Source organism: Streptomyces griseus (assembly GCF_001715295.1).
Lineage (GTDB): Bacteria > Actinomycetota > Actinomycetes > Streptomycetales > Streptomycetaceae > Streptomyces > Streptomyces griseus_G.
In genome coordinates, this window is sequence record NZ_MDKB01000002.1 from 889,522 (window position 1) to 1,119,105 (window position 229,584).

General features: G+C 71.5%; 214 protein-coding genes, 3 tRNA genes and 1 pseudogene (1 of these 218 only partly in view). 67 read left to right on the forward strand and 151 right to left on the reverse strand.

Features of this window, described 5'->3' with window-relative positions; all coding sequences use genetic code 11:
• Positions 1-76: 76 nt before the first annotated feature.
• From BA175_RS10475 to BA175_RS10515, 9 genes are all read right to left on the reverse strand, one after another.
• Positions 77-415, reverse strand: coding sequence for an STAS domain-containing protein (locus BA175_RS10475; RefSeq protein ID WP_069171034.1), 339 nt, complete (start codon positions 413-415; stop codon positions 77-79).
• Positions 416-433: 18 nt separating this feature from the next.
• Positions 434-1,024: a Uma2 family endonuclease gene (locus tag BA175_RS10480; RefSeq protein ID WP_069171035.1), complete on the reverse strand. Its 591-nt coding sequence runs from the start codon at positions 1,022-1,024 to the stop codon at positions 434-436.
• A gap of 98 nt (positions 1,025-1,122) precedes the next feature.
• On the reverse strand, positions 1,123-2,400 hold the full coding sequence (locus BA175_RS10485; RefSeq protein WP_069171036.1) for a thymidine phosphorylase: 1,278 nt from the start codon (positions 2,398-2,400) through the stop codon (positions 1,123-1,125).
• 119 nt (positions 2,401-2,519) lie between these two features.
• Complete coding sequence (locus BA175_RS10490; RefSeq protein ID WP_069171037.1) at positions 2,520-2,933, reverse strand: cytidine deaminase; 414 nt, start codon at positions 2,931-2,933, stop codon at positions 2,520-2,522.
• Positions 2,930-4,195, reverse strand: a complete 1,266-nt coding sequence (locus BA175_RS10495) for an ABC transporter permease (RefSeq protein ID WP_069171038.1) — start codon at positions 4,193-4,195, stop codon at positions 2,930-2,932. Before BA175_RS10495 ends, BA175_RS10490 begins: the two co-directional genes overlap by 4 nt.
• On the reverse strand, positions 4,192-5,310 hold the full coding sequence (locus tag BA175_RS10500; RefSeq protein WP_069171039.1) for an ABC transporter permease: 1,119 nt from the start codon (positions 5,308-5,310) through the stop codon (positions 4,192-4,194). Before BA175_RS10500 ends, BA175_RS10495 begins: the two co-directional genes overlap by 4 nt.
• A complete protein-coding gene (locus BA175_RS10505; protein WP_069172042.1) occupies positions 5,310-6,893 on the reverse strand; it encodes an ABC transporter ATP-binding protein in 1,584 nt (527 codons plus the stop codon). Before BA175_RS10505 ends, BA175_RS10500 begins: the two co-directional genes overlap by 1 nt.
• 315 nt (positions 6,894-7,208) lie before the next feature.
• On the reverse strand, positions 7,209-8,261 hold the full coding sequence (locus BA175_RS10510; protein WP_069171040.1) for a BMP family lipoprotein: 1,053 nt from the start codon (positions 8,259-8,261) through the stop codon (positions 7,209-7,211).
• 138 nt (positions 8,262-8,399) lie between these two features.
• Complete coding sequence (locus BA175_RS10515) at positions 8,400-9,614, reverse strand: M20 family metallopeptidase (RefSeq protein WP_069172043.1); 1,215 nt, start codon at positions 9,612-9,614, stop codon at positions 8,400-8,402.
• Positions 9,615-9,921: 307 nt separating this feature from the next.
• On the opposite strand from BA175_RS10515, the gene BA175_RS10520 reads away from it, so the two are divergent.
• The gene (locus BA175_RS10520; protein WP_069171041.1) at positions 9,922-10,632 is read left to right on the forward strand and encodes a DUF5701 family protein; all 711 of its coding nucleotides are present in this window, start codon (positions 9,922-9,924) and stop codon (positions 10,630-10,632) included.
• Between the two features lie 133 nt (positions 10,633-10,765).
• On the opposite strand, the gene BA175_RS10525 is transcribed toward BA175_RS10520, so the two are convergent.
• The 4 genes from BA175_RS10525 to BA175_RS10540 are packed head-to-tail and all read right to left on the reverse strand — an operon-like array spanning position 10,766 to position 15,431.
• Positions 10,766-11,806 (reverse strand): hypothetical protein, encoded by a 1,041-nt coding sequence (locus BA175_RS10525; RefSeq protein WP_069171042.1) that lies wholly within the window; start codon positions 11,804-11,806, stop codon positions 10,766-10,768.
• Between the two features lie 11 nt (positions 11,807-11,817).
• Positions 11,818-12,750: an N-acetylneuraminate synthase family protein gene (locus BA175_RS10530; protein ID WP_069171043.1), complete on the reverse strand. Its 933-nt coding sequence runs from the start codon at positions 12,748-12,750 to the stop codon at positions 11,818-11,820.
• 12 nt (positions 12,751-12,762) lie between these two features.
• A complete protein-coding gene (locus BA175_RS10535; RefSeq protein ID WP_069171044.1) occupies positions 12,763-14,004 on the reverse strand; it encodes an acylneuraminate cytidylyltransferase in 1,242 nt (413 codons plus the stop codon).
• Between the two features lie 41 nt (positions 14,005-14,045).
• Complete coding sequence (locus BA175_RS10540; RefSeq protein ID WP_069171045.1) at positions 14,046-15,431, reverse strand: DUF6716 putative glycosyltransferase; 1,386 nt, start codon at positions 15,429-15,431, stop codon at positions 14,046-14,048.
• A gap of 208 nt (positions 15,432-15,639) precedes the next feature.
• Between BA175_RS10540 and BA175_RS10545 the strand changes: the two genes are divergently transcribed.
• Both BA175_RS10545 and BA175_RS10550 read left to right on the forward strand, forming a co-directional pair.
• Entirely contained in the window at positions 15,640-16,623 is a 984-nt protein-coding gene (locus BA175_RS10545; RefSeq protein ID WP_069172044.1) for a glycosyltransferase family 2 protein, read from the forward strand.
• A complete protein-coding gene (locus BA175_RS10550) occupies positions 16,620-17,969 on the forward strand; it encodes a polysialyltransferase family glycosyltransferase (protein WP_069171046.1) in 1,350 nt (449 codons plus the stop codon). Before BA175_RS10545 ends, BA175_RS10550 begins: the two co-directional genes overlap by 4 nt.
• A gap of 6 nt (positions 17,970-17,975) precedes the next feature.
• Here the strand turns inward: BA175_RS10550 and BA175_RS10555 are convergent, their stop codons facing one another.
• The 5 genes from BA175_RS10555 to BA175_RS10575 form a co-directional block, all read right to left on the reverse strand.
• A complete protein-coding gene (locus BA175_RS10555) occupies positions 17,976-19,124 on the reverse strand; it encodes an acyltransferase (protein WP_079159493.1) in 1,149 nt (382 codons plus the stop codon).
• Between the two features lie 455 nt (positions 19,125-19,579).
• Positions 19,580-20,926, reverse strand: coding sequence for a polysialyltransferase family glycosyltransferase (locus tag BA175_RS10560; RefSeq protein WP_069171047.1), 1,347 nt, complete (start codon positions 20,924-20,926; stop codon positions 19,580-19,582).
• Between the two features lie 3 nt (positions 20,927-20,929).
• A complete protein-coding gene (locus tag BA175_RS10565; protein WP_069171048.1) occupies positions 20,930-21,895 on the reverse strand; it encodes a glycosyltransferase family 2 protein in 966 nt (321 codons plus the stop codon).
• 195 nt (positions 21,896-22,090) lie between these two features.
• Positions 22,091-22,756 (reverse strand): leucine efflux protein LeuE, encoded by a 666-nt coding sequence (gene leuE, locus BA175_RS10570; protein ID WP_069171049.1) that lies wholly within the window; start codon positions 22,754-22,756, stop codon positions 22,091-22,093.
• Between the two features lie 171 nt (positions 22,757-22,927).
• Positions 22,928-24,508: an acyl-CoA mutase large subunit family protein gene (locus BA175_RS10575; protein ID WP_069171050.1), complete on the reverse strand. Its 1,581-nt coding sequence runs from the start codon at positions 24,506-24,508 to the stop codon at positions 22,928-22,930.
• A gap of 248 nt (positions 24,509-24,756) precedes the next feature.
• Here BA175_RS10575 and BA175_RS10580 point away from each other — a divergent pair, with 248 nt between their 5' ends.
• On the forward strand, positions 24,757-25,674 hold the full coding sequence (locus BA175_RS10580; protein WP_069171051.1) for a L,D-transpeptidase family protein: 918 nt from the start codon (positions 24,757-24,759) through the stop codon (positions 25,672-25,674).
• 234 nt (positions 25,675-25,908) lie between these two features.
• On the opposite strand, the gene BA175_RS10585 is transcribed toward BA175_RS10580, so the two are convergent.
• The 6 genes from BA175_RS10585 to BA175_RS10615 form a co-directional block, all read right to left on the reverse strand.
• Positions 25,909-27,018: a hypothetical protein gene (locus BA175_RS10585; RefSeq protein ID WP_069171052.1), complete on the reverse strand. Its 1,110-nt coding sequence runs from the start codon at positions 27,016-27,018 to the stop codon at positions 25,909-25,911.
• Positions 27,018-27,701, reverse strand: a complete 684-nt coding sequence (locus BA175_RS10590) for an RNA polymerase sigma factor (RefSeq protein ID WP_069171053.1) — start codon at positions 27,699-27,701, stop codon at positions 27,018-27,020. The genes BA175_RS10585 and BA175_RS10590 overlap by 1 nt, the downstream gene beginning before the upstream one ends.
• 832 nt (positions 27,702-28,533) lie before the next feature.
• On the reverse strand, positions 28,534-29,430 hold the full coding sequence (locus tag BA175_RS10600; protein WP_069171055.1) for a hypothetical protein: 897 nt from the start codon (positions 29,428-29,430) through the stop codon (positions 28,534-28,536).
• Positions 29,427-30,056, reverse strand: coding sequence for an RNA polymerase sigma factor (locus BA175_RS10605; RefSeq protein WP_069171056.1), 630 nt, complete (start codon positions 30,054-30,056; stop codon positions 29,427-29,429). Before BA175_RS10605 ends, BA175_RS10600 begins: the two co-directional genes overlap by 4 nt.
• 336 nt (positions 30,057-30,392) lie before the next feature.
• The gene (locus BA175_RS10610) at positions 30,393-30,974 is read right to left on the reverse strand and encodes a hypothetical protein (protein WP_069171057.1); all 582 of its coding nucleotides are present in this window, start codon (positions 30,972-30,974) and stop codon (positions 30,393-30,395) included.
• A 463-nt stretch (positions 30,975-31,437) separates the two neighbouring features.
• Entirely contained in the window at positions 31,438-33,033 is a 1,596-nt protein-coding gene (locus BA175_RS10615; RefSeq protein ID WP_069171058.1) for a family 20 glycosylhydrolase, read from the reverse strand.
• A gap of 367 nt (positions 33,034-33,400) precedes the next feature.
• Here BA175_RS10615 and BA175_RS10620 point away from each other — a divergent pair, with 367 nt between their 5' ends.
• From BA175_RS10620 to BA175_RS10650, 7 genes are all read left to right on the forward strand, one after another.
• Positions 33,401-33,967 (forward strand): 2-oxo-4-hydroxy-4-carboxy-5-ureidoimidazoline decarboxylase, encoded by a 567-nt coding sequence (locus BA175_RS10620; protein WP_069171059.1) that lies wholly within the window; start codon positions 33,401-33,403, stop codon positions 33,965-33,967.
• Positions 33,968-34,133: 166 nt separating this feature from the next.
• Positions 34,134-34,514, forward strand: coding sequence for a succinate dehydrogenase, cytochrome b556 subunit (gene sdhC / locus BA175_RS10625; protein ID WP_079159494.1), 381 nt, complete (start codon positions 34,134-34,136; stop codon positions 34,512-34,514).
• 5 nt (positions 34,515-34,519) lie between these two features.
• The gene (locus tag BA175_RS10630; protein WP_069171061.1) at positions 34,520-34,999 is read left to right on the forward strand and encodes a succinate dehydrogenase hydrophobic membrane anchor subunit; all 480 of its coding nucleotides are present in this window, start codon (positions 34,520-34,522) and stop codon (positions 34,997-34,999) included.
• Between the two features lie 29 nt (positions 35,000-35,028).
• Positions 35,029-36,783, forward strand: coding sequence for a succinate dehydrogenase flavoprotein subunit (gene sdhA / locus BA175_RS10635; RefSeq protein WP_069171062.1), 1,755 nt, complete (start codon positions 35,029-35,031; stop codon positions 36,781-36,783).
• Positions 36,783-37,550 carry a succinate dehydrogenase iron-sulfur subunit gene (locus tag BA175_RS10640; protein WP_069171063.1) on the forward strand — a complete coding sequence of 256 codons (768 nt, stop codon included), beginning with the start codon at positions 36,783-36,785 and terminating at the stop codon, positions 37,548-37,550. The genes sdhA and BA175_RS10640 overlap by 1 nt, the downstream gene beginning before the upstream one ends.
• 173 nt (positions 37,551-37,723) lie before the next feature.
• A complete protein-coding gene (locus BA175_RS10645) occupies positions 37,724-38,293 on the forward strand; it encodes a hypothetical protein (RefSeq protein ID WP_069171064.1) in 570 nt (189 codons plus the stop codon).
• A 69-nt stretch (positions 38,294-38,362) separates the two neighbouring features.
• Entirely contained in the window at positions 38,363-39,127 is a 765-nt protein-coding gene (locus tag BA175_RS10650) for a TetR family transcriptional regulator (RefSeq protein ID WP_069171065.1), read from the forward strand.
• 59 nt (positions 39,128-39,186) lie between these two features.
• On the opposite strand, the gene BA175_RS10655 is transcribed toward BA175_RS10650, so the two are convergent.
• From BA175_RS10655 to BA175_RS31720, 3 genes are all read right to left on the reverse strand, one after another.
• Positions 39,187-40,740 carry an ABC transporter substrate-binding protein gene (locus BA175_RS10655; protein ID WP_069171066.1) on the reverse strand — a complete coding sequence of 518 codons (1,554 nt, stop codon included), beginning with the start codon at positions 40,738-40,740 and terminating at the stop codon, positions 39,187-39,189.
• Positions 40,741-40,999: 259 nt separating this feature from the next.
• Positions 41,000-42,361: a metallophosphoesterase gene (locus BA175_RS10660; protein ID WP_069171067.1), complete on the reverse strand. Its 1,362-nt coding sequence runs from the start codon at positions 42,359-42,361 to the stop codon at positions 41,000-41,002.
• Between the two features lie 119 nt (positions 42,362-42,480).
• Complete coding sequence (locus tag BA175_RS31720) at positions 42,481-42,738, reverse strand: SCO4848 family membrane protein (RefSeq protein WP_069171068.1); 258 nt, start codon at positions 42,736-42,738, stop codon at positions 42,481-42,483.
• 121 nt (positions 42,739-42,859) lie between these two features.
• On the opposite strand from BA175_RS31720, the gene BA175_RS10670 reads away from it, so the two are divergent.
• Positions 42,860-44,113: a D-alanyl-D-alanine carboxypeptidase family protein gene (locus BA175_RS10670; protein WP_069171069.1), complete on the forward strand. Its 1,254-nt coding sequence runs from the start codon at positions 42,860-42,862 to the stop codon at positions 44,111-44,113.
• On the opposite strand, the gene BA175_RS10675 is transcribed toward BA175_RS10670, so the two are convergent.
• Positions 44,061-44,981, reverse strand: a complete 921-nt coding sequence (locus BA175_RS10675) for a YihY/virulence factor BrkB family protein (protein ID WP_069171070.1) — start codon at positions 44,979-44,981, stop codon at positions 44,061-44,063. The genes BA175_RS10670 and BA175_RS10675 overlap by 53 nt on opposite strands.
• Before the next feature lie 128 nt (positions 44,982-45,109).
• Between BA175_RS10675 and BA175_RS10680 the strand changes: the two genes are divergently transcribed.
• The gene (locus tag BA175_RS10680) at positions 45,110-46,456 is read left to right on the forward strand and encodes an FAD-binding oxidoreductase (protein WP_069171071.1); all 1,347 of its coding nucleotides are present in this window, start codon (positions 45,110-45,112) and stop codon (positions 46,454-46,456) included.
• Positions 46,457-46,543: 87 nt separating this feature from the next.
• Positions 46,544-47,299 (forward strand): decaprenylphospho-beta-D-erythro-pentofuranosid-2-ulose 2-reductase, encoded by a 756-nt coding sequence (locus BA175_RS10685; RefSeq protein ID WP_069171072.1) that lies wholly within the window; start codon positions 46,544-46,546, stop codon positions 47,297-47,299.
• 9 nt (positions 47,300-47,308) lie between these two features.
• Here the strand turns inward: BA175_RS10685 and BA175_RS10690 are convergent, their stop codons facing one another.
• Together BA175_RS10690 and trpS are read right to left on the reverse strand one after the other, a co-directional pair.
• Entirely contained in the window at positions 47,309-47,899 is a 591-nt protein-coding gene (locus BA175_RS10690; RefSeq protein WP_069171073.1) for a 2'-5' RNA ligase family protein, read from the reverse strand.
• A 103-nt stretch (positions 47,900-48,002) separates the two neighbouring features.
• Positions 48,003-49,016 (reverse strand): tryptophan--tRNA ligase, encoded by a 1,014-nt coding sequence (gene trpS, locus BA175_RS10695; protein ID WP_069171074.1) that lies wholly within the window; start codon positions 49,014-49,016, stop codon positions 48,003-48,005.
• Positions 49,017-49,184: 168 nt separating this feature from the next.
• Here trpS and rocD point away from each other — a divergent pair, with 168 nt between their 5' ends.
• On the forward strand, positions 49,185-50,390 hold the full coding sequence (rocD, locus tag BA175_RS10700; RefSeq protein WP_069171075.1) for an ornithine--oxo-acid transaminase: 1,206 nt from the start codon (positions 49,185-49,187) through the stop codon (positions 50,388-50,390).
• A gap of 457 nt (positions 50,391-50,847) precedes the next feature.
• Here the strand turns inward: rocD and BA175_RS10705 are convergent, their stop codons facing one another.
• The 3 genes from BA175_RS10705 to BA175_RS10715 all read right to left on the reverse strand — a co-directional run bounded on the left by BA175_RS10705 (position 50,848) and on the right by BA175_RS10715 (position 53,846).
• Positions 50,848-52,032, reverse strand: a complete 1,185-nt coding sequence (locus BA175_RS10705) for a glutathionylspermidine synthase family protein (protein ID WP_069171076.1) — start codon at positions 52,030-52,032, stop codon at positions 50,848-50,850.
• A 5-nt stretch (positions 52,033-52,037) separates the two neighbouring features.
• Positions 52,038-52,313, reverse strand: coding sequence for a hypothetical protein (locus tag BA175_RS10710; RefSeq protein ID WP_069171077.1), 276 nt, complete (start codon positions 52,311-52,313; stop codon positions 52,038-52,040).
• Between the two features lie 135 nt (positions 52,314-52,448).
• Positions 52,449-53,846, reverse strand: a complete 1,398-nt coding sequence (locus BA175_RS10715; RefSeq protein ID WP_069171078.1) for a PLP-dependent aminotransferase family protein — start codon at positions 53,844-53,846, stop codon at positions 52,449-52,451.
• A gap of 47 nt (positions 53,847-53,893) precedes the next feature.
• Here BA175_RS10715 and BA175_RS10720 point away from each other — a divergent pair, with 47 nt between their 5' ends.
• On the forward strand, positions 53,894-54,406 hold the full coding sequence (locus BA175_RS10720) for a carboxymuconolactone decarboxylase family protein (RefSeq protein ID WP_069171079.1): 513 nt from the start codon (positions 53,894-53,896) through the stop codon (positions 54,404-54,406).
• Positions 54,407-54,543: 137 nt separating this feature from the next.
• A complete protein-coding gene (locus BA175_RS10725) occupies positions 54,544-55,281 on the forward strand; it encodes an isocitrate lyase/PEP mutase family protein (RefSeq protein WP_069171080.1) in 738 nt (245 codons plus the stop codon).
• 95 nt (positions 55,282-55,376) lie between these two features.
• On the opposite strand, the gene BA175_RS10730 is transcribed toward BA175_RS10725, so the two are convergent.
• Complete coding sequence (locus tag BA175_RS10730; protein WP_069171081.1) at positions 55,377-56,366, reverse strand: malate dehydrogenase; 990 nt, start codon at positions 56,364-56,366, stop codon at positions 55,377-55,379.
• Positions 56,367-57,064: 698 nt separating this feature from the next.
• On the opposite strand from BA175_RS10730, the gene BA175_RS10735 reads away from it, so the two are divergent.
• Positions 57,065-57,709: a dihydrofolate reductase family protein gene (locus BA175_RS10735; RefSeq protein ID WP_069171082.1), complete on the forward strand. Its 645-nt coding sequence runs from the start codon at positions 57,065-57,067 to the stop codon at positions 57,707-57,709.
• Positions 57,710-57,967: 258 nt separating this feature from the next.
• Here BA175_RS10735 and BA175_RS10740 read toward each other — a convergent pair whose 3' ends face one another.
• Both BA175_RS10740 and BA175_RS10745 read right to left on the reverse strand, forming a co-directional pair.
• A complete protein-coding gene (locus tag BA175_RS10740) occupies positions 57,968-58,786 on the reverse strand; it encodes a DUF3017 domain-containing protein (protein ID WP_069171083.1) in 819 nt (272 codons plus the stop codon).
• Between the two features lie 19 nt (positions 58,787-58,805).
• Positions 58,806-59,684, reverse strand: a complete 879-nt coding sequence (locus BA175_RS10745) for a bifunctional methylenetetrahydrofolate dehydrogenase/methenyltetrahydrofolate cyclohydrolase (RefSeq protein WP_069171084.1) — start codon at positions 59,682-59,684, stop codon at positions 58,806-58,808.
• A 235-nt stretch (positions 59,685-59,919) separates the two neighbouring features.
• On the opposite strand from BA175_RS10745, the gene BA175_RS10750 reads away from it, so the two are divergent.
• Entirely contained in the window at positions 59,920-60,510 is a 591-nt protein-coding gene (locus tag BA175_RS10750; RefSeq protein ID WP_069171085.1) for a hypothetical protein, read from the forward strand.
• Between the two features lie 55 nt (positions 60,511-60,565).
• Here BA175_RS10750 and BA175_RS10755 read toward each other — a convergent pair whose 3' ends face one another.
• The 3 genes from BA175_RS10755 to purN form a co-directional block, all read right to left on the reverse strand.
• The gene (locus BA175_RS10755; protein WP_438947324.1) at positions 60,566-62,119 is read right to left on the reverse strand and encodes a DUF2079 domain-containing protein; all 1,554 of its coding nucleotides are present in this window, start codon (positions 62,117-62,119) and stop codon (positions 60,566-60,568) included.
• Positions 62,120-62,290: 171 nt separating this feature from the next.
• Complete coding sequence (gene purH, locus BA175_RS10760; RefSeq protein WP_069171087.1) at positions 62,291-63,844, reverse strand: bifunctional phosphoribosylaminoimidazolecarboxamide formyltransferase/IMP cyclohydrolase; 1,554 nt, start codon at positions 63,842-63,844, stop codon at positions 62,291-62,293.
• Positions 63,831-64,487, reverse strand: a complete 657-nt coding sequence (gene purN, locus BA175_RS10765) for a phosphoribosylglycinamide formyltransferase (RefSeq protein WP_069171088.1) — start codon at positions 64,485-64,487, stop codon at positions 63,831-63,833. The genes purH and purN overlap by 14 nt, the downstream gene beginning before the upstream one ends.
• Positions 64,488-64,725: 238 nt before the next feature.
• Between purN and BA175_RS10770 the strand changes: the two genes are divergently transcribed.
• Positions 64,726-65,664 carry a hypothetical protein gene (locus BA175_RS10770; protein ID WP_069171089.1) on the forward strand — a complete coding sequence of 313 codons (939 nt, stop codon included), beginning with the start codon at positions 64,726-64,728 and terminating at the stop codon, positions 65,662-65,664.
• A gap of 16 nt (positions 65,665-65,680) precedes the next feature.
• Here BA175_RS10770 and BA175_RS10775 read toward each other — a convergent pair whose 3' ends face one another.
• Positions 65,681-67,555, reverse strand: coding sequence for a cell division protein PerM (locus BA175_RS10775; RefSeq protein WP_438947325.1), 1,875 nt, complete (start codon positions 67,553-67,555; stop codon positions 65,681-65,683).
• A gap of 116 nt (positions 67,556-67,671) precedes the next feature.
• Here BA175_RS10775 and BA175_RS10780 point away from each other — a divergent pair, with 116 nt between their 5' ends.
• The gene (locus tag BA175_RS10780) at positions 67,672-68,967 is read left to right on the forward strand and encodes a helix-turn-helix domain-containing protein (RefSeq protein WP_069171090.1); all 1,296 of its coding nucleotides are present in this window, start codon (positions 67,672-67,674) and stop codon (positions 68,965-68,967) included.
• Positions 68,968-69,232: 265 nt separating this feature from the next.
• Here the strand turns inward: BA175_RS10780 and sucD are convergent, their stop codons facing one another.
• The 5 genes from sucD to BA175_RS10810 all read right to left on the reverse strand — a co-directional run bounded on the left by sucD (position 69,233) and on the right by BA175_RS10810 (position 76,822).
• Entirely contained in the window at positions 69,233-70,117 is an 885-nt protein-coding gene (gene sucD, locus BA175_RS10785) for a succinate--CoA ligase subunit alpha (RefSeq protein ID WP_069171091.1), read from the reverse strand.
• A 46-nt stretch (positions 70,118-70,163) separates the two neighbouring features.
• Entirely contained in the window at positions 70,164-71,345 is a 1,182-nt protein-coding gene (sucC, locus tag BA175_RS10790; protein ID WP_069171092.1) for an ADP-forming succinate--CoA ligase subunit beta, read from the reverse strand.
• A 674-nt stretch (positions 71,346-72,019) separates the two neighbouring features.
• Positions 72,020-73,201, reverse strand: coding sequence for a VWA domain-containing protein (locus tag BA175_RS10800; protein ID WP_175420801.1), 1,182 nt, complete (start codon positions 73,199-73,201; stop codon positions 72,020-72,022).
• A gap of 148 nt (positions 73,202-73,349) precedes the next feature.
• Complete coding sequence (locus tag BA175_RS10805; protein ID WP_069171095.1) at positions 73,350-75,710, reverse strand: DUF5682 family protein; 2,361 nt, start codon at positions 75,708-75,710, stop codon at positions 73,350-73,352.
• Complete coding sequence (locus tag BA175_RS10810; RefSeq protein ID WP_069171096.1) at positions 75,707-76,822, reverse strand: ATP-binding protein; 1,116 nt, start codon at positions 76,820-76,822, stop codon at positions 75,707-75,709. The genes BA175_RS10805 and BA175_RS10810 overlap by 4 nt, the downstream gene beginning before the upstream one ends.
• 358 nt (positions 76,823-77,180) lie before the next feature.
• On the opposite strand from BA175_RS10810, the gene BA175_RS10815 reads away from it, so the two are divergent.
• Positions 77,181-78,584 carry an SWIM zinc finger family protein gene (locus BA175_RS10815; protein ID WP_175420802.1) on the forward strand — a complete coding sequence of 468 codons (1,404 nt, stop codon included), beginning with the start codon at positions 77,181-77,183 and terminating at the stop codon, positions 78,582-78,584.
• 63 nt (positions 78,585-78,647) lie between these two features.
• The gene (locus BA175_RS10820; protein WP_254667849.1) at positions 78,648-80,465 is read left to right on the forward strand and encodes a DUF5691 domain-containing protein; all 1,818 of its coding nucleotides are present in this window, start codon (positions 78,648-78,650) and stop codon (positions 80,463-80,465) included.
• Positions 80,466-81,172: 707 nt separating this feature from the next.
• Here the strand turns inward: BA175_RS10820 and BA175_RS10825 are convergent.
• Positions 81,173-81,586, reverse strand: coding sequence for a cobalamin B12-binding domain-containing protein (locus tag BA175_RS10825; RefSeq protein ID WP_069171097.1), 414 nt, complete (start codon positions 81,584-81,586; stop codon positions 81,173-81,175).
• 346 nt (positions 81,587-81,932) lie between these two features.
• Between BA175_RS10825 and BA175_RS10830 the strand changes: the two genes are divergently transcribed.
• Together BA175_RS10830 and BA175_RS10835 are read left to right on the forward strand one after the other, a co-directional pair.
• A complete protein-coding gene (locus BA175_RS10830) occupies positions 81,933-82,940 on the forward strand; it encodes an esterase/lipase family protein (protein WP_254667850.1) in 1,008 nt (335 codons plus the stop codon).
• A 380-nt stretch (positions 82,941-83,320) separates the two neighbouring features.
• On the forward strand, positions 83,321-85,063 hold the full coding sequence (locus tag BA175_RS10835) for a M23 family metallopeptidase (RefSeq protein ID WP_069171098.1): 1,743 nt from the start codon (positions 83,321-83,323) through the stop codon (positions 85,061-85,063).
• A 70-nt stretch (positions 85,064-85,133) separates the two neighbouring features.
• On the opposite strand, the gene pcrA is transcribed toward BA175_RS10835, so the two are convergent.
• Complete coding sequence (pcrA, locus tag BA175_RS10840; protein ID WP_069171099.1) at positions 85,134-87,575, reverse strand: DNA helicase PcrA; 2,442 nt, start codon at positions 87,573-87,575, stop codon at positions 85,134-85,136.
• A gap of 704 nt (positions 87,576-88,279) precedes the next feature.
• Here pcrA and BA175_RS10845 point away from each other — a divergent pair.
• A complete protein-coding gene (locus BA175_RS10845; protein WP_069171100.1) occupies positions 88,280-89,446 on the forward strand; it encodes a C40 family peptidase in 1,167 nt (388 codons plus the stop codon).
• A 124-nt stretch (positions 89,447-89,570) separates the two neighbouring features.
• Here the strand turns inward: BA175_RS10845 and BA175_RS10850 are convergent, their stop codons facing one another.
• Positions 89,571-89,924 carry a hypothetical protein gene (locus BA175_RS10850; protein ID WP_069171101.1) on the reverse strand — a complete coding sequence of 118 codons (354 nt, stop codon included), beginning with the start codon at positions 89,922-89,924 and terminating at the stop codon, positions 89,571-89,573.
• Positions 89,925-90,286: 362 nt separating this feature from the next.
• Here BA175_RS10850 and BA175_RS10855 point away from each other — a divergent pair, with 362 nt between their 5' ends.
• Positions 90,287-91,354 (forward strand): C40 family peptidase, encoded by a 1,068-nt coding sequence (locus BA175_RS10855; protein ID WP_069171102.1) that lies wholly within the window; start codon positions 90,287-90,289, stop codon positions 91,352-91,354.
• A gap of 141 nt (positions 91,355-91,495) precedes the next feature.
• Here the strand turns inward: BA175_RS10855 and BA175_RS10860 are convergent, their stop codons facing one another.
• Both BA175_RS10860 and BA175_RS10865 read right to left on the reverse strand, forming a co-directional pair.
• A complete protein-coding gene (locus BA175_RS10860) occupies positions 91,496-92,191 on the reverse strand; it encodes a LuxR C-terminal-related transcriptional regulator (RefSeq protein WP_069171103.1) in 696 nt (231 codons plus the stop codon).
• Positions 92,188-93,474 carry an ATP-binding protein gene (locus tag BA175_RS10865; protein WP_069171104.1) on the reverse strand — a complete coding sequence of 429 codons (1,287 nt, stop codon included), beginning with the start codon at positions 93,472-93,474 and terminating at the stop codon, positions 92,188-92,190. Before BA175_RS10865 ends, BA175_RS10860 begins: the two co-directional genes overlap by 4 nt.
• A gap of 202 nt (positions 93,475-93,676) precedes the next feature.
• On the opposite strand from BA175_RS10865, the gene BA175_RS10870 reads away from it, so the two are divergent.
• The gene (locus BA175_RS10870) at positions 93,677-95,008 is read left to right on the forward strand and encodes a PspC domain-containing protein (RefSeq protein WP_069171105.1); all 1,332 of its coding nucleotides are present in this window, start codon (positions 93,677-93,679) and stop codon (positions 95,006-95,008) included.
• 156 nt (positions 95,009-95,164) lie between these two features.
• On the opposite strand, the gene BA175_RS10875 is transcribed toward BA175_RS10870, so the two are convergent.
• From BA175_RS10875 to guaA, 4 genes are all read right to left on the reverse strand, one after another.
• Positions 95,165-95,671 (reverse strand): DoxX family protein, encoded by a 507-nt coding sequence (locus BA175_RS10875; protein ID WP_069171106.1) that lies wholly within the window; start codon positions 95,669-95,671, stop codon positions 95,165-95,167.
• A gap of 85 nt (positions 95,672-95,756) precedes the next feature.
• The gene (locus BA175_RS10880) at positions 95,757-97,025 is read right to left on the reverse strand and encodes a hypothetical protein (RefSeq protein ID WP_079159498.1); all 1,269 of its coding nucleotides are present in this window, start codon (positions 97,023-97,025) and stop codon (positions 95,757-95,759) included.
• A 390-nt stretch (positions 97,026-97,415) separates the two neighbouring features.
• A complete protein-coding gene (locus BA175_RS10885) occupies positions 97,416-98,021 on the reverse strand; it encodes a Uma2 family endonuclease (protein WP_069172049.1) in 606 nt (201 codons plus the stop codon).
• A gap of 116 nt (positions 98,022-98,137) precedes the next feature.
• A complete protein-coding gene (gene guaA, locus BA175_RS10890; protein ID WP_069171108.1) occupies positions 98,138-99,730 on the reverse strand; it encodes a glutamine-hydrolyzing GMP synthase in 1,593 nt (530 codons plus the stop codon).
• A 316-nt stretch (positions 99,731-100,046) separates the two neighbouring features.
• Here guaA and BA175_RS10895 point away from each other — a divergent pair, with 316 nt between their 5' ends.
• The gene (locus BA175_RS10895; protein WP_069171109.1) at positions 100,047-100,349 is read left to right on the forward strand and encodes a chorismate mutase; all 303 of its coding nucleotides are present in this window, start codon (positions 100,047-100,049) and stop codon (positions 100,347-100,349) included.
• Positions 100,350-101,139: 790 nt separating this feature from the next.
• On the opposite strand, the gene BA175_RS10900 is transcribed toward BA175_RS10895, so the two are convergent.
• The 7 genes from BA175_RS10900 to BA175_RS10930 all read right to left on the reverse strand — a co-directional run bounded on the left by BA175_RS10900 (position 101,140) and on the right by BA175_RS10930 (position 116,156).
• Entirely contained in the window at positions 101,140-102,978 is a 1,839-nt protein-coding gene (locus tag BA175_RS10900) for a GMC family oxidoreductase (protein ID WP_069171110.1), read from the reverse strand.
• Positions 102,979-103,098: 120 nt separating this feature from the next.
• Positions 103,099-104,736: a succinic semialdehyde dehydrogenase gene (locus BA175_RS10905; protein ID WP_069171111.1), complete on the reverse strand. Its 1,638-nt coding sequence runs from the start codon at positions 104,734-104,736 to the stop codon at positions 103,099-103,101.
• Positions 104,737-104,888: 152 nt separating this feature from the next.
• A complete protein-coding gene (locus tag BA175_RS10910; RefSeq protein ID WP_069171112.1) occupies positions 104,889-106,562 on the reverse strand; it encodes a serine/threonine-protein kinase in 1,674 nt (557 codons plus the stop codon).
• A gap of 98 nt (positions 106,563-106,660) precedes the next feature.
• A complete protein-coding gene (locus BA175_RS10915; RefSeq protein ID WP_069171113.1) occupies positions 106,661-108,352 on the reverse strand; it encodes a serine/threonine-protein kinase in 1,692 nt (563 codons plus the stop codon).
• A gap of 115 nt (positions 108,353-108,467) precedes the next feature.
• Positions 108,468-111,410, reverse strand: a complete 2,943-nt coding sequence (locus tag BA175_RS10920; protein WP_069171114.1) for a protein kinase — start codon at positions 111,408-111,410, stop codon at positions 108,468-108,470.
• A gap of 380 nt (positions 111,411-111,790) precedes the next feature.
• Positions 111,791-113,896, reverse strand: coding sequence for a serine/threonine-protein kinase (locus tag BA175_RS10925; RefSeq protein WP_069171115.1), 2,106 nt, complete (start codon positions 113,894-113,896; stop codon positions 111,791-111,793).
• Between the two features lie 553 nt (positions 113,897-114,449).
• Positions 114,450-116,156, reverse strand: coding sequence for a glycerol-3-phosphate dehydrogenase/oxidase (locus tag BA175_RS10930; protein WP_069172050.1), 1,707 nt, complete (start codon positions 116,154-116,156; stop codon positions 114,450-114,452).
• Between the two features lie 257 nt (positions 116,157-116,413).
• Here BA175_RS10930 and BA175_RS10935 point away from each other — a divergent pair, with 257 nt between their 5' ends.
• Together BA175_RS10935 and BA175_RS10940 are read left to right on the forward strand one after the other, a co-directional pair.
• On the forward strand, positions 116,414-117,676 hold the full coding sequence (locus BA175_RS10935) for a nucleotide sugar dehydrogenase (protein WP_069171116.1): 1,263 nt from the start codon (positions 116,414-116,416) through the stop codon (positions 117,674-117,676).
• A gap of 119 nt (positions 117,677-117,795) precedes the next feature.
• Positions 117,796-118,386: a hypothetical protein gene (locus BA175_RS10940; RefSeq protein WP_069171117.1), complete on the forward strand. Its 591-nt coding sequence runs from the start codon at positions 117,796-117,798 to the stop codon at positions 118,384-118,386.
• A 71-nt stretch (positions 118,387-118,457) separates the two neighbouring features.
• Here BA175_RS10940 and BA175_RS10945 read toward each other — a convergent pair whose 3' ends face one another.
• The 4 genes from BA175_RS10945 to BA175_RS10960 form a co-directional block, all read right to left on the reverse strand.
• Positions 118,458-119,582 (reverse strand): GuaB3 family IMP dehydrogenase-related protein, encoded by a 1,125-nt coding sequence (locus tag BA175_RS10945; RefSeq protein WP_069171118.1) that lies wholly within the window; start codon positions 119,580-119,582, stop codon positions 118,458-118,460.
• Positions 119,583-119,686: 104 nt separating this feature from the next.
• Positions 119,687-121,189, reverse strand: coding sequence for an IMP dehydrogenase (gene guaB, locus BA175_RS10950; RefSeq protein ID WP_069171119.1), 1,503 nt, complete (start codon positions 121,187-121,189; stop codon positions 119,687-119,689).
• A gap of 135 nt (positions 121,190-121,324) precedes the next feature.
• Positions 121,325-121,900: a sigma-70 family RNA polymerase sigma factor gene (locus BA175_RS10955; RefSeq protein WP_056796454.1), complete on the reverse strand. Its 576-nt coding sequence runs from the start codon at positions 121,898-121,900 to the stop codon at positions 121,325-121,327.
• Between the two features lie 297 nt (positions 121,901-122,197).
• Positions 122,198-122,809, reverse strand: coding sequence for a response regulator transcription factor (locus BA175_RS10960; RefSeq protein WP_003948568.1), 612 nt, complete (start codon positions 122,807-122,809; stop codon positions 122,198-122,200).
• A 420-nt stretch (positions 122,810-123,229) separates the two neighbouring features.
• Here BA175_RS10960 and BA175_RS10965 point away from each other — a divergent pair, with 420 nt between their 5' ends.
• Complete coding sequence (locus BA175_RS10965) at positions 123,230-123,565, forward strand: WhiB family transcriptional regulator (RefSeq protein ID WP_069171120.1); 336 nt, start codon at positions 123,230-123,232, stop codon at positions 123,563-123,565.
• A 169-nt stretch (positions 123,566-123,734) separates the two neighbouring features.
• Here BA175_RS10965 and BA175_RS10970 read toward each other — a convergent pair whose 3' ends face one another.
• Positions 123,735-124,625, reverse strand: coding sequence for a LysR family transcriptional regulator (locus BA175_RS10970; RefSeq protein ID WP_069171121.1), 891 nt, complete (start codon positions 124,623-124,625; stop codon positions 123,735-123,737).
• Between the two features lie 81 nt (positions 124,626-124,706).
• Here BA175_RS10970 and BA175_RS10975 point away from each other — a divergent pair, with 81 nt between their 5' ends.
• Positions 124,707-125,375, forward strand: coding sequence for an MOSC domain-containing protein (locus BA175_RS10975; protein WP_069171122.1), 669 nt, complete (start codon positions 124,707-124,709; stop codon positions 125,373-125,375).
• Between the two features lie 116 nt (positions 125,376-125,491).
• Positions 125,492-126,265: an SDR family NAD(P)-dependent oxidoreductase gene (locus BA175_RS10980; protein ID WP_069171123.1), complete on the forward strand. Its 774-nt coding sequence runs from the start codon at positions 125,492-125,494 to the stop codon at positions 126,263-126,265.
• A 94-nt stretch (positions 126,266-126,359) separates the two neighbouring features.
• Here the strand turns inward: BA175_RS10980 and groL are convergent, their stop codons facing one another.
• The 3 genes from groL to BA175_RS10995 form a co-directional block, all read right to left on the reverse strand.
• Entirely contained in the window at positions 126,360-127,985 is a 1,626-nt protein-coding gene (groL, locus tag BA175_RS10985; RefSeq protein WP_069171124.1) for a chaperonin GroEL, read from the reverse strand.
• 98 nt (positions 127,986-128,083) lie between these two features.
• Positions 128,084-128,392 carry a co-chaperone GroES gene (gene groES / locus BA175_RS10990; RefSeq protein WP_003966899.1) on the reverse strand — a complete coding sequence of 103 codons (309 nt, stop codon included), beginning with the start codon at positions 128,390-128,392 and terminating at the stop codon, positions 128,084-128,086.
• Positions 128,393-128,680: 288 nt separating this feature from the next.
• Entirely contained in the window at positions 128,681-129,631 is a 951-nt protein-coding gene (locus BA175_RS10995; protein ID WP_438947326.1) for a polysaccharide deacetylase family protein, read from the reverse strand.
• Positions 129,632-129,754: 123 nt separating this feature from the next.
• On the opposite strand from BA175_RS10995, the gene BA175_RS11000 reads away from it, so the two are divergent.
• Entirely contained in the window at positions 129,755-130,969 is a 1,215-nt protein-coding gene (locus tag BA175_RS11000; protein ID WP_069171126.1) for a THUMP-like domain-containing protein, read from the forward strand.
• A gap of 30 nt (positions 130,970-130,999) precedes the next feature.
• Here the strand turns inward: BA175_RS11000 and BA175_RS11005 are convergent, their stop codons facing one another.
• From BA175_RS11005 to tsaB, 8 genes are all read right to left on the reverse strand, one after another.
• Positions 131,000-131,272, reverse strand: coding sequence for a DUF1876 domain-containing protein (locus tag BA175_RS11005; protein ID WP_069172051.1), 273 nt, complete (start codon positions 131,270-131,272; stop codon positions 131,000-131,002).
• Between the two features lie 232 nt (positions 131,273-131,504).
• Complete coding sequence (locus tag BA175_RS11010; RefSeq protein WP_069171127.1) at positions 131,505-131,969, reverse strand: VOC family protein; 465 nt, start codon at positions 131,967-131,969, stop codon at positions 131,505-131,507.
• A 124-nt stretch (positions 131,970-132,093) separates the two neighbouring features.
• Positions 132,094-133,335, reverse strand: a complete 1,242-nt coding sequence (locus BA175_RS11015; protein WP_107407581.1) for an RNA polymerase sigma factor — start codon at positions 133,333-133,335, stop codon at positions 132,094-132,096.
• Between the two features lie 77 nt (positions 133,336-133,412).
• Complete coding sequence (locus tag BA175_RS11020; protein ID WP_069171129.1) at positions 133,413-133,769, reverse strand: YciI family protein; 357 nt, start codon at positions 133,767-133,769, stop codon at positions 133,413-133,415.
• A 127-nt stretch (positions 133,770-133,896) separates the two neighbouring features.
• Positions 133,897-134,175: a hypothetical protein gene (locus BA175_RS11025; protein ID WP_069171130.1), complete on the reverse strand. Its 279-nt coding sequence runs from the start codon at positions 134,173-134,175 to the stop codon at positions 133,897-133,899.
• Positions 134,172-135,284: a tRNA (adenosine(37)-N6)-threonylcarbamoyltransferase complex transferase subunit TsaD gene (tsaD, locus tag BA175_RS11030; RefSeq protein ID WP_069171131.1), complete on the reverse strand. Its 1,113-nt coding sequence runs from the start codon at positions 135,282-135,284 to the stop codon at positions 134,172-134,174. The genes BA175_RS11025 and tsaD overlap by 4 nt, the downstream gene beginning before the upstream one ends.
• A complete protein-coding gene (rimI, locus tag BA175_RS11035) occupies positions 135,284-135,775 on the reverse strand; it encodes a ribosomal protein S18-alanine N-acetyltransferase (protein WP_069171132.1) in 492 nt (163 codons plus the stop codon). The genes tsaD and rimI overlap by 1 nt, the downstream gene beginning before the upstream one ends.
• The gene (tsaB, locus tag BA175_RS11040) at positions 135,772-136,434 is read right to left on the reverse strand and encodes a tRNA (adenosine(37)-N6)-threonylcarbamoyltransferase complex dimerization subunit type 1 TsaB (RefSeq protein WP_254667851.1); all 663 of its coding nucleotides are present in this window, start codon (positions 136,432-136,434) and stop codon (positions 135,772-135,774) included. Before tsaB ends, rimI begins: the two co-directional genes overlap by 4 nt.
• Before the next feature lie 156 nt (positions 136,435-136,590).
• Here tsaB and BA175_RS11045 point away from each other — a divergent pair, with 156 nt between their 5' ends.
• On the forward strand, positions 136,591-137,151 hold the full coding sequence (locus BA175_RS11045) for a hypothetical protein (protein ID WP_069171133.1): 561 nt from the start codon (positions 136,591-136,593) through the stop codon (positions 137,149-137,151).
• A gap of 157 nt (positions 137,152-137,308) precedes the next feature.
• Here the strand turns inward: BA175_RS11045 and BA175_RS11050 are convergent, their stop codons facing one another.
• The 8 genes from BA175_RS11050 to glmS form a co-directional block, all read right to left on the reverse strand.
• On the reverse strand, positions 137,309-137,521 hold the full coding sequence (locus BA175_RS11050) for a hypothetical protein (protein ID WP_069171134.1): 213 nt from the start codon (positions 137,519-137,521) through the stop codon (positions 137,309-137,311).
• Between the two features lie 169 nt (positions 137,522-137,690).
• On the reverse strand, positions 137,691-138,212 hold the full coding sequence (tsaE, locus tag BA175_RS11055) for a tRNA (adenosine(37)-N6)-threonylcarbamoyltransferase complex ATPase subunit type 1 TsaE (protein ID WP_069171135.1): 522 nt from the start codon (positions 138,210-138,212) through the stop codon (positions 137,691-137,693).
• 151 nt (positions 138,213-138,363) lie between these two features.
• Positions 138,364-139,572, reverse strand: coding sequence for an alpha/beta fold hydrolase (locus BA175_RS11060; RefSeq protein ID WP_069171136.1), 1,209 nt, complete (start codon positions 139,570-139,572; stop codon positions 138,364-138,366).
• 176 nt (positions 139,573-139,748) lie between these two features.
• Complete coding sequence (alr, locus tag BA175_RS11065) at positions 139,749-140,921, reverse strand: alanine racemase (RefSeq protein WP_069171137.1); 1,173 nt, start codon at positions 140,919-140,921, stop codon at positions 139,749-139,751.
• A gap of 59 nt (positions 140,922-140,980) precedes the next feature.
• The gene (locus BA175_RS11070; RefSeq protein ID WP_069172053.1) at positions 140,981-141,367 is read right to left on the reverse strand and encodes a DUF488 domain-containing protein; all 387 of its coding nucleotides are present in this window, start codon (positions 141,365-141,367) and stop codon (positions 140,981-140,983) included.
• Between the two features lie 37 nt (positions 141,368-141,404).
• Entirely contained in the window at positions 141,405-142,850 is a 1,446-nt protein-coding gene (locus BA175_RS11075) for a bifunctional ADP-dependent NAD(P)H-hydrate dehydratase/NAD(P)H-hydrate epimerase (protein WP_069171138.1), read from the reverse strand.
• Between the two features lie 4 nt (positions 142,851-142,854).
• Positions 142,855-143,223 carry a holo-ACP synthase gene (locus BA175_RS11080; RefSeq protein WP_069171139.1) on the reverse strand — a complete coding sequence of 123 codons (369 nt, stop codon included), beginning with the start codon at positions 143,221-143,223 and terminating at the stop codon, positions 142,855-142,857.
• A 13-nt stretch (positions 143,224-143,236) separates the two neighbouring features.
• On the reverse strand, positions 143,237-145,084 hold the full coding sequence (gene glmS / locus BA175_RS11085; protein WP_069171140.1) for a glutamine--fructose-6-phosphate transaminase (isomerizing): 1,848 nt from the start codon (positions 145,082-145,084) through the stop codon (positions 143,237-143,239).
• 449 nt (positions 145,085-145,533) lie between these two features.
• On the opposite strand from glmS, the gene coaA reads away from it, so the two are divergent.
• The gene (gene coaA / locus BA175_RS11090) at positions 145,534-146,526 is read left to right on the forward strand and encodes a type I pantothenate kinase (RefSeq protein ID WP_069171141.1); all 993 of its coding nucleotides are present in this window, start codon (positions 145,534-145,536) and stop codon (positions 146,524-146,526) included.
• An 18-nt stretch (positions 146,527-146,544) separates the two neighbouring features.
• Complete coding sequence (locus tag BA175_RS11095) at positions 146,545-147,504, forward strand: DUF389 domain-containing protein (protein WP_069171142.1); 960 nt, start codon at positions 146,545-146,547, stop codon at positions 147,502-147,504.
• A gap of 7 nt (positions 147,505-147,511) precedes the next feature.
• On the opposite strand, the gene glmM is transcribed toward BA175_RS11095, so the two are convergent.
• The 4 genes from glmM to BA175_RS11115 form a co-directional block, all read right to left on the reverse strand.
• Positions 147,512-148,870, reverse strand: a complete 1,359-nt coding sequence (glmM, locus tag BA175_RS11100) for a phosphoglucosamine mutase (protein ID WP_069171143.1) — start codon at positions 148,868-148,870, stop codon at positions 147,512-147,514.
• Between the two features lie 212 nt (positions 148,871-149,082).
• Positions 149,083-149,610, reverse strand: a complete 528-nt coding sequence (rpsI, locus tag BA175_RS11105; RefSeq protein WP_069171144.1) for a 30S ribosomal protein S9 — start codon at positions 149,608-149,610, stop codon at positions 149,083-149,085.
• 45 nt (positions 149,611-149,655) lie between these two features.
• On the reverse strand, positions 149,656-150,099 hold the full coding sequence (gene rplM / locus BA175_RS11110; protein ID WP_030914195.1) for a 50S ribosomal protein L13: 444 nt from the start codon (positions 150,097-150,099) through the stop codon (positions 149,656-149,658).
• A 225-nt stretch (positions 150,100-150,324) separates the two neighbouring features.
• Positions 150,325-151,977 carry an ATP-binding cassette domain-containing protein gene (locus tag BA175_RS11115; RefSeq protein WP_069172054.1) on the reverse strand — a complete coding sequence of 551 codons (1,653 nt, stop codon included), beginning with the start codon at positions 151,975-151,977 and terminating at the stop codon, positions 150,325-150,327.
• Between the two features lie 67 nt (positions 151,978-152,044).
• Here BA175_RS11115 and BA175_RS11120 point away from each other — a divergent pair, with 67 nt between their 5' ends.
• The gene (locus BA175_RS11120) at positions 152,045-152,893 is read left to right on the forward strand and encodes a hypothetical protein (RefSeq protein WP_069171145.1); all 849 of its coding nucleotides are present in this window, start codon (positions 152,045-152,047) and stop codon (positions 152,891-152,893) included.
• Between the two features lie 90 nt (positions 152,894-152,983).
• A complete protein-coding gene (locus BA175_RS11125; RefSeq protein ID WP_139131383.1) occupies positions 152,984-156,088 on the forward strand; it encodes a glycosyltransferase in 3,105 nt (1,034 codons plus the stop codon).
• 27 nt (positions 156,089-156,115) lie between these two features.
• On the opposite strand, the gene truA is transcribed toward BA175_RS11125, so the two are convergent.
• The 31 genes from truA to rpsJ form a co-directional block, all read right to left on the reverse strand.
• The gene (gene truA, locus BA175_RS11130; RefSeq protein WP_069171147.1) at positions 156,116-156,970 is read right to left on the reverse strand and encodes a tRNA pseudouridine(38-40) synthase TruA; all 855 of its coding nucleotides are present in this window, start codon (positions 156,968-156,970) and stop codon (positions 156,116-156,118) included.
• A 78-nt stretch (positions 156,971-157,048) separates the two neighbouring features.
• Positions 157,049-157,552, reverse strand: coding sequence for a 50S ribosomal protein L17 (gene rplQ / locus BA175_RS11135; RefSeq protein WP_069171148.1), 504 nt, complete (start codon positions 157,550-157,552; stop codon positions 157,049-157,051).
• A 219-nt stretch (positions 157,553-157,771) separates the two neighbouring features.
• On the reverse strand, positions 157,772-158,794 hold the full coding sequence (locus tag BA175_RS11140; protein WP_069171149.1) for a DNA-directed RNA polymerase subunit alpha: 1,023 nt from the start codon (positions 158,792-158,794) through the stop codon (positions 157,772-157,774).
• A gap of 137 nt (positions 158,795-158,931) precedes the next feature.
• Complete coding sequence (rpsK, locus tag BA175_RS11145; RefSeq protein WP_003956432.1) at positions 158,932-159,336, reverse strand: 30S ribosomal protein S11; 405 nt, start codon at positions 159,334-159,336, stop codon at positions 158,932-158,934.
• Positions 159,337-159,440: 104 nt separating this feature from the next.
• Entirely contained in the window at positions 159,441-159,821 is a 381-nt protein-coding gene (rpsM, locus tag BA175_RS11150) for a 30S ribosomal protein S13 (RefSeq protein WP_014047799.1), read from the reverse strand.
• Positions 159,822-160,015: 194 nt separating this feature from the next.
• Entirely contained in the window at positions 160,016-160,129 is a 114-nt protein-coding gene (rpmJ, locus tag BA175_RS11155; RefSeq protein WP_003956441.1) for a 50S ribosomal protein L36, read from the reverse strand.
• A 61-nt stretch (positions 160,130-160,190) separates the two neighbouring features.
• A complete protein-coding gene (infA, locus tag BA175_RS11160; protein WP_003956442.1) occupies positions 160,191-160,412 on the reverse strand; it encodes a translation initiation factor IF-1 in 222 nt (73 codons plus the stop codon).
• A 285-nt stretch (positions 160,413-160,697) separates the two neighbouring features.
• On the reverse strand, positions 160,698-161,534 hold the full coding sequence (map, locus tag BA175_RS11165; RefSeq protein WP_069171150.1) for a type I methionyl aminopeptidase: 837 nt from the start codon (positions 161,532-161,534) through the stop codon (positions 160,698-160,700).
• A 122-nt stretch (positions 161,535-161,656) separates the two neighbouring features.
• Positions 161,657-162,316, reverse strand: coding sequence for an adenylate kinase (locus tag BA175_RS11170; protein WP_069171151.1), 660 nt, complete (start codon positions 162,314-162,316; stop codon positions 161,657-161,659).
• A complete protein-coding gene (gene secY, locus BA175_RS11175; RefSeq protein ID WP_069171152.1) occupies positions 162,316-163,635 on the reverse strand; it encodes a preprotein translocase subunit SecY in 1,320 nt (439 codons plus the stop codon). The genes BA175_RS11170 and secY overlap by 1 nt, the downstream gene beginning before the upstream one ends.
• Positions 163,636-163,858: 223 nt before the next feature.
• Positions 163,859-164,314, reverse strand: coding sequence for a 50S ribosomal protein L15 (gene rplO, locus BA175_RS11180; protein WP_014047794.1), 456 nt, complete (start codon positions 164,312-164,314; stop codon positions 163,859-163,861).
• Position 164,315: 1 nt separating this feature from the next.
• Positions 164,316-164,498 (reverse strand): 50S ribosomal protein L30, encoded by a 183-nt coding sequence (gene rpmD, locus BA175_RS11185; RefSeq protein ID WP_030914154.1) that lies wholly within the window; start codon positions 164,496-164,498, stop codon positions 164,316-164,318.
• Positions 164,498-165,103, reverse strand: a complete 606-nt coding sequence (gene rpsE / locus BA175_RS11190) for a 30S ribosomal protein S5 (RefSeq protein WP_056796577.1) — start codon at positions 165,101-165,103, stop codon at positions 164,498-164,500. Before rpsE ends, rpmD begins: the two co-directional genes overlap by 1 nt.
• Positions 165,104-165,150: 47 nt before the next feature.
• The gene (gene rplR / locus BA175_RS11195) at positions 165,151-165,534 is read right to left on the reverse strand and encodes a 50S ribosomal protein L18 (RefSeq protein ID WP_069171153.1); all 384 of its coding nucleotides are present in this window, start codon (positions 165,532-165,534) and stop codon (positions 165,151-165,153) included.
• 3 nt (positions 165,535-165,537) lie between these two features.
• A complete protein-coding gene (gene rplF / locus BA175_RS11200; protein WP_069171154.1) occupies positions 165,538-166,077 on the reverse strand; it encodes a 50S ribosomal protein L6 in 540 nt (179 codons plus the stop codon).
• 21 nt (positions 166,078-166,098) lie between these two features.
• Entirely contained in the window at positions 166,099-166,497 is a 399-nt protein-coding gene (rpsH, locus tag BA175_RS11205) for a 30S ribosomal protein S8 (RefSeq protein WP_014154584.1), read from the reverse strand.
• Positions 166,498-166,718: 221 nt separating this feature from the next.
• Positions 166,719-166,904, reverse strand: coding sequence for a type Z 30S ribosomal protein S14 (locus BA175_RS11210; RefSeq protein ID WP_003948630.1), 186 nt, complete (start codon positions 166,902-166,904; stop codon positions 166,719-166,721).
• Between the two features lie 2 nt (positions 166,905-166,906).
• Complete coding sequence (rplE, locus tag BA175_RS11215) at positions 166,907-167,464, reverse strand: 50S ribosomal protein L5 (RefSeq protein WP_018550615.1); 558 nt, start codon at positions 167,462-167,464, stop codon at positions 166,907-166,909.
• Positions 167,464-167,787 (reverse strand): 50S ribosomal protein L24, encoded by a 324-nt coding sequence (gene rplX, locus BA175_RS11220; protein ID WP_014047788.1) that lies wholly within the window; start codon positions 167,785-167,787, stop codon positions 167,464-167,466. The genes rplE and rplX overlap by 1 nt, the downstream gene beginning before the upstream one ends.
• Before the next feature lie 2 nt (positions 167,788-167,789).
• A complete protein-coding gene (rplN, locus tag BA175_RS11225; RefSeq protein WP_003966950.1) occupies positions 167,790-168,158 on the reverse strand; it encodes a 50S ribosomal protein L14 in 369 nt (122 codons plus the stop codon).
• 100 nt (positions 168,159-168,258) lie between these two features.
• Positions 168,259-168,543, reverse strand: a complete 285-nt coding sequence (gene rpsQ, locus BA175_RS11230) for a 30S ribosomal protein S17 (RefSeq protein WP_069171155.1) — start codon at positions 168,541-168,543, stop codon at positions 168,259-168,261.
• Positions 168,543-168,767 (reverse strand): 50S ribosomal protein L29, encoded by a 225-nt coding sequence (gene rpmC / locus BA175_RS11235; RefSeq protein WP_014047786.1) that lies wholly within the window; start codon positions 168,765-168,767, stop codon positions 168,543-168,545. Before rpmC ends, rpsQ begins: the two co-directional genes overlap by 1 nt.
• Positions 168,767-169,186, reverse strand: a complete 420-nt coding sequence (gene rplP, locus BA175_RS11240; RefSeq protein ID WP_014047785.1) for a 50S ribosomal protein L16 — start codon at positions 169,184-169,186, stop codon at positions 168,767-168,769. The genes rpmC and rplP overlap by 1 nt, the downstream gene beginning before the upstream one ends.
• Positions 169,187-169,191: 5 nt before the next feature.
• Complete coding sequence (gene rpsC / locus BA175_RS11245; protein ID WP_069171156.1) at positions 169,192-170,028, reverse strand: 30S ribosomal protein S3; 837 nt, start codon at positions 170,026-170,028, stop codon at positions 169,192-169,194.
• The gene (gene rplV, locus BA175_RS11250; RefSeq protein WP_004571827.1) at positions 170,028-170,375 is read right to left on the reverse strand and encodes a 50S ribosomal protein L22; all 348 of its coding nucleotides are present in this window, start codon (positions 170,373-170,375) and stop codon (positions 170,028-170,030) included. Before rplV ends, rpsC begins: the two co-directional genes overlap by 1 nt.
• Before the next feature lie 43 nt (positions 170,376-170,418).
• Positions 170,419-170,700, reverse strand: coding sequence for a 30S ribosomal protein S19 (gene rpsS / locus BA175_RS11255; protein WP_003966956.1), 282 nt, complete (start codon positions 170,698-170,700; stop codon positions 170,419-170,421).
• Between the two features lie 12 nt (positions 170,701-170,712).
• Positions 170,713-171,549, reverse strand: a complete 837-nt coding sequence (rplB, locus tag BA175_RS11260; protein WP_056796589.1) for a 50S ribosomal protein L2 — start codon at positions 171,547-171,549, stop codon at positions 170,713-170,715.
• A gap of 49 nt (positions 171,550-171,598) precedes the next feature.
• On the reverse strand, positions 171,599-171,922 hold the full coding sequence (rplW, locus tag BA175_RS11265; RefSeq protein WP_014154589.1) for a 50S ribosomal protein L23: 324 nt from the start codon (positions 171,920-171,922) through the stop codon (positions 171,599-171,601).
• Positions 171,922-172,572, reverse strand: coding sequence for a 50S ribosomal protein L4 (gene rplD, locus BA175_RS11270; RefSeq protein ID WP_069171157.1), 651 nt, complete (start codon positions 172,570-172,572; stop codon positions 171,922-171,924). Before rplD ends, rplW begins: the two co-directional genes overlap by 1 nt.
• A 4-nt stretch (positions 172,573-172,576) precedes the next feature.
• The gene (gene rplC / locus BA175_RS11275; RefSeq protein WP_069172055.1) at positions 172,577-173,221 is read right to left on the reverse strand and encodes a 50S ribosomal protein L3; all 645 of its coding nucleotides are present in this window, start codon (positions 173,219-173,221) and stop codon (positions 172,577-172,579) included.
• A 13-nt stretch (positions 173,222-173,234) separates the two neighbouring features.
• Entirely contained in the window at positions 173,235-173,543 is a 309-nt protein-coding gene (gene rpsJ / locus BA175_RS11280; RefSeq protein WP_003948644.1) for a 30S ribosomal protein S10, read from the reverse strand.
• A gap of 520 nt (positions 173,544-174,063) precedes the next feature.
• Here rpsJ and BA175_RS11285 point away from each other — a divergent pair.
• Positions 174,064-174,963, forward strand: a complete 900-nt coding sequence (locus tag BA175_RS11285; protein WP_069171158.1) for a hypothetical protein — start codon at positions 174,064-174,066, stop codon at positions 174,961-174,963.
• A 222-nt stretch (positions 174,964-175,185) separates the two neighbouring features.
• On the opposite strand, the gene BA175_RS11290 is transcribed toward BA175_RS11285, so the two are convergent.
• Positions 175,186-176,205 carry an aldo/keto reductase gene (locus BA175_RS11290; RefSeq protein ID WP_069171159.1) on the reverse strand — a complete coding sequence of 340 codons (1,020 nt, stop codon included), beginning with the start codon at positions 176,203-176,205 and terminating at the stop codon, positions 175,186-175,188.
• Between the two features lie 167 nt (positions 176,206-176,372).
• On the opposite strand from BA175_RS11290, the gene BA175_RS11295 reads away from it, so the two are divergent.
• Positions 176,373-176,972, forward strand: a complete 600-nt coding sequence (locus tag BA175_RS11295; RefSeq protein WP_069171160.1) for a TetR/AcrR family transcriptional regulator — start codon at positions 176,373-176,375, stop codon at positions 176,970-176,972.
• 87 nt (positions 176,973-177,059) lie between these two features.
• On the opposite strand, the gene BA175_RS11300 is transcribed toward BA175_RS11295, so the two are convergent.
• Together BA175_RS11300 and BA175_RS11305 are read right to left on the reverse strand one after the other, a co-directional pair.
• Complete coding sequence (locus tag BA175_RS11300; RefSeq protein WP_069171161.1) at positions 177,060-177,266, reverse strand: DUF397 domain-containing protein; 207 nt, start codon at positions 177,264-177,266, stop codon at positions 177,060-177,062.
• The gene (locus BA175_RS11305; RefSeq protein ID WP_069171162.1) at positions 177,263-178,147 is read right to left on the reverse strand and encodes a helix-turn-helix domain-containing protein; all 885 of its coding nucleotides are present in this window, start codon (positions 178,145-178,147) and stop codon (positions 177,263-177,265) included. Before BA175_RS11305 ends, BA175_RS11300 begins: the two co-directional genes overlap by 4 nt.
• Positions 178,148-178,304: 157 nt before the next feature.
• On the opposite strand from BA175_RS11305, the gene BA175_RS11310 reads away from it, so the two are divergent.
• The 3 genes from BA175_RS11310 to BA175_RS11320 all read left to right on the forward strand — a co-directional run bounded on the left by BA175_RS11310 (position 178,305) and on the right by BA175_RS11320 (position 180,734).
• A complete protein-coding gene (locus BA175_RS11310; protein ID WP_069172056.1) occupies positions 178,305-178,733 on the forward strand; it encodes an ATP-binding protein in 429 nt (142 codons plus the stop codon).
• A gap of 279 nt (positions 178,734-179,012) precedes the next feature.
• On the forward strand, positions 179,013-180,008 hold the full coding sequence (locus BA175_RS11315; protein ID WP_069171163.1) for a DNA-binding protein: 996 nt from the start codon (positions 179,013-179,015) through the stop codon (positions 180,006-180,008).
• A gap of 132 nt (positions 180,009-180,140) precedes the next feature.
• Positions 180,141-180,734: a hypothetical protein gene (locus BA175_RS11320; RefSeq protein ID WP_069171164.1), complete on the forward strand. Its 594-nt coding sequence runs from the start codon at positions 180,141-180,143 to the stop codon at positions 180,732-180,734.
• A gap of 123 nt (positions 180,735-180,857) precedes the next feature.
• Here the strand turns inward: BA175_RS11320 and BA175_RS11325 are convergent, their stop codons facing one another.
• The 8 genes from BA175_RS11325 to BA175_RS11360 all read right to left on the reverse strand — a co-directional run bounded on the left by BA175_RS11325 (position 180,858) and on the right by BA175_RS11360 (position 190,036).
• Entirely contained in the window at positions 180,858-182,006 is a 1,149-nt protein-coding gene (locus tag BA175_RS11325) for a P1 family peptidase (protein ID WP_254667852.1), read from the reverse strand.
• A gap of 499 nt (positions 182,007-182,505) precedes the next feature.
• Positions 182,506-183,702 (reverse strand): hypothetical protein, encoded by a 1,197-nt coding sequence (locus BA175_RS11330; RefSeq protein ID WP_069171165.1) that lies wholly within the window; start codon positions 183,700-183,702, stop codon positions 182,506-182,508.
• Positions 183,703-183,927: 225 nt separating this feature from the next.
• Entirely contained in the window at positions 183,928-185,121 is a 1,194-nt protein-coding gene (gene tuf, locus BA175_RS11335) for an elongation factor Tu (protein ID WP_069171166.1), read from the reverse strand.
• A gap of 158 nt (positions 185,122-185,279) precedes the next feature.
• Positions 185,280-187,409: an elongation factor G gene (fusA, locus tag BA175_RS11340; protein WP_069171167.1), complete on the reverse strand. Its 2,130-nt coding sequence runs from the start codon at positions 187,407-187,409 to the stop codon at positions 185,280-185,282.
• Positions 187,410-187,447: 38 nt separating this feature from the next.
• Positions 187,448-187,918, reverse strand: coding sequence for a 30S ribosomal protein S7 (gene rpsG, locus BA175_RS11345; RefSeq protein WP_018101248.1), 471 nt, complete (start codon positions 187,916-187,918; stop codon positions 187,448-187,450).
• A gap of 2 nt (positions 187,919-187,920) precedes the next feature.
• Positions 187,921-188,292 (reverse strand): 30S ribosomal protein S12, encoded by a 372-nt coding sequence (gene rpsL / locus BA175_RS11350; RefSeq protein ID WP_003948652.1) that lies wholly within the window; start codon positions 188,290-188,292, stop codon positions 187,921-187,923.
• A 323-nt stretch (positions 188,293-188,615) separates the two neighbouring features.
• Complete coding sequence (locus BA175_RS11355) at positions 188,616-189,302, reverse strand: hypothetical protein (protein ID WP_139131384.1); 687 nt, start codon at positions 189,300-189,302, stop codon at positions 188,616-188,618.
• Positions 189,303-189,592: 290 nt separating this feature from the next.
• Positions 189,593-190,036: a helix-turn-helix domain-containing protein gene (locus tag BA175_RS11360; protein WP_069171169.1), complete on the reverse strand. Its 444-nt coding sequence runs from the start codon at positions 190,034-190,036 to the stop codon at positions 189,593-189,595.
• 196 nt (positions 190,037-190,232) lie between these two features.
• On the opposite strand from BA175_RS11360, the gene BA175_RS11365 reads away from it, so the two are divergent.
• Both BA175_RS11365 and BA175_RS11370 read left to right on the forward strand, forming a co-directional pair.
• Positions 190,233-190,982 (forward strand): hypothetical protein, encoded by a 750-nt coding sequence (locus BA175_RS11365; protein ID WP_069171170.1) that lies wholly within the window; start codon positions 190,233-190,235, stop codon positions 190,980-190,982.
• A complete protein-coding gene (locus BA175_RS11370; RefSeq protein WP_069171171.1) occupies positions 190,979-191,173 on the forward strand; it encodes a hypothetical protein in 195 nt (64 codons plus the stop codon). Before BA175_RS11365 ends, BA175_RS11370 begins: the two co-directional genes overlap by 4 nt.
• A 60-nt stretch (positions 191,174-191,233) precedes the next feature.
• On the opposite strand, the gene BA175_RS11375 is transcribed toward BA175_RS11370, so the two are convergent.
• Positions 191,234-191,512, reverse strand: a complete 279-nt coding sequence (locus BA175_RS11375; RefSeq protein WP_254667853.1) for a hypothetical protein — start codon at positions 191,510-191,512, stop codon at positions 191,234-191,236.
• Between the two features lie 296 nt (positions 191,513-191,808).
• Here BA175_RS11375 and BA175_RS11380 point away from each other — a divergent pair, with 296 nt between their 5' ends.
• From BA175_RS11380 to BA175_RS11395, 4 genes are all read left to right on the forward strand, one after another.
• The gene (locus tag BA175_RS11380; protein WP_069171172.1) at positions 191,809-192,219 is read left to right on the forward strand and encodes a hypothetical protein; all 411 of its coding nucleotides are present in this window, start codon (positions 191,809-191,811) and stop codon (positions 192,217-192,219) included.
• Between the two features lie 148 nt (positions 192,220-192,367).
• On the forward strand, positions 192,368-192,970 hold the full coding sequence (locus tag BA175_RS11385) for a phage tail protein (RefSeq protein WP_069171173.1): 603 nt from the start codon (positions 192,368-192,370) through the stop codon (positions 192,968-192,970).
• An 80-nt stretch (positions 192,971-193,050) separates the two neighbouring features.
• A complete protein-coding gene (locus BA175_RS11390) occupies positions 193,051-193,341 on the forward strand; it encodes a hypothetical protein (protein ID WP_069171174.1) in 291 nt (96 codons plus the stop codon).
• Between the two features lie 65 nt (positions 193,342-193,406).
• On the forward strand, positions 193,407-193,763 hold the full coding sequence (locus tag BA175_RS11395) for a hypothetical protein (RefSeq protein WP_069171175.1): 357 nt from the start codon (positions 193,407-193,409) through the stop codon (positions 193,761-193,763).
• A gap of 25 nt (positions 193,764-193,788) precedes the next feature.
• On the opposite strand, the gene BA175_RS11400 is transcribed toward BA175_RS11395, so the two are convergent.
• Complete coding sequence (locus tag BA175_RS11400; protein ID WP_069171176.1) at positions 193,789-194,202, reverse strand: DUF3592 domain-containing protein; 414 nt, start codon at positions 194,200-194,202, stop codon at positions 193,789-193,791.
• 256 nt (positions 194,203-194,458) lie between these two features.
• On the opposite strand from BA175_RS11400, the gene BA175_RS11405 reads away from it, so the two are divergent.
• The 11 genes from BA175_RS11405 (at position 194,459) to BA175_RS11455 (ending at position 204,903) form a co-directional block, all read left to right on the forward strand.
• The gene (locus BA175_RS11405) at positions 194,459-195,289 is read left to right on the forward strand and encodes a hypothetical protein (RefSeq protein WP_069171177.1); all 831 of its coding nucleotides are present in this window, start codon (positions 194,459-194,461) and stop codon (positions 195,287-195,289) included.
• 49 nt (positions 195,290-195,338) lie between these two features.
• On the forward strand, positions 195,339-196,538 hold the full coding sequence (locus BA175_RS11410; protein ID WP_069171178.1) for a phage tail protein: 1,200 nt from the start codon (positions 195,339-195,341) through the stop codon (positions 196,536-196,538).
• On the forward strand, positions 196,535-197,818 hold the full coding sequence (locus tag BA175_RS11415; RefSeq protein ID WP_069171179.1) for a tape-measure protein: 1,284 nt from the start codon (positions 196,535-196,537) through the stop codon (positions 197,816-197,818). Before BA175_RS11410 ends, BA175_RS11415 begins: the two co-directional genes overlap by 4 nt.
• Before the next feature lie 42 nt (positions 197,819-197,860).
• Positions 197,861-198,805 (forward strand): phage tail family protein, encoded by a 945-nt coding sequence (locus BA175_RS11420; RefSeq protein ID WP_069171180.1) that lies wholly within the window; start codon positions 197,861-197,863, stop codon positions 198,803-198,805.
• Between the two features lie 45 nt (positions 198,806-198,850).
• Positions 198,851-200,050, forward strand: coding sequence for a hypothetical protein (locus BA175_RS11425; RefSeq protein WP_069171181.1), 1,200 nt, complete (start codon positions 198,851-198,853; stop codon positions 200,048-200,050).
• Between the two features lie 8 nt (positions 200,051-200,058).
• A complete protein-coding gene (locus BA175_RS11430; protein ID WP_069171182.1) occupies positions 200,059-201,165 on the forward strand; it encodes a hypothetical protein in 1,107 nt (368 codons plus the stop codon).
• 3 nt (positions 201,166-201,168) lie between these two features.
• Complete coding sequence (locus BA175_RS11435) at positions 201,169-201,885, forward strand: hypothetical protein (protein ID WP_069171183.1); 717 nt, start codon at positions 201,169-201,171, stop codon at positions 201,883-201,885.
• A 51-nt stretch (positions 201,886-201,936) separates the two neighbouring features.
• Positions 201,937-203,397, forward strand: coding sequence for a phage tail protein (locus tag BA175_RS11440; protein WP_069171184.1), 1,461 nt, complete (start codon positions 201,937-201,939; stop codon positions 203,395-203,397).
• A 76-nt stretch (positions 203,398-203,473) separates the two neighbouring features.
• Positions 203,474-204,391 (forward strand): peptidoglycan-binding protein, encoded by a 918-nt coding sequence (locus BA175_RS11445; RefSeq protein WP_069171185.1) that lies wholly within the window; start codon positions 203,474-203,476, stop codon positions 204,389-204,391.
• Positions 204,392-204,404: 13 nt separating this feature from the next.
• Positions 204,405-204,656: a hypothetical protein gene (locus BA175_RS11450; RefSeq protein ID WP_069171186.1), complete on the forward strand. Its 252-nt coding sequence runs from the start codon at positions 204,405-204,407 to the stop codon at positions 204,654-204,656.
• Positions 204,643-204,903, forward strand: a complete 261-nt coding sequence (locus BA175_RS11455) for a hypothetical protein (RefSeq protein ID WP_069171187.1) — start codon at positions 204,643-204,645, stop codon at positions 204,901-204,903. Before BA175_RS11450 ends, BA175_RS11455 begins: the two co-directional genes overlap by 14 nt.
• Positions 204,904-204,999: 96 nt before the next feature.
• On the opposite strand, the gene BA175_RS11460 is transcribed toward BA175_RS11455, so the two are convergent.
• The 10 genes from BA175_RS11460 to BA175_RS11505 all read right to left on the reverse strand — a co-directional run bounded on the left by BA175_RS11460 (position 205,000) and on the right by BA175_RS11505 (position 218,533).
• A complete protein-coding gene (locus tag BA175_RS11460; RefSeq protein ID WP_069171188.1) occupies positions 205,000-208,899 on the reverse strand; it encodes a DNA-directed RNA polymerase subunit beta' in 3,900 nt (1,299 codons plus the stop codon).
• 129 nt (positions 208,900-209,028) lie between these two features.
• On the reverse strand, positions 209,029-212,514 hold the full coding sequence (gene rpoB, locus BA175_RS11465) for a DNA-directed RNA polymerase subunit beta (RefSeq protein WP_069171189.1): 3,486 nt from the start codon (positions 212,512-212,514) through the stop codon (positions 209,029-209,031).
• A 601-nt stretch (positions 212,515-213,115) separates the two neighbouring features.
• Positions 213,116-213,499, reverse strand: a complete 384-nt coding sequence (gene rplL, locus BA175_RS11470) for a 50S ribosomal protein L7/L12 (protein ID WP_069171190.1) — start codon at positions 213,497-213,499, stop codon at positions 213,116-213,118.
• An 84-nt stretch (positions 213,500-213,583) separates the two neighbouring features.
• The gene (rplJ, locus tag BA175_RS11475) at positions 213,584-214,141 is read right to left on the reverse strand and encodes a 50S ribosomal protein L10 (protein WP_069171191.1); all 558 of its coding nucleotides are present in this window, start codon (positions 214,139-214,141) and stop codon (positions 213,584-213,586) included.
• 293 nt (positions 214,142-214,434) lie between these two features.
• Entirely contained in the window at positions 214,435-215,346 is a 912-nt protein-coding gene (locus BA175_RS11480; protein ID WP_069171192.1) for a hypothetical protein, read from the reverse strand.
• A 122-nt stretch (positions 215,347-215,468) separates the two neighbouring features.
• Positions 215,469-216,191 carry a 50S ribosomal protein L1 gene (gene rplA / locus BA175_RS11485; RefSeq protein WP_069171193.1) on the reverse strand — a complete coding sequence of 241 codons (723 nt, stop codon included), beginning with the start codon at positions 216,189-216,191 and terminating at the stop codon, positions 215,469-215,471.
• Between the two features lie 82 nt (positions 216,192-216,273).
• On the reverse strand, positions 216,274-216,708 hold the full coding sequence (rplK, locus tag BA175_RS11490) for a 50S ribosomal protein L11 (protein ID WP_003967000.1): 435 nt from the start codon (positions 216,706-216,708) through the stop codon (positions 216,274-216,276).
• 373 nt (positions 216,709-217,081) lie between these two features.
• A complete protein-coding gene (gene nusG, locus BA175_RS11495) occupies positions 217,082-217,993 on the reverse strand; it encodes a transcription termination/antitermination protein NusG (RefSeq protein WP_069171194.1) in 912 nt (303 codons plus the stop codon).
• 73 nt (positions 217,994-218,066) lie between these two features.
• The gene (gene secE, locus BA175_RS11500; protein WP_069171195.1) at positions 218,067-218,354 is read right to left on the reverse strand and encodes a preprotein translocase subunit SecE; all 288 of its coding nucleotides are present in this window, start codon (positions 218,352-218,354) and stop codon (positions 218,067-218,069) included.
• A gap of 106 nt (positions 218,355-218,460) precedes the next feature.
• Positions 218,461-218,533: transfer RNA gene (locus BA175_RS11505), tRNA-Trp, on the reverse strand.
• Between the two features lie 213 nt (positions 218,534-218,746).
• Here BA175_RS11505 and BA175_RS11510 point away from each other — a divergent pair.
• Both BA175_RS11510 and BA175_RS11515 read left to right on the forward strand, forming a co-directional pair.
• Entirely contained in the window at positions 218,747-219,973 is a 1,227-nt protein-coding gene (locus BA175_RS11510; RefSeq protein ID WP_069171196.1) for a pyridoxal phosphate-dependent aminotransferase, read from the forward strand.
• A gap of 125 nt (positions 219,974-220,098) precedes the next feature.
• Entirely contained in the window at positions 220,099-221,112 is a 1,014-nt protein-coding gene (locus tag BA175_RS11515) for an adenosine deaminase (protein ID WP_069171197.1), read from the forward strand.
• Positions 221,113-221,182: 70 nt separating this feature from the next.
• On the opposite strand, the pseudogene BA175_RS11520 reads toward BA175_RS11515, so the two are convergent.
• From BA175_RS11520 to BA175_RS11545, 6 genes and pseudogenes are all read right to left on the reverse strand, one after another.
• Positions 221,183-222,256: pseudogene (locus BA175_RS11520) on the reverse strand (UDP-N-acetylmuramate dehydrogenase); the annotation flags it as partial.
• A 125-nt stretch (positions 222,257-222,381) separates the two neighbouring features.
• Complete coding sequence (locus BA175_RS11525) at positions 222,382-222,810, reverse strand: MaoC family dehydratase (protein ID WP_069171199.1); 429 nt, start codon at positions 222,808-222,810, stop codon at positions 222,382-222,384.
• On the reverse strand, positions 222,810-223,262 hold the full coding sequence (locus BA175_RS11530; RefSeq protein ID WP_069171200.1) for a MaoC family dehydratase N-terminal domain-containing protein: 453 nt from the start codon (positions 223,260-223,262) through the stop codon (positions 222,810-222,812). The genes BA175_RS11525 and BA175_RS11530 overlap by 1 nt, the downstream gene beginning before the upstream one ends.
• A gap of 114 nt (positions 223,263-223,376) precedes the next feature.
• Positions 223,377-223,541: a 50S ribosomal protein L33 gene (rpmG, locus tag BA175_RS11535; protein WP_003956487.1), complete on the reverse strand. Its 165-nt coding sequence runs from the start codon at positions 223,539-223,541 to the stop codon at positions 223,377-223,379.
• Positions 223,542-223,630: 89 nt separating this feature from the next.
• Positions 223,631-223,703, reverse strand: a tRNA-Met gene (locus BA175_RS11540).
• Positions 223,704-223,748: 45 nt separating this feature from the next.
• Positions 223,749-223,821: transfer RNA gene (locus tag BA175_RS11545), tRNA-Thr, on the reverse strand.
• A 468-nt stretch (positions 223,822-224,289) separates the two neighbouring features.
• Between BA175_RS11545 and BA175_RS11550 the strand changes: the two genes are divergently transcribed.
• Together BA175_RS11550 and BA175_RS11555 are read left to right on the forward strand one after the other, a co-directional pair.
• A complete protein-coding gene (locus BA175_RS11550; protein ID WP_069171201.1) occupies positions 224,290-225,558 on the forward strand; it encodes a hydrolase in 1,269 nt (422 codons plus the stop codon).
• A 34-nt stretch (positions 225,559-225,592) separates the two neighbouring features.
• Positions 225,593-226,249: an SDR family oxidoreductase gene (locus BA175_RS11555; RefSeq protein WP_069172059.1), complete on the forward strand. Its 657-nt coding sequence runs from the start codon at positions 225,593-225,595 to the stop codon at positions 226,247-226,249.
• Positions 226,250-226,431: 182 nt separating this feature from the next.
• Here the strand turns inward: BA175_RS11555 and BA175_RS11560 are convergent, their stop codons facing one another.
• Both BA175_RS11560 and BA175_RS11565 read right to left on the reverse strand, forming a co-directional pair.
• Entirely contained in the window at positions 226,432-226,788 is a 357-nt protein-coding gene (locus tag BA175_RS11560; protein ID WP_069171202.1) for a DUF1330 domain-containing protein, read from the reverse strand.
• Between the two features lie 315 nt (positions 226,789-227,103).
• Positions 227,104-228,273 carry a spore photoproduct lyase family protein gene (locus BA175_RS11565; protein ID WP_069171203.1) on the reverse strand — a complete coding sequence of 390 codons (1,170 nt, stop codon included), beginning with the start codon at positions 228,271-228,273 and terminating at the stop codon, positions 227,104-227,106.
• A 484-nt stretch (positions 228,274-228,757) separates the two neighbouring features.
• Between BA175_RS11565 and BA175_RS11570 the strand changes: the two genes are divergently transcribed.
• A protein-coding gene (locus tag BA175_RS11570) for a cryptochrome/photolyase family protein (RefSeq protein WP_069171204.1) crosses the window boundary here: on the forward strand, positions 228,758-229,584 show its 5' portion. 748 nt of this gene lie beyond the right edge of the window; 827 of the gene's 1,575 nt are visible here — the first part of the coding sequence; the start codon lies at positions 228,758-228,760; its stop codon lies off the right edge, out of view.

Below are 229,584 nucleotides of genomic sequence, written 5' to 3' on the forward strand. Positions count from 1 at the left end.
ACCGACCACGCGGCGAGTGCGCGTGCCAGGCGCCGCCGGGCAGACGGGACTTTCGCAACACGGCCTGGACGCCCGGTCACTCGGGAGGCCGTACGTCGGCCACCCCGTGGGCCAGGCCCACCAGGTCGAGCAGCGCCCGGCATCCGGCCGGTACGTTGCACAGCCGCAGCTCCACGCCCCCGGCGCGGCGCGCGACGAGTCCCAGCCTGGCCACCGCCTCGACCAGGGCCAGGTCAGGACGCACCACCCCACCCAGGTCGCACTCCACCAGGACGGTCTCCGGCGCACCGTCCAGGAGGGCCTCCAGCTCGGCGCAGAGCCCCGGTACGTCGGCCCGGGTGACACGGCCGGTGAGGACGAGGGCGCTCGGAGTGGCGTTCACACCACATGGACCGGCGGGGTGCCCGGAACTCATCGGCCCGGCGGGGCTGTCTCAGCCCGCCGGGAGGTTCCCCGTGTCCAGCTCCAGCCCGAACGGCTTCGGGAGCGTCAGCGTCTCGCCGTACTCCACCGCTTCCAGGACCCGGTAGGTGCCGTCGCTCGGCTCCCCGTACAGGGTGGCGGTCGGGCGGCCGGTGTGCCACGGGTCGAGGAGCAGGAACAGCGCGACACCGGCCTTGGCATATCCGTGCGCCTTGCCGATGCGGTCGTGGTTGGCGTTGGCCGGTGAGGTGATCTCGACGACGAGCCGGGCCTCTTCCGCCGGTACGCGGTTGCCGGGGCCGCCGACCACGGCGCGCGGCACGACGACGAGATCGGGGATGTACAGCCCGGCCCGCCCCGGCACGGACACCCCGAGCGTCTGATAGATCCCCCAGTCCTCCGGAATCACGGAGTAGAGCCTGCGCTGGAGCAGCTCCGCGGTGGTGTTGTGGTCCTTGGACGGCGGTGGCGACACGGTGACGATCCCCTCGATGATCTCCACCTTGCAGCCCTCGGGTGCGTCCGTCTCCTCCCAGATCCGGACGAGGTCGTCCCAGTCCTGGCCGTAGCCCGGCACGGGATCGACGGTGAGTGCGCTCATGGCGGTCTCCTCTTATCGGTGCGTCACCGATCCCAGCATGCCGAACGGGACCGGCGGTGGTCCACCGGTCCCGTTCACCCGAAAGAGAAAAGCGCAGGTCAGGCGATACGTTCCCGCACGACCGGCGTGGCGGTGAACGGCGTGCCGGCCGGGGCGATGTCGTACGAGCCGGGCAGCGCCTCCAGCGCGTACCCGAACTTCTCGGGGGTGTCCGTGTGCAGGGTGAGGAGCGGCTGCCCCTCCGTCACGACGTCGCCCGGCTTGGCGTGCAGTTCCACTCCGGCACCGGCCTGCACCGGGTCCTCCTTGCGCGCGCGGCCGGCGCCGAGACGCCAGGCGGCGACACCGACGTCGTAGGCGTCCAGGCGCGTCAGGACGCCGGACGACGGGGCCGTGACCACGTGCTGTTCGCGGGCGACGGGCAGCTCGGCGTCCGGGTCGCCGCCCTGGGCGGAGATCATGCGGCGCCACACGTCCATGGCGGAGCCGTCGGCGAGGGCCTTCTCCGGGTCGGCGTCCTTGAGCCCGGCGGCGTCGAGCATCTCGCGGGCGAGCGCCAGGGTCAGGTCGACGACGTCCTTCGGGCCGCCGCCGGCGAGGACCTCGACGGACTCGCGTACCTCCAGGGCGTTGCCCGCGGTCAGACCGAGCGGCGTCGCCATGTCGGTGAGCAGCGCCACGGTGCGCACGCCGCTGTCGGTACCCAGGGCGACCATGGTGGAGGCCAGTTCGCGGGCGTCCTCGATGGTCTTCATGAAGGCGCCGGAGCCGACCTTGACGTCCAGGACGAGCGCACCGGTGCCCTCGGCGATCTTCTTGGACATGATCGAGCTGGCGATGAGCGGGATCGCCTCGACGGTGCCGGTGACGTCGCGCAGCGCGTACAGCTTCTTGTCCGCGGGGGCCAGTCCGTCGCCCGCCGCGCAGATCACGGCGCCGGTGGTGTCCAGCACGTCCAGCATCTCGGCGTTGGAGAGGTGGGCGCGCCAGCCGGGGACGGACTCCAGCTTGTCGAGGGTGCCGCCGGTGTGACCGAGGCCCCGGCCGCTGAGCTGCGGCACGGCCGCGCCGCAGGCGGCGACGAGCGGGGCGAGCGGAAGGGTGATCTTGTCGCCGACGCCACCGGTGGAGTGCTTGTCGGTGGTGGGACGCGAGAGGGTGTGGAAGTCCATCCGCTCACCGGAGGCGATCATGGCGGCGGTCCAGCGGGCGATCTCGGTGCGGTTCATGCCGTTGAGCAGGATCGCCATGGCCAGCGCGGACATCTGCTCGTCGGCGACCTCGCCGCGGGTGTACGCGTCGATGACCCAGTCGATCTGCTCGGGGCTGAGCTCGCCGCGGTCCCGCTTGGTGCGGATGACGGAAATGGCGTCCATGGTCCTGGGTGTCCTTCCGGCAGGGGTGCGCTACGCAGAGTCCTCACTGACTCTACGCGCATAGAGGGGAGATACGGGCGTGGCCCTCCCGGTCGTCGGGAGGGCCACGGCGGTCGTTCCTATCCGAGGTGCTGCGGCCCGAACGCCTGCGGCAGCATCTCGTCGAGCGTACGCAGACCGTCCGGGGTCTCCAGGACGAGCCCCGGCCCCCCGAACTCGTACAGCAGCTGCCGGCACCGGCCGCACGGCACGAGCACCGCGCCGGCGCCGTCCACGCAGGTGAAGTGCGTCAGCCGGCCTCCGCCCGTGGCGGCCAGCTGGGAGACCAGGCCGCACTCGGCGCACAGGCCGATGCCGTACGAGGCGTTCTCGACGTTGCAGCCCGCGACGGTGCGCCCGTCGTCGACCAGGGCGGCCGCCCCGACGGGGTAGCCCGAGTAGGGGGCGTACGCCCGGGACATGGCCTCCCGGGCGGTCTCCCGCAGGGCGTCCCAGTCCACGGGCGCGGGCGGACCCGCGGGCGGGGGCGTCACTTGCCCTCGCCCTTGCGGTACGGCATGCCGTCCGCCTTGGGCATCCGCAGCCGCTGCGCCGACAGTGCGAGCACCAGCAGCGTCGTGACGTACGGGGCGGCGTCCACGAACTGGCTCGGAACCTGGTCGGTCAGCGCGTACCAGGTGAACAGCAGCGCCGAGACGGCCGCCGAGACCACCGCCGCCACGTACTTCTTCCGGTACAGCTGCCAGAACACCACGATCACCAGCAGGATCGCCAGGAGCAGCAGCATCGCGTGGACGTTGTCGGCGCCGCCGCGCAGCTTGAGGCTGTCGGTGAAGCCGAAGAGCCCGGCGCCCAGCGCCATGCCGCCCGGCATCCAGTTACCGAAGATCATCGCGGCGAGGCCGATGTAACCGCGGCCGCCGGTCTGGCCCTCCTGGTAGATGCTGGTGGCGACGAGGGCGAGGAAGGCACCGCCGAGCCCGGCCAGGCCGCCGGAGATCGTGACGGCGATGTACTTGTACTTGTAGACGTTGACGCCGAGCGTCTCCGCGGCCACCGGGCTCTCACCGCAGGAGCGCAGGCGCAGACCGAACGCCGTCCGCCACAGCACCCACCAGGTGACCGGGATCAGCAGCAGGGCGACCACGGTCAGCAGGGACAGTCCGGTGACCAGGCCGCCGATGATGCCGGCGAGGTCGGAGACGAAGAACCAGTGGTGCTGCTGGAGGTCCTGCATCCAGTCCGACAGCCCGGGAACGGTGATCTTGTCGATCTCCTCCAGGCGCGGTGACTGCTTGGAGGAACCGCCGGGCTCCTCGGCGAACGTGAAGTTGGACAGGTAACGGGTGACGCCGACGGCGAGGATGTTGATCGCCACACCGGAGACGATGTGGTTCACCCCGAACGTGACGGTGATGACCGCGTGCAGCAGTCCGCCGAGCGCACCACCGATGATCCCGAACAGGACACCCATCCAGGGGCCCCACTGGAAGCCCGCCCAGGCGCCGAACCAGGTGCCGAGGATCATCATGCCCTCGAGCCCGATGTTGACGACCCCGGCCCGCTCGGCCCAGAGGCCGCCGAGGCCGGCCAGGCCGATCGGCACGGCGAGTTCCAGGGCGCCGCGCACCTGACCCACGGACGTCACATCGTTCGCCCCGCTGATCAGGCGGACCAGCGAGACGAGGGCCAGCGCCCCGGCGATGACCAGGAGGACGACGGGCAGGGAGAGCTTGCGTCGGCCGCCGCCCTTCCGGGGGGCGACACGTGCGGCGGAGACATCGCTGGTGCTCACAGGGCCGCCTCCTTCTCGGTCGTGAGGGCGTGGCCGGCAGCGAGCTCCTCGCCGACCTTCTGCTGCTGACGGCGGGTCCCGTAACGCCGGACCAGTTCGTAGCTGATGACGACGGAGATCACGATCAGGCCCTGCATGATCGTGGCGATCTCCTTCTCGAACCCGAACTGGTCGAGCGACGAGGAGGCCTTGTCCAGGAAGGCGATCAGCAGGGCGCTGAGGGCGATGCCCACGGGGTGGTTGCGGCCGAGCAGCGCGATGGTGATGCCGGTGAAGCCGATGCCGACCGGGAAGTCGAGGCTGTAGGTGTGGGTGTCGCCCAGCAGCGTGGGCATCCCGGCCAGACCCGCGACGGCGCCGGAGATCAGCATCGAGGTGAGGATCATCTTCTTGGCGTCCACGCCGGAGGCCTGGGCGGCGCTCTCGCTGGCGCCCGTGGCCCGCAGGTCGAAGCCGAAGCGGGTGCGGTTCAGGACGAACCAGTAGACGAGGCCGCAGCCCGCGGCGACGAAGGTGAACCCGTAGATCTCACCGGCTTCGGCGCCCAGGGAGAGTCCCGGGAACCAGCCGGACTCCGGGATGTCGCCCGTCGTCAGGTTGTTGGAGCCGGCCGCCTGCTCGCCGAAGTTCTTCGGCAGGATCAGCCAGGCGATCAGCGAGGTGGCGATGGAGTTGAGCATGATCGTCGCGACGACCTCGCTCACTCCGCGGGTCGTCTTCAGGAACCCGGCGATACCCGCCCAGAAGGCGCCCACCAGCATCGCGACGATCACGATGAGGAAGATCTGCAGCGGGCCGGGAAGGTCCACGCTCGCCCCGACCAGGGCGGCCATCATCGCGGCGAGACGGTACTGCCCGTCGACGCCGATGTTGAAGAGGTTCATCCGGAAGCCGATGGCGACCGCGAGCGCCGCGAGGTAGTACGTACCGGCCTGGTTGACGATCAGCACCTGCACGTCGGAGTACGAGGCCTGCTCGAACAGCAGCCGGTACAGCTCGAACGGATCGCGGTTCGAGATGAGCAGGACGACGGTGGTGAGCGCGAAGGCCACCACCAGGGCCAGTACCGGACCGGCGAATCCCAGGACGATCCGGTCCTTGTCGAATTTCTTCATCAGGCCTCGTCCTCCGGTGCTGCTTCGAGGTGACCGGCGGCGGCGCCGGTCATGGCCGAGCCCAGTTCCTCGGGGGTGATGGTGGCGGGGTCGGCGTCCGCGACGAGCCGGCCCCGGTACATGACGCGCAGGGTGTCGGAGAGCCCGATGAGCTCGTCCAGGTCCGCGGAGATGAGCAGGACGGCGAGCCCTTCGCGGCGCGCCTCACGGATCTGGTCCCAGATCTGAGCCTGGGCGCCGACGTCCACGCCGCGCGTGGGGTGGGCGGCGATCAGGAGCTTGGGAGCGTGGCTCATCTCGCGGCCGACGATCAGCTTCTGCTGGTTGCCGCCGGACAGGGAGCCGGCGGTGACCTCGATGCCGGGGGTGCGGACGTCGTACTCGCGGACGATGCGCTCGGTGTCGGTGCGCGCCGCCTTCGGGTCCAGCAGGAAACCGCGGCTGTTGGGCTTCTCGGTGACGTGGCCGAGGATGCGGTTCTCCCAGAGCGGGGCGTCCAGCAGCACACCGTGGCGGTGGCGGTCCTCGGGGATGTACCCGATGCCGCTCTCGCGCCGCTTGCGGGTGGGGACGCGGGAGATGTCGTCGGCGTCCAGGGTGATGACCCCGCTGTCCGGGGTCCGCATCCCGACGAGCGCCTCGATCAGCTCGGTCTGGCCGTTGCCCTCGACGCCCGCGATCCCGAGGACCTCGCCCTTGTGGATCGTGAAGCCGACGTCGGACAGGACGTCACGGACGACCCCGTCCGGGTCCGTCGCACCGAGGGAGAGGCCCTCGACGCGGAGCATCGGCACATCCGTCACCGTGGACTCACGCGTCTCGGGCGAGGGCAGTTCGCTGCCGACCATCAGCTCGGCGAGCTGCTTGGTCGTGGTGTTCGCGGGGTCGGCGGTGCCCACCGTCGTACCCCGGCGGATCACCGTGATCTCGTCGGCGACGGAGAGGACCTCGCCGAGCTTGTGCGAGATGAAGATGACGGTGAGCCCCTCGGCCTTGAGCTCGCGGAGGTTCGCGAAGAGCGCGTCGACCTCCTGCGGGACGAGCACGGCGGTCGGCTCGTCCAGGATGAGGATACGGGCGCCGCGGTAGAGGACCTTGAGGATCTCCACGCGCTGGCGGTCGGCGACCCCGAGGTCCTCGACGAGGGCGTCGGGCCTGACGCCCAGCCCGTACGCGTCGGAGATCTCCATGATCTTCCTACGGGCGGCGGAGCCGATGCCGTGCAGCTTCTCACCGCCGAGGACGACGTTCTCCAGCACGGTGAAGTTGTCGGCGAGCATGAAGTGCTGGTGCACCATGCCGATGCCGCGCGCGATGGCGTCGCCCGGGTTGGCGAACGACACCTCCTCGCCGTCCACGGCGATGGTCCCCTCGTCCGGCTTCTGCATGCCGTAGAGGATCTTCATCAGGGTGGACTTGCCGGCGCCGTTCTCACCGACGAGGGCGTGGACGGTGCCCTTGCGGACGGTGATGCTGATGTCGTGGTTGGCGACGACACCGGGGAAGCGCTTGGTGATGCCGTGCAGTTCTACGGCAGGGGGACTGCTGGACGCGTTGATGACGCACTCTCCTTGGCCGGACAGGAGCGGGGGCACAGGGGCAGAGGGGCGGGGGTGAAGTTATCGCGCCTCGGGCTGTCTACACGCGTAGCGCTGCCGAATCGTAAAACGTGGGCACCGAGCACGGACCGGACACGTGGTCCGGGTCCCGTACGAGCAGGACACTGCGACGGGCGGATCTTCTCCGGGGTTCTTCTTGCGCGTTGTACTTCGGGTTTTCCGCGACGGGTACGCGGGCCCCGCGACGCCGCGGGCTTTCCGGCGGCGGGGACCCGTGGGCCCGGAGCGGCGTGGTGCGCGCTCCGGGCCCACGGGTGACCGGTGTGACGACCTGGGTCGTTACGGGGTGGTCTTGACCGTGATCGTGCCGTCGACGATTTCCTTCTTCGCCTTGTCCACGGCGGCGATGACGTCCGTCATCTTGGTGAAGGCCGGGTTCGACATGGCCAGGCCGACGCCGTCCTTGGCGAGGCCGTAGCGGACCTCACCGGACTGCGGCTTGCCGTCCTGGACGGACTTGATCAGGTTGAGGACGGAGTCCTCGACGTCCTTGGTGACCGAGGTCAGGATGGACTCCTTGTAGGCGGCGAGCCCTTCCTGCTGGTACTGGTCGGAGTCGACGCCGATGTTCCACTTGCCGGCCTTGGAGACGGCCTCGATGGCACCGGAACCGGCCAGACCGGCCGCCGAGTAGACCACGTCGGCACCCTTGTCGAGCTGGCCCTGGGCGGCGGCCTTGCCGAGGTCCGGCTTGGAGAAGCCGTCGAAGTTCGGCGGCTGGGTCAGGTACTGCGGGAGCACCTTCACCGAGGGGTCGGTGTCCTTGACGCCCTGCTGGAAGCCGGCCTGGAACTTCTTGATCAGCGGGGTCTCGACACCACCGATGAAGCCGACCGTCTTGGTCTTGGTGACCTTGGCGGCGGCGACGCCCGCGAGGTAGGAGCCCTGCTCCTCGTTGAAGACGATGTTGGCGATGTTGGCGCCGGTCACCGAGGCGTCGTCGATGATGCCGAAGGTGGTCTTCGGGAACTTCGGGGCGACCTTCTTTATGGCGGGGGCGTAGGCGAAGCCGACACCGATCACCGGGTTGTTGCCGGCGCGGGCCAGCGAGGTGAGGCGCTGGACCTTGTCCGCGTCCGACTCACCCTCGGAGGGCTCGGCCTCGGTGCCCTTGACGCCGAGGTCCTTCTGGGCCCGTGCCAGGCCCGCGTAGGCGGCGTCGTTGAACGACTGGTCGCCACGGCCGCCGATGTCGTAGGCGATGGCCGTCTTGTCGGCCTTCGAGTCGGTGGTGCTGGTGGACGAGGAGGACGACTCGCCACACGCCGATACGCTCAGCGCGAGTGCCGCGGACATGACGCCCACGGTGGCAATCCTGGTGATCCGGCGCAAGGGAAGGCTCCTTCAAACCTGACCGAAGCGCCTCTTCCGGCGCTGGTTTCGCCGCGATCGTAACGCGCGTAGATGTCAGATAAGGACCTGTACGGAAGCCGTTATCGGATCGTCGCGAACAGCAGGTGTCCTGTCCGGTTACGAACGGTTGCCGTCGAGCAACGCAGAGGCGGTGAAGAGCTCGACCCCCACGGTGATCGCCTCCTCGTCCACGTCGAAGTTCCCGCGGTGCAGGTCCAGACCGCGGGTGTCCCCCGGCGTACGCACGCCGAGCCTGGCCATGGCTCCCGGCACGTGCTCCAGGTACCAGGAGAAGTCCTCTCCGCCGAGGCTCTGCTCGGTGTCCTCGATCGCATACGATCCGCGGCGCAGCGTCATCGCGGCGTCGAGCAGGCCGATGGACTCCGCGTCGTTCACGACGGGCGGCACGCCCCGGACGTAGTCGATCACCGTCTTGGCCCGGTGCATTCCGGCCACTTCGTCGACCGCCGCGTGGACCATGTCGGGTGCCTGCCGCCAGGTCTCCAGATCGAGGCAGCGGACCGTTCCGGACAGCTCGGCGTGCTGCGGGACGACGTTGGGCGCGTGCCCGGTCACCAGCCGGCCCCAGGTGACGGCGAGCCCGGACCGGGCGTCCACGCGCCGCGCCAGCAGGGCGGGCACGTCCAGCGCCACCCGGGCCGCGGCGGTGACCAGGTCGGTGGTCAGGTGCGGGCGGGCCGTGTGCCCGCCGGGGCCGTCGAGGGAGATCTCCAGACGGTCGCAGGCGGAGGTGATCGCGCCGATCCGCAGCCCGATCTTCCCCACGTCCACCTTCGGGTCGCAGTGCACCCCGATGATCCGCCCGACGCCCTTGAGCACCCCGGCGTCGATCGCGTCGGCCGCTCCGCCGGGCAGCACCTCCTCGGCCGGCTGGAAGAGCAGCCGCACCGCGTGCGGCAACCGCCCCTGCCGTTCGAGCTCGCCGAGCACCAGCCCGGCGCCCAGCACGCAGACGGTGTGGACGTCGTGCCCGCAGGCGTGCGCGCGGTCGGGCACGGTGGACCGGTAGGAGACCCCGGCCTTGGTGTCCGGGATCGGCAGCGCGTCGATGTCCGCGCGCAGCGCCAGCATGGGCGTGACGCCGTCCCATTCCCCCACGTCACAGATGAGGCCGGTGCCTCCGGGAAGCACCTCCGGCGCCAGGCCCGCCTTCTCCAGTCTCGCCTTGATGGCGGCGGTGGTGCGGAACTCCTGGTTGCCGAGCTCGGGATGCATGTGCAGGTCACGCCGGAAGGCGATCAGCTCGGCACGGAGCTCGTCGGAGAGGATGCCGGGCATGGCGGCCTCGGCGTGGGGGGTGCGGGACTTCACGTGGTTCACCCAGTGAAGGGTAGGCCCCTTCGCCCCCCAACTGACCACAGATCAACAAAACTTCAGCCGCTCAGCGGAACAGAAAGCGGCGTCGCGGCGTGTGACGGCCGAGGGGACTGGGTATGCTCCGGCCTTTTCCTCCACTCTTTGCCCCTGGACCGTCGTGGGGCTGCGGGGCGCCCGCGGGCGTGGTGGCCGTCGCGGCCCCTGCCTCACCATGGCCTGAATTCATCCGGGGCGCGGGCACTCGGCGGGCGGCGGGGGCGTTGGTCCTTGAGCCGTTCGCCTCGCTACCCCTGGGAGCATCGTGCCCGACCTCAAGCGCGCCACCCCCACCGCTCTCCCCGCCCTGCCGCCCCTGACCGTCCAGGCCGAGCGGCTGATCGAGCGGGGAGTCCATGAGATCGCGGGGCTGTCCGCGACCGGGCTCCGCGCCTTCGCCGGGACGGCCGAGGCTGCCGAGGCCTTACGGGGCACCGGGGGCACCGGCAGCCCCCTGCTCGCCGTGCACCCCGACCGGGCACCCGCCTCCGCCCTCGCGCCGCTGCTCCGCCACGACGGGAAGCCGGGCTTCGTGGTGACCGACATGACCGACGTCGACCTTTTCACCCCCCTCGGCACGGTCGCGCTGCCCGACGCCCCGCTCTACCTCGTCACCGGCCTCGACCGCGGCGACCGGATGGCCGGCTGGACACCGAACGAGGCACTGCCCCACCTCGCGGCGGAGGCACGTACCCCCGTGGTGCTCACCGAGGGCATCCACTGGGTACTGCAGCAGCCCTCCGTGCTGGAGCGCAACCACTGCTTCATGACGATCGGCTCCCGGCTGCACAAGGCCGGAGGCGCACTGGACGCCCGCACTCCGGCCCTCTGGATCAGCAACGGTTCCGGGCGGGACGGCGCCGAGCGCCGCAATGCCCCCAAGGTGGGCTGGTGCTGGGCGGGGAACCGGCACACCTGGCTGGGCTTCGCCTCCGCCGCGGGCCGTCGGGGGGCGGAGCCGCCGCAGCCGACGTGAGCGGTGCGGCAGCGCGCGGGCGAGGACCCCGTGCACCGCAGGACCCCTTCCCGGGCGGCCGCCTGGCTGCCCGGGTGTCCGGCCCGACCCGCCTGTCCCGGCCTCCCCCGCGCGGGAGGCCGGCCGCGGCGGATCAGCCCTCCGCGACCGCCGTCGCCCGCCACGGGGCCAGCCGCTGTGCGTCCCTGGCCGTTTCCGTGACCCCGCTCAGGAAGCCGTGCGCGCGCGGCGAGGCCGTGTCGCGCAGCCACTCAGGCGCTATGTCGCACACCGCGACCTTCACCCCCGTACCCGCCAGGGCGAGCGGCAGGGTGTGGACCACCGTGGACGGGAAGCTCAGGACCGTGTGGCCGATGGGGCCGCGCCGGGCGATGAGCTCCAGGGGCAGGTCCGGGCGGACGATCTCCAGGCCGGTGGCGGCTTCCAGGGCGTGGAGCTTCTCGGCGGATTCGCGGCGGTGGGCGAAGTACCGGGTGGCGCCGTGGGCACGGGCCAGGGAGGCGACCGCTTCCTCGTACGGGGCCGGGTCGACGACCCCCGTCTCCACCAGCGACGTACCGACCATGTCGGCCCCCTTGGTGACGGACGGCGGGCCGAAGCGCTCCCGGGTCCAGGCGAAGGTGTTGGGGGTGACCTCGACGCCCTCCGGGGCCTCCACCGGCATCGCGGTGAACACCTCGACCGTGCGGGTCGCCGAGGGCGTGAAGCTGCGGCGGGCCGCCGAGGTGACCGGGGCCAGCAGCAGTTCACGCGGGCCCCGGCTCCCCCGGCGATGCCAGCGCACCAGCCGTTCGCCGCCGGCCAGCTGGGCGACGAACTCCATGGTGGCCGTGCCGTCGTCGACCACCGTGATCCGACGGGCGCGGACCAGGCTGAGCAGCAGTTGCACGTACCTCGAGAAGGGGTCCCCGATCAGGATGTGATCGGCCTTGCGGATCAGCGCGGTCAAGGCGCGCAGGGCCTTCAGGGGCGCGCCGGCCTCCCCGCGCGCCTCCTGCCAGCGCACGGTGACGCCCTCGTCGCGGGCCAGCTCCGCCATCCTGCGCAGCTGGCCGCGCGACATCGGGTCGACCGGGGGGAGGACGACGACCGTGGTGCCGGGTCCTCCCCTGGTGTGGGTCCACTCCAGGACGTTCAGGAGCTGGACCGGGCTCTCGACGAAGGCGAGGTTCACCGGTCGGCCCGTCAGACCGCGACCGGCTCGGGCGCGGCGCTGTCGCTCCCGGCGACGACACCCGCGACCCGGCGGAGCTTCTTCATCGGGCCGAGCTCCGACTCGTACACCTTCTTCACGCCGTCGCCGAGCGACGCCTCGATGGTGCGGATGTCGCGGACCAGGCGGGTGAGGCCCTGGGGCTCCACGGAGGCGGCCTGGTCGGAGCCCCACATGGCGCGGTCCAGGGTGATGTGGCGCTCGACGAACGTGGCGCCGAGCGCGACGGCGGCCAGCGTGGTCTGCAGGCCGGTCTCGTGGCCGCTGTAGCCGATCGGGACGTTCGGGTACTCCTGCTGGAGGGTGTTGATGACCCGCAGGTTGAGCTCCTCGGCCTTCGCCGGGTACGTGGACGTGGCGTGGCAGAGCAGGATGTTGTCGCTGCCGAGGACCTCCACCGCGTGCCGGATCTGGCGCGGGGTGGACATGCCGGTGGAGAGGATGACGGTGCGGCCCGTGGCGCGCAGGGCGCGCAGCAGCTCGTCGTCGGTGAGGGAGGCGGAGGCCACCTTGTGCGCGGGGACGTCGAACTTCTCGAGGAAGGCGACGGCCTCGGTGTCCCACGGGGAGGCGAACCAGTCGATGCCGCGCTCGGCGCAGTGCTCGGAGATGGCCTGGTACTCGGCCTCGCCGAACTCGACGCGGTGGCGGTAGTCGATGTACGTCATCCGGCCCCAGGGCGTGTCGCGCTCGATGTCCCACTGGTCGCGCGGGGTGCAGATCTCCGGGGTGCGCTTCTGGAACTTCACGGCGTCGCAGCCGGCTTCGGCGGCCACGTCGATCAGCGCGAGGGCGTTGTCGAGGTCACCGTTGTGGTTGATGCCGATCTCGCCCGTCACGTAGACGGGGTGGCCGGGGCCCGCGGTGCGGGAGCCGAAGGTACGCAGACGGGAGGTGCCGCTCATGGTGGTGCTTCCTTACTTGGTGGGGGTGGTGACAGGGGTTTCGGTGGTGAGGGTGGGCCCCAGGAGCCAGGCCGCGATCTCGCGGATGGCACCGAAGCCGCCGGGGGTGGTCGTGACGGCGCGCGCCGCGGCGCGTACCGAGTCGTGGGCGCTCGCCACGGCGACGGGCCAGCCCGCCAGGCCGAAGCAGGCCAGGTCGTTGACGTCGTTGCCGACGTAGAGCACGCGGTCCGGGTCGATCGACTGCTCCTCGCACCACTGCTTGAGCGCCAGGTCCTTGCGGTCGATGCCGTGCAGGACGGGGACCCGGAGCTTGCGGGCGCGGGCGGCGACGACCGGGTTCTGCTCGGTGGACAGGATGAGCAGCGGAAGGCCTGCCCTGCGCAGGGCTGCGATACCGAGGCCGTCGCCGCGGTGCACGGCGACGGTCTCGCGGCCGTCGGAGTCGATGAGGACGCGGTCGTCGGTCTGGGTGCCGTCGAAGTCGAGCACGACGGCGTCGATGTCCGCGCGGACCGGCAGCGGGGACGGGTCGAGGAGGGGCGCGAGGGCGCGGGCGCGGGCGAGGTCGTGCGGGTCGTCGATCTCCAGCACCCGGGCCGGGTCGGTCTCCACGAGCGCGGTGTGGCCGAAGAAGCGGTGGCGGTGGGTGCGGAAGCCGGGGACGTCCATGGCGTACGCGGCCCCGGTCTCCAGGAAGTCCTGGGGACGGTCCTGCCGGCGGGGGCGCACGGCCTTGTCGTGGTTGACGCCGTACGTCCCGTCCTCGACCGCGCTGCCGTCGCGCCACACGAAGCCGTGGAAGGGGGCGACGGTGACGGCCGTGTCGGCGCCGTCCCGGGCGACGGCGGCGGCGACGCCGTCTATGTCCTGACGGCTGACGAAGGGGCTGGTGCACTGGACGAGCAGCACCACGTCGGCCGTCCGCCCGCCGGGCAGGGCCTCGTACGCGTCCAGGGCGTGCAGGACGGCCGCCTCGCTGGTCGCGGTGTCTCCCGCGATGGCCGTGGGGCGCTGCACGCAGTGCAGCCGGGCCGCGTCGCCGAGCGACTCCGCCGCTGCCCTGGCCGCGTCCGCGATGGCGCCGTCGTCGGTCGTGACGACGACGTCGGTGACCTCGGGGGACGCCAGGCAGGCACGGACCGCGCGGGCGACCAGGGGGACGCCGCCGACCTGGGCGAGGTTCTTGGCGGGGACGCCCTTGGACCCGCCGCGGGCGGGGATCACCGCGAGCACGGTGGGGGTCGGTGGCATGGCTGCTCCTGAAGTGGTGGGTGCGGCGGCGGGACGGGCGGTCACAGCTCGCCCATCCGGCGGATCACCGGGGCGACGCGCTGGACGCCGTGGCGGTAGGCGCCGCGGGCCGCGTTGCGGACGGTCTCGCGCACCGCTCCCCTGACCCGGCCGGTCTCCTTGGGCGCGGTGGCACCCGGCAACGGGTGGCCGTCGGGGCCCAGGTGGTGGCGGGCGAGGATGCCGGGGAGGTATCCGGGGGCGGTGGCGGGGGTGTAGTAGGGGGCGAGGGCGGGGAGAGGTCCGCCGGCCAGCAGGTCACCGACCCGGGCCCGGGCGGTGTCGTACGCGGCGGGGTACGAGCCGTCCGCGGCCACGCCCTGGCCCGCCAGCCACTCCTCGTCGGGCTCCGGGCGGAACCCGCCGTCGAGGTGGTCCCAGGACGTGATGAGTCCGGAACCGATGAAGTGGTGGTTGCCGAGGGCCTCGCGGACGCCGAGGTCGGAGAGGATCGCGGTCGGGATCCGCCGGTGCAGGGATTCGAGCGCGGCGGTCGAGGAGACGGTGACCAGCAGGTCGGTGCGGTCCAGGACCTCGCCCATGTGGCCGTACACCAGGCGGAAGTTGGGCGGCAGACCGCCCGGGATCCGCTCCGCGAGGCGCTGGTAGGGGAGCTCCTCGATGTGGGTGGTGTGCTCGCCCGGCTTGGAGCGCAGCTTCAGCAGTACCTCGCGGCCGGGGTGCAGCCGGGCGTGCTCGACGAGCCGGCGCAGCAGGTACGTGCGCTCCGCGCGGGACGCCGGTACGGAGGGCTGGGCGGCGAACACGACGGTGTCACGGCCCTCCTGCGCCCGGTGCGGCTCTCCCCCGAGGAACGGCAGGGCGGCCTCGGTGACGGCGGACGCGTCGGCGCCGACCCCCTCGTACACCGCGCGGAAACGCTCCGCGTCGTGCCGGGAGTTGGCGAGCACGACGTCGGCGCCGTGCCGCAGCAGCAGCCCGTCGGCGAGCTTCTCGTAGACCACCCCGACGTAGCCCGTGACGACGACGGGCCTGCGCGGCAGGGCGAGGGCGGCCAGGCCGTGCAGCATCGCCTGGACGGCGCCGCCGACGAGGGCCAGGACGACGAGGTCGTACCCCTCGTCCCGCACGGTGTGCAGGAACTCGACGGCGGTCACCTCCCGCACCCGGCCGGCGTCCACGCCGACCTCCCCCACCTCGGCGAGCTGCCGGGGGGTGGGGGTGGCCCGGCCGCGCAGCAGCAGCCCGCTGATCTCGACGGGCCGCTCCCGCGGTCCCGCGCCGGCGGTCCCGGCGAGGCGGCGCGCGGTGAGCGCACCCCATTTCCACCGGGTGTCGGAGTCGGCGAGCACGGCTATGCGAAGAGCCGTGCTGTCGGCTGCTGGGGTGACGGCCGGATCAGCCGCGTTACTGGTACGAGGGGGCACGCCGTAAAACGTAGGAAGGCTTTCCGAGCCGCGGCCCAACGTGGTGGCAACAGATGGTTAACAGCCCGCCGACGGTTGGCGAATCGACCCCTCGATCGGGTGAACCACCCCTGAATTCGGGCCGGTTCACCTTTCCGCCGCACCTCGTTCACTTTCCGTACGGGCGGAGGACAAGGCACATGCCGTGACCGCGTCTAGCGTGACGCGGGTGGTTAAGCTCTCCGTCATCGTGCCGTTCTACAACGTGCAGACATACGCCCCCGACACCCTCAGAAGCCTGCGTGACAACGCCCGCGAGGACTTCGAGTTCATTCTCGTCGACGACTGTTCGACCGACGGGACGCCGGAGCTCCTGCGCCGCGCCGAGGACGAGATCGCGGGAGTGCGCGTCCACCGGCACGAGCGCAACGCCGGACTGGCCACGGCCCGCAACACCGGACTGGACGCGGCCCGTGGGGAGTACATCGCCTTCCTGGACGGTGACGACTGGCTGGCACCCGGCCACTACGCCCGGCTGCTCGCCCGGACGCAGGCGCTGGGCTGCGAGTTCGTCCGCACGGACCACGTCCAGGTCACCGGCAGGTCCCGTACGGTGCGCCGCGTCCCGCACGGCAGGCGCGGGGAGGTGAGTTCCCCCCGGGAGGCGATCCTGCCGGCCCATCGCACCACCTCGGTGGACTACGCGTTCGCCTGGGCGGGGCTCTACCACCGCACCCTGCTGGAGCGGGGGCTGCTCCACTTCCCCGACGGGCTGCGCACCGCCGAGGACCGGCCCTGGATCTGGCGGTTGCACCGGGAGGCGGAATCCTTCGCGGTCCTGGGAACCCTCGGCCATTTCTACCGGCGTGGAGTCGCCACGTCACTCACCCGGATCGGCGACGAGCGCCGGCTGGATTTCGTCCGCGCCTACAACCAGCTTCTCGGCGAGACGGCGGCGGACCGGGACGCGGATTCCCTTCTGCCGAAAGCAGTGCGTACGTACTGTGCGGTCATCGCCCACCATGTCGGCGCCGTCAAGGAATTCGAACCGTCCCTGGCGCGGACGCTGAAGTCCCTCTGTGCGACGGCCCTTCAGGAAATGCCCCAGAACCTGCTGGACGACACCCTCGATTCCATGGACGTACGACGGGCGACCCTGCTGCGCAGACTGCGCCGCCGGACGTCCGCCGTGAAGGAGGCGGCTTCCGCGTGACCACCCAGATCTACGTCGCCACCTCCCTGTACGGCACGGCCGTACTCGCCGCCGCGCTCGACGCGGGCCGCTTCCCGGCCGCCGGGCGCCGGGTCCTGCTGCTGTGCGACACGGCGGCCGTCCCGGAGGCCGCGCCCTCCGTCGGCGCCCTGCCCGGATTCGAGGCGCTGCGCACCCGCTTCGACGAGGTGCGCTCCTGGAACGACACCGTCTCCCCCCACCACCCGGCCGCCTGGACGCCCCGCGCCGACGACGTCCCCCTGTGGGAACGCCATCTGCGGCGTGCCTGGCACCTCGGGGACGACGAGGTCGAGCTGGTGCTCCCCTCGCCGCACACCGCCCCGGCGCTGACTCTCGCCCAGATCCTCACCGGCGGCCCGGTCACCGTCTACGCCGACGGGATCGATGCCTACGGCCCCACCGGCGGCAGACTCCCCCCGCTGGTCGGCACCCGGGTACGGCGGCTGCTCCTCCCCGACCTGGTGCCCGGCCTGCGTCCGCTGCTGCTGCGCGAGTTCGGGGTGGAGCCCGAGCCGCTCCCGGCCGAGGCGCTGCGCACGGTTCTCGGTGAACTGGCGGACGGATCCGGGCCGTGGGCCCTTCCGTCCGGCCCGGCGCTCCTTCTGGGCGAGGGCCTCTCCGCCGCCGGGCTGATCTCCCCGGCCGAGGAGGAGGAGCTCCATCTGCGCATGGTGCGCGAGACCGTCGCCCTGGGCCACACCCGTCTGCTGTTCCTCCCGCCCGCGCAGGAACCGGTCCCCTGGTCCTCGGCCCTGGCCGCCGAGGCCGCCGGGCTCGGTGCCGAACTCACCGTGCCGGACGCCGGTCCGTCCGGCGGCCCCGCCCTCCCGGAGGCCCTCTACGAGCGGATACGCCCGGCCCTGGTCGTCGGCTGCTCCGCGACCGCGCTGTTCACCGCGGCCACCCTGTACGGGCTGCCCGTCGCCACGTCGGGCACCGGCATGCTGCTGGAGCGCCTGACCCCGTACGAGAACCCGGCGCGGACCGCGGCCACGATCGCCGACGCCCTGCTGCCCGGCCTCGCGGACCCGGCCGCCGTCGCCGGCCGGTCGACGCCCACGGCGGCGGACGTGTCCCGGGCCCTGGGCGGCCTGCTGCCGGCGGTCGGATTCGCCATGCAGCCCAGGGTCCTCCCCGGCCTCCGCCCGGCCGCCGAGAGCTATCTGTCGGAGCATCTGGACGCCCGTACCTGGCGCTACTTCAAGCGCCGCCGCCTGGTGTCGCTCGCGCTGCCCGGCGTGGTTCCCCACCGCCTCGCCTTTGTCCGCCGGAGCACCACACTCCGGCGCCTGGCGCGGCGGGCCCGGGCGGTGGCCCGCCGCTGACGGCTCTCAGCCCAGCAGGCGGGTCAGCCCGAGGCGGGTCCACAGCAGGGCTGCGGTGAAGGAGAGCGCGGTCGTGGCGGCCGTCACGCCCACCACGAGGGCGGCGGCCGCCGGCCAGGCCAGGTCCGTCGTGACCAGCGCGTCGGTGAGGAGGCCCAGGATCAGCACGTGCACCATGTACGCGCCGAACGAGGCCCCCGCCAGCCGGTTCAGCGCCGGGACCAGGCGGTCCGGAACGCGCAGACGGTGCAGGGCGAGCAGCACCCCCGCGCTGAACGCGGCGACCAGGACACTCGCGTACGGGATCGTGTAGTGCACCCCGTGCTGGTACGCGACGATCGCGGCCAGGGCGGCCCCGGCGGGCAGGAGCCACAGCAGGCGGCGCCGGGCGGACCTGCCGGCGGGCAGCGCGAGCAGCAGGGCGCCGAGTACGGCGTAGACGAGCTGGTACGGGCCGAAGCCCCAGCCGAAGCGCGGCAGATCGAGATCCGTGAGGGTGGACAGGTCGCCGAAGAGGGACGGAGCCGCGCCGAGGACGAGCAGGCCCGCGCCGAGCCCCCAGGGGCGTCTGCCGGACTTCACCAGGGCGGCGAAGGCCAGCAGCATGATGACGGGGATGTAGGCGTACAGGTACCAGAGGTGGTAGGCGGGGCGCACCGAGGCGAACAGCGAGTCGAGGGCCAGATCGCCGACGGGGACGTCGCCGGTACCGCGCAGCCGGCCCCACGCCAGGTAGATCACGGTCCACACGGCGAGGGGGACGACGATCCGCACGATCCGCCGCCACAGTTGCCGGCCGTCCCTGACCGGGGCGCCGACGAGCACCACCCATCCGGCGATCGCGAAGAACAGGGGGACGGCGAAGCGGCCGGCGGAGTCCGCGACGAGGCCGGCCCAGTACGTGCCGGGGCCGTTCGAGGCCTCGCGGCCGGCCGTGTTCACGAAGGCGGAGCCGGTGTGGCAGAGGATCACACCGACCGAGCAGAGCAGCCGGATCAGATCGATGTCGTACCGGTGTTCGCGGCGCTCGCGTGGAGCCGGGGCCGCCTCCGCGGCGACGGCCGGCTGTGCGGGGGCGGGGATCGCTGATCCGTCCGGTGCGGCGGGGGGCGGCGGGGAGGCGGCGGAGGAAGGCGAGGAGGCTGAGGATGGCATGGTCCTCGAAGGCTATGAACGCCGGGCGACGGGGTGAACTCCGCCCGGATGAACAGTGGCTTCGTCCGGGTGAACAGTCGCGTCGCCCGGGTGTCGCGCAGGTGGAGTTCCGGTGCCTACCCGGCCTCCGATGCCTACCCGGCCTCCGATGCCTACCCGGCCTCCGATGCCTACCCGGCCTCCGATGCCTACCCGGCCTCCGATGCCTGCCCGCCTCCCGTGCCTACCCGGCGCTCTCGCGCCTGCCCGGCGCTCCCCCCGCCTCCCTCACGCTCCCGCGCCTCCCCACGTTCCCGTGCCTACCGGCACTCCCGTGCCACCCCCACCGCTCCCGCGCCTCCCTCATGCTCGCGTGTCTGCCGGCGCTCCCGCGCCTCCCCGGCGCTCCGGTGGCGGCATCCGGCCGATACTCGGCGTACCGCCGCCCCGGCCGGGGCGGCGGCCCCGGGGCCCGGTCAGAGGCCGAGGCTGCTGCGAGTGCGCCGGACGGTGCGGCGGAGCCGCACCGCGGCTCCGCGCGGGCCGCCGCCGGGGAGGGTGAGCCTCTGCAGCCGGCGCCGCTTGAAGTAGTGCTGGGTCCCGGCGTCGAGGTGGGCCCGGAGCCAGGCCTCGGCCTCCGGGCGGAGCGCCGGGTGGAGACCGGACTGCATGCAGTAACCGATCGTCCGGACCAGCGGCCCCAGGGTGTCCGGCGCGGTGGCGGGCAACGCCCCGACCGGCTCGCCGCCCTGCTCGTCCAGATCGGGAACGAGGTGGTCGACGATGGTCAGCGGGATGCGGTTGCTGTTCTCGTACGGGGTGATGCGGTCCAGGACGAGGCGGGTGCCGACCCGGGCGACGGGGATGCCGTAGTACACCGCGGCCGTGAACATCGCGGTGGAGAAGCAGCCGACGACGAGGCTGGGGGCACACCGCTCGTAGAGGGTCTCGGCGAGCAGCGGGCTGTCCAGCGTGGTCAGCCGCACCCCCTCCGCGGCGGCGGCGTCGTCCAGGGCCCGGGAGTAGCGGGCCGGTGCGGTGGGGTGGGGCTTGAAGAGGATCGAGGTGTGGCCCGCGCGCGCCGCGCCCCTCAGCATGCGCAGGTGCAGGTCCTCCTCCTCCTCGGGCGTCAGGATGCCCAGGGCGGCGAGGTACTGGCCCAGGAGTACGGCGGTGGGCGCTTCCGCCTCGACGGCCGCGAGCCGGCGGTCGCCGTCGGCGGCGCGCGCGATTTCGCCGAGCACCTTACGGAAGGCGTCGTCGGGCACGAGTTCGGGTTCGACACCGGATTCGGCGAGCAGCAGCGGCTTCAGCCCGTTCACCAGGTCCAGGTGGAGGACCCGCTGGATACGGCAGGCGATGGACCTCGGAACCTTGTTGCGGGTCGGGCCGTAGCTCATCAGGCCGTCGGCGTAGACGTGCACGGCGCTCTCGGAGAAGATCGCGGCCAGTGCGCGGGCCGGGTTGACCTGGATCGACTCGACGGCGAGGTCGACGGGTTCTCCGGGGGCGATCCCCCAGGCGAGGCGGAAGGCCCGCTGCCACAGCTCGGTCTCCTCCGAGCGGGGGCCCCAGCCGCTCGGGTGGTGCGGGCTGATCGCCTCGTTCCAGTCGACGACGGAGTCGAAGCGGGCGGCGATGTCTCCGTAGCCGCGCATCTCCTCGAGCCGGAGGGCGGTTTCGGGTATCTCCGCGTTGTTGGAGACGAGCAGGACGCGGCGACTGTCGTGGCCCGGGCCGAACTGGCCGGCGTCCAGGGCCGCCGCGAGTGTGGCCGCCCCGTACAGGGTGGATACCTGGAAGATCTGGGTGCGCGTGGACATGGGTCAGGCGGCCTTCTGCTTGTCACGCAGGCGGTTGAGCAGGGTGCTGCGCCTGGTGTCCATCATCGTGAGGGTGCGGTCGAGCACGGGCTGCGGCATGCGGTGCAGCGCGGCCGTCGATTCCTGGCGCAGGCGCCGGAGCGTGGCGGGTTCGTACGCGTCGGCCTTCTCGTTGTGGAAGGCGATCATCGCGCAGTAGGTGCGGACGGCCTTCGGCAGGAGGATGTCCGCGTCGCGGTCCTCACGGAGCTGACCGAGCAGCGTGTCGTACGCGGGGAAGAAGTCCAGTTGGCGTGAGTCCTTGATCTGGGTGAGGGACGTGGTGACGCCCCGCCGGTAGAAGATGCCGTACAGGCTCAGCGCCGCGTACGTACGGGCGTTCAGGTGCAGCTGCCAGACCCACAGCCGGTCCTCGGCGGTCCGCAGCCGGGTCGTGAACCGCTGGCCGCCGTCCTCGAAGAGCCGGCGGTGGTAGATGCCCGCCCAGACGAAGGGGTAGTCCACCATCGTCTCCCACTCCGGTGACGCGATGCCCTCGCGCGGGTCCATGACGGTGTCGCGGAGCCGGGCGGGGGCCCGCCGTACGACACGGCTGGTGCCGGTGGCCTGGACGTGGTCGGTGCGGGCGAAGTCGCAGTCGAGCTCCTGCGCGGCGTGCAGCAGCCGGGTCAGATGGCCCGGGGCGTACCAGTCGTCGCCGTCCAGGAAGGTGACGAAGTCACCGCGGGCGGCGTCGATGCCGCTGTTGCGGGCCGCCGCGATGCCCACGTTCGTCTCGTGCCGGATGACCCGGGCCTGCGGGAGCCGGTCGGCCCAGCGGTCGACGAGTGCCGGTGTGTCGTCCGTGGAGCAGTCGTCGACCAGCAGGAACTCGATGTCCGGATCCGCGTTCCGGGCGAGACTGCCCAGCGTCGCGTCCGCGAAGGGGGCGACATTGTGGAGCGGTACGACAACGGACAGTTTCGGCACGCGGGCCCTCGCCTTCGGGTCATGGTCCGCACACGCTAATGAGCCCGGTGGAGGAGCGGGTGTCGCCCGGCCCGACGAACGGTGAACTCTGGGCAGCCGGGAAGTGACCGGGGCCGGGGCCGCACCCGGGCCCCCTCGCCGGCGGCCCGGCCTGCGCCACTGGGCGGTTCCGGCCCGGCCGTACCGTCCCGAGTCTCAGACGCCGCTGAACGAGAGCTTCGCCGCGAAACCGAGGAACAGCACACCGGCCGCCGACGTGGCGCCGGCCGACAGCCGCCTGCGGCGGCGGAACGCGGCGGACAGGCGGGTGCCGCCGAATATGAGCGTGGAGAGGTAGAGGAAGCTGCCGATCTGCAGCAGGGTGCCCAGCAGCAGGAACGACAGGGCCGGATAGGCGTATCCCGGGTCGACGAACTGCACGAAGAAGGAGATCAGGAACAGGATGGCCTTCGGGTTGAACAGGCTCACCACCAGCGCCCGCCGGTAGGGGTGCTCCTGGGACGCCGGCACCGGAGCGGCAGCGCCTTCCTCCGTCAGCTCGGTCACCCGCCGGTGCCGCTCCCGCCACATCGACACGGCGGCGCGCAGCATCCCGATCGCCATCCAGGTCAGATAGCCGGCGCCCGCGTACTTGACGACGGCGAAGAGCAGCGGCGTCGTCTGCAGCAGCGAGGCGGCGCCCAGCGCCGACAGCGTCATCAGGACCGCGTCCCCGGTCCACACCCCGGCGGCCGCCACATAGCCGGTGCGCACCCCGCGCCGGGCCGCGACGGACAGCACGTACAGCGAGTTGGGCCCCGGGAGCAGAATGATCATCACGAGGCCGGCGAGATAGGTCGGAAGGTCGGTGACACCCAGCATGGACGGAGTGTCGCACGCGCGTGCGACACTCCGTCCAGGTGGTCCAGGATGCGGCGGATCAGTCCTCTTCGCCGTCCGGCAGCCGGTCCACGGAGAGTTCCCTCTCCAGGCCGACGGCCTCCGGCACGGCCGAGGACATCCCCCGAACCCGCGTGCGCGTGGTCCGGCCGCTCAGAACGCGTCCGTCGGGACGTACACGCCCCAGACCTCCCGCAGCGCGTTGCAGACCTCGCCCACCGTCGCCCGTGCCCGGAGCGCGTCCTTCATCGGGTAGAGCACGTTGTCCGTGCCCTCCGCCGCCTTCTTCAGCTCCGTCAGTGCCGCGTCCACCGCGCCCTGGTCCCGCTCGGCGCGCAGCTTCGCCAGGCGCGCGGCCTGCTGGGCCTCGATCGCCGGGTCGACGCGCAGCGGCTCGTACGGCTCCTCCTCGTCGAGGCGGAAGCGGTTGACGCCGACGACGACGCGCTCGCCGCTGTCGGTCTCCTGCGCGATGCGGTAGGCGCTGCGCTCGATCTCGTTCTTCTGGAAGCCGCGTTCGATGGCCTCGACCGCGCCACCCATGTCCTCGACCTTGAGCATCAGTTCCAGCGCGGCCGCTTCCACGTCGTCGGTCATCTTCTCCACGACGTACGACCCGGCGAACGGGTCCACCGTCGCCGTCACGTCCGTCTCGTAGGCCAGGACCTGCTGGGTGCGCAGGGCGAGGCGGGCGGACTTGTCGGTGGGCAGGGCGATGGCCTCGTCGAAGGAGTTGGTGTGCAGCGACTGGGTGCCGCCGAGCACCGCTCCCAGCCCCTGCACGGCGACGCGCACGAGGTTGACCTCGGGCTGCTGGGCGGTGAGCTGCACGCCCGCGGTCTGGGTGTGGAAGCGGAGCATCAGCGACTTGGGGTTCTTCGCGCCGAACTCCTCCTTCATGACCTTCGCCCAGATCCTGCGCGCGGCACGGAACTTGGCGACCTCCTCCAGGATCGTCGTCCGGGCGACGAAGAAGAAGGAGAGCCGCGGCGCGAAGTCGTCCACGTCCATGCCCGCGGCGACGGCGGTCCGGACGTACTCGATGCCGTCCGCCAGCGTGAAGGCGATCTCCTGCGCGGGCGAGGCACCCGCCTCGGCCATGTGGTAGCCGGAGATGGAGATGGTGTTCCACTTCGGGATCTCGGCACGGCAGTACTTGAAGATGTCGGCGATCAGCCGCAGCGAGGGCTTCGGCGGGAAGATGTACGTGCCCCGGGCGATGTACTCCTTGAGCACGTCGTTCTGGATGGTGCCCGTCAGCCGGTCCGCCGGCACGCCCTGCTCCTCGGCGACCAGCTGGTAGAGCAGCAGGAGGAGCGAGGCGGGGGCGTTGATGGTCATGGACGTGGAGACCTTGTCCAGCGGGATGCCGCCGAACAGGACGCGCATGTCGTCGATCGAGTCGATCGCCACGCCGACCTTGCCGACCTCGCCGGAGGCGATCGGGGCGTCGGAGTCGTGCCCCATCTGGGTCGGCAGGTCGAAGGCGACCGACAGGCCGGCCGTGCCGTTGGCGATCAGCTGCTGGTAGCGGGCGTTGGACTCGGCGGCGGTGCCGAACCCGGCGTACTGGCGCATCGTCCACGGCCGGCCCGTGTACATCGTGGGGTAGACACCGCGCGTGAAGGGGTACGCACCCGGCTCACCCAGCTTCTCCTCGGGCCGCCAGCCCTCGAGGGCATCCGGCCCGTACACCGGCTCGATGGGCAGTCCCGATTCGGACTCACGCGTCATGTCCTGTGCCTCCCGCTCACGCTACGTATCGGTAACACGTCCTCGCGACGGACTCTAGCGGCGGCGGCCGGGCCGGGGTGATCCGCTCGCTGGGACCTTGCTCACAGCATGGCGCACGGCGCGCACGCGGCGGGCCCGCCGCGTGCCTCCCCTCGTGCGCGGGATTGGGCAACCGGGCGGGGCGGGAATCCGTCTCCTGGGAGACCGCGTCACCACCGGGACGGTCGCGGGCGAGCCAGGGGGCGAGCATGAGACGCGTACGGAACGCACGGGCGACGAGCCGGACGGGCGGAGCGCGCACGGCGACGGCAGCGGCGGCCGGCGTGCTGGCGGTCGCCGTACTCACCGCCGGGTGCCGCGCGGAGGGCGTCGGGGCGTCCGGGCCCCCCGCGTCGCCGAGGGCTCCGGTCACGGCCGCGAGCCCCACGGACGACGCGAAGCCGGCGGGCGGCACGGCGAGTCCCTCCCCACCGGCGCCCACGTCACCCTCCGCCCGCCCCACGGGGGCGGCCGGCCCGCGGCCCGCGCCGCGGCCGCGGACCCTGATGTCCTCGGGGGACCGGAGCGAGCGGGTACGGGAACTCCAGGCCAGGCTGCGCCAGATCGGCCACTTCGACCGCGACCCCACCGGGTACTACGGCACCGTCACGGTGGCGTCGGTGCGGTCGTTCCAGGGCAGGCGGGGCCTGGCCCGGACGGGCGGGACCGACACCGTGACCTGGGAGCGGCTGCTCGCGATGACGCGGAAGCCGACGCCCCGGGAGCTGACCCCGCCGGCCGCGGAGCCGGCGGCGGCGCCCGACCCGCGCTGCCTGACGGGCCGGGTCCTGTGCATCAGCAAGAACAGCCGCACCCTGTCCTGGATGATCGACGGCCGGGTCGTGTCGTCGATGGACGTGCGCTTCGGCTCGCAGTACACGCCCACCCGCGAGGGCACCTTCTCGGTGTACTGGAAGTCCCGCCACCACGTGTCGACGCTCTACGACTCGCCCATGCCGTACGCCATGTTCTTCAGCGGCGGACAGGCGGTGCACTACTCGTCGGACTTCGCTGCCCGCGGCTACGACGGCGCCTCGCACGGCTGTGTGAACGTCCGGGACGAGGGGAAGATCGCCTCGCTCTTCGCCGAGGTGAGGACCGGCGACAAGGTCGTCGTCCACGGGTAGCGGGCCGGACGGCACCGGCGGCGGGTCCGGTCGGCGGACGCCGGTGGGAGGTGGCGCGGACGGGACCGGGGGAACGTGTCCCGTCCGCGCCGGTGCGCTGAGCCGAAGGTACGGGGGGAACCCCGGCTCGTTGCGCGGCCGATGACCAGTCGGCTCACTCTGTACTGCGCCTGGGCGCCGGGAAACGTCACACCAGGAGGCCACCGAGCACCCCGCAGGGCACATATGCGCAGGTCAGCGCGCGGGAATCACCGGAACGGGTGGTGGTGTCGGCTCCGCGCCGGACGTGGCCCCCGCGTCCGCATCGGGGTCCGCCCCGCGTTCGGCGCCGCTCGGTGGAGGAGATGTGCGGAAGGAGACCGAGGGGAGCGGCCCCCCGGCGTCCCGGCCGCTGTCCGCGCCGCTGTCGCCTTCCGCGCCGCCGGAGCCGTTCCCGTCGCCGCCGTTGTCCGCACCGTCGCTCCCGCTCCCGCTGCCGCGGCCCAGGACCCGGTCGCAGAAGCGCTCCAGGTTCCTTTCACCCTGAGCCAGTTCGGCCAGGCGGCGCTTCTCCGCACGGCTCAGGTCGTCGTCGCGGTAGGCCCGGCAGGCCCGGACCGACTTCGCGTACGCCTCGGCGGCGCGCTCTCCCGCGGAGGCGTCGGGCAGCCCGCGCTCCTCGCCGGTGCCCCTGGAGCCGTCGGGATCCGGGCCGGCTTCCGGGGTGCCGGTGTCCTGTCCCGGCCCGGCCGGGTCGTGGCCGGGCCCGGGCTCCTCGGCGTCCGGACCGGCCGGACCGTCCGTCGACCGGGCGCCGGGCGGGTCGGAGACACCGGGCGGGCCGGACGGGCGGGCCGAGGCCCCGGCGGGGGCGGAGGCGTCGGCGCCCTGTTCCTCCGGGGAGGCCGCCGCGGAGACGGAGGCGGCCGGGGCCGGGCCGTCGTGGCCGCCGAAGGGCACGGGCAGCATTCCCGTACCGCCGGCGACCGCCACACCGCCGAGAGCGCACCCTGCGAGCGACACCGCGAGGCCGTAGCGCACCGGGCGGGTCCAGCGGGGGCGCCGTGAGGGCGCCGTACGCGTCGCGCCGATCCGTACGGCCTGCGGGGCGTCGCGCCTGCCCGCCGGGGCTTCGGGGCTCACGGCGTCCCGCCCGCCGGCCCGGTACACCCGGAAGGCGGCCAGGGCCGCCGCCTCGCCGGGGAGTTCCGCACCGGAGGGGCGCGGGGTCCGCACCCCGCGCAGCGCTGCCTCCAGCCGCCGGCTTCCGCTCCTGGCGTGATCGTCGACGGGTTCGACGGACTCACCGCGGAGCAGGCACTCCGCCGCGTCCGCGTCGAGCCACTCGTCCCGCTCGTCGGCCATCACATGTCCTTCTGCGTCCACGGACGCGAATGCGTCACACCGGCGGGCGCCGCCCCACCGTCTCGGCCGGGGCGCTGGGCGGGCACGGCGCCCAGCTCGGCCGCTCCTGCCGGAATCCCGTCCTCCGTAGGATGCTCGGCGCCGAGCAGTTCCGCCAGCCGCTTCAGCCCGCGGTGTGCGGCCGTGCGCACCGCGCCGGGACGCTTGCCCAGCGTCCGGGCGGCGCTCTTCGCGTCCAGCCCGACGACCACGCGCAGGACGACGGCCTCGGCCTGGTCCTGCGGCAGCTGGGCGATGAGGGAGAGGGTGCGGCTGGTGGCGAGGGACTCCATCGCCTCGCCGGCCGTGTCGGACGCGGCGGGTTCCTCGACGAGTTCGCTCTCGTCGCCGCCGGGCACCGGGCGCCTGCCGCGCATCCGTATGTGGTCGAGCGAGCGGTTGCGCGCGATGCGGGCCGCCCAGCCGCGGAACCGGTCGGCGTCCCCGCTGAACTTCTCGAGGTCACGGGCTATCTGCAGCCAGGACTCGGACGCCACGTCCTCCGCGTCGGGCTCCCCGACCAGCGTCCGTATGTAGCCCAGCAGCCGCGGGTGCACGGCGCGGTACACAGTCCGGAAGGCGTCCTCGTCCCCGTCCTGTGCCGCGAGCACCGCGGCGGTCAGCTCCGCGTCGTCCCCCAGCACTCTCTCAACCCGCCCCGCTGATCCGTATCGCAGCTGGTCATCGCTGCCGCGCCACCCTGCGCGACTCAGCACGCTACGTGGTCGGACGGTACCGCGTCCATGACTTGTACAACCCGCAACCGTCTCCTGACGCAGCGCGGTGTGACAGAAAACGCACCGGTGGCGCTGACATGAGTACGGGGTCGCACCGCGGCTCCGTGGAAGACGGCCGGGGCCTCTCCTGTGGGGGGTGGCGGCCCCGGTCGTCGTCCCTCTCCCCTCCTCCGCCTGGCACGGACCGGCAAGGCCTGCGTGTGCGGGGGCACCGATCTTTTGAGGGACCAGCGCGTGGCCGAGGCGGCGCGCACCCCGGACCGACGACGCGAAGAGGACCGGCCTCGCCCCGTGGGGAGAAGCCGCCGCGGACGACCCGACCGGCGACACGCTCTTGCGTGGGCGGCTCGTTCCTCCGCGCGACATCGCCCTCGGCGTCCTGACCGATCTGACCGAACCGGAGACCGACCCTCTCGGGCTTCCCAACGCATCCCTCGTCCCCCGGCCCGACCGCCGCCGCCTGCGGATGGGCGCCCACCGCCTGATCCACCCGACCGACAGCGGCGAGCCGGTGGCACGGGTGGTGCACGTCGGACGTCGCTCCCCGCCCACGGCGCCTGAACGCCGCTGACGTCGGTCCGGGCTGTCCGGCACGGGTCGGGGCTCCGGGAGTCCGGTCCCGCCCCCCTTGCCCGTATCGAGGCTCCACGGCTCGAACAGGCCGGTGCGGCAGCCCCGGTCGTCGCTCCCCCGCCCACGCGCGGACCGGGCGCCGGAGTCCTCCGCCGGTGCCGGCGGATCAGCCGGGGGCGGAGTTGTCCCCCTTCGGCGCGCCCTTCGCGTTGCCGCTCCTGTTCCCGCCGGCGTTGCCGTTCGCGTTACCGTTCGAGCCGCTGCTCGCGTTACTTCCGGCGTTCCCGTTCGACCCGGCGTTCGCGTCGGTGCTCCCGCTCGACCCGCCGTTCGAGCCGCTGCTCGCGTTGCTGTCCGCCTTGCCGTTCCCCGGTGTCGGCCGCGCGGAGTTGCGGGCCTTGCCCTCCCCGGGCTGCGCGTCCCCCCTCTTCTCCTGGGACGCCGGTCCGAGCAGCGCGTCACAGTACGCGCGGACCTCCGCGGGTCCGCCCGCGGCCGATTCCAGCCGGTCGAACGCGGTGGAGTGGGTGGCCTTCCCGCCGTTCCCGGCCTTGCGGTACGCCTCGCAGAGCGCGCCGTCGCCCGGCCCCCGGGACGGACCTCCGGTGGGCTGCCCCGCTCCCGGAGCCGCCGTGGGAGGGCGCGGCGTCACGGAGCCGTCAGCGCCCCGGGCCGGTGCGGCGGGTGTCGCCGTAGCGCTGTGGACGGGACGTACGGGCTCCCGCGGATCGGGCCGGTCGAACGGGCTCGGCAGGACGCCCGAGTTGGCGGCCACCGCCACCCCGCCGAGCGTCGCCGCGATCACGAACCCGCCCAGCAGCATCCGGGCCGGGCGTGCGCGCCGCGCGGAGGCGGGCCGCCAGTCGTCGCGCCTGCGCCTCCTGAGCAGGGGGGTACGGGCGGCGTGCACTCCGCCGTCCCGCGCCGACCGGAACGCTTCGAGCGCCCGCTCCTCGTCCTCGGGGCGGACCGTTCCGGCGCGCTGCGCGGCTGCCAGGAACGCGGCCAACGCGGGTGTGTCCGGCAGCTTCTCCGGATCCGACGGCTGAGACGCGTATGTCATGGCTCCTCACCCAGCGTACGGCGCACGTCGTCCGTCACATCGCCCGGTCCGCTGCCCGGGGTCAACTGCTCGGCCAGCCTCTTGAGTCCGCGGTAGGCCGAGGTGCGTACCGCCCCCGAACGCTTGCCGAGCACGCGTGCCGCCGCCGGTCCGTCGAGGCCGACGACCACCCTCAGCAGTACGGCCTCGGCCTGTTCCCGGGGCAGCGTACGGATCATCGCCAGCGCCGCCTCGGTCGAGAGGGTCTCCAGCGCCGCGGCGGCCGTGTCGTGCCCGCCCGGCAGTTGCAGCACGTCCTGTTCCAGCAGTCCGGTACGCGGCCGGCGCGTCTGCTTCCTCAGGTGGTCGAGCGCGCGGTGACGGGCGATCATCGCGGTCCAGCCGCGGAACCCGGCACCGTCACCACGGAAACGTCCCAGGTCCCGGGCGATCTCCAGCCAGGCGTCGGAGGCCACGTCCTCGGCGTCCTCACCGACGAGGCCGCGTACGTAGACGAGGAGGCCGGGGTGCACCATGCGGTAGGCGGCGGCGAAGGCGTCCTCGTCCCCCTGCTGGGCGCGCTCGACGACAGCGGTGAGCTCGGCGTCGTACGTACGCCCGCGGCACTGCTCCCCGGCCTTGCCCACACATCTCCACTCAGAACCTGGTCCGGCACCGTCACCGTGCCGTCGTACGACCCTGCGGCGTCCGCCCCAACTCCGTTCACAGCACGGCCTATTACCCTCTGCGCCGGGACGCGCGGAAACGTCACAGGCCGCTGCCGCGCCCGCGCCCGGCACCCTGCGGACACCGCCGGACGGCCCGGCACGTGTGACACCGGAGGCCGGGACGTCGCTGGGTACATCGGGCCGTCCTCCACCGGCCCCGGCCGGTACACCCCCGCGTCCTGCCGAACACCCCGAGGCGCCGGAGCCCCTCGCCCTGACACGGGGGGCTCCGGTCCCGCACCGCGCGGCCCGGGCTCAGGACCTGCCGCGGGTCCGGCGTGCCATCACCGCGCGCAGCACGCGCCGTCCCTCGGTCGACAGTTCGAGCACCCGGAGCAGGCCCGCCCCGCTGCCGGGCGTGCCCGAGGTCTCCGCGAGCATGTCCAGGATCTGGATCTGGCGGCGCAGTTCACCCGTGACGAGCGGGCCGGCACCCTCGTCGTCGCCCGCCCGGCAGCGGCTGAGCAGAGCGGCGCCGTCCCCGGCCGCGCCCACGCCCGGGAGGTCGAACTGCCGGTGGATGTCCAGCGCGACGGACGAGCAGGCGTCGGCCCATCCCCGCAGCGGTCCCGCGGCGAAGTCGGAGGGCGCGGCTCCGAGCATCGCGCGGACCTGGACGGCCGGCCCGTCCGTGATGTCCACGCCCTCCAACGCCTCCCGGACGGCCACCAGCCGGTCTGCCCACTGCCGGCCGTCCTCGCAGCTCGCCCAGAGCGGGCGCAGCGGCTCCGGAGCCTCGCCCTCGGTGAGCAGCGGCAGGCAGCGGTCCAGACAGGCGAGCCCGCTCGCGGCCAGCCCTCGCTCGTCGGCAAGAGCGATCAGCTCCAGCAGGCTCATGGGCGTCTCCCCTCGGTCCGGAAGCCGGCTCCGTCGGGGACCGACACGGCCGGAACACAGCGGGACGCTGCGCTTCCTGTTACCGCGTACTGCGCCAGATGGCCGAAAATCGTCACTCATGCGGCCATGGAAGACGTCACGGAAGACGCCTGGACGAGCTCACCATGCCCCGGGCACCCCTGTGACGCCAGGAAATGCACGCCCGGCGGACGCTCCGGACGCCCATCGGGCAGGAGGGCGGGCAGGGGCCGCCCACGGACACTGTGACCGGTTTCCGCCCTACCGCAAAGCCTGGAGCGGACGTCCCGGAAGGGGACGTGGCGGTGACGGACGCTCCGCGGAGGGGCCGCAACCCCCGCCGCGCGGAACCACGCAGCCACACCCGCGCCGGCGCTTCGCTGAGCTCGGCGCTCTGCCGCGCGCCCCTCTCCGGGGCGCGCGGCACGCCGTACCCGGCGTCCGCTCAGCCGGAGGACGCGGTGCTGTCGGCGAGCTGGGTGAACTGCGCCCAGCTGAGCTTCGGCTTCCGCGGATCCCACAGCTTCTGGGAGATCGCGTTGAGCGGCATGCGGATGCCGTCGGCCACCTGCTGCGGAGTCTGCGCGTTCGGGAAGTCCCCCCAGACCGCGAACCGGCCGCCGAGGATCTGCTTCGAGTACCGCGCGGCCACCGGCTGGGTACCGCGCAGGACGAGCGGGGTCCACTGCTCGTAGATCCGCTGCCCCGTCGGGTAGACGAAGTCGTTGGGCTGGCCGAGCACGTAGTAGAGGTACTCGTCGTTGAGGTTGATCACCTTGCGGCCCTCGGCCAGGTACTCCTGCGGCGGCCGGGCGCCGATCTCCTTGCCCGTCCAGTACTCGACCTCGATGCCCTGGTCTGCGGTGACCGTGCCGCCGGTGAAGAAGCCGTCGTTCCACGCCTTCGGGATCTTCCGTGCGTCGCGGACGACCGCCGCCCGGTCGTTCAGCCAGCCCTCCGCCAGGTCCTGGACCGTGGCACCGCTCCCGTACTTCTCGCGGGCGGCGGCGGCCAGCTGCGGGTAGGAGGCCTGCGGACTGCTGACGGTGAGCGCCTGGTACTCGTCCGCGCCGACGTGGAACCACCGCCCCGGGAAGAGCTCGGTGTACTCGCGCAGCAGGTCGTCGACGATCCGGGCCGCTTCGGGCTTCGAGATGTCGATGGCGCCCTGCCGGGGCGTGCCCTGGGTGTTGCGCAGCTGGAGATCGGGGTGGGCCCGCAGGACGGCGCCCAGGTGCCCGGGCGAGTCGATCTCGCCCACCACCGTGATGTGGAGGCTCGCGGCGAGCTTCAGGATCCGGCGGACCTCGGCCTTGGTGAGGTGCTCCGCGGAGACGACCTCCGGATGGGAGTCTGACTCGATGCGGAAGGCCTGGTCGTCGGAGAAGTGCAGGCCGAGCTGGTTGAGCTTGAGGTCGGCCATCTCCCGCAGCCGGTCCTCGATCCAGGCGGCGGAGTAGTGCTTGCGCGCGATGTCGAGGTTGAGCCCGCGCTGGGGACGGTCGGGGGCGTCCCGCACCACGCCCTCGGGCATGGTGCCGTCGGCGTTGAGCGACTGCCTGAGGGTGCGGGTCCCGTAGAAGACGCCCGCCTCGTCGGGGCCGCTGATCGTGACCCGGCCGCCCTCGGCCTTCAGGGTGTACGACTCCGGAGCACCCCGCCCGGGGGTCCCGAGCGCGAGTTCGACGTCGCCCGCCCGCGCCGCGGTCTCGCCCCGGTAGCGGATCTTCAGCTCCTTGGCCAGCAGCTGCGCCTCGTCGGTGAGCTGGGGGTCGGCGGCGACGACGCCGCTGTCACCGGACGGCTTCCAGCCGGGGCCGCGCGCGGGAGTGTGCTCGCGGACGGCCGGTATCGTCCGCGGCGCCGTGGAGAGCGGGTAGCTCCGGGTGGGTGACGGCGAGGCGGAGGCGGACGACGAGGAGGCCGCGCCGTTCCGGGGCCCCGAACCGGATCCGTCGGGCCAGACGACAACGGTGAGGGTGACGGCGGCTACCGCCGTGACGGCCGCGCCGGCCACCAGGGCTCCACGTGAGGGCGACATCGGTCAGAATCCTCCGGATCGAGGGAGAAAGAGATCAAAGATAGGGAGAAAGTCGGGCAATCTTCCCATTGGTTCGTCCATCAGGCGTTCCGAAACTCTCCCGTACGGGTGAATTTCGCGCACGATTCGGGCGCTTGTCGCCCGGTCTCGTTAGCGTTACGGCACATTCGTCTCGGCCTTCACTCCTGTCCCGAGCAACCTCGCCGCTCCACGGCCCGTCTCCCCGGGCACAGCCGTCATCGATTTCGAGGAGTTTCCGCTGTCCAGGTCCAGCGAGCCCCACGCCGGCCTGCCGGAGCGACCGCGGCCGGCCGGGCGCCCGGCCCTTCCCGTCCAGAGCCGCGGACCCGCACAGGTCCCGGAGGAGATCCCGGCGGAGCACCGGGTTCCGCAATCAGTGTCGGGGAGCGGACGCGTAAACGCCTACTCGAGCGGACTCGACCGCTTCAACGCCTGGCCGGAAGAGTTCGCCGAGGCGGCCCTGCTGGAGTGCTGCGGCAGCCGGCGCTGGGCGCTGCGGATGGCGGCCCACCGCCCGTACCCGGACCTCGGCTCCCTGCTCGCCGCCTCCGACGAGGCGGGGTACGACCTCGCACCCGCCGACATCGCCGAGGCGCTCGCCGCGGAGAGCGCCACCTGCCTGCACCACGCCGCGCCCCGCGCCGCCCATCTGGCGCTCCGGGCCGCGCACGCCGCCTACGAGAGCCGCTTCGGCCACGTCTTCGTGATCTGCCTGGACGGCCTGCCGCCCTCCCAGCACGTGGACCAGGTGCTGGCGGCCATCCGCACCCGGCTCGCGCACGACCCGGACGAGGAGCGGGCGCTCACGGCGGAGGAGACCCGGCGACTCGCCCGGGCCCGCCTCACGGAACTGGTGGCGGCGGCGGGCCGGGACCACAGCCCGTTCCGACCCGTGGCATATGGTCCGCGATAGCCCGTCCGTGCCTCTTTGATTGCCACATTGATCACACCAGAGGCCCCGCCGCCATGGAACCGACAAAGCGTCGCTACGATGGCCGGGGCCGGTGGACCGTACCCGGCCGGGTCAGACCGACAGTCAAGCCGGCCGGCCCCAATCCCCGCTCCCGGAGGGTTCTTCCGTGCCGGCTGGAACGCTGTACCGCGGCCGGGAAGGCATGTGGTCCTGGGTGGCTCATCGAGTCACCGGTGTCCTCATTTTCTTCTTCCTGTTCGTACACGTCCTGGACACCGCTCTCGTGCGTGTCTCCCCCGAGGCGTACGACGACGTCGTGGCCACCTACAAGACCCCGCTCGTGGCGCTGCTCGAGTACGGCCTGGTGGCCGCGATCCTCTTCCACGCGCTGAACGGTCTCCGCATCGTCGCCGTGGACTTCTGGTCCAAGGGCGCCCGTTACCAGAAGCAGATGCTGTGGACCGTCATGGGCATCTGGATCGTGCTGATGGCCGGGGCCCTGTACCCCGTCCTCGGTCACGCCGTACGCGAAGTCTTCGGGAGCTGAGGCCGATGTCCACCGAGACACCCACGTCCGCGATCGGGGACGTCGAAGGCGTGAGCCTGTACGACGTCGACCACCCCGCCCCGGTGATCGAGCCCCCGCGCAAGCGCACGGGCAAGACCCCCAAGGGCTCGCGCACGAACTTCGAGATGTACGCCTGGCTCTTCATGCGCCTGTCGGGCATCGTGCTGGTCGTTCTCGTCATCGGCCACCTGCTGATCCAGCTCGTACTGGACGGCGGCGTCTCCAAGATCGGCTTCGCCTTCGTGGCGGGCCGCTGGGCCTCGCCGTTCTGGCAGGTCTGGGACCTGGCGATGCTGTGGCTCGCCATGCTCCACGGCGCGAACGGCCTCCGTACGGTCATCAACGACTACGCCGAACGGGACAACACCCGCTTCTGGCTGAAGATGCTCCTGTACACCGCCACGGTGTTCACCGTCCTGCTGGGCACGCTGGTGATCTTCACCTTCGACCCGAACATCCGCTAGGCGCCGGGACAGAGGGACCAGAGGAAACCATGCAGATCCACAAGTACGACACCGTCATCGTCGGGGCCGGCGGGGCCGGCATGCGCGCGGCCATCGAGTCGACCAAGCGCAGCCGCACCGCCGTGCTGACGAAGCTCTACCCCACCCGCTCCCACACGGGCGCCGCGCAGGGCGGCATGGCCGCCGCGCTGGCCAACGTGGAGGAGGACAACTGGGAGTGGCACACCTTCGACACGATCAAGGGCGGCGACTACCTGGTCGACCAGGACGCCGCCGAGATCCTGGCGAAGGAGGCCATCGACGCCGTCCTCGACCTGGAGAAGATGGGCCTGCCGTTCGGCCGTACGCCCGAGGGCAAGATCGACCAGCGACGGTTCGGCGGTCACTCCCGCAACCACGGCGAGGCCCCGGTCCGCCGCGCCTGCTACTCGGGCGACCGCACCGGCCACATGATCCTCCAGACGCTGTACCAGAACTGCGTCAAGGAGGGCGTGGAATTCTTCAACGAGTTCTACGTCCTGGACCAGCTGGTCGTCGAGGAGAACGGCGTCAAGAAGTCCGCCGGCGTCGTCGCCTACGAGCTGGCCACCGGCGAGATCCACGTCTTCCAGGCGAAGGCGGTCATCTACGCCTCGGGCGGCACCGGCAAGTTCTTCAAGGTGACGTCGAACGCGCACACCCTGACCGGTGACGGTCAGGCCGCCTGCTACCGCCGGGGTCTGCCGCTGGAGGACATGGAGTTCTTCCAGTTCCACCCGACGGGCATCTGGCGCATGGGCATCCTGCTGACGGAGGGCGCCCGCGGTGAGGGCGGCATCCTCCGCAACAAGGACGGCGAGCGCTTCATGGAGAAGTACGCGCCGGTCATGAAGGACCTCGCGTCCCGTGACGTCGTCTCCCGCTCCATCTACACGGAGATCCGTGAGGGCCGCGGCTGCGGACCCGAGGGCGACCACGTCTACCTCGACCTCACGCACCTCCCGCCGGAGCAGCTGGACGCGAAGCTCCCGGACATCACGGAGTTCGCGCGCACGTACCTCGGCATCGAGCCCTACACGGACCCGATCCCGATCCAGCCGACCGCGCACTACGCCATGGGCGGCATCCCGACCAACGTCGAGGGCGAGGTGCTGGCCGACAACACCACCGTCGTCCCGGGCCTGTACGCCGCCGGCGAGGTCGCCTGTGTCTCCGTGCACGGCGCCAACCGCCTGGGCACCAACTCGCTGCTCGACATCAACGTCTTCGGACGCCGGTCGGGCATCGCCGCCGCCGAGTACTCCGCGAAGAACGACTACGTCGAGCTTCCCGAGAACCCGGCGCAGATGGTCCAGGAGCAGGTCGAGCGGCTGCGCAACTCGACGGGCACCGAGCGGGTGCACACACTCCGCACGGAGCTGCAGGAGTGCATGGACGCCAACGTGATGGTGTTCCGCACCGAGCAGACCATCAAGACGGCGGTCGAGAAGATCGCCGAGCTGCGCAAGCGCTATCTCGACGTGTCCATCCAGGACAAGGGCAAGCGGTTCAACACCGACCTGCTGGAGGCCATCGAGCTGGGCAACCTGCTCGACCTGGCCGAGGTCATGGCGACCTCCGCGCTGGCCCGCAAGGAGTCCCGCGGCGGTCACTACCGCGAGGACTACCCGAACCGCGACGACGTCAACTTCATGCGCCACACCATGGCGTACCGCGAGGTCGCGGACGACGGCACCGAGTCGATCCGGCTCGACTACAAGCCGGTCGTCACGACCCGCTACCAGCCGATGGAGCGTAAGTACTGATGGCTACCCCGACCCTGGACAAGACCGACAAGGCCGAGGCGGGCTTCGCCGACTCCCCCTACATCACGGCCACGTTCCGGATCCGCCGGTTCAACCCCGAGGTCTCCGACGAGGCCCAGTGGCAGGACTTCGAGATCCTGATCGACCCGAAGGAGCGTGTCCTCGACGCCCTTCACAAGATCAAGTGGGAGCTCGACGGCACCCTGACGTTCCGCCGCTCCTGCGCGCACGGCATCTGCGGCTCCGACGCGATGCGGATCAACGGCAAGAACAGGCTCGCCTGCAAGACGCTGATCAAGGACATCAACCCGGAGAAGCCGATCACGATCGAGGCCATCAAGGGCCTCACGGTCCTCAAGGACCTCGTGGTCGACATGGACCCGTTCTTCCAGGCGTACCGCGACGTCATGCCCTTCCTGATCACCAAGGGCAACGAGCCGACGCGTGAGCGCCTGCAGTCCCCCGAGGACCGTGAGCGCTTCGACGACACCACCAAGTGCATCCTGTGCGCCGCGTGCACGTCCTCGTGCCCGGTGTTCTGGAACGACGGCCAGTACTTCGGCCCGGCGGCCATCGTCAACGCGCACCGGTTCATCTTCGACTCGCGTGACGAGGGCGGCGAGCAGCGCCTGGAGATTCTCAACGACCGTGACGGTGTGTGGCGTTGCCGCACGACGTTCAACTGCACGGACGCCTGCCCCCGTGGCATCGAGGTCACCAAGGCGATCCAGGAAGTGAAGCGCGCGCTCATCACCCGCCGCTTCTGACCCGCGGGTTACCCGACAGGCCCCGTCCTGCGCACCGACCGTGCGGAAGGCGGGGCCTCTTGGTGCGTCGGGCGGGCCGGGACGGTACGGTCATGCGGAGCCGGTCGCCGGCTCGCCTCTCCCGGCGCAGCACGGCACGGGGGCACAAGGCTCGAGGGAGAACGGGGAACGTCGTGAGCGATCCGAGTCCGTACGCGGACGACTCGTACAAGTGGGGCCCGCCCCAGCCGCCGGGCAACCCGCCCACGATGCCGGACGGCCAGGCCTACGGCTACCCGGCGCAGGGTGCCGCTCCCGCGTACGGCTACCCGCAGCCGATCCCGGAGTCCGCCACCCAGCCCGGTCCCGGGTACGGCTACCCGGGCGGCGGGCCGATCCAGCCCGCGGGCCGGCCCGGTGGCGTACCGATGCTCTCGTTCGGTGACATCACCGTCATGAACGACGGCATCGTGACGCCCTCGGGGACGATGCCTCTCAAGGGTGCGGTGTGGACGGCGACCGACATGTCGCGCACCGAGGAGAAGATCCCGACCGTGGGCATCGTGCTGGCCGTCGTCTTCGCGCTGTTCTGCCTGATCGGGCTGCTCTTCCTGCTGATGAAGGAGAAGAGGACGACGGGGTTCGTCCAGGTCACGGTCACCAGCGGCGGCCGGCACCACTCGACGATGATCCCGGCGACGGGTCCGGAGACCTTCCAGATGGTCATGGCGCAGGTGAACACCGCCCGTTCGATGAGCGCCTGAGCCCTGTCCGGCCCTTCCGCCGCCGGGCGCCGGGTCCGGCGGGCGGATCCCCCGGATAGCCTGGGGCCTGTGGTGAAGGACGAGAACAGCCCCGCGGGTCCGGACGAGGCGCGGCCCGCCGGCGACGGCCGGTCGGCCAAGGCGCCGAAGAGCGAGCAGACCCGGACCCTGATCCTGCGGACCGCGCTGCGGCTCTTCGCGGAGCGGGGCTACGACCGGACGACGATGCGGGCCATCGCCCAGGAGGCCGGGGTCTCCGTCGGGAACGCGTACTACTACTTCGCCTCGAAGGAACACCTGGTCCAGGGCTTCTACGACCGGATCGCCGCCGAGCACGAGGCGGCCGTCCTGCCGGTCCTCGCCGGCGACCCGGACCTCACCGTACGGATCCGCGGGGTGCTGCTCGGCTGGCTGGACGTGGCCGCTCCCTACCACCGGTTCGGGGCCCAGTTCTTCAAGAACGCCGCCGACCCGGACAGCCCGCTCTCCCCGTTCTCGCAGGAGTCGGTCGCCGCGCGGGAGGCCGCGATCTCGATCCACCGGCGGTGCCTGGCCGGCGCCTCCACCCGCCCCGACCCTGAACTCGAGCACATACTGCCGCAGTTGATGTGGCTGATGCAGATGGGCCTGGTGCTCTTCTGGGTCCACGACCGGTCCGAGGGCGCCGAGCGCAGCAGACGGCTCGTCGAGCGCACGGCGCCGCTGGCCGCGCGGGCGATCGCGCTGTCCCGGTTCCGGGTGCTGCGCCCTCTGGTCCGGCAGATCCACGCCGTCCTGCTGGAGTTCATGCCCGGGGCCGCCGCACGCCCGTCAGCCGGTGCAGGACCCGGCTGACGGGGATCCGTACCCCGACGGGCCGGCCCACGGGGCCTGCCGCCGGGGTACGGCTGCCGTCAGATCCAGCTGAGTTCCCACAGCCGCCAGAGGCCGGTGCCGTCGGAGAGGTACTGGGACCCTGACACGGCCGCCTTGCTGACGACGTAGTCCTTCTTCTGCCACAGCGGGACGAGCGGTACGTCCTCACCCACCAGCTCCTGCAGCTCCTTGAAGTCGGCCGAGGTCCGGCTGCGGTCGCCGTACTGCTGCGTCGCCGAGATCAGGGCGTCCATCCTCCTGCTGGCGTAGCCGTTGTGGAGGCTGCTGTCGCGGCCGACCAGCGGCTGGCTGAAGGTGTCGGAGTCGGGGTAGTCGGGCAGCCAGCCGACCGTGTACGCGTCGTACTTCCCGGCCGCGTAGCCCTTCTGGAAGGCCTGCCACTCCACGGCCTTGTCGGTGACCTGGAACAGCCCGTCCTTCTCCAGCTGACGGATCAGCTCGGCCGTCTCGTCCTTGTTGGCGTCGTCGTCGCGGTGGCCGAAGGTGATGTGCAGCGGGATGTCCACACCGGCCTCCTCCATCAGCTTCCTGGCCTTCTTCGGGTCGGGCTGCGGGTAGGCGTCGAAGAAGGGGGTGCTGTGGCCGATGTAGCCCTGCGGGATCAGCGAGTAGAGCGGGGCGACGGTGCTCCGGTAGACATCGGAGACCAGCGGCCCCCGGTCGATGATCCAGGCGATGGCCTGGCGGACCCTGTTGTCGGAGAGGGCGGAGTCCGCGCGGACGTTGAAGACGAGGTTGCGGATCTCGGCACTCTCCGCCTCGGTGACGCGCTGCTCGGTGTCTGCCGGGTCGAGTCCGGCCAGCTTGTCCGCGGGCAGCTGACGGTGCGTGACGTCGACGTCTCCGGCCTCCCAGGCCCTCTGCAGTTCGTCGGAACCGTCGAAGTAGCGGATGTCCACCGCCCCGCCCGTCTTCGTGATCGCGCCCTTGTACGCCGTGTTGGGCACGAGTTCCGCCCGGACGCCGGGCTCGTACGCCTTCAGGAGGTACGGGCCCGAACCGTCGACCTGGTCGCCGGTGCGCAGCTTGTCCTTCGGGTACCGGGCGGGATCGACGATGGATCCGGCCCCCGTGGCGAGCTTCTGCGGGAAGGTCGCGTCCCGGGACGCGAGGTTGAACGTGATGGTGCGGCCCTCGGTCACGATGGTGTCGAGGCTCGGGAAGAGCACCGAGGGCCCGGCGTCCGCCTTGATCCTGAGCATGCGCTCGAAGGAGTACTTGACGTCCCCGGCCGTGATCTTGGTCCCGTTGGAGAAGGTCAGGTCGTCCCGCAGCGTGCACCGGTAGGTCTGGAGCTTCTGACCCACGAAGTCGCAGCGCTCGGCCGCGTCCGGTTCCGGCACGATCGCCCCGGACCTGAACGTCAGGAGGGACTGGTAGAGGTTGCTGTAGATCGCCCAGGAACCGGCGTCGTACGCGCCGGCCGGGTCGAGGGACGTGACCTCGTCCGACGTCCCGACGGTGACCGGGGTGGTGTTCTCCTCTTCCGAGGGGAGAAGTTGCCAGGCACCGACGCCTGCGATGACCAGAACCGCGAAAATCGCGAGAATCCGTACCCGGACCGACCGCATGTGCCGTGCTCTCCCTTACCAGCCCCACCTCGGCCCGTGTGCTCAGAACGCACACCGCCGCATGTTCACCTCACTTAATCACACGATATTCACACCTGGAAGAGCAAATGGGGCACTCGCAGCAACTTGTTCGATAAACGGCACCGGCAGAACGCGAATCGGCGGCGGAACGGCCCCCCGGCGGGCGATTCTTCCGCCGGGGGGCCGTGACGCGTGACTCCCGTGGCCATGCGGGCAGTTGAGCGGGCGCGCGGTCCGTTCAGGCCTGACGGGAGGCGAGTTCCACGATGGTGATGTCCGAGGGCGCCCCCACCCGCACGGGCGGGCCCCAGGCGCCCGCGCCGCGCGACACGTAGAGCTGGGTGTCGCCGTAGCGCTCGAGCCCCGCGACCGTGGGATTGGCCAGTCCGGCCAGCAGATTGCCGGGCCAGAGCTGTCCGCCGTGCGTGTGGCCGGAGAGCTGCAGGTCCACCCCGTACGCGACCGCGTCGTCGATGACGACGGGCTGGTGCGCGAGGAGGACGGAGGCGCGGTCCCGGTCCCGGTCGCCGAGCGCACGCCCGAAGTCGGGGCCCTGGCCCTCGCTCTCACCCGCGACGTCGTTGACCCCCGCGAGGTCGAACCCGGCGATCTCGACCCGGGCGTTCTCCAGGGGGCGCAGCCCCAGCTCACGTACGTGGTCGACCCATTGGGCCGCACCGGAGAAGTACTCGTGGTTGCCGGTGACGAAGTAGCTGCCGTGCCGTGCCTCCAGCCCGGCGAGCGGTTCGGCGGCGGAACCGAGGTCGGCCACGGATCCGTCGACGAGGTCGCCGACGACGGCGACCAGGTCGGGCTGTGCCGCGTTGATCGAGTCGACGATCCGCCGGGTGTGCGCCCGGCCCAGGACGGGGCCGAGGTGGATGTCACTGACGACGGCGATCCGGAAACCGTGCGCGGAGCGCGGGAGTTTCGCGAGCGGCACGGTGATCCGCTCGGTCCGGGGTCCGCGCAGCACTCCGTACGTGCCGTACCCGACGGTGCCGAGCCCGGCGAGGGCGGCGGCGCCACCGACCGCGCGCGCGACGAACAGCCGCCGCGAGGGATCGGCGACCGAAGGGGCTTCGGGCGCCGCCGGGGCTTCGGGCGCCGCCGTGCGGGGCGAGGTCTCCGTGGACGTACCGGTGGCGCCGGCCATGCCGTCGGCGGCGCCCGCGGTCCTCTCCGCACGCGTGGGCGCCCCGGTGTCCGCGGGGCTCCCCGTGACCGCCTCCGCCTCCGCCTCCGCGCCGTCCGTCACGGGTCCGGCCGCAGCGCCCGCCCGGCGGGCCGTCAGACGGCGCAGCACGGGGCGTACGGCCTCGCCGACGAGCAGGGCCAGAGTCAGGTAGAGGAGCGCGGCCAGCCACAGGAACCCGGGCCAGGCCAGCACCTGCTGCACCACGAACGGGAAGCCCGCACGGCCCGACACCAGGGCGCCGAGGCTCAGGAGCGGCAGGACGAACGCGGCGGCCGTACCCGCTCGGCGCGCCGGGCCTCCCGGCGCCGTCGTGTCCCCGATCAGCCTGCGCCACACGTAACGGTGCACACCGACGAGCAGCGCGAGAACCGCGACCGCCACCCCCACGAACACCACGACCACGTACGTTCCCCCGCCTTCCGGTACCTGTGCCGCCCGCTCACGCGCCGGCCTGATGTGTCACGCGCCCAAGCCTTCCGCACGGTTCACGCGGGGCTCGCGGGCCCCCGTCCCCCGAGCCGTCATGACCCGGACGGAAGATCCTGGCGCCGCAAAGCCCTGACGCCACGGAACCCGATGACTCCGACGGCCGTCCCCAGAAGAAACGACGTGACGGCGAGCAGCAGATGGACCCAGAAGTACGCGGTCGGGTCGCCGGCGTCGTCGAAGGCGAGCCCGCTGCCGTCCTTCCAGAGGTTCTTGACGAAAGTGACCCAGATGAACCAGCTCCACACCCCGAAGGCGAGCAGGAACCAGGAAACGGGGCGGCTGAGCTTCATGGAATCAGTATCGCCGCCGCCCCCGGGGCGGACCGCGCGGGGTGGGCCGTACCGGCGGTACGCACGGCGGGTCAGGTCGTCCGTACTCCTCTCCCCGACAACGCCCTGTACGTTTCCGACCGTGCCTGCTCTGAAAAAGACCGTGATGACGGTCCTCTCTGCCGCATTGTTGTCCGTAAGTGTCATCAGTCCCGGGGTGGCGGCCGACAAGGACACGACCGACGACACCCAGCCGAAGCCGACCGGCCCGATGTCGACCGTGGGCGGCAAGCGCCTGGGCGAGATGGGTACCCAGGTGACTCTGGGCCCCGGCGCTCCGGTCCTGCCGAAGGACCTCACCGCCCGGTCGTGGATCGTCGCGGACGCGGAGAACGGCCAGGTCCTGGCCGCGCACAACGCCCACTGGCGGCTGCCCCCGGCCTCCACGCTGAAGATGCTCTTCGCCGACACGGTCCTGCCCGCCCTGCAGCCGAAGAGCATGACCCACACGGTGACCGAGCAGGAGCTCGCCGGGATCGGCGAGGGGAGCAGCCTGGTGGGCCTCAAGGAGGACCACGCCTACACCGTCCACGACCTGTGGCTCGGGGTGTTCCTCCGCTCCGGCAACGACGCGGTGCACGTCCTGTCGTCGATGTACGGCGGGGTCGACGCGACGGTCGCGGCCATGCAGCGCCACGCCGACGAACTGCAGGCGCTCGACACCCACGTCGTCTCCCCCGACGGCTACGACGCCCCCGGGCAGGTCTCCAGCGCCTACGACCTGACCCTCTTCGCCCGCAGCGGGCTGCAGAAGGCGGACTTCCGTGAGTACTGCGCCACGGCCAGCGCGGAGTTCCCCGGCGAGCAGAAGAAGGGGAAGAAGCGCGAGAGCTTCGAGATCCAGAACACCAACCGCCTGATCACCGGGGACATCGGGGTGGATCCCTACCGGGGCATCGCCGGGGTCAAGAACGGCTACACCACCCATGCGGGCAACACCTTCACCGGGGTCGCCGAGCGCAACGGCAAGGTGCTGCTCGTCACCGTCATGAACCCGTCGTCCGAGGTGAGCCACGCCGTCTACAAGGAAGCGGCCGGCCTGCTGGACTGGGGCTTCGCGGCGAGCGGCAAGGTGGCGCCGGTCGGCGAGCTGGTGCCGCCGAAGTCGGCCGAGATCGGTCCCGGCACCGGCAAGGGTGCCCAGCCCACCGGGGAGGAGTCGGCCGGGGCGGGGGCCACCAAGGTCGCCGCGGCCCCCGTCGCCACCGGATCCGGCGGGATCGGCATCGCGCTGTCGGTGGTCGGGGGGCTGCTCGTGGTCCTGGCCGGCGGGGTGTTCCTGGTCAACCGGCGCTGGCCGCTGCCGGACCTGGTGCGCCGTCTGCCGCGCCGGTGACGGTCCCCTCCCCGCTCGTCCTGCTGGGCGTCGCCGTCCAGGCCGCGCAGAACAGCAGCAGCTTCGCGCTGAAGTTGATCCACAGGAGCAGCGCGACCGGGACGCCGAAGGCGCCGTACATGCTCTTGGAGGCGACGCCGCTCATGTAGCTGCCCAGCAGGAGCTTCAGGAGCTCGAAGCCGACGGCGCCCAGGAGTGCCGCGACCATCAGGCGCCGCCGCGGCGGCTCCACCCCGGGCAGCAGGGTGAGCAGGTAGAGGAGCAGGAGGAAGTCGGCGAACACGGCCACGGCGAGGGCGGCCACCTGGAGCAGCACACCGCCCACGCCGTGCTCGGGGACGCCGAGCAGATCGGCGGTCCAGCCGACGGCGGTGGAACCGGCGGTGGACGCGCCGAGCGTCACGAGTGCCGCGCCGCCGAGCCCGACCAGCAGCCCGGCGTCCTTGAGCTTGCGGACCACCGGATTGCCGTCGTCGGCGTCGTCCTTCCCCCAGACGGCCCGCAGGCACTCCCGCATCGAGCCGATCCAGCCGATACCGGTGAAGAGCAGCAGAGCACCGGCGACCAGACCGACCGTGCCCGCGTGGGCCACCAGGTTGTCCATGCCGAGCTGGTCGGAGATCCCCGGGACCTGCTGGGCGAGCTTGTCCTCGATCGCCCGCAACTGGCCGTCGGAGAGCAGGGCGGCACCGATCGCCGCCCCGACCGCGATGAGCGGGAACAGCGCCAGGAAGCTGAGGAACGTGATCGCCGCGGCGAGCCTGGCCCAGTGGGCCCGTTCCAGGGTCTCGTAGGAGCGCCAGGCGTGCGTCTCCATCAGCCGTGCGAGGGGCGGCCCGATGACGGGGAGTTTTGTGAGCCAGTCCATGCCGTACGCGTACCCCTCCGGGCCCGGAAAACCGAGGCGCCGTGCCTCCGTGGTGGCCGATCACCCATTTCGGTGAGTGCTGTAACAAATCCCTCAAAAGGGTTTTCCCGGGCTATACGGTCACCCTCATGTCCGTCGACACGGTGTCCATGACCGGCTGGGGCCGCACCGCCCCGACGACCGCGCTGCGGTTCCGCCCCCGTACGTACGAAGAGGCCGTCGTCGCCGTGCGGGGCCGCGGGCCGCGGGGGGTCGTCGCCCGCGGGCTGGGCCGCGCCCACGGCGACGCCGCCCAGAACGCGGGCGGTTCCGTCCTGGACATGACCGCGTTGAACCGGATCCGCGCGGTCGACGCGGTCGGGGGCACGGTGGTCTGCGAGGCGGGAGTGAGCCTGCACCACCTGATGCGGGTGCTCCTGCCGCTCGGCTGGTTCGTGCCGGTCACCCCCGCGACCCGCCAGGTCACCGTCGGGGGCGCGATCGGCTCCGACGTCCACGGCAGGAACCACCGCTCCGCCGGCTCCTTCGCCCGTCACGTGCGCTCCCTGGACCTGCTCACGGCCGACGGCGAGGTGCGCACGGTGCTGCCGGGGACTCCGCTGTTCGACGCGACCGCGGGTGGCCTCGGACTGACCGGCGTCATCCTCTCCGCCACGCTGGCCTTCCGACGCGTCGCCACCTCGCTGATGTCGGTCGACACCGAGCGCGCCGCCTGCCTGGACGACGCGATGGCCCGGCTCGCCACCTGGGGCGAGCGCGCCCCGTACGCGGCGGCACGGATCGATCTCCTGGCGCACGGGAGGGCGGCCGGACGCGCCGTCCTCACCCGGGGGGAGCACGCACCCCTTGACGCACTCCCGGCGCGCGCCCGGCACAGCCCGCTCACCTTCCGCACCGGGCAGCTGCCCGCCGCCCCGCTCCTGCCCGCCGCTCTGCTCGGGGGGACCTCGGCCGCGCTGCTCAACGAGCTGCGCCACCGCAGTGCCCCCGTGGCACGGGCCGGGGAGCTCCGGAGGATCTCCTCCTTCTTCCACCCGCTGGACGCCCTGCCCCGCTGGAACCGCCTCTACGGCCGGGCCGGCTTCGTGCGCTACCAGTTCGCCGTCGGCCACGGCCAGGAGGAGACGGTGGCCCGCATCGTCCGCCGGCTCTCCGCCCGCCGCTGTCCCGCCTTCCAGGCCGTCCTCAAGCGGTTCGGCGCCCCGGGCCCCGGCTGGCTGTCCTTCCCGGTCCCCGGGTGGACGCTCTCCTTCGGGCTGCCCGCGGGCCTGCCCGGTCTGCCGCGGCTGCTCGACGGCCTCGACGAGGAGGTGGCGGGGGCCGGCGGCCGGGTCTGCCTGGCCAAGGACGCCCGGCTGCGCCCGGGCGTCGCCGCAGCGATGTACCCGCGGCTGGCAGCGTTCCGCGCCCTGCGCGAGGAGCTGGACCCGGACGGGGCCTTCCGGTCGGACCTGTCCCGCCGCCTCGCGCTCTGACCTCCGCCGGTGGTCCTCGACCGCCGCCCGCCGCCCGTCCGGCCGGCCATCCGTCCGGCCGTCCCGTTCCCGTCGCCAGGAGTTTCCATGAAGGACGCCTTCGGTGCCCCGCAGTCCCTGCTCGTCCTCGGCGGCACCTCCGAGATCGGACTGGCCACCGCGCGTCGGCTGATCGCCCGCCGCACCCGCACCGTCCGGCTGGCCGGCCGCCCCTCGCCCGCTCTGGAGCGGGCCGCCGCCGAGCTGCGCGAACTGGGTGCGGACGTCCGTACCGTCGCCTTCGACGCCCTCGACAACGCCTCGCACGAGGAGGTGCTCGGCAAGCTCTTCGCCGACGGCGACATCGACATGGTGCTGCTGGCCTTCGGCATCCTCGGCGACCAGGCGCACGACGAGGAGGAACCGCTCTCCGCGGTCCGGGTGGCGCAGACCAACTACACGGGAGCGGTCTCGGCCGGCCTGGTGTGCGGCGGAGCGCTCCAGGCGCAGGGCCACGGATCGCTGGTGGTGCTGTCGTCGGTGGCGGGTGAGCGAGCCCGGCGCGCCGACTTCATCTACGGCTCCAGCAAGGCGGGGCTGGACGTCTTCGCCCAGGGGCTCGGGGACGCGCTGCACGGGACCGGGGTGCACGTGATGGTCGTACGCCCCGGCTTCGTACGGTCACGGATGACGGCGGGGCGCGAGGAGGGACCGCTGTCCACCACGCCCGGCGCCGTCGCGGACGCCATCGTGACGGGCCTGCGGCGCCGCTCGGAGACGGTGTGGGTGCCCGGTGCGCTGCGGGTGGTCATGTCGGCCCTGCGGCACGTGCCGCGCCCGCTGTTCCGGCGGCTGCCGGTGTGACGCGGCCGGTCAGGGCCGCAGGGAGGGGTGTTCCACGGTCCATCCGCCCTGGGCCGGCACGGCGGACGCGCCGCCGCCGGCGCCGAACGGGAACTCGTTGATCTGGCGCCAGACGGCGTCCGGGCCCTGTTCGTAGAGCCCGAAGGAGCCGCAGGTCCAGGCCGCCTCGTACGAGGAGAGCTCCTCGTACGCGCGGTCCATCGCCTCCTCCGCGATGCCGTGCGCCACGGTGACGTGCGGGTGGTACGGGAACTGCAGCTCGCGGACCAGCGGTCCCGAGGGCTCCCGGACCCGCTTCTGGAGCCAGGAGCACGCCGAGGCGCCCTCGACGACCTGGACGTAGACGACCGGGGACAGCGGGCGGAAGGTTCCCGTGCCGGACAGCCGCATCGGGAAGGGGCGGCCGGCCGCGGCGATCCGGTCGAGGTGCGCCTCGACCGCAGGCAGGACGGCCGCCTCCGCCTCGGTGGGCGGGAGGAGGGTGACGTGGGTGGGAATGCCGTACGCGGCAGGGTCCCCGAAGCTCGCGCGCCGCTCCTGGAGCAGGCTGCCGTAGGGCTCCGGGACCGCGATCGAAACGCCAAGCGTTACGGTCCCCACATCGTTCTCCTCAATCGTCGATGGTCGATTTTCGGCCGCGACCGGCAGTCGTACCGACGCAAGTGTGCCGCCTCGGGCCGTGCTCCCGCCAGGGTCCTTGGACTCAGTGCTTGGCGGGCAGAAGGCCCATCCGGTCGTAGGCCAGCGCCAGCGTCTCGGCGGCGACGGCCCTGGCCTTCTCGGCGCCCTCGGCCAGGAGCGAGTCCAGCGTCTCCGGGTCGTCCAGATATTCCTGGGTGCGGTCGCGGAACGGAGTGACGAACTCCACCATCACCTCGGCGAGGTCGGTCTTCAGCGCGCCGTACCCCTTGCCCTCGTACTTCTGCTCCAGATCCGTGACGGCGGTGCCGGTGAGGGTGGAGTAGATAGTGAGGAGGTTGCTGACACCGGGCTTCTTCTCGGCGTCGTAGCGGATCACGGTGTCCGTGTCGGTGACCGCGCTCCTGACCTTCTTCGCGGTGGCCTTCGGCTCGTCCAGGAGGTTGATGAGGCCCTTCGGCGTGGACGCCGACTTGCTCATCTTGACCGCCGGGTCCTGGAGGTCGAAGATCTTCGCCGTCTCCTTGAGGATGTACGGCGACGGCATCGTGAACGTCTGCCCGTAGCGGCCGTTGAAACGCTCGGCGAGGTCCCGGGTGAGCTCGATGTGCTGGCGCTGGTCCTCGCCGACCGGGACCTGGTCGGCCTGGTACAGCAGGATGTCCGCGACCTGGAGGATCGGATAGGTGAACAGGCCCACGGTGGCGCGGTCCGCGCCCTGCTTGGCGGACTTGTCCTTGAACTGGGTCATGCGGGAGGCCTCGCCGAAGCCGGTGAGGCAGTTCATGATCCAGCCGAGCTGTGCGTGTTCGGGGACGTGGCTCTGGACGAAGAGCGTGCAGCGCGCCGGGTCGAGCCCGGCCGCCAGCAACTGGGCGGCGGCGAGACGGGTGTTGGCGCGGAGCTCCGCGGGGTCCTGCGGCACGGTGATCGCGTGCAGGTCCACCACCATGTAGAACGCGTCGTGGGACTCCTGGAGCGCCACCCACTGGCGGACCGCACCGAGATAGTTGCCGAGGTGGAACGAGCCTGCTGTGGGCTGGATTCCGGAGAGCACGCGGGGTCGATCAGAGGCCATGCACTCATTGTCTCAGGTGCGGGAGCGATCTCCGCCGAGCGGTGCGCGAAGAGGCGGGAGGCGGCGCCGCGGGGGCGCGCCGCGCTCCGCAGGTTTCCCCGTGCGGCATCCGACCGACGATACAAAGTGGGCACACCCCGCCCACGCCGCACGACGAACGGAGACCCCGTGCCGACCACGGAAACCGCCCTCGCCTCCGCCGAGGCGCACAGTGCGCACAACTACCACCCGTTGCCGGTCGTCGTCGCCTCGGCGGACGGTGCCTGGATGACCGACGTCGAGGGCCGCCGCTACCTCGACATGCTCGCCGGCTACTCAGCACTCAATTTCGGCCACGGCAACCGGCGTCTGATCGACGCGGCCAAGGCGCAGCTCGACCGGGTGACGCTCACCTCGCGGGCCTTCCACCACGACCGGTTCGCCGACTTCTGCGCGCGCCTCGCCGAGCTGTGCGGCATGGAGATGGTGCTGCCCATGAACACCGGCGCGGAGGCCGTGGAGACGGCGGTGAAGACCGCCCGCAAGTGGGGCTACCGCGTCAAGGGCGTGCCGGACGGGATGGCCAAGATCATCGTCGCGGCCGACAACTTCCACGGGCGGACGACGACGATCGTCAGCTTCTCCACGGACCACGAGGCGCGGGCCGACTTCGGCCCGTACACCCCCGGGTTCGAGATCGTGCCGTACGGGGACCTGACCGCGCTCGGGGCGGCCATGACCGAGAACACCGTGGCGGTGCTCATGGAGCCGATCCAGGGCGAGGCCGGGGTCCTGGTGCCGCCGCCCGGTTATCTGGCGGGGGTGCGCGAGATGACCCGGGAGCGGAACGTCCTGTTCGTCGCCGACGAGATCCAGTCGGGTCTCGGCCGTACGGGCAGGACGTTCGCGTGCGAGCACGAGGGTGTGGTGCCCGACATGTACGTACTGGGCAAGGCGCTGGGCGGTGGTGTGGTGCCGGTCTCCGCCGTGGTGTCGTCGGCCGCGGTGCTGGGCGTCTTCCACGCCGGGGAGCACGGGTCGACCTTCGGCGGGAACCCGCTGGCGTGCGCGGTCGCGCTGGAGGTGATGGCGATGCTGCGCACGGGCGAGTTCCAGCAGCGGGCGGCGGAGCTGGGCGACCACCTCCACCGCGAGCTGGCGCTGATGGCCGAGGGGGGCGCGGTCGAGGCCGTACGGGGACGGGGCCTGTGGGCGGGCGTCGACATCGCCCCGGCCCTCGGCACGGGCAGGGAGATCTCGGAGAAGCTGATGGCCCGCGGGGTCCTGGTCAAGGACACCCATGGCTCCACGATCCGGATCGCCCCGCCCCTGATGATCAGCAAGGAGGACCTGGACTGGGGGCTGGAGCAGCTCCGGGACGTCCTGCGCGGCTGAGCACCGGCCCGCCGTCCGGGCCGGCCCGGGCCCCGGGCCGGGGGAACGGGCCCCGGACCCGGGAACGGGCGCGGCACCCGTGCCCCGGGCTCGGCGCTCGCCCTTCGGGCTCGGGCGCGGGCGACGCCCAGGCCCGGGTTCGGCGCTCAAGACACTGGGCTCGGGCGCCGCGCTCGGGGACGCGGCACCCGAGCCCAGGCGTCGGGCTTCGGGCTCGGATCCGACGCCCGAGCCCCGGGCTCGGGCGCGAGCACCGCACTCATGCCCCGGGCTCGGGCGGGTGCGGCACCCGTGCCCCGGGCTCGACGTTCAGGACCCGGACCCAGGCATCAGGCTCGGGACCGGGTGCGGCACTCAGGCCCCGGGCTCGGGTGCTGCACCCGGCCCGGGATCCGGCGCTCGGCCCCGGCGCGTGCCCGGCCCCGGGCCCCGGGCGCCGCACGCGGCCCGCCCGGGGTCAGAGGATGACGTGGGGCAGGAAGCGGGCGTACTCGTCGGTGACCGGCCCCGCCGACTCCCGGATGCCGAGCCCGGCCGCCCGGTCCTCGACCACCCAGGCGCCGAGGACCACGCGGTTGCCCGCGAAGTCGGGCAGCGGCGCGCACTCCTGGTAGCAGCAGGCCTCGTCGCGGATCACCGGGGGGCTGCCCGGTGCGTGCACGGTGACCCCGGCGCCCTCGCGGCCGAGCAGCGGCTTGGAGACGTAGCCCGCCGCCCCGGCCGCCAGTTCGCGCGGGCCGTCGAGGTAGGCGGGCAGCAGGTTGGGGTGTCCGGGGTACAGCTCCCACAGGACGGCCAGCAGCGCCTTGTTGGAGAGGAGCATCTTCCAGGCGGGCTCGATCCAGCAGGTCGTGCCGGTACCGCCGCCGTTGTCGAGGGTGTCCAGGACGTGCGGCCCGAACCGGTCGGTCGCCAGCCACTCCCACGGGTAGAGCTTGAAGCAGCTGCGGATGAAGCGGAGGCGCTCGTCGACGAAGCGGCCGGCCAGCCGGTCCCAGCCGATCCGTTCCACGGAGAGGGCCTCCGTGCTGATGCCGGCCTGCTCGGCGGTCTCCCGCAGATAGGCGACCGTCATCAGGTCCTCGCCGAGCTCGTCACCGTCGGAGTGGGCGAAGTGCACCGGCCCCGGCGGCAGGAGGGGTGCCTGCCGCTTCCACGCGTCGACGAGGCGTTCGTGCAGCGAGTTCCACTGGTCGGCGCCGGGGAAGCGCTCCTCCATCCAGAACCACTGGGGGCCGGCCGCCTCCAGGAGGGAGGTGGGGGTGTCGGCGTTGTACTCCAGCAGCCGGGCCGGACCCGACCCGTCGTACCGCAGGTCGAAGCGGCCGTACAGCGAAGGGAGTTCGTCGCGGCGGTGCCACGACTCGGCGATCAGCCCCGCGAGCCGGCCGTCGGTGATGCCGAGGTCGGCGAAGCGGTCGTGCGCGACGATATGCGCAGCCGCGGCCAGGCACATCGTGTGGAGCTCCTCCACGACCTCCTCCAGCGCCTCGACCTCGGGCAGTGAGAAGACGTAGTAGGCGCTCTCGTCCCAGTAGGGGCGCAGCGATCCGTCCGGGTAGCGGGTCAGGGGGTAGATCAGGCCCTGCTCCTCGACGGTCCGTTGCCACCCGGGACGTGGCTCGATGGTGCGGCGCTCCACCGGGTTCAGCCGCCGCCGGTCCGGGAGCTGCCGAAACCGCCCCGGTCGACCGCGGACTTGTCGAAGCTACCGCCGGAGACCTTGCCCCGGCTGCTGCTGCCCCCGTAGTAGTACGAGCCGCTGCCGCTGCTGTCCCGGCATTCGTAGGAGGGCAGTTCCTCCCGGGTCACCGGGTCGACACACCGCCTGTCGGGGTCCGAGCCGCACGCGGTGAGCGTCGCCGCGAGCATTCCCACGCCGCCGAGCACCACCGTGCTCGACCGCAGCCTGCGCCTGATCATGTCGTTCCGTCCCCCGTCCGTCGGTAAGCCTTCCACTGTCCGTCGACCGCCCGGACGTTCAGTCAGATTAGATGGCCGGTCGGTGGGGCCGGAACCCGGTGGTACGCCGGAGCCGCCCCGACCGGCCGCCGCGGTTCACGGCAGTACCCGGCACAGGGCGTCCAGCGCTCCGGCCCAGCCGCTCTCCGAGGGCGAGCCGTATCCGATCACGAGGCCGTCGCGGACCGGCTCCGCCTCCCGGTGCCGGAACCGCGAGAGCCGTTCCAGCGCGAGGCCCTGCCAGGCCGCCGCCCGCACCACCGACTGCTCGGTTCCCTCCGGGAGTCGGAGCACCGCGTGCAGCCCGGCCGCGATACCGCTCACCCGGCACTCCGGCGCCCGTTCCGCCAGCGCCGCGACGAGCTGGTCGCGGCGGCGCCGGTAACGCAGCCGTACGGAACGCACATGACGGTCGTACGCCCCCGACCTCATGAACTCCGCGAGCGTCAGCTGGTCCAGCGTCCCGGACATCCCACCGGCACCGTTCCCCGCCTCGCGCACCTCCCCCACCAGCCGCTGCGGCAGCACCATCCAGGCCAGCCGCAGACCCGGCGCGAGCGACTTGCTGGACGTCCCCAGGTAGACGACGCGCTCCGGGTCGAGGCCCTGGAGGGCGCCCACCGGCTGCCGGTCGTAGCGGAACTCGCCGTCGTAGTCGTCCTCCAGGATCAGCCCCGTCCCCGACCTCGCCCAGTCGATCGCGGCGGCCCGCCGGTCCGGATGCAGCGGCACGCCCGTGGGGAACTGGTGGGCGGGGGTCATCAGCACCGCGCCCACGCCCCGCATACCGCCGAGCGCACCGGTCCGCGCCCCCGATCCGTCCACCGGCAGGCACGGGGTGCGCAGTCCCGCCTCCGCCAGGAGGTTCCGGTGGATGTCGAGTCCGTACGACTCGACGGCCACCTCCCGGACCCGGTGGCGCCGCAGTACGCTCCCCAGCAGCGTCAGCCCGTGGACGAAGCCGGAGCAGATCACGATGCGCCCGGGGTCCGCGTGGACGCCGCGCGCCCGCGCCAGGTAGTCCGCCAGCACGGTCCGCAGCTCGATACGCCCCTGCGGGTCTGCGTACCCGAAGGCCTCGTCCGGAGCGGCGGTCAGCGCGCGCCGGGACGCCTTGAGCCACTCGGCGCGCGGGAAGGCCGAGAGGTCGGGCGACCCGGGCATCAGGTTGTGGACCGGGCGCCGCTCCTGACGGGACCGTACCGGCCGCGTGGCCGGCCGTGGCGGGACGGCCCGCCGCGCGACCGAGGTCCCCGAGCCCTGGCGGGCGGTCAGCCATCCCTCCGCGACCAGTTCGGCGTAGGCGTCGGCGACCGTGTTGCGGGCGACCCCGAGGTCGGTGGCGAGGGCCCGGGAGGAGGGCAGCCGGGTGCCGGGCGCCAGCCGGCCGCCGCGCACGGCGTCCCGCAGGGCGTTCACCAGGCCGCTGCGCACGCCGGCGCCGACCGGCTCGATGTGCAGATCGGCCCCGAAAGCGGCCCACGAATCCGTCATGGAAATGGACCATAGCGGTGCGCCACCGGCGCCGTAGCGTCTTACCCATGACGACGATCTCGCACGCGCACGCATCCGCCGAGCACGCCCCCGAGCACCCCGCCCGCCTGCCGTGGGCGAAGCTGGCCCCCGACGTCTACAAGGCCATGGTCCGGCTGGACGTCGCGGCGACCACGGGCCTCGACCCGGTGCTGGCCGAACTCGTGAAGATCCGCGCCTCCCAGCTCAACCGCTGCGCGCTCTGCCTGGACATGCACACGAAGGACGCCCTGGCGGCGGGCGAATCCGTCGAGCGGATCATCCAGCTCGACGCCTGGCAGGAGTCGCGGCACTTCTACACCGAGAGGGAACTGGCGGCCATCGAGCTGACGGATGCCGTGACCGTACTGACCGACGGTTTCGTGCCGGACGAGGTCTACGCGAAGGCCGCCGGGCACTTCGAGGAGGCGGAGCTCGCCCAGCTGATCGCCGCCATCACGGTGATCAACGCGTGGAACCGCTTCGGGGTGGCCACCCGGCAGGTCCCGGGCCACTACACCCCCGGTGACATCAAGCACTGACCACCCGTCACCCCGGGGTCCGGTGCCGTCGGGCCCGTGCCCCGGACACCCGGTGGCACCGGACCCGGGGCCGGCGGACCCACGTCCGCCGGCTCCCGCACACGCGCGCCTGCCCGCCCCCGACCCCCGGAGCCCCGGTGAACGAGCCCGTTTCCGTCTTCCGCGCCCTGCACCACGACCGCTCCCCCGGCGACCCGCTGGTCCTGCCCGGCCCCTGGGACGCGGCGAGCGCGCGCGTCCTCGAGGAGGCCGGGTTCCCGGCCCTGGCGACCCCGAGCGCCGGTGTCGCGGCGTCCCTCGGCCACCCGGACGGGCGGACACCCGCGGCCGAGATGTTCGCGGCGGTGGCCCGGATCACCCGGGCCGTGTCCGTGCCCGTGTCGGCGGACATCGAGGACGGGTACGGGCTGCCCGCCGGCGAACTCGTCGAACGCCTCCTGGAAGCCGGCGCGGTGGGCTGCAATCTGGAGGACTCCGTCGACGGCGTCCTCCAGGACCCGCGGCGTCAGGCGGAACGCCTCGCCGCGGTCCGCGCCGCGGCGGGCGGGCGCCTCTTCGTGAACGCCCGCATCGACACGTACGTCAAGGGCGTCCCGGCCGGTACGGACGTGGTCGAGGAGACCGTCGTCCGCGCCCGGCTGTACGCGGCCGCCGGTGCCGACTGCGTGTTCCCGATCACCGCGCCGGCGGCCGACCTGCCCCGGCTGGCCGCTGCCGTGCCGGTCCCGGTCAACGCCCTCGGCGTGATCGACGACCCGTCCGGCGCCCGGCGGCTGGGCGAGCTGGGCGTGGCCCGGATCACGTACGGTCCGCAGCTCCAGCGGCGGGCGGCGGACGCCGTGCGCGGCATCGCCGGCCGACTGCGCGGCCACTGACCCCCGGCACAGGCGGGGCCCTCCCGGCGGCTATCGCCGCCGGGAGGGCCCCGCGTTGCTGCGTGTCCGGATCCGGCCCGGGGCCGGACATCCGGTCAGATCAGGCCGAGCTCGCGGACCGCGTCGCGCTCCTCGGTGAGCTCCTTGACGGACGCGTCGATCCGCGCACGCGAGAACTCGTTGATGTCGAGGCCCTGGACGATCTCGTACGCGCCGTCCTTCGTGGTGACGGGGAAGGAGGAGATGAGGCCCTCGGGGACGCCGTAGGAGCCGTCCGACGGGATGCCCATCGAGGTCCAGTCGCCCTCGGCGGTGCCGTTGACCCAGGTGTACACGTGGTCGATGGCGGCGTTGGCGGCGGAGGCCGCCGAGGACGCGCCCCGCGCCTCGATGATCGCGGCGCCGCGCTTGGCGACCGTCGGGATGAAGGTGTCGGCCAGCCACGCCTGGTCGTCGACGACCTCGGCGGCGTTCTTGCCGGCGACCTCGGCGTGGAAGATGTCCGGGTACTGGGTCGCCGAGTGGTTGCCCCAGATCGTCAGCCGCTTGATGTCGGAGACGGCGGCACCGGTCCGGGCGGCCAGCTGCGAGATCGCGCGGTTGTGGTCCAGCCGGGTCATCGCGGTGAAGCGCTCGGCCGGTACGTCCGGGGCGGCGGCCTGGGCGATGAGCGCGTTGGTGTTGGCCGGGTTGCCGACGACGAGGACCTTGATGTCGTCCGCGGCATTGTCGTTGATGGCCTTGCCCTGCGGCTTGAAGATGCCGCCGTTGGCGGAGAGCAGGTCGCCGCGCTCCATGCCCTTGGTACGCGGGCGGGCGCCGACCAGGAGGGCGACGTTCGCGCCGTCGAAGCCGACGTTGGCGTCGTCCGTGATCTCGATACCGCGCAGCAGCGGGAAGGCGCAGTCGTCGAGCTCCATGGCGGTGCCCTCGGCGGCCTTGAGGCCCTGCGGGATCTCCAGGAGACGCAGGCTGACCGGCACGTCCGGGCCGAGCAGGTGGCCGGAGGCGATGCGGAAGAGCAGCGCGTAGCCGATCTGGCCGGCTGCGCCGGTCACGGTGACATTCACGGGAGTGCGGGTCATGGCGGTCTCCGTTAGACAGCTGGCGGTAGGGGCCCTGCCCCTGGTGCGGGACACCTCTGAATCTTGATGTGAAGAGATATCCGGCGGTCAGGCTATCGGACCCGCACCCTCCTGACCGCGCGCCCCCCTGTGGGGTCCCGCACACAGCCGGTCACGTACCGCTTCCGCGGCGTGCGCCGCCCCGGTGCGGCGGCCGCCGTCGTCACCGTTGTCATCGGCGTCGTTGCCTGACGATCACACGATGGCGGAATGGTCACTTCCGTGCCACAGGCGCCGGGCTTCCCTTGATCCGGATACCTCATGCCCATGACGCTTGGGGCAGGACGGGGCAAGGCCGCTCGAGCCATCGCGTTCCGGGTGTTCTCGCGCCGGTACGCCCCGTCCGGTGTCCGTCCCTCCTCGGGGGAGGGGACGGACACCATCCACTCCGGGGCGGGGCGTCCAAGGCTCCGGGCCGGCGGCCGTGGCGGTCGGACGAGCGGTGAGACCGTCGCAACGTTCGTGCACGGCCGCGCGGCGGCCCCCAGCCACCTCGATGCTGTCGGCCTCCGCCACGGCCACACCGCCACCGGGGCCCTTCCTCGCACGCCCCGAAAAAGTTGCGGGCCGCCGTCGATCCGGCCGCACCCCGTTCGACGTCATGGTGTGCGGCGGCACCTCGCCCCACGATGACGCGACAGGACCTGACGAGGAAACACGTGGATCAACTGCTGAGAGTGATGAACTTCAACGTCTCGAGTGACGGTATCGGTGCCGGTGAGCATCAGAGCCTCGAGCGGCCGTTCGGCCACGACCGTCCCGAGAGGCTGTTCGCCTGGGCCGGAGCCACGGCGAGCTGGCCCATGCGCACGGATCCCGGGGGAAGCCGGGGCCTGGACGACTACTTCACACGAGATTTCGCACGCAACATCGGTGCTGAGATCATGGGCCGCAACAAGTTCGGGCCCCAGCGCGGACCCTGGCAGGACCATCAGTGGCGCGGCTGGTGGGGGGAGGAGCCCCCGTTCCACACGCCGGTGTTCGTCATGACCCACCACGCGCGTCCGTCGTTTACGCTCTCCGACACCACGTTCCACTTCGTCGACGGCGACCCGGCCACGGTCCTCGAACAGGCGCGGGAAGCGGCGCAGGGCGAGGACATCCGACTCGGCGGCGGGGTCACCACCATCCGGCAGTTCCTTGATGCCGACCTCGTCGACACCCTGCACGTGGCGGTCTCGCCGGTGAGGCTCGGGGCCGGACTACGGCTGTGGGAGTCTCCCGACGAGCTGCTGGACCGGTTCCACCTGGAGGTCGTGCCCAGTCCGAGCGGCGTGGCGCACCACCTGTTCTGGCGAAGGTGACGCGAGCGCCCACTCGAGTTCAGGCCGCAGTGGCAAGGGGGCGTCCGCCCCGCCGGATGCCCTTCTCGCTGCGGATGCGGGCGCGTTCCTCGCACGGGGCGGCGAGAACCTCCGCGTGACGGGAGGTGGCTCCTGCCCCTCCCGGTCGGTCGACCCGCGTACACGGAAGGCTCGGCCACCAGGCGTCCGGCTGTCGAGGGGAGTCACCCCCGTCCGGCCGCCATGACCGCCGGCCCGGCGGTCATGGCGGCCGAAGCACTAACGGATCGTGAAGTGGACCACGTCCTGCAGGAACGGGACGTCGAGCCACGGCTTGGGCTGGGCCATGAGGGCGAGCAGCACGATCAGGGAGCCCATCAGGCCGTACGTCACGAGGTCGGTGAACCGGGACCGTACGGCGAGCATGCCGACCGAGGGGACCACCCAGCGCAGCACCGCCCCGCCGAGCAGGGCGATACCGATCAGCATCGTGCCGATCCTGAAGCCCTCGGCGAAAGGGTCGGTCCCCACGAGGAGCAGCCCGATTCCCGCGGTGCAGAGCACCGCGAGCAGCGGCCACTGGCGGGCGGGTGCGGGCGCGTCCCCGGAGGCGGCCCGGCCGCCGCCCTCGGGGCGGGCGGTGTCCCGGGTCAGCGAGAAGCGTCGCGAGCGGGCGGGGGCCGGGCCGTCGCCCTCGCCCTCGCCGGAGTCGGCCGTTCCGGCCGGCTCCGCGGAGCCGGCGGTCGCGGCGGGCGCTCCGGAGCCTGCCGCCTTCCCTGACCCTGCCGTGGCTCCCGGCTCAGCCTCCCCGGCGCGGCCGGCCGCGCCGGCGGCGGGGCCGGGCGTCCCTCCGGGAACGGTCGTCTCACCCTCGTGGCCGAGCGCATCACGGCGGACAGCCGTCCTACCGCCGAGGCCCGCGGTGCCGTGGTCCGCGCCCTCTTCCCGGGCTGTCCCGTCGTCGCCGACCGCGGCAGCGGTCCCGGTGCCCACGGACGTGCCGGTGCCTACGCCCGTCCCGGCGTCCCCGGTCCCCCCCGCGGCCTCGGCCGCCCCGGCCGCGTGCGTACCGTCCGCCGGACTCGTACCAGCACCCATGACTTCCTTCCGGTCCGGATCAGCCGGCGGATGCGGCGGAGGCGTCGGCGGCGGCGCGCTCGGCCGCCTCGACCACGTTGACGAGCAGTTGAGCCCGCGTCATCGGGCCCACACCGCCCGGGTTCGGGGCGACCCAGGCGGCGACCTCGGCGACACCGGGGTGGACGTCGCCGACGATCTTGCCGTTCTCGTCGCGGCTGACGCCGACGTCGAGCACGGCCGCGCCCGGCTTCACGTCCTCGGGCTTGACGAGGTGCGGGACACCGGCGGCGGCGACGATGATGTCGGCCTGCCGGAGGTGCGACGACAGGTCGCGGGTGCCGGTGTGGCACTGGGTGACGGTGGCATTCTCCGACTTGCGCGTCAGGAGCAGCGGGATCGAACGGCCGATGGTGACCCCGCGGCCGACGACCACCACATGGGCGCCGTCGATCTCCACGCCGTGGCGGCGGAGCAGCGTGACGACGCCCTGCGGGGTGCAGGGCAGCGGGCCGGCCTCGTTCAGGACGAGCCTGCCCAGGTTCATCGGGTGCAGCCCGTCGGCGTCCTTCGCCGGGTCCATCAGCTCCAGGACGCGGTTGGTGTCGATGCCCTTGGGGAGGGGGAGCTGGACGATGTACCCCGTGCAGTCGGGGTTGGCGTTGAGCTCCCGGACGACGTCCTCGATCTCTTCCTGGGTCGCCGTTCCGGGGAGTTCGCGCTGGATCGACCCGATGCCGACCTGGGCGCAGTCACGGTGCTTGCCGTTCACGTACCACCGGCTGCCCGGGTCGTCCCCGACGAGCAGTGTCCCCAGGCCGGGGGTGACGCCCTGTGCCTTGAGGGCCGCCACGCGGACGGTCAGATCGGACTTGATCGCAGCTGCGGTGGCCTTGCCATCGAGAATCTGGGCAGTCATGACGCCCATCCTCGCGGATGACCCCGCCCGCATACCAATTCAGGTGTGCCATGTGGACAGAAGGTTGCACTTGCACAACGCATTCGGCAATCGACTGGACAAAAAGTCAAGGTCACGACGACGATGAGGCGCGCAGCACGCGGGCAGTGTCGGGGGACCAACCGTTTCGGATCGCGCAGCCCTCCTCCGCCAGGACCGCGTCGTCCCCGCAGATCCGCAACGGAGGAACCTCGCCATGAGCTTCGGCGACCCCAACAACCCCTACGGCCAGCAGCAGCAGGGCGGGCAGCCGGGCTACGGCTACCCCCAGCAGGCCCCGCAAGGAGTGCCCCAGCAAGGGTACGGCTACCCGCAGGCCCCGCCCGTCCAGGGCGGCTACGGCTTCCCGGGCGCCCCGACGGAGATGCCCGGAGGCGTGAAGGCCGCGCGGGTCATGCTGTACGTGATCGTCGGGCTGCAGGTCATCGGTGCGATCATCTTCGCCCTCGCCGCCGCGGCCGTGAACGCCGCCAGGAACGACGAGACGCTCAAGGAAGACGTCCAGTTCCAGCAGCTCGCCGACTACTCGGGCGCCGCCCTGTGGGGCATCGTCGCGTTCGCGGTCCTCTGGGGCGTCTTCGCCGTCGTCCTCGCCGCCAAGTTCGGCAAGGGCGGGAACGGTCTGCGGATCACGACCATCGTGTTCGGCGTGATCACCGCGATTCTCGGTATCTACCCGTTCATCATCTTCGGTCTCGTCCACACGGTCCTCGCCATCCTGATCATCGTCTTCGTGGCGAAGGCCGACGGCGGTGCCTGGTTCAACCGTCAGCGGGCGCAGTACTGACAGGCCCACACGCCCGAAGGCCGTAACACCCGCTCGTCCGGCGGGTGTACGGCCTTCAGCCGTTTCCGGGCACCGGTGTGGTCCGTTCCATCACGACGAACGAACCCGCCTGGCGCGTGATCCGGTACCGGGCCTCCGGGTGGAGTTGCCGGGCGTACCGCACCGGGTCGTCGATCGGCCGCGACCAGCCGAAGTCCAGGTTGATCGCGACGACGTCGGGCGCGGTGCCCGGGGCGCCGCCGATCCAGTAGACGGTGCGGTCCCCGGTCAGGTGCGCCATCAGCGTGATGTCCGTCTCCACGCGCGCGCCGGCGGGGATCGCCTCCAGCGCCTGCCGGGCCGACTCGGCGCGGGCATCGGCCGCGTATGTCTCGGGGCGCAGCAGGTCACGCAGCGGCAGGTGCTGGGTGAGGGCCACGGCGATCGCGGTGGCGACGGGGACGGCGACGTTCGCGTAGGAGACGAGCCAGGGCCGTTTCGAGGTGCGGCTGCGGCGGACGCCGTCGGCCAGGGCGAGGAAGACCATCGGCATCAGGATCGCGCTGTAGTGCCAGACCATGCCCCAGTGGTTGGAGTCCTGGGAGAGCAGACGCCAGCCGAGGGTGGGCAGTACGAGCAGGATCAGGGGCGAGCGCAGGGCCATGAAGGCGGTGATGCCGACCAGGAAGACCAGCATCTCGATCTTGACCGAGGAGTCGAGGACGCCCAGGACCGAGTCGAGCGGGGAGACCTGCCGCTCACCGTTCTGCTCGATCTTCTTCCAGTAGTCGTACGTCCCCGCGCTGCTGGCCGCCGGGATGAGGACGAGGACGGTCAGTGCGAACGCGCACACCCCGAAGGCCGCCAGCAGGAGGCCCTGGAGCCGCCGCCCGTACACGGCGAGGAGTGCGCCGACGACCGCGACGGTGATCCCGAGGTCCTCCTTGACCAGGACGAGGGGCAGGGACCACAGGACGGCGGCCCGCCAGCGCTCCAACAGCAGGGCGCGGCACACGAGCGCGATCAGCGGGACCGCGAAGGCTATCTCGTGGAAGTCGGCTTTCACCGCTTCCTGCAGGCCCCAGGAGAGCCCGTAGGCCACGGTGACGCAGAGGCCGCTGCGGCCGCCGAGGATCTGCTGGGCGGTGCGCCCGACGACGACTGCGGAGGCGGCGAAGAGGGCGGCCTGCGCGAGGAGCAGGGCGAGGGCGGACGGCCAGATCCAGTAGAGCGGCACCAGGAGCGCCACCACGGGGCTGAAGTGGTCGCCGAGTATCAGATAACCGGGGCCCTTGATGTCGACGACCGGGGCTTTCAACGCGGCGTACGCGCGCACCTCCTGCTCGAAGATGCCGAGGTCCCAGGAGGGCGAGTGGAAGTGGCTGTACCGGAGCCAGGAGTACAGGAAGTAGAGCGCGCACAGGAGGACGGCCGTGATCACGTACGGGCCCCTCGGGGCCGGGTGCGGTGCCGCGTCGGCCAGGTGGGCCCCGGCCGCCCGGCCCGGTGCCCCGTCCTCGTGCCGCCCGTCCGCGTCCCCCGGACCGTCCCCTCCGGGGCCGTTCCCTCCCGGGCCGGGGCCGTTCCCGTTCCCGGGTACGTCCGTGTCGCTCTGGTTCAGGTCAAGCACGATGCCCCCGCAACGGAGTCCCTCACTGGTCACTGCCGGCCGCACCGGTTCCGGCTGCTGTCCGGCAAGGCCATTCATTAGAACAGAGGGACGAGTGATGTCCGAAGGCCGTGACACACCGCGGGCCGCACCCCGGACGGGTACGGCCTGCGGCTGTCACTGCGGGCGGTGTCAGTGGAAGAAGTGGCGCGTGCCCGTGAAGTACATGGTCACGCCGGCCTTCTTCGCCGCCTCGACGACCTGATCGTCGCGGACCGAACCGCCCGGCTGGGCCACGGCCCGGATACCGGCGGCGGTCAGGATCTCCAGACCGTCGGGGAAGGGGAAGAAGGCGTCCGACGCGGCGTACGCGCCGCGCGCCCGCTCCTCACCGGCACGCTCGACGGCGAGCTTCGCGGAGTCGACCCGGTTGACCTGGCCCATGCCGACGCCGACCGAGGCCCCGCCCTTGGCGAGCAGGATCGCGTTGGACTTGACGGCCCGGCAGGCCTTCCACGCGAAGGCCAGCTCCCGCAGCTCGTCGGCGGAGAGCGCCTCGCCGGTGGCGAGCGTCCAGTGGGCCGGGTCGTCGCCCTCGGCCTGGAGGCGGTCGGTGACCTGGAGGAGCGCGCCGCCGTCGATCGGCTTCACCTCGACCGCGCCCGACGGGGCGTCGGGGCAGCGGAGCACCCGGATGTTCTTCTTGCGGGCGAGGACCTCGACGGCCCCGTCCTCGTACGCCGGGGCGACGATGACCTCGGTGAAGATCTCCGCGACCTGCTCGGCCATCTCGACGGTCACCGGCCGGTTGACGGCGATGACGCCGCCGAAGGCGGAGAGCGGGTCGCAGGCGTGGGCGTTGCGGTGCGCCTCGGCGATGTCGTCCGCGATCGCGATGCCGCACGGGTTGGCGTGCTTGATGATCGCGACGCACGGTTCCGCGTGGTCGTACGCGGCACGGCGGGCGGCGTCCGTGTCCGTGTAGTTGTTGTACGACATCTCCTTGCCGTGCAGCTGCTCGGCCTCGGCGAGGCCACCCTCACCGGAGGTGTAGAGGGCGGCGGGCTGGTGCGGGTTCTCGCCGTAGCGCAGGACGTTCTTGCGCGCGTACGTCGCACCGGAGAAGTCGGGGAAGCCCGAGTCGTCGGCGGCCGCGTAGCCGTCGGCGAACCACGAGGCGACCGCCACGTCGTAGGCGGCGGTGTGCTGGAAGGCCTCGGCGGCGAGCCGCTTGCGCGCGGTCAGGTCGAAGCCGCCCGCCCTGACCGCCGCGAGAACGTCGGCGTACCGCTCCGGGCTGGTCACCACGGCCACGGACGGGTGGTTCTTGGCGGCGGCGCGGACCATCGACGGGCCACCGATGTCGATCTGCTCCACGCACTCGTCGTCGGACGCGCCGGAGGCGACGGTCGCCTTGAACGGATAGAGGTTGACGACCACGAGGTCGAACGGTTCCACGCCGAGCTCGGCGAGCTGCTCGCGGTGGGCGTCCAGGCGCAGGTCGGCGAGGATGCCGGCGTGGACCCGGGGGTGCAGCGTCTTCACCCGGCCGTCGAGGCACTCGGGGAAACCGGTGAGCTCCTCGACCTTGGTGACGGGCACTCCGGCGGCGGCGATCCTCCCGGCGGTGGAGCCGGTGGAGACCAGCTCGACACCCGCCTCGTGGAGACCGCGGGCGAGGTCTTCGAGCCCCGTCTTGTCGTAGACGCTGACCAGGGCGCGGCGGATGGGCTTATTCACCGACATGACCGAGATGAACCTTTCGTCCCTCAATGCGATAGCCGTCGCGGGCGAGCCGCCGTACGGCTTCGACGAGCAGCTTGCGCTCGACTTCTTTGATGCGTTCGTGGAGAGCGGCTTCGCCCTCCGCCGTGTCCTCCTCGGTCACCTCGACCACGCCCTGCGCGATGATCGGACCGGTGTCGACGCCGTCGTCGACGAAGTGGACGGTGCAGCCGGTGACCTTCACGCCGTACGCGAGCGCGTCGCGGACGCCGTGGGCACCGGGAAAGCTGGGGAGCAGGGCGGGGTGGGTGTTGACGATCCGGCCGCCGAACGCGGCGAGGAACTCCTTGCCCACGATCTTCATGAAGCCCGCGGACACGACGAGGTCCGGACGGTGCTCGGCCACGGCTCCGGTCAGTGCGGCGTCCCAGTCCTCGCGAGTCGCGTGGTCGCCGACCCTGCACACGAAGGTGGGAAGTCCGGCGCGCTCGGCACGCTCGATCCCGGCCGTCCCGTGACGGTCGGCGCCGACCGCGACGACCTGGGCACCGTATCCCTCGGGGTCGTCGCCGATCGCGTCGAGCAGTGCTTGGAGGTTGGTGCCCGAGCCGGAGACGAGGACGACGAGGCGGGCCGGAGCGGCGGAGGGGGGCGGGGAGGCCACGGCTGGGCCCTTTCTCGCGTGGTAAGGCAGGTGCGCTGTGCGGGGAATGCGTTTGTACGGTCGTACGAAAGAAGCTCATCCCTGGATACGGGGAACTCTACGAACGGGCCGGCCGTCAGCAACGATACCGGCACACCCGGCGGCCCCCACGGGACGGGGGCGTGGCCGGGAGGTAGCGTCAGGGGACAGCGAACCGTCCTCCGGACGGAAACGACGAGATGGGGAAGACGTTCACCACATGCCGGACCGCCTCCGCACCGCCTTCGGCCACCCGCTGCCCGAGCGGGCATCCACGCTGATGCGGGAACACCGGCCCTCGTCGCCGGACCCCTCGTCGCCGGACTCCTCGTCCCACGGCTCCTCGTCCCCGAGCTCCGCAGGCTCCTCCTCGGACGGCCCCTCCCCGGACGACTCCTCCCCCCGGAGCGGCCCCTCCGCGCCCTCGAACGACAATCCGTTCGCGGCACCGCCCGAGGACCGGCCCGACCAGCCCTGGCAGCCCCGCCACCCCTCCCACGGGCCGGGGAACAACGGCGGCAACGGTGACGGCTCGTCCGACGACCGTCCGGCCTGGGGCAGCCGGTGGAGCGACCAGCAGCCGGGCCGGCAGAGCGGCGGCTTCGGCAGCCGTCCCGGCGGCACGGGCGGGCAGGGCGGCCAGGGCGGTCCCGAGGGCAAGTCCGGCGGGCCGCGCTGGGATCCGACCGACCCCGTCCAGCGGCGTGCGCGCTACGCGCTGCTGGGTGGCATGTGGGCCTTCTTCTTCGCCCTCTTCGACTTCCCCGAGATCGCCCTGCTCCTCGGCGCCCTCGCCGTGTACTGGTCCATCAGCGCCCTGCGGGCGGGCCCCCGCACCCCTCCGGCACCCGGCTCCGGGGTGTCCGGCGCGTCGGAGAGCGCAGCCGGTGTCACGCCGGATCGCGCGCCCGCCCAGGTCCCGCCGGGTGGTGCGCCGGGCACCGGGCAGACCGGCGGCCGGCAGCAGACCACGGCGGCCGTGAGCGGACTGGTGACCGCCCTGCTCGCACTGGCGATCGTCGCCACGGGGTACACGGTCCAGCTGGTCTACCGGGACTACTACACCTGCGTGAACGACGCCCTCACCAAGACGGGCGCCCTGGCCTGCAACGAGAAGCTGCCCGACCCGCTTCGGCCCTTCTTCGGCGTGAAGAAGTAGCGCGGGCGGCGTCCGGTCATTCCTCCCGGCCCGGTTCCTGATCCCCCTGGGCATCGGGAACCGGGCCGCTTCCCGTTCCGGCGTCCTGAGCGGCCTCGACCGCCGGGTCCGGGGCGGAGGCAGCGGCGGGACCGGACGCCGAGGCCGCGGAGAGCGGGGGCGCCGAGGCCGGGGCCGGAGGTGCCGGGGCCGGAGATGCCGGGGCGGCGGAGGACAGGGGCGGCGCAGGGGTGGGGGCCGTGCCGCGGTCGGGGTCCGGCGGGAAGTCCGCCATCAGACCTCCGGAGCTCCTCCTGAGCGAAGCCCACCGCGCGGCCCTCGCACCGTCCTCGTGCCACGGGTCGGCCGACAGGAAGTCGTACGGTGCCGTGTCCCCGCCCTGCTCCTCGGGCACCGGCTCCGCCCTGCGCGCGCGCCTGCGGGCAGCCCTCCGCCACCGCTTCCCCGCTCCGGTCCGGATCTCTTCCCCGCCCGCCTCCCTCGCGTCCGTCTCCGCGCCCGGTACCACCTCCGTCCCCGATGCCCCCTCCGGCCGGGGCGTCCGTTCCTGCCGCTCCTCCTCCGCCTGCGGTCGCACTCCCGTTCCCGCCCCCGCCGGGTCGCTCCGCCATTGCCATCGGTGGACCCGGAGCCTCCACGCCCGGAACAGCAGCGCCGCCGGTACGCCGATCACGGCCGTCCACACCAGGGCCGCCGGACCCACGAGCCACCACACCGGGCCGAACTCCGCCAACGCCCCGGTGCCCAGCGGGCCGCCCGAGGCCGCCGCCAGTACCGCCGCGCCCGCCCCGCACCCGACGGCGGCGAGTCCCGCCACCACGGCCGTACCCCCGGGCTCCCAGGCCCCCTCCCGCACCCCGGGGGCGGGTACCGCGGCCCGGGCCGTGAACCGGGCGACGACCAGCGCGGCGACGGCGGGGACGGCGACGGCCGCCCAGTTCGGCGCCGTCCCCGGCCCCTGTGACGGCACCGCCACGAGCAGCGGGAAGTCCGGGAGCGCGGGGTGCCCGGTGAGGGCGAGGGGGGTGGCCGTGGACGCCGTACCGAGGGCGAAGCCGGGCCCGAGGCCGTAGGCGGCGCCCCACATGGCCGCGTTCGGTACGAGGGCGAGCGCGAGCAGCAGGACGGAGAGCCTGCCCGCCCAGTTGCCCGAGAGGGCCGCGAACGACTCCTGCGCCGCCCCCGCGTGCCAGGCCAGTGACGCGGCGACCAGCAGCGCACCGGCGCCGAGCAGGGTCATGACGCCGGCGGCCGACGACCGCAGTGCGGCCTCCGCCCCGTCCCGGAAGCGCTGACGGGCGGCCGCCTCCTGCAGACTCAGCGGCGCCCAGGCCAGCAGCGGGCCGAGGGGACGTCCGCGCGCCGTCCACAGTCCCGACGCGGCCGCCCCGGTCACCACGGCGGCGAGCGGGAAGGCGAGCGAAGCCCGCTCGGCGGGCAACCCGCCGCCCCGCGCGTACGCCGCCGACGCCAGCACCACCAGGAGGTAGCCGGCCCCGACCGCGCAGAACACGGCGACCGCCGAGTGCCGTGCCGCCGGCTCCTCGTCCGCCTCGGCGGAGTCCCGGGCCGCCCGGTGGAGCAGCCATACCGGCAAGGCCGTCAGCAGCAGCGGAACCGTCCCGACGGGCGCGGGATGGCCACTGAGGGTGCCGGTCCTGACGAGTTCGGCGCCGTGCGCGAGGAGCCAGAGCCCGGTCGCCACCCGCAGTGCCCCGTCGGGACCGTCGGCGGGGTACGGGGAGACGATCCACAGCACCACGACGAGGACGGCCAGCGAGCCGAGGCCGAGCCCCGCGGCGACCACCCCGCGTACGAAGGCGTGGGTCAGCGCGGCCGACCTGGTCCGCCCGGCCGGCAACGTGGGGCTGCGCTCGGTCACTTGGGTCACCCCGCCATGGTCCCAACGACACGCGCTTATTTCGCGTAACGGGCGAATTGACGCCGTGTCGCTCAATATACGTTTATGTACTTTTTCACCCAGTGCAGTGTTCTGAGGGGCCGGGCATGACACGGAGCACCACCGGCCCCGCCTCCACGGATCGGCTTCCTTCCCCCAAGGAGCGCCGCCGACTGCGTGAGGCCCGCGCGTTGAGCGAGGAACAGGTCGCGGCGGCCCTGGGCGTCACCCCCGCCACCGTGCGCGCCTGGGAGAAGGGGCGCACCAGCCCACGGGGGCGCCGACGCGTCGCGTACGCCCGGCTGATCGGGTCCGCCGCGCCGCGAACGGTGGCGCCGGACGGATCACCGCTCCCCGCCGAAGCCACCGGGAGTGCCGGGGGCCTCCCGGTCGCGCCCGGCACCGGCGCCCTCGCGGACGGCGCGGGAACCTCCTCCGAGCCGCCCCCGACCCCACCGGCGGCCGAAGCCTCGGAGCCGCGCACACCCCCGGAACCCGCCGCATCCCCGGAACCCGCCGCGCCCTCCGGGCCGGCAGTGCCCTGCGGACCGGACGCGCCCGCAGGCGCGCGGCCCCGGGTGGGGCCCACGGCCGAGGAGGCGTTCGACGCCCTGTACGTGCGGACCGCCCCGGGCCTCGTCCGCCAGACCTATGTGCTGACCGGGCGACGGGCGCTCTCCCGGGAGGCCGTCGAACACGCCTTCCAACTCGCCTGGCAGCGCTGGCCCGAGGTCGCCCGGGACCGCGATCCCGCGGGATGGGTACGGGCGGCGGCGTACGAGTACGCGCTGTCGCCCTGGCACCGGATGCGCCGTGGGCACCGCCGCCCCGACGCCCTCCCCGAGGATCCGGGGCGGCGGGACCTGCTCGAGGCTCTGCTCGCCCTGCCGCCCGCACACCGCCGCACCCTGCTGCTCTACGACGGGGTGGGGCTGGACCTGCCGGAGACCGCCGCGGAGACGGAGGCGAGTACCCCTGCCGCGGCCAACCGGCTCCTGAACGCGCGGGCCACCGTCACCGAGCGGCTGCCCGACATGGCGGGCCGCTCCACGCCGGGCGAACAGTCCGCGCTGCTCCACGAGCGGCTCGGCGCGCTGGCCCTGGCCGAACACGTGCCGGCACCGCCGCCCGCCCCCACCGTGCGGGCGGGCGGCGAGCGCAGGGCCGCACTCTGGACCCGGGCGGCCCTGTGCTTCGGTGTCCTGCTCGTCGGCGCCACCAGCTTCACCCTGCGCACGGCCCCGACGCAGTACGAGCAGCCGATCGCCCCGGCCGCACGCGTCGCGGGCGTGCCCCCGCTGGGTGGTCCGCAGAAGCTGACGCCCCAGGACCTGAAACTGCAGAAGTCGCTCCGCGAGGCCCTCGTGCACGGGCCGGAGAGGCTCGTACCGGGGCTCCCCTGACGGCGGGTCTCCGGCCGCCGGGGTCCGACGCCGGACGACGGGCGGCCGTGGGCCGGAGGCAGGCGACGGGCAGCCGGAGGGAGGTTCCGCACAGGCCGGTTCCTGACCGCCGGTCACCGGGGTCGTCGGCAGTCCCGGCCGACACCGTCCGTCCCGCATCCTCGACGACGAAACGGCGCGGGTCCGCACCCCTTCGATGGGGTGCGGACCCGCGCCGTTGCTGCGGTGACGCGGTGCCGGACGGACGAGCCGTCGCGGCGCGCGGTCAGCCGCCGAGGATCTCGCGCGCCAGCTTGGCGGTCTCGGTCGGCGTCTTGCCGACCTTCACACCGGCGGCCTCGAGGGCCTCCTTCTTGGCGGCGGCGGTGCCGGAGGAACCGGAGACGATGGCGCCCGCGTGGCCCATCGTCTTGCCCTCGGGGGCGGTGAAGCCCGCGACGTAACCGACGACCGGCTTCGTGACGTTCTTCGCGATGTAGTCGGCCGCGCGCTCCTCGGCGTCGCCGCCGATCTCGCCGATCATCACGATGAGGTCGGTCTCGGGGTCCGCCTCGAACGCCGCGAGGGCGTCGATGTGCGTGGTGCCGATGACCGGGTCGCCACCGATGCCGACGGCGGAGGAGAAGCCGATGTCACGGAGCTCGTACATCATCTGGTAGGTCAGCGTGCCGGACTTCGACACGAGACCGATGCGGCCGGGCTTGGTGATGTCGCCCGGGATGATGCCGGCGTTGGACTGGCCCGGCGTGATCAGGCCGGGGCAGTTCGGGCCGATGATCCGGGTCTTGTTGCCCTTCGCACCGGCGTACGCCCAGAAGGCGGCCGAGTCGTGGACGGCGATGCCCTCGGTGATCACGACGGCCAGCGGGATCTCGGCGTCGATCGCCTCGACGACGGCGACCTTCGCGAAGGCCGGCGGCACGAAGAGGACCGACACGTCGGCGCCCGTCTTCTCCATCGCTTCCTTGACGGAGCCGAATACGGGTACCTCGGTGCCGTCGAAGTCGACGGACGTGCCCGCCTTGCGCGGGTTCACGCCACCGACGATGTTCGTACCGTCGGCCAGCATGAGCTTGGTGTGCTTCATGCCCGTGGCGCCGGTCATCCCCTGGACGATGACCTTACTGTCCTTGGTGAGGAAGATAGCCATGGTGTTGGAGTCCCTTAGTCCTTTGTCGTGTCGGAGACGCGCAACGTCACAGCGCGGCCGCGGCGAGCTCGGCGGCCTTGTCGGCAGCGCCGTCCATGGTGTCCACGCGCTGCACGAGCGGGTGGTTGGCGTCGGAGAGGATCTTGCGGCCCAGCTCCGCGTTGTTGCCGTCGAGGCGCACGACCAGCGGCTTGGTGACGTCCTCACCCTTGGACTTGAGCAGCTCCAGGGCCTGCACGATGCCGTTGGCGACCTCGTCGCACGCGGTGATGCCACCGAAGACGTTGACGAAGACGGACTTGACGTCCGCGTCGCCGAGGATGATCTCCAGGCCGTTCGCCATGACCTCGGCGGAGGCGCCGCCACCGATGTCCAGGAAGTTGGCGGGCTTCACGTTGCCGTGCTTCTCACCGGCGTACGCGACGACGTCGAGGGTCGACATGACCAGACCGGCACCGTTACCGATGATGCCGACCTCGCCCTCGAGCTTGACGTAGTTGAGGTTCTTGGCCTTGGCGGCAGCCTCGAGCGGGTTGGCCGCGGCCTTGTCCTCGAGGGCCTCGTGACCGGGCTGACGGAAGTCGGCGTTCTCGTCGAGAGACACCTTGCCGTCCAGCGCCAGGATGCGGCCGTCCTTGGTCTTCACCAGCGGGTTGACCTCGACGAGGAGCGCGTCCTCGGCGACGAAGGTGTCCCACAGGGTCACCATGGCCTCGGCGACGCCCTCGGCCACCTCGGCCGGGAACTTCGCCTGGGCCACGATCTCGCGGGCCTTCTCGATGTCGACGCCGTCGACGGCGTTGACCGGGACCTTCGCGAGGGCCTCGGGGGTCTTCTCCGCGACCTCCTCGATGTCCATGCCGCCCTGCACCGACGCCATGGCGAGGAAGGTCCGGTTGGTGCGGTCGAGGAGGTACGAGACGTAGTACTCCGCCTCGATCTCCGGGGACAGCTCGGCGATCATCACCTTGTGGACCGTGTGGCCCTTGATGTCCATGCCGAGGATGTCGGTCGCACGGGCGACCGCCTCATCGGGGTTCGCGGCCAGCTTGACGCCGCCGGCCTTACCGCGGCCGCCGACCTTCACCTGCGCCTTGACGACGGACTTGCCGCCCAGCCGCTCGGTCGCCTCGCGGGCTGCCTCAGGCGTGTCGATGACTTCACCGGCCAGCACCGGTACACCGTGCTTGGCGAAGAGGTCCCTCGCCTGGTACTCGAACAGGTCCACGCGCGTCCGTCCCTTTTAGTGGTCTCGCGGTTCGTTTTCTGCGTGGGCGTGCCGCGAGGGCAACGTGACTGCGCAGTCACTAGGGAGGCGCACACGGTGACCCGGTACGCGGCATGTCCATCCGGCAGGTTATCCCCGCGCTCCGCCGGACCCTAAATTGCAGATCACACCTGAGCGGTGATAACGGTCACAAAGCACGCTGGTGGGCCGGGGGGCGGGTCCGGAACGGCTCGTCGCCGTCCGGTTCGGGGCGGGCCGGACCGGCCGGACCACCCTCGGCACGGTCGGCCGGAGCGGCCCCGCCGCACCGGCCGGCGCGACCGTTCGGGCCGGAGCCTCCGATCCGGTCGGCACCGTGGATCCGGTCGGCATCGTCGATCCGGTCGGCCGGTCGGCCCGGTCGGCCCGGTCGGCCCGGTCCGCGGCCTTCGGCCCGGGCGTCGGCCCCGGGCGGCGTCGGTCCGGTCGTTCCCCCGGGGGTGGCTGACACATGGGCGCGGGAGAAGGAGCGGCTTCCGGTGCATGCGTGCGTGCGCAGGGCGCCGGAGCGCCCTCGCTGCGGAGCCACGTGCCACGTGCCACGTGGACGTCCCGGCAACACGACGAGCGCGCGGGCCGGACGGCGCCCCAGCCGGGGGCACGTGTCGGACACCCCCGGGCCGGCCCGACGGCCGTCACCGGCCGGTGTCCGGTACGGGCAGCGGCCGCTTCTCCAGCGCCGCTGCCATGACCTCCGGGAAGAGGTCCGGTGTGCAGGCGAAGGCCGGCGATCCGAGCGCTCCCAGCGCTGCGGCGTGCTCCCCGTCGTAGGAAGGCGTGCCCTCGTCCGAGAGGGAGAGCAGGGTCACGAACTGCACGCCGGAACCCGTCATCGCGGCGGCGCGTCCGAGCATCTCGTCACGGATACCGCCTTCGTGGAGATCGCTGATCAGTACGACGACGGTGTCCGCAGGGCGGGTGATCCGCGACTGGCAGTAGGCGAGGGCGCGGTTGATGTCCGTACCGCCGCCGAGCTGGGTGCCGAACAGCACGTCGACCGGGTCGTCGAGGCGGTCGGTGAGGTCGACGACGGCCGTGTCGAACACGACGAGCCTGGTCGCCAGGGTGCGCAGGGAAGCGAGTACGGCTCCGAAGACGGCGGCGTGGACGACGGAGGCGGCCATGGACCCGGACTGATCGACGCAGAGGATGACGTCCTTCTTCACGGAGCGGCCGGCCCGGCTGTACCCGACGAGGCGCTCGGGGACGATGGTGCGGCCCGCGCCGTCTCCGGGCAAGGGCAGGGCGTTGCCGAGGTTGGCGCGGATCGTGCGGTCCCAGTCGATGTCCCGGTGGCGCGGGCGGCTCGTACGGGCGGAACGGTCCAGGGCGCCGGTGAGAGCCGCCCTCGTCCGGGCGGCCAGGCGGCGCTCCAGGTCCTCGACGACCTTGCGCACGACGACGCGGGCGGTCTCCCGCGTCGTCTCGGGCATGGCCTTGTCGAGCGAGAGCAGGGTGCCCACGAGGTGCACGTCGGGTTCGAGTGCCTCCAGCATCTCGGGCTCCGTCAGCAGGGCGGACAGCCCGAGGCGGTCGATGGCGTCACGCTGCATGACCTGGACGACGGAACGGGGGAAGTACGTACGGATGTCACCGAGCCAGCGTGCGACGGACGGAGCGGAGGCGCCGAGCCCCGCCGACCGCTCGGTCCGCCCCCGGCCGGCCCGCTTCCTCCCGGCGTCGTAGAGGTCGGTCAGGGCGCCGTCCATCGCGGCGTCGCGGCCGGTGAGCGCCACCCCCGTGCTCTCGGCGCTGTCCGCGCCGAGCACCATGCGCCAGCGCCGCAACCGCTCCTCGTCCGGCGGAACCGTCTCCATACCCCTCTCCTTCCTCCCCCGTTCCTCCCCGGTGTCCCGCCTGCCTGCGGTCATCCCGTCCCTCCCGGTCACCGGATACCCCCTCGTCCGTGCCCCGGTCGGCCGCCCGGCACCGGCCCGTCCGCTCCGCTCACCCGCCGGCCGCGGGTCACCGGGAAGCCGCCCGCTCCGGACCCGTTCCGGCCCCGGCCACCCTCCCGATTCCGGTTCCGGTTCCGGTTCCGAGCAGGAGCTGAAGCACCGGTATCACCGCGGCCGCCCTCTCCTCGTCGAGACCCGCGCCGAAGCCGGGTGCCGACACCTCCACCCTGTCAGCCGCCCGGTCAGGGCCCCGGCCACGCCGGACGAGTTCGCCCAGGGTGCGCCGTGTGCCCGGTTCGTAGGCCGAGAACGTACGGCGCAGGAGCGGGAGGACGTCGGTGAACATCACGGCGGGCACACCGGTCAGCCATGCGTCGAGGAGAGCGAGGAGCCGCTCGTCGTGGACGAGGAGCATGCCTCCGGCGGCCGCACCGCCCAGGAAGCCCTCGATCCATGCCGCCGCGTCGGCCGGTGGTGTGCCCGGGGAGAGGGCCAGGCCCATCAGCCGCGCCGCCCCCTCGCCGGCGAGCCGCCCCTCGTCCAGGAGCAGCCGGGTCGCACGGCCCCGGATCACGCCCGCGACCGTGTCCCTGGCGGACAGCGTTCCCAGGACTCCGGCCCAGCGCTCGCGCAGCCCGTCCGCCGGTACGGCACCGGCCAGCAGCCCCACCGCCGTGTGCACGCCCTCCACCCGCGGCAGCATCCGCCCCGCGCTGTCCGCGTCGAGACCGGCACAGGCCCGCGGAAGACCCACGCAGATGCGCTCGGCGAGCCCGACGGCCACCTTCGCCAGGTCGGACGTGTCCGTGGCGCGGACGTCCCCGTACCGCAGGGAACGGGCCAGTGGGGGCAGCGCGTCGGCGAGATGGCCCACGTCCGCGTCGAGGGCCGCCCGGTCGGCGAGGGCCCTCATCACGACGGGCAGGGCCTCGGGCAGTCCGGCCAGGAGACACCGCTCGGCGAGCACCGTGATCCCGGACAGGGAGGCCGCCGAAACGGCGTCCGACACCGTACGGGCGGTCGCGGCGGAGAGCACCGTGCTGCCCCATACGCCGGCTTCCGCGACCCGGACGGACAACTCCGGCTCCCAGCGGAGCCGCCAGCTCTCCCGGAAGGTCCCCGTACTGCCCCGGCCCGCCGCGGGTTCGCCCCAGCCGATGTCCAGGAGCCGCAACCGGTGCAGCATGGTGCTGCGGGCCGCGTCGGTGTCCTTGCGCAGGTCGAGCTCCAGCTCGCGCTCCTGTGCCTCCGGTCTGAGGCGCAGGGTGCGCTGCTGCCTGGCCAGATCACGCTGGAGGGGGACGGCGGGGGCGCGGTCGGGCACCTCGCCGAGCATCCCGCCGACGACGAGACGGTCCCGCACCAGGCCCAACGGCACGTCGGAGCCGTCACACATGACGGCCCGGACCGCGTCGGTGGCCTCGGCGAGGCCCGGGGCCGGGCGGTCCCGCAGGGCGGCCAGCGTGGCGGCGAGCCGCACGGCCTCGATGACGTGCGCGGAGGAGACGGGGCGGTCCTCTCCGCGCAGCAGTCCGGCGACCTTGGTCATCCAGCGTTCGACGGTCCGGTCGGGTGCGGCGAAGAGGTGGCCGTACCACCCGGGCGATTCGATCCCGGCGCCGTACCCGCTGCGCCGGGCGAGCCTGCGGGGCGTCCAGGGCACCCAGGTCAGCTCGGCCTTGACCTTGGGCAGGCCTTTGAGGAGGGCCTTGTCCGCGGCCACCGTCGTCCGGGCGGCCAGCGCGGGGACGTGCCAGGCGCCGCAGACCACGGCGATGTGCTCGCCGAACTCCTTGCGGGCCGCTCGCAGCCGCAGGCGCATGCAGGCCTCCCGGACGGCGTCCCGGGGGTGCCCTCCGTCGCCGTACGCCTCGCGCAGGGCCGCCATGGCCTCGGCGAGCGCGGCGAAGGGGGCCAGCGGGTCCGCCAGGGTCCCGTCCGCCGCCCGGTGTTCGACGACGTCCTCCCACCAGCGTTCGGGGTCGTCGTAGCCGGCGGTGCCGGCGAGGATCCCGACGGGGTCGATGCCGCCACGGTCCTGCTCCTGCGGAGCGCCCTCGGTCCGCTCGGTCAGGGCCAGGGAGTGCGCGGCGGGCAGGTCGACGAAACGCACCGGCGTGCCGTGCGCCAGGGCCCAGCGGATCGCCACCCACTCGGGGGAGAACTCCGCCATCGGCCAGAACGCGGCGTGCCCCGGGTCGTCCACCGCGTGGGCGAGGAGCGCGACCGGCGGACGCATCCGCTCGTCGGCGGCCAGCGCCAGCAGTGCGTCCCCGTCGGGCGGACCCTCCACGAGCACGGCGCTCGGGCGCACGGCTTCCAGGGCGGCGAGGACCGCCCGGGCGGACCCCGGTCCGTGGTGGCGCACCCCGAGCAGCAACGGCCCTCCGGGCGGCTCCGGACCCGGTCCCCGCGCGGGGGGCGTCACGCGGACACCTCACGACAGGCGCGGTAGAAGTCCTTCCAGCCGTCCCGCTCCCGGACCACCGTCTCCACGTACTCCTGCCAGACCACGCGGTCGGCCGAGGGGTCGCGGACGACCGCGCCGAGGACACCGGCCGCCACGTCGCCGGGCCGCAGCACACCGTCACCGAAGTGGGCCGCGAGAGCGAGTCCGCCGGTGACGACGGAGATGGCCTCGGCCGTGGACAGCGTTCCGGAGGGGGACTTGAGACGGGTACGGCCGTCCGTGGTGACTCCGTCGCGCAGTTCCCGGAACACGGTGACGACGCGTCGGATCTCGGCGACGCCGTCGGGCACGGGAGGCAGATCGAGCGAGCGGCCCATCTGCTCGACCCGCCGGGACACGATGTCCACCTCGGCCTCGGGGGTCGCGGGCAGGGGCAGTACGACGGTGCTGAACCGGCGGCGCAGGGCGCTGGAGAGCTCGTTGACCCCCCGGTCGCGGTCGTTGGCCGTGGCGATGAGGTTGAAGCCGCGGACGGCCTGGACCTCCTGCCCCAGCTCGGGCACGGGCAGCGTCTTCTCCGACAGGATCGTGATGAGCGCGTCCTGCACGTCGGCGGGGATGCGGGTGAGCTCCTCGACCCGGGCTGTCATGCCCTCGGCCATGGCTCTCATGACGGGGCTCGGCACCAGCGCCTCGCTGCTGGGACCGTGGGCCAGCAGCGAGGCGTAGTTCCACCCGTAGCGAACGGCCTCCTCGGGGGTGCCGGCCGTCCCCTGGACGAGCAGGGTGGAGTCCCCGCTGACGGCGGCGGCGAGGTGCTCGGACACCCATGTCTTCGCGGTGCCCGGAACGCCCAGGAGCAGCAGTGCCCGGTCGGTCGCGAGCGTGCTCACGGCTACTTCCACGAGGCGGCGGGGACCCACGTACTTGGGGGTGATGAGGGTGCCGTCCGGAAGCGTTCCGCCGAGCAGGTAGGTGGCGACGGCCCACGGCGAGAGCTTCCAGCGCGCGGGCCTCGGCCGGTCGTCCGCAGCCGCGAGGGCCGCGAGCTCGTCGGCGAAGGCACGCTCGGCGTGCGGCCTCAGGGCCTCGCCCCCGGCGGCGGCTGCGGTGTCTGCGAACGCGGTCATGGATCCCCCTCCAGATCGTTCGACCCGATGTGGTTCCCACCGTGCACCACGGCACTGACAATCGGCCCCGGCGGCCGGCCAAGCCGGTCGTGGGCCGCCGCGGGGCGGTCGGCGGTCGGCGGTCGGCGGTCGAGGGCCGAGGGCCGGGAACACCACGACACAGTCGCCGGCCACGGTGGCACGGGTGTGCCGAGGTGAGTGGTGCGGGCGGTGTGCCTTCATGGCACAGGGCCCTGTCGGTTCGCGCGCCCGGTCCGTCGCGGACAGCCGCATGGAACGCCGGCGCGCAAGGCGCCTGCCCGCGGGTGGAATCGCAGGTCAGGGGTGCTTGTCAGTGGGGCGTCCTAACGTCGTTGCCATGTTGCTGTCGCACGGGGGAGAGACGTCGCGTGCCGCCGGGCCGGTGGTGCGCTGGACGGTGGAGCAGGTGCTGGCCCTGTCTCCTGACGCGGCGTCGCGCGCGACGGGAGGGGAACTCTCCGCGCGGGGGCGGTGGTCGGAGGCGGGCTGTGACGGCGCGGGCGTGCTGTGGGGGGTGTGCGATGGCGGTGACGGTGGCGCGTCGTACCGCACGGTGATCGACACCAAGGGGCCTGTGTACCGGTGTGATTGCCCGAGCCGCGGGTCTCCCTGCGGGCATGCGCTGGGCCTGCTGCTCCGCTGGGCCGCCGAGGACCCGGTGTTGGACTCGGGCGATGCGCCGGGCTGGGTCACGGAGAAACTGGTGGAGCGTCAGGATCACCCCGTCGAGGGCCCGAGCACCGGTCCGGGTGCGGGGCTGGCCGTGGGCCCCGCGGATCCGGAGGCGGCCAGGCGGAGGGCGGAGCGCCGGGCCGAGCGGATCACCGGGGGCGCGCAGGAGTTGGAGGAGCGCCTCACCGACCTGCTGCGGGGCGGCCTCGCGGCGGTCGACGGGACGGGCCCCACGCTGTGGGAGGAGATCGCGGCCCGGATGGTCGACGCCCAGGCGCCGGGACTCGCCGGCCGGGTCCGCGAGCTGGGATCGATCCCGGCGTCCGGCCCGGGCTGGCCGGTACGGCTGCTGGAGGAGTGTGGGCTGCTGCATCTGCTGGCCACCGCCTGGCTCCGGATGAACCGGCTGCCGGAACCCCTGGCGGCGACGGTCCGCACACGGGTCGGGCTGACCGCACCCGCCCAGGGGGCCGCGCTCCGCGACCGGTGGCAGATCCTCGCGCAGTACGACACGGCGGACGGCAGGATCGTCACCCGCCGCAGCTGGCTGCACGGCGGGGACTCGGGCCGCATGGCGCTGCTGCTGTCCTTCGGGGCGGCGGGACGCTCACCCGGCCACGACCTGCCGGTGGGGGCGCGGATCGACGCCGAGGTGACGCCGTATGCGGGCGGCGGCGGGCTCAGGGTCGATCTCGGCCGCCGGTTCGGTGCGCCCGCCGTCGCGCCTTCGCCGCCTCCGGGTGGCACGGCGGCCGACGCCGCCGCCGCGTACGGGCGTGCCCTGCGGGACGACCCGTGGCTGGACTCCTGGCCGGCCGTCCTGCGCGAGGTGATACCCGTGCCGGGCGGGGAGGGCTGGCAGTTGGTCGGCGCGGCGGACGGGGCCGCCCTGCCGGTCGCTTCCCGGGCGCGGTCCCGGCCGGGCCTGTGGAAGCTCGTCGCCCTCTCCGGAGGCCGTCCCGTGACGGTGTTCGGCACCTGCGGACACCAGGGGTTCGACCCGCTCGCCGCCTGGGCCGAGGAGCCCTCCGGGGACGTCGTGGCAGGCGCGAGCGTGGCGCTCCGCTGAGGCGGCCGCACGCCCCGAGCTCCGACCGCACCCGCGCGCTTTCCTGACGACCGGAGGGAACCGATGTCCGCCACCACACCCGTCACCCGATCCGCCTCCGTCTCGGTCTCCGCATCCGTGTCCGACGCATCCGCCGGGGCCGGTGGCCCGGTGCTCGCCTCGTGGGAGGACCTGGTCACCTCGGCACTGCTCGGCACCGACCGGCGTCCGCCACGGACGCCCGGCCTTCGGGCCGACGGGCGCCAGGCCTTGCCGGACGCCGAGGACGGGCCGTCGGCCCTGCTGGACGCGGCGGCTGTCCACACCGTGCGGCGCCGGGCCGCGCTGCGCCCGGCCGCCGGGGCGGACGTGCCTCCGGCGGCTCCCGCCGACACCCGGCCGCCGCTTCCCGCGGCAGCCCGCCGTCGGCTCGCCCAGTTGCTGGCCGACCGCTCCGCCCCTCCCGGCGGGGGGCGCCGGGGCACGGCTCCGGATCTCACCGAACTCATCCCCCAGTGGCTCGCCACCGCCGGCGCTCGCGGATTCCGCGCACCGGCCGAGTTGCTTCCCGCGCTGCTGGACACGGCCAGGGCGCGAACCGACCTGCGCCCGCAGGCACTGGCGTTCGCGGGCCCGCGCGGGCTGTGGCTGGCCGGCCTGCACCCGGAGTGGGGGTTCGCGCTGCGGCCCTCGCCGGGCGGGGCACGACGGCCGGGCACGGACGACCCGGAGGCGGTACGCCGGCTCTGGGAGGAGGGACTCTTCGCGGAGCGGGTCGCCCTGCTCGGAGCCGTACGGGAGCAGGACCCCGCTGCGGCGCGGGCCCTGCTCGCCTCCACGTGGCCGGCGGAGCGTGCCGAGGATCGGCTGATGTTCCTCGACTCCCTGCGTACCGGTCTGTCCGGCGCCGACGAGGCCTTCCTGGAGGAGGCGCTCCAGGATCGCAGCCGTAATGTCCGGGCCACGGCCGCCGAGCTGCTGTCCGCACTGCCGGGGTCGGCGCTCGCCCGGCGGATGGCGGACCGGGCCGTCTCCTGTGTGAGCCCCGACCGGACGCGGCCTGCCGTGACCATCGCGGTGGAGGCACCGCACGAGTGCGACGCCGCCATGCAGCGGGACGGCGTGACCGCGACACCGCCGTCCGGGCGAGGCGAACGATCCTGGTGGCTCGGTCAGTTGGTGGTGGCGTCCCCACTGGGCGTCTGGCGGGAGCGGTTCGGCGGCCGCACGGCTCGGGAGATCGTCGCCCTGCCTGTCGCCGACGACTGGGGCGGCGAACTCCATGCCGCCTGGTGCCGCGCGGCGGTGCGACAGCGGGACGCCGACTGGGCCCGGGCGCTTCTCGGCACGCCCGCGACGCCTCCGGCGAACGGCCCCGGGACGGCTTCCCTGGCGGAGCGGGCGCAGCTTCTCGGCGTCCTGCCCGCTGCCGAACGTGCCGTCTGGGTGGCCGACTTCATAGCGGCGCACGGACTGTCCGAGGCGTTCCAGCTGCTGGGCGTCTGCCCCGTGCCGTGGGCGGAGCCGCTCGGCCGGTCGGTGGTGGACGCGCTGGACATAGCCCGCGACGCAGGGAGCTACCCGTGGAGCTTCAGCGGCGTGATGGGCCTCGCCGAGCGGTGCCTGAATCCTGCCGAAGCGGACCGGCTGGAGGTACTCACCACCACGCCGGACGAACCGGAGGGCGCGTCGCCCGGCGCAGGCGGTTACTGGTCGGAGGCGTTCCAGCGGCTGGTCTCGACGCTGCGCCTGCGCGCGGCCATGGACGCGGAGCTGACTCCCGAGCCTGACGCGGGCCTGCGGCCCGAAGCGGAGCCGTCCCCAGGTCCGGAGGCGGACCGGTGCCCGGACCTGTGCCGGGGCACGGACACAGCCAAAGGCACAGGCCCGGAACGCGACTGACCCAGGAAACCGGGCTCCCCGCCGAGATCCGACCCGCCTGACCTGGGCCGGCACCCTGGCCCGGGACCCGGAGGCGGGACTCCCGCACAGGGCGGGGCCCTGATGTGGGGCCCGGGGCACAACCCCGCTTCCGTGCGCGGCCCTGACTCGCGGCCCGGGACACGACCCTGACGCGGAGGGGTGGACAGGCGTCCGGATCCGGCGCCGAGAGGTCGCAGGTCCGGTGCGCGCCTCAGTCAGGTGGCCGACGACACAACGACGTACGGCGCCTTCCGGGCCGGGACTCCGGAGGCGCCGGGACCCGGGACCAGGACCACTCCGACGCCCACAGGACCCTGACCCCGGCGCCTGCGAGCGGGACCCGTACCCGGGGGTGGAACCAGGACCGAGAATCCGACGCGGGCCGGGACTCCGGAGGCGCCGGGACCCGGGGCCAGGACCACTCCGACGCCAACAGGACCCTGTCCCGGGGCCTGCGGGGTGGGACCCGCACCTGGGGAAACCGGTGCCGGAGTTCCGACGCGGACCGGGACTGCGGAGAGAGCCGGACCCGGGACCAGGACCACTCCGACGCCGGCAGGACCCTGACCCCGGCGTCTGCGGGCGGGGCCAGGACTTCGGCGCGGGTCCCGGTGCCCCGGACCCGGGCCTCCCGGACCCGGGCCTCGCGCTCCCGCGGCCTGCCCCTTCCGGGCTCCGGCCCCCGGTCAGGCCTGGGCCGGCTGGCGGACGTGGGCGTTCACCCAGTCGACGATGGAGGCCGTTGTCGCCCCGGGCGTGAAGATCTCCGCGACGCCCTTCTCCTTCAGCGGAGGGATGTCCGCCTCGGGGATGATGCCGCCGCCGAACACCTTGATGTCCTCGGCCTCACGCTCGTGCAGGAGCTCGATGACCTTGGCGAAGAGCGTGTTGTGCGCCCCGGAGAGGATCGAGAGGCCGATGGCGTCCGCATCCTCCTGGATCGCCGTGTCCACGATCTGTTCGGGCGTCTGGTGCAGCCCGGTATAGATGACCTCCATGCCCGCGTCCCGCAGCGCCCTCGCGATCACCTTGGCCCCGCGGTCGTGGCCGTCGAGGCCCGGCTTGGCCACCACCACACGGATCGGACCGGTCACACCCATCACTGCCTCCACATGCGTTTCCCGTACCGGATGAGCCCGGGGATGTGAACGAACGTTATCCACAGCATCTCGCACGGTGTCGTTTCGCGGTGGGCGGGGAGGGGGAAATCACACATGGGACATGTTCACCGAGCGTCGCCCCCCGCACCGTGCGGCCCGTCCGCCACCCGGGGAGTGCCGCCAGGGGAGCCGCGACGAGGCCGTCGTGCCACCGCATCGTCACTCGCACGGGCGGATGGTTCGGCCGCCGGACGACGAGGGTCGTCCTCTCCTCGGCAGCGACGCCCCCCGTGGGCGTACGGGGCAGGGAGCCGCCTTCCCCGCGCGCCGGTGCAGGAGGTCGGCCATGAAGGTCACAATGGCCCTGTTCCCCCGGGCCCTGTCCCCCTTGCCGCTCTTGTCGCTCCTGCTGCGCCGGCCGTCGCCGCAGCCCGACCGGTTGTCGTATGCGCTGGTCAGGGCCACCGTCCTGGAACTGGCCGTGCTCGCCGGGCACGTGCTGGTCTATCCGTCCGGCATGACACCCGAGCGCCGAGCTCCCGCAGTCCGGCCCGGCCCGGGATCCCGTACGGCCCCGGCGGCCGGCTCCCCCACCCGCGCCGGCACGGACGCCCGACCCGTCATCGCTCCGGGCACCGCCGCCGAGACCGCCCGGCTCACCCGTTCGGCCGATACGGCCGCGCCGTCGGCGGACCCCTTCGGCGGCTCACCCGCCGATGACCGCCCGCCCGTCGTGCTCCTGCACGGCTTCATCGACAACCGCTCCGTGTTCGTCCTGCTCCGCCGCTTCCTCGCACGGCACGGCTGGCACCACCTGGAGTCCCTCAACTACTCGCCGCTCACCTGCGACGTCCGTACGGCAGCCGAACTGCTGGCCCGTCACGTCGAGGAGATCTGCGACCGGACCCGGCACCCCGAGATCGATATCGTCGGGCACAGCCTCGGAGGCCTGATCGCGCGCTATTACGTGCAGTGTCTCGGTGGCGACCGACGGGTACGCACCCTCGTCACCCTCGGTACGCCGCACGAGGGCACGGCCGTCGCCCCGCTGGCAGCCGCGCTCCCGATCGTCCGCCAGATGCGCACGGGTTCCGACCTGATCAAGGAGCTCCGCCGCCCCGCCCCCGGCTGCCGGACCCGGTTCGTCAGCTTCTGGAGCGACCTGGACAGGGTGATGGTCCCGGTCGGCACGGCGCGCGTCGACCACCCCGACCTCGACGCGGTCAACGTGCGCGTCACCGGTATCGGGCATCTCGCACTGCCGGTCCACCCCGCCGTGGCGGCCGCGATCCGTCAGGCGCTCGAGTCCGACGGCGGCGTCATCGACACCCCCGGGGCGACGTCCGTCGCCTGACGAAGCCGTTCCCGCCGACGAGGCCGCATCGCCGGCCAAGCCACGCCGGCCTGGTCCCCGTGCCGTCCCGGCCCCGGCACGACGACTCCGTCATCCACCGCCGGTGACGGTGAGTGACGGAAAGCCCGCACCGGCGACGGACGGGACCCGTTCCCGCTTCCCGGAACCCGCCCGGAGAACCGAACGACAATCGAAAATAGAGCCAAGCCTCGTCACACTGTCCACCGAAAGGCCGCCGATTGCCCGTTTCCTGAGGGAACGGAACCTGCCGAAGATTGTCGTCGTCACGTACCGCCGGGTACAGTCGCGGCCACTGCTCCCCCTGGGAATCCCCCACCGGACCCCAGACAGGTCCTGCTGCCGAGGCGAGAGAGAAGTTGGTGAACGACCAGCACCCCCACGCCGGGTACGTCGGATACGACAGCCATGCAACCGGCAGCTTCGATACCGACCCGCTCTTCGGGACCCTGCCGGGTCACCACGACGACGGCCACGTGACGTACGACGGCGGTTACGCCACCTCCTACGACGTGGCCGACAGCGGCTACCCGACCGACTACCCCGTCGAGCAGCACCCACACCCCGGTCCCTGGGAGACCGGCGCACACCAGCAGGCCTCGTACGACGCCTACGGCGCACCGGCCCACCCACAGGCGCAGCAGGGTTACGAACCCACCGCCACCACCACCGCCACCTGGATGCCCGAAGCAGCGATCCCGGCCCAGGCGGTCGGCCAGGCCTTCGACGCGACGGGTCAGTGGGACACCAGCGGCTGGGACCACACCGGTGTCGCCGACCAGTGGGCGGCCGGCGACACGGGGGCCTTCCCCACCACGACGTTCAGCACCACCGCCTACGCCACCGGCACCTACGCGGCCCCCGTCTTCGATGCTCTCGGTCACGGCACACCCGACACCGGCGCCTACGACGCCACCGCCTGGAACACCGGCGCCACGCCCGGGAGCACGGCGTACCCAGCCGAACAGACGTCGCAGACCGCATACGAACACCCGTCGCCGTACGAGGCGTACGGCCCGGAGTCCGGCGAGCCGGAACCGTACACGGCCGAGACGTACGGCACGGAGACGTACCCCTCGGACCCGTACACCTCGGACCCGTACGCGACGGAGCAGTACGCCTCCGAGCCGTACGAGGCGGACCCCTACGGGGCGGAGTACGGAGCGGACGCCGACGGTGCGGCCGCGGAGGCCCACGACACGACGGCGGGGCAGAGCGGGGAGACCGATTCCGGCCACTCCGGCGCCGCGGAGGACTCCGGTGACGCCGACGGCTCCGACGCCGTCGACATCACCGAGGTGACGACGGCCCACGCCGCCGTCGCCGCGCGCCCCGTCGGCCGTGCCGCGCAGCGCGGCGGCGGCAGCCGCGGCCGGCGGCGCACTCCGGCGAAGCGGTCCGCCCTCCTCACCGTCGCCGTCCCCTCCGCCTGCGTCATGAGCGTGGCGGGCATCGCCGCGGCATCCGTGAGCGGTGTCGGCGGGGCCGAGGAGAAGAAGGACGACACCGCGTCCATGGCGGCGGCCGACACCGTCGCACCCGTCGTGGCCAACAGCAAGCTGGACACCCAGCTCGCCAACCTCAGGGCCGATGCCGAGAACTTCGCCGACCGGGCCAGCCGCACGCAGGAGCGCATCGACCTGAAGGAGCGTCAGGCGGCGGAGAAGCAGAGGCGCGAGGAGGAGGCCGCCCGCCGCGAGGCGGCTCGTCCGAAGTTCGTCCTGCCGGTCGCCCAGCACGGCCTCAGCGCGTACTACGGCCAGGCCGGCGTGAACTGGATGTCCGTGCACAGCGGCATCGACTTCCCCGTCTCGTACGGCACCCCCGTGATGGCGGCGACCGACGGCACCGTGCGCACCCAGTGGAACAGCGCCTACGGCAACATGGCGATCGTCACCGCGGCCGACGGCACGGAGACGTGGTACTGCCACCTCAGCAGTACCAAGATCCGCTCGGGCCCGGTGAAGGCCGGGGACGTCATCGCGTACTCGGGGAACTCCGGGAACTCCACCGGCCCGCACCTGCACTTCGAGGTACGTCCCGGCGGCGGCTCGGCGATCGACCCGATGCCATGGCTCCGCAGCCACGGACTCAACCCCAACTGAGGCGCGCCCTCGACGCCCCCTCGGGGGAGAGACCCGGGGACAGGCCGGGAAGGCCGCCCCCGGGGAGGGCCTACAGCTTCTCCACCGGCGCGTACCGCAGCAGGAGCTTCTTCGGGCGCTCGTCCCCGAAGTCGACGGTCGCCTTGGCCTGGTCGCCGAAGCCCTCGACCGCGGTGACCGTCCCCAGCCCGAACTGGTCGTGCGTGACCCGGTCGCCCACCGTCAGCGTGACCACCGGCTTGTCGGAGGCGCGCCGGGTCGCGAAGCCGGAGGGCCCGGACTTGGCGCGGGCCGAGGACAGCGACGACGTGATGCCGGACGTGGGGCCCGCCGGGGCCGACATGGGTCCCTTGCGCTTCCACTCCAGATGCGCGTCCGGGATCTCCTCCAGGAACCGTGAGGGCGGGTTGTACGAGGGCTGCCCCCACGCGCTGCGCATCGCCGCACGCGTCAGGTAGAGCCGCTCGCGGGCGCGCGTGATGCCCACATAGGCGAGCCGGCGCTCCTCCTCCAGCTCCTTCACCTGGCCGAGGGCGCGCATGTGCGGGAAGACGCCGTCCTCCATGCCGGTCAGGAACACCACCGGGAACTCGAGGCCCTTGGCCGTGTGCAGGGTCATCAGCGTGATGACACCGGAGCCGTCCTCGTCCTCGTCGGGGATCTGGTCGGAGTCGGCGACGAGCGCGACCTTCTCCAGGAACTCGGCGAGGGTGCCCGCACCCTCCTCCTCCGCGCGCTCCTGCTCGAACTCGAGGGCGACGGCGGCGAGCTCCTGGAGGTTCTCGATGCGGGTCTCGTCCTGCGGGTCGGTGGAGGACTGCAGCTCGGCGAGGTAGCCGGTCCGCTCCATGACCGCCTCCAGTACGACCGCCGGCCCGGCCCCCGACTCCACGATCGTGCGGAGCTCCTCCATCAGTGTGTTGAAGCGCTTCACGGCGTTGGCCGAACGGGCTGCCATGCCGTACGCCTCGTCGACGCGGCGCAGGGCCTGCGGGAACGAGATCTTCTCGCGCATCGACAGGGCGTCGATCATCGCCTCGGCGCGGTCGCCGATGCCTCGCTTGGGCACGTTCAGGATGCGGCGCAGCGGGACGGTGTCCTCGGGGTTGGCGAGGACCCGGAGGTACGCCAGGACGTCCCGGACCTCCTTGCGCTCGTAGAAGCGCACACCGCCGACGACCTTGTAGGGCAGCCCGACGCGGATGAAGATCTCCTCGAAGACACGGGACTGGGCGTTCGTCCGGTAGAAGACGGCGACGTCTCCCGCCTTCGCCTCCCCGGCGTCCGTGAGCCGGTCGATCTCGTCGGCGACGAACTGGGCCTCGTCGTGCTCGGTGTCGGCGACGTAGCCGGTGATCCGGGTGCCGGCGCCCGCGTTCGTCCAGAGGTTCTTGGGCCGGCGGCTCTCGTTGCGCTCGATGACGGCGTTGGCCGCGGACAGGATCGTCTGGGTGGAGCGGTAGTTCTGCTCCAGCATGATCGTCGTCGCGTCCGGGTAATCCTCCTCGAACTGGAGGATGTTGCGGATGGTCGCTCCGCGGAAGGCGTAGATCGACTGGTCCGCGTCACCGACGACGCAGAGCTCGCCCGGAGCGTCGGCGGCCTCGCCCGACGGGCCGACCAGCTCGCGTACGAGGGTGTACTGGGCATGGTTGGTGTCCTGGTACTCGTCGACCAGGACGTGCCGGAAGCGTCGCCGGTAGTGCTCGGCGACGTCGGGGAACGCCTGGAGCAGGTGCACCGTCGTCATGATGATGTCGTCGAAGTCCAGGGCGTTGGCCTCGCGCAGCCGTGCCTGGTACAGCGTGTAGGCCTGTGCCAGGGTCTTCTCGAAGCCGTCGGAGGCCTGGCCGGCGAAGGTCTCCTCGTCGATCAGCTCGTTCTTGAGGTTCGAGACCTTCGCCGTGAAGGACTTCGGCGGATAGCGCTTCGGGTCGAGGTCGAGATCGCGGCAGACCAGGGCCATCAGACGCTTGGAGTCGGCGGCGTCGTAGATCGAGAACGACGAGGTGAAGCCGAGGAGCTTCGACTCGCGGCGCAGGATCCGCACGCAGGCGCTGTGGAAGGTCATGACCCACATCGCGTGGGCGCGCGGACCGACCAGCTGCTCGACCCGCTCCTTCATCTCGCCGGCGGCCTTGTTGGTGAAGGTGATCGCGAGGATCTGCCCCGGGTGCACGCCCCGCTCGGCCAGCAGGTGGGCGATCCGGTGGGTCAGCACCCGGGTCTTCCCGGAACCGGCCCCGGCGACGATGAGCAGCGGGGAACCGGCGTGGACGACGGCGGCGCGCTGCTCGGTGTTCAGCCCGTCGAGCAGTGCGGCGGAGTCGATGACGGGGCGGGCGGCACCGTCGCGGTAATAGGCGTCGCGCGGCGGCGGGGGGGTGTCGAAGACGTCCCCGAAGAGGCCCTCCGGCACCGGCTCGGGCGCGTGGTCCTCGGGAGGCGGCGGGGGGCCTTCCTCCGCTTGCTGGAGGCCGGTCAGGAAACTGTCGTCAAAGAGGCTGCTCATCGCCTCACGAGTCTAAGGGCTGTCCTGCGGTTCCCGGCGGGCGCGGGACGACAGCCACGGAACCTCGCCGCCCGCAGGAACCTCCCCCTACGTCCGGTAATGCCGAGGTACCTCCCCCGTAAGACCCACCACCCACGTGCCGGGCGCCGATCCACCCAGCGGGGCCCGATGGCCTGATCCGGACCCCCGGGCACCCGGGCCCGGTCCTCGCGGGAGAGCGCGTATCCCGAGAGGCGGGAGGCGCGCAAGGGGGAGAGCGGGGAGGCACACAGGGACTCCGGGGACGGGGCGCCCGCGGGGGTCCGGAGGCGCACCACGCGCACACACCGGGGCCGCTCGCCCACGGTGCGTACGGATCTGTGGCCGGATCTCGCCCACCGGTCCGCCGATCCGGAAAGGTCACGAAAACGTATCGGGCATATCGAACATCAACCTTCCCAGGGGCACCACCGGTTGGCTAGCGTGCTCCGACGGGCGGCCCGTACCCCCGAGAGGCGAACCACGCCGCGCGGGCGCCCCCGCCGAATCCGTTCCGCCCTCACGGGGGGTCCGGAACCGGGGACCCACACGCAGCACCGGGGTGAATCGGTCCTTCTCCACCGGACCGTAGGGCAGCCTTCCGTTCCGCCCGAACCCTCCCCCAGTGCCCTGAACGGCCTGGGGGGACCCCCATCGCTAACCCGGTAGGCGGTCCACGGAAGGAGATGCCGGCCTTGGCATCGCATCGCAAGCCGCGCACCCGTGTGCGCACGACCACCCCTGCCCTCGGGCTCACGACGGCCGCGCTGGCCTCCGTCACCCTGCTCTCCACGCAGAGCGCGACAGCCGCCCCGGCGGAGCCCAAGCCGACCGTCGAGGAAGTACAGAAGAGGGTCGACGACCTCTACCGGCAGGCGGGCACCGCCACCCAGCGGTACAACGAGGCGAAGAGCGCGTCCGCCGCGCAGCGCTCCAAGGTCGACGCCCTGCTGGACGCCGCGGCCGAGCGGGCCGAGAAGCTCAACGAGACGCGGCGCGAACTGGGCCGCTACGCGGCCGCGCAGTACCGCAGCGGCGGGATCTCGCCGACGGCGACGTTCTTCCTGGCGGACGATCCGCAGTCGTACTTCGACCAGGACCAGCTGATGGGGCGGATGACCAGCCGCCAGCAGAAGACGGTCGCCGACTTCCGCACGCAGCAGAAGGAGGCGGCGGCCAAGCGGGTCGAGGCCACGAAGAGCCTGGAGACGCTCACCGAGTCGCAGGCCACCCTGCGCACCAGCAAGCAGCAGGTGCAGCAGAGGCTGGCCGAAGCGCGCTCGCTGCTGTCGAAACTGACCGCCGAGGAGAAGGCCCGGCTGGCGGAGCTGGAGCGCCGGAAGGAGGCCGAGGCCACCCGCAAGGCGGAGGAACTGGCACGCCGGCAGGCCGCCGCCACGAAGGCCGACAGCGCCGCCGAGGAGGAGACCACCCAGGGCGGGACCGGCTCCGGGACGGCGACGGGCGGCGCAGGCACCGGCACCGGCACGGACAGCGGGTACGCGTCCAAGGCCGACCAGGTGCTGGCCTTCGCGCGGGCCCAGATCGGCAAGCCGTACGTCTGGGGGGCGACGGGCCCGTCCTCGTACGACTGCTCCGGGCTGACGCAGGCCGCGTGGAGGGCGGCCGGTGTCGATCTGCCCCGCACCACCTGGGACCAGGTCAAGGTCGGCACCCGGGTGGCCACCGCCGATCTGCTCCCGGGCGACCTGGTCTTCTTCTACGACGACATCAGCCACGTCGGGATCTACAAGGGCGACGGCATGATGATCCACGCGCCGAAACCGGGTGCGAACGTCCGCGAGGAGTCGATCTACTACATGCCGATCTACGGCAGCGTGCGCCCGGCGTAGGGCCGAGAGTGCCCGCCCCGCTCCGTACGACCGCCGGCCGGGCGGGAGCGTTCCCGCCCGGCCGGCGGGAGTGCCCCTGCCCGGCCCGTGCAGCCCGGGGGCTCGGGGAGACCGGCCCGGCCGCTCAGGTCCAGAGCGTGGCGATGAAGATGTTGGCGACCGTCAGCCCGCCCACGGCCGCGAACGCGCCCTTGTCCACCTTCTCCTCGTCCCGCTTCACGTAGACGAGGGCGAGGATCACGATCAGGATCAGCAGCTTGACGCCGATCTTGATGTTGTTGACGTTCTGGTCGTCCGCCTGGTTGAGCCCGACCAGGGCGACGCCGGTGACCAGCATGGTGAGCGCCCCGTGCAGCATGGCGGGCACGAAGCGGGCCGTGCCCGCCCCCATGGCCTTCATCTGGGTCAGGAAGCCGCCCAGCAGGGAGGCGATGCCGATGACGTGCAGGGCCACGAAGACATTGATGAGTACGTCCATGGCCGCAGCCTAGCCGTGGTCATATCAGCACTCTTCGGCCAGGTACGACTTCCCTACGAGAGCCGCGCTTGCGCGCGGTCGTGCCCGAAACGCCGGACACGGAACGACTTTTCGGTCACGTACGGTCAACGAAACGTCACATGCGGGCAATAGGCGTCATTACACCTCTTCGCGGTGCGCCAGGTCTAGCGTCCCTCCCAGGTGACCGGATCTCCACCGCCGCCCCGTACCGGGGCGGCACCCGGTCGCCCCGCCAGGAACACACGGCGGTCGGCCACTCCCCCGTCGGGGCCCGCCGCCGGATCCGGGCGGGCCCGTCGGCACCCACCGACGGGCAGTCGAACGGAAGGATCCACGCCCCCGTGGCCGCCCCCCGCAAAGCCGCTCACCGCAAGCCCAAGCAGCGCCTGTTCACCGGTCCTGCTGCCCGCACCGCAGCCACCCTGGCCTTGGCCGGAGCGGCGACCGCGACCGCATTCGAAGGCGGCGCCCAGGCCGAGCCCCAGCTCACCCCCGCCCAGGTCAAGGCCAAGGTCGACCGGCTGTACCACGACGCCGAGGTCGCCACCGAGCAGTACAACGGCGCGAAGGAGAAAGCCGCGGCCTCGGCGAAGGCCCTCGACGCCCTGCGCGACGAGGCCGCCCGCAGGACCGAGCGCCTCAACGCCTCGCGTGACGCCCTCGGCTCGTTCGCCGCCGCCCAGTACCGCAGCGGCGGCATCGACCCCGCCGTCCGGCTGGTGCTCTCCTCCGACCCCGACCAGTACCTCGAACGGGCCGCGTACCTGGACCGGGCCGGCGACCGGCAGGCCGGCGCGCTCAACGGAGTGCGCCGCCAGGTCGGCGAGCTCGCTCAACTGCGCGCCCGCGCCGAGGAGGAGCTCGCCGTCCTCAAGGCCCGCCGGGCCGAACTGCGCGAGCGCAAGGACACGGTCCGCACCAAGCTGGCCGACGCCCAGAAGCTGCTGGCCACGCTGAACGCCGCGGAGCGGGCCGACTACGAGCGCTCCGCGGACGCCGCCCACGGCGGCGCCGTCCGCGCCGGCCGCGGCACCCCCCGCGGCTCCGTCGCCGCCCCCAACGCCCGCGCGGCGCAGGCCGTCGCCTTCGCGTACGGGGCGCTCGGCAAACCGTACGTGTGGGGCGCCAGCGGCCCCTCCTCCTTCGACTGCTCAGGGCTCACCCAGGCCGCGTGGCGGACCGCCGGTGTCTCCCTGCCCCGCACGACGTACTCCCAGATCAACGCGGGCCGACGGGTCTCCCGTTCCGAACTGGCCCCGGGCGACCTGGTGTTCTTCTACTCCGGGATCAGCCACGTCGGGCTCTACGTGGGCGGCGGGCAGATGATCCACGCCCCGCGCCCGGGCGCCCCGGTCCGCATCGCCTCCGTCAGCGACATGCCTTTCGCGGGGGCGACCCGGGTGGCGTGAACTCCGCGCCGGCCCGGGACCGGCGGGAGGAAGGCCCGGGGAAGGCCCGCCGGGACCGCGGAGACCGCTGCCCGGCCGCCCGTACGCTCGCCCTGCGCTCCCCCGGCCACCGCGTGGCCCGCGCACGGGCGGGCGTCGGGCTCAGACCAGCCGCCGGGCCGTCGCCCACCGGGTCAGCTCGTGCCGGTTGGACAGCTGGAGCTTGCGCAGCACCGCCGAGACGTGCGACTCGACCGTCTTCACCGAGATGAACAGCTGCTTGGCGATCTCCTTGTACGCGTACCCCCGGGCGATCAGCCGCAGCACCTCCCGCTCGCGCTGGGTCAGCCGGTCCAGGTCCTCGTCGACCGGGGGCGCGTCCGTCGAGGCGAAGGCGTCGAGGACGAAGCCGGCCAGCCGCGGCGAGAACACCGCGTCGCCGTCCTGGACCCGGAAGACCGAGTCGACCAGGTCGGTGCCGGTGATGGTCTTGGTGACATAACCGCGGGCCCCGCCCCGGATGACGCCGATGACGTCCTCGGCGGCGTCCGACACGGACAGCGCCAGGAAGCGGACCGGGTTCTCCACCGCACCCATCATGGGGGCGCAGCGCCGCAGGACCTCGACGCCGCCACCACCGGGGAGGTGGACGTCGAGGAGGACGACCTCGGGACGGGTCGCCGTGATCACGGTGACCGCCTGGTCGACGTCGGCCGCCTCGCCGACGACCTCGACGCCGGTCTCCTCGGTACGGCCGATCTCGGCCTGGACCCCGGTGCGGAACATCCGGTGGTCGTCGACGAGCACGACCCGTACCCGGCGCTCCGGGCCCCCGGTGGCTTCGGTGTTCTCGGTCATTCGCTCGCCCTCTCCATCTCCAGCTCGACCTCCGTGCCCCCACCGGGCACCGGACGCAGCCGCGCCGTACCGCCGTTGCGCTGCATCCGGCCGATGATCGATTCTCGTACGCCCATCCTGTCGCCCGGGACGGCGTCCAGGTCGAAGCCCGGACCCCGGTCCCGTACCGAGACGAAGACGGTGCGTCCCTCGACCTCGGCGAAGACCTGGACGGCCCCGCCCTCGCCACCGTACTTGGCGGCGTTGACCATGGCCTCGCGCGCGGCCTGCATCTGTGCCGCCAGCTTCTCGTCGAGCGGGCAGTCGCCGACGACCACGACCTCCAGCGGTACCCCGTGCTTGTCCTCGACCTCGGCGGCGGCCCGCTTGACGGCCTCCGCGAGGGTCGCGGGCTCGTCGTCCTCGTCCTTGCCGGTGCCCTCCGGGTTGTACAGCCAGTTCCGCAGCTCGCGTTCCTGGGCGCGGGCCAGCCTGCGGACCTCCCCGCCGTCGTCCGCACTGCGCTGGATCAGGGTGAGGGTGTGCAGCACGGAGTCGTGGACGTGCGCTGCCACTTCGGCGCGCTCCTGCGCCCGGATGCGCATCAGGCGTTCCTCGGAGAGGTCCTGGGTCATCCGTACGAGATAGGGGCCCGCCAGGAGCGCGATGCCGGTGAGTACGGCGATGGCGGCGGTCAGTACGTTGCCGAGCTGGGCGGCCGAGCCGCGGACCACGAGGAAGACCGCGAGGCCGAGGCCGACGAGGGCGACCCCGGCCAGCCCGCGGGCCAGGTGCAGCACACGGCGGCGGCGGCCGACCTCGATCCAGCGGGCCCGTCGCGCGTTGTCGGCCTGGCGCCAGACCAGGACCGAGCCCGCGCCGATCAGCAGCATCGGCCAGATGTAGCGGTCGGCCTCGCTTCCCATGTCGACGTTGCCGACGAAGACCATGGCGCCCACGAGCAGCGCGACCAGAGCGAAGACCTGGCCCTTGTCGGGCTTGCGGAGTCTGCGGCGGCCGTCGGGGGCCGTCTCGAAGACGGAACGCGTCGTCTCCACACCACCCACCCCGAGGGGGACGACGATCCAGAAGACGGCGTAGAGGAGGGCGCCGAGACCGTCCGCGAAGAACAGCCCGAGGAAGACGAACCGCACCCAGGCGACGGGGAGTCCGAGGTGCCCGGCGAGCCCGCGCGCCACACCGCCGAGCAGCCGCCCGTCCGCGCTGCGGTACAGCTTGCGCAGCGGCGGCTCCTCCGGGTCCGGGGCGTGGGAGCTCGGGGCTCGGGTCGTGGCTGTCGGCATGGACCGATGGTCACACGTTCCGTACGGCGGTGGCATCAGGGTCGCCCCGGACTCGTCCCTGATGCCCGCAGCCGTCCCCGGCCGCCGGCATCGGGGCGGGGCGCCCCGGTGGGGCCCTCAGGGGGCGCCGGGGAGCAATATCAGGGATGGCCCAGGGTCGTCGCGGGTCCCGGGAGGGCGTACGGGCCGTCACCATGGAGCCATGACCGTTCCCCAGGACGCCTCCCCCGGCGTCACGCCGCCCCAGGAACCGAAACCGCGGCTGCGCCGCAGCCCGCGGCACAAAGTGGTGGCCGGGGTCTGCGGCGGGCTCGGCCGGTACTGCGACGTGGACCCGGTGATCTTCCGCATCGTGCTCGGCGTCCTCTCGGTGACCGGCGGGATCGGTCTGATCTTCTACGGCTTCGCCTGGCTCCTCCTTCCCCTGGACGGCGAGGAGGAGAACGAGGCGCGCAGGCTGCTGTCGGGCCGGGTCGAGGGAGCCTCGCTGATCGCTCTGCTGCTCGCGCTGGTGGGCTGCGGGCTGCTGCTGTCGATGCTGCACAACGGCAGCATGCTGGCGTTCGCCGCGATGCTGTCGCTGGCCGTCATCGGCTTCTCCGTCTGGACCCAGCACCGCGCGGCGGCACCCGAGGAGCCGCCGGGCGCGGCCGCGCAGACGCCGAAGGGCGGCGCGGCCCACCCCGCCGGACACGGGGCGCCTCCCGAGGTGAAGGCGCCCCCCACACCGGGCGGCCCGTCGTGGTGGCGGGACCCGATCGTCAAGGACGGTACGACGGGTCCGGCGGGGTCCGGCTACCTCTGGGGGCCCGCCGACGCGGTCTCCGACCCGGCGGCGCGGCCCCGCAGGGCGACCGCGGACGCCCCCTACCGGGCTCCCTACCGGCCGCCGGGGACCCGGGGCCCACGCTCGATCGGAGGGCTCGTCCTCGTGCTCGCCCTGGTCGCGGGCGGGCTGGGCACGGGACTGAGCTGGGACTCCCACCCGCTGGGGACGAGCCTGCAGATCGGACTCGCCGCCGCGCTCGGGGTGTTCGGCCTGGGTCTGCTGACGGCCTCGGTCCTCGGCCGCACCGGGTTCGGCACGGTCGTGCTGGCGATGGTCACCGCGGGACTCCTCGCGGGCGCCTCGGCCGTGCCCGGGGACATCGGCACCGACTGGGTCCGCGAGGAGTGGAACCCGGCTTCGGCCGCGGCGGTCCGGCCCTCGTACGAGGTGAGCACCGGCACGGCGAAGCTCGACCTGTCCCGGGTGGAGGTCGCGCGCGGCGGCACGCTGCACACGCGGGTCGAGGTAGCGGCCGGGCGCGCGTTCGTCGTCGTACCGCGGGGGATGACGGTGGAGCTGGACGCGAAGGCGGGTGTCGGGGAGATCCGGCTGCCGTCGGACGTGCGCACGAACGTGAACGTCGCGGCCGACCGGCACACGCGGCGCACCCTCGGGCCCGTGGAGGGCAGCGCGCCGGCCGGCACGGTCGTCCTGCACATGGAAGTAGGCGTCGGACTAGTGGAGGTCACCCGTGCCGCGTCATGAGTTCAGGCCCGGCCGCGCGGTGGCGGGCGTCGTCATGCTGGCGCTGGCCGGCGGTTACGCGGCGGACGCCGCCGGGGCCTGGAACGCCTCGTGGGCGTTCTTCGCCCCGGTGTTCTTCGGGGGCCTGTGCCTCGCGGCCACGGCGACGTGGGGGAGTTACCGGCTGCGCCGCCGCCGCGACGCGAGGAAGGCGTCGGCGGAGAACTCCGCGGCGCCCGCGAGCAGCAGCGGCAGCCAGGCCATGAGGTAGACCAGGTCGTTGCCGTAGTAGTAGGGCTCGGTCCGCCAGCTCACGGTCAGCCACAGGCTCAGCGATATCAGTGCGCCGCCGAGTGCGGCGAGCCGCGCCCACAGGCCGACGAGCGTGCCGAGGCCGACGACGATCTCCCCGCACGCGAGGGCGTACCCGAAGCCCTCGGGGCTCTTCAGCGCGAGGTCGACGAGGGCCGGTACCGCGGACGTGTCGCGCACCACGCGCATCAGGTCGCCGAGGGACCCCGGCCCGGTCGCCGACAGGAAGGCGCTGTCGGTCAGCTTGTCGATCCCGGCGTAGACGAAGGTGACGCCGAGGAAGATCCGCAGGGGCACCAGTGCGTACCGTCGCGCCCGGTCCCGGAGGCCTCCGGGCTCCACCGGACCGTAGGAGTTGCCGTACCCGTGCATCACTGCCCCGCCTTCCGTCGGCCCTTCGGACAGACCATACGTACGCCGGTCGGGCGCGACTCACCAGGGTGTGCGGTCCGGCACCTCAGTCCGTGACCTCGATCGGGCAGGCGTTGGTCTCCACGCCCGCCGCGGTGACGACCTGCACGTCCACGACGCCGGGCTCGACCTCGACCGGTACGGGCACGGTGAGCACGGTGTCGGCCGGGTTGGCGAAGCCTCCGGCGACGGGGATCAGCGGCACGTGGACGTGCACCCGGCCGATCCTGACGACCACCCGTGCCAGCCGGTCGGGGCTGCCCGCACCGGCCGGTACGAAGCCGGCGCCACGGATCTCGATGTCGTCCCCGGTACGGATCGGGGCGTCCAGGTCCCCCGCCTCCCTGGCCCGCACGACCGAGAGGATCACCGGGCGCCCGCCCTCCGCGTACTTCCCGGAGAAGTACGTCGCCGCGGAGACCGCCACCAGGAGCGCGAGCCCCCACGGCAGGTCCGGCAGCTGTTCGGGGCGGCGCGCGAGGCGGACCGCGGCGAACAGCACGGCGACGGCGCTGACGAGGACGTACTGCACGTCCGTGAAGCTGCCGCGCCCGGAGTCGTCGGTGAGCAGGTCGGCGGCGCGCGGCCGGTCGGCCCGCAGCTTCTGCAGACGCTGCGCCAGGACCCGTACGGTCACCACACGGCGTACGAGGACGGCGACGGCACACACCAGGGCGAGCACGGTGAGCACCCCGGCCGAGCGGACCAGGTCCAGGCCCTCGATCAGTTCGTCCCGGTCGGCGTGGCCGGAGGCACCGGCCAGTTGGAGCGCGAGGACGAGCACGGCGAACACGGCGAGCAGCACCCAGGAGGCGGCGACGGTGCGTGAGGTGGAGAGCCGGTTGTCCTCGCCGATGAGAGGGGCGAGCAGACCACCGCGGGCCCGGTGGAGGCGGGCGGCGCCCGTCAGCAGCACCGCGGTGACGAGCCCCGCGATCAGGCCCGCCGTCCGGGCGGTGGACCAGCCGGCGCCGACGGCGGTGGCGGTCTCACCGATGACCAGCACCGCGACTCCGCCCCAGACGACGGCGAGCGTGCGCCACCAGACCACGTGGAGCCAGGCGTCACCGGCTTCCCTGCCGCGTTCGGCGACGTCCCGGGCCGACCCCGTCAGCTCGTCCGAGACCCACTGCCGGGACGCGGACGCGGAGCGGGCGACCCCGGCGGGCAGGCCCTTTCCCGCGGCCAGCTCGTCCCGCTTGGTGAGGAAGGCCGCCACCGCGCGCCGGTGTCCCTCGCGTGCTCCGTGCGGGCAGTCGCCGCACGTACAGCCACCGCCGTGCGCGCCTTGCGCCCTCGCCTCGTCCAACGCCACGGGGAACGCCGCCCTTTCCCGCACTCGTACAGCCAACTCGCCTCTGATTCCTGCGAATTGTGCCGTACGGGGCGGGCATCGCCCGCATCGGGGCGGGCCGCGGTCACACGGAGCCCGTATGTGCGAATATCAGGTGCCCGGAACGAGGCAGGCGAGACCCAGCGTCCCCGGGAGCCCCCGTCGTACCCGGTCCGCCGGGCGTCCACGGCCGCGTCGGCGATCCGGGCTCCGGGGGCGGGATCGCAGGCGGTGATCAGCTGGGCCGCTCCTCGGAGAGCGGGGTGTTCCAGGTGAGGCGCTCGTTCCCCGGGGCGGACATGAGGGCGCGGCCTTCTTCGGTGGACATGGGCCTCAGCCTGGCACGGCGGCTCCGAGAAGGGCAGCGCATTTCTACCGGCCCCGGTTGTAGATCTCCGTGAGGTCCGCCTCGAGCGGGAACGGCACATTCAGCTTGAGCTTGTTGTGGTGGATCCCTGTCGGCGTGTAGGCCTTGAGCGCGGGGTCGAGTTCGTAGACGTACACGACGGGCAGGCCGTCTTCGTTCGCCTCGACCCGCCAGAAGTGGCCGATCCCAGCCGCAGCATACTTGCGGGGCTTGACATCGCGGTCCCGGTCGACGGAGTCCGGCGAAACCACTTCGACGGCCAGGATGACGTCCTCCGGGGCGTACCACGTCTGGTCGGCTCCCGTGTCCGCCTCCACGCGGTAGACCAGCAGGTCCGGTTCCGGCCTGTTCCTGCTGTCCAGCCTGATGCTCATCTCCCGGTCGACGTCCAGACCGTGCGGAAGGTGCGTGAGCAGGGCCCTCTCCAGAAGCCACATCACACGCGTGTGGAACTTCCGCTGCGGACTCATGAAGACGAGACTCCCGTCGATCAGCTCGGTGTGCCGCGGCAGATCCGGGAGCCGGTCGAGGTCCTCCGCCACCCAGCCCTCGGGCGGCGGCACCGGGTAGTGGTAGGGCCCGGTCAGCTCGTCGTGGGGTGCGGCACTCATGATGGCTCCCATGGGGCAGAGTCTCGTCTCCTCGGCCAGCGTACCCAGCGGATACGCCGGTGCCGCCGCCCAGACGGATGAGCGACGGCACCGGCGTTGACCTCAGGAGGCGGGGATCACTCCCACTCGATCGTCCCCGGCGGCTTGCTCGTGACGTCGAGCACCACGCGGTTGACGTCGGCGACCTCGTTGGTGATGCGGGTGGAGATCTTCGCCAGCGTCTCGTAGGGCAGGCGCGACCAGTCGGCCGTCATGGCGTCCTCGGAGGAGACCGGCCGCAGCACGATCGGGTGGCCGTAGGTGCGGCCGTCGCCCTGGACACCGACGCTCCGTACGTCCGCGAGCAGAACCACCGGGCACTGCCAGATGTCCCGGTCGAGGCCGGCCGCGGTCAGCTCCTCGCGGGCGATGGCGTCGGCGTCGCGGAGCAGGTCCAGGCGCTCCTTGGTGACCTCGCCGACGATACGGATACCGAGGCCGGGGCCGGGGAACGGCTGGCGCTGGACGATCTCCTCGGGCAGACCGAGCTCCTGGCCGACCATCCGGACCTCGTCCTTGAACAGCTGGCGCAGCGGCTCGACGAGCTCGAACTCGATGTCCTCGGGCAGCCCGCCCACGTTGTGGTGGGACTTGATGTTGGCCGTGCCGGTGCCACCGCCGGACTCGACCACGTCCGGGTAGAGGGTGCCCTGGACGAGGAAGGCGACGTCCTCGCCCTCCGCGGCCTCGGCCACGATCTCGGCCTGGGCCTGCTCGAAGACCCGGATGAACTCCCGGCCGATGATCTTCCGCTTCTGCTCCGGGTCGCTGACCCCGGCCAGGGCGTCCAGGAAGCGCTTCTCGGCGTCGACGACCTTCAGCTTGACGCCGGTCGAGGCGACGAAGTCCTTCTCGACCTGCTCGCTCTCGCCCTTGCGCATCAGGCCGTGGTCGACGTACACGCAGGTGAGCTGGGAGCCGATGGCCTTCTGCACGAGGGCTGCGGCGACCGCGGAGTCCACGCCGCCGGAGAGACCGCAGATGGCGCGCTTGGAGCCGACCTGCTCACGGATGAGGGCGATCTGCTCCTCGACGACGTTGGTGGTCGTCCAGGTCGGCTCGATGCCCGCGCCCCGGTAGAGGAAGTGTTCCAGGACCTGCTGCCCGTGGGTCGTGTGCATGACCTCCGGGTGGTACTGCACGCCGTACAGCTTCTTCTCGTCGTTCTCGAAGGCGGCGACCGGTACGACGTCCGTGGACGCGGTGACGGTGAAGCCCTCGGGAGCGGCGGAGCAGGCGTCGCCGTGCGACATCCACACCGACTGCTCGGTGGGCGTGCCCTCGAAGAGGGTCGAGCCGGCCTTGGAGACGGAGAGGGGGGTGCGGCCGTACTCGCGTGCGCCGTTGTCGTCGACCGTGCCGCCGAGGGTGGTGGCCATCAGCTGGAAGCCGTAGCACATGCCGAAGACCGGGACACCGGCCTCGAACAGCGCGCGGTCCAGACTGGGGGCGTCCGGCGCGTACACCGAGGACGGGCCGCCGGACAGGATGATCGCCCGGGGGTTCCTGGCCAGCATCTCGGCGACCGGCATCGTGGACGGGACGATCTCGCTGTAGACCCGGGCCTCACGGACGCGGCGGGCGATGAGCTGGGCGTACTGGGCGCCGAAGTCGACGACGAGGACCACGTCGGTGGTGGGGTCGGCGGCGGCGGGGGGTGCTGCTGGCACGGGGGCGGCCTTCCGGCGGTGGAGAAGAGGGGTCGGTCCTGCAATTCTACCGGCCGTGGAGGTGTCCCCCTCCGGGCTCACGTCTCACCATCCGGGCCCGCCGTGGCCGTGGGCCCCCGGGCGGGGCCATACTGTCTGCCATGCGTCAGCACACGACCTTCGTCTTTACCTATGGCATCCGGCCCGCCGGGTGTCATGGCCGTGCTGCGTGAGCAACTGACGAGCAACGTTCCAGACGCCCCGGGCCGACAGGCCCGGGGCGTCTGGCGTTCCGGGCCTGTCGCTCCGGGGGGACCGACCCGACCAGGAGTCAGAGATGACCAGCACCGCACCCACGAAGACGGCCACCGAGCGGACCGGCGCGCACACCGAGGAGGCCGCCTCCCTCATCGGGGGAGCTCGCGCGCGCATCGACGCGCTGGACGACCGGATCATCGGACTCGTCCAGGAACGGATGGCCGTCTCGGCGGTCGTCCAGGAGGCCAGGATCACCTCCGGCGGCCGCCGGGTGAACCTGGCACGCGAGATGGACGTGCTCTCCCACTACAGCGACGCCCTGGGCAAGCCGGGTACGGCGCTCGCCATGACGCTGCTGGAACTCTGCCGGGGCACGGTGTGACGGGACGGACGGCGCCGGACGGAAGGCTGTACGGCCGCACCCGCGTTCGGGCCGGGTCTCACCCGTACGGCGCGTGACCGGCTCCCCGGCGGCCTCGTTGGTCCGGATGCCGTGCCAGCCAGGGGCGGTACCGGTAGGAATCCACGCGTGGCTCCGCCGGGACGTGTGACGTACCGCAGGTACGTCGTGGGACCGCGTCCCGGCGCGTGTGACCGGCCGGCAGGGGACAGCCGTACGGTCACCCACACGCGGCCGGTCCCGGGGACGCCCGGGGCCGGCCGCCTTCGGACACCCGGGGTGGACGGCTCGGGACCGCCGCCTCGCGCGGCCCCGGAGACTCCGGCGCGGCCCGCCGGTGAGGGCGCCGGCCGCCATCCGTGCCCGGCGAGGCGGAGCCGGACGCCCGTGCTCCCGCTCGCTCCCGACCGGACGACGTACCCGGGGCACCGGCGCGTACGTCCCCGGCCCGTGGCCCGCACTCCCGTCCGTCGATCCGGGCCCCTCCCCTCGCCCGAACCACCCGGTGCGGAGCGCTGTTCCCGGAGCCGTCGCCTCCGCTCCCCGGGCACCGGCCTCCCTGTGTGACAGGGACCACATGAGGAATCCGTGCGTCCGGGGGCAACCGTTGCCGGGGCCCACAGGTCATGCAGGGCGAATCACCAAGCGTGGGAGGCTGCACTCGGAGGGGGGTGCAGCCTCCCGGGCGCTTGTAGGGGGTCGGTCTTCCGAGGGCCGTCGGCCGTTTCCCTTGCCGGTCGCCGACAGGCGGAACCGGGAAGGACCCGAGGGGTCAGGACTCGGAGGCGGTCGTCCTCGGCGGCACCACGGGCATCCCGAGGAACGGCAGTCTCAGCGCTCCGAAGGCCTCCTCGGGCACCGCCGGAGCCTTGGGCGCGACCGCGGCCAGCCGCTCGTACGCCTCTCCCTGCGCCGGTCGCGGGTCGGCGTCGCCCTTGTTGGGCCAGAACGACATCGCGCGCTCCGCCTGCGCGGTGATCGTCAGCGACGGGTTGACGCCGAGGTTGGCGGAGACCGCCGAACCGTCGACCACGGAGATGCCCGGGTGGCCGTAGACCCGGTGGTAGGGGTCGATGACCCCCTCGTCGGCGCTCGCCCCGATCGCGCAGCCGCCGAGGAAGTGCGCGGTCAGCGGGGTTCCCATCAGCTCCCCGATGTTCGACCCCGCGAAGCCGTTGATCTCCTGGGCGAGAAGGGTGGCTCCCTGCGTCGCCTCGGCGATCTGCGTCGGATTGGGCGCCCCGTGGCCTTGCCGGGCGGTGAGGAGGCCCTTTCCGACGCCACCGGGCTTGCGGTAGGCGACCAGCGAGTTGTCCAGCGACTGCATGACGAGCCCGATGATGGTCCGCTCCGACCAGCGCCGGTTGGACAGCGAGCGCATCGCCAGCCACGGGTGCCGCGCCACGTTGCCGAACCAGCTGCGCACCCGGTGGGCGCCGTAGGGGACCTGGAGGATGGTCAGCGCGCCCATGGCGTTGGAGCCCTTGCCGTAACGGACCGGCTCGATGTGGGTGTTCGGGTCCGGGTGGATCGACGAGGTGATGGCGACGCCCTGGGTGAAGTCGGCCTTCGCGGTGCCGTGCTTCGCGCGGTAGCGGCGGTCGCTGGTCTGGGCGCCCACCAGGCCCTCGGAGTTCGTCCGGGTCAGCTCGCCGAGCCTCGGCGAGAGCCGCGGCAGCAGGCCCTCGTCCTTCATGGTGTGCAGCAGGGTCTGGGTTCCGTACGTGCCCGCCGCCACGATCACCCGCCGGGCCCGCAGGACGTCCGGCCGCGCCTTCCTGCGCCGGTGGGTGGGGACGGTGGAGACGCGGTAGCCGCCGTCCGGGTCGTCGGTGACGGCGACGACGGACGTCATCGGGCGGATCACGGCCCCGGCCTTCTCGGCCAGGTACAGGTAGTTCTCGTTGAGGGTGTTCTTCGCGCCGTGGCGGCAGCCGGTCATGCACTCGCCGCACTCGGCGCAGGCCTTGCGGGAGGGGCCCGCACCGCCGAAGTAGGGATCGGCGACCTCCCTGCCGGGCTTCGCCCTCGCCGTGCCGTCGGCGTCCTGTCCGTCGCCGAAGAAGACGCCCACCGGGGCGAGGTGGAAGGTGTCGCCGACGCCCATGGTCTCGGCGGCCGCCTTGAGGTGGACGTCGGCCGGGGTCATGGTCGGGTTGAGCCTGACCCCGAGCATCCGCTTCGCCTGGTCGTAGTACGGCGCCAGTTCGTCCTGCCAGTCGGTGATGCCCGCCCACTGGCGGTCCTCGAAGAACGGGGCGGGCGGCACGTACAGGGTGTTGGCGTAGTTGAGGGAGCCGCCGCCGACACCGGCCCCCGCCAGCACCATCACCTTGCCGAGCAGGTGCACACGCTGGATGCCGAAGAGGCCCAGCGCCGGGGCCCACAGGTAGTTCCTGAGGTCCCAGGAGCTCTTGGGGAGCGTCTCGCGTGTGAAGCGGCGGCCCGCCTCCAGGACACCGACCCGGTACCCCTTCTCGCTCAGCCGCAGGGCCGAGACCGCGCCGCCGAAGCCCGAACCGACGACGAGGACGTCGAAGTCGTACGCGTCGTCGTCGGCCGCCCGGACGGCGGATCCGGCCGGTATGTGGGCAGGGCTGTCCTGGGACATGGCTCTCCTCGGTACGAAAAAGACAGAAAGGATCAGGAAGAGGCAGGAGGAGGGGGCAGGAACGGAAGCGGCCGAGTCCCGGACGGAGGCCGTCGCGGAGACGGCACCCCCGCCCGGGGGTCAGCGCAGCCGGAGGGCCTTCATCGCCTTGAGGCTGCGGCTCATGAAGGCCGCGTACTTCTCGTCGTCCATCCCGAAGGCCGGCGCGAGCGGCATCAGCCGCTGCTGGGCGACCGTCTGGGACTCGGTGTACTTGAGGATGCCCTCGGAGCCGTGGCGCCGGCCGAGGCCGGAGTCCTTCATCCCGCCCATCGGGGACCGGACACTGCCGTACGCGGGTGCGTACCCCTCGTTGATGTTGACGGTGCCGGTCCGCAGCCGGGCGGCGATCCGGTGGCCGCGCCGCGCGTCCTTGGTCCACACGCTGGAGTTGAGGCCGTACGGGGTGGCGTTGGCGAGGGCGACGGCCTCGTTCTCGTCGCTGAAGCGGTAGACCGAGACGACGGGGCCGAAGGTCTCCTGGGTGCAGACGGCCATGGGCGCCTGCACGCCGTCCAGGATCGTCGGCTCGTAGAACAGCGGGCCGATGTCGGGCCGGGCGACACCGCCCGCGACGAGGGTGGCGCCCTTCTCGACGGCCTCGGCGACGTGCCGGGTGACGGTCTCCAGCTGGCGTTCGCCGACGAGGGAGCCCATGTCGGCGCCGTAGGCCAGGGAGCTGCCGAGCCGCATCGCCTTCGTACGGGCGGCGAAGCGCTCCACGAACGCGTCGGCGACGGACTCGTGGACGTACAGCCGCTCGATGGAGATGCAGAGCTGGCCGGCGGAGGAGAAGCAGGCGCGGACGGCGCCCGCGGCGGCCTTCTCCACGTCGGCGTCCTCGAGGACGAGCATGGCGTTCTTGCCGCCGAGCTCCAGCGAGACGCCGACGAGCCGGGCGGCGGCGCCCTGGGCGACCTCGCGGCCGGTACGGGTGGAGCCGGTGAAGGAGACGTAGTCGGCGTGCCTGACGACCTCGGGACCGACGACCGGGCCGTCGCCGAGCACGACCTGGAACACCTCGGCGGGCAGCCCGGCCTCGATCAGCAGGTCGCGGGCCCACAGGGCGGTCAGCGCGGTCTCCGTGTCGGGCTTCATCACCACGGCGTTGCCGGAGACGAGGGCCGGCAGCGCGTCACCGACGGACAGTTCGAGAGGGTAGTTCCAGGGGGCGATCTGGCCGACGACGCCGCGCGGCTGCCGCAGCTCGGTGACCTTGGTCAGGGCCGGCACCACCCCGGTGTGGCGCCTCGGCTTCAGATAGGCGGCGGCCCTGCGCCCGTAGTGCCGGGCCGACACGGCGACGGCCTGGACCTCCTCGTGGGCGTGGAGCCTGGCCTTGCCGGTCTCCAGCTGGATGAGGTCGAGGACCTCGGACTGACGCTGGAGGACCAGATCGTGGAAGCGCAGCAGTACGGCGGCCCTGACCCGGACGGGTGCCGCCGCCCAGGCGGGCTGGGCGGCGCGGGCGCGTTCGTAGGCGGCGGCGACGTCCTCGGGGGTCGACTCGGGGAGGTCGGCCAGCTTCGCCCCGGTGAAGGGGGTGTGGTTGGCCGTGCGCCCGGAGCCGACGACGCCGCGGGTCAGCCGGGCGATCACCTCGGGTGTCACCACGTCGGCCGCGGTGCGCACCCCGGCGGGAACGGCGGCCACCGGGTTCGTACCGACGCGGGTGCCGGAGGCGGCGGAGGTGGTCGTGGAGGCCTGCGAGTCCGTCATGTGGGCGAGGGTATGTCCACCCGCCGGCTTTGGGTACCCGTCGGTAACAGGTTTTCACAGACCCCGCGCCACACCTGCGGCCGGCCCCGACGACCCAGCCAGTGATCACTGGCTACATAACCGCTGATCAGGGGCTATCTGCCGGTGGCACGTCAGGATTCGTGAATCTTCAGGCCCTCGGTGACCTCGTCGTAGATCTTTTCCCCGTCCTTCGCCGCCTGGCCCGCCGCGGGCATCCTCACCCGGACGTGCCAGTACGGATCACTCTCGGCCTTCCCCGGGATCAGGAGCTCGTGGAAGCGGTACCGCAGCGGCTCGTCGTCGGTCGCGGAGTACGGGGTGTACTCCACCACCATGTCGTAGGCCGTGCGGCCCTGGTGCTCGGTCTTCGTGGACGTGACGGTGGCGTCCTTCATCTCCGTGGTGGCCGCCCCGCCCTTCTCGTAGTACGCCTTGCGGGCCTCCGGGTCGGCACCCGGCTCGTCCGCGCCCGCGCCGACGGCGTCCTCGCCCGGCAGCCCGCGGTGCCAGAAGTCGATCTCGAAGACGCCGCTGGGGTCCTTGTACCAGACGACGTCGCCGTCGTCCCCCTGCTCGCGCTGGTACTCCTCGGGTACCGCCACATCCGCCGAGAGCACCTCGTTCTCCGGCCTGATCTGCCAGCCCTCGGGCGTCCCGCCGCCCGTGAACGGGTTGGCGAGGAGCAGCACGAGCGCCAGGGCGACGGCGAGCACCGCGCCGCCCAGTCCGAACTGCGCGGCCCGGTTGCCGTGCAGCACGGGCGGCACCCACCGGCTGCCGACCGAGGAGCCGCCCCCGTACGGCCGGGTGAACTCCGGGGCGGGGGCCACCGCCACCGATTCGAGAGCCGCCCGGATCTCGGCGGGGCCGGGCCGCGCGGCCGGATCCTTGCGGAGCAGCTGCATGACGAGCGTCCCGAAGGCGCCGGCGCCCCGGGCCGGCATCTGCGGCTCCGCCGAGAGGACCGCCTGCAGGGTGGCCGGCGTGTGGGAACGGCGGTACGGGGACATGCCCTCCACGGCCGCGTAGAGCACGACCCCCAGCGACCACAGGTCCGACTCGGGTCCGGGCAGCCGGCCCAGCACCCGCTCCGGCGCGATGTACTCGGGCGAGCCGACGAAGGATCCCGTCTCCGTGAGCCGCTGCTCGCCCTCGACCTGGGCGATGCCGAAATCGGTGAGGACGACCCGGTCCTCGCGCCCGAGCAGGACGTTGTCCGGCTTGACGTCGCGGTGCAGCACCCCGGCCCGGTGCGCGGCGCTCAGCGCGCCGAGGACTGCGAGGCCGATCCTCGCGGCCTCACGGGGGTCGAGGGTGCCCTCCCGCAGCCGGTCGCCGAGCGACTGGCCGCTGACCAGTTCCATGACGATCCACGGCTTGCCGTCCTCGACCACCACGTCGTGCACGGTGACGACGCTGGGGTGGTCGATCCGGGCAGCCGCACGCGCCTCGCGCTGCATGCGCAGATAGACGTTGGCCCGCTCGCGCTCCCCCAGGTGGTCCGGCACCCGCGGTTCCTTGACGGCCACCTCACGGTCCACCACGTCGTCGTGCGCCCGCCAGACCGTCCCCATGCCGCCGTGCCCGAGCCGCCCCGTGAGCCGGTACCTGCCGCCCAGGACACGGTGGGGCGCGCCCTCCGGGTTGGGGTCGGTGACGGTCGGCGTGGGCCCGTGCGGGGCGCCGGGCGGCGTCGGTGCCTGCGGCGGCACCGGAACCGCCCCGGGCGCGCCACCCTGCGGGGCGTGCGGCGGCCGGAGCTCGTAGCTGGTGGGCTCGTTCGCCCGTCCCCCATCGTGGTTCATGGGCAACATCCTGGCGAAGCGGGCCGCGAGTTGCCACAGGGATGCCTCACCGGGTGCAGAGCCGTGACAGTCGCGAGGCAGCGGGCGGCCCGGCTGGGCTACTGCGGCGGAGGCTGCCAGCTGCGGAGCATCGTCTCGAAGCGTTCCCGGCTCTCGGCCCAGTCCTCCTCGGGGCCCGTCATGTAGATCGCGTACTCCGGGCCGCCCGTCTCACCGAAGTACATCTGGTCGATCCCGTGGCGCGGCCCCGGGTGGTCCTTGGACTCGACCCAGGTGAACTCCCAGAGGGAGCCAGGCCGGTCGCGGAAGACGTTGGAGTGCAGGGTGAGCCGCTGGTACCCCGGCAGCCGTACCGCGAGGTCCTTCTCGATGCCCAGCATGTGCAGGTAGGAGTTGTCGAAGTCGGGCTGCGGATCGACGCTGAACCGGATGCGGTGCGCCCCGTTGTCCGGGGTGTAGTCGATCTGGCCGCCGTCCGTCTGCCGCGTCCAGCCGTCGGGGACGGCGACGCTGAAGCCCTCCGGGTCCTGCACCCGGTGCCAGCCGTCCGGTAGGTCCTTCACGGGCTGCGCGTTCCCGCCGGACGAGCCCGTCGCGTCCTCCGCTGACGGCGAGGTGCCGGAGTCCCGCGCCGAGGGGGAAGGGCCGGGCGTCTCTGGTCCGGTGGCGGTCCGCTCCCCCGAGCCGTCGTCCGTACTCCCCCTGTCGTCCGCGTACTTCATCGCGACGAGGCCGGCCGCCCCTCCGATGAGCGCGGCGAGCGCGATGACGAGCGCGGCCGTACGCCACCGGCCCCTGCCGCGCCGGGTGGGGGGCGCCGGGGTGTGCGGGGCGGTGGGCGGCGGGGGCAGGGGCCGGGCGAGGTGGGCCGTCGCCCCGTCGGGGGCGGAGAAGGCGCGCAGATCCTCCCCGGACATCCGCTGCGTGGGCACGTGGGCCTGTGCGGCGCGGGGCTTGCGCCCCTCCATCGCGTCCAGCAGCATCCGTTCCGCCTCTTCGGCGGTCGGCCGGTCCGCCGGGTCCTTGCGCAGGAGCGCCGTGATCACGGGTTCCAGCGCGCCGCCCCGCATCGGCGGTGGCGGTTCCTCCGTGACGACGGCCTGCATCGTGGAGATCGGCGACGAACGGCGGAAGGGCGACTGCCCCTCGACGGCCGTGTAGAGGGTGGCGCCCAGCGACCAGAGGTCGGACGCGGGGCCCGGGTCGCCGCCGCGTACCCGTTCGGGTGCCAGGTAGTCGATGGAGCCGACCAGTTCGCCGGTCCTGGTGATGGTGGAGTCACCCTCGATCGCGGCGATCCCGAAGTCGGTGAGCAGCACCTGCCCGTCGCGGGCGAGCAGGACGTTCGCGGGCTTGACGTCACGGTGCAGCACCCCGGCGCCGTGCGCGGCCCGCAGGGCGCTCAGGACGTGGAGGCCGATCCGGGCGGCCTCGCGCGCCTCGACCTCGCCGCGCTCCTTGGTCGCGTCGGCGAGCGACGGCCCGTCGACGTACTGCATGACGATCCAGGGGCGGTGGTCGTACTCGATGACGTCGTGGACGGTGACGACCCCGGGGTGAGTGATCCGCGCCGCAGCACGCGCCTCCTTCTGCGTACGGGCGTGGAGCACCGCCCTGTCGGCCTCGGCGGCGTACAGGCCGGCGGTCAACTCCTTGACGGCGACGGTCCGGTGCAGCACCTCGTCCTGAGCCCGCCAGACCTTGCCCATGCCCCCGCGGCCGAGAACCTCACCGAGCCGGTACCGCCCGGCCAGTACGATTCCCGCTCCCGTGCTCTGCGCGTGTTCCACGTATGTCCCCGCCCCATTCCTTCGAACGACAGGTTACGGAGGGGGGCGGCCCGGCGTAACCTCGCACCGCCCACGAGACCGCACTGTGATGCTTGTCCTGTGTCCCGACTACGTGTCAGGACGTCACGCGGTAGGTGGAGATGGCCTGTTCGTAGAGATCGGACACCTTGTCACGCTCGTTCTCCGGGCCGATCGCCTGGATGATGTGGTACCTGCCGTCCACGATCATGACGAGGTTGCGTACGTACACCTCGCGCCCACCGCTCTCCTGCCAGGTGAACTGCCCCTCGGCCATGGCCTGTCGCCCGACGTCGACCCGGCGCAGGCCCGTGGACGTGGCCCAGCTGGACTCCCGGAAGGGCTTGAGCTCGGGTTCGCCGCTGCGCTGGTAGTCCAGCGGGTCGGAACCGTTGGCCTTGACGGTGTCCCTGCCGGGTACGACGAGCACGCTGAACCCGTCGCTGCCGTAACGGATCTGACGGTCCGCGTTGGCCGGGCTGCGCTGCCACTCCTTCGGGACACCGATCTCGAACCCCTCCGGATCCTTGCGCAGCACATGGCCGGGGGCGAGGGTGGTGGCGGAGTGGCTGGTCTGCGGCTGCTGCGAGCCGGAGGAGCCTGCGGAGCCCGCGGACGATCCGTCCGACGCGCTCGCGTCGGGCGCCGGTCCGGCCGGTGCCTCCGCGGCGGAACCGGAGGGCCGGGGCTGCGACCCGGTCTTCGTGTCCGGCCCGGATCCTCCCTCGGGCATGAACATCACGGCGTAGGCCACGGCCGCGGCCGTCAACAGCAGGATCAGGACGAGCAGCAGCCGGCCCAGCCGTCGCGGCGGGCGTGCGCCCGGCGCCGGCTGACGCAGAACCTTGGGCTCCTTGGGCGCACGGGGAGCACGGGGCGGCTTCTCGTAGCGCTGAGGCCTGCTCTGCCGGTGGCGGCCGTGCGCGGCCCCACGCCCCCGGCGCCTGCGCACCAGTTCGCCCCTGCGGCGCACGACGGGCAGGCGGGTGGCGTCGACGGGCGGCAGCGGCACGACGTCGATGCCGGCCTCGGGCTCCGGAGCCGAGCGCACGAGCGAGCGCATCCAGCCGCGCAGCTCCTCGAAGTCCGGTCGCTCCGTGGGGTCCTGACGCAGCAGCGACTCGACGACGGGACGGAGGGGTCCGCAGTCCTCCGCGAAGGCGGGCGGTTCCGCACAGACCATCTGCACGAGCTCGGCCGCGTTCTCCTCCGGGTAGGGCGCGTGGCCCTGCACCGCACGGTAGAGCAGGGCACCGAGCGCCCACAGGTCGGTGGACGGGCCGATGGGCGGGGCCAGCTGCCAGTTGTCGTGGACGGGCCCGGCCTGCTCGGGCGCCCAGCGCTCCGTGACGGCGCCGACCACGGCGATACGGGCCTGCCGGGCGCGTTCGGCGGCGAGGGGGGTGGCGGGGCCACGATAGGCGGGGGTCTCCCCGCCGCCGCCGGTGGCGACGACCGCGTCCCATCCTCCGGTGGACGCCCGTGCGGCCACCGGCTGCTGCTGCCGGTCCCTGCTCTCCGGCCCGCCGCCCGGGCGACGGGCGTCTGCGCGGAGCGCGTCCTCGCCGGAGCGGCCCGAGCCGCCCGCGGGCACGGGGCGGCCGGCGCCGGGGCCGTCGTCCCACGTACCGGCGAGGTGGACCCACCGGCCCGGGGGCAGGAGGCCGGGGTCGTCGTCCTCGGGGTCGTCGTCCCCGCCGTCGTAGGCGTCGTGCTCGTCGTCCTCCGGCGCGGGGGCGCCGTAGGCCGGGGCGCCGTACGGCGGCGTGCCCTGGGGCCGGCCCCCGTACCTCGGGTCTTCCCGCGACCGGTCCTCCTCGGACCAAGCCTCGTACGGAACCTCGTCGGCCGGGGCTGTGTGCTGCCCGTCGCCGTACGGGGCGCCGTGGTGCCCGTCGTCGTACGGGGCGCCGTGGTGCCCGTCGTCGTACGGGCGGGCCTCGCGGGAGGTGGCGCCGTACGGGGGGCGCGGGTGGGCCGCGCCGCCGTCGGGCGCGTCCTCGCCCGGCCGGCCCGTACGCGACGGGTCCTGGCGGGGGACGTCCTCGCCCGGCCGGCCGCTCTGCCGGGCGGCGGGCGGCAGGCCCTCGTCGGCCCTGGCCGCGGCGCGGGCACCCGCACGGTAGGCCGCGATGGCTCCGGCGCGGGCCGCACGCAGCTGTGCCGCGCCGCCCGCCCCGGGCTCCACCACGGGCACCGCGGGGCGCGCGGGCCGGGGGACGAGCTCCTGTCCGCCCCGGCCGCCGTCCTCCCGGTCGCTCGCCGGGTCGCTCTCCCCCTCGGCCCCGGGCGGGCGCACCGCCTCGATCTCGGCGTAGGGGCGTGCCGCCGGCACCCCGGCGGAGGTCTCCTCGGGGGCGGGCAGCGGGTCCGGGGCGAACGGCGGCTCGTACGGGCCGGTGGGGCCCGTCTCGACCGCCGGAGGCCCGTACGCTCCCTCGTCCTCGGTCTGCGGCACGGGAACGTACCCGCACAGCGCCTCCTCGGCGGCGCCGGCCGCCAGACCGGTCAGCACGACACGGCCGTCGTCGCAGACGAGGACCGTGCGGACGGTGATGTTGCGGTGGGTCCAGCCGTGTGCGTGCAGCACCCGCAGGGCGGTCAGCACGTCGGAGCCGATCTCGGCGGCACGGTACGGACTGAGCGGGCGCTCGGCCAGGAGCGCCGCGAGCGGCCTGGCGGCGACCAGTTCACTCACTATCCACAGCGATCCCGCCTCGGCGAACACGTCGAAGACCTGGTCCAGCCGCGGGTGGTCGGGGACCTGGGCCGCCGCCTGGGCCGCCTCGATCGCCCGCCGGACCGCGGGGTCCGTGGACCGGCGCATCGTACGTCCGGCGGTCCTCCGGGCGACCGCTGACGGCCCGTCGGCGTCCAGCACCTCGGCGTCCACGACCTCCGGCAACGGCACCTGGCGGACCAGGACCTCCTGCCCGCTGTAGGTGTCGAACGCCCGGGTCTCGGCCAGTTCGTACGCGTCGGACGGGGGCAGCGGAAGGCGGTAGCGGTCGGCGAGTACCCGACCCGCGTAGTCGTCCACGACACCTCCCCAGAGCGCGCTGTCCCCCGGTCACGAGGACCGGTCACAGCCGCCAATCACGGTCACTTGGTGTGCACTTACCCCGTGGTCCAGGCCGCGCACGGTCTTCGGCCTCTCACGATACGGGGCAAGTGGCGGCCGTGCCGCCGGGTCTGCGCAACCCGGCCGCACAGGACGGCCCCGGGCGTGTTCCGAACGCCCGTTCCGTCCGGGGGAGCCTGGCACGCACGCGCACCGCGGTGCCGGTATCCCCCGGTACGCCCGGTTCCGGGGAGCCGCTTCACCTCGCGACCGCACGCACCGGACGCCGCCGGGCCCGGCCTCCCGGGCGGCGCCACCTGCGGCACACGCCAGGTGCCGCCCCGCGAGGCCGGTGCCGGTCAGTCGGTGGGCTCGAACGTGGCGAACGCCGTCTCGCGCAGCGTCCGGCACTCCTCGCCGTCCCATGCGTCCGCCCTGCAGCTGATCATGATCGAGTAGCCGTGGGTGGCGTCGGCCTTGAATCCCCGGTTGAGGACACGGATCCTCTTGCCCTGCTGATTGCGGGTGAACTCCCAGTCAGCCACGGTCGGATAGCCGTTGTACTCGACCGGCTTGATCCGGATGTGCTTGTAGCCGTCGCTGAGGCTCTTGGTGGCCGAGACCGCCCCTGCCCAGGCGGCTGCCGCGTCGTCCTTCGGGGAGGAGTTGTAGTCGACCTGGACACGCGGGAAGCCGCCGTCGGCGTTGTAGATGCCACCGGAGTTCTGGCCTGCTATACCGGCGAGCCGGAAGTTCGCGGGCATCGCCATGGTGAAGTGGAACCGCTTACCGGTGACCTTCTTGTACCCCGCGGGCAGCCCGTCGCCGGCCGGGGCACCGCTCTCCGGAGTTCCCGAAGAGTCGTCGGACCCCTTGCCCTTGCCCTTGTCCTCTCCTCGGTCGTCCTTCGCGGCGTCGTCCGTGCCACTGCCCTTGCCGCTGTCCGTCTCCTTGCCGGACCCGGCGTCCGTGCCGCCGTCGACCGTGGCTCCGGCGGACGCGGTGGCGCCGCCCCCGGTGGTACGGCCCTGCTCACCCTCGTCGTCGCCGAGGGTGAGCGCCAGGACCGTGCCGAGCACGGCCAGTACGACGACCCCGGCGACGACCGCCAGCGTGCGGCGCGGTACGACGTCGGTGATCGACGCCCGGACCGGGGCGGACGGGCCCGCCGGACGCGGCGGTATGCCCTGGCCCGGGGCGGAGGCCGTGGCCGTGGCCGTCGGGGTCTTCGCGTTCCGTACGGAGCGCAGCGCACCGCGGAGCCGTTCCCGCGTGCTCTCCCCGGCCGCGGTGCCGATGGCCGGGGTGGATGCGGAACCGGTGGGGGTCGCGGAGCCCGCGGGGGCTCCCGGTCCGGCCGGGCTCGCGGTGCCGGCGCGGGCCGCGGAGCCGGTCGGCCCGGCGCCCGCCGAAGGACGGGGGGTCGGCGTGGAGGCACGTGAGGCAGCGGCTCCCGCGGCCCCGGAGGCCGCGGCGGTACCGGCGGCGGCCGCACCGGAGGCCTTCTTGCCGCCGCTCCTGGATCCCTTGGGTGCCTCGGGCGCGGTGATGGTGGGCAGTGCCATGACCTGGGTGCGGTCGGCCGCCTGCCCGGCGGGCCCCTCCGGCTGCTCCGGTGCGTTGATCACCGCGTTGAGCAGGACACGCGCTCCCGCGTCGTCCAGCCGCTGTTCGGGGTCGCGGGTCAGCAGGCCGTAGATGACCTCCGTCAGCGGGCCGGCGTTCTTGGGCGGATCGACCGGCTCCGTCATCACGGCCGTCAGCGTGGCGATGGCCGAGCCCTTGTCGTACGGAGGGCAGCCCTCGACGCTCGCGTACAGCAGTCCGCCGAGCGACCACAGGTCGGCGGGCGGGCCCGGCTTGTGCCCGCGGGCCCGCTCGGGCGAGATGTACGAGGGGGCACCGACGAGCATGCCCGTGGAGGTGACGGAGGGGTCGCCCTCCACCTGGGCGATCCCGAAGTCGGTCAGGACGACCCTGCCGTCCTCGGAGATCAGTACGTTGGAGGGCTTCACGTCGCGGTGCAGGATGCCCTGGCGGTGCGCCGAGCGCAGCACGTCGAGGATGGCGAGACCCACCTCCGCCGCCCGCCTCGGTGTCAGCGTCCCGTCCTCGCGGATCACCTCGGCGAGCGACTTGCCCTCGATGAGCTCCATGACGATCCACGGCCGGTCGTCCTCGTCGACCACGTCGTAGACCGTCACCGCACTGTTGTTGCGGATCCGCGCGATCGCTTTCGCCTCGCGCAGCGTGCGGGTGATCAGCCGGCGCTTCTCGTCCTCGTCGATGGCCGAGGGGAACCGCAGTTCCTTGACCGCGACCGTGCGGCCCAGCGTCTCGTCGGCAGCACGCCAGACCGTGCCCATGCCGCCCCGGCCGAGCACCTCCCCGAGTCGGTACCGTCCCGCGAGGAGACGTCCGTCCTTGTCCCGTTGGGGCTCCCGTGCCTGCTCCGCCTCCGACATGCGTCCCCTCTGCGATCAACCCACCCTGGCAGAGCGTTCATTGTCCCTCACCCCGGGACCGGTCATGGTCCGGGGTCCACGGTCGGCCACGATGCGGCCGGTGGAGGGAGCCCCTGCCACGCCCGTCCCCCGCGTGCTTCTCGGTGCCTCGCCCGTCCCGGCTCCGCCCGCCTCCGGAACGGCGCGCCTGCCCGGCGAACCACACCCCACCCCGGCATCGTCCTCCCTTTCCCGGTCCGTCGTCGAGGGCGGGCCCCCAGCGGACCACCGGCGCACCCCGGCTCCCGCGCTCCGCACGAGACCTGCGCGGCGGACGGGCCGGGCACAGAACCGGGTGTCCGCCCCCGGCCGCGAACCGGCAGCCCTGCCGGTCCGGAACCGGCCGCCCGTCCCCGGACCGACCGGGCAGGGCACCGCCGGAACCGGAGCGCTCCCCGGACTGCCCGGACGGGACCGGACCTCCCACCGGATCCACCCCCCGGACCGCCCGCACGGGACCGGACCTCCCGCCAAATCCACCCCCCGGACCGCCCGCACGGGACCGGACCCGCCGTCAGGTCGGCACGATGTCAGGCGCGCCCAGCCGCGCCGCGTCCGCCGTCAGGTCGTCCGGCTGCCGCTGCGACTCCCGCTCGGCCTCCACCCTCTTACGGTAGTGCTCGACCTCGCGCTCGATCCGGCCCGTGTCCCAGCCCAGCACCGGTGCCATCAGGTCGGCGCACTCCCGCGCACAGCGGGTGCCCCGGTCGAACGTCTCGATGGAGATACGGGTCCGGCGGGTGAGTACGTCGTCGACGTGGCGGGCCCCTTCGTGCGAGGCGGCGTAGACGACCTCCGCGCGCAGGTAGTCCTCCGCCCCTGCCAGCGGGTCGCCCAGCGAGGCGTCGCCCTCGATCAGCTCGAGCAGCTCCTCTGCCATCGAGCCGTACCGGTTGAGCAGATGCTCCACCCGGACGACGTGCAGCCCGGTGCGGGCCGCGATCCTGGCGCGGGCGTTCCACAGGGCGCGGTAACCCTCGGCGCCCAGCAGCGGGATGTCCTCCGTGACGCAGTCCGCCACCCGCTGGTCCAGCCCGTGCACCGCCTCGTCCACGGCGTCCTTCGCCATCACCCGGTACGTCGTGTACTTGCCGCCCGCGACGACCACCAGCCCCGGCGCGGGGTGGGCCACCGTGTGTTCGCGCGAGAGCTTGCTCGTGGCGTCCGACTCGCCGGCCAGCAGCGGCCGCAGCCCGGCGTAAACCCCTTCGACGTCGTCCCTGGTCAGCGGGGTGTTCAGGACCGAGTTGACACGTTCGAGCAGGTAGTCGATGTCGGCGCTGGAGGCGGCCGGGTGTGCCTTGTCCAGGTCCCAGTCGGTGTCCGTCGTGCCGACGATCCAGTGCCGGCCCCACGGGATCACGAAGAGCACGGACTTCTCGGTACGCAGGATCAGCCCGGTCGAGGAGTGGATACGGTCCTTCGGGACGACCAGATGGATGCCCTTCGAGGCACGGACGTGGAACTGGCCGCGCTCATTGATCAGCGACTGGGTGTCGTCCGTCCACACGCCGGTGGCGTTGACCACCTGCTTGGCCCTGACCTCGTACTCCCCGCCCTCCTCGACGTCCTGCACGCGCGCGCCGACCACCCGCTCACCCTCCCGCAGGAAGCCGACCACACGCGCCCGGTTCGCCACGTGCGCGCCGTAGCCGGCGGCCGTGCGCACGAGTGTGGCCACGTAGCGGGCGTCGTCCATCTGGGCGTCGTAGTACTGCAACGCGCCGACCAGCGCGTCCTTCCTCAGGGCGGGCGCGACCCGCAGGGCGTGGCGGCGTGAGAGGTGCCGGTGCACGGGCAGCCCGCGGCCGTGGCCGGAGGAGACCGACATGGCGTCGTACAGGGCGACACCGGAACCCGCGTACAGCCGCTCCCACCCCTTGTGCTGCAGGGGATAGAGGAACGGGACGGGTTTCACCAGATGCGGGGCGAGCCGCTCCAGGAGCAGCCCGCGTTCCTTCAGCGCCTCCCGTACGAGCGCGAAGTCCAGCATCTCCAGATAGCGCAGCCCACCGTGAATCAGCTTGCTCGATCTGCTGGACGTCCCGGCCGCCCAGTCGCGCGCTTCGACCAAACCGGTCGTCAGTCCTCTGGTGGCCGCGTCCAGAGCCGTCCCGGCGCCGACCACGCCCGCTCCCACGACCAACACGTCGAGTTCGCGCTCGGCCATCGCGGCCAGCGCCTCGGCGCGCTCCGCGGGTCCCAGTGTCGCTGTCCTCACTGCTGCCTCCCGGTACTCCTGGTGGATCGGGGTGCTACGGCGCGGGAGCGGGGGCCGGCCGAGGAGCCGGGCGTCCGTGCCCACCACTCGATTCTGTCCGCGGACCACGACTTCAGCCACCGCCTGTGGACAACACCCGGCCGACGAGAGACGCAGAATGCGACATATAGGTCATATTTACGCCTATTCTGACATAGCGCTGTCCCCAGCAGTTGCGCTTTCTGTCTTCATGGTCTTAGGGAAGGACGGCCCTCGACATGCCCGCAGACCTCGCTGTCATCGGACTCGGACACCTCGGCCTGCCCCTGGCCCAGGCGGCCGTCGGCGCCGGGATCCGGACGGTCGGCTACGACACCGACCCGCGCCCCTTCGCCGAACTCTCGGCGGGCCGGACACCGGTCGAGGGATCACTCAGCGCCTCGGACATCCGCCGGATGCTCTCCGGGGGCTTCCGGCCGACCGACGACCCGGCCGAGGTGGGCCGGGTCCGCACCGCTGCCATCTGCGCGCCCACCCCGCTGGCCTCCGACCGCACCCTCGACCTGGGCGCCGTGACCGAAGCGGCCCGGGCGCTCGCCGCCCGGCTGCGCCCGCACACCACCGTCCTGGTGGAGTCCGCGGTACCACCGGGCACCACCGAGAACGTCGTGCGCCCCCTACTGGAGGAGGGCTCGGGCCTGCGCGCCGGGCGGGACTTCCACCTCGCCCACTCCCCCGGCCGCCTCGACCCCGGCAACCGCGTACACGTCTACACCAACACGCCCAAGGTCATCGGCGGCCTCACCCCCGCGTGCACCGAGTCCGCCGCCGCCTTCTACGGCCGCCTCACCGACAAGGTCGTCCGGGCCCGCGGACCGCGCGAGGCCGAGATGACGAAGGTCCTCGAAACCAACTTCCGGCACGTCAACATCGCGCTGGTCAACGAGATGGCGGTGCTCTGTCACGACCTCGGCGTCGACCTCTGGGACGTCATCCGGTGCGCCGAGACCAAGCCCTTCGGCTTCCAGCCGTTCCGCCCCGGCCCCGGTGTCGGCGGCCACGGCGCCCCCGTGGACCCCGGCTACCTCCCGTACAGCAGCCGCACACCGGGCCACCCCCTGCGCATGGTCTCGCTGGCCAAGGAGATCAACGACCGGATGCCGAGCTATGTGATCCAGCGCTGCGCCACCCTGCTGAACGAACACGGCAAGTCGGTCCGCGGAGCGCGGGTGCTGCTCCTCGGGGTCACCTACAAGCCGGACCTCGCCGACCAGGAGTCCTCGCCCGCCCGCGAGATCGCGACCCGGCTGATGGACATGGGCGCGCAGATCGGCTACCACGACCCCCACGTCCTGGACTGGCGGGTGCGCGAACAGCCCGTCCCCCGCGCCGACTCGCTCTACGAGGCGGCCGCCGGAGCCGATCTGACGGTCCTGCTCCAGCACCACCGTACGTACGACCTCCAGGGCCTCGCCGTGAAGGCCCAACTCCTCCTGGACACGCGGGGAGCGACCCCGGCGGGCGCCGCTCACCGGTTGTAGGCAACGCCCGCCGGCCCGGTTCCCGCAGGGACGGAGGCGGGCCGTGTCGGCACGTCCTGCTAGCCTGCGGCGTCACTTCTCGCACAGACGTGCGCATCAGTCCCAGGGGGAACATCGCCATGAGCCAGCCCGTTCAGCCGCCGAACCCACCTCAGCAGCCCTACGGCGGCGGACAGCCGACCGACGGGAACCCGTACGCGGCACAGCAGCCCGGCGCGCCGACGGGCAACCCGTACGCGGGCCAGCAGCCCGGCGCCCCGGCCGGCCAGTTCGGCGGCGGCATGCCGTTCGCCCCGCCGGCGCCGGTCCGCGACAACGTGGGGCTCGGTCTGCTCGCCGCCTTCGTCGCGGCCGTCGTCGCCGCCGGTGTCTACGGCGGGATCATCGGCGCCACCGAGCACCAGATCGGTTACGCGGCCGTCGGTGTCGGTTTCCTGGTCGGCTTCGCGGCGGGCAAGGCCGGCGGCCGCAACCCCGCGCTGCCGGTCATCGGCGCCGTCCTCGCCCTGGCCGGCGTCTACGGCGGTCAGCTGCTCGGGGAGGCGATCCTCGCCACCAAGGTGGCCCCGGTGACGGTCCCGGAGATGTTCCTCGATCACTTCAGCCTGCTGAACGAGGCGTGGAAGGCCGATTCCGACGTGATCAGCTTCCTCTTCTTCGCGATCGCCGCGGCGGCCGCCTTCTCGGCCGCCAAGAAGTCCTCGGACTGAACGGGCCCGTGCGTACGCCGGAGCCCGGACCGCTTCTGCGGTCCGGGCTCCGGCGTCACGCACGAGCGGCGTCAGCGGCGGTGCTGCGAGTCCGCGACCGTCACCTCGACGCGCTGGAACTCCTTGAGGTCGCTGTAGCCCGTGGTGGCCATCGCCCGGCGCAGCGCGCCGAAGATGTTCATCGAGCCGTCAGGGGTGTGCGAGGGGCCGGTGAGGACCTCCTCCGTCGTGCCGACGGAGCCGAGGTCGACCAGCTTGCCGCGCGGCACGTCCTCGTGGACGGCCTCCATGCCCCAGTGCCGGCCGCGGCCGGGCGCGTCCGTCGCACGGGCCAGCGGGGACCCCATCATCACGGCGTCCGCGCCGCAGGCGATGGCCTTGGGCAGGTCGCCGGACCAGCCGACGCCGCCGTCCGCGATGACGTGCACGTACCGGCCGCCGGACTCGTCCATGTAGTCACGGCGCGCGCCCGCCACGTCGGCGACCGCGGTCGCCATCGGGACCTGGATGCCGAAGACGTTGCGCGTGGTGTGCGCGGCGCCACCGCCGAAGCCGACGAGGACACCGGCCGCGCCGGTGCGCATCAGGTGCAGGGCCGCGGTGTAGGTGGCGCAGCCGCCCACGATCACCGGGACGTCCAGCTCGTAGATGAACTGCTTCAGGTTGAGCGGTTCCGCGGCGCCGGAGACGTGCTCGGCGGAGACCGTCGTCCCGCGGATGACGAAGATGTCCACGCCCGCGTCGACGACGGCCTTGGAGAACTGCGCGGTGCGCTGCGGGGAGAGCGCGGCGGCGGTGACGACACCGGAGTCGCGCACCTCCTTGATGCGCCGACCGATCAGCTCTTCCTGGATGGGGGCGGAGTAGATCTCCTGCAGCCGCGGGGTCGCGGTCTCCACGGGCATCTCGGCGATCTCGTCGAGCAGGGCCTGCGGGTCCTCGTGCCGGGTCCACAGCCCTTCGAGGTTGAGGACGCCGAGGCCGCCCAGCTCACCGATGCGGATGGCGGTCTGCGGGGAGACCACCGAGTCCATGGGAGCGGCCAGGAAGGGCAGCTCGAAGCGGTAGGCGTCGATCTGCCAGGCGATCGAGACCTCCTTCGGGTCGCGGGTACGCCGGCTCGGCACGACAGCGATGTCGTCGAACGCGTATGCGCGCCGACCGCGCTTGCCGCGCCCGATCTCGATCTCAGTCACGATGATGTGGCCTTTCCTCTACGTCTGCGCTGACCAGTATCCCCGACGCACACATGAGGGGCGGTCCCGGGAACCCGGGTCCGCCCCTCACCTGCGCTGACGCGTTACTTCCTGCTGTAGTTCGGCGCTTCGACCGTCATCTGGATGTCGTGCGGGTGGCTCTCCTTGAGACCCGCCGAGGTGATCCGCACGAACCGGCCCTTGCTCTCCATCTCGTCGACGGAAGCGGCGCCGACGTAGCCCATGGTCTGGCGGAGCCCGCCGACCAGCTGGTGGAGGACGTTGGCCAGCGGGCCGCGGTAGGGCACCTGACCCTCGATGCCCTCGGGTACGAGCTTCTCGTCCGCGGACACGTCGGCCTGGAAGTAGCGGTCCTTGGAGTACGAGCGCCCCTGCCCGCGGGACTGCATGGCACCCAGCGAGCCCATGCCGCGGTACGACTTGAACTGCTTGCCGTTGATGAACATCAGCTCGCCCGGGGACTCCTCACAGCCTGCGAGGAGGCTGCCCAGCATCACGCTGTCGGCCCCGGCGGCGAGCGCCTTGCCGATGTCGCCCGAGTACTGGAGGCCGCCGTCACCGATCACGGGGACGCCCGCGGCACGCGCGGCGAGCGCGGCCTCGTAGATCGCGGTGACCTGCGGGACCCCGATACCGGCGACCACGCGGGTGGTGCAGATCGAGCCCGGTCCGACGCCGACCTTCACCCCGTCGACGCCGGCGTCGATCAGCGCCTGGGCGCCGTCGCGGGTGGCCACGTTGCCGCCGATGACGTCGATGCCGACGCTCGACTTGATCTTCGCCATCCAGTCGAGGGCGTTGCGGTTGTGGCCGTGCGAGGTGTCGACGATCAAGAAGTCGACCCCCGCGGAGGCGAGTGCCTGTGCGCGGTCCAGCGCCTCGGGGCTGGCGCCCACGGCCGCGCCGACCAGCAGACGGCCTTCGGCGTCCTTGGCGGCGTTCGGGTACTGCTCGGCCTTCTTGAAGTCCTTGACCGTGATGAGGCCCTTGAGGATGCCCGCGTCGTCGACCAGCGGAAGCTTCTCGATCTTGTGGCGGCGCAGCAGCTCCATGGCCTCCACGCCGGAGATGCCGACCCGCCCGGTGACCAGGGGCATCGGCGTCATGACCTCGCGCACCTGGCGCGCCCGGTCGGACTCGAAGGCCATGTCCCGGTTGGTCACGATACCGAGGAGCTTGCCCCCCGCGTCGGTGACCGGCACGCCGCTGATGCGGAACTTCGCGCAGAGCGCGTCCGCCTCGCCGAGCGTCGCGTCGGGATGCACGGTGATCGGGTCGGTCACCATGCCGGACTCGGACCGCTTGACCAGGTCGACCTGGTTGACCTGGTCCTCGACCGAGAGATTGCGGTGCAGCACGCCGACGCCGCCCTGACGCGCCATGGCGATGGCCATCCGTGCCTCGGTCACCTTGTCCATGGCGGCCGACAGCAGGGGGATGTTCACCCGCACGTTGCGCGAGATGAGGGACGAGGTGTCGACCGCGTTGGGCAGGACCTCGGACGCGCCCGGCAGCAGCAGCACGTCGTCGTATGTCAGCCCGAGGGTCGCGAATTTCTCAGGCACGCCGTCGACGTTTGCAGTCATGACACCTTCCCCATATGGCCTTGATCGGTGCGGATGTCCATGCTAACGGCCGTACGGGGTGTCTCATTCCACGAACAAGATCACCCGGCGCTTGTGTGGCTCGCTCCACACCGCGGGAGCCTCCGGAGCCGGGCTCTACTGACCCGCGAGTGCCCTCAGCCTGCTCAGTGCGCGGTGCTGCGCGACCCGCACCGCACCCGGCGACATCCCCAGCATCTGTCCCGTCTCCTCCGCGGTCAGTCCGACCGCGACCCGCAGGACCAGCAGCTCGCGCTGGTTCTCCGGAAGATTGGCGAGAAGCTTCTTCGCCCAGGCCGCATCGCTGCTGAGCAGGGCGCGTTCCTCCGGACCGAGCGAGTCGTCGGGGCGCTCCGGCATCTCGTCGGAGGGCACCGCGGTCGATCCGGGGTGCCGCATCGCGGCACGCTGGAGGTCGGCGACCTTGTGGCCCGCGATCGCGAAGACGAAGGCCTCGAAGGGTCTTCCGGTGTCCTTGTACCGCGGCAGCGCCATCAGCACCGCGACACAGACCTCCTGCGCCAGGTCCTCCACGAAGTGACGGGCGTCACCGGGCAGCCGGTTCAGCCGGGACCTGCAGTAACGCAGGGCCAGCGGGTGGACGTGGGCCAGCAGGTCATGGGTGGCCTGCGCGTCACCGTCGACAGCACGGTGCACCAGAGCACCGATCACCGTCGTCTCGTCGTCGCGCATCGGACCATGGTGCCTTGGTGCCGTCTGTTCCGCGGCATCGCGTCCGGAGTTGTGCACCGAAGCGTTATCAGCGGGTGTACGGGCCTCATGAGCGGGTGCGCCGGATGTCATGGCCTGCGCCCTCCCCTTCCGCTCGACCGAATCGTTCCCGAGGAACTCCACGTCTCAAGGATGCGGCATCGGCCGGGAAGCGTCACACAGCGCTGGTGGGGAGGTCCCGGCCGCGGGCCCGCCGCCACCGTCGTCCCGTCCGCCGATGTGCGGACGGGTCGTACGGCTACCGGCCTCGCCGCCTCATCAGCGGACCAGGCCCCAGCGGAAGCCGAGCGCGACGGCGTGCGCGCGGTCCGAGGCCCCGAGCTTCTTGAACAGACGCCTCGCGTGCGTCTTCACCGTGTCCTCCGAGAGGAACAGCTCGCGCCCGATCTCGGCGTTGGAGCGGCCGTGGCTCATGCCTTCGAGCACCTGGATCTCCCGTGCCGTGAGGGTCGGGGCCGCCCCCATCTCGGCCGACCGCAGCCGGCGCGGGGCGAGCCGCCATGTCGGGTCGGCCAGCGCCTGGGTCACCGTGGCCCGCAACTCGGCGCGCGAGGCGTCCTTGTGCAGGTATCCGCGGGCGCCGGCGGCGACGGCGAGAGCCACGCCGTCCAGGTCCTCGGCGACGGTCAGCATGATGATCCGGGCCCCCGGGTCCGCGGAGAGCAGCCGCCGCACCGTCTCCACACCCCCCAGGCCGGGCATGCGTACGTCCATCAGAATCAGATCCGAACGATCGGCCCCCCAGCGGCGGAGGACTTCCTCGCCGTTGGCCGCCGTCGTCACCCGCTCGACGCCGGGCACGGTCGCAACCGCGCGACGGAGCGCTTCTCGGGCAAGCGGGGAGTCGTCGCAGACGAGGACGGATGTCATGACCGTCCTCCGCAGCTGATGCGCGTCACCTTGAGCCTCCAGGCTGGTACAAGTCGTCACCTGTGCGGTCGACCCCCTCGGACACCTGCCCGAGCTCGTTCTCCGTCAACCGCTTCCCCCTCCTCAACGACGGTCACTCGAAAGAGTTACGGGCCGCGACCTCCGGTTCGGCACTCTAAGTGAAGGACCGTACACGGAGGAGAACGACGCGAGATCATTCACTCGTCAACCGATCTTTCACCCGGAGGCATGCCCTATTTAGCTGGTTTTCTTCCATTTTGCTGGAGTCTGTGACTACATTCGCAATCAGTCATATTTACATCTACTTACACCGTAGATGTACCGTCGGGACTCCGGTCGCCGGCGAACGACGGTCGAGGGTGCCGTTTCCGACTCAGCAAGGTTTCGAGGGGACACGCAATGGCAGATTTCTCCCGCCTTCCCGGACCCAACGCAGATCTGTGGGACTGGCAGTTGCTGGCCGCCTGCCGCGGGGTCGACAGTTCACTGTTCTTCCATCCCGAAGGAGAGCGCGGGGCCGCCCGGAGCGCCCGCGAGGCCTCGGCGAAGGAGGTCTGCATGCGGTGTCCGGTACGCGCCGAGTGCGCGGCCCACGCCCTCGCGGTACGGGAGCCCTACGGCGTCTGGGGCGGCCTGACCGAGGACGAGCGCGAGGAACTCATGGGCCGCGCCCGCAACCGCCTGATCTCCGCCCACTCGGGAGCCACGCCGGGAACACCCGACGGTCCCACCTGACCCTTCGCGCCCCGAACCGATCGCAGAAACGTTTCCCCGCACCTGGCGCGCCCGCTGTCGGACGTGGCGCCCCGGGTACGGCACGGCGTCCTCCGCCCGCGCGGCTCCTAAGACACGCCGCCGCCCACGCCCGCGACTGCCACCACGGGACGCCCGGCGCGCCGGGCGCTCAGCGCGCGGCCGCCAGGCAGAGCTGGTCCAGGGTGGCCGCCACCGCCGGGACGCGGGCCAGGTCGGGCAGGGTGAGCGCGACGATCTCCCGCTCCACCGCCGGCTCCACGGTGACGGTCCTGGTCCCTCTCGGGCGGACCGACTCGACGGCCAGCTCGGGCAGGACGGCCACGCCCAGCCCCGCGCCCACCAGCCCGACGACCGCCGGATAGTCGTCGGTGGCGAAGTCGATCCGGGGGGTGAACCCGGACTCCTCGCAGACCTCCACCAACTGGCGCCTGCAGCGCGGGCACCCCGCGATCCACGGCTCGTCGGCGAGTTCGCCGATGTCCACCGCCTCCGCATCCGCCAGCCGGTGCCCCTCGGCCACCAGACCCACCAGCCGGTCCGTGAGCAGCGGGCGGACGACCAGGTCGTCCCACTCGCCGCCGGCCGTCCCGTACCGGAACGCCAGCGCGATGTCGCAGTCCCCGTCGCGCAGCAAGTCCACCGAGCGCGGCGGCTCGGCCTCGACGAGCGATACCCGGGTCCCGGGGTGTGCGGCCCGCAGCGCGGCCAGGGCGCCCGGTACCAGCGTGGAGCTGCCGCTGGGGAACGACACGAGCCGGACCCGCCCCGCGCGAAGTCCGGCGATCGCGGCGACCTCCTCCTCGGCCGCGGTCAGCCCGGCGAGGATGCCTGAGGCGTGGCGCACCAGCGCCTCACCGGCCTCGGTGAGGCGCATCTCCCGCCCCGTACGGATCAGCAGCGGGGTGCCCGCCGAGGACTCCAGCGCCTTCATCTGCTGGCTCACGGCGGGCTGGGTGCAGCCCAGCTCACGGCCGGCGGCGGAGAACGAACCGGTGGTGGCTACGGCGCGCAGGACACGGAGATGACGGGCTTCGATCACCCTTCCACCATAAGCGGTGCTTGCAGAAGTGGCCCCATGGTCAAGAGCGCCTTTTAGGGCCGAATGGTTACCGTATGCGGCATGAAGGTGCTGAGCGTGAACCTGGGCCGTCCCACCCCCTCCCCCGACACCGGCGCTCCCGGCGGTGTCACCGGGATCGACAAACGGCCGGCCGACGGCCCCGTCCTGGTCACCGACCCCGGTCCCAAAGGCCGGGGCGGCAGCGGCCTGGCCGGCGACGCCGTGTGCGACGTGCGCCACCACGGCGGCTCCGACCAGGCTGTGTACGCCTTCGCGCGCGAGGAGCTCGACGCCTGGGAGGCGGAGCTGGGCCGGCCCCTGCCCAACGGCACGTTCGGTGAGAATCTGACGACCCTCGGCCTGTCGGTGAGCGGCGCCAGGATCGGTGAGCGCTGGCGGATCGGCGGCGGGGCGGTCCTGGAGGTCACCTCCGGCCGCATACCGTGCCGCACGTTCGCGGGCCACCTGGGTGAGAGGGGCTGGGTGAAGCGGTTCACCCGGACGGCGGCCACGGGCGCCTACCTGCGCGTGGTCGAACCGGGGGCGATCCGCAGCGGCGATCCGGTCGAGGTCGTGCACCGCCCGGCCCACGAGGTCACCGCCGCACTGCATTTCCGTGCCGTGACGACGGAGCGTGAGCTGCTGCCGCTCCTGCTGGCCGCCGGGGAGGCGCTGCACCCGGAGGCGCTGCGCAAGGCCCGGGAGTACGTCGCGGCGCACGCGTCCTGACGGCCCCTACGCGCGCCGCGATGCGGGGCCGCGTACCGACGCCCCGGGCACGGTCGTCGGTGGGGAAGGGCGGGCGGGCCGACGGACTGCGCGGCCGGGGCACTAACGTGCCGCGTATGACGACTGCACTGATTACGGGCGCGACGGCGGGGATCGGCGCCGCCTTCGCACGGCGGCTCGCGGGTGACGGGCACAACCTCGTGCTGGTGGCCCGTGACACGGAGCGGCTGCGCGCCCAGGCCACCGAACTGCACGACCGGCACGGCATCGAGGCCGAGGTGCTGACGGCGGACCTGTCCACGGACGCCGGGATCGAGGCGGTCGAGTCCCGGCTGTCGACGCCCACGAGCCCTGTCGACCTGCTGGTCAACAACGCCGGCTTCGGCATCAAGGGCCGCTATCTGGACGTCTCGACGGCCGACGAGCTGACGATGCTGAAGGTGCACTGCGAGGCTGTGCTGCGCCTGACCTCGGCGGCGGCGGCGGGGATGCGGGAGCGGGGCAGGGGCGGGGTGGTGAACGTGGCCTCGGTGGCGGCGTTCGTGCCCCGGGGGACGTACGGGGCGTCGAAGGCGTGGGTCGTGCAGTTCACCCAGGGCGCGGCGAAGGACCTGGCGGGTACGGGGGTCCGGCTGATGGCGCTGTGCCCCGGCTTCGTCCGGACGGAGTTCCACGAGCGGGCCGGGATGGGTACGGACAACATCCCCGGCTGGATGTGGCTCGACGCGGACAAGCTGGTCGCGGCGGCCCTGGCCGATCTGGCCCGGGGCAGGTCCGTCTCCGTGCCGGACCCCCGGTACAAGGCGCTGATGGGCCTGGTGAAGGTGACACCGCGGGGGCTCCTCGGCGGGGTGACCTCCCGGGCGGGCCGGAGCTACGGGCCCCGCTGACCGGGGTACCGCCCGGACACGCACCGGAGCCCGGTGCCCCCGCGACGGGGGTACCGGGCTCCGGCGGTGTACGGGACGGCCGTACAGGGGCGGGCTAGTGCGAGTGGCCGTGGCCGCCGTGACCGGCGTCGGCCTCTTCCTCGGCCGGCTTCTCGACGACCAGGGTCTCGGTCGTGAGCAGCAGCGCCGCGATGGACGCGGCGTTCTCCAGGGCGGAGCGGGTGACCTTGACCGGGTCGATGACGCCGGCCTTGACCAGGTCGCCGTACTCGCCGGTCGCGGCGTTGAAGCCCTGGCCCTTGTCGAGCTCGGCGACCTTGGAGGTGATGACGTAGCCCTCCAGGCCGGCGTTCTCGGCGATCCAGCGCAGCGGCTCGACGGCGGCGCGGCGGACGACCGCCACACCCGTGGCCTCGTCGCCGGTCTTGCCGAGGTTGCCCTCGAGGACCTTGACGGCGTGGACGAGGGAGGAGCCACCACCGGAGACGATGCCCTCCTCGACCGCGGCGCGGGTCGCGGAGATGGCGTCCTCCAGACGGTGCTTCTTCTCCTTGAGCTCCACCTCGGTGGCGGCACCGACGCGGATCACGCAGACGCCGCCGGCCAGCTTCGCGAGGCGCTCCTGGAGCTTCTCGCGGTCCCAGTCGGAGTCCGTGGACTCGATCTCGGCCTTGATCTGGTTGACGCGGCCCTTGACGTCCGCGGCGTCGCCGCCGCCGTCGACGATGGTCGTGTCGTCCTTGGAGACCGTGACGCGGCGCGCGGTGCCCAGGACGTCCAGTCCGGCCTGGTCGAGCTTGAGGCCGACCTCCTCGGCGATGACGGTCGCACCGGTGAGGGTGGCGATGTCGCCGAGCATGGCCTTGCGGCGGTCACCGAAGCCCGGGGCCTTCACCGCGACGGCGTTGAAGGTGCCACGGATCTTGTTGACGACGAGCGTGGAGAGAGCCTCGCCCTCGACGTCCTCGGCGATGATCAGAAGCGGCTTGGAGCCACCCGACTGGATGACCTTCTCCAGGAGCGGGAGCAGCTCCTGGATGGAGCCGATCTTGCCCTGGTGGATCAGGATGTACGGGTCGTCGAGGACGGCCTCCATACGCTCCTGGTCGGTCACCATGTACGGGGAGAGGTAGCCCTTGTCGAAGGCCATGCCCTCGGTGAACTCGAGGTCCAGACCGAAGGTGTTGGACTCCTCGACGGTGATGACACCGTCCTTGCCGACCTTGTCCATCGCGTCCGCGATGAGCTCGCCGACCTGGCTGTCCTGCGCGGAGAGCGCGGCGACGGCGGCGATGTCGGACTTGTCGTCGATCGGGCGGGCGGTCGCGAGGAGTTCCTCGGACACGGCCTTCACCGCGGCGTCGATGCCCTTCTTCAGGGCGGCCGGGGACGCGCCCGCGGCGACGTTGCGCAGACCCTCGCGGACGAGCGCCTGGGCCAGGACGGTGGCGGTGGTGGTGCCGTCACCGGCCACGTCGTTGGTCTTGGTCGCCACCTCCTTCACCAGCTGGGCACCGAGGTTCTCGTACGGGTCGTCGAGCTCGACCTCGCGCGCGATGGTGACACCGTCGTTGGTGATGGTGGGGGCACCGAACTTCTTGTCGATGACGACGTTGCGGCCCTTCGGGCCGATCGTCACCTTCACCGTGTCGGCAAGCTTGTTGACGCCGCGCTCAAGGGCGCGACGGGCGTCCTCGTCGAACTTCAGAATCTTCGCCATGGGCTGAGCTGTCCTCTCAAACGAACTGCGCCCCTCGCCGCCCGGCTAGTTGTCTCGCAGGCGGCCAGGGGCGCAGAACAGAAGCAAACGTGGGTGAATTACTTCTCGACGATCGCGAGAACGTCGCGCGCCGAGAGGACGAGGTACTCCTCGCCGTTGTACTTCACCTCGGTGCCGCCGTACTTGCTGTACAGAACGACATCGCCGGTCTTGACGTCGAGCGGAAGGCGCTCGCCGTTCTCGAAGCGGCCCGGGCCCACGGCCAGGACGACGCCCTCCTGGGGCTTCTCCTTGGCGGTGTCCGGAATGACCAGGCCGGAAGCCGTGGTCTGCTCGGCGTCGAGCGGCTGGACCACAATGCGGTCCTCGAGCGGCTTGATCGCAACCTTGGAGCTGGTGGTCGACACGATCCGGTCTCCCCCTTCGGAGATCTCACGGGGTTTAACAGTCTGTGGGTGGCGACCAGGCCGATCCGTCGTCGCGGGTGCCGGACCTGCCCTGTCGCAGAAGTGCTGGCACTCTCCAGTGGGGAGTGCCAGCACTGAGACTATGACCGGGATTAGCACTCGGTCAAGCGGAGTGCCAATTGACCACCCTCGCGTGGCGCGGCCGGCCGGGCCACGCCCGCACAACGCGGGACACGCCGCCAGGGTTCCGCACGGGTCCCGCCGGGCCCCCGCGCGGCGGACGGCCCGTCAGACGTAGTCCTCCAGCCGGGCCACGGCATACCCCTTGGCGGTGACCGTCCTCATGACGTTGCGAATCATGTCGGCCATGGAAGCGCCCCACTCCCCGCGCCCCCGGAAGTGGGTGAGGATGATGTCACCGGGGTGCAGGTCCCGGTCCCACTCGCGCCACTCCATGTGATCGGGGAACGCCTCGGAGGCCCACAGGGGCACGGCCCTGATGCCGCAGGACGCGGCGATGCGCAGGGTGTCGCCGTTGTAGTTGCCGTACGGCGGCCGGAAGAGGGTGGGCCGTTTCCCGAACTGCTTCTCGATCCGGTCCTGCGAGCCGCAGATCTCCCGCCGCTGCTCCTCCGCGGAGAGCCCGGGGAGGTAGGGGTGGCTCAGCGTGTGATTGCTGAGGGTGACGCCCCGGGCCTGCATGTCCGCGAAGTAGCCGTAGTCGTCCTTGACCTCGTAGTCGCTGAGGAAGGCGCTGTACGGGATCTTCAGTTCCGACATCATCCTCAGCAGTTCGGGGTCCTTCTCGGCGCCGTCGTCCATCGTCAGGAAGACGATGCGCTCCTCGGTGGGCACGGTGGTGAAGACCGGCGGAAGGTCCTCCCCGCCCTCGACCTCGAAGCCCTCACGGGTGGTGATGTGCGGCTTCCGGGCCGGTGGCGGCGGGGCGGTGAGCGGGACCTTCGCCAGCCCCCACTTCCTCGCGGCGGCGACGCGGGCGGCCTGCTGCCGCTTCAGGCGCGCCGCCTCGGCCACCGCTTCGGCCTTCGCCCTGGCGGCGGCGGCCGCCTCGGCCTCCGCCGCGACGGGGCCCGGCTGCCCGGCGGCGGCCCCCGGCTCCCCGGCGGCCGGCTCCCGCCCCACCACGGCCCCCCCGTGCGGGCGGTCGCCGCATCCGGAGGCTGCTGCGCCGATCAGCAGGGCGACCAGAACCCCGCAGACCTTTCTATGAGGGTTCATGACCCTTTTTTCATTTTGTCGTACTAGTTGCATGGCGCCGCATCCTGCCACCGGGGCACCGGCCGTCCCGGGCGACACCTCCGCCGCACCCGGCGCGTCCCCCGCCTGGCTCACAATGGAGCCGTGAACGCCCTTCCCCCTGCCGACCGGACCGACCCGCTCGCCGCACTCGCCGCCCTGCGCACCCCGCAGGGAGCGGCGCTCCTGGACGAGCTGCGCGACCACGATCCCGCCCGGGAACTCGCCACCGCGACCCGGCTGCGCCGCACCCACCCCACCGCCCTGGTGTCGGCGGCGCTCGGTCAGGCCCGGCTGCGACAGCGCGCGGTGGCGAAGTTCGGGGCGGCCGACGCGTACCGCATGTTCTTCACCCCCGACGGCGTGGAGCAGGCGACCCGGACCTCCGTCGCCTCCCACCGTGCCGGGCGGTTCGCCGGGCTCGGGGTGCGGAGCGTCGCCGACCTGTGCTGCGGCATCGGCGGCGACGCCGTCGCCCTCGCCCGCGCGGGCATCGCGGTCCTGGCCGTGGACCGCGACCCGCTGACCGCCGAAACGGCCCGCGCCAACGCCGAGGTGCTCGGCCTGGCGGACCTGATCGAGGTGCGGTGCGCCGACGTCACGGACATCGACACCTCCCCGTACGACGCGGTCTTCGTCGACCCGGCCCGGCGTGGCGGGCGCGGCCGGATCTTCGATCCGGAGGCGTACTCGCCCCCGCTCTCCTGGGCGACCGCCGCCGCCCTGAAGGCACCCCGCGCCGCACTCAAGATCGCGCCGGGTGTACCCCACGAGGCGATCGGCCCGCTCGCCGAGGCCGAGTGGATCTCGGACGGCGGCGAGGTGAAGGAGGCGGTCCTCTGGTTCGGCGACGGTTTCGCCCCCGGCGCGTTCCGGGCCACCCTGTTGCCCTCCCGCGCGACCCTGACCGCCGCCGCCCCGCTCCCCCCGCCGCCGGTCGGCCCGGTGGGCCGGTACCTGTACGAGCCGGACGGCGCGGTCATCCGCGCCCACCTGGTCGCCGCCGTCGTCGAGCAGTGCGGGGGCCGGCTGATCGACGAGACGATCGCGTACGTCACGAGCGACACGCGGCACGACTCCGACTACGCCACCGCCTACGAGATCACCGATCAGCTGCCCTTCCACATGAAGAGGCTGAAGGCCCTGCTGCGGGAGCGCGGGGTGGGGGTCCTCACCGTCAAGAAGCGCGGCTCCGCGGTCGAACCCGAGGAGCTGCGGCGGAAGATGAAGCTCCAGGGGCCGCACTCCGCCACCGTCTTCCTGACCCGGGTGGCGGGCGCCCCGACGATGCTGGTCGGGCACCCCGTGAAGCGCCCCTGAAGCGTTCGCCGGCCGGCCGGCCCGGCCCGGTCACGTCAGCGGGTACGAGGTCCGGCCCGCCGCTTCGTCGATCTCGTCGTGCGCCTTGGTGAGCAGCTTCATCGCCAGTTCGTTGAGCGCGCGGGCACCCGCGATCTCCTCACCGACCCTGGGCTGTTCCGCGTCGGAGGGGTGCCGGCTGGCGTATCCGTGGGCCCGCACCTCGGTCCCGTCGCTCAGCCGTACGAGTGCGGCCGCACGGGTACGGTGCGTGTCCTCCTCGAACTCCAGCTCGACATGCCAGCCGACCGTGGTCTCCATCATGACGGTCACCTCCCGGAAGATTCCTTCTTCCAGCGTGCGCCCACTTCCCGGGAGGCGCACGCGCCGGCCGTCTCGGAGACTGTCGGGTGACCTGGGATCGAGAAGCGCACGCGGCCCGGTGCGTACGATTCCAAGGTGCCGAGAGGCCCTCGCAGCGGAGCTACGCGGTCGGCAACGCGGAAGCGTGTGTGCCGGGGCGTGGCCGCCCGGTCAGAGGTCACCCGACAGGCTCTCAGGCGTTCCGGACCGCCTCGATGTCCAGCTTCCGCATCCCCATCATGGCCTTCATGGCCCGCTCCGCCTTGGCCGGATCCGGGTCGGCGAACAGCTCGACCATGCCGCGCGGGACGATCTGCCACGACAGGCCGTACCTGTCCTTGAGCCACCCGCACTGGCCCTCCTCGCCGCCCTCGGTGAGCGCGGCCCACAGCCTGTCGACCTCCGCCTGGTCCTCGCAGTCGACGGTCAGCGAGATCGCTTCGGTGAACGGGAACTGCGGGCCGCCGTTGAGGGCGACGTACTCCGTGCCGGCGAGGCTGAACTCCACGGTCATGACCCTGCCCGCCTCGACCGGGGCGCCCTCGGCGTAGTGGGTGACGTTCTGGACGCGGGAGTCTCCGCCGAAGACCGAGACGTAGAACTCCGCGGCTTCCTCGGCCTGGTCGTCGAACCACAGGAAGGTCTTGATCTTCTGCATGGGCCTCTCCTCACTCGGTGCGGTACGTCCCGTCCGGTGCCGGACGCGGCCGCCGCGCGCGCGGTCGGTCGACGCGGCACCCGGAAGGACCTGGTGCACGGTAGACCCCGTCCGGCGCCGGGACTCATCGCGACACGTCCCGGGCGCGGGAGAGCAGCAGCGCCCGCTCACGCGCGTTGCGGGTCAGCTCAGCCGCCCGCAGGAACTCGGCCCGCGCCTCCTCGTCCCGCCCCAGCCGCTCCAGCAGGTCGCCGCGCACGCTGGGCAGCAGGTGGTAGGCGGTGAGCGCCGGGTCGTGCGTGAGCGCGTCCGTCAGGGCGAGGCCCGCCGCGGCGCCCTCGGCCATGGAGACGGCCACCGCGCGGTTCAGTTCGACCACGGGGGACGGCGCGGTCTTCGCCAGGGTGCCGTACAGGGCGGCGATCGTCACCCAGTCCGTGTCCTCGTAGCGGAAGGCGCGGGCGTGGCATGCGGCGATCGCGGCCTGCAGGGCGTACGGGCCGGGGGCGCCGCCCGCCGCGTGCGCCCGTTCCAGCGCGGCGAACCCCCGGCGGATCAGCAGCCGGTCCCAGCGCGAGCGGTTCTGGTCCGCGAGCAGGACGGGTGCGCCGTCCGCCCCCGTCCGGGCCCTGGTCCGTGAGGCCTGCAGCTCCAGCAGGGCCACCAGCCCCTGCACCTCGGGCTCACGCTCCATCAGGCCGGCCAGCAGCCGGGCCAGCCGCAGCGCGTCCTCGCACAGCGCGGGGCGCAGCAAGTCGTCGCCCGCGGTTGCCGCGTATCCCTCGTTGAAGATCAGGTAGATGACGTCGAGTACGGAGCTCAGGCGGGCGGCCCGCTCGGCACCTTCCGGCACCTCGAAGGGGACCCCGGCCCGGCCCAGGGTCCGTTTGGCGCGGACGATGCGCTGGGCGACGGCCGGCTCCGTGGCCAGGAAGGCGCGTGCGATCTCGCCGGTGGTCAGTCCGCCGAGCAGACGCAGGGTGAGGGCGACGCGCCCCTCGGTCGGGAGCACCGGGTGGCAGGAGGTGAAGACCAGCCGGAGCAGGTCGTCGTCGATGTCCTCGGGGTCGGCGGGCTCGGGCGGCGGCACGTCCTCCAGGGCCCGTCCGACTTCGGCGAGCTTGCGGGCGTAGGTCTCCTTGCGGCGTACGAGGTCGATCGCCCGGTGCTTCGCCGCGGCCGTGAGCCAGGCACCGGGCCGGTCCGGGACGCCGCTACGCGGCCACTGCTCCAGCGCCGCGACGAGGGCGTCCTGCGCGAGCTCCTCGGCGATGCCCACGTCCCGCACGACGCGCGCCGTCGCGGCGATGATCCGCGCCGAGTCGATGCGGAACACGGCTTCGACGGCACTGCTCACTTCTGTCACGGCCACCCATCAGAGCAGCCGGGGGCGGGGTCGGCAAGCCGCTGCCGCCCCGCCCGGGTGCGGTGGGACCCCGCCCGTCAGCCCTGGGCGATCTCGCGGATCTCGGAGGTGACGTTCCAGTACTCCTCGTGGGTCGCCAGGAAGCGCTTGGTCCACTCCAGGGCCTCCGCCTTGTCCTTCGCCTCGATGAGCGCGTACCCGCCGACGACTTCCTTCGTCTCGGTGAACGGCCCGTCGGTGACGGTGAACTCGCCGTTGGACCAGGTGACCCTGGTGCCCTGGGAGGTCGGGGTGAGCCCGGCGGTGTCCAGCAGGACGCCGGCCTTGGTCATCTCCTCGATGAGCTCGCCCATGCGCTGCATCAGGCCCTCGCTGGGGCCCTCCGCGGGGGTGTTGTTCTCGTCCATACGGATCATCGTCAGATAGCGCGGCACTTCTTCTCCTCGGATCGCGCGGCGGGCTGTTCCCGCCTCTTACCCCTGCGTCGAACGGGGAGGGCCCGGATCGACACGTCCGCGGGAAATTCTTCCGTGGAGTTCCCTGCGCGGCCGTCGGGCCCGGTCAGCCGCCCGCCGGGCCGAGGGACTCGAAGCGCCACCGGTGCACGGGCCGGGTGATCAGCGCGGCGTCCGGTTCGGGCAGCTCGGGCAGGTCGTCCCCGTACGCCGCCTCCCACCAGGTGAGGACGAGCACCCGGTCCTGCGGGGCGCGCAGGAGTTCGGCGCGCAGCGGGGGCCGGGCCAGCTCTCCGGCCCTGGCCCGGGCCCACTCCAGCAGCTCCGGACCGCGGCCCTCCGCGGCCCGGGCCTCCCACATCAGGGCGACGGTCGTGCCGCTCATGAGTAGAGGTTGTCCTTGCTGATCTCGTGCACGTGGTCGTGACCGACGCCATGGGCGTGGGCGTGCGCGCCGGGGACATGGGTCTCGGTGACGGGCAGCGAGGAGTCCGCCGAGAGTTCCAGGTCGGAGGCGGGGCGGTTGCGGGCCACCATCTCCGCGCCCAGCGCGGCGACCATCGCCCCGTTGTCGGTGCACAGCCCGGGCCGGGGCACGCGCAGCCTGATCCCGGCCCGCTCGCACCGCTCCTCGGCCAGGGCCCGCAGCCGCGAGTTGGCCGCGACTCCGCCGCCGATCATCAGGTGGTCGACGCCCTCGTCCTTGCAGGCGCGGACGGCCTTGCGGGTGAGCACGTCGACGACCGCCTCCTGGAAGGACGCGGCGACGTCCCGTACGGGCACGTCCTCGCCGGCCGCCCGCTTGGCCTCGATCCAGCGCGCCACGGAGGTCTTGAGGCCGGAGAAGGAGAAGTCGTACGCGGGGTCACGGGAGCCGCTCAGCCCGCGGGGGAACGCGATCGCCTTCGGGTCGCCCTCCTTCGCCAGCCGGTCGATGACCGGGCCGCCGGGGAAGCCGAGGTCCAGCACACGGGCGATCTTGTCGAACGCCTCGCCCGCCGCGTCGTCGATGGTCGCGCCGAGCGGCCGTACGTCGCGGGTGATGTCGGGGGCCAGCAGCAGCGAGGAGTGCCCGCCGCTGACCAGCAGCGCCATGGTCGGCTCGGGGAGCGGGCCGTGTTCCAGCTGGTCGACGCAGATGTGGGAGGCGAGGTGGTTCACCCCGTAGAGCGGCTTGCCCAGCGCGTACGCGTACGCCTTGGCGGCCGACACGCCGACGAGCAGCGCGCCGGCCAGCCCGGGGCCGGCCGTGACCGCGATGCCGTCGAGGTCGCGGGCACCGACGCCGGCCTCCTTCAGGGCGCGCTCGATGGTGGGGACCATCGCCTCCAGGTGTGCGCGGGAGGCGATCTCCGGGACGACACCGCCGAAGCGGGCGTGCGTGTCGACGCTGGAGGCGACGGCGTCGGCGAGCAGCGTCGTCCCGCGCACGATGCCGACGCCGGTCTCGTCGCAGGAGGTTTCGATACCGAGTACGAGCGGTTCGTCAGCCATCAGTCAGTCTCTGTTCCTTGTACGGTCAGCCGCATGACGAGTGCGTCGACGTTCCCCGGCTGGTAGTAGCCCCGGCGGAAGCCGATGGGTTCGAAGCCGAAGCGTTCGTAGAGCTTCTGGGCGCGGGTGTTGTCGACACGGACCTCCAGGAGCACCGCGGTGCACTCGAGGGCGGTGGCGTGTCTGAGCAGGTCGGTCAGGAGTTCGGATCCGAGGCCTCCGCCCCACTGGCCCCGGCTGACGGCGATCGTCTGTACGTCGGCGAGGTCGCCGGCCGTGGCGAGGCCCGCGTAGCCGACGATCCGGCCGCTCGCGGGGTCCTCGGCGACGACGTAGCGGTGGGTGGCCTGCGGGCCGCGGGCCCGCGCCAGCTCGGACCAGAACATGCCGGCCGACCAGGCGTCCTCGGGGAACAGTTCGTGTTCGAGCTCCAGCACCGGGTCGATGTCCCACCAGCGCATCTCGCGGAGCACAGCGGTCGCGGTCGTCACCGGGGGGTGACCACCTTGTAGTTCTTCGGGACCTGGGCGTCGGGCCTGCGCAGGTAGAGCGGCTGCGGCGGCAGCAGGCCGGTCCCGGCGGCGAGGCGTTCGGCGGCGAGGGCGGCGAGCGCCCCGGCCCGGACGTGCTCGGGGCCCCGGGCGCCGGGGAACGCGTCCGGGTGGAGCAGGGCGCCCGCGCCGACGACCGGCAGGCCGGCGAGCCGGCCGGCGATGTCGGCGGGCCGGTCCACGCCGGGCTCCCCGGTCCGGGTGCGGGCGTCCTCGTACCGCGCCCAGTAGACCTCCTTGCGGCGCGCGTCCGTGGCGACGGCGAACGGTCCTTCGAGGCCGTCCAGGCCGGCGGCGTACGCGAGGCCGTCGAGCGTGCACACGCCGTGCACGGGGACGGAGAGGGCGGAGCCGAAGGTCGCCGCCGTGACCAGGCCGACGCGGAGCCCCGTGTAGGGACCGGGGCCGACCCCGACGACGACGTCCGTCACGGCGTCGAGTCCCAGTCCGGCCTCGGTCAGGACGCGGTCGACGGCGGGCAGCAGCAGCTCCCCGTGCCTTCGGGCGTCGACCTGGCCGGTCTCGGCGACGACGGAGGTTCCGTCGTGCAGGGCGACGGTGACGGCGGGGGTGGCGGTATCCACGGCGAGCAGGAGCACACAAACAGCCTACGGCTCCGCCGACTCGGGTACGCGCGCCCCGTACGTCGTCCCGGTACGCCCTTCCGCTGCTGGTACCGTCGCCCGGGTACACACGTGTACGACGTAAATGCTTGTACGACTTACGACGGACGGCATGCGAAAGGGGAGCGTACGGTGGCAAGGGGCAGCTCGGGATTCGTGGCCGGGCTCACCGCCGCGGCGGTGGCCGCGGTCTGTTTCCTCGCCTACCAGGCCTCGGCCAACGCGCCGGACTCGGTCGCCGCCCCCTCCCCGGGCGCCTCCGGAACCGCGGCGGCCTCGCCCACCCCGAAGCCCTCTCCCCCGCCGCAGCCGCTCGCGGTCCCCGCGGACTCGGGCACCGGGACGAGGGTGGTCTACGCGCTGAAGGACCGGCGGGTCTGGCTCGTGGACGGCAACGAGAAGGCGCTCCGGACGTTCACGGTCATGCCGAGCGCGGTCAGCCCGCCGCCCGGCGTCTACGGGGTGACCTCGCGGTCCGGCAGCATCAAGGGCTCGGACGGCGTACTGATCGAACACGTGGTGCGTTTCGCGAACGTCGACGACGTCTCCGTGGGCTTCAGCGCGGCGCAGGACGGCTCGATGCAGAGCCCGGACCCGACGCTGAAGACCGGTGGGGTGCGGATGAAGCGCCCCGACGGCAATGCGATGTGGACCTTCGCGACGGTGGGCGCCAAGGTCGTCGTCGTCCCGTAGCCCGTCCTCGTACGAGGCGGGACGGGCCCGGACCGTCGGGCCCGGCGGCGCGGCGTACGGCACAGGGGTGTCCGGACCGGATGTACGTGGACGTCCCGACGGCGCGGCGAGGTGCCGCGGCGCCCGTCACGCGTCCGCCGGAACGGCGGGAGTGCTCTCAGGCGGCGTCACGTCCGGCGGCCGGGTGCGCCCGCCCGTCGTCCTCGCGTCCGTCCTCGTCCAGGTCCTGGTGATCCGCGTCGCGCGGCGGCGTCGAGACCGCCGTCGCGGCGGCGCAGGAGGCCAGCAGGTCCCGCATCGTCACCGCGGACGGCGACGGCGGCTCGGCCTGCGGCGACTGTGGCCGCACTTCTCGCTCGGGTGCCGGCATGGCATGCCTCCTCGGGCTCGGACGGGAGACCCGGCCGGTAGAAGTTAGGTTAACCTAACCAGGCCTCCCGCCCATGTGAACACGGCCGGTGCCTCCCGCGCAACATTTTACCGACACCCTGTCGGAACACGTCCGCGCGGTGCGGCCCCGGCCGTCCTCCCGGCAGGGGTCAGACCGCGGCCAGATCCGTCCGCAGCCCGGCCCAGCGTGCCCCGATGCCCACCAGGGTCACCGTGCGGCGCTCGTCGTCGGTGTCACCGACGGCGCGGTCGATCACCACGTGGAGCCGGTCGTCCGACAGCTCCTCGACCTTGCCCTCGCCCCACTCCACGACGACCACCGAATCCGGCAGCGACACGTCGAGGTCCAGGTCCTCCATCTCGTCCAGGCCCCCGCCCAGGCGGTAGGCGTCGACGTGGACCAGGGCGGGGCCCGCGCCCAGCGGCGGGTGGACCCGGGCGATCACGAAGGTGGGCGAGGTGACGGCGCCGCGTACCCCGAGGCCCTCGCCGAGGCCCCGGGTGAGGGTGGTCTTGCCCGCGCCGAGCTCGCCGGTGAGCATCACCAGGTCGCCGGGGGCCAGCACACCGGCGATGCGGCGGCCCAGCTCCCGCATCTGTTCGGGGGACTCGACGGCGAGGTCCAGGGTGACGGCGCCCGGTGCGGCGGTGTCGTGTGCTGCTGCTTCCATGCCGTCCAACGTTACGGCCTCGCCCCCGGCGGGTGCCGGGCCGTCGGGAGGTCAGGACGTCCGGGGCGTGCCGGACGCAGGTCCCGGCGGCGTCCGGTGCGTGCCCCGCAGGGCGTGGGGCCACCCCAGGCTCCCCCTGACGAGCCCCGCCTCAGGCCGGCACGGCGCCGATCCGTACCAGCAGGTCCGCGAGCCGGTCGGTGACCGTCTCGGGGTGCTCCAGCATCACCAGGTGACCGGCGTCCGGCACGATGACCAGCTCCGCGTCCGGGAGTTCGTCCGCGATGGCCTCGCTGTGCGAACTGGGCGTCACCAGGTCCTTGTCGCCCGCCAGGATGAGGACGGGGATCTCCCGGAAGGCCGGCAGCGCCCCGCTCTTGTCGTGCTCGGTGAAGGCCGGGTAGAACTCGGCGACCACGTCGATCGGCGTCGACTCGATGAGCCGCTCCGCGAACCGGGCGACCGCCGGGTCCACGTCCCGCGAACCGAAGGAGTACCGCTTGATCAGCCCGGCGAACAGGTCGGCGGTCGCCCGCCGCCCGCGTTCCACCAGCTCCGCCTGCGAGCCGAGCGCCTTCAGCACACCGGGCAGCACCCGGCGGACCGCGTTGACGCCGGCCACCGGCAGCCCGAAGTTCACCTCGCCGAGCTTCCCGCTCGACGTCCCGACGAAGGCGACGGCGGCGACCCGGTCGCGGATCAGCTCCGGGTAGCGGTCGGCGAGGGCCATGATCGTCATGCCGCCCATCGAGTGCCCCACGAGCACCAGCGGCCCGTCGGGGGCCGCCGCGTCGATGACCGTCTTCAGGTCGCGGCCGAGCTGGTCGATGCCGATGGGCACGCCCTCGGCCTGCGCCCTGCCCCGCCCGGAGCGGCCGTGGCTGCGCTGGTCCCAGTGGACCGTGCGGACCAGACCGCGTAGCGCCGCCCGCTGGAAGTGCCAGGAGTCCTGGCCGAGGCAGTAACCGTGGCTGAAGACCACGGTCACGGGCGTCGGTGCCTTGTGGCCGAAGAGCCTGCGCCTGCGCGGGCCGGAGCCCGCCGTGGCCCGCCCTTCGCGCCCGCCCGCCGCACCGTCGGCCTCGACCTCTTCGACCTCGTAGTACAGCTCGGTGCCGTCGTCGGCCACCGCCCGGCCGGGCAGTCCGCGCAGCGCCCCGTACGGGCCGGCGGCGTCCAGGGCCAGGCGGGCCCTCTTGCGCATGCCACGCCCCACCGTGAGCCGCTCGACGGCGACCCCGGCCGCCGCACCGGCGGCGACGACACCTATCGCCGCCCCGGCGAGGCCCGCCCGCCGCCAGCCGGCCGTGGCGGCGGCCGCCGTCGCCGCGGCCACGTCCCCCGCGCTGGTCTCACTCACCTGCCGTGCTCCCTCGTCTTCGTCGCCCCGGCCTGCCGCTCGTCCGGCTTCTCCGGGCCGTGCGCCTGGGGCGTGTTCCGCGAAGCGCCGTCCGTCCGGAGGGCGGACCCGGCGGCACGCCACGGCGCGTGGGCGAGCCGGCCGTCGCCGGGCGGACCGGGCTTCCGGAACACGGCCTAACCCCGGCCGTCGCCCGCGTGCGGCGTGCCGCCCTCGTCGACGTAGACGCGGGGGACCCGCCCGCCGATGCGCGTGACGATCTCGTAGGCGATCGTGTCCGCCGCCACCGCCCAGTCCTCGGCGCTCGGCTCGCCCCGGTCCCCGGGCCCGAACAGCACCGCCTCGGCCCCCGGCGCCGAGGTGTCGCCCTCGAGGTCGACCACGAACTGGTCCATCGCCACACGGCCCGCCACGGTCCGCCGCCGCCCCGCGACGAGGACGGGACCCCGGCCCGAGGCATGGCGCGGGACGCCGTCCGCGTAGCCGACGGGCACCAGCGCGAGGGTCGTCTCGGCCGACGTCGTGTAGTGGTGCCCGTAGCTGATGCCGTGCCCCGGCGGCACCTGCTTGACCAGGGCCACGGAGGCGGCGAGCGTCATGACGGGGCGCAGCCCGAAGTCGGCCGGCGTGCCCAGTTCGGGGCTGGGCGAGATGCCGTACATCGCGATCCCGGTGCGTACGAGGTCGAAATGGGACTCCGGGAGCGTGAGGGTCGCCGGGGAGTTGGCCATGTGCCGCACCTCGGGCCGCACGCCCTCCTTCTCGGCGTACGCCACCATGTCGCGGAAGACGTTCAGCTGGGGGGTGATCGAGGGGTGGCCCGGCTCGTCGGCGCAGGCGAAGTGGGACCAGAGGCCCGTGACGCGCAGGAGACCCTCGTCCTCGGCGGCGCGGGCGGCGGAGACCAGCTCCGGCCAGTCGGCGGGCTGGCAGCCGTTGCGCCCCAGCCCCGTGTCGGCCTTGAGCTGGACCCGGGCCGGGACGCCGGCCTCCGTGGCGGCGGCGGCGACTTCCCCGAGCGCCCACATCCCGCTGACCGACACGTCGATACCGGCCTCGATCGCCTCGCGCCAGGGGCCGCCCGGCGTCCAGAGCCAGCACATCACCCGGCCCCCGAGCCCGGCCGCGCGCAGGGCGAGCGCCTCCTGCGGTGTGGCGGTTCCCAGCCACGTCGCGCCCGCCTCCAGCGCGGCCTCGGCGCAGCGCACCGCGCCGTGGCCGTAGGCGTCGGACTTCACCACCGCCATGAGCTCCGCCCCGGACGCCCGCGCGCGCAGGGCGCGCACATTGGCGCGCAACGCGGCGAGGTCGATCTCGGCACGGGCTCTCGTGGTCGCTGTCTCGTTCATCGCGTCCAGTCTCTCAGAGCCGTACGCCGGTGCCCCCGACGTCCCGGCCCGAGAGGCGGTCACCGATGTCCGAGCGCGTGCTCCACATGGTCGACCAGGACGGGGACGTGGCTGGACTCCACGTCCTTCACCGCGGTGACCAGGGTGACCGGGCCGCCCTCGCGGACCAGCGCGACGAGGTCGCCGACGGCCGGGGCGTGGGCGGGGTCACCGAGCTCGGTGCGGTAGCGGTCCACGAAGTCGTCGTAGCGCGAACCGGTGCGGTCCTCGTGGTACCAGGAGCGGAGTTCCTTCGAGGGCGTCACCTCCTTGGCCCACACGTCGACGGCGGCGTGTTCCTTGGTGATGCCCCGCGGCCAGAGCCGGTCGACGAGGACCCGGGTCCCGTCGTCGTCCGTCGGCGGGTCGTACACCCGCCGTACGCGTACCGTCGTCCCGTCGCCCACACCGATCACCGTCCCGTTCGGGTCCCTCCAGCGTCGCTCAGGCCCGTACGTCCCGCCAGGCCGCCGGGATCGCGTCCGCGACGTCCTGCGCCGCGACCGGCGCGCCGTCCGCCGTCCTGCGGGCGGCGAGCCCGTGCAGGTAGGCGCCCACCGAGGCGGCGTCACGCGGGGTGAGGCCGGCGGCGAGCAGGGAGCCCGTCAGCCCGGAGAGCACGTCGCCGCTGCCGGCGGTGGCCAGCCAGGCCGTGCCCGTCGGATTGACCCGTACGGGCGCGTCCCCGTCCTCCGCGACCAGGGTCGTCGAGCCCTTGAGCAGCACCGTCGCGCGGTAGCGGGAGGCCAGTTCGCGCACGGCGGCGAGCCGCCCCGCCTCGACCTCCTCACGCGGGACGCCGAGCAGCGCGGCGGCCTCCCCGGCGTGCGGGGTGAGCACCGTGGGCGCGGTGCGCGCCCGTACGGCTCCGGCGTCCATGAGCCGCAGCCCGTCGGCGTCGACCAGGACGGGGACGTCGGCGGCGAGCACGTCGGAGACGGCGGCTCCGGCCTGCGTGCCGTCACCGATCCCCGGTCCGACCACCCAGGCCTGCACCCGCCCGGCCTGCGACGGCGGGCCGGGGTGCACGAGGGTCTCCGGGAAGCGGGCGATCACCGCGTCCGCCCCGGGGCCCGCGTACCGCACGGCTCCCGCGCCGCCGCGCAGCGCGCCGGCGACCGCGAGGACCGCAGCCCCCGGGTACCGCTGGGAGCCGGCGGCCACCCCGACCACGCCGCGCCGGTACTTGTCGCTCTCGCCGGCCGGCCGGGGCAGGAGGCCGGCGACGTCCGCGTACTGGAGGGCCTCCAGGTCGGGGCGCGCGGGCAGTTCGGGTCCCAGGCCGATGTCGACGAGGCGCAGGGCGCCCGCGTACTCGGCCGCCGGGTCGACGAGCAGGGCGGGCTTGTACGTGCCGAAGGTGACGGTCGCGTCCGCCCGTACGGCCGCGCCCTGCACCTGGCCGGTGTCCGCGTCGACACCGCTCGGCAGGTCGACGGCGAGGACGGGCGCGTGGCCGCGGGTGACCGTCCGCACCAGTTCCTCGGCATCGGGGCGCAGGCCGCCGCGTCCGCCGATGCCGAGGATGCCGTCGACGACGAGGTCGACCGGGCCGCATCCGCCGGGGTCGTCGAGGACCCGGCCGCCCGCCGCCAGGAGCGCGGCCAGCCCGGCCCGGTGGACCTTGTCCGCCGAGGTCAGCAGAGCACGGACACCGGCCCCGCGCCGGGCCAGCCGGGCCCCGGCGTACAGGGCGTCGCCGCCGTTGTCGCCGCTGCCGACGAGGAGGAGGACCCGGGAGCCGTACACCCGGCCGTTGCGCCGGAGCAGGTCTCCGCAGGCAACCGCCAGGCCGGCGGCGGCGCGCTGCATGAGGGCGCCGTCCGGCAGCCGTGCCATCAGGGCCTGTTCGGCGGCCCGTACGGTCTGAACGCTGTACGCATGTCGCATGTGCTCAACCCTCCGCGATCACCACGGCGGACGCCACCCCCGCGTCGTGGCTGAGGGATACGTGCCAGGTGCGTACGCCGAGTTCGTCCGCCCGTGCCGCGACGGTCCCCCGGACCTCCAGCCTCGGCTGCCCGCTGTCCTCGACGCACACCTCGGCATCCGTCCAGAGCAGCCCGCCCGGGGCGCCGAGCGCCTTGGCCAGGGCCTCCTTCGCCGCGAACCGGGCCGCCAGCGAGGCGATCCCCCGCCGCTCCCCGCCGGGCAGCAGCAACTCCCGTTCCCGGAAGAGCCGATCGGCCAGCTGGGGCGTGCGCTCCAGCGCCGCGCCGAAGCGTTCGATCTCCGCCACATCGATCCCGACCCCAATGATCACGCGCTCAACTCACTCACTCGACTGTCACGGACTTCGCCAGGTTGCGCGGCTGGTCCACCTCGTTGCCCCGGGCGGTCGCCAGTTCGCAGGCGAAGACCTGCAACGGCACGGTGGCGACCAGCGGCTGAAGCAGCGTAGGCGTGACGGGGATCCGGATGAGGTGGTCGGCGTACGGGACGACCGCCTCGTCGCCCTCCTCGGCGATGACCACGGTACGCGCGCCACGCGCCCGGATCTCCTGGATGTTGGACACGATCTTGCCGTGGAGCACCGAACGGCCGCGGGGGGACGGCACGATCACGACGACCGGCAGCCCGTCGTCGAGGAGCGCGATCGGCCCGTGCTTGAGCTCCCCGGCGGCGAAGCCCTCGGCGTGCATGTACGCGAGCTCCTTGAGCTTCAACGCGCCCTCCAGGGCCACCGGGTAGCCGACGTGCCGGCCCACGAAGAGCACGGTGCCGCGGTCGGCGAGGGAGCGCGCCAGCTCCCGTACCGGCTCCATGGTCCCGAGCACCCGTTCGACCGCGCCGGACATCTCGGAGAGCTGGCGCACGACGGTGCGGATCTCGTCGCCCCACTTGGTGCCGCGCACCTGTCCGAGGTACAGGGCGACGAGGTAGCAGGCGACGAGTTGCGTCAGGAACGCCTTGGTGGAGGCGACGGCGACCTCGGGTCCGGCGTGCGTGTAGAGGACGGCGTCCGACTCCCTCGGGATCGTCGAGCCGTTCGCGTTGCAGATGGCGAGGACCTTCGCACCCTGTTCGCGGGCGTGCCGTACCGCCATCAGCGTGTCCATCGTCTCGCCGGACTGCGAGATCGCGACGACGAGGGTGCGCCGGCCCAGGATCGGGTCGCGGTAGCGGAACTCGCTGGCCAGCTCGGTCTCGCAGGGCAGCCTGGTCCAGTGCTCGATGGCGTACTTGGCGATCATCCCGGCATGGAACGCCGTTCCGCAGGCGACGACCACGACCTTGTCGACCTCGCGGAGCACCCCGGGCGGGATGCGCACCTCGTCCAGCCGCAGCACCCCCTCCGCGTCGATCCGCCCGAGGAGCGTGTCGGCGACGGCCTTCGGCTGGTCGGCGATCTCCTTGAGCATGAAGGAGGCGTAGCCGCCCTTCTCGGCGGCGGACGCGTCCCAGTCGACGTGGTACTCGCGCACCTCGGCCGCCCGCCCGTCGAACCCGGTGACGGTGACCCCGTCGCGGCGCAGCTCCACCACCTGGTCCTGGCCGAGCTCGATCGCGTCCCGGGTGTGGGCGATGAAGGCGGCCACGTCGGAGGCGAGGAACATCTCCCCGTCCCCCACGCCCACCACGAGCGGCGAGTTCCGCCGCGCCCCGACGACCACGTCGGGCTCGTCCGCGACGACGGCGACCAGGGTGAACGCCCCCTCCAGCCGGCGGCACACCTGCCGCATCGCCTCGGCCGGGTCCCCGCCGGAGGAGTACGCCTCCGCCAGCAGATGGGCCACGACCTCGGTGTCGGTCTCCGACGCGAGGTCGTGGCCGCGCCCGGCGAGTTCCTCGCGCAGTGCGGCGAAGTTCTCGATGATCCCGTTGTGCACGACGGCGACCCGGCCCGCGTTGTCGAGGTGCGGGTGCGCGTTGCCGTCGGTGGGTCCGCCGTGCGTGGCCCAGCGGGTGTGCCCGAGGCCGGTGTTTCCCCCCGGCAGCGGCCGGTTCTTGAGCTCCTTCTCCAGGTTGAGCAGTTTGCCCGCCTTCTTGGCCGTGGCGAGCCCGCCGTCGGCGAGGACGGCGATCCCGGCGGAGTCGTAGCCCCGGTACTCCAGCCGCTTGAGCCCCGCCACGACCACGTCCTGCGCCGGTTGCGTCCCGACGTAACCCACGATCCCGCACATGTCGTCCCCTTCGCGCCGATCTGTCCCGTTTCGTCGCATCGTCGCAGCAAGCGGGCGCGGAGGGCAGGATTCACCACACCGGCGCAGCTCCAGCGCTACGCCGTCAACACCCCCAGCACCGCGTTCAACGGCCCGGGATCACCGAGACGGACAACGGCAACGGCGACGAACCGCCACCCTGCGCCGCTCTCGACCGCTGACATCGCCGTCAGCGTTGCCGTCGACACGCGAGAAGCCCCACCGGAAGGACTCTCCGGTGGGGCTTCTGCTCATTCATCCAGAAATACATCTTCAACCGTGCTGTAACCGGCCGGAGGTGGGTGATCATGGTCGCCCCGTAGCGCCCGCCCCGGTGCGGCCCCGTCCTCGGGGTCTCGGCAACGGGCTCGCGGTCCCCACGTGACCGAGCCCACCCCCCGCTGCGACGGAACTCCCGCGACAATGAGCAGGTGATCACTTCGCCCGCACGGAGTCCCCGTCGCACCGAGCACGCGCCGACGCCCTACGTCGACCTGTCCCGGGCGGAGTGGAGCGCCCTGCGCGACAAGACCCCGCTGCCGCTGAGCGCCGAGGAGGTCGAGCAGCTGAGAGGGCTCGGTGACGTCATCGACCTCGACGAGGTCCGGGACGTCTACCTGCCGCTCTCCCGTCTTCTCAACCTGTACGTCCAGGCCACCTCCGGCCTGCGCGGCGCCCTGAACACCTTCCTCGGTGACGCCGGCAACGGCCACGGCGAGCAGCGCGGGACCCCGTTCGTCATAGGGGTGGCCGGCAGTGTCGCCGTCGGCAAGTCCACCAGCGCCCGCATCCTGCAGGCCCTGCTGGCCCGCTGGCCCGAGCACCCCCGGGTGGAGCTGGTGACCACGGACGGGTTCCTGCTGCCGATGAAGGAGCTCGAGGCGCGCGGGCTGATGTCGCGCAAGGGATTCCCCGAGTCGTACGACCGGCGGGCGCTGACCCGGTTCGTCGCCGACATCAAGGCCGGCAAGGACGAGGTCACGGCGCCCGTCTACTCCCACCTGATCTACGACATCGTCCCGGGCGAACGGCTCACCGTGCGCCGCCCCGACATCCTGATCGTCGAGGGGCTGAACGTGCTGCAGCCCGCGCTGCCCGGGAAGGACGGCCGGACCCGGGTCGGACTCGCGGACTACTTCGACTTCAGTGTGTACGTGGACGCGCGCCCCGAGGACATCGAGACCTGGTACCTGCACCGCTTCCGCCGGCTGCGCGAGACGGCGTTCCAGGACCCGTCCTCGTACTTCCGGAAGTACACCCAGGTCTCGGAGGAGGAGGCGCTGGACTACGCGCGCACGATGTGGCGGACCGTCAACAAGCCCAATCTGCTGGAGAACGTGGCTCCCACCCGGGGCCGTGCCACTCTGGTGCTCCGCAAGGGGGCCGACCACAAGGTCCGGCGTCTGTCCTTGCGCAAACTCTGAGTCCCGGGAGTTCCCTCCGTGCTGCATCTGCGCCTCATCGTGCCCGCCGACCGTACCGACGAGGTCGTGACGCTGGTGGAGGACACCGTCGGCACCACCCACGTCGTGGTGCTGCCCGGTGCCGCCCGTTCCCCCGCGGGTGACGTGGTCCTGTGCGACGTGGCGCGGGAGGCGGGCGACGAGCTGATCGGCGCGCTCCGGGAGCTGGGGATCGACAGGACCGGCTCGATCACCGCGGAGAACATGGACCTCACGCTCTCCGAGCACGCCGACGAGGCGGAGCGGCAGGCACCGGGCGAGGGCGCGGACGCGGTGCTCTGGGAAGAGCTGACCGAGGTGACGCACGAGGAGTCGACGTTCAGCGCCACCTACGTGGCGTTCCTCGCCGTCGCGACGATGCTCGCCGCCTGCGGTGTGATGCTCGACAACGCCATCCTGATCGTGGGCGCGATGGCCGTGGGTCCGGAGTTCGGTCCCCTGGCCGGGATCTCGACGGCGCTGGTGCAACGCGCCCCACGCCTGGTCGGGCGGTCGCTGTGGGCACTGATCGGCGGCTTCGCGGCGGCGATGGTGCTGACGGCGGGGTTCTCCTGGCTGATGGACGGCTTCGGGCTGTTCAACGCGGGCATGGTCACGGCGGACCGGCCCAACACCGGCTTCATCTGGCATCCGGACTGGATGTCGTTCGTGGTGGCGCTCCTGGCGGGCGTCGCGGGCACGCTGTCGCTGACCTCGGCGAAGTCGGGGGCGCTGATCGGCGTGGCCATCTCGGTGACGACGGTGCCCGCCGCCGCCAACGCCGCGGTCGCCTTCAGCTACCAGGACCTCCAGCAGACCTGGGGCTCGTCGGCGCAGCTGCTGGCCAACCTGGCCGGCATCGTCGTGGCGGGGACGGTGACGCTGCTGGTCCAGAAGGCGCTGTGGAGGGTGACACGCCGTACGGCCCCGACCGTCAGGCCGGGGCCGCAGGGGAGCTGAGGAGGCGTCAGCCGAGGGCGGACTTCACGACGTCGGCCAGCTGTCCGGCCACCGCACGGGCCTGCTCGATGTCGGCGGCCTCGACCATGACCCGGACCAGCGGCTCGGTGCCGGACTTGCGCAGCAGTACGCGGCCGGTGTCGCCCAGGTCGCGTTCGGCCGCGGCGACGGCGGTGGCCAGCTCGGGCGAGGTGTCCACGCGGGACTTGTCGACGTCCGGGACGTTGACGAGGACCTGCGGGAGGCGCTGCATCACCCCGGCCAGGTCGGCGAGCGTACGGCCGGTGGCGGCGACGCGGGCGGCGAGCATCAGGCCGGTCAGCGTGCCGTCCCCGGTGGTGGCGTGGTCCAGCACGATGACGTGCCCGGACTGTTCGCCGCCGAGCGCGAAGCCCTCGGCCTTCATCGACTCCAGGACGTAGCGGTCACCGACGGCGGTCTGGACGAGGTTGATGCCTTCCCGCTCCATCGCCATCTTGAAGCCGAGGTTCGACATGACGGTGCCGACGACGGTGTCCTTGCGCAGGTGGCCGGCCTCGCGCATGGCGAGGGCGAGCACGGCCAGGATCTGGTCGCCGTCGACCTCCTCGCCCCGCGCGTCCACGGCCAGGCAGCGGTCGGCGTCGCCGTCGTGCGCGATGCCGAGGTCGGCGCCGTGCTCGACCACGGCGGTCCGCAGCAGCGCCAGGTGGGTGGAGCCGCAGCCCTCGTTGATGTTCAGGCCGTCCGGCTCGGCGCCGATGGTGACGACCTCGGCCCCGGCCCGGGCGAACGCCTCGGGCGAGACCCGGGCAGCCGCGCCGTGCGCCTCGTCGAGGACGACCTTCAGACCGTCGAGCCGGTTGGGGAGTACGCCGATCAGGTGGGCGACGTACCGGTCGAAGCCCTCCGTGTAGTCGGTGACCCGGCCCACGCCGCCGCCGGTCGGGCGGGCCCAGGGCTCGCCCGTGCGGTGCTGCTCGTAGACCGTCTCGATGCGGTCCTCCAGCTCGTCGGCGAGCTTGTGGCCACCGCGGGCGAAGAACTTGATGCCGTTGTCCGGCATGGCGTTGTGGCTGGCGGAGAGCATGACACCGATGTCGGCGCCGAGCGATCCGGTGAGGTACGCCACCGCGGGGGTCGGCAGCACGCCGACCCGCAGCACGTCGACGCCGGCGCTGGCCAGGCCCGCCACGACGGCGGCTTCCAGGAACTCCCCGGACGCGCGGGGGTCGCGGCCCACCACCGCTGTCGGCCGGTGCCCTTCGAAGGTTCCCGCCTCGGCCAGTACGTGCGCCGCCGCGACCGAGAGCCCGAGCGCGAGCTCGGCCGTCAAGTCCGCGTTGGCGACACCGCGCACGCCGTCCGTGCCGAAGAGTCGTCCCACTGGTGTCCTCCGATGGTGCTCCGAAACCACAAAACCAAAGCAAGCAGAACAGGGCACGGCAAGGCGAAACGCAGCAGCGTGAGATGCGTTCCAGGCCACCGGCCCGATAAACGTCTTAAGCCGTTATACGCCCGCGAGGCCTGATAAACGAACGCCCCAGCGGCACGAGGTGTGCCGCCGGGGCGAACGTGTGACGCGGACGAGCAGGCGATTTAGCGCTTGCTGTACTGCGGGGCCTTACGGGCCTTCTTGAGACCGGCCTTCTTGCGCTCGACCGCACGGTCGTCGCGGGAGAGGAAGCCGGCCTTCTTCAGCGTGGCGCGGTTGTTGTCCACGTCCGCCTCGTTCAGCGCGCGGGCCACACCGAGGCGCAGGGCACCGGCCTGACCGGAGACGCCGCCACCCGAGATGCGGGCGATGACGTCGTAGCGGCCGTCGAGCTCGAGCACCTTGAAGGGCTCGTTGACTTCCTGCTGGTGCACCTTGTTGGGGAAGTAGTCCTCGAGGGTGCGACCGTTGATCTTCCACTTGCCGGAGCCCGGAACGATCCGGACGCGGGCGATGGCGTTCTTGCGACGGCCCAGGCCGGCGGCGGGCTGCGGGTCGCCGAAGCGGCCCGCGAGCGACTCGGAGGTGTACTCACCCTCGACGGGGACCTCCGACTCGAAGGTGGTCACCTCGGCGAAGGTCTCTTCGCCCTCGGTGCCCTCGACGGGGGACTCAACAGTGGTCTCGGCCACGATTCTCCTCAGATCTTTCTTTACGTCTTAGGGGGGAGGCCGGAACTACTGCGCGACCTGGGTGATCTCGAACGGGACCGGCTGCTGCGCAGCGTGCGGGTGCTGGTCGCCCGCGTAGACCTTGAGCTTCGAGAGCATCTGACGGCCCAGGGTGTTCTTGGGAATCATGCCCTTGATGGCCTTCTCGACGGCCTTCTCGGGGTTCTTCGAGAGGAGCTCGTCGTACCGCACGGAACGGAGACCGCCCGGGAAGCCCGAGTGGCGGTACGCCATCTTCTGGGTCTTCTTGTTACCGGAGAGGTGGACCTTCTCGGCGTTGATGATGATGACGAAGTCGCCCATGTCCATGTGGGGGGCGTAGATCGCCTTGTGCTTGCCGCGGAGGAGGTTCGCAGCCGTGGTGGCCAGACGGCCCAGGACGATGTCCTCGGCGTCGATGATGTGCCACTGGCGAGTGACATCGCCGGGCTTGGGGCTGTACGTACGCACTTCGTAGCCTTCGCTTCTTCAGTGGATGAGGTCCAGACACATGGCACCCCTGAAGCGATCATGCAGCTGGGGCTCACAATGCCGGGAACGGTGCCCGTATGCGAGCCACTGGTAACTGCTCCAGAGAACCTACGTAAGGCTCTTCGCGTGAAACGACGAGGCCCATACGTATAACAACGACCGACGATACCCGCCCCGCCCCGGACGGGTCAAAACGCGCCGGTCCTACCGCTCCCGCTCGACCCTCCGCTCGTCCCACACCGGCTCCGTGGTCTCCCGGACCACGCCGTCCGAACCGAAGACCAGGTAGCGGTCGAAGGACTTCGCGAACCAGCGGTCGTGGGTCACGGCCATGACCGTACCGTCGTACGCCTCCAGGCCGTCCTGCAGGGCCTCCGCGGACTCCAGGTCGAGGTTGTCCGTCGGCTCGTCGAGCAGCAGCGCGGTCGTGCCGGCCAGTTCCAGGAGCAGGATCTGGAAGCGCGCCTGCTGGCCGCCGGACAGCCTCTCGAAGGCCTGGTCCCCCTGCCGCTCCAGTTCGTACCGGCGCAGCACCGACATCGCGCCGCCCCGGTCCTTGGCGTGCTCCGCCCACAGGATCTCGACGAGCGTCCTGCCCAGCAGCTCCGGATGGGCGTGCGTCTGCGCGAAGTGCCCCGGCACCACGCGCGCGCCGAGCTTCCACTCACCGGTGTGCGCCACCGGCTCCCCCGCCAGCAGCCGCAGGAAATGGGACTTGCCCGACCCGTTGGAGCCGAGGACGGCTACCCGTTCCCCGTAGTAGATCTCCAGGTCGAACGGCTTCATCAGGCCGGTCAGCTCCAGATTCACGCAGGTCACCGCCCGTACGCCGGTGCGCCCGCCGCGCAGCCGCATCCTGATGTCCTGCTCGCGGGGCGGTTCGGGCGGCGGGCCCGCTTCCTCGAACTTCTTGAAGCGGGTCTGCATCGCGTGGTAGCGGTTCGCCATGTCGGGGCTGTTCGCCGCCTGCTGCCGCATGCGCAGGACCAGCGCCTTCAGCCGGGCGTGCTCCTCCTCCCAGCGCCGCAGCAGCTCCTCGAAGCGTGCGAACCGCTCCTTGCGCGCCTGGTGGTACGTGGCGAATCCACCGCCGTGCACCCAGACGTCCGAACCGGCCGGGCTCGGCTCCACGCTCACGATCTTCTCCGCGGCCCGGGAGAGCAGTTCCCGGTCGTGGGAGACGAAGAGCACCGTCTTCCGGGTCTCCTCGAGTTTCCGCTCCAGCCACCGCTTGCCGGGGACGTCCAGGTAGTTGTCCGGCTCGTCGAGCAGCAGCACCTCGTCGGGACCGCGCAGCAGCGCCTCCAGGACCAGCCGCTTCTGCTCGCCGCCGCTGAGCGTGCGCACCTCGCGCCACTGCGCCTTCTCGTACGGCATGCCGAGCGCGGCCATGGTGCAGATGTCCCACAGCGTCTCGGCCTCGTACCCCCGCGCCTCCGCCCAGTCGCTGAGCGCCTGCGCGTACGCCATCTGCGCGGCCTCCTCGTCGACGTCCCCCGCAGCCTGAGCGGCGTGGGAGGTGTCCCCGAGCATGCGCGCCTCCGCGGCGTCGACGGCCCGCGCCGCCTCCTTGATCCGGGGTTGCGCCACGGAGACCAGCAGGTCACGGACGGTCCGCTCGTCCCGTACGGAACCGACGAACTGGGCCATCACCCCGAGTCCGCCGCTCACCGAGACCGAGCCGCCGTGCGGCTGGATCTCCCCGGCGAGCAGCCTCAGCAATGTCGTCTTGCCCGCTCCGTTCGCCCCGACCAGGGCGACGACCGCCCCGTCCGCCACCCGGAACGAGGCATCGCCGAGCAGCACCCGCCCGTCCGGCAGGTAGTACTCCAGGTGGCCCGCTTCGAGATGTCCCATGCACAGCATTGTCACGGCCCGCGCACCCCTGACCCAACCGGTTTACCGTCGGTCTAGGATTCGCGGCATGAGCTTTGGGCAAGGGGGGCCCTCCTGGGGGCCCGGGGACAGCCGGACTCCGGACTGGGCGGCACTGGCCGAGGCGTCCGCGGCACGCAGCCGGCGGAAGAAGTGGCTGATGATCGGCGGGGGTGCGCTGGCCACCGCAGCGGTCGCGGCGATCGTCGCGACCGCCGTCATCACGACCGGCGGGGGGACCTCCGGCGCGGACAGCGGCGCGAGCGAGCTCCCCGCCCCCGTCGACCTGCCCTCGGACGGTGCGGCGCCGCAGCCGTCCTTCTCCTCGGTGGCCCCGCTGCCCCCGCCGGACCCGAAGGACTACATAGCCGACGCCCGCAAGGACAGGGCCCCGGTCACCGTCGACGCGTTCTTCCCCGGCAGGAAGCTCACGATGGGTGACCGTGTCTACGCCAAGGGCGCGACCGACTCCACGACCGGCTGCGCCGCCACGACCCAGGGGGCGCTCGGCTCGATCCTGGCCTCGAACGGCTGCGACCAGGTCATCCGGGCCACCTACAGCAGGGGTGGCGTCGCCGTCACCGTCGGGCTCGCCGTCTTCGGCACCGAGGCGGAGGCCAAGAAGGTGGCCGAGCAGGCGTCGGGCGGCATCGCCTCCCTGAGCGGCGGGGGTGTCCCCACCTTCTGCCGGGGCGGGTCCGTCTGCCGCCGTACCGCCAACTCCTACGGCCGTTATGCCTACTTCACCGTCGGCGGATTCACCAGCGGGAAGAACGTGTCCACGGCGGACGAGGCCGTGTACGCGGTCGGTGACGACCTGACCGACTTCACGTTCCGTCAGATACGCCACCGCGGCGAGGTCCAGGCATCGGCGGCCGCCGCGGCCCCCGCCGCCTGACCTCCGCCGCCGGAGACCATCGGCGCGTACCCGTACGGGGTGCGCGCCCCGCACACGCACGTACCGACGAACACGGAGTCTGGAGTGGGCATGGCAGTCAAGGTGACGGTGGTGGTCCCGACGTACAACTCGGGCGGCCACATCGAACCGCTGGTCCGCTCCATGCTGGCCCAGACGATGCCGGCGGACGAGTTCGAGGTGCTGTTCGTCGACGACGGCTCGACCGACGGGACCCCGGCACGGTTGCGCGCCCTGGCGGCCGAGCACGCGCACTTCCGGATGACGGAGATCCCGAACTCGGGATGGCCCGGCAAGCCGCGCAACGTCGGCGTGGAGCAGGCGCGCGGCGCCTACGTGCAGTTCGTCGACCACGACGACCGCATGGCCCCCGAGGCCCTGGAGCGCCTGCACGCGATGGCGCTGCGCAACGGCTCGGACATCGTCATCGGGAAGGTCGCGAGCAACTTCCTCAGCCGCGGAGTGCCCTACGGCCTGATGAGCACGACCCGCGAGAAGTGCACCGTCCACACGGCCTCGCTCGTCGACAGCCTCACCCCGCACAAGATGTTCCGCACCGCCTTCCTGCGCGAGCACGGCATCGTGCACCCGGAGGGCCCGTGGATCCTGGAGGACCAGCTCTTCCTGGTGCGCTCCTACCTCAAGGCCGAGGTCGTGTCCGTACTGGGCGACTACGTCTGCTACACGTACTGGGCGCGCGAGGACGAGGAGAACGCCGGTACCACGGCGATGGATCCGCGCCGCTACTACGCCAACCTGCGGGAGATCCTGGACACGGTGGTGGCGGGCACCGAGCCGGGCCCCGCGCGTGACCGGCTGCTGCGCCGCTTCTACCGCGTGGAGATGCTCAGCCGGCTGGGCGTGCCCGCACGCGGCGCCGCCATCGACCCGCGCTTCGACCGCGACCCGTTCGACGCGGTACGGGAGCTGGCCGACACCTTCATGACCGACGGCGTGCACGCCGGCCTGGCCGCCAACCAACGGGTCCGTTCGGACCTCCTGCGCGCGAACAGGCCCGCGGAGCTGACCGAGTACACCGAGCGGCAGACCGACCTGACGGCCCTCACCGCGGTCGCGGACGCCCGCTGGGACCGCGACCGGCTGAAGGTCGACTTCACGGCACGCTTCGCCGAACGACCTGGCGCAGCTGGCTTGTTGCTCGTCCGCCGCGGCGAACGGCTGTTCCTCGCTCCGCAGTTCACCGACGGCATCCTCGACGAACCGGTCGACGTGACGGACGAGCTGAAGTCGTTCCGGGTCAACGTCCTGCTCCGCGACACCCGGACGGCGCACCTGTGGCCCGTGCCCGCACCCACCACTCTCTCCCTGGAGGAAGAGGTGGCCGAGGACGGCACCGTACACGTACGGCCCGTGCTCACCGGCACCGCCGCGATCGACCCCGTACGCGGCGCGGGCGGAAGTCCGCTCGACGCCGGCACGTGGGACGTGCAGATCCGCGTGATGGGCGCGGGCTTCGACCGCAACGTCCCGCTCGGCAACACCACCCCGGACGGCGCCCCGCTGCCCGCCCCCGCCGTCACCGGCGGCCACCGCGCCGCCCCGGTCATGGCCGCACACGCCACCGGAGCGGGCACCGGACTCGCCCTCACGCTCACCCCCGCCCCGGAGGGCGGCGCGAAGGCCTCCCCACCGAAGGTCAGCGTCGTCGTCGCCACCGGCGGAGCCGCCTCCGAGGCCGTGCGCGCGACCCTGGACTCCGTGGCCGCCCAGACCCTGCCCGCGCAGGACATCGAGACCGTGCTGGTCGGCGACGGCGACGGCGCGGTGCGCCCCGAGGCCGGGACCGATCCCCGCAACTCCGGCATCGACGCCGCGCACGGCAGGTACGTCCTCTTCATGGAGCCGGGCGACCGCCTCGACCCCCGGGCGCTGGAGCGGATGTACGCCTACGGCATGGACAACGACACGGACGTCGTCGTCGGGAAGCTCGCCGCGAAGGACCGCGGCCTGCCGAAGGAACTGTTCGTACGCGACCGGCCCCGCGCCACGCTCGCCAAGGACCCGCTCGCCGACAGCCTCACCGCCGACAAACTCTTCGACCGGGCCTTCCTCCTCAGGCACGGGCTGCGCTTCCCTCCGCCGGGCCACCCGCTGGCGGCGCAGGCGTTCACCTCGGAGGCGTACCTGCGCGCCGGCCACGTCTCGGTGCTCGGCAGCCACGTCTGCTACCACTACGGCCCGAAGCGGGCCGTCCCCGAGCCGTCCCCCGCGGACTTCTACGCGGCGCTCGCCGGCCTGATGAAGAGGGCGGACAGCCTCTCCGGCCCCGGCGCCGCCCGCGACCGCCTGCACCGCCGCTGGCTCCGGGTCGAGGTGCTGGACCGGCTCACCGGCAAGACCTTCCTGGAGATGGCGCAGGAGGACCGGACCGCCCTCCTGCAGGAGATCCGCACCGCGGTGGCCGGCCACCCGTCCCGTGCCGCGGTCGACGGGCTGCCGCTCTCCCGCCGGATCGCGTTCGGCCTCGTCGAGGACGACCGGCCCGAGGACTTCGTCCGGCTGGCCCGCTGGGAGCACTCGCTCGCCTGCCGTACCACCCTGACCGGGCTGGACCGGCGGCAGGACGGCACGTTCCAGCTGTCCTTCACGGCCGCCCCGTACGCGGCCGACGGACCGGTCCGCGCGCTCACGGCTCAGGACGGCACCCACACCCTGGCACCGTCCGGGCTCCCGGAGGCCCTGTGCGAACGGTTCGCAGCCGAGTCGCTGACGGGCGGCGCCGTACCGGAGAAGGCGTCCGCCGTCCTCGTCCTGCGCGAGCGCTCCACCGGCGCCGAACACCGGCTGCCCACCCGGTGCGAGGTGCGCCGCACGGCGGACGGGGAGCTCGAGGTCACCGCCACCGCCGCGCTGGACCCGGCCACGGCCCACGGGGGCGCCGCGCTCACCGACGGCGCCTGGGACCTGTACGTCCGGCTCACCGCGCTCGGCTGGACGAAGACCGCCCGGCTGGGGCGCACCCGGGCTCCCGAGGTCGCCGAGGAACTCACGGCGGCCCCGCACCCCGCCGACGCCTCCCGCACCGTCACCCCGTACTGGACGAAGCCGCACCGCGACCTCTCCCTGCGGGTGGAGGCGGAGAAGCAGGCATCCACCCCCACACCCCGCAGAGCGGGGCTGCTGCGGCGGATGGTCCGCGCCGTCCGGGGCAGCTGACCCCGGCGGCGCCCGGCCGGCGGGGGGTCAGCAGCAGCCCGCCCCCGGCAACGACCTGACGTTCCTGGCCTCTTCGGCCCGGGCCGCGAGCAACGCGTCCGCCGGGTAGGCCACTTCCTCCAGCGTCAGCCCGTGCGGCCTGACCACATGCACTCCGGGGTCCCGCACACCGGCCGCCAGCACCTCGGCGGGCCAACGCGCGGAGCGCCGCCCGTCACCCACGAAGAGCGCCGCACCGATCAGGGCACGCACCATGTTGTGGCAGAAGGCGTCGGCCTGCACCGTCGCCGTCAGGACGCCGGTGTGCCCGTCCCGCACCCAGTGCAGCTTCTGCAGCGTACGGATGGTCGTGGCGCCCTCCCGCTTCTTGCAGTACGCCGCGAAGTCGTGCTCCCCCGTCATCAGGGCGGCGGCCTCGTTCATCGCGTCCACGTCCAGCGGGCGGTCGTGCCACAGCACGTGCCCCCGCAGCAGCGGATCCACCCCGCCCGGCCGGTCCCCCACCCGGTACGCGTAGCGGCGCCACAGCGCGGAGAAGCGCGCGTCGAACCCGGCGGGCGCCTCGGCCACCCGCCAGATCCGCACGTCCGGCGGCAGCCGCCCGGCCATCCGCCGCAGCAGCTTCTCCTCGTGCTCCGCCCACACCTGCGCCGGCAGGTCGACGTGCGCCACCTGTCCCCGCGCGTGCACCCCGGCGTCGGTCCGCCCGGCGACCGTCAGGCCGTACGTCACCGCCGAACGCGTCACCGTCCGCAGCGCGTCCTCGATCTCGCCCTGCACCGTCCGCCTGCTGGTCTGCTTCGCCCAGCCGGAGAAGTCCTTCCCGTCGTAGGAAAGGTCCAGCCGTACCCGTACGGAGCCGGGCTCTGCCACATCACTCACCCGCGTATCCTCTCAAAACCGAACGGGCCCGCACCGCCCCGAAGGGTGGTACGGGCCCGCAACGGGGTCTCAGTACGCTCAGGCGTCCTTGGACTCGTCGGCGGCGTCCGCCGGCTTGGCGTCCTCGACGGTCTCGGCCGGAGCCTCGTCCTTCTTGAGGGCGTCTTCCTTGACGGCGCGCTTCGTGGCGGCCTCGGCCTCACCGGTGGCCTGCTGGGCCACGGTCAGGGCCTCCACCAACTCGATGACCGCCATCGGGGCGTTGTCGCCACGACGGTTGCCGATCTTGGTGATACGGGTGTAACCACCGGGGCGGTTCTCGTACCGCGGGGCGATCTCGGTGAAGAGCGTGTGCACGATGCCCTTGTCCGTGATCGACTGCAGCACCAGGCGACGGTTGTGGATGTCGCCCTTCTTCGCCTTGGTGATGAAACGCTCGGCGACCGGACGCAGGCGGCGGGCCTTGGCCTCGGTCGTGGTGATGCGGCCGTGCTCGAACAGCGACTTCGCGAGGTTGTTGAGAAGAAGCTTCTCGTGCGCGGCGCTGCCGCCCAGACGGGCACCCTTGGCGGGCTGAGGCATGGTTTTCTCCTTGTGTGCTGCACCGGCCGTATCAGGTACCGGTGTCAGTTCCCGCGAGGCGGTCGCCCCGCGGAAGTCTCCGTGTCGCCGCGGCCCTTCCGGGCTCGTCCGGCTCACACCGGACAGCGGCCGATCTCAGGCCCGTCCGGCGATCGAGGGCAGAAGCCCTCACCCCGGCACGGGGGCGCCCGGAAACCCGGGCACCCCTGCCGGAGGCGATCAGTACTGCTCGGTCTCCACGAAGCCGGCGTCCGCGTCGTCGTCCGCGCCGAAGGCGTCGGCGGCGGCCGTCGGGTCGAATCCGGGCGGGCTGTCCTTGAGCGCCAGGCCCATGCCGGCCAGCTTCGCCTTGACCTCGTCGATCGACTTCGCACCGAAGTTGCGGATGTCGAGCAGGTCGGCCTCGGAACGTGCCACGAGCTCACCCACGGAGTGGATGCCCTCGCGCTTGAGGCAGTTGTACGAACGGACCGTGAGCTCGAGCTCCTCGATCGGCAGCGCCAGATCGGCGGCGAGCGCGGCGTCCGTCGGGGACGGGCCCATGTCGATGCCCTCGGCGTCGATGTTGAGCTCGCGCGCCAGACCGAACAGCTCGACCAGGGTCTTACCGGCCGACGCCATGGCGTCACGGGGACGCATGGCCTGCTTGGTCTCGACGTCGACGATCAGCTTGTCGAAGTCGGTGCGCTGCTCGACACGGGTCGCCTCGACCTTGTACGTGACCTTGAGCACCGGCGAGTAGATGGAGTCGACCGGGATGCGGCCGATCTCCTGGCCCAGCTGCTTGTTCTGGACGGCGGAGACGTAGCCGCGGCCGCGCTCGACGGTCAGCTCCATCTCCAGCTTGCCCTTGCCGTTCAGCGTGGCCAGGACCAGGTCCGGGTTGTGGACCTCGACGCCGGCCGGCGGGGCGATGTCGGCAGCGGTGACCAGGCCGGGACCCTGCTTGCGCAGGTACATCACGACCGGCTCGTCGTGCTCCGAGGAGACGACCAGCTGCTTGATGTTGAGGATGAGGTCGGTCACGTCCTCCTTGACGCCCGGCACGGTGGTGAACTCGTGCAGGACACCGTCGATCCGGATGCTGGTGACGGCGGCACCGGGGATCGAGGAGAGGAGCGTGCGGCGCAGGGAGTTGCCGAGGGTGTAACCGAAGCCCGGCTCCAGCGGCTCGATCACGAACCGCGAGCGGAATTCGTCGACGACCTCTTCGGTCAGCGACGGACGCTGAGCGATAAGCATGGTGTGATCCTTCAGTCATGGGCACCCGCTATTTGATGCCCGACAGATGAGACAAGGGTACGGGCGGCACGCCCCCGAAGGGACATACCGCCCGCACCCGGCGCTACTGACGCACGGCCGTCACCGGCCGTGACGGATCAGACGCGGCGACGCTTCGGCGGACGGCAGCCGTTGTGCGGCGTCGGGGTGACGTCCTGGATCGAACCGACCTCGAGGCCCGTGGCCTGCAGGGAGCGGATCGCGGTCTCACGGCCGGAGCCGGGACCCTTGACGAAGACGTCGACCTTGCGCATGCCGTGCTCCTGCGCGCGGCGGGCGGCCGACTCGGCGGCCATCTGCGCGGCGAAGGGGGTGGACTTGCGCGAGCCCTTGAAGCCGACGTGGCCGGCGGAGGCCCAGGAGATCACGTTGCCCGAGGGGTCCGTGATCGAGACGATGGTGTTGTTGAACGTGCTCTTGATGTGGGCGTGCCCGTGAGCGACGTTCTTCTTTTCCTTGCGACGCACCTTCTTGGCTGCGCCCTGACGACCCTTGGGGGGCATGTCTTGACTCCAGATGGAGAGGGGAGGTGATCGGTCCTACAGCGAAGACCGCTGGTTGCTGCGGATTCCGGTGATCCGGGGAACCGCAGTGCGTCCGCTGAGGACTACTTCTTGCCCGGCTTCTTCTTACCGGCGATGGCGCGACGCGGGCCCTTACGGGTACGCGCGTTCGTGCTGGTGCGCTGACCGTGGACCGGCAGACCGCGACGGTGCCGGATGCCCTGGTAGCAGCCGATCTCGATCTTGCGGCGGATGTCGCCCTGGATCTCGCGGCGAAGGTCACCCTCGGTGCGGAGGTTGGCGTCGACGTACTCGCGGATCTTGACCAGGTCCTCTTCGGCCAGGTCACGAACGCGGGTGTTCGGGTTCACGCCGGTGGTGGCGAGGATCTCCTTGGACCGGGTGCGCCCGATACCGAAGACGTAGGTGAGGGCAACCTCCACGCGCTTTTCGCGCGGGATGTCAACACCTGAAACGCGTGCCATTCAATGGCTCCAGTTGTCATGTCGGGGGTCTTCCGCAGTACCGCTCCCGAACGCCGACCTCGCCCGTGAGGGAGGTGGTACGCCCGGGTCCCCGGCCCCCGCCGGAGGTGTCGTCAGCCGAAGCGTGGACGGGCACTGCGTATGTACGTTTACGTGCGTCGCGCGAAAAGCTGCGAGATGCAGGTGGTCGTGCGTCAGCCCTGGCGCTGCTTGTGGCGCAGGTTGTCGCAGATGACCATGACCCGGCCGTGACGGCGGATCACCTTGCACTTGTCGCAGATCTTCTTGACGCTCGGCTTGACCTTCATGGGATGTCAGGTTCTCCGGGTCAGTGCCCTCACCGCGCCGTGGCGGCGGTGGCGGCAAGATCTACTTGTACCGGTAGACGATCCGGCCACGCGTCAGGTCGTACGGAGAGAGCTCCACCACGACCCGGTCATCGGGAAGGATACGGATGTAGTGCATCCGCATCTTGCCGCTGATGTGCGCGAGGACCTTGTGACCGTTCTGGAGTTCCACCTTGAACATGGCGTTCGGGAGGGACTCGATCACGGTGCCCTCAATTTCGATGGCACCTTGCTTCTTGGCCACGCTTCGCCTTTCGAATCGGCTACCTTGATCGACTTCGTACCACCGCATGCGGACACACGGATGCACGAGAGCCGACGAGTCAGTCTACGTCAGCGGACCCCAAAAGACGAATCCGTCAAGTTTGCCCACTTACCCTGATCCTTAAGCCCTGGCAGCGGCCCGGACCTGCGTCCGCCGCCGCGCCGGGCGAGGGCTCCTGGCCCCGGCGGCCCGGCGGGCCGGGCCCTCCCCGCGGAGCCCGTGCGGGAGCGACACCGGCCGGACCACGGCGCCGGACTCCGGCGCTCAGCCCAGGGGATCCGGCGCGGGCTCCACGCCGTACGGCGCGAGCCTGGCCCGCCCGCAGTCGGGGGAGGTCAGGACCAGCGGGCCCTGCTCGGTCAGCGCGATCGAGTGCTCCCAGTGCGAGGACCACGAACCGTCCGTCGTCAGGACCGTCCACTCGTCCGGGAGGATCTTCGTCTGCGCCGTACCGAGCGAGACCATGGGCTCGATGGCCAGGCAGACACCCGGGACGAGCTTGATCCCCTTGCCCCGCTTGCGCGAGACGTAGTTCAGCAGGTGCGGGTCCATGTGCATCTCGGTGCCGATGCCGTGGCCGCCGTAGTCCTCGATGATCCCGTACTTGCCGGTGGCCGGGCGGGGCTGGCGGCGGATGTAGGACTCGATGGCCTTCGAGATGTCGACGAGCCGGTTGTTGACCTTCATCGCGGCGATCCCGGCCCACATGGACTCCTCGGTCACCCGGGAGAGCTCGATGAGCTCCGGGGCGTGACCGGTGCCCACGAAGGCGGTGTACGCCGCGTCGCCGTGCCAGCCGTCGACGATGGCGCCGGCGTCGATCGAGATGATGTCGCCGTCCTTGAGGACGGTCTTCTCGTCCGGGATCCCGTGCACCACGACGTCGTTGACCGACGTGCAGATCGTCGCGGGGAATCCGCCGTACCCCAGGAAGTTCGACTTCGCGCCGTGATCGGCGATCACCTTGCGGGCGACCTCGTCGAGGTCCTTCGTGGTGGCCCCGGGCACGGCCGCCTCGCGCGTGGCGGCGTGAATGGCAGCGACCACCAGGCCCGCCTCGCGCATTTTCGCGATCTGCTCGGGGGTCTTGATCTGCACCATGGCGCGGCGCCTTTCTGCGTGCGGAGGGGGACGGTCGGCCGTACTCCACGATACGGCGCAAACAGGCGGCCGCGGCGCCCTCGGGCGCCGCGGCCGGCCGTGATGTGGGACAACGGGGTCGGTCAGCCCTCGTCGGACTTCTCGAGGGCCTCCATGGCCCGCTCGGTCACGTCGGTGACCTTGCCGAGCGCGGAGATCGTCACGACCAGGCCCTGGGCCCGGTAGTAGTCGATGATCGGCTCGGTCTGCGTGTGGTAGACCTCGAGACGGGTGCGGACCGTCTCCTCGGTGTCGTCGTCGCGCTGGTACAGCTCACCGCCGCAGGCGTCGCAGACGCCTTCGGCCTTCGGCGGGTTGTACGTCACGTGGAACACGTGCGCACTGTCGTTACGGCAGATGCGGCGGCCCGCGATGCGCTTGACCACCTCGTCCTCGGGGACCTCGAGGTCCAGGACCGCGTCCAGCTTGAGGCTCTCGCTCCGGAGCATCTCGTCCAGCGCCTCGGCCTGCCCCACGTTGCGGGGGAAGCCGTCCAGCAGGAAGCCGCCCGCGGCGTCCGGCTGAGCCATGCGGTCCCGGGCCATGCCGATGGTGACTTCGTCCGGCACCAGCCGGCCCGCGTCCATGTAGGCACGGGCCTGCTTGCCAAGGTCGGTGCCCTGGCTGATGTTGGCGCGGAAGAGGTCGCCCGTGGAGATGTGCGGAATCGACAGATTCCGGGCAAGGTACGCAGCCTGCGTTCCCTTGCCGGCACCGGGCGGCCCGACGAGGACGATTCGCATCAGCGGAGGAACCCTTCGTAATTGCGCTGCTGGAGCTGACTCTCGATCTGCTTCACGGTTTCCAGACCCACACCCACGATGATCAGGATGCTCGTCCCGCCGAACGGGAAGTTCTGGTTCGCGCCACCGAAGCCCGCCAACGCCATCGTCGGCACAAGAGCGATCAGACCCAGGTACAGCGATCCCGGCCAAGTGATCCTGTTGAGCACGTAGCTCAGGTACTCGGCAGTAGGTCGACCAGCCCGGATGCCCGGGATGAAGCCACCATACTTCTTCATGTTGTCGGCGACTTCCTCGGGGTTGAACGAGATCGCCACGTAGAAGAAGGCGAAGAACACGATCAACAGGAAGTACGTCGCGATGTAGTAGGGGTGATCGCCCTTGACGAAGTGGTTCTGGATCCAGGTCGCCCAGCCCGCAGTGGAATTGGAGAACTGAACGATTAGAGCAGGGATGTAGAGCAGCGAAGAAGCGAAGATGACGGGAATCACACCCGCCTGGTTCACCTTCAGCGGGATGTACGTGGACGTACCGCCGTACGACCGGCGCCCGATCATGCGCTTCGCGTACTGCACCGGGACGCGGCGCTGGGCCTGCTCGACGAAGACGACGAGACCCACCATCACGAAGCCGATCAGGATGACGGTGATGAACTCGATCCATCCGTCGGCCAGCTTGCCGCTCTCCTTGATGGCCCACAGGGCGCCGGGGAAGCTGGCCGCGATCGAGATGAACATCAGGATCGACATGCCGTTGCCGATGCCGCGGTCCGTGATGAGCTCACCGAGCCACATGACGGCGGCGGTGCCGGCGGTCATGGTGATCACCATGACGACGGTGGTGAAGATCGACTGGTTCGGGACGATCTGGTCGGCGACCGGGCATCCACTGAACAGGGCGCCGCTGCGGGCGGTCGCCACCAGTCCGGTGCCCTGGAGGATGGCCAGCGCGACGGTCAGATAACGCGTGTACTGCGTGATCTTGGCCGTGCCCGACTGGCCCTCCTTCTTGAGGGCTTCGAGACGGGGGATGACGACGGTCAGCAGCTGAAGGATGATGCTGGCCGTGATGTACGGCATGATTCCGAGCGCGAAGATCGTGATCTGCAGCAGTGCACCACCGCTGAACATGTTCACCAGGCCGAAGAGGCTGTTGTTGCCCTTGCTTGCCTGATCAACACAAATCTGGACGTTCTCGTAGCTCACCCCCGGTACGGGAATGTGCGCACCGAGACGGTAGAGCACGATGATGCCGAGCGTGAAGAGCAGCTTCTTGCGCAGGTCGGGCGTCTTGAACGCCCGGGCGAACGCGGTGAGCACGGTGCCTCCTGCGACCCCCGCGCAAAAGCGTGAGGTGACGGTCTTGAGGATCGACGATTACGTAACAGCCAAAGGATCCCCGGGCGTTTGCCCAGGACGTACCACAGCAAGTGCACGCCACCTTACCGGCGGACATGCCCCCCTAGGAACGACCAACCGGGGATGCCCCATATGAGAGGCATCCCCGGTCGGATGTTCAGGCCATCGCCCTGTCCGAGTTGTCTCAGACGAGTTCGGTGACGGTGCCGCCCGCGGCGGCAATCTTCTCCTTGGCGGAGCCGGAGACGGCGTCAACCGAAACCTGCAGCGCCACGGAGATCTCGCCCTGTCCGAGGACCTTGACGAGGTGGTTGTTACGCACAGCGCCCTTGGCGACCAGGTCGGCCACCGTGACCTCTCCACCCTCGGGGTAGAGCGTCGCGAGCTTGTCCAGGTTCACGACCTGGTACTCGGTGCGGAACGGGTTCTTGAAGCCCTTGAGCTTCGGGAGACGCATGTGGAGGGGCATCTGCCCACCCTCGAAGCGCTCCGGAACCTGGTAACGAGCCTTCGTACCCTTGGTACCACGGCCTGCGGTCTTACCCTTGGACGCCTCACCACGACCCACACGGGTCTTGGCGGTCTTGGCGCCCGGGGCAGGCCGGAGGTTGTGGGCCTTCAGCGGGCTGTTCTCCGCCATGTCAGTCAACCTCCTCAACCGTCACGAGGTGGCGGACGGTGTGAGCCATTCCGCGGAACTCGGGGCGGTCCTCCTTGACAACCACGTCGTTCAGGCGCTTGAGCCCGAGCGAACGCAGGGTGTCGCGGTGGTTCTGCTTGCTGCCGATGTACGACTTCGTCTGCGTGATCTTGAGGCGAGCCATTACGCACCCGCTCCCGCACGCGCACGGAGCAGAGCCGCGGGGGCGACGTCCTCGAGGGGCAGACCGCGGCGGGCCGCGATCTCCTCGGGACGCTGCAGGCCCTGGAGGGCCGCCACGGTCGCGTGCACGATGTTGATCGGGTTCGAAGAACCGAGCGACTTCGACAGGATGTCGTGAACGCCGGCGCACTCCAGAACGGCGCGCACCGGGCCACCCGCGATCACACCGGTACCCGGGGAAGCAGGCTTGAGCAGGACGACGCCCGCAGCCTTCTCGCCCTGGATCGGGTGAGGGATGGTGCCCTGGATACGCGGGACCTTGAAGAAGCTCTTCTTGGCTTCCTCGACGCCCTTGGCGATGGCCGCGGGAACTTCCTTGGCCTTGCCGTATCCGACACCGACGGTGCCGTCACCATCGCCCACCACGACCAGCGCGGTGAAGCTGAAGCGACGACCACCCTTCACAACCTTGGCGACGCGGTTGATCGCGACGACGCGCTCGACGTACGCGGTCTTCTCGGCGGCGCTGGCGCCACCGTCACGGCCCTTCCGGTCCCGCCGCTCGCCGCCACCGGCACCGCTTCCGCGGCGCTGGGGTCCAGCCATTGGATTTACCTCTCTCTGTTACGTCCGCTGTGCGTAGGAACCGGGGCTTAGAACTTCAGCCCGGCTTCACGGGCGGCGTCAGCCAGAGCGGCAATCCGCCCGGCGTACTGGTTGCCACCGCGGTCAAAGACGACGGCCTCGACGCCTGCGGCCTTGGCACGCTCGGCGACAAGTGCGCCGACCTGCTTGGCCAGAGTGCTCTTGTCACCCTCGCCACCGCGGATGGAAGCGTCCAGGGTCGACGCCGACGCGAGCGTGTGGCCCGCGATGTCGTCGATGACCTGAGCCACCATGTGGCGGTTGGAACGCGTCACAACCAGGCGCGGCCGCTCCGGCGAACCGGAGATGTGCTTGCGGACGCGGATGTGGCGGCGCTTGAGGGCGGCACGCTTGTACGCATCGCCCTTGGCGATCTTTACACCGTATGCCATGGCTTACTTACCCGCCTTTCCGACCTTGCGGCGGATAACCTCGCCGGCGTACTTGACGCCCTTGGCCTTGTACGGGTCGGGCTTCCGCAGCTTGCGGATCTTCGCCGAGACCTCGCCGACCTTCTGCTTGTCGATGCCCTCGACACTGAACTTCGTGGGCGACTCGACCTTGAAGGTGATGCCCTCGGGGGCCTCGATGAGGATCGGGTGGCTGTAGCCCAGGGCGAACTCCAGGTTGGAGCCCTTCGCCTGGACGCGGTAACCGACACCGCTGATCTCGAGCGCCTTGCTGTATCCCGTGGTCACGCCGGTGATCATGTTCGCCACCAGCGTGCGGGACAGGCCGTGGAGGGCCTTGTTCTGACGCTCGTCGTTCGGGCGGACGACGTTGAGCACGCCGTCCTCACCCTTGGTGACCTCGATCGGCGCTGCGACGGTGTGCGAGAGGGTCCCCTTGGGGCCCTTCACCGCGACCGTGCGGCCATCGATGGTGACGTCCACACCGGCGGGAACCTGGATGGGGAGCTTGCCGATTCGCGACATGAGCTGTTCCTCCGTTCCCGACTACCAGACGTAGGCGAGGACTTCCCCACCTACGCCCTTCTTGCTGGCCTGCTGGCCGGTCAGGAGACCGTGGGACGTGGAGATGATCGCCACGCCCAGGCCGCCGAGGACCTTCGGCAGGTTGGTGGACTTTGCGTATACACGCAGACCCGGCTTCGAAATGCGCTTGATGCCGGCGATCGAACGCTCGCGGTTCGGCCCGAACTTCAGCTCGAGAACGAGGCTCTTGCCGACCTCGGCGTCCTCGACCTTCCAGCCGGTGATGAAGCCCTCCTGCTGGAGGATCTCCGCGATGTGCGACTTGATCTTGCTGTGCGGCATCGCGACATCGTCGTGGTACGCCGAGTTCGCGTTGCGCAGACGCGTGAGCATGTCTGCGATGGGATCAGTCATGGTCATGAGTTGGCCTTCGGCCTCTCTCGCCGGGGTTTCCTGTATGCGCCATCCCTCTCCCCACTCAGTGGCGGGACGGGTGCGGTGCGGGGACCTACGGCGTAGTAAGTCGGTCAGGGCGGCAGGCGCCCAACCCTTCAAGCCTACGGCATGAAGAGCGGGGCTCCTGCCGACCGGATACTTACCGAGAGCTTCTGGTACTCCCGACGCCCGAAGGCGAAGGGGAATTACCAGGAGCTCTTGGTCACGCCCGGCAGCTCGCCACGGTGAGCCATCTCACGAAGGCACACGCGGCACAGGCCGAACTTGCGGTAGACGGAGTGGGGCCGGCCGCAGCGCTGGCAGCGGGTGTACCCGCGAACGCCGAACTTCGGCTTACGGGCGGCCTTAGCGATCAGAGCCTTCTTCGCCACGGTCAGTTCTCCTTGAACGGGAAGCCGAGGTGACGAAGCAGGGCACGACCCTCGTCGTCGTTGGTCGCCGTGGTGACCACGGTGATGTCCATGCCCCGGACCCGGTCGATCTTGTCCTGGTCGATCTCGTGGAACATGACCTGCTCCGTGAGACCGAAGGTGTAGTTGCCACGGCCGTCGAACTGCTTCGGCGACAGGCCACGGAAGTCACGGATACGCGGCAGCGCGAGCGACAGCGTACGGTCCAGGAACTCCCACATGCGGTCACCGCGGAGGGTGACGTGGCAGCCGATCGGCTGCCCCTCGCGCAGCTTGAACTGCGCGATCGACTTGCGGGCCTTGGTGACGGCGGGCTTCTGGCCGGTGATCGTGGTGAGGTCCCTGACGGCACCGTCGATCAGCTTGGAGTCGCGGGCGGCGTCGCCCACACCCATGTTGACCACGATCTTGACCAGACCGGGGATCTGCATGACGTTCTCGTACGAGAACTCCTCACGCAGCTTGCCGGCGATTTCCTCGCGGTAGCGCGTCTTGAGACGCGGCGCAGTGGTGGTCGTCATCAGATGTCCTCACCGGTCCGCTTGGCAACGCGGATCTTCTTGCCCTCGTCGTCGAAGCGGTAGCCGACGCGGGTGACGACCTTGTTGCCGTCCTTCTCCACGACCAGCTGTACGTTGCTGACGTGAATCGGGGCCTCGGTGGTGACAATGCCACCGGTCTGCGAGCCGCGAGCCGTCTGACCGGCCTTGGTGTGCTTCTTGACCCGGTTGACACCCTCGACGAGGACACGGTCCTGGGCGGGGAAGGCGACGATGACCTTGCCCTGCTTGCCCTTGTCCTTACCGGTGATGACCTGAACCAGGTCGCCCTTCTTGATCTTCATGCTTACAGCACCTCCGGCGCGAGCGAGATGATCTTCATGAACTTCTTCTCGCGCAGCTCTCGGCCCACGGGGCCGAAGATGCGGGTGCCGCGGGGGTCGCCGTCGTTCTTGAGAATGACAGCGGCGTTCTCGTCGAAGCGGATGTACGAGCCATCCTGACGACGACGCTCCTTGACGGTGCGAACGATGACGGCCTTGACGACGTCACCCTTCTTCACGTTGCCACCGGGGATCGCGTCCTTGACGGTGGCGACGATGACGTCACCGATACCCGCGTAGCGGCGACCCGAGCCACCGAGAACACGGATGGTGAGAATTTCCTTCGCACCCGTGTTGTCGGCGACGCGCAGTCGCGACTCCTGCTGGATCACGTCTATCTCCTGATCGTCTGCCGGTTCCCGGCAGGGGCTTCGGTGAGGAAGCCCCTGCCGAGCCTGGCGGAACTGTCCTGAGGGGAGACCCCCTCAGGGATTACTTGGCCTTCTCGAGGATCTCGACGATGCGCCAGCGCTTGGTGGCGGACAGCGGACGCGTCTCCATGATGACAACGCGGTCGCCGACGCCTGCAGCGTTCTGCTCGTCGTGGGCCTTGAGCTTGTTCGTACGGCGGATGACCTTGCCGTACAGCGCGTGCTTGACGCGGTCCTCGACGGCGACGACGACGGTCTTGTCCATCTTGTCGCTGACGACCAGACCCTCACGGGTCTTGCGGAAACCGCGGTCAGTGTTGGTCTCAGTCACAGTCTTCTCGCTCATCAGACGCTCTCCACCGTCTCGATGCCCAGCTCGCGCTCGCGCATCAGGGTGTAGATCCGGGCGATGTCCTTACGGACGGACTTGAGCCGACCGTGGTTCTCGAGCTGTCCCGTCGCCGCCTGGAAGCGGAGGTTGAACAGCTCTTCCTTGGCCTCGCGGAGCTTGTTGAGAAGCTCCTCGTTGCCCAGCTCGCGCAGCTCGGACGCCTTGGTACCGGCCGACATCACGACTCACCTGCCTCGCGCCGAACGATCCGGCACTTCATCGGAAGCTTGTGAGCAGCGCGGGTGAGCGCCTCACGAGCAATCTTCTCGTTCGGGTAGGACAGCTCGAACATCACCCGACCGGGCTTGACGTTCGCGATCCACCACTCGGGAGAACCCTTACCGGAACCCATGCGGGTCTCGGCGGGCTTCTTCGTCAGGGGACGGTCCGGGTAGATGTTGATCCAGACCTTGCCGCCACGCTTGATGTGGCGGGTCATCGCGATACGAGCTGCCTCGATCTGGCGGTTCGTCACGTACGCCGGGGTCAGCGCCTGGATGCCGTACTCGCCGAACGCAACCTGCGTGCCACCCTTGGACATACCGCTGCGCTTCGGGTGGTGCTGCTTGCGGTGCTTGACCCTACGGGGGATCAGCATGTCGGTCAGGCCTCCGTTCCGGTGCTCTCAGCCGGAGCAGCGGCGACGGGAGCGTCGGCCTTGGGGGCCTCCGCTGCCGGCGCGGACTGCTGCGGCTTGCGGCCGCGGCCGCCACGCTCGCCACCACGGCCACCACGGCCGGCCGGGCGGTCGGCGCCGCCACGAGCCGGACGGTTGCCGGCGCGGGCCGCGGCGTTCTCGGCGCGAACCTCGGCGATGTTCTTGACGTCGCCCTTGTAGATCCAGACCTTCACGCCGATGCGGCCGAAGGTCGTCTTGGCCTCGAAGAAGCCGTAGTCGACGTTCGCACGGAGGGTGTGCAGGGGCACGCGGCCCTCGCGGTAGAACTCCGAGCGGGACATCTCGGCGCCGCCGAGGCGGCCACCGCACTGGATCTTGATGCCCTTGGCGCCGGCCTTCATCGTGCTCTGCATGCTCTTGCGCATGGCACGACGGAAGGAGACGCGGGAGGAGAGCTGCTCGGCGACGGCCTGGGCCACCAGCTGAGCGTCCACCTCGGGGTTCTTGACCTCGAGGATGTTCAGCTGGACCTGCTTGCCGGTCAGCTTCTCCAGCTCGCCACGGATGCGGTCGGCCTCGGCGCCACGGCGGCCGATGACGATGCCCGGGCGGGCGGTGTGGATGTCCACGCGGACGCGGTCACGGGTGCGCTCGATCTCCACCTTGGAAATGCCGGCCCGCTCCATGCCCTTCGTCATCATGCGACGAATGGCAACGTCTTCCTTGACGTAGTCCTTGTACAGCTTGTCGGCGTACCAACGGGACTTGAAGTCCGTGGTAATGCCGAGTCGGAACCCATGCGGGTTAACCTTCTGGCCCATTACCGGGTTCCTTCCTTGCTGCTGACGACCACGGTGATGTGGCTGGTCCGCTTACGGATCCGGTAGGCACGGCCCTGAGCACGCGGACGGAACCGCTTCAGGGTCGGGCCCTCGTCCACGTACGCCTCGCTGATGACCAGCGAAGAGGCGTCGGTGTGGTCGTAGTTGTGTGCGGCGTTGGCGATGGCGCTGTCCAGCACCTTGCCAACCGGCACGCTCGCGGCCTGCGGGGCGAAACGCAGGACCGCCTGAGCCTCCGTGGCATCCATGCCACGGATGAGGTCCACCACTCGGCGGGCCTTCATGGGCGTGACGCGGATGTACCGCGCCTGGGCCCTGGCTTCCATGGTTGTCCCTTCGGTGTAAGTCATAGTCGTTTCCACCCCGCGGTTAGCGGCGCTTCGACTTCCGGTCGTCCTTGACGTGGCCGCGGAAGGTGCGAGTCGGCGAGAACTCGCCGAGCTTGTGGCCGACCATCGACTCGGTGACGAACACCGGGACGTGGATCTTGCCGTTGTGCACCGCGATGGTGTGACCCAGCATGGCCGGGACGATCATCGAGCGACGGGACCAGGTCTTGATGACGTTCTTGGTGCCGGCCTCGTTCTGTACGTCCACCTTCTTGATGAGGTGGCCGTCGACGAAGGGCCCCTTCTTGAGACTGCGCGGCATCTAAACCCGCTCCTAGCGCTTCTTGTTCGTCTTGCGGCGGCGGACGATGTACTTGCTCGATGCCTTCTTCGGCGAGCGAGTACGACCCTCCTTCTGACCCCACGGCGAGACCGGGTGACGTCCACCGGAGGTCTTGCCTTCACCACCACCGTGCGGGTGGTCAACCGGGTTCATCGCGACACCGCGGACGGTCGGGCGGACGCCCTTCCAGCGCATGCGGCCGGCCTTGCCCCAGTTGATGTTCGACTGCTCGGCGTTGCCGACCTCGCCGATGGTGGCGCGGCAGCGGGCGTCGACCAGCCGGATCTCTCCGGACGGCATACGAAGGTGGGCCATGGTGCCCTCCTTCGCCAGCAGCTGCACGGAGGCACCCGCGGAACGGGCGAACTTCGCGCCGCCGCCGGGCCGCAGCTCGATGGCGTGGATGGTCGTACCGACCGGGATGTTGCGCAGCGCCAGGTTGTTGCCCGGCTTGATGTCTGCGGTCGGCCCGTTCTCGACGCGGTCACCCTGCGACAGACCACGGGGGGCGACGATGTAACGCTTCTCGCCGTCCGCGTAGTGCAGCAGCGCGATGCGCGCGGTGCGGTTCGGGTCGTACTCGATGTGCGCGACCTTGGCCGGCACGCCGTCCTTGTCGTGACGACGGAAGTCGATCACACGGTAGGCGCGCTTGTGGCCACCACCCTGGTGGCGAACGGTCACACGACCGGCGTTGTTACGGCCGCCCTTGCTGTGCAGGGGGCGGACCAGCGACTTCTCCGGCGTGGACCGCGTGATCTCGACAAAGTCGGCGACGCTGGAGCCACGACGGCCCGGGGTCGTCGGCTTGTACTTGCGGATACCCATTGTCTCTCAGTCCTCGGAAGAATTCCGGATCCTGGACGACTCGACCTCACTAGGAGGTCGGGCCGCCGAAGATGTCGATACGGTCGCCCTCGGCGAGGGTCACGATGGCGCGCTTGGTGTCAGCGCGCTTGCCGAAGCCGGTCTTGGTGCGCTTGCGCTTGCCCTGCCGGTTGATCGTGTTGACCCCGGTGACCTTGACCGAGAAGACCGCTTCCACGGCCTGCTTGATCTGGGTCTTGTTGGAGCCGGGCGCGACGATGAACGTGTACTTGTTCTCGTCGAGCAGCGCGTAGCTCTTCTCGGAAACGACCGGCTTGACGAGAACGTCGCGCGGGTCCGAGTAGGTCTTGCTGGTAACGGTCGCCTCACTCATCAGGCGGCGCTCCCTTCGGTCTCAGCGGTCTGGGGGCCAGACACGAAGGACTCGAAAGCGGCCTGGGTGAAGACCACGTCGTCAGAGACGATCACGTCGTACGTGTTCAGCTGGCCCGGCTCCAGGATGTGCACCTGGGGCAGGTTGCGCGCGGACAGCCACGCGGCCTCGTCGGCACGCTCGACGACCAGGAGCAGGTTGCTGCGCTCCGAGATCTTGCCGAGCAGCGTCTTGGCGGCCTTGGTGGAGATCCCACCCTCGACCACGCCGGTGACGACGTGGATGCGGGAGTGACGCGCCCGGTCCGAGAGGGCACCGCGCAGGGCGGCGGCCTTCATCTTCTTGGGGGTGCGCTGGGAGTAGTCACGCGGCTGCGGGCCGTGGACGACGCCACCGCCGGCGAACTGCGGCGCACGGGTCGAACCCTGGCGCGCGCGGCCGGTGCCCTTCTGGCGGTACGGCTTGCGCCCACCACCACGGACTTCGCCGCGGGTCTTGGTCTTGTGCGTGCCCTGACGGGCAGCTGCCAGCTGTGCGACGACGACCTGGTGGATCAGCGGAACGCTGGTCTTCGCGTCGAAGATCTCCGCGGGGAGCTCGACGGTACCGGCCTTGTCGCCTGCCGGCGAAAGGATGTCAATGGTGCTCATTACCTCAAGCCCCCTTGGCCGCGGTACGGACCAGGACGAGGCCGCCGTTCGGACCGGGGACCGCGCCCTTGATGAGGAGCAGACCCTTCTCCGCGTCAACCGCGTGGATGGTCAGGTTCTGGGTGGTGACGCGCTCGTTGCCCATCCGGCCGGCCATGCGCATGCCCTTGAAGACACGCCCAGGGGTGGCGCAGCCACCGATCGAACCGGGGGAACGGTGCTTGCGCTGGACGCCGTGTCCGGCGCCGAGGCCCTTGAAGTTGTGACGCTTCATGACACCGGCGAAGCCCTTGCCCTTGCTGTTGCCCGTGACGTCGACCTTGACGCCGGACTCGAACACCTCGGCAGTGACCTCCTGGCCCAGCGTGTACTCGCTGGCGTCAGGGGTGCGGAGCTCCACCAGGTGGCGGCGCGGGGTGACGTCGGCCTTGGCGAAGTGACCCTTGAGGGGCTTGTTCACCTTGCGCGGGTCGATCTCGCCGAAGGCGATCTGGACCGACTCGTAGCCGTCGCTGTCGTTGGTGCGGACCTGGGTGACGACACAGGGCCCGGCCTTGACGACGGTCACCGGGACGACCCGGTTGTTCTCGTCCCAGACCTGGGTCATGCCGAGCTTCTCGCCCAGGACGCCCTTAATGTTCTTTGCCATCTCGCGCGTCACCTCAGAGCTTGATCTCGATGTCGACGCCCGCCGGCAGGTCGAGACGCATGAGCGAGTCGACCGTCTTCGGCGTGGGGTCGAGGATGTCGATGAGGCGCTTGTGCGTGCGCATCTCGAAGTGCTCGCGCGAGTCCTTGTACTTGTGCGGCGACTTGATGACGCAGTACACGTTCTTCTCAGTGGGCAGCGGCACCGGGCCTGCGACCGACGCACCAGTGCGGGTCACCGTCTCGACGATCTTCTTCGCCGAGGAGTCGATGACCTCGTGGTCGTAGGCCTTGAGCCGGATGCGGATCTTCTGTCCCGCCATGGCTACTAGTAGTCCTGTCTCTCGATCACGCTCTGGCTCCCGGGAGTTCTCGTAACTCCGCCTCCGACCCACGCGGTCGGGCGTGTCGCATCCCCTCTACGTAGAAGTCCCGAAGGATTTCCCAACCAAGGGGGTGCGGGCCGAAACCGCGCTGCCGGGGGCGAAACCCCACCGGGCGCCTGGTCGGTGCCCCACTGACGCTTCCCGGAAGATTCCCGTACGTCCGGCCCTGGGGGCCGACGAGTACTGTGGGACTCGCTTCCGGTCCTCCCGGCGGGAGGCGCGCAGCATTGACACTCAACCGAGCAACCTGGCTAGTGTGCCATACGGGTCGGCGGCCTGGCCAATCGGGCTGAGGATCCTACCCCTTGCGTGGGAGCACTCAAACGCAAGCGCCTTTTCGGAGCCCCCTCGGACCCCTCCCCGGTCATCGCGCAATCGTGCGATGCGTCACCGAATCGGGTGAAAAGATCGCGATCCGGCATATGTCAGGCGAATCCTCCCCCCTAGGGTCCGGATCATGGTCAATTCATCGCACGAGGCGATGCACCGGATCTTCCAGGAAGACCCGGGCATCTTCACGAGGACGTTCAGGACACTGGGCATCCCTTTCCCCGAGACGGTCGCGGTCTCGGTCCTCACGACGGATCTCACCGAGACCCAGCCCCTGGAACGGCGCCTCGACACCTTGCTGCGGGTGGAGACGGCCGACGGCAGGCCCTACCTCCTGGCCGTCGAGGCGCAGGGCAGGAAGGACCCCGCCAAGCCCAGCAGTTGGACGTACTACCTCGCCCACCTCAACGCCAAGTACGGCATCGATCCCGTGCTGCTCGTCGTCTGCCAGGACGAGCCCACGGCGCGATGGGCCGCGCGGCCCATTCACGTCGGACCGCCGGAATGGCCGTCGCTCACCGCACGGCCGCTGGTTCTGGGCCCGCACAACGTGCCGGCGGTGACCGATCCGTCGGTGGCGGCGCGCGATCTCCCCCTGGCCACCTTTTCGGCGATTACACATGGTAAGGACGTGAATGCGCCTGCCATACTCGAAGCGCTGGCCACCGCGTTGAAGACAGTCGACGAAGACACCGCACTCGTCTTCGGCGAACTCACCGAACTCGGCCTGGGTACGACCCCGGCCGCTCAGATCTGGAGGGACCTCATGGCCATCGACCTCTCATTCTTCCGCTCGGAGACCTCCCAGCGGTTGCGCGCCGAAGGCCTGGCCAAGGGCATGGCGGAGGGTAAGGCGAAGGGCCTGGCGGAGGCCGTGGTGAAGGTGCTGGAGCGCCGCGGTGTCGCGGTCACCGATGCCGTCCGTGACCGCGTGCACGCCTGCACCGACGCGGAGACGCTCGACCGCTGGCTGATGCGCGCGCTCACCGCCGCGACGGCCGAGGACGTCTTCACCGAGGCCTCGTAGGAGTCGGGGCCGTACCGGGCGCGCACCCCTGCGGTACCCGCCCGGCTCCTGGCCCGTGCCGGCACCGCGGGCTCACCGGCCCGTCCGTGTGACGGGGCCGCTTCGACCGGCGGCGGCCACGAGAGCCCCGGCTTCCCCCCGGGACGCGGGGGAGCAGGGGTACGTGTACGCCGCTCTCCCACCGGAGCCGAGCCGGCCGCCCCGGCCGGCGGCCTCGGATGCTCAGCGGCGGCGAAGGGCCGGGTCGAGCAGCGCCGGCCGGGTGTCGTTCTTCTCGTGCGCGGCGAGATCCACTCCAGGGGCGACGATCCCGTCGATCGCGTCGAGCACGTCGGCGGAGAGCACGGTGTCGGCGGCGGCGAGCTGAGCGTGCAGGTGCTCCAGGGTGCGGGGGCCGATGATCGCGCTCGTCACGGCGGGGTGCGCGGTCACGAACGCCAGCGCCAGCTGGATCATGGTCAGTCCGGCCTCGTCGGCGACCGCGGCCACCTTCTCGACGGCGTCGAGCCTGGCCCGGTTGGCGGGGAGGGACAGGTCGAACCGGTCCGGCATGATCGTGGAGCGGCTTGTGGTGACGGGCCGGCCCTCACGGACCGCACCGGACAGCCAGCCCGAGGCCAGCGGGCTCCAGGCGAGCACACCGAGCCCGTACTCCTGGGTCACGGGCAGCACGTCGGTCTCGATGCCGCGCTGCAGGATCGAGTAGCTCGGCTGTTCCGTGACGTACCGGCCGAGGCGGTGTTCCCGCGCGGCCCACTGCCCCTGCACGATGCGGTACGCGGGGAAGGTCGAGGAGCCGAAGTAGCGGATCTTTCCCGCGCGCTGCAGATCGGTCAGCGCCGACAGGGTCTCCTCGTCGCTGGTGCGCGGGTCCCACCGGTGGATCTGGTAGAGGTCGACGTGGTCGACGCCGAGGCGGCGCAGGCTGTTGTCCAGTTCGGTGACCAGCCAGCGGCGCGAGGCGCCCCGGTGGTTGCGCTCGCCGCCCATCGGCAGGCTCACCTTGGTGGCCAGCACGATGTCGTCGCGGCGGCCGGCGATGGCCTTGCCGACCATCTCCTCCGACTCGCCGCCGCTGTACATGTCGGCGGTGTCGATGACATTGATGCCGCCTTCGAGAGCGGCGTCGACGATGGCGGTGGCCTCGTCCTGGGTGGTGCGCCCGATGGCGCCGAAGTTCATCGCGCCGAGCGCGAGGGAGCTGACCTGGACGCCGGTGCGGCCCAGAGTGCGGTACTGCATGCCGTGTTCCTCCGTTGAGGGTGAGAGCGTGGTGGCACACGCATGGCTTGGCCGCAGGCCCCCGCTCTGACATCATGAGCAAGCGGAACCCTGCTCCGCTAACGATACGGAGCAGTGTTCCGCTTTGCAAGGCCGGCGAGGGAACCAGCACGGGACGGAGTGGCGCGGTGAACGACATCGACGAGGGCGCGGGGCAGGCCGCAGGCCGGTCCAGGTCCAAGCGGGCGGACGCCCGGCGCAACGAGGAGACGCTGCTCGACGCGGCCGCGGCCGCGTTCGTGGCATCCGGCGTGGAGGCCCCGGTACGCGACATCGCGGCCAGGGCCGGCGTGGGAATGGGCACGATCTACCGCCACTTCCCTACGCGGGCGGATCTCATCGTCGCCGTCTACCGGCACCAGATCGAGGCCTGCGCCGAGGCCGGTCCCGCCCTGCTGGCGACCAGTGCGACGCCGCACGCCGCACTGGGGCGGTGGGTCGACCTCTTCGTCGACTTCCTGGTCACCAAGCACGGACTCGCCGCCGTCCTGCAGTCCGACAGCCCCGGCTTCGAGGCCCTGCACGCCTCTTTCCTCGACCGCCTGCTGCCCGTGTGCGGCCAACTGCTGGACGCGGCGGCCGAGTCCGGCGAGATCCGCTCCGACCTCAAGGCCTACGAGCTCATGCGGGGCGTCGGGAACCTCTGCATCGGCGCGGAGAGCGACGCGAAGTACGACGCCCGCCGACTGGTCTCACTCCTCATCGAGGGACTCCGCCACCCGGGCTGACCGGCGGCCGGGCAGTACGCGAGGAAACGCGCAGAGGTCCCCCGCCCGGGCTCGGGTGGGGGACCTCCGGGGTGGTGACCGGTGGAGTCAGCTTCCGGCTGTGTGCGAGACGAAGTCCGCCCATGCGCCGGGAGTGAACCCGAGCTGCGGGCCCCGCACGTTCTTGGAGTCGCGCACGTGGACCGTACGGGGGGCGGTCGCGACCTCGACGCAGTCGGGGCCGTCATTGCTGCTGTAGCTGCTCTTGTGCCATATCAGCGCGGAAGCGTCTCCGGCAGCGGACTTGAGGATCATGTCTCTCCCCGCACTTTCTCGATGAAGGCCAGGGACTCACGCGGTGTGAGCGCCTGGGCACGGATCATTCCATACCGCATCTCAAGGATCTGGACCTCCCTGGGATCGGAGATCAGACGGCTGGTGAGCTGTGCTTCCGAGTAGCCCACCGTCGTGCCGTCGTTGATCTTCAGTACCCGGAGCTCTCCGGCCATTCCGGCGTGCTCTTCACATCCCGTCGGCATCACCTGGATCTCCACATGCCGCAACTGACCGATCGCCGAGAGGCGTTCAAGCTGGCGTAGCAACACCATCCTGCCGCCGATCGGACGCCGGAGCGTCACCTCTTCCAGGACGAACGTGAGCAGAGGAGCGGGCCGACGGTCGTAGATGACCTGTCGGGCCATGCGTCCGGCCACGTGCCTGTCGATCTCGTCCTCGCCGTAAGCCGGTCGGCGCATGGCGAACAGTGCTCGCGCGTACTCCTCCGTCTGGAGAAGTCCATGCATGTTGTGGTTGCTGTACGCGCCCAACTCGCCTGCCTGGGCCTCCAACTTGGCCAGATCCCGCACCTTCTTCGGGTACCGGGCCTCCGCCACGTCCCCCTGCATCGCGGCGATCTTCCCGCCCGCCCCCAGAACCCGGTCCGCGTTGTCCAGGAACTCGGGCTTCGGGGCCCGACGGCCTCGCTCGACGCAGGAGACCATCTCCTCGCTGTATCCGATGGCCGCGCCCAGCTCCGCCTGTCGCAGGCCGGCGGCCTCGCGCCAGAGCTTGATCTGCCGGCCGACCGCCTTCATCACCGCACCGGAGTCGTCCTCCAGGCCGGCGTCCCAGCGCGGACCGTCCGCACCGTCCGTCGTCCCCTCCGCCTGTCCCGCCTCACCGCTGTCCACGCTCATGCGCGCCCACCTCCGTCGTACTCGTGTCCAACGGCTCCCGGTGCCGGCTGGTCACGGCGTACAGACCGGACCGCTGGGGACCCTCAGCCGGACAAGGGCTCTCCGTACGGGCGTCAGTCCTTCCAAGAGCAGGCACGGAACGACCACGGTGAGTGACGTGAATCGAGAAATCACCCGAACCGAACATTCCGCTCTCACCCGGCAGTTCACCGTGCTGCTCTCCCCCACCCGCCGGGCGGCCCGGCTCGCCCGCCTCCTCACCACGGCGCACCTCGGCGACTGGGGACTGCCCACGGAGGCTGCCGCGCACATCGTCGCCGAGCTGGCAGCCAACGCCGTGTTCCACGGCCGCGTACCCGGGCGGGACTTCCGGCTGGGCCTCAGCGTCCGTGGCCCGGTGCTGCGGATCGAGGTGACCGACGCCAGGGGCGAACGGCTGCCGCCCGGCGCCGTGACCGTCCCCGGTCCGGAGGAGGAATCCGGGCGCGGCCTGGTGATCGTCGCGACGCTCGCGGACCGTTGGGGTGTCGTCCCCGGACCCGTGCCGCGCAAGACGGTGTGGGCGGAGATCGACCTCGCCCCGTGACGGGCGCACCGGGTCGTGGGGGCCCACGACCCGGTGGACCGTGTCCTGGTCCCCCACGACACCTAAAGCTCTTGAGAACGTAGGGACATCACCTTCCCCACCCGACCCGACCCCGCCCAGGTCCAGGTCACTCGCGCGGGTGACATAGGGCAACTGGGCTGGATTTGGGACGGGTTGCCGGGCATATGCTCGGCGCGACCATCACAGACATGCGACGGCCCCCGCCGGGACGGCAATCCCGAACGAGGGCCTGACCACCGAGGAAGTAGGAGCTTCCCGATGGGTACCCAGCAGGTTAGCGCGCCCCCGTGCGCGCCGTCCCCCGTATCCGGGGACGTCACGCCGTCGTCCGGCGTCATCCACAGCAACGTCCGGCACTCGGCGGGCTTCACGGTCGTGGGTAACCACCTCAGCCGCCACCGGGGACTCTCCCTCGTCGCCATCGGGCTCGCCGTGCACATCCAGTCACTGCCCGCCGGGGCGAAGATCGGCATCAAGGTGCTCACGGGCCGTTTCCCGGAGAGCGAGGCCCGCATCGCCGCCGCCCTGCGCGAGCTGGAGGCCAACGGCTACCTCCGCCGCAGCCGGGTACGCCTTCCCGACGGCCGGATCGTCACCCGTACCGTCTCCCACAACCAGCCCGGCGCCCAGGCCCCCGCCCTCGCGGTTCCCCGGCAGCGGGCCGCGCGCCGCGCGGCACCCGCACCGCCGCCGGTCCCCGCACGGGCACGCGCGGCAGCAGTCGCCCCCGCACCGCAGCCCGTGGTCCGTCAGCCCGCCCGCCGGGCACCGACGCCGCCGCCCGCTCCCGCTCCCGCACGCCCACCCGTCCGCGTACCGGCTCCCACCGCGCGCACGGCTGCGCCCCCGCCGCTCCCCCGGCCACGGGCAGCCGTACCGGAGCTGCACCGGGCAGCCGCCGCACTCCTCGCCGACCTGCGGCGCCACGTGCCCCAGCTGGCACTCTCCGGGAGCGACGTCGAGGCCCTCGCTCCCGGCGTCGCCACCTGGCTCGAACGTGACGCCCACCCGGACACCGTCCGCCAGGCGCTCACCACCGACCTGCCCGTCCCCCTGAGGCATCCGGCGAAGCTCCTGAGGCACCGCATCACCACGCTTCTGCCACCACCGCTGCCCGGGGCGCAGGAGCTCGCGCCCGTGCGCAGGGCCCTCGTCATCCCGCTCCAGAACTGCGACACCTGCGACCGCGCCTTCCGCTCCCGCGTGCCGGGGCGCTGTCGCGACTGCCACACCCGCGTCCACGCCGTCACCTGAGGGCTGCGGCCCCCTGCCGCGATGCGCCTTTCGTCCGAATGCGCCACAGCTGTGGTGGGCGGCTCCCATCCCACCGAGCGTGGAGAAGGACCTGTGGGTATCCGCAGGTACTCCGCGTACAGAGGAGCGACGATGTCGGAACGCAACACAGTGATCCGCAGCATCCATGATCTCGGTCTGGCCGCCTGGTTCGGCGGCTCGCTGATGGGTGCTGTCGGGCTGAACGGCGCAGCCGCCTCGGAGGGGGCGAGCGAGACGGAGACGGACCGGATCGCCAGCGCAGGATGGGCGAAGTGGACGCCGGTGGCCGCCGCGGCCATCGGGCTGCACCTGATGGGCGGCACCGGTCTGCTCGTCGCCAACGCCGCCCGGGTCAGGACCCAGCAGGGTGTCGCGGCCTCGGCGCTGGCGAAGACGCTGCTGACCGGTGCCGCTCTGGCGGCCTCCGCCTACGGCCGGGTCCTGGGCAAGAAGGTGGAGCTGGCGAGTTCCGGCGCCCCCGAGGACCTCGAGAAGGCCGCACACCATCCCGTGGACCTGCAGAAGGCCCGGCAGCAGATGCAGCTCATCCAGTGGGCGGTGCCTGCCCTGACCGGCGCCGTGGTGGTGCTCAACGCGCTGCACGGCGAGCAGCAGCGGCCCCTTCAGCAGAAGGCGGGCATGCTGCGGCGGGCGACGTCCCAGATGAACATGGGGCAGCTCGGCCACTGCCACCGGCTGATGTGAGGCGGGTCCCCGGCCTGCCGCTGAGCGGCGACCCGGGGGCCGTACCGGTACCGGTCGGGCAGCCGGCCGGTACCCGCACCGGAGGGGCGGCCGTGCGGGTACCGGCCGGCTGCCCCGGGGTCGTCAACGACGCAGGTCCGCGCAGGCCGAGGGATAGGTGTCGCAGTAGCTCCTGTACTGCCGCACGGACGTGGCTTCGAGCATGGCGTGGGCGACGGCCCTGGAGAGGGTGTCGGCCGCCGCGGAGCCGATCCGGGTGAGCGCCCCCTCGTCGCCCGGGTCGGCGTTGGACAGACCCCGGCCGGTGCCTGTGGCCACGGAGAAGATGGTGTCGCCGTCGGAGAGGGTGTGCGACGGGTGGATCGCCCGGGCCAGTCCGTCCTGGGCTGCCGCGGCCATCCTGGTCAGCGCCGCGTTCTCCATGGCCGCGCTGGTGGCGACGATCGCGATCGTGGTGTGGTGGGCCGGGTCCGTCCCTTCCTCCGGCGTGCCCGTGACCGGCCGGCACTCGGCGCGTGACGGCTTGCGCAGCCCGGCGAACTCGTCGCCGATGCCCAGCGCGGCACCCAACAGCGTGCAGTCCTTCGGATCCACGGTGGATCCGAGGGCGTTGACCACGACAAGTGCTCCGACGACGGTCCCGTCGTCCAGTCGTACGCTGGCCGTGCCCACACCACCCTTGAGTGTGCCGGCCCCGGTGAGGGCTCCGGTCCCGGCGCCGACGGTGCCCTGGCGCACGGGGCCGTCCTTGGCCGCCTGCATCGCCCGGTACCCCCAGGAGGCCGTCGGCCGTGCCCGGTCGCTGCCTCCCCGTCCGAGGTCCCAGATGACCGCCCCCGGCACGATGGGGAGGGAGACCCCTTCGTGGTCCTCCAGCCAGTGCATCGCGCCGACGCCGACGTCCAGGCCCCAGGCGCTGCCACCGGTCAGGACGAGTCCGTCGACCCCGGGGTTGGCATTGACGGGGGCGAGGACGTCGGTCGTCCACGTGCCGGGGGAGCCGCCGCGTACGTCGACGCCGGCCAGTGGCTCGCCCGGCGTACGGACGACGGTCGCTCCGGTGAGGTAGGGCGGGCGTGTCGACTGCACCTGACCGACACGGATGCCGGGGACATCGGTGAGGGCGTTGAGCGGACCGGGCTCCGGGGCCGTGACCGCGGCCGCGGTCCGCCCGGCAGCCGGGGACGCCTCCGCTCCGCCGAGTACAAGACTCGCGCAGGCGGCCGCACCGACCAGACCCACCACCATCGGACGGGCACGTCGAGACACCATGTCGACCTCTTTCTCAGGCCCCCCGGGGGAAAGACGCGGCCGCTCAGCCCGGCGGCGGCACACGGAAAGCTAGCTGCCCCGGCACTCCCGCCGGCCGGCGACGCGCAGACGGACGGCGAACCCGCGGAGAACCGGCATCCGCCCGGCCGAACGGCCCGGACGGGCCGGACGGGCCGGACGGGCTATGGACGGGCCCGCGTGACGCCGTGCGCCCCGGTCTTCGCCGAGGGCTCACCTCGTGGGCTGTACTCCGCCGGGTGAAGGGCTGTCCCCGGGTCGGCGAACGGTTCCGTCCTTCCGGCCCTGCCTCCACGCGGAACCGGGGCGCGGGCTGCTGACCGTGGCGGTACGGGCTGCTGACCGTGGCGGCGCTCGCCGCCCTGTCCGGCGCCGTCGCCGGCCCGGTGCACGTGCAAGGCGGTCCGGGCCGGCTTCGGCCACGGGCCGACCGGGTCGTGGGGACGCACGACCCGGTGGAGGCCTCACGTCGAACGGCCGCTCACGTACGCGTGACCGTGCCGCACGCGCCGTCGTCGGTGGGCACCCGGCTGCGGTCGTACGGGTCCACGGCGGCGCCTGTGGGCGCCGGCTCCGGAGCGTCGCTCGGGAAGGACGGGTGCAGGAAGCCGTCGTACACCTCGCAAGCGGTGTTGCCGGCGTACTGCTCGTACCGCGAGAACGACAGCGTGCCCGGTGTCGTCCGGAAACGCTCCGGGTCGTACAGCACGGTCGTCAGCCGCCGCCGCACGATGGTGCGCGTCACCTCGTCCTGGGTGCGCGCCTTCAGCACGGGGTACACGAAGGTGTAGTCGGCGTGGGCCTCGACGGTGCCCTCCCTCCCGGCTTCCAGGGTCATCCTTCCCCGGGTCTTGACCACGTCCCCCATCGGCCGGGCGTCGTCCGGGTCGATGCGGGTGAACAGCGCCAGCGGGTCGTGTCTCTCGTCCGGCCGGGTCCATGCGGCGGCCAGCATGTCCTGCACGTCCTTCTGCTGGGGATCGAGGAGCGCCAGCGCCTCGCGCGGCTTCTCGCCCCGCAGGGTGGCCGGGTCGAGGTTGGCGGCGACCAGGAACCGCCGGGTCGTGCGGAGGAACTCCCCGACCTGCGCCTCGCTCATCCCTCCGATCGCCCTGGCCTCCGGGACGGCTATCCCCTCCGCACCGTCCGCCCAGTGGAGCGCGGGCGAACCGCGGAACGGCTCCTCGACCGTCGGCCGGTCCGGGTCGGACCCAGCGGGCGCGGCGGTGGGCGGTGCGGTCTCGGCGGGCAGCGGCCCCGCGTCGGCGGAGTCGCCACCCCCCGGAAGGTGGTCGGTCAGCAGGCTCGGGCGCATGGCGACGAGGAGGATCCCCACCACCGCGACGAACCCGAGCGTGCCGGCGACACGCCGCTTCCGCCGTGCGCGGCCGTTCATCTCCTGCCAGGTGGGCCCGGTACGCCAGCCCTCCGGCTGCCACGGCTGGGCCGGCTTGCGCTTCCTGCCCCAGCGACGCCGGCCACGCTGCGTGCGGGCGGCCTCCTCGTCCAGGGCGCGCAGCCTCGCCGTCACCATGCGGGCGCGGGCCGAGGGCTCCTTAGGGGCGTCGGCCCCGCCGCCCTCCAACTGCTGCACCAGCTCCGCCCATTGCTCCTCGGGCACGGGCGCCGGTCCGTCACCGTGGTCGGACTGCCCCTCCGACGGCTTGCTGGCACTCACTGCTCTCCCCCACTCGTCCAACGGCCGGGCCCCCGGGCCGCTTTCGTCCCACGGATGCGATTTCGAACAAGGTAGCGGAACACCTCGTGACGCCCGCGTGAGGGTTCCGTGGTGACCAGCCGCACCCATCCCGCACACGCCGAAGGGCCCCGTACCTCTCCTGCGAGAGGTACGGGGCCCTTCTTGGTGCTCTGTGCGGAGCGACCAGGTCAGACCGTCAGGTGATTACTTGACGATCTTGGTAACCTGGCCGGCGCCCACGGTCCGGCCACCCTCACGGATGGCGAACTTCAGGCCCTCTTCCATGGCGACCGGCTGGATCAGCGCGACGTCCATGAGGGTGTTGTCACCCGGCATGACCATCTCGGTGCCCTCGGGAAGGGTCACAACGCCCGTCACGTCCGTGGTACGGAAGTAGAACTGCGGGCGGTAGTTGTTGAAGAAGGGGGTGTGACGGCCACCCTCGTCCTTCGACAGGATGTAGGCCTGGGCCTGGAACTCGGTGTGCGGCGTGACCGAACCCGGCTTGATGATGACCTGGCCGCGCTCGACGTCCTCGCGCTTGATGCCACGAAGCAGCAGACCGACGTTCTCACCGGCCTGGCCCTCGTCGAGCAGCTTGCGGAACATCTCGATGCCGGTGACCGTGGTGGTGGTCTTCTCCTGCTTGATGCCCACGATGTCAACGGTCTCGTTGACCTTGAGGACACCACGCTCGATGCGGCCGGTGACGACCGTACCGCGACCGGTGATCGTGAAGACGTCCTCGATCGGCATGAGGAACGGCTTCTCGACGTCACGCTCGGGCTGCGGGATGGACTCGTCGACGGCCTTCATCAGGTCGAGAACGGTCTGGCCCCACTCGGCGTCGCCCTCGAGGGCCTTGAGCGCCGAGACCTTGACGACCGGAAGGTCGTCGCCCGGGAACTCGTACTCGGAGAGGAGCTCACGGACCTCGAGCTCGACGAGCTCCAGGATCTCCTCGTCGTCCACCATGTCGGCCTTGTTCAGCGCGACGACGATGTACGGCACGCCTACCTGGCGGGCCAGGAGCACGTGCTCCTTGGTCTGCGGCATCGGGCCGTCGGTGGCCGCGACCACGAGGATGGCGCCGTCCATCTGCGCCGCACCCGTGATCATGTTCTTGATGTAGTCCGCGTGACCCGGGCAGTCGACGTGCGCGTAGTGACGCGACTCCGTCTGGTACTCGACGTGCGCGATGGAGATGGTGATACCGCGCTGGCGCTCCTCAGGAGCCTTGTCGATCTGGTCGAAGGCCGAGGCCTCGTTCAGGTCCGGGTACGCGTCGTGCAGCACCTTGGTAATGGCGGCCGTGAGGGTCGTCTTACCGTGGTCGATGTGACCGATGGTGCCGATGTTGACGTGCGGCTTAGTCCGCTCGAACTTTGCCTTCGCCACTGGGGTCCTCCTGAGTGGTTCTGTACGCCTTGCTTCATCGGCGCCAGGTGATCTTTGCTGGAATGCCGGTGCCGGGGGCATTCGCCGCGCCGCTCGCGCGTCGCGGCGAATGCCGTACCGGGCTCCGGTGACAAGCCTAAAGCGTGAGCTCGGAAGAGTTACTCGCCCTTGGCCTTCGCGATGATCTCCTCGGCGACGTTCCGCGGAACCTCGGCGTAGGAGTCGAACTGCATCGAGTAGCTTGCGCGACCCGAGGTCTTGCTGCGGAGGTCTCCGACGTAGCCGAACATCTCCGAGAGGGGCACGAGGCCCTTCACGACGCGAGCGCCGCTGCGCTCCTCCATGGCCTGGATCTGGCCACGGCGGGAGTTGAGGTCGCCGATGACATCGCCCATGTAGTCCTCGGGCGTGGTGACCTCGACGGCCATCATCGGCTCGAGGAGCACGGGGGACGCCTTGCGGGCACCCTCCTTGAACGCCTGCGAACCGGCGATCTTGAAGGCGAGCTCCGAGGAGTCGACCTCGTGGTAACCACCGTCGAGAAGGGTGACGCGGACGCCGACCATCTCGTAGCCGGCCAGGATGCCGAACTGCATGGCTTCCTGGGCACCCGCGTCCACCGAGGGAATGTACTCACGGGGGATGCGGCCACCGGTGACCTTGTTGACGAACTCGTAGGAGGCGTCGCCACCCTCGATGGGCTCGAGGGCGATCTGCACCTTCGCGAACTGGCCGGTACCACCAGTCTGCTTCTTGTGCGTGTAGTCGATGCGCTCGACGGTCTTGCGGATCGTCTCGCGGTAGGCGACCTGGGGCTTGCCGACGTTCGCCTCGACGCGGAACTCGCGCTTCATGCGGTCGACGAGCACCTCGAGGTGGAGCTCACCCATACCACCGATGATGGTCTGGCCGGTCTCCTCGTCGGAGTGCACCTGGAAGGAGGGGTCCTCCTCCGAGAGCCGCTGGATGGCGACACCCAGCTTCTCCTGGTCACCCTTGGACTTGGGCTCGATGGCGACCTGGATGACCGGCGCCGGGAAGTCCATGGACTCCAGGATCACCGGGTTCTTGTCGTCGGACAGCGTCTCACCCGTGGTGGTCTGCTTCAGGCCCATGACGGCGACGATGTCACCGGCGCCCACCGACGCGATCTCCTCACGCTTGTTCGCGTGCATACGGTAGATCTTGCCGATGCGCTCCTTCTTGCCCTTGACCGAGTTCAGCACCGCGGTGCCGGCCTCGAGGCGACCGGAGTAGATCCGGACGAAGGTGAGCTTGCCGAGGTGCGGGTCACTCGCGATCTTGAACGCCAGGCCGGAGAACGGCTCGTCGTCCGAAGGCTTGCGCTTGATGACCAGCTCCGGGTCCTTGACGTCGTGGCCCTCGATGGCCTCGACGTCCAGGGGGGAAGGCAGGTAGCGGACGACGGCGTCGAGCAGGGGCTGGACGCCCTTGTTCTTGAACGCGGTGCCACAGAAGACGGGGGTCACGGTGACGGAGTCGGCCGAGCCCTTCGAGGCGAGGGTGATCCGGCGGATCGCCTCGTACAGCTGGTCCTCGGAGGGCTCGTTGCCCTCGAGGTACAGCTCCATCATCTGGTCGTCGTTCTCCGCGACGGCCTCGAGGAGCTTGCCGCGCCATTCCTCGGCGGCCTCCTTGAGGTTGTCCGGGATCTCGACGATGTTGTACATCTCGCCCTTGACGGCCTCTTCGGGGTACACGAAGGCCTTCATCGTCACGAGGTCGACGACGCCACGGAAGTCGGCCTCCGCTCCGATGGGGAGCTGCATCACGATCGGGACGGCGCCGAGGCGCTGGACGATCATGTCGACGCAACGGAAGAAGTCGGCACCGGTGCGGTCGAGCTTGTTGACGAAGCAGATGCGCGGGACGCCGTAGCGGTCCGCCTGACGCCAGACGGTCTCGGACTGCGGCTCGACGCCGGCCACACCGTCGAACACGGTGACGGCACCGTCGAGGACGCGGAGCGAACGCTCCACCTCGACGGTGAAGTCGACGTGACCCGGGGTGTCGATGATGTTGATGGTGTGGTCAACATCATTGAGCGGCCAGTGACAGGTCGTCGCGGCGGACGTGATCGTGATGCCGCGCTCCTGCTCCTGCTCCATCCAGTCCATCGTGGCAGCGCCGTCGTGGACTTCACCGATCTTGTACGAGACGCCGGTGTAGAAGAGGATCCGCTCAGTGGTGGTCGTCTTGCCCGCGTCGATGTGGGCCATGATCCCGATGTTGCGGACCTTGGCCAGGTCAAGCGAAGTGGTGGCCATAAGGCTCAATCTTCTCTCGGTCTCGATGGGGTGAGCGACTACCAGCGGTAGTGCGCGAAGGCCTTGTTGGACTCGGCCATCTTGTGGGTGTCCTCGCGCTTCTTGACGGCAGCGCCAAGACCGTTGGAGGCGTCGAGCAGCTCGTTCATGAGGCGCTCGGTCATGGTCTTCTCGCGGCGGGCGCGGGAGTAACCGACGACCCAGCGCAGGGCGAGGGTGGCGGCGCGACCGGGCTTGACCTCGATCGGCACCTGGTAGGTGGCGCCACCGACACGGCGGGACTTGACCTCGAGCGAGGGCTTGACGTTCTCAAGCGCGCGCTTCAGCGTGATGACCGGGTCAGCGCCGGTCTTCTCGCGGAGGCCTTCCATGGCGCCGTACACGATCCGCTCGGCGGTGGAACGCTTGCCGTCGAGGAGGATCTTGTTGATCAGCGAGGTGACAAGAGGAGAGCTGTAGACCGGGTCGATGATGACCGGGCGCTTCGGGGCGGGGCCCTTACGAGGCATTCTTACTTCTCCTTCTTGGCGCCGTAGCGGCTGCGGGCCTGCTTGCGGTTCTTGACACCCTGGGTGTCGAGCGAACCGCGGATGATCTTGTAACGAACACCAGGCAGGTCCTTCACACGGCCACCACGCACGAGCACGATGGAGTGCTCCTGCAGGTTGTGCCCCTCACCCGGGATGTAGGCCGTGACCTCGATACCGGAGGTCAGACGCACACGCGCGACCTTACGGAGCGCCGAGTTCGGCTTCTTCGGGGTGGTCGTGAACACACGCGTGCAGACACCGCGACGCTGGGGCGAACCCTCGAGCGCGGGCGTCTTGTTCTTCTCGACCTTGTCCTGCCGGCCCTTCCGGACCAGCTGCTGGATCGTAGGCACTACTTCTCCGGTTTCTGTGTGCCGTTCGTGAAACTAACCTGAAACACGCACCGACCCACGCGGTCGGGTGTGTCGAATACTGGAAGCCCCCGCGGTAAGGCGGAAGAAACCTCGATTGCGGTGGTCACTTACGGACTCGCCGTGCGGTTGAGGACACGCACACGAGCCCAGGCACACCCCAGGCACAAGGCTTGAGCGTACCTACCTCACGGACCTGGGTCAAAACAAATGCTGACCACCCGGACAGGGACCCGGACCGAGGACCTCGGCCGACGCCGCCGACCGCCGCCGCAGACCGGTCACGGTACGCGCCCGGGCCCGTGTCACAGCGGCTCGCCGTCCGGGGAGACCGGGGTCGCGCCTCCGGCCGGGCGGCGGGACGGGCGCAGTCGCGGGATCGTGGGCACCCGGGAACTCCGGCTCTTGGGGACCAGGGTGGGAGCGGGGGCCGGGGGCCGGTCGGCCCGCTCACCTTCGCCCTCGGGCCGGGGTGCTGCGGTCCGTCCGTCCGCACCGCTGCCGCCCCGGGCCCTGTCGTCCGTACGGGGCTCGGCCGCGTTCCGGTCCTGCTGCCGCAGAGGTATCACCGCCGCCTGGCCGACCGCGTCCCTCACCAGCCGTAACGTACGTCCACCGGCGGCCCTCGCCTCGTGGAGCGCGGGTTCGTAGTGAGCGGCGGCATCGCTCCAGCCGCTGGAGTAGGCGCGCAGTTCGCGTCGCTCCATCTCCTCCCGCAGCAGCACCATGATCTCGTCCGGTGCGTGGCTCTCGAGGTGCCGGCCCACCACCGCGAGGAGTCCGGACAGCGTGTCCGGGACGGGGGGAGAACCGCCGCCGTCGGAGGTGGCCGCCGCGCCCGCCCCGTGACCGGCGGGAGGTACGTCCTGCGCAAGGGAGTCCGCGGGCACCGCGGCACCGGTCGGGGCGTCCGCCGCCGCGCCCTCTTCGGGGGAGTCGCCCGTGACGGGCTCTGCGGCCGGAACCCGGGGTCGCCCGTCACGCCCGGCCACGTGCACCCCCCATCCCCGTCCGACCCGAACCCCGTACACCGGCGGTGGCGTGCGTCACCGCTGCGCGCATGCCTGCTGGGGGACAGGCCGAGCCAGCTTACGGGCCACTCCCGGAGGCGGTTCCGCCGGGGACGTCTCATGATCCACTCGCGGGGCCGGAACGGAAAGTCCGGCGCCGGACACCAGGGCGGGGGGCGCGTACCGGGCCTGGCGACGGACGCCGGGGCCGACAGGAGGCGGGGAGGTGGAGCCCGGCCGACGGGGGAACGCGGCGAAGGAGTCCGGGAGCTTCAGTCGGAGGCGAGCGGCGTCCGGTCCCGGGGGGAGGAGCCGACGGCTTCCGGGGGTAGGAACTGGCCGGCGATCCTGATGAACATCTCCCGCTGGTCCGCCGCGACCCCCAGCCCGTCCGCCGCCTCCTCCAGAGTGAGGCGCCGTCCGCCCGCAGGGGCCTGGCCCACCGACGGCAGCGGCAGGTCGTCCTCGGTGAGCCTGCCGGACTGGATGAGCATGTCGCGTACCGGGACCTGGAGCACCTGGGCCAGCCTGCGGGTGGTCTCCAGGTCCGGCATGCTCTGGCGCTGGAGCAGTCGCGTGATGGCCGCCCGATGGACTCCGGCCTCGTCGGCGAGGCGGGATTTTCCGCCACCGCGTGGACTGTCGATGTCGAAGCCGCGGCGACGGATCAGCTCTTCGATCCAGGTCGCGAAGCGGTCGAGCTCGTCTGTGGTCATGAGCGTCGCCTCCCTCCGAAGCGAATCTCAGCGTATCGCGCTTGCGCGCACGGAATTACCCCGTCACGTCGTCTCGTTTGTGAGGGTTCTGTCGACATAAAGGCAGGCCGATCCCTCCCTTTTGGCTTGCGAGCGAGCGCGCAACATGGCAGCGTGCGTGCACGCAACTACTCGCGCCGGGGAGAAGGGACCGCCCATGACCACACGCGCCGAAGACGAGAAGACCGACAGGACCGTCCGTGACGCCATGCTCTGGATCGAACTGCTGTTGCGGCAGTTCCCGGAGCTGCTCGGCGAGCTGGCGCCGAGCAGCCGTTCCCCCTCCGCACCGCCGCAGGGCGGTGCGAGGCCGACCGCCCCGGCGGGCCGCACCCGCGTCGAGCGGGAGGAGGCCCTGCGGGCCGAACAGCTGCACGGCCTCACGCCGTCCGGCCCGGCCACGGCACCCTTGCGCCTGCACGTCTCCGACGCCGTTCGGGACATCACCGACGGCGTGGTCGAGCTCGACGAGGCCGTGCACGACCGGCTCCGCCTGCCGCGCCCGCGCCGCGCCCAGGTGGCCGAGCGGTTGCTCCGGGTCGCCGCGCTGCTCCGGCAGGCGAGCGAGGACGCGCTGCTCACGGCCCACATCCGGGACGAGGTCCGCAGAATGGCGAGGCGCTGCACGCGCGCGCTGGGCGCCGCCGAGCCGGTGGTACGGGTCCGCGGCCGCTGCCCGTGGTGCGACTCGGTCTCCCTGCGCGCCTTCCCCGCCCGGCGGTCGGTGCTGTGCGTCAACCCGTCCTGCCGGTGCACCGACCGGGACTGCGACTGCCGTACGGACCCGGCCCACCGGCACGCCTGGAGCGAAGACGCCTGGGCGCGGCTGGCGGCGGAATCCGGCGGAGACTTCGCGGAACTCACCGGCGCGACGGTGGACACCGCCGATCTGGAGGTGCGCCGATGACGGCGGCGACCCTGCTGACCGGCGCACTGGCCGCCGAGGAGGCGGGCGTGACCCCGGCGACGATCCGCAAGTGGGTCCAGCTGGGACGCCTCTCCCCCGCGGGAAAGCAGGGCCGGGCCCAGCTGTTCCGGCTGGAGGACGTCTTCGCCGCGGAGCGGGACGCGCGGCGCAGGCCACGTACGGCCGGCTGAAACAGTCACAGGAGACGGAAGGAGGGGGCGGCCCGTTCGGGCCGCCCCCTCCTTTTCCGTCTACGTCTCGGGCGCGGGCTGCATCCGGAGCACCTGGGCCCCGTCGTCCTTGCCGCCGGCGGTCAGGGCCACCGCCTCACCCCAGCCGCTGCGGAACCCCCGCGTCTCCGCCTCCACGGCGACTCTCGCCCCGACCTTGCTGACCACGGCGGTGAGCGTCCGGGCGACGTCGGCGGTGTACGTACCCGACTCCCCCGACTCGGCGGCCACTTCGACCACGGCGGCCATGACATCGGCCAGCCGCTCCTGGGCACTGATCACCATCGCGCTCCCGTCCACACCCGTTCCATTCCCTCGTTCCGCACGCCCAGTAACGGCGCTCCGTGCTTCAGAACCGCCACCTTTCGAATGCCTGTTCGATAGTCGCAGAGTAACGCACCCGCCCCCACCCATGCGGGAGTTGCACGGCCCCCGAAGTTGCCGACTCGCACTAAGTGGTTGCGCGCACGCACGTTATGCGTCACAGTTGGTGCAGCGGCGGAGCTGCGCCCACCCTCCCTCCGGGACGCGGCTCCGCCGTTCCCCTGCCCGTACGCCCGTCGGCAGCCAGCCACGAACAGGAGTGATGCCCCGTCATGAGTTCACCTCCCAGCACCTTCCCCGACGTGGAGGCCATCGTCGTGGAGCTCCTCTCCGACCGCCCGGACCTCGCGGACGCGGTCGTGGACGAGACCCCGCCGCCCGGCTTCGACGGAACCCAGCAGGCAGTGATCGTCAGCCGGCGCGGCGGCGCCTGGATCGACGACCTGCACCTGGACCAGCCGCTCATCGAGCTGGAGGCCTACGGGCCGGACAAGGCGACGGCGCACCGCCTCGCGAACTCCGCCCGCGCCGAACTGCTCTCGGCGGTCGGCCGGACGTACGGCACGAACGTCGTGATCACCGATGTGGTCGAGTCCGACGGCCCGCGCTGGCTGCCGGAGTACCTGTACCCGGCGGCCAACCGCTACCTCACCGTGCTGCGGGTCTCCCTGCGCATCGGCTGAGTCACCGGCACCAGCATCCGGGCGCTCAGGCCGCCCGGCCCCGGCGCGAACAGGCGCCCCACAGACAAGGCCCCGCCACCGGCGGGGCCTTCGCCGTACCCACGGCAGGCACCACCACCCACCGAAATCCCTTTCCAAGGAGTCATCCATGGCAGGCAACAACTCGTCCGAGATCCGCGTAGCCGGCACCGGCCGCGTCCTCGTCGCGAACATCAACGCGCCTCTCCCGGCCGCGTTCACCGACGACCCGTCCGCCGACTGGGGCACGGAGTGGACCGACCTCGGCTACACCTCCACGGACGGGGTGACCTTCTCCAAGAAGGACAAGCTGGACCCGGTCGAGACGTGGCAGTCGATCAGCCCGGCCCGGTTCGTCTACGCGGACCGTGACCTGACGCTGAAGTTCTCGATGCTGCAGTTCAACGAGGACACGCTGCCGTTCTTCCTCGGCGGTGCCGCGTCGGACATCCGCCGGGACGCGACCAAGCCGGACATCGTCCAGTTCGACGTGCCGGACGGCCCGACCTTCGACGAGCGCGCGCTCGGCCTGGAGTTCACCGACGGCTCGGCGGTCACCTACCGCTTCGTCATCCCGCGCGGCCAGGTGACGGCGACCGACGACATCAAGCTGGCCCGCAAGGCCGCCGCGATGCTCGGTGTCACGTTCACCGCCCTCTCGCCGGGCGACAACCAGGCGCTCGCCACCTTCGTGATGAAGGACGCCGCCTACACGGTGCCGGCCGGCGCCTGATCAACGCCGGGCGGGGCCGGCCCACCCCGGCCCCGCCCGGCACCCCCGCCCACACCACCGCGTAAGGAGACACCCCACCCATGGCTTCATTCGACGTCAACGCCGCCCGCGCCCAGCGCATGGAGGCGCTCGGCCGCTCCTGGTCCTTCGACCTGGACGACGACACCTTCGAACTGCCCACCGAACTCGGCCGCACCACCGCCAGGGCGCTCCGCTCCCTCGACGACAACGACGTCGACGGGCTGCTGAAACTCCTGCTGGGCGAGGAGCAGTTCGCGCGCTTCGAGCAGCACGACATCACCATGCAGGACATCGCCGCGATCCTGGAGGCGTACGGCAAGGAGACCGGGCTCGGCCTGGGGGAAGGCTGAGCCTCGACGCGTTCGCCGAAGAACACGCCGAGGCACTCGAAGCCGACCTGCTGCGGCACTACGGCGTGGATCTGCTCGACCGGCACCGCGGCCGGCTGACCTCCCGCCGGCTCGCGGTGCTCATCAAGCACCTGCCACGCGACAGCGCCATCGCCCAGGAACTCCACGGCGACGGCGCCGAATGGACGGTGACGGACTACCTGCTGGCCGCAGCGGTGGACCATCTCGCCGCCGCCAACTGGATGTTCGCCTCCGTCAACACGGACGAGGACTCGGAACCTCCGGAACCGCCGGTGCCGGTGCCGAGGCCGGGGGGCTCTGCCGAAGACGCCGTGGACACGGGCGGCACCGGTCAGGAAGCGGGGGGCGCGGAAGAGGCCTCAGGCCCCAGTCCGGCCGAACTGCTGCGTTTCTTCTCGTGATCCGGTCTCCTCGCGACCGGGCGCGTCAGAAGAAAGCGATCCAGACCAGAAGCCAGACTCCCGCCACCGCCACGAGCGACGCGATGGTCAGGAGCGAGAACCCCGTACCCACACTGATCGGTGGGACCTCGGCGTTGTCAGGTTTTCGCGGGTCGTAGACGACCTCGACGTCCGCACCGATCCGGGCCCCGGCGACCGGCGACGGAGACCCCAGGCATGTGTGCGTGCCACCGGCCGGGGTGCTGAACCTCACCACGACCCTGATGCCTCGCTCACGGTACGTGTGCTTCACACACACGCCGGTGGCACGCACTCCTCTGATCCGCAGGACCAGGGATTGCCAGCCGAGGTAGCCGAGGGCCCCCGCAGCCCCCAGCAGGAGCAGTGCATGCGGGAGGACGGCGACGGTACCGGAAGCGGCGAGGGGTGACTGCAGCACGCAAGGAATGTAGCAACTGCGGCCGTCTGCGGGCAGGGCACCGGACCGGACGAATGTCCCGGGGCTCTCTGCGGGGACGCCGGGGAGCACCCGCGTCAGCCGGAGCGCCGGATGACTCGGCACCAGTGCGACGAGAGAGAAGGTACCAGCGGTAACACCTGACTCCCCGGGTCGCGGAAAAGAATCCGCAGCCACAGAGGGACTTCCTGCGCACAGAACCCTGGCATGGCACGTGACCGAGGAAAGGCTGAACGGGATGACCGGAAACCCGACCAAAGAAGATTTCAAGAAGCTTCAGCTGCAAACTGACCAGAAGCACGAAGAGGCAATCCGCCAGATCTCCGCACTCCGGGACCAACTGGCAGACCAGGGACAGAATCAGCGGGAAACGTGGACGTCGGACCTGGAAACGGTCCGGAAGGAAATCGCCGATAATCATTCGACCCCGGGATACGGCGAGGCGCACCTGTCCGGACTTCCGTTCACGGAAGACGGAGCCAAGATCGTCAATGCGTCCAATCAGCTGGAGTACTTCAGTAACCAAGCCTTCAAATGGGATATGGAAGCGCTCGCGGTCACCCCTAGCGGTATCACCTTGGCCGGTGCCCAGATCTACGAGTTTCCCTGGGTCAAAGGAATCGAGAGCTCCCGGCTCGGTGTAGCGGGACGAGCGCAACGCCGTACCACTGCACAGAGCGACGACGAGGACAGCGGAAACGGCTCCGGGGGATCGCCACCGGACCGCGTGGCCGACGCACGGGAGGTGGAGCTGGCTCAGCAGACGGCCCGCGGCGCGCAGCGTTACGCTCGCGAACTCGGCGAGCAGCTCACACGGACGAAGCAGGCCCTCGGACGTCAGCTCGGCACCATGCACGCGGACCTCGGCACCGCGACCCGCCTGGCGAAATCCGCGCACACCCGCATCGACGGAATCAACCGGCAGCACGCCCGCCAGAGCGGCACGCTGAGAACGGCAGCCGCTCAGCCGGGCGTCGCGGCAAATGACCCCAAGAAGCTCAGTGACGCGGCGGCCCAGATACGAGCCCTCGAATCGCGGATCAATTCTCTGGCCAGGGCCCTCAGCTGACGAGCCGATCCTGAAGAAGGAGAAATCGTCTCACAGGATTGGATGAATCATGTCTCTCGTAAGCTCTCTCGGCAGAGCCACGGATTCCCTCAAGAAATTCAAGACCCAGGCCGACGCCGCTGGCAAAGCCGCCGGCAGCCTCCAGGGCAAGGTGACGGCGAGCGATCGCGAAATCAAGAAGCTCAAGACCTCCGCCCAGACCTCCGCCCGCGCACTCACCAACATCCAGGGCGCCGCCGACAAGGCCGAGCGCTCGATGTCCAAGGCCGGCAGGACCGGTCAGAAGAGCGGCAGCCAGGTCGGGAAGTTCAAGTCCGGGGCCGACAAGGCGTCCAAGGGCATGAAGGGGCTCAACAAGTCGATGAAGGGCAACCTCGTCGGCCAGTTGCTCTCCCTGCTCGCCCCGCTGATCGAGAAAGTGGTCGAGATGGCCACCCGCTCGAAAACCATGCAGAAGGTCCTCAAGGTCGCCTTCGCCGCCATCAAGAAGGTCATCAGCTCGGTCATGAAGGCCGTCGGGCCGATCATGAAGAAGGCCGGCGCGCTGATCAAGACGGTCTGGAACGGCATCAAGAAGGCGATCACCGTCGTCATCAAGGCCGTCGCCAAGGTCGTCACGACCTACTTCAACGCCTGGAAGAAGATCATCACGACGGTGATGAACGCCGTCAAGAGGGTGATCTCCAGCGTCTGGAACGGCATCAAGAAGATCATCACACCCGTCATCAACTGGATCCGCGACGTCATCCCCAAGGCCTTCAGCAAGGTCAAGGAGAAGCTGTCCAGCATCTGGGGCGGGCTGCAGGGCATCGCCAAGCGAGCCTTCGACAAGATCACCGGCGCGGTGAAGGGTCCGATCAACGCCGTGATCCGGCTCATCAACTCCGCGATCGGCAGCCTCAACCGCATCAAGGTCTCGATCCCCGGCTGGGTCCCCGGGGTCGGCGGCAAGACCTTCGGCATCAGCCTGCCGAAGATCCCGCAGCTGGCGGCCGGCGGCATCGTGGCACCGCGTAACGGCGGTGTGCACGCCATCGTCGCCGAGGCCGGTGAGGCCGAGGCCGTGCTGCCGCTGTCCAAGCTGGACAGACTGCTGCGGCACACCGCCCGCCGGGCCAGGGCCGACTCGGTCAACGCCACGGCCGGAGCCGTCTCCGGTTTCCAGATCGAGAACTACTACGAGGCGTCCACGGCCGACCTCCAGGAGACGGCCGCCGCCCTGCTGTTCCTGTCCAAGGCGCGCGGATGAGCGCCGCGGCGATCCGTGCCGGCGCGGACCCGCTCGCGGGAGTCGCCGGGGCGCTGAGCACCTTCCGCTCCCGACTCACCGGTTCCTCACAGGCCCTGCGGTCAGCCGCGCAGAGCATCGGCCGGGCCGGAACCGCCGCCGACCGGATCAAGGGTTCCGCCACCTCCGCCGGCACCCAGCTCCGGCAGATGAAGACCAGGGCGGACGCGGCCGGGAAGTCCCTCACCAAGACGGGCCGGACCGCCGGCCGTACGGCGACCCAGCTCCGCACCGGCAGCACCAAGGCCCGCGGCACCGTCGCGCCCCTCAACTCCCTCGCCACCGAAGGTGCCGCGTTCAGCGGAGTCGTCGGCGTGCTGGGCAAGGGTTCGGGCACGGTGTCCAAGCTCATGGGCTTCTTCGGGGGCGCGCTCACCGTCGCCTCCGGTGCGATGACCGCCGTCAACGTCGCCATGCGGGCCAACCCGCTCGGGTTCGTCCTCGGCCTGGTCAGCCCGCTGGCCGGCTACCTCATCGAGTACGCGCTCAGCTCGGAGACCGGCCAGAAGATCATGAAGCAGGTCTTCGACCAGGTCCTCAAGGTGTTCCAGACCATCTGGAAATTCCTCGGCCCCGTGGTCAAGGTGTACGCCACCGTGATCTCGACCTACTTCAAGGTCGCCTTCGCCGTCGTCACCACCGTCCTGGCCGTCGTGGGCGCCCTCCTGTCCAGGGACTTCAGCGGCACCCGAAGCTCCGTCACCTCCGCGACCAACGCCGTGTCCGGCCTCATCAGGCGGGCGTGGGGCGGCTTCCGCACGGTGATCCAGCCCGTCCTGGACTGGATCACCCGGAAGATCCCGGGCATGTTCACCCGGGTCAAGGACGCCATGTCCAGGACCCTCGACGGCATCGGCCGCTTCCTCAGCACAGGCATGCAGGGCGTCATGGCGGCCGTCACCGGACCGGTCAAGGCACTGATCCACTTCGCCAACTGGGTCATCGACGGCCTGAACAAGCTCAGCTTCAGCTTCTTCGGCAAGAAGTTCGGAGTCGACCTGCCCAAGATCCCCCAGCTCGCCGAAGGTGGCATTGTCCAGCCCGCCGGGCCGGGCACCGCCTCCCCCGTGCTGCCACTGTCCGCCCTCAGCCGGCTGCGCCCCGCCGAAGCCACGCCCCGGAGCACACGCCCCGCCGGCTCACCGGACCGGGCCCGGCTGCGCGCCTACCACGCCACCGAGGGCAACGGCCCGCTCGCCGTCGCCACCGACCTGCTGTTCCTGCACGGGGCTGCGGCATGAGCACTCCTCCGCCCCACGACTGAAGCGAGGTGACGGCCCCTCATGGCCGAGAACACAACCGCATACGCCCAGGAGACCGCACCCGGCTCACTGATCACCCGCGACGGGCAGATCCAGTGGGCCGGACTGCTGATGGGCCCCGGCACGCCGTACGAGATCGACCGCACCGGCATCACCGGCTGGGACGACCTGCCGGTGCTGGACACCGGTGACATCACCCGTCCCGACCAGCACGGCGCCTGGCCCGGTGCCCGCTGGGCGCAGCCCCGGCTCGTCGGCGCCTCCGTCTGGCTGCTGCCCCGCACCACCGGGCAGGCCCTCGGGGTCGTCTCCGCCTTCCGCGCCGCCACCGGCGCCGACGGCGGCGAGCAGTGGCTGGCCGTGCGGCTGCACGGCGAGACCCTGGCCGTCCGGGCCAGGGTCAGCCGCCGCGTCGTACCGCAGGACCGGTCCTTCGTGGTGCACGGCGCGGCCAGGACCAGCCTCCAGTGGACCGCCACCGACCCGCGCCGGTTCGGGGTCGTCCTCCGGGAGGCGCAGGCCTCGCTGCCCGTCATGGAGCCGGGCCTGGTCTGGCCGGACCAGCCCGGGGCCGGCGGGATGGGGCTCGAATGGCCGCTGGAGTGGGGGACGACCGGTACCGCCGGCACCTGCACCGCCGTCAACGAGGGCGCGGCGGCGGCCCACCCGGTGATCGAGTTCCGCGGCCCGCTCCGGCGCCCCGCGCTGACCCGGCTCGGCGACGGCCGGCAGCTCCAGTACGACATCGTCCTGGGCCCCCAGGACGTACTGACGGTGGACACCGAGTCCGGCACGGTGCTGCTCAACGCCACCGCTTCCCGGCTCTACACCGCGTCCCCCACCTCGGTGCCCGAGCAGCTGTTCCAGCTGCCGCCGGGCACCACGGAGCTCGCCTTCCGCTCCGACGACGCCACCCCCGACCCCCGGGCCTCGGTCACCCTGCGCTGGCGTGACGCCCACTGGTGACCCCCGCAGGCCACGCCCGACACCCCATCACCACAGGAGGAAGAGATGCCCGTACGCAGTGCCTGGCTCGTGAACCGCACCGACACCGTGACCGGTCAGTCCCGGTCCGACACCCGGCTCGCCCCCGTCGGCACCATGGCCCCGAGCGGCGCGCTGACCAGCACCAGCGGCGTGATCCCGGGTTCCGCCGACGGCAGGTACCTGATGTCCGGTCTCTACGTCTTCGGCGAGAGCGCCGGGATGAAGGCCACCGTCGCACCGGGCCGCGCCGTGATCCAGGGCCTGGCACCCGCCGGCGCCTACCCGGTCGTCCTCACCGACTACACCGAGGTGACCTTCGAGGACGGAGACGCGTCCAACCCGCGCATCGACCTGGTCGTCCTCCGCGTGTACGACAACCAGTTCGACGGCGAAGGCCGTACGGAAGCGGTTCTGGAGGTCGTCGTCGGCAAGGCGGAGGCGACCCCCCAGCCGCCGCTGCTCCCGGACGCCTCGCTCCCCCTCGCCCGGGTCCACGTACCGGCGGGCGCCTCGGTGGGTACGGGGGGCATCGCCTGGGCCGACGCCGTGTACGACCTGCGCGTGTCGACGGTGGCCGTCGGCGGCATCCTCGCCGACTCCTGGAACCGCGAGACGCCCGGCGGATACCCGGGCCAGTACCGCGACACCTCGGCCGCCCTCCAGCGGTGGGACGGAACCCGCTGGGCGAACTACCCGCGCCAGACCGGCGGCATCGCCCCGCAGGGCGCGCTCGCGGCGGGCGAGTACACCGGCCAGTACCGCGACGAGGCCGGGCGGCTCCAGCGCTGGGACGGCACCGTCTGGCGGCCGGCCGTCCCGTCCACCGCGTACGCGTACAACACCGACGGCGGGTACTGCGCCACCACCGACTGGGTGGAGGCGGTGACCGGCACGACCGGCCCCACGATCACCGCCACCTTCACCGTGCCGGTGACGGGAGCGGTCCTGGTGACCGTGGGCTTCATGGGGAACACCGGGGTCGACGGCCAGTGGAGCCGCATGGGCGCCAACATCCGCAAGGACGGGGTGCTGGTCGTCGGCGCGCACGAGGTCCGCTCGGCGACGGTCGGGTCCAAGGCCCTGACCTCGGTGTCCGCCACCCACCGCGTCACAGGACTCCAGGCCGGCGCCGTCTACACGGCGGTCGCCGCCTACTGCACGTCGGCAACCAGCAACCCGGGCTGGTTCGACAACCGTTTCGTCCGCGTCGACCCGCTCGTGTGAGGCAGCCGATGACCGCATCCGTCACCACGCCCGTCTACCGGGCGCTCTTCTGCGACCTGCGCACCGACCGCCTGCTGGACGTGCTGCCGCTCACGGAGACCAAGTTCGACGACTACATAGGCAAGCCCGGATCACTCACCGCCAACGTCCCGCTGCCCGAGGGCGCCCTGGCCGCCCGGGCGCGGGCGGCGCTCCAGCCCGGCCGCACCGCGGTCTGGCTGGAGCGCGACGGCGACATCTGGTGGGGCGGGATCCTCTGGACCTGCACACCTGTCTCGGACGAGCAGGGCCGGCTGATGGTGCAGTTCCAGGCCGGCACGTTCGACTCGTACCTGGACCACCGCATCCTCGCCCACGACCTCACGGGCACCGGCATGGACCAGTTCGACATCGCGCGCAGCCTGATCAATCACGCCCAGGAACAGCCGGGCGGCGACATCGGGATCAGCCCCGGGCACGACCGGTCGGGAGTGGTCCGGGACTTCTCCTACGCCTACTCCGCGCTCGCCCGGATCCGGGAACTGCTCGACAAGCTCGGTCAGCTGAGCGACGGCTTCGAGTGGCGCATCCACTGCTACCGGGACGCGGAGGGCCGCCGGGTCAAGCGGCTCCAGCTGGGTCACCCGCAGATCCGCACAGGACACGCGGACATCGTGCTGGACCACCCGGGCCAGATCCTCACCTACAGCCTGCCGACGGACTCCACCGTGCAGGCGAACGTCTGGGTGGCACGGGGCGAGACGGCCAACACCGACCAGTCCCAGGAGTCCCAGCCGCTGACCGTGAGCGAGGAGTCCGCCGAGGATCTGGAGAACGGCTGGCCGCGTCTGGAGATCACCTCCGACCACGGCGGGGTCACGGACGAGGCCACCCTGCGTTCGCTCGCCCGCGCCGAACTGGCCCGGCAGGGCCGTCCGGAGGTCATCCCGGAACTCACGGTGCTGCTGGACGGGCGGATCACCCCGGCGCTCCTGGGCGCCCGGGTCCGGCTGCGCATCCACGACCTGTGGCATCACGAAGGGCTCGACACGCAGTACCGGATCGTCGGCATGGCCGTCACCCCGCCGCAGCGCACCAAAGCCGAGACCGCCGTCCTCTACCTGGAAGGAGTGTGACCCGTGGCGATCATCCCCACCGATCTCCTCGACCGTATCCGCGCACTGGAACGCCAGGTCAGGGAGCTGATGGGCAGTGCCAACACCACGCCGGCGCTGAACCAGATCATGGGCGGCGAGGTCGTCATCGGCGACCAGGGCCGGCTGCGCGTACGCACCTCCGGTGACGAGGACCTGCTGTACCTCGGCCGGGTCCAGCCGGACCGGGGCGAGAACGACCCGCAGCAGGGCTTCGTCGTACGCCGCGACGACGGCTCCCTGGCCCTGACCGTGTGGACGGCGGCCCCGGACACCCTGCCCGTCCAGCCGGTCCAGATCCTCGACCGCCGGGGCAACGTGGTCGTCGCCGACGACGCCGGACACGGCGGCCTGGCCCGCCCCTACATCCCGTACCCGCTGCCCGGCCCGGCCGACGCGGCGCGCTGGGAGTCCACCGGATCGACCGCCTGGACGACGCTCTACCGGGGTCCCGGCATGGTCCAGCACCCCCGGCTGCACTGCGTGATCGCCGCCGAGGGCAGTACGGGCGCCGAGGTGCGGCTGCTCGTCGACGGCGTCCCGCTCGGGGCGGCGGGCGGGCCGGGAAACGGGCTGGTCCTCACCGAGCGGCTGCCCGCCGCCTTCGGCGCCACGGTCACCTTCGAGATCCAGGCCAGGGTCGCGGCCACCGGGGACACCCTGCGCTGCCGGCCGCTCGCCCTGTACGGCATCCAGTCCTGACACCCGCCGGACCGGACGGCCATCCCATCAACCACCGAGGAGGGCACCCGCGTGCTGCCTGAAAACATTCCCACCGTCACCGTCACCGCCCGCTACATGACCCCCGACGGCCGCCCGATGAGCGGCACCGTCGAATTCCGGCCCCCGGCGCTCCTCACCCACGCCGAGGAGGACCTCTTCCTGGGCGGCCCGACCCGGACCACGCTGGACGCCGAGGGCAGGCTCAGCGTCGTCCTGCCCGCCACCGACGCCCCGGGGTGGAATCCGACCGCGTGGACGTACACCGTCACGGAGAAGCTCGCCGGGCTCGCCCGCGGCGGACGCACGTACCAGATCGCGCTGGCCGCCGCCGTCCCCGCCGTGGACCTCGCCGACATCGCTCCGGCCGATCCGGGCACACCGCAGTACGTGGCCGTGCCGGGGCCGCCGGGACCCGCCGGCGAACTCGGCCCGCAGGGACCCGCCGGGCCGGCCGGTGCGGTGCACTCCGTCAACGGACACACCGAGGCCGACATCCTGCTGGGCGCGGCGGACGTCTCGGCCCTCGCCTCCACGGCGGCGGGAGCGCCCGGCGGTGTCGCCACGCTCGGCGCCGACGGGCTGGTCCCGGCCGCCCAGCTCCCGGCGGGCGGCGGAGCCGTCGCCTCCGTCAACGGCAAGACCGGTGAGGTCCTGCTGACCGCGAACGACCTCGGCGCCCTGACCCAGGCGGCGGGCGACGCCCGCTACCTGGCACTCGACGGCGCCCCCGTCACCTCGGTCAACGGCCTGACCGGCCAGGTCACCCTCGCCGCGTCGGACGTGGCGGCCGTACCGGCGGGCGAGGGCGTACTGCTCACGGGGGCCCAGAGCATCGCGGGCGCCAAGACGTTCGTCACCCCGCCCTCCACGACGGCCGCCCCGACCACCGCCGACCAGCTGACCCGGCGCGGTTACGTGGACGCGGTCTCCTCGGCGGGCACCTGGTCCCCGTCGTCCGTGGGATTCAGCGGCTGGGCGTTCGACCCCGCGACGTCCTCGGCGAACTCGGTGCAGTACTGCATCAACGGCTGGGTGTACCTCATCGGCATCCCGCTGCACGCGCCCACCACGGTGAAGAACATCGTGTTCTACGTCGCCGGGTACGCCGGGAACAGCGCGCTCGCCGCCTCCTCCTACGCCGGTCTCTACACCAGCTCCGGTGCCCGGGTCGGGCTGACCGCGTCCCTCTCCACGCTCATCCCCGCGACGGAAGGCAAGACGGTGATCTGCCCGCTGCCCACCGCCTACAACGCGGTACCCGGCAACTACTGGGTGGGTCTCGTCGTCAACGGACCGAGCCCCGCCAACAGCGGCCCTGGCTTCGCCCGCGGCGCCAGCATGGGCGAAGCACCGGCAGGCAGCGCCCGGATGCCCAACGCGTTCATCCGCCACGGCCGTCTGAGCACCACCGGCCAGACCGCGCTGCCCACCTCCTTCAGCACCAGCAGCGTCGTCGCCGACTCCAACGCCATCTGGGCGGCGCTCTCCTGACCCCGCCCTCCCCAGGGGCCCCGCGTCACCCGGCGGGGGGCCCCTTCGCGTACCCCTACCGGAAGGAACACCGCCCATGGCCACACCTCTCACCGCCGACCAGCTGCTCGCCGCGTTGCGCGCCGAAGGCGTCGACGTCGTCGAGTACGGGAGCTGGCGCACCCACAACCGCAACCACGTGGGCGCCTGGGGCCCGCTGAACGGCGTGATGATCCACCACACCGTCAGCAGCGGCACCGACGCCTCCGTCGAGCTCTGCTACAACGGCTACGCCGCGTTGCCGGGACCGCTCTGCCACGGTGTGATCGACAAGGCCGGCACCGTCCACCTGGTCGGCAACGGGCGGGCCAACCACGCCGGCGGCGGCGATCCCGCCGTGCTCGACCGGGTGATCGCGGAGGACTACGGCGACCGGCCGCCCGCCCCGCACGAACACGAGGGCAGTGCCGGGTCCGTCGACGGCAACGCCCGCTTCTACGGCTTCGAGTGCGTCAACCTCGGCGACGGCGAGGACCCCTGGCCGGCCGCCCAGCTCGACGCGATCGAACGCGTCTCGGCGGCCGTCTGCCGGGCCCACGGCTGGACCGCGCGCAGTGTCATCGGCCACCTGGAGTGGTCCGACTGGAAGGTCGATCCGCGCGGCTTCACCATGCCGTCCCTGCGGGACCGCATCGCCACCCGGCTCGCCGGCCCGGCGAGCGGTGCCTCCGCGGGCAAGCCGTCCGGCGGGAGCACCGCCCCCCGCTACCAGCCGTTCCCCGGGGCCTCCTTCTTCACCGGACGCACCAGCTCCCCCCTGATCACCGCCATGGGCCGCAGGCTCGTCGCCGAGGGCTGCTCGTCCTACGCCGTCGGGCCGGGCCCCCGCTGGACCGAGGCGGACGCCCGGTCGTACGCCGCCTGGCAGCGCAAGCTCGGCTTCCGGGGCGCCGACGCCGACGGCGTGCCGGGGCGTACCTCCTGGAACGCCCTCAAGGTCCCGTACACGAAGTGAGGAGTCCCCAGCCATGTCCGACGCCGCCCGCCGTACCGCCCGCACCGTGGTCCAGACCGCCCTCGCGCTTGCCGTGCTTCTGCCCGCGCTTGTCGACGCGTCCGGACTTCCGGCGACCCTGCCCCGGGTCGCCGGGGCCCTGGCCGTCGCGGGGGCGCTGACCCGCGTCATGGCCGTACCCGGGCTGCAGGCCCTTCTCCCGGCGTGGCTCCGCACCGAACCGCCCGGGACCGACACCACCGGAGCCGCCCATGACCGAGACTGACCCGGGCAACGCCGTCGCCGTGGCCCTGGAGCTGGAACGCCTGCGCGGCAGCCTGGAGGCCGGCTTCGCCCGCGCGGACGGCCAGCTGGCGCTCCTGGTGCAGCGCAGCGACCAGACCGACAAGCAGCTGGCCGACCACGAGGCCCGCCTCGACACGCTGGAACGTTCCCGCTGGCCGCTGGCGAGCATCGGCGCGCTCACCGCGACCGCCGCCCTCGTCCTCGCCGTGTGGGAGATCATGCGCTGACCCGCGTCCGGGGCGGCCGGCCCGGCGCGCGCACGCAGAAGGGCGCCCACCCCGTGCACGGTACTCGCCGGGGGTGGGCGCCCTTCTCACTCACTGCTACTGGTTGTACGGACCGTAGTCGTAGTCCTCCAGCGGAACGGCCTGGCCGGAGCCCGTGCCGAACGGCGAGTAGTCGATGTCGTCGTAGCCGACGGCCGAGTACATCGCGGCCTTGGCCTCCTCGGTCGGCTCCACCCGGATGTTGCGGTAGCGGGACAGACCCGTACCGGCCGGGATGAGCTTACCGATGATGACGTTCTCCTTGAGGCCGATGAGCGAGTCGGACTTGGCGTTGATCGCCGCGTCCGTCAGCACTCGGGTCGTCTCCTGGAAGGAGGCGGCCGACAGCCAGGATTCCGTCGCCAGCGAGGCCTTGGTGATACCCATCAGCTGCGGACGGCCGGAGGCGGGGTGTCCGCCCTCGGTGACCACACGACGGTTCTCGGTCTCGAACTTCGACCGCTCGACCAGCTCGCCCGGCAGCAGCTCCGCGTCGCCGGACTCGATGATCGTCACACGGCGCAGCATCTGCCGGATGATGATCTCGATGTGCTTGTCGTGGATCGACACACCCTGCGAGTTGTAGACCTTCTGGACCTCGCCGACCAGGTGGACCTGGACCGCGCGCTGACCGAGGATCCGCAGCACGTCGTGCGGGTTGGTGGCACCGACGGTGAGCTTCTGGCCCACCTCGACCGCGTCGCCCTCGCCGACCAGGAGACGGGCACGCTTGGAGATCGGGAACGCCGTCTCCTCGCTGCCGTCGTCCGGGGTGACGACGAGCTTCTTGGTCTTCTCGGTCTCCTCGATACGGACGCGGCCCGCCGCCTCCGAGATCGGGGCGACACCCTTGGGCGTCCGCGCCTCGAAGAGCTCGACGACACGCGGCAGACCCTGGGTGATGTCGTCACCGGCCACACCACCGGTGTGGAAGGTACGCATCGTCAGCTGGGTACCGGGCTCACCGATGGACTGGGCGGCGATGATGCCGACCGCCTCACCGATGTCGACCAGCTTGCCGGTGGCGAGCGAGCGTCCGTAGCAGAAGGCACAGGTGCCGACCGCGGACTCACAGGTCAGGACCGAGCGGGTCTTGACCTCCTCGACGCCGGCGCCCACCAGGGCGTCGATCAGGACGTCACCGAGGTCGACGTTGGCAGGCGCGATGACCTTGCCGTCGACGACGACGTCCTCGGCGAGCATGCGGGCGTAGACCGAGGTCTCGACGTCGTCCGTCTTGCGGAGGACACCGTCGGCACCCTTGACGGCGATCTTCAGCTTGAGGCCGCGGTCGGTGCCGCAGTCCTCCTCGCGGATGATCACGTCCTGCGAGACGTCCACCAGACGACGGGTCAGGTAACCCGAGTCGGCGGTACGCAGGGCGGTGTCCGCCAGACCCTTACGGGCACCGTGCGTGGAGATGAAGTACTCCAGAACGGTGAGGCCCTCACGGAAGGACGCCTTGATCGGACGCGGGATGGTCTCGTTCTTCGCGTTCGACACCAGACCACGCATACCCGCGATCTGACGCATCTGCATCATGTTTCCTCGGGCACCCGAGTCGACCATCATGAAGATGGGGTTCGTCTTCGGGAAGTTCGCGTTCATCGCCTCGGCGACCTCGTTGGTCGCCTTGGTCCAGATCGCGATGAGCTCCTGCGTGCGCTCGTCCTTGGTGATCAGACCGCGCTCGTACTGCTTCTGGACCTTCTCGTCCTGCTCCTCGTAGCCCTTGACGATGGCCTTCTTGGCCTCGGGCACGACGACGTCGGAGATGGCCACGGTCACACCGGAGCGGGTCGCCCAGTGGAAACCGGCCGCCTTCAGGTTGTCGAGCGTCGCCGCCACGATCACCTTGGGGTAGCGCTCGGCCAGGTCGTTGACGATCTCGGAGAGCTGCTTCTTGCCCACCGAGTAGTCGACGAACGGGTAGTCCTCGGGCAGCAGCTCGTTGAAGAGCGCGCGGCCCAGGCTCGTACGCAGCCGGAAGGTGTCCCCCGGCTGGTACTCGGGCTCGCCCTCCTCGGCGACCGGCGGCACCCAGCCACGCGGCGGGATGGTGCCCACCGGGAAGCGGATGTCGACCTTGGCCTGGAGCGACAGCTCGCGGGCGTCGAAGGCCATGATCGCCTCGGCCGTGGAGCCGAAGGAGCGGTCCGTGCCCTTGACGTCACGGCCCTCCTCGTCCGTGGTGAGGAAGAAGAGGCCCAGCACCATGTCCTGGGTCGGCATGGTGACGGGACGGCCGTCGGCCGGCTTCAGGATGTTGTTCGAGGACAGCATCAGGATGCGGGCCTCGGCCTGCGCCTCCGCGGAGAGCGGCAGGTGCACGGCCATCTGGTCACCGTCGAAGTCCGCGTTGAACGCGGTGCAGACGAGCGGGTGGATCTGGATGGCCTTGCCCTCGACCAGCTGCGGCTCGAAGGCCTGGATGCCCAGGCGGTGCAGGGTGGGCGCACGGTTCAGCAGCACCGGGTGCTCGGCGATGACCTCTTCGAGGACGTCGTACACGACGGTGCGGCCACGCTCGACCATGCGCTTGGCCGACTTGATGTTCTGCGCGTGGTTCAGGTCCACCAGGCGCTTCATCACGAACGGCTTGAACAGCTCCAGCGCCATCGCCTTCGGCAGACCGCACTGGTGCAGCTTGAGCTGCGGACCGACGACGATCACGGAACGCGCGGAGTAGTCCACGCGCTTGCCGAGGAGGTTCTGGCGGAAACGGCCCTGCTTGCCCTTCAGCATGTCGCTGAGGGACTTCAGGGGACGGTTACCGGGACCGGTGACCGGGCGACCGCGGCGGCCGTTGTCGAACAGCGCGTCGACGGCCTCCTGCAGCATCCGCTTCTCGTTGTTCACGATGATCTCGGGGGCACCGAGGTCGAGAAGGCGCTTGAGGCGGTTGTTGCGGTTGATCACACGGCGGTACAGGTCGTTCAGGTCGGAGGTCGCGAAGCGGCCACCGTCCAGCTGCACCATCGGACGCAGGTCCGGCGGGATGACCGGCACGCAGTCGAGCACCATGCCCTTGGGCTTGTTGCTGGTCTGCAGGAACGCGGAGACGACCTTGAGGCGCTTGAGCGCACGGGTCTTCTTCTGGCCCTTGCCGGTGCGGATGATCTCGCGGAGGCGCTCGGCCTCCTCGTCGAGGTCGAAGGACTCCAGGCGCTTCTGCAGCGCGGCGGCGCCCATGCAGCCGTCGAAGTACGTGCCGAAGCGGTCACGCAGCTCGCGGTAGAGCAGCTCGTCGCCCTCGAGGTCCTGGACCTTGAGGTTCTTGAAGCGGCTCCACACCTCGTCGAGACGGTCGATCTCGCGCTGCGCACGGTCGCGCAGCTGCTTCATCTCACGCTCCGCACCTTCGCGCACCTTGCGGCGCACGTCGGCCTTGGCACCCTCGGCCTCGAGCTCGGCCAGGTCGGTCTCGAGCTTCTTGGCGCGGTTCTCGAGGTCCGAGTCGCGGCGGTTCTCGACCTGCTGACGCTCGACGGAGACGTGCGCCTCCAGCGACGGGAGGTCGCGCGTGCGGCGCTCCTCGTCGACGAACGTGATCATGTACGCGGCGAAGTAGATGACCTTCTCGAGGTCCTTCGGCGCGAGGTCCAGCAGGTAGCCCAGACGCGACGGGACGCCCTTGAAGTACCAGATGTGGGTGACGGGAGCGGCAAGCTCGATGTGGCCCATGCGCTCACGGCGCACCTTGGCGCGCGTGACCTCGACGCCACAGCGCTCACAGATGATGCCCTTGAAGCGGACACGCTTGTACTTGCCGCAGTAGCACTCCCAGTCCCGGGTCGGACCGAAGATCTTCTCGCAGAAGAGTCCGTCCTTCTCGGGCTTGAGCGTGCGGTAGTTGATGGTCTCCGGCTTCTTCACTTCGCCGTGGGACCAGGTCCGGATGTCGTCCGCGGTGGCAAGGCCGATCCGCAGCTCGTCGAAGAAGTTGACGTCGAGCACTTGTCGTCAATCCCTCTTTCGGGGGTTCGAGCCCCCTCGCGTCACGCGAGAAATCGGGGCACTTCAGCAATGGTCTGAACGGGTCCGGGGAGAGCCGGCCGGATCACGGGGATCCGGCCGGCCAACCCGTCAGACCTCTTCGACGCTGCTCGGCTCGCGCCGGGACAGGTCGATACCGAGCTCCTCCGCCGCGCGGAAGACGTCCTCGTCCGTGTCGCGCATCTCGATGGACATGCCGTCCGAGGACAGCACCTCCACGTTGAGGCAGAGCGACTGCATCTCCTTGATGAGCACCTTGAAGGACTCGGGAATGCCGGGCTCGGGGATGTTCTCGCCCTTGACGATCGCCTCGTAGACCTTCACGCGGCCGGTGACGTCGTCGGACTTGATCGTCAGCAGTTCCTGGAGGGCGTATGCGGCGCCGTAAGCCTCAAGGGCCCACACCTCCATCTCACCGAATCGCTGCCCACCGAACTGCGCCTTACCACCCAGCGGCTGCTGCGTGATCATGGAGTACGGACCGGTCGAGCGGGCGTGGAGCTTGTCGTCGACCAGGTGGTGCAGCTTGAGGATGTACATGTACCCGACCGAGACCGGGTCCGGGAACGGCTCGCCGGAGCGGCCGTCGAACAGCTGGGCCTTGCCGGAGGGCTGGACCAGCCGGTCGCCGTCGCGGTTCGGGATCGTGGCTCCGAAGAGACCGGAGATCTCGTCCTCGCGCGCACCGTCGAAGACGGGCGTGGCGACGTTGGTGCCGGGGGCGACCTTGTCGGCGCCGATGGCCTGCAGGCGCTGGGCCCACTCGTCACCGAGGCCGGAGACGTCCCATCCGCGGCTGGCGAGCCAGCCGAGGTGAATCTCCAGGACCTGTCCCGGGTTCATTCGGGACGGGACACCCAGCGGGTTGAGGATGATGTCGACCGGGGTGCCGTCCTCCAGGAACGGCATGTCCTCGATCGGCAGGATCTTGGAGATGACGCCCTTGTTGCCGTGACGGCCGGCGAGCTTGTCACCATCGGTGATCTTGCGCTTCTGCGCGACGTAGACGCGGACCAGCTGGTTCACGCCCGGCGGCAGCTCGTCGCCCTCTTCGCGGTCGAAGACGCGGACGCCGATGACCTTGCCGATCTCGCCGTGCGGCACCTTCAGCGAGGTGTCGCGCACCTCGCGCGCCTTCTCACCGAAGATCGCGCGGAGCAGGCGCTCCTCCGGGGTCAGCTCGGTCTCACCCTTGGGCGTGACCTTGCCGACGAGGATGTCACCGGCGACGACCTCGGCACCGATGCGGATGATGCCGCGCTCGTCGAGGTCGGCGAGGACCTCTTCGGAGACGTTCGGGATGTCCCGGGTGATCTCCTCGGGGCCGAGCTTGGTGTCACGGGCGTCGACCTCGTGCTCCTCGATGTGGATCGAGGAGAGGACGTCGTCCTGCACGAGGCGCTGCGACAGGATGATCGCGTCCTCGTAGTTGTGACCCTCCCACGGCATGAAGGCCACGAGCAGGTTCTTGCCGAGGGCCATCTCGCCGTCCTCGGTGGCCGGACCGTCGGCGAGCACCTGGCTCTCGACGACCCGGTCGCCCTCGGAGACGACGACCTTCTGGTTGACCGAGGTGCCCTGGTTGGAGCGCATGAACTTGGCGATGCGGTACGTGGTGTACGTGCCGTCGTCGTTCGTCACGGTGATGTAGTCCGCGGAGACCTCCTGGACCACACCCGACTTCTCGGCCTTGAGCACGTCACCGGCGTCGGTGGCACAGCGGTACTCCATGCCGGTGCCGACCAGCGGCGCCTCGCTCTTGATGAGCGGGACGGCCTGACGCATCATGTTCGCGCCCATGAGGGCGCGGTTGGCGTCGTCGTGCTCGAGGAACGGGATCATCGCGGTGGCGACCGACACCATCTGGCGCGGCGAGACGTCCATGTAGTCGACGTCGTCGCCGGGGATGTAGTCGATCTCGCCGCCACGACGGCGGACCAGGACGCGGGCCTCGGTGAAGCGCATGTCCTCGGAGAGCGTCGCGTTCGCCTGGGCGATCACGAAGCGGTCCTCTTCGTCGGCCGTGAGGTAGTCGACGTCGTCGGTGACGACGCCCTCGACGACCTTGCGGTACGGCGTCTCGATGAAGCCGAACGGGTTGATGCGCCCGTAGGAGGCGAGCGAACCGATCAGACCGATGTTCGGGCCTTCGGGCGTCTCGATCGGGCACATGCGGCCGTAGTGCGACGGGTGCACGTCGCGGACCTCGAAGCCGGCCCGCTCACGGGAGAGACCACCCGGGCCGAGGGCGTTGAGACGACGCTTGTGCGTCAGGCCCGACAGCGGGTTGTTCTGGTCCATGAACTGGGACAGCTGGCTGGTGCCGAAGAACTCCTTGATGGAGGCGACGACCGGCCGGATGTTGATCAGGGTCTGCGGCGTGATCGCCTCGACGTCCTGGGTGGTCATGCGCTCGCGCACGACGCGCTCCATACGGGCGAGACCCGTACGGACCTGGTTCTGGATCAGCTCACCGACGTTACGGATACGGCGGTTGCCGAAGTGGTCGATGTCGTCGGTCTCGACCATGATCGAGCGGCCGGACTCGCCGACCGTCTCGGTCTCACCGGCGTGCAGCTTCACCAGGTACTTGATGGTGGCGATGATGTCGTCGCTGGTGAGGACACCGGCGTCGAGCGGCTCGTCGGCGCCGAGCTTCTTGTTCACCTTGTAGCGGCCGACCTTCGCGAGGTCGTAGCGCTTCGGGTTGAAGTAGAGGTTCTCGAGCAGCGTCTGAGCGGCCTCGCGGGTGGGCGGCTCGCCCGGACGCAGCTTGCGGTAGATGTCGAGCAGCGCGTCGTCCTGGCCCTGGGTGTGGTCCTTCTCCAGGGTGGCGCGCATGGACTCGTACTCGCCGAACTCCTCGAGGATCTGCTCGGTGGTCCAGCCGAGAGCCTTCAGGAGGACGGTGACGGACTGCTTGCGCTTGCGGTCGATGCGGACACCGACCATGTCGCGCTTGTCGATCTCCATCTCCAGCCAGGCACCCCGGGACGGGATGATCTTGGCGGAGAAGATGTCCTTGTCGGACGTCTTGTCGATGGAGGAGTCGAAGTAGACGCCCGGCGAGCGGACGAGCTGCGACACCACGACACGCTCGGTGCCGTTGATGACGAAGGTGCCCTTGTTGGTCATGAGCGGGAAGTCGCCCATGAAGACCGTCTGGGACTTGATCTCGCCGGTCTCGTTGTTGGTGAACTCGGCGGTGACGAAGAGCGGGGCGGCGAAGGTGAAGTCGCGCTCCTTGCACTCGTCGATCGAGTTCTTCGGGGGCTCGAAGCGGTGGTCGCGGAACGTGAGCGACATCGACCCGGAGAAGTCCTCGATCGGGGAGATCTCCTCGAAGATTTCCTCCAGGCCGGACTTGGTGGGGACGTCTTGTCCGCTGTCCAGAGCAGCCTCGACGCGAGCCTTCCAGGCGGCATTGCCGAGGAGCCAGTCAAAGCTCTCGGTCTGCAGCGCGAGGAGGTTCGGAACCTCGAGGGGCTCCTTGATCTTTGCAAAAGAGATGCGCAGCGGGGCGGTGCTGGCACCGTTGTTCGTATTCGAGGTCGAGGCGTTGCGCGAGGCGGCCAAGAGGGGGTCCTTCCGAGGGCTCGGACTCACTACGCGCGTACCGGCCCCAAGCCGCACACAGAGACAGAAATCCCAAGGTCAGGGACTGATCGGTCATCGGCGTCAGGCGTGGGCATGCCCCTGGTGACGGGCAGGAGGCAGCTAACAGGCAGCGCAAAGGGTCAGTGTAGCCAAACGCCACACTGATGTCCAGTCGCGGTTCTCAGAGACCCACGTTGCTCTCAACAGCTGTGCTCAACACCTATGAATAGCCCTCGCGCGGTGTGCGCTCTTCTTTACTGCCCTCTTCGCTCCCGATCCATGCCTCGGATGCGGATCGAGATGACGACGCGTCCTGAGAATTGCGCGCCGCGTGCGGTTCGTCAAGGCCCCCGGGCCCCGGACGGACGGCCGGCGATCTTCACCCGGCGCCCGGAGGTCCCCGGTTGACGCCTGGAGAAACGCACGGCGAAAGATCACCCTACTCGTCGCGGCCGGAAGATCAAGGCAGCCTCCGCACGCACGCCGAAGGGCGACCACCCGGATGGGTGATCGCCCTTGGCGATGTGACATCTCCGCCTCACGGCAGAGACGGTCCTGAGGAGTCAGAGGACTCGCAGGGTCACTTGACCTCGACGGAGGCGCCGGCGCCCTTGAGGGACTCGGCAGCCTTCTCGGCGGCCTCCTTGGCGACCTTCTCGAGGACGGGCTTCGGGGCGCCGTCCACGAGGTCCTTGGCCTCCTTGAGGCCCAGCGAGGTCAGCTCACGCACGACCTTGATGACCTGGATCTTCTTCTCGCCGGCGCCGGTGAGGATGACGTCGAACTCGTCCTGCTCGGCAGCGGCCTCGGCCGGGGCGCCGGGCGCGGCAACGCCGGCGGCGGCGACCGGGGCGGCGGCGGTGACGTCGAACTTCTCCTCGAAGGCCTTCACGAACTCGGAGAGCTCGATGAGGGTCATCTCTTCGAACTGCGCGAGCAGGTCGTCCTGGGACAGCTTCGCCATGACAGGCGTCCTTCCACTATTCGGCAGGTGCCGGATGTATATGTCGGCGGGCGTACGTGGAGCCCGCTGGACCGCTGAGCGAAATTACTCGGCGGCCTCGGCGGGAGCCGGAGTACCGGCACCGCCCTGCTCTTCCTTCTTGGCACGAAGCGCTTCCGCGGTGCGGACGAACTTCGAGGGCAGCGCCTGGAAGAGCGCGGCAGCCTGAGACTGCTTGCCCTTCATGGCACCGGCCAGCTTGGAGAGCAGAACCTCGCGGGACTCGAGGTCCGCAAGCTTCTTGATCTCATCGGCGGACAGCGCCTTACCGTCAAGGACACCGCCCTTGATGATGAGGTTGGGGTTCTCCTTGGCGAAGTCACGAAGACCCTTCGCCGACTCCACCGGGTCACCGGTGACGAAGGCAACCGCCGTCGGACCCGAGAACAGGTCGTCCAGCGCGTCGATCCCGGCCTCGTTGGCCGCAATCTTGGTCAGCGTGTTCTTCACCACGGCGTACTGGGCGTTCTCACCGAGCGAACGGCGCAGCTGCTTGAGCTGTGCCACGGTGAGACCCCGGTACTCGGTCAGCACGGCGGCGTTCGAGCTGCGGAACTGGTCCGTCAGCTCGGCTACCGCGGCAGCCTTGTCGGGCCTTGCCATGAGCGTCGGCCTCCTTCCGGGTGATGAGGACCGCTCAGAAGGGGCCGGTAAAGACGAAACGCCCCGGCGCAGGCGCCAGGGCGTAGCTCGACCGGACGGAATCCGGGAGCTTTCCACAGTCACCTGCGCAGGTCGCCCGTTCTCGACGGATCCTTCGGTCACCGGCCTCTTGCGAGTGCACGGCAACGACCAGCGGTCTTTGGCTTCCTGTGGAGCGTACGCGACCGGAGCCGCGCGGAGCAAATCCGTCCAGGTTCGACCGGGGCGGGAGGTTTACGGCGAGGCCGCGGGGGTCAGGACGCGCCCGCCGTTCCACCCTGCTGCCGCCCCAGGATGTCCTTGAAGTCGACCGTGTCGGCCGCCGCCGGCTTCTCCACCCGGACCTCGGTGCCGTAGTCGCTGTAGAAGACCGTCGAATTGAGCGCGCCGGTCTTCGTCTCACCCTTCTCGGTCTTCTTCACCAGCAGGTTGTCCTTGTCGACCCAGATGTCGACCGTCTCCGTCGTGATGCCGAGCCCGCTCAGCTGCTTCTTGAAGGCGGCCAGCTGACCGGCGTCCAGGGCCGAGGTCTTCGCGGTCAGCTCCGCGACGTCGACCGTGCCGGAGTAGTGGGTCGTGGCGACGCCCCGTACGTCCTCCTGGCCGACCTTCTCGACGTCGCCGGAGGCCAGCAGCGCGTTCACCCCCTGCTGCGGGGTGCTGTTCTGCATCTGCTCCTTCATGACCTCGCCCGAGGCGCCCGCGAGCTCGGACAGGTCCGCGTAGCCGTACCGGATCCAGTGCTTGCCGCCCACGTTCGCCGCGAAGGCGTCGCCCATGTTGGCGTAGTACTCGTCCTTGAGGTAGCGGGCCTGCATCGAGCCGTCGCCGCCGGACTGCTTCAGGGCGTCGCCCATGGTGCCGCCGGTGTACGTGATCGTCAGCGCGCCCGTGATCCCGTCCGACCAGTCGATCGCACCGGACTGCCTCATCGACATGGCGGAGCCCATGACCGTGGTGCCCTCCACGGTGGCCGACTGCGCCCCGCCGGTCTCCTTCTGCACCAGGCGCAGCGCGGCGACGGCGTCGGTCCCCCTCGCGCCCCCGCCGCTCCGGCCGCCGTCGTCCGCCGTGGAGGCGTCAGGCCCTCCGCAGGCGGCCACCGACATCAGCGCCGCCGCTGCCGCGACCGCGATCCCCGTCCGCCGCACCGTCGTGGTCATCATGTAACGCTCCACCCCTTGGTCCACAGATTCGTCGTACGGATACGAGGACGGGCCCCGCACCTCGGAAGGTTGCGGAGCCCGTCACATGCCGTGAAAACCGGCTACCGGGTGAGCACGGTGGCTCAGACGGCGGCCGGGTCCTCCTCGACGAGGAGGTTGCGCACGCGGTTGGCGTCCAGCGGGATGCCGGGGCCCATCGTCGTGCTCAGGGTCGCCTTCTTGATGAAGCGGCCCTTGGCGGCGGACGGCTTCAGACGGAGGATCTCCTCCAGCGCCGCGCCGTAGTTCTCGACCAGCTTCGTGTCATCGAACGAGGTCTTGCCGATGATGAAGTGCAGGTTCGAGTGCTTGTCGACGCGGAACTCGATCTTTCCGCCCTTGATGTCGTTGACAGCCTTGACGACATCGGGGGTGACGGTGCCGGTCTTCGGGTTCGGCATCAGACCACGCGGACCGAGCACGCGGCCCAGGCGGCCGACCTTGCCCATGAGGTCCGGCGTGGCGACGACGGCGTCGAAGTCCAGACGACCCTTCGCCACCTCGTCGATGAGCTCGTCGGCGCCGACGATGTCGGCGCCCGCGGCTTCCGCGGCCGCAGCACGGTCACCGGTCGCGAAGACCAGGACCCGGGCGGTCTTGCCGGTGCCGTGCGGGAGGTTCACGGTGCCACGGACCATCTGGTCGGCCTTGCGAGGGTCGACACCCAGGCAGAAGGCGACCTCGACGGTGCCGTCGAACTTCGTGGTGGCGGTGTCCTTGGCGAGACGGACGGCCTCGAGCGGGGCGTAGGTACGCTCCCGGTCGATCTTCGCGTCCGCAGCGCGGAGGTTCTTGCTGCGCTTCACTTCTACTCCTGTGGGTTTGCGAGTGTGGAGTCGTGGTGCGGACCAGCGCTTGGTCCTACCACTGAGGGCTTGCGGGGCTGAATCAGCCTTCGACCGTGATGCCCATGGAACGAGCGGTGCCAGCGATGATCTTCGACGCGGCGTCGAGGTCGTTGGCGTTCAGGTCGGGGAGCTTCGTCGTGGCGATCTCGCGGACCTGGGCGGCCGTCAGCTTGGCGACCTTGGTCTTGTGCGGCTCGCCGGAGCCCTTGTCCACGCCCGCGGCCTTGAGGATCAGCTTGGCGGCCGGCGGGGTCTTGGTCACGAAGGTGAAGGAGCGGTCCTCGTAGACCGTGATCTCCACCGGCACGACCATGCCACGCTGCGACTCGGTCGCGGCGTTGTAGGCCTTGCAGAACTCCATGATGTTGACGCCGTGCTGGCCGAGCGCGGGGCCGACCGGCGGGGCCGGGTTGGCCGCACCGGCGTTGATCTGGAGCTTGATAAGCCCCGTGACCTTCTTCTTCTTGGGAGGCATTGCTCTCTCCGGGTCCTAGTGAGAGTGTTTCGCCGCCATTCCGGTCTTCCGGACGGAGGCATACCGCGCAACGATAACGGGTATAGGTGCGCGACCAAAAACCGAGCAGGTCAGACCGGCTGCGAAGCCGGTCTGACCTGCTCGGTAGGCATGTGTCCAGAAGCGTGCGGGACGTCCCTGCCGGTGCAGGGACGGCGCTGGGCCGTGTTCCGAAAGTAGCGTCGTCTGCCCGGAGGGCAGGTCCGGCGGCGTCTGGTGCGTGTGATCGCAAGGCGGAGGGGCGTGCCGATACTGGATGTATCGGCACGATCCGACAACGCGGCGAGTGCGCGTACCAGGCGTCGTTGGACAGACGGGACTTTCGGAATACGGCCTAGTTCTTCTGGATCTGGTCGAAGCTGAGCTCGACCGGGGTCTCGCGGCCGAAGATCTCGACGAGGCCCTTGACCTTCTTCGAGTCGGCGTTGATCTCGTTGATCGTCGCCTGCAGGGTGGCGAACGGCCCGTCGGTGACGGTGACCGAGTCGCCCACCTCGAAGTCCAGCACCTGGACCTCGACCTTGCGGGCCGGAGCCGGCTTGCCCTCGGCCTCGGCGGCCTCGCGGGCCGCCTTCTCCTCGGCCTCGGGGGCGAGCATCTTGACGATCTCGTCCAGGGTCAGCGGGTACGGGTCGTAGGCGTTGCCCACGAAGCCGGTGACGCCGGGGGTGTTGCGGACAACGCCCCAGGACTCGTTCGTCAGGTCCATGCGCACCAGGACGTAACCCGGGAGCTTGTTCTGACGGACGTTCTTCCGCTCGCCGTTCTTGATCTGGACGATCTCTTCCTCGGGCACCTCGGCCTGGTAGATGAAGTCCTCGACGTTGAGCGAGACGGCGCGCTGCTCCAGGTTGGCCTTCACGCGCTTCTCGTAGCCGGCGTACGTGTGGATGACGTACCACTCACCGGGGAGACCGCGCAGTTCCTCGCGCAGTGCGGCGACGGCGTCGACGGGGGCGGCCGGCTCGGCGGGCTCCGCCTCGTCCTCGGCGGCCTCGTCACCGGCGGCGTCGGTCTCGTCCGCGTCCGTCTCCTCGGACGCGGCGGCCTCCTCGGCCTCCGCCTCCTCGTCGGACCCGACGCTCACGGCGTCCTGCTCGGCGGGCTCGCCCGCAGCGGCGTCAGCAGCTTCGACCTGGTCCGGGGCCACGGCATCCGCCGCCTCGACGATGTCGAGCTCGTCCTCGGCGGACTCGACGGCGCTCGCCGTGGGCTCGGCGTCGTCGTTCAGGTTCGGGTCAGACACGATGGCTGCTTCTTCCTGGATACATATGGGTGGAACATGCGAAAGGAGCGCCCATGAGGCGCCCTCCGCGGGATCAGCCGAAGACGTACTTGATGACCCGCGCGAAACCGAAGTCAATCACGGTAACGAGACCGATCATGACGACCACGAACATGATCACGACGGCCGTGTACGTCGTCAGCTGGCTGCGCGTCGGCCATACGACCTTGCGGAGCTCGGCGACGATCTGTCGGTAGAAGAGCGCGAGGCGGCCCAGCGGGCCCTTCTTGCCGCGCTTGCCGCCCTTGCGGTTCTTCTTCTTCGACTCGAGGGCTTCGTCCTCGGCATCAGGCATGTCGATGGAGCCCACGGCGTCCGTCACGCTACTCACCTGATTCCGGGTCATGGCCGTGCCGCGCCCGGTGGAGCCGCACGGCGGTGCATTGAAGTACGTACATGCGCACACATCCTGGCGAAGGAGTGTGTAGCAGGGCCGGAGGGACTTGAACCCCCAACCGCTGGTTTTGGAGACCAGTGCTCTACCAATTGAGCTACGACCCTTTGTGGTTTCCACCAACCTACCGCATCCTGCCCGGGGTGCCGGGTGCGAAAACGGTGTGGCTGATGAAGGCCAACGACAGGTGAGTGTACGTGCTCAGGGGCGCCGCGTCGAACAGACAACTACCGACCGGTCCTGTCCGGATGCTGTCCGAGTCCTGTCCGGTCCCTGAAACCCGTGTGTCCTGGCCGATTCCGGTCTGCGAGCATGGGGGCATGAGCGCTGCAACTTCTCCCACCGAGCGCCGGGTCTCGGCCCGCGTCGGTGCGATCTCCGAGTCCGCCACCCTCGCCGTCGACGCCAAGGCGAAGGCCCTCAAGGCCGCCGGGCGTCCGGTGATCGGCTTCGGCGCCGGCGAGCCCGACTTCCCGACCCCCGGGTACATCGTCGACGCCGCGGTCGAGGCCTGCCGTAACCCGAAGTACCACCGCTACACCCCGGCCGGCGGGCTCCCCGAGCTCAAGGCCGCCATCGCGGAGAAGACGCTGCGCGACTCGGGCTACGAGGTCGACCCCGCCCAGGTCCTGGTCACCAACGGCGGGAAGCAGGCCATCTACGAGGCCTTCGCCGCGATCCTGGACCCGGGCGACGAGGTCATCGTCCCCGCCCCGTACTGGACGACCTACCCCGAGTCCATCCGCCTGGCGGGCGGCGTCCCGGTCGAGGTCGTGGCCGACGAGACCAGCGGCTACCGGGTCTCCGTCGAGCAGCTCGAGGCCGCCCGTACCGAGCGCACCAAGGTCGTCCTGTTCGTCTCGCCGTCCAACCCGACCGGCGCCGTCTACAGCGCGGCCGACACCGAGGCGATCGGCCGCTGGGCCGTCGAGCACGGCCTGTGGGTCATGACCGACGAGATCTACGAGCACCTGGTCTACGGCGACGCGACGTTCACCTCGCTCCCGGCGGTCGTGCCCGAGCTGCGCGACAAGTGCATCGTGGTCAACGGCGTGGCCAAGACCTACGCCATGACCGGCTGGCGGGTGGGCTGGATCATCGGCCCCAAGGACGTCGTGAAGGCCGCGACCAACCTGCAGTCGCACGCCACCTCCAACGTGAGCAACGTCGCCCAGGTCGCCGCGCTGGCCGCCGTCTCCGGTTCGCTGGACGCGGTGGCGGAGATGCGGACCGCCTTCGACCGCCGCCGCCGGACGATCGTGCGCATGCTCAACGAGATCGAGGGCCTGTACTGCCCCGAGCCCGAGGGCGCGTTCTACGTGTACCCGTCGGTGAAGGCCCTGCTGGGCAAGGAGATCCGCGGCAGGCGCCCGGCCGACTCGGTCGAACTGGCCGCCCTCGTCCTGGACGAGGCGGAGGTCGCCGTCGTACCCGGCGAGGCGTTCGGTACGCCCGGCTACCTCCGGCTGTCGTACGCCCTGGGCGACGACGACCTCGTCGAAGGTGTCTCGCGGATCCAGAAGCTGCTGGGCGAGGCCCGCGACTGATCGGCGTACTCACCGCGAGTGAGTCGGCCCCCGGTTCCGGCCGGGGGCCGGTTTTTTTGTTCGACGGGCAACTCAGGAGGGAATCCGGCTACCGCTCGGCGGGGTCTCTGCGGCAAGATCCTGAGATGGAGCGTGACGTACGGCTGTTGCCCAAGGCCCACCTGCACCTGCACTTCACCGGCTCGATGCGGCCCACGACGCTGCTCGAACTGGCGGACAAGTACGGGGTCCGCCTGCCCGATGCGCTGACCGGCGGCGAGCCGCCCCAGCTGCGTGCGACCGACGAGCGCGGCTGGTTCCGCTTCCAGCGCCTCTACGACATCGCCCGCTCCTGCCTGCGCGCCCCGGAGGACATACAGCGGCTGGTGCGCGAGACCGCCATGGAGGACGTCGCGGACGGCTCCGGGTGGCTGGAGATCCAGGTCGACCCGACCTCGTACGCCCCGCTGCTCGGCGGTCTCATCCCGGCCATCGAGATCATTCTGGACGCCGTGGACAGCGCGGCCCGCGAGACCGGGCTCGGGATCCGGGTCCTGATCGCGGCGAACCGCATGAAGCACCCGCTGGACGCCCGGACGCTGGCCCGGCTGGCCGTGCGGTACGCCGACCGCGGGGTCATCGGCTTCGGGCTCTCCAACGACGAGCGCCGGGGGATGGCCCGCGACTTCGACCGTGCCTTCGCCATCGCCCGGGAGGGCGGGCTGCTGGCGGCGCCGCACGGCGGCGAACTCGCCGGCCCCTCCAGCGTCCGGGACTGCCTGGACGACCTCGACGCGGCCCGGATCGGGCACGGTGTGCGCGCCGCCGAGGACCCGAGGCTGCTGGCCCGGCTCGCGGAGCGCGGCGTCACCTGCGAGGTCTGCCCCGCCTCGAACGTGGCGCTCGGCGTCTACGAGAAGCCCGCGGACATCCCCCTGCGCACTCTGTTCGACGCGGGAGTCCCCATGGCGCTCGGCGCGGACGACCCGCTGCTGTTCGGCTCCCGGCTGGCCGCCCAGTACGACCTGGTCCGCCGTCATCACGGCTTCGACGACGCGGAGCTGGCCGAGCTGGCGCGGCAGTCGGTCCGGGGCTCGGCGGCGCCCGCCGACGTCCGGCAGAAGCTGCTGAGCGGCATCGACACCTGGCTGGCCGGCTGAGCCCGGCCCGCGGTGGTGCGGCGGCGCGTACCGGCAGGCGGGAGAGCGCCGGCACGCGGCGCCGCTGCCGCTACAGGCTGACGCCGACCGTCACCGGCTCGTTGACGAGCGTGATCCCGAAGGCGTCGTGGACCCCCGCGACGACCTCACGGGCCAGGGCGAGCAGGTCCTCGGTGGTCGCGTCGCCCCGGTTGGTGAGGGCGAGGGTGTGCTTGGTGGAGATGCGGGCGGGGCCCGCCCCGTACCCCTTGGTGAAACCGGCCTTGTCGATGAGCCAGGCGGCGGAGGTCTTCACCCGGCCGTCGCCGGCCGGGTAGGCGGGGGGCTCGGTGTCCTGGCCCAGGCGGTCCTTGGCCCGGGCGAGGAAGGCGGCGTGCTCGGCCGCGTCGAGGACCGGGTTGGTGAAGAAGGAACCGGCCGACCAGGTGTCGTGGTCCTCCGGGTCGAGGACCATGCCCTTGCCGGCCCTCAGCCGCAGGACGGTCTCGCGGGCGGCCGAAACGGGGACGCGCTCCCCCTGCCGGACGCCCATGACCCGTGCCGTCTCCGGGTACAGGAGGGGCGCCGACAGACCGTCCGCGTCCTCCAGCCCGAAGCGGACCCGCAGCACCACGAAGCGGTCGGGCTCGGCCTTGAAGCGGCTGTGGCGGTAGGAGAACCCGCAGGCCTCACCGGGGAGGGTGACCGTCTCGCGGGTGTACCGGTCGTAGGCGACGACCTCGGTGATGACCGAGGACACCTCCTGGCCGTAGGCCCCCACGTTCTGGATGGGCGTCGCCCCGGCGGATCCGGGGATCCCGGCGAGGCACTCGATCCCCGCGAGGCCGGCCTCGACCGTGCGGGCCACGGCGTCGGTCCAGACCTCGCCGGCGGCCAGCTCCAGCGTCGTACCGGAGAGGTCGAGACCCTTGGTCGCGACGCGCAGGGCGATGCCGTCGAAGCCCTTGTCGCCGATGACCAGGTTGGAGCCGCCGCCGATGACCAGGAGTGGGGTGCCGCTCTCGTCGGCCTGGCTGACGGCGGCGATCACCTCGGCGTCGGTGGTGGCCGTCAGAAGGCGCTCGGCGGGGCCGCCGAGCCGGAAGGTGGTCAGGGGGGCGAGGGGGGCGTCGTGGAGTTCCTGCACGGGGACAAGAGTACGGTCCGTGGCCGCGCCGCTCGGGCGGGGCCACGGACCGTGGCGACTCGGGACGGCCGTGGTGGCTCGGGGCCGACCGGCCGTCCGGCGCTCGTGGGGTCAGGCGGCGGACCGCCGGGAACCGGAGCGGCTCAGGCCAGCCGTACGACGGCCCGGGACATGCCCAGCACCTTCTTGCCGTCGCTCGTCGCGGTCAGGTCGACCCGCACCAGGTTGTCGTCCAGCAGCGCGGCCACCTTGCCGCTGACCTCGACGGACGCGCCCGTCTCGTCGTTCGGTACGACGACCGGCTTGGTGAACCGCACCCCGTACTCGACGACGGCGCCCGGGTCACCGACCCAGTCCGTGACCACCCGGATCGCCTCGGCCATGGTGAACATGCCGTGGGCGATCACATCCGGAAGGCCGACCTCGCGTGCGAACTTCTCGTTCCAGTGGATCGGGTTGAAGTCACCCGAGGCACCCGCGTACTGCACCAGCGTCGCCCGGGTCACGGGGAAGGACTGCGCCGGCAGCTCCGTACCGACCTCGACCGATCCGTAAGCGATTCCCGCAGTCATCACGCCTCCTCGGCGGCGCGCGCCACCAGCTTCGTCCACGCGGTCACGACAAGCTCACCGGACTCGTCGTGGACCTCGCCCCTGACGTCCACGATGTCGTTGCCCGCGAGCGACTTGATGGTCTCGATCGTCGAGGTGACCGTCAGCCGGTCCCCCGCCCGCACCGGACGCGTGTACGCGAACTTCTGGTCGCCGTGCACCACGCGGCTGTAGTCCAGGCCCAGCTGCGGGTCCTGCACCACCATGCGCGCGGCCTTGAAGGTGACCGAGAAGACGAACGTCGGCGGGGCGATCACGTCCGGGTGCCCCAGAGCCTCGGCCGCTTCCGGGTCCACGTACGCGGGGTTGGCGTCCCCCACCGCCTCCGCGAACTCCCGGATCTTCTCCCGGCCGACCTCGTACGCCGGGGTGGGCGGATAGGTCCGCCCCACGAAGGACTGGTCGAGCGCCATGAGCCCGCTACCTCCTGATGAAAAGTCGAAATAGTGCGAGGAACCACCCGAGCCGTCAGGACAAAACGACACGAGGCCGCCCCCAGTGGGGACGGCCTCGTGTACGAGCCTGATTCAGCGCGTTTCGCGGTGCGCCGTGTGCGAGTTGCAGCGCGGGCAGTGCTTCTTCATCTCAAGACGGTCCGGGTTGTTACGCCGGTTCTTCTTGGTGATGTAGTTCCGCTCCTTGCACTCCACGCAGGCCAGCGTGATCTTCGGGCGGACGTCGGTGGCAGCCACGTGAGTGCTCCTTGGACGGACGGATGGACGGATGAACGCAAAAAAGAGTAGCCGATCGAAGGACCGACCCCACAATCGGCTACCGTACGTAGCGGTGACCGGACTTGAACCGGTGACACAGCGATTATGAGCCGCTTGCTCTACCGACTGAGCTACACCGCTTTGATGACGAGCTTCCCCGCCGAAGCGGGGTCACTCGATCACCAGAGCCCCAATGCGGAATCGAACCGCAGACCTTCTCCTTACCATGGAGACGCTCTACCGACTGAGCTATTGGGGCGAGCGAGGAAGACATTACACGCTCTGTCGCCGATCGCCCAAATCCGTTTCCGCCGCCCGCACCCGGCCCTTGATCGCCCCCCGGGACGCGACCGCCTCCAGCCCCTCGAACGGCCGCTGATCAGGCCTTGCTCAGGCCGTACGGCCTCCCGCCGCCCCGTCGGGCGAGCCCTCGGGACCCCGCACCTCCCGGCCCGCCCCGGAGAGCCACGTTCGTACGACTTTTCCGCTCCTCGCCGGAGCGGACCGGGTACCCCCCGAGGGTTGTCCCGCAGTTCGCGGCGGGTGCGCTGCGTCGGACACGGCACCTCGCCGCGTCGCCGGGACGTTCCCCTGCATCCCGTACGCGGACATCCCTCCGCCGTGCGACGCCCCGTGTCCGACGCCGCGCGCCGATCCACCGGGAAGTGCGGGACGCCCCTTAGGCTCGGCCCACTCCGCGTGATCTTGTCCCTCTCCCAGGAGCGCGATGCCCGACAGCCCGCCGCGGCGGCCGGACGACAGCGCGGCCGGTCCCGGCGCCCCGGCCGACACCTCCGCGCTCCTGCTCGGCGGAGCACTGCTCACGGACGGGCGCGCCGTGGACGTACGGATCCGCGGCGGCCGGATCGAGGCGGTCGGCACCGCGGGCAGCCTGACCACCCGGGGCACCCGACTGGACCTGCGCGGCTACCTCCTGCTGCCGGCCCCCGCCGAGCCGCACGCGCACAGCGACACGGCCCTCACCGCCGCCGCGGAAGGGACCGGACCGGCGTCCCACCGCCCCGAGGACGTCCGGCGACGTGCGACCGAGGCGGCTCTCCTCCAGCTCAGCCACGGCGCCACGGCGGTCCGCACCCATGTGCGCGTCGGCGACGTCCAGGGCCTCGCCTCGCTCGAAGCCGTCCTGGAGGCCCGCCGCTCCCTGCGTGGGCTCGTCGACGTGACCGTCGTCGCCGTCCCCCGGCTCCTCACCGGCGTCGCGGGCGCGGACGGCCTCGCCATGCTCCGCGAGGCCGTGGACATGGGGGCCGGGGTGGTCGGCGGCTGCCCCGACGTGGACCCCGACCCGGCGGGCTACGGGGAGGCCGTGCTGAACCTCGCCGCCGCTCGCGGCCGCCCCGTCGACCTCCACACGGATGCCGAGGACCCCGCCCGCCTCGCCCGGCTCGCCGCCATGGCCGGGGGGCTCCGCCCCGGCGTCAGCGTCGGCCCCTGCGCGAGCCTCTCCGGGCTCCCCGCCGGCACGGCGGCCCGCGCGGCCGACCAGCTGGCCGCCGCGGCGGTGACCGTGGTCTGCCTCCCGCAGGGCGGCTGCTCGGACGCCCGGGTCGCCGGAGCGGCGCCGGTCGCCCTGCTGCGGGCCGCGGGGGTGCGCGTGACCGCGGGCAGCGGCGCGCTCCGCGACGCCGCCAACGCCGTGGGCCGGGGCGACCCGCTGGAGGCGGCCTACCTCCTGGCCTCGCAGGGCGGCCTCGGCCCCGCACACGCCTACGACGCCGTCTCGTCCACCGCCAGAGCGGTCATGGGCCTGCCCGGTGTACGCGTCGAGGCCGGCTTCCCCGCCGAACTGCTCGCCGTACGCGGGGACCGGCTGTCCGGGGCGCTCTCGCTCGCGTACAGCCGGATCGTGGTGCACCGCGGACGCGTGGTGGCCCGCACCAGCGCCGTGCGCGAGTACTGCGACTCGGAGGCCACCGCCGCCCTGGACCTGCCCCGCCAGGGCCGCATCGACTCCGGCGCGGGTGGCGGGCCCTGAGCACGAGCGGGCACCGCGGCGTACCGTCGGAAGCATGCGCATTGTCATTGCAGGAGGACACGGTCAGATCGCGCTCCGGCTCGAGCGGCTGCTCGCCGCGCGCGGCGACGAAGCGGTCGGCATCATCCGCAACCCACAGCAGAGCGAGGACCTCCGCGCGGCCGGGGCCGAGCCCGTCGTGCTCGACCTCGAATCCGCCACGACCGAGGAGGTCGCCGAGGTCCTGCGGGGCGCCGACGCGGCGGTCTTCGCCGCCGGCGCCGGCCCCAGCAGCGGAACCGAACGCAAGGACACGGTGGACCGCGGCGCGGCCGTACTCTTCGCGGACGCCGCGGAACAGGCGGGCGTCCGCCGCTACGTCGTCGTCTCCTCCATGGGGGCCGACCCCGGCCATCCGGGCGACGAGGTCTTCGACGCCTACCTGAGGGCCAAGGGCGAGGCGGACGCGTACGTCCGGTCGAGGGCCGCTCTCGACTGGACGATCCTGCGCCCCGGGATGCTGGTGAACGACGCCGGTACGGGCCAGGTCCTGATGGCCGCCTCCACGGGCCGCGGCCCGGTCCCGCGCGACGACGTGGCGGCCGCGCTGCTGGAGTTGCTGGACACCCCCGCGACGGCCGGCCTGACGTTGGAGCTCATCTCGGGTGAGCTGCCGGTGACGGTCGCGGTGAAGGGCGTCGCGGGCAACTGAGCCGAACCGGGAGCCCGCTGACCGGCCGCCCCGGCCGGTGGGCTCCCGTCGTCGCCCGTACCTCCGCCGTAGTCGCCGCCGCCCCACTCGTCGGCGTACGCCGGGGTCGGCAGCGTCGAGCCGGCCGTCGTGCCGGTGCACAGCCGGGCGCAGGCCGCCCCCCGGTGGGCTCGCCGTGGCGCTTACGGCGCGGGCTGCCCGGACAGGGCGTCGCGCATCGCCTTCGCGGTGGCCCGCGGGTCGTAGCCCTCGGGGACGCCTTCGACCAGGATGATGTCGCCCGCGATGTGCCGCGAGCGCAGCGGCGCGATCTCCTGGTACGCGGGCGAGTCCCACCACGCACGCGCCTCGGCGATCCCGGGGAAACCGATGACGACGACGGCCCCGGCCCAGCTGCCCTCCCGCACCTCGTGCGGCGTGGCGTGCACGAGGAAGCGGCCGCCGTACGGCTCGAAGGTTCCGGGAATGCGCTCGATGTACTCGGCGATCTCGGGGTGGGGGGCGGCGTCGTGCAGATGAGCTATGGCGTAGGCGGGCATGGTGTCTTTCCCGTCGGTCGGGCTCCGTACGCCGGAGATCGTGGCACGGCGGTGGTCCGGGGGTCGATGACCTGGGAGGTAAGGCGAACCGGCCGGGAGTGTGCCCGTCCCGCCGGAGCCGCCGCGGGAGGCGGTGGCGTCGCAGGAGGCGGTGGCGTCGCAGGAGGCGGTGGCGTCGCGGGAGGCGGTGGCGTCGCGGTGGTCCCGGGTGCCGGCCGGTCCCGGGGACGGGTGGTGGCCGGGCGGAGCCGGCCGGGGGCCTCGGTGGCCGTCAGCGCCCCGTCTCCCGAGGCCCCCGACGAGCGCGGGACGGGATCAGAACGCGTACCGGATCCGCAGCCACGGTGTGTGCGTCCTCGTCAGCTCCCTCAGGCTGCCGAGGGCCTCGCGCTTGACCTCGCGGGCGTAGCGCACGTTGAGGGCGCCGTTCTCCGAGCGTTTCGCCTCCTGCGCCGTCGGCTGCCACAGAACGTCCTCGGCCCGCGGGTGCCAGCCGAGGTTGACCTCGTGGAGCTGCTGGTTGTGGGTCAGCATGATGATCTCCGCCGCCGCCTGCTCCTTGACCCGGGCGGGGAGGACGTCGTCGAGGTGGACGAGCAGCTGGGCCCAGTCGTGCCGCCAGCCGGGGCGCAGCACCACCGGTGAGAGGTTGAAGTGCACCTCGTAGCCCGCGTCGACGAAGTCGGCCGCGGCGGCGATACGGTCCGCGACCGGGCTGGTGCGGATGTCCAGAAGGCGGGAGTCGTCGGCGGGCATCACCGAGAAACGCACCCGGGTACGGCCGCGGGGGTCGAGCGCGAGCAGGTCCGGGTTGACGAACTTGGTGGCGAACGACGCCTTCGCGGTGGGCAGCCCCCGGAACGCGGCGACGAGGTCGGCCGTGTTGTCGCTGACGAGGGCGTCGACGGAACAGTCGCCGTTCTCGCCGATGTCGTACACCCAGGCCTGCGGGTCGCACTGGTTGGGCTGCCGTTTCGGGCCCTGTGCGTGTACGTGCCGTCTGACGTGGGCGACGATCGCCTCGATGTTGGTGAACAGCGTGATGGGGTTGGCGTAGCCCTTGCGGCGGGGGACGTAGCAGTAGGCGCAGGCCATGGCGCAGCCGTTGGAGGCGCCGGGGGCGATCCAGTCGGCCGACCTGCCGTTGGGCCGGGTCGCCAGGGTCTGTCTGACCCCCAGGACCAGGGTCTCGGTCTTGACGCGGGCCCAGCGCTCGACGTTGCCCTCGTTCCCGTGCAGCGAGGGGATGCGCCAGTGGCTGGGCACCTCGGTGACGGGCACTCCCGGCAGTCTTGCCAGGATCTGCCGGCCACGGGGGGCGGCGAGCGCGGCGGGTTCGGCGTACACCTCCCGGATGTCCAGCATCCGTCTCGCCCGGGGGCTGTCACGGAATCCGCCGTCCGCCGGCGGGGAGGCGTCCTCCCAGTCGAAGAGCGCCGGCTGCTCGGGCCCTTCCGGCGGCAGCCCTGCGGGACGAGGGTTCACGGCTCTGCCCCTGTTCCTGTTCCTGTTCCAGGTGCGCGTTCGGGTTCCTGGCACGCCCGGCCTCCGGGGAGCCCGTACCGAGCCGTTCCCGGTGCGAGGTCCATGGCGCGGGCCGGACGTGTCCGCGGACGGGTTCGAGAGTACGCCCGGGTACCGCGGGGAGGAGCCCGCCCCGCGGTCGGACGCGCACCCCGGCGGCGCGTCCGGCCGCGGGCACCGGGTGCTGTCCGCCGGAGGGCCGGCCGCTGAGCCAGGGCCGCCCCCCGGGACCCGGTCCGACGGAGTGTCGGCGCGCGGGCGGCGACGGAGACTGGCAGCATCGGCCGGGCGGGAGGCCCGTGGCCACGGTGGCTAGCGGTACGGCCACGCCGGTCCCCCTCTCCGGCCGCTGCGCCGGCCCCTTCGACCCGCCCTCGCCCCGGTCGCGCCGTCAGCCCGGCGCCGCGCCCTTGCGCGGGCCTTTGGCCGCGAGAGGCGGAACTCCATGACGCCACGCCCCCACTGGCTGTTCGGCGACCAGCTCGGCCCGCATTTCCTGGACCCGCGCCATGGCGGCCCCGACGTACGGGCCCCGGTGGTCATGATCGAGGCACGCTCGGTGCTGCGCCGGCGCCGTTTCCACCGCGCCAAGGCCCACCTCGTGCTGTCGGCGATGCGGCACCGTGCGGCCGAACTCGGAGACCGGGTCACCTACGTCCGGGCCGAGACGTACGCCGAAGGCCTGGAGCGTGCCCTCGGCCGCCCGGTACCCCGCAGGCCGGGCCGGCAGGACGGGGCCACGGGCCCCTCGGAGGAGCGCGGCGTCGGCGACCGGCTGACGGTCTGCGGCCCCACCTCGCGCCGGGCCCGGGATTTCGCCGGTGCGCTGGAGGGTGTGGAGACGCTGCCGCCGAGGGGCTTCATGGTGAGCCAGGACGACTTCGCCGCCTGGGCCGGCCGGAGCAGCGGGCAAGGCCTGCGGCTGGAGGGCTTCTACCGCTGGGTGCGCGAGCGCCACGACCTGCTCATGGACGGCGACGGACCTGCCGGCGGGCGGTGGAACCTGGACCACGAGAACCGTGAAGCCCCGCCGCGGGGGCGGGAGACCCTCGAGGTCCGGGGCCCCTGGCAGCCCCGCGAGGACGCCATCGACGAGGAGGTCCGCCACGACCTCGACCGCTGGGAGCGGGACGGCGACGTCTCTTTCGTGGGCCGCGACGGCCCGAGGCGCTTCCCCGCCACCCGTCGCGAGGCGCTGTCCGCGCTGCGCCACTTCGTCACCCACCGCCTGCCGGAGTTCGGGCGGTACGAGGACGCCATGCTCGCGGCCGA

Coding starts and splice junctions, on each gene's coding strand:
- BA175_RS10630 (WP_069171061.1), top strand. CDS start 34,520: ATGTCCACCGAGACACCCACGTCCGCGATCGGGGACGTCGAAGGCGTG.
- BA175_RS11445 (WP_069171185.1), top strand. CDS start 203,474: ATGGCCACACCTCTCACCGCCGACCAGCTGCTCGCCGCGTTGCGCGCC.
- BA175_RS10560 (WP_069171047.1), bottom strand. CDS start 20,926: ATGTCCACGCGCACCCAGATCTTCCAGGTATCCACCCTGTACGGGGCG.
- BA175_RS11075 (WP_069171138.1), bottom strand. CDS start 142,850: ATGCGACATGCGTACAGCGTTCAGACCGTACGGGCCGCCGAACAGGCC.
- BA175_RS11530 (WP_069171200.1), bottom strand. CDS start 223,262: ATGGCGCTCGACCAGTCCTTCGTGGGGCGGACCTATCCGCCCACCCCG.
- BA175_RS10910 (WP_069171112.1), bottom strand. CDS start 106,562: ATGAACCACGATGGGGGACGGGCGAACGAGCCCACCAGCTACGAGCTC.
- BA175_RS11410 (WP_069171178.1), top strand. CDS start 195,339: ATGTCTCTCGTAAGCTCTCTCGGCAGAGCCACGGATTCCCTCAAGAAA.
- BA175_RS11300 (WP_069171161.1), bottom strand. CDS start 177,266: ATGATCCTCAAGTCCGCTGCCGGAGACGCTTCCGCGCTGATATGGCAC.
- BA175_RS11455 (WP_069171187.1), top strand. CDS start 204,643: ATGACCGAGACTGACCCGGGCAACGCCGTCGCCGTGGCCCTGGAGCTG.
- BA175_RS10980 (WP_069171123.1), top strand. CDS start 125,492: ATGACGACTGCACTGATTACGGGCGCGACGGCGGGGATCGGCGCCGCC.
- rpsS (WP_003966956.1), bottom strand. CDS start 170,700: ATGCCGCGCAGTCTCAAGAAGGGGCCCTTCGTCGACGGCCACCTCATC.
- BA175_RS10485 (WP_069171036.1), bottom strand. CDS start 2,400: ATGGACGCCATTTCCGTCATCCGCACCAAGCGGGACCGCGGCGAGCTC.
- BA175_RS11285 (WP_069171158.1), top strand. CDS start 174,064: ATGGTCAATTCATCGCACGAGGCGATGCACCGGATCTTCCAGGAAGAC.
- rplX (WP_014047788.1), bottom strand. CDS start 167,787: ATGAAGATCAAGAAGGGCGACCTGGTTCAGGTCATCACCGGTAAGGAC.
- BA175_RS10770 (WP_069171089.1), top strand. CDS start 64,726: ATGCCGGACCGCCTCCGCACCGCCTTCGGCCACCCGCTGCCCGAGCGG.
- rpsC (WP_069171156.1), bottom strand. CDS start 170,028: ATGGGCCAGAAGGTTAACCCGCATGGGTTCCGACTCGGCATTACCACG.
- BA175_RS11550 (WP_069171201.1), top strand. CDS start 224,290: ATGCCCGACAGCCCGCCGCGGCGGCCGGACGACAGCGCGGCCGGTCCC.
- sucD (WP_069171091.1), bottom strand. CDS start 70,117: ATGGCTATCTTCCTCACCAAGGACAGTAAGGTCATCGTCCAGGGGATG.
- BA175_RS10575 (WP_069171050.1), bottom strand. CDS start 24,508: ATGACGCGTGAGTCCGAATCGGGACTGCCCATCGAGCCGGTGTACGGG.
- rplF (WP_069171154.1), bottom strand. CDS start 166,077: ATGTCGCGAATCGGCAAGCTCCCCATCCAGGTTCCCGCCGGTGTGGAC.
- BA175_RS10925 (WP_069171115.1), bottom strand. CDS start 113,896: ATGTCGGAGGCGGAGCAGGCACGGGAGCCCCAACGGGACAAGGACGGA.
- BA175_RS11405 (WP_069171177.1), top strand. CDS start 194,459: ATGACCGGAAACCCGACCAAAGAAGATTTCAAGAAGCTTCAGCTGCAA.
- BA175_RS10995 (WP_438947326.1), bottom strand. CDS start 129,631: ATGAACCCTCATAGAAAGGTCTGCGGGGTTCTGGTCGCCCTGCTGATC.
- BA175_RS10585 (WP_069171052.1), bottom strand. CDS start 27,018: ATGGCCGACGAGCGGGACGAGTGGCTCGACGCGGACGCGGCGGAGTGC.
- BA175_RS10875 (WP_069171106.1), bottom strand. CDS start 95,671: ATGCACGGGTACGGCAACTCCTACGGTCCGGTGGAGCCCGGAGGCCTC.
- BA175_RS10955 (WP_056796454.1), bottom strand. CDS start 121,900: ATGCGCGACGACGAGACGACGGTGATCGGTGCTCTGGTGCACCGTGCT.
- BA175_RS11050 (WP_069171134.1), bottom strand. CDS start 137,521: ATGCCGGCACCCGAGCGAGAAGTGCGGCCACAGTCGCCGCAGGCCGAG.
- rplR (WP_069171153.1), bottom strand. CDS start 165,534: ATGGCATACGGTGTAAAGATCGCCAAGGGCGATGCGTACAAGCGTGCC.
- BA175_RS10535 (WP_069171044.1), bottom strand. CDS start 14,004: ATGCCACCGACCCCCACCGTGCTCGCGGTGATCCCCGCCCGCGGCGGG.
- rpsQ (WP_069171155.1), bottom strand. CDS start 168,543: ATGAGCGAGAAGACTGTGACTGAGACCAACACTGACCGCGGTTTCCGC.
- BA175_RS10530 (WP_069171043.1), bottom strand. CDS start 12,750: ATGAGCGGCACCTCCCGTCTGCGTACCTTCGGCTCCCGCACCGCGGGC.
- sdhA (WP_069171062.1), top strand. CDS start 35,029: ATGCAGATCCACAAGTACGACACCGTCATCGTCGGGGCCGGCGGGGCC.
- rplP (WP_014047785.1), bottom strand. CDS start 169,186: ATGCTGATCCCCCGTAGGGTCAAGCACCGCAAGCAGCACCACCCGAAG.
- BA175_RS11385 (WP_069171173.1), top strand. CDS start 192,368: ATGGCAGGCAACAACTCGTCCGAGATCCGCGTAGCCGGCACCGGCCGC.
- BA175_RS10825 (WP_069171097.1), bottom strand. CDS start 81,586: ATGGGTGTGACCGGTCCGATCCGTGTGGTGGTGGCCAAGCCGGGCCTC.
- BA175_RS11120 (WP_069171145.1), top strand. CDS start 152,045: ATGAGCTTTGGGCAAGGGGGGCCCTCCTGGGGGCCCGGGGACAGCCGG.
- BA175_RS10680 (WP_069171071.1), top strand. CDS start 45,110: ATGTCCGTCGACACGGTGTCCATGACCGGCTGGGGCCGCACCGCCCCG.
- BA175_RS11140 (WP_069171149.1), bottom strand. CDS start 158,794: ATGCTTATCGCTCAGCGTCCGTCGCTGACCGAAGAGGTCGTCGACGAA.
- BA175_RS11450 (WP_069171186.1), top strand. CDS start 204,405: ATGTCCGACGCCGCCCGCCGTACCGCCCGCACCGTGGTCCAGACCGCC.
- BA175_RS10870 (WP_069171105.1), top strand. CDS start 93,677: ATGACCGTTCCCCAGGACGCCTCCCCCGGCGTCACGCCGCCCCAGGAA.
- BA175_RS11025 (WP_069171130.1), bottom strand. CDS start 134,175: ATGAGCGGCACGACCGTCGCCCTGATGTGGGAGGCCCGGGCCGCGGAG.
- rpsJ (WP_003948644.1), bottom strand. CDS start 173,543: ATGGCGGGACAGAAGATCCGCATCCGGCTCAAGGCCTACGACCACGAG.
- alr (WP_069171137.1), bottom strand. CDS start 140,921: ATGAACGAGACAGCGACCACGAGAGCCCGTGCCGAGATCGACCTCGCC.
- BA175_RS11430 (WP_069171182.1), top strand. CDS start 200,059: ATGACCGCATCCGTCACCACGCCCGTCTACCGGGCGCTCTTCTGCGAC.
- BA175_RS10610 (WP_069171057.1), bottom strand. CDS start 30,974: ATGAGCCTGCTGGAGCTGATCGCTCTTGCCGACGAGCGAGGGCTGGCC.
- glmS (WP_069171140.1), bottom strand. CDS start 145,084: ATGTGCGGGATCGTGGGTTACGTCGGGACGCAACCGGCGCAGGACGTG.
- BA175_RS10745 (WP_069171084.1), bottom strand. CDS start 59,684: ATGACTGCCCAGATTCTCGATGGCAAGGCCACCGCAGCTGCGATCAAG.
- purH (WP_069171087.1), bottom strand. CDS start 63,844: ATGTCGGTGAATAAGCCCATCCGCCGCGCCCTGGTCAGCGTCTACGAC.
- BA175_RS10965 (WP_069171120.1), top strand. CDS start 123,230: ATGGCAGATTTCTCCCGCCTTCCCGGACCCAACGCAGATCTGTGGGAC.
- BA175_RS10865 (WP_069171104.1), bottom strand. CDS start 93,474: ATGCCGACAGCCACGACCCGAGCCCCGAGCTCCCACGCCCCGGACCCG.
- fusA (WP_069171167.1), bottom strand. CDS start 187,409: ATGGCCACCACTTCGCTTGACCTGGCCAAGGTCCGCAACATCGGGATC.
- BA175_RS11425 (WP_069171181.1), top strand. CDS start 198,851: ATGCCCGTACGCAGTGCCTGGCTCGTGAACCGCACCGACACCGTGACC.
- BA175_RS10800 (WP_175420801.1), bottom strand. CDS start 73,201: ATGGAGACGGTTCCGCCGGACGAGGAGCGGTTGCGGCGCTGGCGCATG.
- rplV (WP_004571827.1), bottom strand. CDS start 170,375: ATGGAAGCCAGGGCCCAGGCGCGGTACATCCGCGTCACGCCCATGAAG.
- BA175_RS10860 (WP_069171103.1), bottom strand. CDS start 92,191: ATGACCGAGAACACCGAAGCCACCGGGGGCCCGGAGCGCCGGGTACGG.
- BA175_RS10640 (WP_069171063.1), top strand. CDS start 36,783: ATGGCTACCCCGACCCTGGACAAGACCGACAAGGCCGAGGCGGGCTTC.
- BA175_RS10715 (WP_069171078.1), bottom strand. CDS start 53,846: ATGACGGATTCGTGGGCCGCTTTCGGGGCCGATCTGCACATCGAGCCG.
- BA175_RS11560 (WP_069171202.1), bottom strand. CDS start 226,788: ATGCCCGCCTACGCCATAGCTCATCTGCACGACGCCGCCCCCCACCCC.
- BA175_RS11320 (WP_069171164.1), top strand. CDS start 180,141: ATGTCGGAACGCAACACAGTGATCCGCAGCATCCATGATCTCGGTCTG.
- rplC (WP_069172055.1), bottom strand. CDS start 173,221: ATGGCAAAGAACATTAAGGGCGTCCTGGGCGAGAAGCTCGGCATGACC.
- BA175_RS31720 (WP_069171068.1), bottom strand. CDS start 42,738: ATGAAGCTCAGCCGCCCCGTTTCCTGGTTCCTGCTCGCCTTCGGGGTG.
- rplL (WP_069171190.1), bottom strand. CDS start 213,499: ATGGCGAAGCTGTCCCAGGACGACCTGCTCGCGCAGTTCGAAGAGATG.
- BA175_RS10600 (WP_069171055.1), bottom strand. CDS start 29,430: ATGACATACGCGTCTCAGCCGTCGGATCCGGAGAAGCTGCCGGACACA.
- BA175_RS10810 (WP_069171096.1), bottom strand. CDS start 76,822: ATGACCGCGTTCGCAGACACCGCAGCCGCCGCCGGGGGCGAGGCCCTG.
- BA175_RS10895 (WP_069171109.1), top strand. CDS start 100,047: ATGACCAGCACCGCACCCACGAAGACGGCCACCGAGCGGACCGGCGCG.
- BA175_RS10555 (WP_079159493.1), bottom strand. CDS start 19,124: ATGCCATCCTCAGCCTCCTCGCCTTCCTCCGCCGCCTCCCCGCCGCCC.
- BA175_RS10960 (WP_003948568.1), bottom strand. CDS start 122,809: ATGACATCCGTCCTCGTCTGCGACGACTCCCCGCTTGCCCGAGAAGCG.
- BA175_RS10850 (WP_069171101.1), bottom strand. CDS start 89,924: ATGGACGTACTCATCAATGTCTTCGTGGCCCTGCACGTCATCGGCATC.
- BA175_RS11420 (WP_069171180.1), top strand. CDS start 197,861: ATGGCCGAGAACACAACCGCATACGCCCAGGAGACCGCACCCGGCTCA.
- BA175_RS11305 (WP_069171162.1), bottom strand. CDS start 178,147: ATGAGCGTGGACAGCGGTGAGGCGGGACAGGCGGAGGGGACGACGGAC.
- rplQ (WP_069171148.1), bottom strand. CDS start 157,552: ATGCCTCAGCCCGCCAAGGGTGCCCGTCTGGGCGGCAGCGCCGCGCAC.
- rplW (WP_014154589.1), bottom strand. CDS start 171,922: ATGAGTGAGGCGACCGTTACCAGCAAGACCTACTCGGACCCGCGCGAC.
- rpsG (WP_018101248.1), bottom strand. CDS start 187,918: ATGCCTCGTAAGGGCCCCGCCCCGAAGCGCCCGGTCATCATCGACCCG.
- rpsM (WP_014047799.1), bottom strand. CDS start 159,821: ATGGCACGCGTTTCAGGTGTTGACATCCCGCGCGAAAAGCGCGTGGAG.
- BA175_RS10820 (WP_254667849.1), top strand. CDS start 78,648: ATGTCCGCCACCACACCCGTCACCCGATCCGCCTCCGTCTCGGTCTCC.
- BA175_RS11555 (WP_069172059.1), top strand. CDS start 225,593: ATGCGCATTGTCATTGCAGGAGGACACGGTCAGATCGCGCTCCGGCTC.
- BA175_RS11510 (WP_069171196.1), top strand. CDS start 218,747: ATGAGCGCTGCAACTTCTCCCACCGAGCGCCGGGTCTCGGCCCGCGTC.
- BA175_RS10655 (WP_069171066.1), bottom strand. CDS start 40,740: ATGCGGTCGGTCCGGGTACGGATTCTCGCGATTTTCGCGGTTCTGGTC.
- tsaE (WP_069171135.1), bottom strand. CDS start 138,212: ATGGAAGCAGCAGCACACGACACCGCCGCACCGGGCGCCGTCACCCTG.
- BA175_RS10940 (WP_069171117.1), top strand. CDS start 117,796: ATGAGCCAGCCCGTTCAGCCGCCGAACCCACCTCAGCAGCCCTACGGC.
- BA175_RS11365 (WP_069171170.1), top strand. CDS start 190,233: ATGACCACACGCGCCGAAGACGAGAAGACCGACAGGACCGTCCGTGAC.
- BA175_RS10500 (WP_069171039.1), bottom strand. CDS start 5,310: ATGAAGAAATTCGACAAGGACCGGATCGTCCTGGGATTCGCCGGTCCG.
- BA175_RS10885 (WP_069172049.1), bottom strand. CDS start 98,021: ATGAGTGCCGCACCCCACGACGAGCTGACCGGGCCCTACCACTACCCG.
- BA175_RS11380 (WP_069171172.1), top strand. CDS start 191,809: ATGAGTTCACCTCCCAGCACCTTCCCCGACGTGGAGGCCATCGTCGTG.
- rplB (WP_056796589.1), bottom strand. CDS start 171,549: ATGGGTATCCGCAAGTACAAGCCGACGACCCCGGGCCGTCGTGGCTCC.
- rplO (WP_014047794.1), bottom strand. CDS start 164,314: ATGGCGGAGAACAGCCCGCTGAAGGCCCACAACCTCCGGCCTGCCCCG.
- rpsE (WP_056796577.1), bottom strand. CDS start 165,103: ATGGCTGGACCCCAGCGCCGCGGAAGCGGTGCCGGTGGCGGCGAGCGG.
- BA175_RS11005 (WP_069172051.1), bottom strand. CDS start 131,272: ATGATGGAGACCACGGTCGGCTGGCATGTCGAGCTGGAGTTCGAGGAG.
- BA175_RS10975 (WP_069171122.1), top strand. CDS start 124,707: ATGAAGGTGCTGAGCGTGAACCTGGGCCGTCCCACCCCCTCCCCCGAC.
- BA175_RS10710 (WP_069171077.1), bottom strand. CDS start 52,313: ATGATCAGGCGCAGGCTGCGGTCGAGCACGGTGGTGCTCGGCGGCGTG.
- BA175_RS10935 (WP_069171116.1), top strand. CDS start 116,414: ATGCCCGCAGACCTCGCTGTCATCGGACTCGGACACCTCGGCCTGCCC.
- BA175_RS11170 (WP_069171151.1), bottom strand. CDS start 162,316: ATGCGAATCGTCCTCGTCGGGCCGCCCGGTGCCGGCAAGGGAACGCAG.
- rpsK (WP_003956432.1), bottom strand. CDS start 159,336: ATGCCCCCCAAGGGTCGTCAGGGCGCAGCCAAGAAGGTGCGTCGCAAG.
- BA175_RS10905 (WP_069171111.1), bottom strand. CDS start 104,736: ATGACGGACTCGCAGGCCTCCACGACCACCTCCGCCGCCTCCGGCACC.
- BA175_RS10815 (WP_175420802.1), top strand. CDS start 77,181: ATGTTGCTGTCGCACGGGGGAGAGACGTCGCGTGCCGCCGGGCCGGTG.
- rplD (WP_069171157.1), bottom strand. CDS start 172,572: ATGAGCACCATTGACATCCTTTCGCCGGCAGGCGACAAGGCCGGTACC.
- pcrA (WP_069171099.1), bottom strand. CDS start 87,575: ATGAGCAGCCTCTTTGACGACAGTTTCCTGACCGGCCTCCAGCAAGCG.
- rplK (WP_003967000.1), bottom strand. CDS start 216,708: ATGCCTCCCAAGAAGAAGAAGGTCACGGGGCTTATCAAGCTCCAGATC.
- map (WP_069171150.1), bottom strand. CDS start 161,534: ATGGTGCAGATCAAGACCCCCGAGCAGATCGCGAAAATGCGCGAGGCG.
- rpsH (WP_014154584.1), bottom strand. CDS start 166,497: ATGACCATGACTGATCCCATCGCAGACATGCTCACGCGTCTGCGCAAC.
- BA175_RS10740 (WP_069171083.1), bottom strand. CDS start 58,786: ATGGGTGCTGGTACGAGTCCGGCGGACGGTACGCACGCGGCCGGGGCG.
- BA175_RS10845 (WP_069171100.1), top strand. CDS start 88,280: ATGCCGGCCTTGGCATCGCATCGCAAGCCGCGCACCCGTGTGCGCACG.
- BA175_RS10750 (WP_069171085.1), top strand. CDS start 59,920: ATGAGCTTCGGCGACCCCAACAACCCCTACGGCCAGCAGCAGCAGGGC.
- BA175_RS11390 (WP_069171174.1), top strand. CDS start 193,051: ATGGCTTCATTCGACGTCAACGCCGCCCGCGCCCAGCGCATGGAGGCG.
- rpmD (WP_030914154.1), bottom strand. CDS start 164,498: ATGGCTCGCCTCAAGATCACGCAGACGAAGTCGTACATCGGCAGCAAG.
- BA175_RS11125 (WP_139131383.1), top strand. CDS start 152,984: ATGGCAGTCAAGGTGACGGTGGTGGTCCCGACGTACAACTCGGGCGGC.
- BA175_RS11415 (WP_069171179.1), top strand. CDS start 196,535: ATGAGCGCCGCGGCGATCCGTGCCGGCGCGGACCCGCTCGCGGGAGTC.
- BA175_RS11525 (WP_069171199.1), bottom strand. CDS start 222,810: ATGACTGCGGGAATCGCTTACGGATCGGTCGAGGTCGGTACGGAGCTG.
- rplE (WP_018550615.1), bottom strand. CDS start 167,464: ATGACGACCACCACTGCGCCGCGTCTCAAGACGCGCTACCGCGAGGAA.
- BA175_RS10720 (WP_069171079.1), top strand. CDS start 53,894: ATGACGACGATCTCGCACGCGCACGCATCCGCCGAGCACGCCCCCGAG.
- guaB (WP_069171119.1), bottom strand. CDS start 121,189: ATGACTGCAAACGTCGACGGCGTGCCTGAGAAATTCGCGACCCTCGGG.
- BA175_RS11290 (WP_069171159.1), bottom strand. CDS start 176,205: ATGCAGTACCGCACTCTGGGCCGCACCGGCGTCCAGGTCAGCTCCCTC.
- BA175_RS11480 (WP_069171192.1), bottom strand. CDS start 215,346: ATGATGACCACGACGGTGCGGCGGACGGGGATCGCGGTCGCGGCAGCG.
- BA175_RS11315 (WP_069171163.1), top strand. CDS start 179,013: ATGGGTACCCAGCAGGTTAGCGCGCCCCCGTGCGCGCCGTCCCCCGTA.
- BA175_RS11325 (WP_254667852.1), bottom strand. CDS start 182,006: ATGGTGTCTCGACGTGCCCGTCCGATGGTGGTGGGTCTGGTCGGTGCG.
- BA175_RS10685 (WP_069171072.1), top strand. CDS start 46,544: ATGAAGGACGCCTTCGGTGCCCCGCAGTCCCTGCTCGTCCTCGGCGGC.
- BA175_RS10780 (WP_069171090.1), top strand. CDS start 67,672: ATGACACGGAGCACCACCGGCCCCGCCTCCACGGATCGGCTTCCTTCC.
- BA175_RS10580 (WP_069171051.1), top strand. CDS start 24,757: ATGAGACGCGTACGGAACGCACGGGCGACGAGCCGGACGGGCGGAGCG.
- leuE (WP_069171049.1), bottom strand. CDS start 22,756: ATGCTGGGTGTCACCGACCTTCCGACCTATCTCGCCGGCCTCGTGATG.
- BA175_RS11115 (WP_069172054.1), bottom strand. CDS start 151,977: ATGGGACATCTCGAAGCGGGCCACCTGGAGTACTACCTGCCGGACGGG.
- BA175_RS10900 (WP_069171110.1), bottom strand. CDS start 102,978: ATGTCCCAGGACAGCCCTGCCCACATACCGGCCGGATCCGCCGTCCGG.
- BA175_RS11010 (WP_069171127.1), bottom strand. CDS start 131,969: ATGCAGAAGATCAAGACCTTCCTGTGGTTCGACGACCAGGCCGAGGAA.
- BA175_RS10615 (WP_069171058.1), bottom strand. CDS start 33,033: ATGTCGCCCTCACGTGGAGCCCTGGTGGCCGGCGCGGCCGTCACGGCG.
- groL (WP_069171124.1), bottom strand. CDS start 127,985: ATGGCGAAGATTCTGAAGTTCGACGAGGACGCCCGTCGCGCCCTTGAG.
- rplJ (WP_069171191.1), bottom strand. CDS start 214,141: ATGGCAAGGCCCGACAAGGCTGCCGCGGTAGCCGAGCTGACGGACCAG.
- BA175_RS10480 (WP_069171035.1), bottom strand. CDS start 1,024: ATGAGCGCACTCACCGTCGATCCCGTGCCGGGCTACGGCCAGGACTGG.
- tsaD (WP_069171131.1), bottom strand. CDS start 135,284: ATGGCTGACGAACCGCTCGTACTCGGTATCGAAACCTCCTGCGACGAG.
- BA175_RS11360 (WP_069171169.1), bottom strand. CDS start 190,036: ATGACCACAGACGAGCTCGACCGCTTCGCGACCTGGATCGAAGAGCTG.
- BA175_RS10675 (WP_069171070.1), bottom strand. CDS start 44,981: ATGGACTGGCTCACAAAACTCCCCGTCATCGGGCCGCCCCTCGCACGG.
- BA175_RS10475 (WP_069171034.1), bottom strand. CDS start 415: ATGAGTTCCGGGCACCCCGCCGGTCCATGTGGTGTGAACGCCACTCCG.
- BA175_RS10730 (WP_069171081.1), bottom strand. CDS start 56,366: ATGACCCGCACTCCCGTGAATGTCACCGTGACCGGCGCAGCCGGCCAG.
- BA175_RS11370 (WP_069171171.1), top strand. CDS start 190,979: ATGACGGCGGCGACCCTGCTGACCGGCGCACTGGCCGCCGAGGAGGCG.
- rpmC (WP_014047786.1), bottom strand. CDS start 168,767: ATGTCGGCCGGTACCAAGGCGTCCGAGCTGCGCGAGCTGGGCAACGAG.
- BA175_RS11515 (WP_069171197.1), top strand. CDS start 220,099: ATGGAGCGTGACGTACGGCTGTTGCCCAAGGCCCACCTGCACCTGCAC.
- rpmJ (WP_003956441.1), bottom strand. CDS start 160,129: ATGAAGGTCAAGCCGAGCGTCAAGAAGATCTGCGACAAGTGCAAGGTG.
- trpS (WP_069171074.1), bottom strand. CDS start 49,016: ATGGCCTCTGATCGACCCCGCGTGCTCTCCGGAATCCAGCCCACAGCA.
- BA175_RS10830 (WP_254667850.1), top strand. CDS start 81,933: ATGAAGGTCACAATGGCCCTGTTCCCCCGGGCCCTGTCCCCCTTGCCG.